Genomic DNA, 163,307 nt, shown 5'->3' on the forward strand with positions numbered 1-163,307 from the left:
GCAGTTGAGGCAGTTGAGGCAGTTGAGGCAGTTGAGGCAGTTGAGGCAGTTGAGGCAGTTGAGGCAGTTGAGGCAGTTGAGGCAGTATCAGAATGGATTAAAAGAAAAGCCGGGACAAGCCCGGCTTTTTCTTTATCACTCAGCAGCTGCTTCAGCAGCGGCCGGGCGGTCTACCAGCTCAATATAAGCCATAGGGGCGTTGTCGCCTGCACGGAAACCGCATTTCAGAATGCGAGTATAACCGCCGGCGCGCTCCAGGTAGCGCGGGCCCAGTTCATTGAACAGCTTAGCCACGATCGCGTTATCGCGAGTACGGGCAAATGCCAGGCGACGATTAGCAACGCTATCAGTCTTGGCAAGGGTGATCAGCGGTTCAACTACACGACGCAGCTCTTTTGCCTTAGGCAGAGTCGTCTTGATGATCTCATGACGAACCAGGGAGCTGGCCATGTTGCGGAACATTGCCTGACGATGGCTGCTGTTCCGGTTCAGTTGACGACCACTCAAACGATGGCGCATGACCTTATCCTTCTAACTAAATCTGTGAAACCCGTAATCTGGATTACTCGTCAGCGATGCTGGCGGGCGGCCAGTTCTCAAGGCGCATGCCAAGAGACAGACCACGGGAGGCCAACACGTCCTTGATCTCAGTCAGGGACTTCTTACCGAGGTTAGGAGTCTTAAGCAACTCAACTTCGGTACGCTGTACCAGATCACCAATATAGTGGATAGCTTCTGCCTTCAGACAGTTCGCAGAACGAACTGTCAGCTCCAAATCATCGACAGGACGTAGCAGAATCGGATCAAACTCGGGTTTCTCTTCTTTCTTCTCGGGCACGCTGACATCGCGCAGATCCACGAAGGCTTCCAGTTGCTCGGCCAGAATAGTGGCAGAACGACGGATGGCTTCTTCAGGATCCAGGGTACCATTGGTCTCCATGTCGATGACCAGCTTGTCCAAGTCGGTACGCTGTTCCACACGTGCTGCCTCAACATTGTAGGCAATACGAACGATGGGGCTGAACGCGGAGTCCAGCAGCAGGCGACCAATAGGACGCTCTTCATCATCGTTGTGAACACGGGCAGAAGCAGGCACATAACCACGACCGCGCTGAACTTTCAGGCGCATGCTGATTTCAGCATTGGCACCTGTCAGGTGGCAGATTACGTGCTCCGGGTTTACGATCTCGACTTCATCACCGTGAGTGATATCACCAGCGGTAACGGGGCCTGTTCCAGACTTGGTCAGGGACAGAGTTACCTCGTCCTTGCCTTCCAGCTTCACAGCGATACCTTTCAGGTTGAGCAGGATTTCAAGAATGTCTTCCTGTACACCTTCTTTGCTGCTGTACTCATGCAGTACCCCGTCAATTTCGACTTCAGTAACTGCACAACCGGGCATAGATGACAGCAAAATACGACGCAGGGCGTTGCCCAGCGTGTGACCAAAGCCACGCTCGAGTGGCTCAAGAGTCACTTTCGCATGAGTCGGGCTAACTTGCTCGATGTCAACTAGCCGCGGTTTAAGAAAATCTGTTACAGAACCCAGCATTGTGTCCTCTCTTTAGAAGCTAGCTTTACTTGGAGTAAAGCTCGACGATCAGCTGTTCGTTAATGTCGGCAGACAGGTCGGAACGCTCTGGCAGACGCTTGAAAGCACCTTCCATTTTAGCGGCGTCAACCTCTACCCAAGTCGGCTTCTCACGCTGACCAGCAACTTCCAAGGAAGCTTTGATACGCGCTTGCTTCTTAGCCTTCTCACGAACGCAGATCACGTCCTCAGGGGAAACCTGGAAAGAAGGAATGTTCACAACGCGACCGTTTACCATGATGGCCTTGTGGCTCACCAGCTGACGAGATTCAGCACGGGTAGCGCCGAAGCCCATACGGTAAACAACGTTGTCCAAACGACCTTCCAGCAGCTGCAACAGGTTTTCACCGGTGTTACCCTTTTGACGGGCAGCGTCGCGGTAGTAGTTGCGGAACTGTTTTTCCAATACGCCGTAGATACGACGAACTTTTTGTTTCTCGCGCAGCTGAACACCGTAGTCGGACAGACGCGCTTTACGCGCACCGTGCTGACCAGGGGCGGTGTCAATCTTGCACTTAGAATCAATCGCACGAACACCTGACTTCAGGAAGAGGTCGGTGCCCTCACGACGGCTAAGCTTAAGCTTAGGACCGATATATCTTGCCATCTTCTTTCTCCAACAATCCTAGACCAAGTAGCTACAGCGTTATACGCGGCGCTTCTTGGGAGGACGACAACCGTTGTGCGGGATCGGAGTCACATCAGTAATGTTAGTGATGCGGAAACCAGCCGCGTTCAGGGCGCGGATGGAAGACTCACGACCGGGACCCGGACCTTTGACCATGACTTCCAGGTTCTTGACGCCATATTCTTTGGCCATCTCACCAGCGCGCTCGGCAGCTACCTGAGCAGCGAACGGGGTGGACTTACGAGAACCACGGAAACCGGAACCACCAGAAGTAGCCCAAGACAGAGCGTTGCCCTGACGGTCAGTAATGGTCACGATTGTGTTGTTGAAAGATGCATGAACGTGCGCAATACCGTCGCTCACTTGCTTTTTAACGCGCTTGCGAGCACGAGTCGGAGTTTTAGCCATTTTCTACCTTCCCGTTACTTCTTGATAGCCTTGCGCGGACCCTTACGGGTACGAGCGTTGGTCTTGGTACGTTGACCACGAACAGGCAGGCTACGACGGTGACGCAAACCACGGTAGCAACCCAGATCCATCAATCGCTTGATGTTCATGGAAATCTGACGACGCAGGTCACCTTCAACGGTGAATTTACCTACTTGTTCACGCAGACTCTCGATCTGAGCTTCGTCCAGGTCTTTAATTTTCACATTCTCAGCGATACCGGCTGCGGCACAGATGGCCTTGGAGCGGGTACGACCGACGCCATAAATAGCAGTCAAAGCGATGACTGCATGCTTATGGTCAGGAATGTTAATGCCAGCGATACGGGCCACTATTCACTCCTACATATAGTAGATTACGACCACCACAAAGCCCGTGAGCGGATACGTGGCGGTCAACCAATACACAACAAAAGTTGGCTGGCTATATTAGCCAGCACAACTATTTGTTGCAAGTACTAACCGTAAAAAATTAGCCTTGGCGCTGTTTATGCTTTGGCTCGCTGCAAATCACACGCACCACACCGTGACGCTTGATGATTTTGCAGTTACGGCAGATTGCCTTAACGGAAGCACGAACTTTCATTGCTTAACTCCGTAACTACGCCGACCTTTAGCGGCCGTAGCCCTTCAGGTTGGCCTTCCTCAGGACGTCGCCATATTGATGAGACATCATATGGGTTTGTACCTGAGCCATGAAGTCCATGATAACTACCACAATAATCAGCAGCGAAGTGCCACCGAAGTAGAACTGTACGTTCCAGGCAGTCATCAAGAACTGGGGTACCAGACAGATAAAGGTTATATAGAGCGCACCTGCCAATGTCAGGCGAGTCATAACCTTATCGATGTAACGTGCTGTCTGCTCGCCCGGGCGAATCCCCGGGATAAAGGCTCCACTCTTCTTCAGATTATCTGCTGTCTCGCGGGGGTTGAACACCAGCGCGGTATAGAAGAAGCAGAAGAAGATAATGGCTGCTGCATACAGCATCTCGTAAAGCGGTTGACCCGGCTGCAGGACCATAGAGACCTGTTGCAGGATATCAGCTACTTTACCCTCGCCCTGACCAAACCAAGAGGTAATGGTCCCCGGGAAGAGGATGATACTGGATGCGAAAATCGCAGGAATCACACCAGCCATATTCACTTTCAACGGCAGGTGTGTGCTTTGCGCGGCAAATACCTGGCGGCCTTGTTGACGCTTGGCATAGTTAACGACGATACGACGCTGACCACGCTCCACGAACACCACAAAGTAAGTCACTGCGAAAACAATCAAGCCCAGCAACAACAACAGCAGGATGTGCAATTCCCCTTGACGTGCCTGTTCGGCCGTAGCGCCAATGGCATGCGGCAGACCAGCAACGATACCTGTGAAAATAATCAACGAGATACCATTACCAATCCCACGCTCGGTAATCTGTTCACCCAACCACATCAAAAACATGGTACCGGTGACCAGACTCACAACCGCTGTGAAATAGAAGCCCAGACCCGGATTAGTCACGAGTCCATGCATCATATTCGGCAGACCGGTTGCAATACCAATGGCCTGGAAAGTTCCCAAAACCAGCGTGCCCCAACGGGTATATTGGCTAATCTTGCGACGGCCGGATTCACCTTCTTTCTTGAGTTCAGCAAGAGCGGGGTGAACCACTGTCAGCAGCTGGATAATGATCGACGCCGAAATGTACGGCATGATCCCCAACGCAAGAATAGAAGCACGCGAGAGTGCACCACCACTGAACATGTTGAACATCTCAATGATGGTGCCCTTCTGTTGCTGGAACAACTCGGCCAGTACGGCGGCGTCAATACCAGGAATCGGCACATAAGAGCCTGCACGGAAAACGATAATCGCCCCGAGAACGAAGAGCAGACGGCTCTTCAGTTCACTCAGACCACCCTGTGCTTTAACATCCAATCCTGGTTTCTTAGCCATTGTACTGATTATTCCTCGATTTTACCGCCAGCGGCCTCGATGGCTGCGCGTGCACCTTTGGTGACGGACAGACCACGAACGGTCACAGCACGGTCAATGTTGCCTGACAGAACAACTTTAGCGAACACGATGTTCTTAGTAACAACACCGGCTTGCTTCAGAGTGCTCAGGTCGACCACATCACCTTCTACCAGGGCGATTTCGTTCAGACGCACTTCGGCAGAAACCAAAGATTTGCGAGAGAAGAAACCGAACTTCGGCAGACGGATTTTCAAAGGCATCTGGCCGCCTTCGAAACCGTTGCGGACTTTACCGCCACCGGAACGAGAGGTCTGGCCTTTAACACCACGACCACCAGTCTTGCCCAGGCCGGAGCCGATACCACGACCACGACGTTGTTTTTCAGGCTTGGAACCAGCGGCCGGAGACAGAGTGTTCAGACGCATGCTTAGCCCTCCACCTTAACCATGTAATAAACCTGGTTGATCATGCCGCGTACGCAAGGAGTATCTTCCAGCTCAACGGTGTGACCAATGCGACGCAGACCCAGACCACGCAGAGTCGCCTTGTGCTTTGGCAGACGGCCGATAGAGCTGCGAGTTTGAGTTACTTTTACAGTGTTAGCCATGTCGCATTACCCCAGAATTTCTTCAACGCGCAGACCACGCTTGGCAGCGATCTGTTCCGGTGATTGACCGTGAACCAGAGCGTCTACAGTAGCGCGAACAACGTTGATTGGGTTGGTGGAACCGTAGGTCTTGGCCAGCACGTTGTGGATACCGGCAACTTCCAGAACAGCACGCATAGCGCCGCCTGCAATGATACCAGTACCTTGGGAGGCCGGCTTCATGAACACGGTGGAGCCAGAGTGAACACCACGCACCGGGTGGTGCAGAGTGCCGTTGTTCAGCTCAACCTTGTTCAGGTTACGCTTAGCCTGTTCCATTGCTTTTTGAATAGCAGCCGGAACTTCACGGGCTTTACCGTAACCGTAACCTACACGGCCGTTACCATCACCCACCACGGTCAACGCGGTGAAGGACATGATACGACCACCTTTAACAGTTTTCGAAACACGGTTTACTGCAATGAGCTTTTCTTGCAGTTCGCCGGCTTGAGATTCGACTTTAGCCATCTTCGACTCCTAGCTTAGAACTGAAGACCAGCGTCACGTGCGGCAGCTGCCAGGGCAGCGATGCGACCGTGATACTTGAAACCGGAACGATCGAAAGATACGTTCTGAACGCCTTTGGCAATAGCACGCTCAGCGATAGCCTTACCTACAGCGGTAGCAGCATCTGCGTTACCGGTGTATTTCAGAGCTTCACTGATGGCTTTCTCTACTGTGGAAGCAGAGGCCAGAACTTCGGAACCGTTGGCTGCAATAACCTGCGCATAGATATGACGCGGGGTACGGTGAACAACCAGACGGGTAGCTCCCAGTTCCTGCATCTTTTTCCGAGCACGAGTAGCACGACGGAGACGAGCTGCTTTCTTGTCCATAGTGTTACCTTACTTCTTCTTAGCTTCTTTAGTACGCACTTGCTCGTTGGCATAGCGTACACCCTTGCCCTTGTAGGGCTCCGGAGCGCGGTAAGCACGGATATCGGCGGCGACTTGGCCAACCAGCTGCTTGTCGACGCCACGCAGAACGATTTCTGTAGCAGTCGGGCACTCAGCGGTCACACCAGCCGGCAGCGCATGCTCTACCGGGTGAGAGAAGCCCAGAGCCAGCGCAACAGCATTGCCCTTGATGGAGGCTTTATAACCTACACCAACCAGCTGCAGCTTGCGCTCGAAGCCTTGGGTAACACCGATTACCATGTTGTTGACCAATGCACGGGCAGTACCGGCCTGAGCGTCAGCACCAGCGATGCTGCCGCGCGGGGCGAACTTCAGTACATTGTCTTCTTTGGTCACTTCTACACCGGCGTGAATAGAGCGAACCAGAGAACCTTTACCACCTTTGATGGTCAGTTCCTGGCCGTTCAGAGTCACCTCTACGCCAGCAGGAATAGTGACGGGTGCCTTAGCAACACGAGACATTTCCTACCTCCTATTAAGCGACGTAGCAGATGATCTCACCGCCCATGCTTGCTTTGCGAGCAGCACGGTCAGTCATCACACCTTTAGACGTGGACACGATAGCAACACCGAGACCGCCCATAACTTTCGGCAGATCAGTAGTGCGCTTGTAAATACGCAGGCCTGGACGGCTTACGCGTTGGATCAGTTCTACAACTGGCTTGCCCTGGAAATATTTCAGTTCAATTTCCAGTTCCGGCTTCACGTCACCAGCTACGGAGTAGCCAGCGATGTAACCTTCTTCTTTCAGCACTTTGGCGATAGCCACTTTCAGCTTGGAAGAAGGCATGGAAACCGCAACTTTGCTCGCCGCCTGACCGTTACGGATGCGGGTCAGCATATCCGCGATCGGATCTTGCATGCTCATAAGTCTAACTCCCGAGATTCGTTACCAAGAAGCCTTCTTCAGGCCCGGAATTTCGCCCTTCATGGCATGCTCACGCACTTTGATGCGAGACAGGCCAAACTTGCGCAGGAAACCGTGCGGACGACCAGTAATATTGCAACGGTTACGCTGGCGGGACGGACTGGAATCACGGGGCAGCTGTTGCAGTTGCAGTACAGCATCCCAACGCGCTTCTTCAGAAGCGTTCATGTCAACGATGATAGCTTTCAGCTCGGCACGCTTGGTCGCGTACTTGGCTACCAGCTTGGCACGCTTTGCTTCGCGCGCTTTCATGGATGTTTTAGCCATAACCCTAACCTTACTTGCGGAATGGGAAGTTAAAGGCAGCCAGCAGAGCACGGCCTTCTTCATCGGTATTCGCGGAAGTGGTGATGGTGATATCCAGACCACGGACGCGATCGACTTTGTCATAGTCGATTTCCGGGAAGATGATCTGCTCACGCACGCCCATGGAGTAGTTACCACGACCGTCGAACGCTTTAGCGTTCAGGCCACGGAAGTCACGGATACGCGGTACGGAGATGCAGATCAGCCGTTCCAGGAACTCCCACATACGCTCGCCACGCAGGGTTACTTTACAACCTATCGGGTAGCCTTCACGAATCTTGAAGCCCGCAACAGATTTGCGAGCTTTGGTGATCAGCGGCTTCTGACCGGAAATGGCAGCCATATCGGCAGCAGCATTTTCCAGCAATTTCTTGTCAGAGATCGCTTCACCAACACCCATGTTCAGGGTGATTTTCTCGATCCGAGGGACTTGCATGATAGTCTTGTAACCGAACTGCTTGGACAGTTCATTTACTACATCGGATTTGTAGTAATCATGCAGTTTCGCCATCGTTAAACTCCAATTACTTCACAAGTTCGCCGGTGGATTTGAAGAAACGGACTTTTTTGCCGTCTTCAATCCGGAAACCAACGCGGTCAGCTTTGCCAGTGGCAGAGTTGAACAGCGCTACGTTTGATACATCGATGGGGGCTTCTTTGGTGACGATACCGCCAGCCTGACCCAGTGCGGGTACCGGCTTCTGGTGTTTCTTCACCTGGTTGATGCCTTCCACGATTACCTTACCTTTTGCAATCAGGACTTGAGTGACTTTGCCACGCTTGCCCTTGTCTTTGCCGGTAAGAACAATCACTTCGTCTTCGCGACGGATTTTAGCTGCCATCGTTCGACTCCTTACAGTACTTCGGGTGCCAGGGACACAATCTTCATGAACTTCTCATTACGCAGTTCACGGGTCACCGGGCCAAAAATACGAGTACCGATTGGCTGTTGGTTGTTGTTAAGCAACACAGCCGCATTGTTGTCGAAACGGATGACAGAGCCGTCCGGACGACGAACGCCTTTACGGGTGCGTACGACCACCGCGTTATACACATCACCTTTCTTCACTTTACCGCGAGGAATGGCTTCCTTGATGGAAACCTTGATGATGTCGCCGATGCCGGCGTAACGGCGGTGCGAGCCACCCAGAACCTTAATACACATTACACTGCGAGCGCCGGAGTTGTCGGCAACACCCAGCATACTTTGCATCTGGATCATCTTAGTGCTCCGCTTTGTTTACTTCTTATCCCTAATGGGATCTGGCTGCCTTCAAAAGGCGCGAAACTATAACACAGGATTTTCAGAAAAGGTAGCCTAAAAAACAAACGGCCCCTGAAAGGGGCCGCTTGGACTACAAAGTACCGATTAGGCCTTTTCTACAACGGCAACCAGGGTCCAGGACTTGGTCTTGGACAGCGGGCGGCATTCGCGGATTTCCACGAGGTCGCCAGCTTTGCACTCGTTGTTTTCGTCATGCACGTGCAGCTTGGTAGTGCGCTTGATGATCTTACCGTAGATCGGGTGCTTTACCTTGCGCTCGATAGCAACAGTGATGGACTTATCCATCTTGTCGCTGATTACACGACCTTGCAGAGTACGGATCTTGTCAGTCATTACGCACCTGCCTTCTCAGTCAGTACAGTCTTGATACGTGCGACGTCACGACGCACTTGTTTCAGAGTGTGAGTCTGAGCCAGCTGGCCGGTGGACGCTTGCATGCGCATGTTGAATTGCTCACGCAGCAGGCCCAGCAGCTCCTGGTTCAGTTCTTCGACGCTCTTTTGACGCAGATCTTGGGCTTTCATCACATCACCGTCTTAATTACGAAAGTGGTCTGAACAGACAGCTTAGCTGCGGCCAGGGCAAACGCTTCACGCGCCAGAGCCTCAGGTACACCGTCCATCTCGTACAGAACCTTGCCAGGCTGGATCGGGCAAACCCAGTATTCCACGTTACCCTTACCTTTACCCATACGAACTTCGAGGGGCTTTTCGGTGATGGGCTTGTCCGGGAACACACGGATCCAGATCTTACCTTGACGCTTAACGTGACGGGTCATGGCACGACGGGCTGCTTCGATTTGACGAGCAGTCAGTTGACCACGGGATGTCGCCTTCAGGCCAAAGGTACCGAAGGATACTTCGTTACCAGAGGTGGCCAGACCGCGGTTACGACCCTTGTGGGTCTTGCGGAATTTAGTACGCTTAGGTTGCAACATTTACCGAATCTCCTTACTTAGCAGCGCGGCGCTTGTTGTCACGCTTGGGCTTTGCAGGAGCTTGCTCTTGAGCAGCGGCAGCGTTAACAGCAGCCAGACCGCCCAGAACTTCACCCTTGAAGATCCAAACTTTAACGCCGATCACACCGTAAGTGGTGTGGGCTTCAGAAGTTGCGTAGTCGATGTCGGCACGCAGGGTGTGCAACGGCACACGACCTTCACGGTACCATTCGGTACGCGCGATTTCAGCGCCGCCCAGACGACCGGAAACTTCCACTTTGATGCCCTTGGCACCCAGGCGCATTGCGTTCTGTACGGCGCGCTTCATAGCACGACGGAACATTACACGACGCTCCAGCTGGGAAGTGATGCTGTCGGCAACGAGTTTGCCATCCAGCTCCGGCTTGCGGACTTCGGAAATGTTGATCTGAGCAGGCACGCCAGCAATAGTGGCTACAGCTTTGCGCAGCTTCTCAACGTCTTCGCCTTTCTTACCGATTACAACACCCGGACGAGCGGTGTGAATGGTCACACGGATGCTCTTGGCCGGACGCTCAATGGTGATCTTGGACAAGGACGCGTTTTTCAGTTCCTTGGTCAGGAACTGGCGTACTTGAAAATCGCTGTACAGGTTGTCAGCGAAGTCTTTGGTGTTCGCGAACCAGGTAGAATTCCAAGGCTTGGTAATACCCAGGCGAATGCCATTAGGATGTACTTTCTGACCCATTGCTTATCTCCCAGCCTTAGCGTCGGATACCACTACAGTGATGTGAGCGGTACGCTTGAGGATACGATCCGCACGACCTTTGGCACGCGGACGGATGCGCTTCATGGAGGGACCTTCGTCGACCATGATAGTAGCAACACGCAGCGCGTCGATATCGGCGCCTTCGTTGTGCTCAGCGTTTGCAATGGCAGATTCCAGCACTTTCTTAACCAGCACAGCAGCCTTTTTCGGGCTGAAGGTCAGGATATTCAGAGCCTTGTCTACGGACAGACCACGTACTTGATCGGCTACCAGACGAGCTTTCTGGGCAGAAGTACGGGCATAACGGTGTTTAGCGATAGCTTCCATCATTTATCCCTTAGCGCTTCTTAGCCTTCTTATCAGCAGCATGGCCGCGATAAGTACGAGTCGGTGCGAATTCACCCAGTTTGTGACCGATCATTTCTTCGGTAACGAAAACCGGAACGTGCTGACGACCATTATGGACAGCGATGGTCAAACCGATCATGTTCGGGATGATCATTGAACGACGGGACCAGGTTTTAACCGGCTTTTTATCCCCGCTTTCCACCGCTTTCTCTACCTTCTTCAGCAAGTGCAGGTCAATAAATGGACCCTTCTTGAGAGAACGTGGCATGGTGATTCCTCTATGTTAACAATTACTTGTTACGACGACGTACGATGTACTTGTCGGTACGCTTGTTCTTACGGGTCTTGAAGCCTTTAGCCTTCTGGCCCCATGGGGACACAGGCTGCATGCCCTTGTTACGACCCTCACCACCACCGTGCGGGTGGTCAACCGGGTTCATCGCCATACCGCGAACGGTCGGACGAATACCACGCCAGCGGTTTGCACCGGCTTTACCCAGTTGACGCAACATGTGCTCGGAGTTACCGACTTCACCGATGGTAGCGCGGCACTCGGCCAGAACTTTACGTACTTCGCCGGAACGCAGACGCAGAGTTACATAGTTACCTTCACGAGCCAGGATCTGGATGAAAGTACCAGCGGAACGAGCCAGCTGGGCACCTTTACCAGGCTTCATCTCTACAGCGTGAACGGTAGAACCAACCGGGATGTTGCGCATCGGCAGGGCGTTACCTACCTTGATGGCTGCATCAGCACCAGAAGCGATCGCGTCACCAGCTTTCAGGCCTTTCGGAGCCAGGATGTAACGACGCTCACCGTCTGCGTACAACACCAGAGCGATGTTAGCGGTACGGTTCGGATCGTATTCCAGGCGCTCTACTTTAGCCGGGATACCGTCTTTGTCGCGCTTGAAGTCGACGATACGGTAGTGCTGCTTGTGACCACCACCGATATGACGGGTAGTGATACGGCCGTTGTTGTTACGACCACCGGACTTGCTTTTGCTGTCCAGCAGAGCGGCGAAGGGCTTGCCCTTGTACAGCTCTTGATTGACGATCTTGACGACGTGGCGGCGGCCCGGAGAAGTAGGCTTGCACTTAACGATTGCCATTTTTGAGAACTCCTCTTACTCGGCTGCGCCCATGAAGTCGATGTCCTGACCAGCTTTCAGGGTCACATAAGCCTTTTTCCAATCGGAACGACGGCCTACGCGTGCACCTGCGCGCTTGGTCTTACCCTTCATGTTCAGGGTACGGACGGTCTCAACTTCGACCTCGAACAGTTTCGCAACTGCAGCTTTGACTTCCGCCTTGGTAGCATCAACAGCAACTTTGAACACGATAGTGTTCTGCTTTTCTGCAACCATGGTGCTCTTTTCAGAGATGTGCGGAGCCTTCAGAACTTTCAGCAGACGCTCTTCACGGATCATGCCAGCATCTCCTCGATTTGCTTAACTGCGTCAGCAGTCATCAGAACCTTGTCGAAAGCGATCAGGCTGACCGGGTCGATACCGGCAACGTCACGCACGTCAACTTTGTACAGGTTGCGAGCAGCCAGGAACAGGTTCTCATCGACTTCAGCAGTCACGATCAGAACATCAGTCAGTTCCATTTCTTTCAGCTTGGCGATCAGTTCTTTGGTCTTCGGAGCTTCGATGCCGAACTTCTCAACAACGATCAGGCGCTCTTGACGTACCAGCTCGGACAGAATGCTACGGATAGCGCCGCGGTACATCTTCTTGTTTACTTTCTGGCTGTGATCTTGCGGCTTAGCAGCAAAAGTCACACCACCGGAACGCCAGATGGGCGAACGGATGGAGCCAGCACGGGCACGACCAGTACCCTTCTGACGCCACGGCTTTTTGCCGCCACCAGACACTTCAGAGCGAGTCAGCTGCGCACGAGTACCCTGACGGGCACCAGCGGCATATGCAACGACGACCTGGTGAACCAGAGCTTCGTTGAATTCGCGCCCGAAGGTAGTCTCGGAAACTTCAAGAGCGCTCTTGGCGTCTTTCATTACCAATTCCATTACTATCTCCTCAGACGTTACGCTTTGACGGCAGGTTTGACGATCACGTTGCCGTTGGTTGCACCCGGTACTGCACCTTTGATGAGCAGCAGGTTGCGTTCAGCGTCAACACGAACCAGTTCCAGGTTCTGAGTCGTTACACGCTCAGCACCCATGTGACCAGCCATCTTTTTGCCCTTGAATACACGACCCGGAGTCTGGTTCTGACCGATAGAACCCGGAACGCGGTGAGACAAGGAGTTACCGTGGGTCATATCCTGGGTGCGGAAGTTGTGGCGCTTAACAGTACCAGCAAAGCCCTTACCTTTGGATGTGCCGGTAACGTCTACCAGCTTAACGTCAGCGAGAAGATCTACTTTCAGCTCGCTACCAACAGTGAAAGTTTCACCGTTGTTCAGGCGGAATTCCCACAGACCGCGACCGGCTTCTACACCAGCTTTGGCGAAGTGGCCAGCTTCCGGCTTGGTCACACGGCTGGCTTTCTTGGCGCCAGTGGTAACCTGAATAGCGTTGTAGCCGTCGGTTTCTACAGATTTGACCTGAGTTACACGGTTAGCTTCAACTTCGATAACAGTCACCGGGATAGAAACGCCATCTTCAGTGAAGATGCGAGTCATACCCACTTTGCGACCTACAAGACCGATTGTCATTGTTATCAACCTCTTTCCGTAATTAACCCAGGCTGATCTGGACGTCTACACCAGCTGCCAGATCCAGACGCATCAGGGCGTCTACGGTCTTGTCAGTCGGCTCAACGATGTCTACCAGACGCTTGTGAGTGCGGATCTCGTACTGATCACGCGCATCTTTGTTGACGTGCGGGGAGATCAGGACGGTGAAGCGCTCTTTGCGAGTCGGCAGCGGAATAGGACCGCGAACCTGCGCGCCAGTGCGCTTAGCAGTTTCAACGATTTCCGCAGTGGATTGATCAATCAGGCGATGATCAAAAGCCTTCAGGCGGATACGGATTCTTTGGTTCTGCATTGACAGAGCTCCAATAGATAAAAGAACATAAATCAACACCGCCCGACCGAGATTTCTCCCGCCAGAGGTGTGATTTTTCACGTTTCCCCCCATATCGGGAGGACTGTATGGCTGGCTCCTGTAAACAGGAAACTCAGCAGCAGACATATCGTCTGGCTTACCTCATGGGTAAGCGGAGGGTATTATACGGATTTTTCAAATTTGCGCAAGGGCGAACGAACAGATTATGCTCAGTTTTATGTGACAGATGGATCTCGCCTGCGGCAACGCACTCTGCTGCCAACACCCAGGTAACGACAATGTTACAAGCAGACTGGTAGACTGTGCGCTTGCCTCTGTCAGTGGAACGACATCCCATGCTCAAAGATCAAAAGAAAGCCTATCAGTATGGCCTTTGCGCCGTTGCCCTCTGGTCGACGGTCGCCACAGCCTTCAAGATCTCCCTCGCCTATTTCGAACCTGTGCAACTGTTGCTTGTGGCCGCCTTCACCTCGACTCTCACGCTGACAGCCGTCGTCGCCAAACAGGGCAAACTGCCGCTGCTGGGGAGCTACATCAAGGCCCGCCCTTTCTACTACCTGACTCTGGGCGTGCTGAATCCCTTTCTCTATTACCTGTTGCTATTCAAGGCCTATGACCTGTTGCCTGCCCAGCAGGCACAGACCCTCAACTACACCTGGGCCATTACTCTCAGTCTGCTGGCCGTCCCCTTCCTCGGCCAGAAGCTGCGTCGGCGTGATGGCGTCGCTATCGTGCTGGGGTATTTTGGCGCGCTGGTGATCGCCACCAGAGGGGATGTATTCGGCCTCCAGTTCGACAACCCCCTCGGCGTGACGCTGGCGCTGGTCTCGACCCTCATCTGGGCCAGCTACTGGATCCTCAACACCCGCAATCAGGGCGATCCCATTGTCAGCCTGTTGCTCGGCTTTATGATCAGCCTGCCTTTTATTGTCGTGGCGACTTGGTTGCTCTCCGATTTTGCCATGACCGCCTGGCAGGGATGGGCTGGTGCCATCTATGTGGGACTGTTCGAAATGGGTTTCGGTTTTGTGCTCTGGCTAATGGCGCTGCGCCATGCCACCAACACGGCCCCCATCAGCAACCTCATCTTTATCTCACCGTTTGCCTCACTGGTACTGCTCAATCTGCTGATCGGCGAAGCCATCCATCCGGCCACCCCCATCGGGTTGGCGCTCATCGTTGCCGCCCTGCTGATCCAGCAGCTCAAGTACGGCAAACGCTATCGAGCATCAGTCGAAACCAAGAGCTGACCATGCAGAAGGGCGTATCAACGGATACGCCCTTCTCTCAATCCATCCACTCCTGTGGCTGATGTTTCGGCAGCCGCATCTCGACCAGCAAGCCGCCGAGATCCGAACTTCCCAGTCGGATAGTGCCATGGTGCTGGGCGACTATCTTGGCCACGATAGCCAACCCCAAGCCACTACCGCCGACGGTCCGCGCCACATTACCCTGAGTAAACGGCTTGAGCACCCGGGAGTAGTCCTGCTCCGGAATGCCGGGGCCATCATCGGAGAGGCGCAGGCGCACCCAGTGCCCATCGTCCTTGAGCTCGGCATGCAAGCGGCTCGCCCCATAGCGCTGCGAGTTGCTTGATAGGTTGTTCAACACCCGCCGGATACTGACCGGATTGCAGGCCACCCGCACCGCCTCTTGCGGCAGCGCCAGATCAACCTCCAGCCCCTGCTCCGAGTAGATCAGCAAGGTATCGTGCACCAGCTGGGTCAGATCGATCGGCTCCAGATCCTGGCCCTCATCCGGGCGGATGTAATCGATGAACTGATCGATGATGGCATTGGACTCATCGATGTCGGCGTTGATGCTCTCCTTGAGGTACTCGTCACCGGAGGACATCATCTCGGTCGCCAGCCGGATGCGGGTCAGCGGGGTACGCAGATCGTGGGAAACCCCCGCCATCATCAGGTTACGCTCTTCGATCAGACTCTTGATGGAGTGCGACATGTGGTTGAAGGTGCGGGTCAGTCGCCGCACTTCCCGTGATCCCAGCTCCCCCAGCGCCTCCGGGAAATGGCCTCTGGCCACCGCAACAGCGCCAGCCTCGAGATCCTCGAGCGGGCGCACCAGCTGCCGGGCAAAGCGCCAGGCCGCAAACAGGGTGATCACCAGCAGCACGCTCAGATAGATGATGAGGGGTTCGATATCGTCATCTTCGATCTCGGTCAGCGGGATCCGCACCCAGATTTTGCTGGCCTGCGGCGGCTGGATCCAGATGATGTAGTGATCCTGGATCTCGACCCGCACCTTGGCCGGGCCACCCAGTTCGCGACTGATGTTCTCCTCCAGATAGGGGTATGGCTTGGCCTCGTTGAAGCCATGCTGCACCGCCTCGCTCTGGGTATAGATATCGGTACCGGTCGTCACATAGACCAGCGCCTCGGCATCTTCGCTCAGCGCCAGTTGTTCCGTGTTGACCGGAAAGATCAGCTTGACCTGATTGGCCAGCAAGTGACTGATCTGCTTGACGGTTGGCGCCAGCAGATAGTTATAGAAGGTGACGTAGGAGACTGCTTGATAGACCACCAGAACGGCAGCCAGAAACCAGAGCATGCGCGAGAACATGCTGCCGACCTTTTTCATGCACCGTCACCATCTGGCACGAACACATACCCCAGACCCCAGACGGTCTGCAGGTAGCGGGGCTGGGCCGGATCCTGTTCCAGCAGGCGGCGCAGGCGGGAAACCTGCACGTCGATGCTGCGCTCGGTGGCGGTGTATTCGCGGCCACGGGCCAGATTCATCAGCTTGTCGCGGGAGAGCGGCTCGCGCGGATGGCTGACCAGTACCTTGAGCACCGCAAATTCACCGCTGGTGAGCGCCATCGGCTCACCATCCCGGCTCAGCTCGCGGGTCGCCAGATTGAGCTGGAAGGCACCGAAGTTGACCACCTTCTCTGCAGCAGAGGGTGCCCCCGGCAGCTCGACGGTATGGCGGCGCAGCACGGCACGGATCCGCGCCAGCAGTTCGCGGGGGTTGAACGGTTTGGGCAGATAGTCATCAGCCCCCATCTCGAGCCCGACGATGCGATCCACTTCATCCCCCTTGGCGGTGAGCATCAGCACCGGGATCTGGTTGCCCGCTTCCCGCAGACAGCGGCAGATGGAGAGTCCATCCTCCCCCGGCAGCATCAGGTCGAGCACCATCAGGCTGAAGTTTTCACGAGTCAGCAAGCGATCGGCCTGCTCGCCATTGGCCACGCCGCGCACTACGAATCCCTGCTCGGTGAGATAGCGCTCCAACAGGGAACGTAATTTCAGGTCATCGTCCACGACCAGGACCTTGTATTGCTGCTGACTCATTGCTTTGCCTCTTCATTCTTTAGCTGCCCCCAATACTAGGGGGGGATATAGCGGGAGCAAAGCACAAATATGTTACCGGTTATTACCCATTCCGAGAGCGTGACGGCCATCAAGTCACTGCGCTGGCCAGCTACTCCCTGAATGGCGCCAGCCGAGCCATCGCGATTTCCCTCGACAGCAAGAGGACAAAAGCTAATATTCCCGAGCAGTTAGCGATGAATACTCCTCTTTGACCAGGTCCGCATCACCATGAAGACAAAGTTGATCACCCGCGAAGGCTACAACAAGCTGAAAGAAGAGCTCGATTTCCTCTGGCGTCAGGAGCGCCCCGAGGTCACCAGGAAGGTGGCATGGGCCGCCAGCCTAGGGGATCGCAGCGAAAATGCCGACTACCAGTACAACAAGAAGCGGCTGCGGGAGATCGACCGGCGGGTGCGTTACCTGCGCAAGTGCCTCGAAGAGCTGGGGATCGTCGACTATGCCCCGGCGCAGGAGGGCAAGGTCTTCTTCGGCGCCTGGGTCGAGGTGGAAAACGATGAGGGCGAGACCAAGCGCTTTCGCATCGTCGGCTATGACGAGATCTTCGAGCGCAAGGATTATATCTCCATCGACTCCCCCATGGCCCGCGCCCTGCTCAAGAAAGAGGTCGGTGATGAGGCCATCGTCCGTACGCCAGTTGGTGACGTCTGCTGGTATATCAACGAGATCAGCTACCCCAAATAGCCGGACTACTGGTGAGCTGCTTGCCACAGGCACATCCTGAGTCACAGGTGCAATGGCAAGATATGCGCTCTCCCCTGCGACTTATCAGTCTGACTGGTGCAGACCCCGGCGCAGGGTGGCATCCCGCAACACGACCCCATATAGTGCTCACACTTGGCGCCTGATGGCGCGGACTCGACCACAGAGGCCCTCAACAACATCATGATGCAAACCATAGAGAGACAGATTGCCGGTGAGCTCAATGCTCGCCCGGAGCAGGTGCAGGCCGCAGTGCGCCTGCTGGATGAAGGCTCGACCGTGCCCTTTATCGCCCGTTACCGTAAAGAGGTGACCGGCGGTCTGGACGACAGCCAACTACGTACTCTGGAGAGCCGCCTCGGCTATCTGCGTGAACTGGAAGATCGCCGTCAGGTGATCATTCGCTCCATCGAAGAGCAGGGCAAACTGACCCCCGAGCTGGCCCGCGAATTGAATGGCGCCGACAGCAAGACCCGACTGGAAGACCTCTATCTCCCCTACAAGCCCAAGCGCCGCACCAAGGGGCAGATGGCGATCGAAGCCGGGTTGGAGCCGCTTGCCAACCTGCTGCTCAGCGACCCGATGCAGGATCCCGAGCAAGCTGCAGCCACCTTCCTCAATCCCGAACAGGGCATTGCCGACAGCAAGGCGGCCCTCGACGGCGCCCGCTATATCCTGATGGAGCGCTTCGCCGAGCAGGCCGACCTGCTGGAGAAGTTGCGCGACTACCTGTGGCAAAATGCCACCCTTCGCGCCCGCGTGGTGGCAGGCAAGGAGCAGGAAGGAGCCAAGTTCAAGGACTATTTCGAACACGACGAACCACTGCACAAGGCCCCCTCCCATCGGGTGCTGGCCATGCTGCGCGGCCGCAATGAAGGGATCCTCAATCTGGCGCTGGTCACCGGTGACGATGAGAGTGCCAGCCCCTGCGAAGGGATCATTGCCCACCACCTCAAGCTCAATCTGCAGAACCGCCCGGCCGACAAATGGCTGCAAGGGGTGGTGAGCTGGACCTGGAAGATCAAGTTGTCGCTTCAGATGGAGACCGAGCTGATCGGCCGTATCCGCGAATCGGCAGAGGAGGAGGCGATCAAGGTGTTCGCCATGAACCTCAAGGATCTGCTGATGGCGGCCCCGGCTGGCATGCGCTGCACCATGGGGCTAGACCCGGGCATTCGCACCGGGGTCAAGGTTGCCGTGGTGGATGCCACCGGCAAGCTGGTCGATCACGCCACCATCTATCCGTTCGAACCAAAACGCCAAATTGATCAGAGCCTCAAGACCCTGAGCGAGCTGTGCCAGAAACACAAGGTCGAGCTCATCAGCATCGGCAACGGCACCGCCTCGCGGGAGACCGACCGCCTGGTGAGCGACCTGTTCGAGCGCTACCCCGCCGCCAAGGCGCAGAAGATAGTGGTGAGCGAAGCAGGAGCCTCTGTCTACTCCGCCTCCGAACTCGCCTCCCAGGAGTTCCCGGATCTCGACGTCTCGATCCGTGGCGCCGTCTCCATCGCCCGCCGCCTGCAAGACCCGCTGGCCGAGCTGGTCAAAATCGACCCCAAGAGCATCGGGGTGGGCCAGTATCAACACGACGTCGGCCAGAGCCAGCTGGCCCGCCGGCTGGATGCCGTGGTCGAGGATTGCGTGAACGCGGTCGGGGTGGATGTGAACACCGCCTCGGTCGCCCTGCTCAACCGGGTTTCCGGCCTATCCCAGACGTTGGCCCAGAACATCGTCGCCTACCGGGATGAGCACGGCGCCTTCAAGAGCCGTCAGCAATTGCTGAAAGTGAGCCGACTCGGCCCCAAAGCCTTCGAACAGTGCGCCGGCTTCCTGCGCATTCGCGGCGGCAGCAATCCCCTCGACAGCTCGGCGGTACACCCGGAGTCCTATCCGGTCGTGGAGCGGATCCTCGCCAAGCTGGAGCAGACTGTGGAGAGCCTGCTCGGCAACAGCAGCCTGCTGCGCAGCCTGAAACCGGCCGACTATACCGATGAGCAATTCGGCGTACCTACCGTCACCGACATCATCGGCGAGCTGGACAAGCCGGGCCGCGACCCGCGCCCCGAGTTCAAAACCGCGACCTTCAAGGAAGGTGTGGAGCAGATCAGCGACCTGGTGCCAGAGATGGTACTGGAAGGGGTGGTCACCAACGTCACCAACTTCGGCGCCTTCGTCGATATCGGTGTTCATCAGGACGGGCTGGTGCACATATCCTCCCTGACCGACCGTTTCGTCAAGGATCCCCGCGAGGTGGTCAAGGCGGGCGACATTGTGCGGGTCAAGGTGCTGGAAGTGGACGCCCCGCGCAAGCGGATCAGCCTGACCATGCGCCTCGACGAAAAGGCAGGGCAGCCCGCCCGCAAGCCGGCTGAAGCGCGCAACAGTAGCGCAGGCAACGCCAAACCAAGAAATGAGCCACGCCAAAGCGCCCCAATGGGTGGTGCCATGGGCAACGCCTTCGCAGCAGCGCTCTCCAAAGCGAAAAAGTAGCGAAACCTTCCAGAAGTCCTCTGAATGCAAAAAGCCCCGCAAGGGGCTTTTTTACACGCGAAGCTCAGGATCACTGCGTCAGGGCAGCAAGTATGCTCTCGGGCTCTCCATGCTGGGCCAGCACCTCCCGCAGTCGGTTGAATGCCTTGCAGGCCTCTTGCGGATACTTGCCGTAAGAGACGACGCCGGTGTGGCTCCAGCCAGCCGCCAGCATCACTTTCTTCTTGAAACTGGTTCCTTCAGTTCCCCCTCCCCCGAGCTGCATCAGAAATTGCTCCATCTGCAGGTGGGGGGGCGGCACACGGGAGAAGGTGGTGAAATCTTCCGCTTTGACTTCATCGAAATGCATGACAGCTCCTGTGAAATTGGAATGGGCCTGATCTTCAGGTTAGTTGCAAAACAGGCAAAGCAGCTGAAAGTTTGGCGAGGGTGATTCAGATATGCAGACTGAGGGACTGGGTAGAGGCCGGGCTGACAGCCTGTCGATAGTGGCCCGCGATGACGCTGTTGCGCTTGTCCATATAGGCACTCAGCACACCGCCCGACTTCGCGCTCTGCTCGGCCATCAGCTCTTTGCGTGCCTTGGCCTCACTCGCGGCGGCGCTGCGCGCGACGGCCAGATCCTGCGCGGAAGGCTCGGCAGGCGCCAGCGCTGCAGAGCGGATCTGCTGCATCTTGGCGATGGTGGCGGCAGGGTCACCGGGTACGACACTGGTATCGATCTGGACTTCGCCACCCGTCGCATAACGCTTGCCATCCGGCCCTTGCGTAAACTGATAGGTGGGCGAGCTGGCGTACTCTCCACCCGCAGACTGGTGCGCCTGCTCGTGTGTGCGCACCTCCTTGTCACGCTCGACAAGATCCTGAACCTGCTGCTCTTGCCGCTGTTGCTGCTCCTGCTGTTTGGGATCTTGCTGCTTGCGCTGCCCATCCTCACCGGTTGCCTCGACAAAGCGATTGTCTGGCAGTGTCGTCGGGGCTAATTGCCCGGTTTCACGGCTGTTCTGGGAGGTCTGATTGCTGGAGGCCTGACCGGCTTTGGATTTCTCTTTCTGGGAGCCGACTTCGGATTCGGCAACGGAGGCTTGGCCCGCTCGGGCCTGCGGGATCAGTTCTGCCCGGCGATTATCCGTCCTCGCCGCTTCCACCTGGGGTTGCAGCTGTGTCGGAATAAGAGGGGGCAGACTGACATTGATGTTCATCTCACACCCGGATGTCGATCAGGGTTCCCATCATCTCGCTGGCCGTCTGCACTACCTTGGCAGAAGCGCCCGCCTGCTGCTCGGCCACCTTGAGATTGACGAGCTCATCGTTCACTTGCACCTGATCCCCGCTGGGGGTGTTGAGGCGGGCGATCTGATTGGATGCCTTGTCGGCAATCTGCTCGGCTCGCTGAAATCCCTGTACCCCGCTGTTGAAAGCAGAATCAATACGCATGGTGTTACTCCTCTGGTCACAGCTTAATTATCCGCCAGACCAGAGGATTAATGAAGCTTGCCGGCTGTTTTTTAGCCAACAAAATCTCGAACGATTTCAATGAATTCGTCAGGGTGGGAGATAAAAGGTGCGTGTGAGGCCTTTTTGAGGGTCACGCTGCGGCTGGCAGGGTAGAGATCATCCAGCAGGGGAATGGCCGCCTTGGGCACCAATGAATCCAATCGGCCATAGATCCGCAACCAGGGCAGAGCCAGCTCCCGCAGCGGTTCGCGCAGGTCAATCTCGGCCAACAGCGTCAGTCCAGCCTCGAGTGCGGCAAACTCGGGCGCCGGCCGCTCGGCCAGCCAGTGGCGCAACTGACGGATATCGTCCCGAGCATGCTCACTGCCCATGGCCTGGATCGCCAGAAAGCGCTCTATGGTCTGGCGAAAATCCCCCGCCAGCATCTGGTTGAAGCCGGTCAGTACTTTGGGGGCGATCCCCGGCCACTCATCGCGAGCCATGAAGCAGGGGGAGCTGGCCACGGTGACGAGGGAGTGCAACCGATCGGGATGAGTCAGCGCCAACTGGCTTGCCACCAGACCGCCGAGCGACCAGCCAAGCAGATGACACTTCTGCGGCAAGATGGCGGCCACCTGCTCGGCAAGCCAGGGCAGGCTGTAATCCACCTCGTCTGCCAGCGGGCTGTTGCCAAAACCGGGCAAATCCACCAGATGAACTCGATAGTGGCACGCCAGCTGTTGGGCAATACCATGCCAGACCGCACCATTCATCCCCCAACCGTGCAACAGCACCAGATCGGGCCCCTGGCCAAACTGCTCTACCGATATGCTCATCTAGACTCAAGATCCCTGTTCATGCTCTTGGGGTCAGCATGTTAAAGCGACTGCTCGCTAAAGCAAGCCCGCTGCTCGGCAACCACCGCGACTGGCAAGGGAGTTGCCTGCTCTGCCATCAGCCTTGCGACAACGAGCCCCTGCTCTGCAGCTGGTGTCGGCAGGCGCTGCACCAGTCACAGCCGAGATGCCACCTCTGCGCCGCACCGCTGGCTGACTATATAGAAGAGAACATACCGGTCTGTGGTCGCTGCCAGCGCAGACCTCCCCCCTGGGAGCGGTTGCAGGTGATCGGCGACTACCAGGCTCCCTACCCCATGCTGATCCCCCGGCTCAAATATTCCGGCCAGATCCTGCTGGCGCCGCTACTGGCACGCCTCTTGGCCGATCATCTGGATGGCTGCGAGCCGCCGGAGGCGATCATTCCGGTTCCCCTGCACTGGTGGCGGCAGTGGCGGCGCGGGTTCAATCAGGCGGAGGAGATCGCGCAAGCCCTTGGCGAGTTCACCGGCATTCCCTGCGACAACACCCTGTTGCAGCGCATCAAGGCAACACCGCAGCAAACAACCCTGAGCGCCGGGCAGCGGCGGCGCAATCTGCGCGGGGCATTCCGGATCCGCTCCCACCAATACCATCATGTCGCCCTGCTCGATGACGTTGTGACCACAGGCGCCACCGCCGGTCAGCTCAGCCGTCTGCTCCATGAGAGCGGCATCACAAACGTAGAAGTGTGGGCGATCTGTCGTACCCTGCGGCACAGCAAGTAGCCATCGGCATGCTACCCAAGCATTAATAACCGCGTTATCATGAATACCCTAGTCGTACACTCAGGTTTATGAGGATAGTGATGATCAGCATTTCCGACGCCGCCCAGGCCCATTTCCGTAAACTGCTGGAAAAACAGCCTGATGGCACCAATATCCGGGTGTTTGTGGTCAATCCGGGAACCCAGAATGCCGAGTGTGGCGTATCGTATTGCCCGCCCGATGCCGTGGACCCGGAAGATCAACACCTGCCCTTCAGCGGCTTCGACTGCATGGTTGATCCCCTGAGCGCCCCCTTCCTGGTGGATGCCACCATCGACTTCGTGACCGATCAGATGGGCTCCCAGCTCACCCTGAAGGCACCGAACGCCAAGATGCGTAAAGTGGCCGACGACGCGCCGCTGATCGAGCGCATCGAGTACGTGTTGATGTCCGAAGTGAACCCCATGCTGGCCGGTCACGGTGGCAAGGTCACCCTGGTCGAGCTGACTGAAGACAAACTGGCCATCCTGCAGTTTGGCGGTGGTTGCAACGGTTGCTCCATGGTCGATTACACCCTGAAAGAGGGGATCGAGAAGCAGCTGCTGGAGAAGTTCCCGGGCGAGCTCAACGGTGTGAAAGACGCCACCGAGCACCAGCGCGGCGACCACTCTTACTACTGATTTGCAGCCCTTGCAGCAAAGAAAAGGCCCCGCCATCTGGCGGGGCCTTTTGCATGGGCAATCGGCAGATTACTCGTCCTTCTTGTCTCGCGACAGCAGGGCGATGGCCGCCTCTTTCGGGTTCTTACCCTCGTAGAGCACCTTGAAGATCTGCTCGCAGATGGGCATCTCGACGCCGCAGCGGGCCGCCAGCAGATGCACCTCTTTGGTGTTGCGATACCCCTCCACCACCTGACCGATCTCGGTCATGGCGGTGTTCACATCCTTGCCAGCCCCGAGGGCCAGCCCGAAGCGACGGTTGCGCGACTGGTTGTCGGTACAGGTGAGCACCAGATCCCCGAGCCCCGCCATCCCCATAAAGGTTTTGGCATCGGCACCCAGCGCCGCACCCAGACGCTGCATCTCCACCAGACCCCGAGTGATGAGCGCGGTTCTGGCATTGGCGCCAAACCCGAGCCCGTCGGAGAGACCGGCACCGATGGCGATGACGTTCTTCACCGCCCCACCCAGCTGCAGACCGACGAAATCCGGATTGGTATAGACCCGGAACGAGCGGCCACAGTGCAGCAGGTGGGAGAGATCGTCGGCGAACTCGTCGTGAGTCGAGGCGACCGAGATGGCGGTCGGCAGACCGGCAGCCAGCTCCTTGGCGAAGGTGGGGCCGGAGATCACCGCCAGCGGTATCTCGTCACCTAGCACTTCACGGGCCACATCCTGCAGCAGACGGCCACTGTCCGGCTCCAGCCCCTTGGTGGCCCAGGCGATACGGGTATCGGGGCGCAGGAAGGGTTTGATCCGGGTCAGCACATCGCCAAAGACATGGCTTGGCACGACCAGCAGCAGCACGGGGGCAGCCTGTACCGCACATTGCAGATCCGCAGTCAGTTGCAAATCAGCAGGAAAAGGGACATCAGGCAGAAAAGCCTTGTTGCAGCGGTCTTGTTCCAGCTCGGCGACATGAGCAGGGTCGTGACCCCACAGCAGGGTCGGATGACCGTTGCGCGCCAGAGAAATGGCAAGGGCGGAGCCATAAGACCCCGCCCCCAAGACCGAGATAGCGATCTGGTCAGCCATTATCAGGCTTCCGCAGTCGCCTGCTGGGCCTGTGCTTGCGCCATGTGCTGGGCAAACAGGGCATCGAAGTTGACCGGTGCCAGGTTCAGCTGCGGGAAGGAACCCTTGCTCACCATGTTGGCCACGGCTTCGCGGGCATACGGGAACAGGATGTTCGGGCAGAAGGCAGCCAGGCAGTGAGCCAGTTGCGGCTCCGGCAGGTTACCGATGGTGAAGATACCGGCTTGCTGTACTTCGCACAGGAAGGCGGTTTCGGTTTCCAGTTTGCAAGTTACGGTCAGGGTCAGGACAACCTCGTACACGTTCTCAGCCAAGATGTTGGTCTTGGTATCCATATCCAGCTTGACGTCCGGCTGCCACTCTTTCTGGAAGATGTGCGGGGTGTTCGGCGCTTCGAAAGAGACATCCTTGGTGTAAACACGCTGGATGTGGAATTCCGGTTGTACTTCCTGGTTGTTGATCTCGTCAGCCATTTCGTTTGATTCCTTGTTATATGGATAAGTGGGCTCAGGCCCTGCTTAAATCAGCGTTTCTTGGTTACCGGCAGATTTTCTGCACGCCATTGGGCCATGCCACCGCCGAGCACATAAACCTGCTTGAAGCCAGCTTTGCTCAGCTGACGGCCCGCGCCGCCCGCAGTCATTCCCGACTCGCACACCACTATGATGGGGGCATCTTTATGCTTTTCAACCGGGCCCAGATTATTGCTCTGGATCTGGGTCAGCGGCAGGTGCTGGGCACCGGCCAGATGGCCCTTGGCGTACTCTTCCTGACTGCGAATATCCACCACGGTAGCATTCTCGCGGTTGATCAGCAGGGTCGCAGTGTGGTTGTTGACGGTTTTTACCGGAGACAAACGGGCACGCACCGTGGTGTAAACCAGGGTGCCAGCAAGGCCCAACCAGGCTGCGGTCAGCAGCGGGTTACGGGCCGCAAAATCCAAATACTCTTGCATCTTCTACTATCCAGGGACCAAGACAAGGGCCCGAGTATACATGGGGGTATTGATAAGATCAGCCATCTTGGCGGCAAAGCGCGAGCAGGCTCCCATCAACATTGGGCAGCGAGCATGGCAGGAAAGGCGTGGCTTGCGGGGCCACGGGAGCGCCCCTTGGCTATCAGGTGACTATTTCGGCAGATGTAGTAATATTACGCTAGTTTCATTTCCCGCATTTTTTCCAATCCGAGAGGACATAGTCTTATGTCAACAGCTAAGAAACCTTTGGTTCTGGTCATCATGGACGGTTGGGGCTACAGCACCAAGCAAGAGCACAACGCCGTCGCTGCCGCCAAGACTCCCAACCTCGATCGTCTGGCCCGTGACTACACCAGCACCCTTATCTCCGGCTCCGGTCTGGATGTCGGTCTGCCAGATGGCCAGATGGGCAACTCCGAAGTGGGCCACGTCAACATCGGTGCCGGTCGCATCGTCTATCAGGAGCTGACCCGCATCTCCAAAGACATCCAGGATGGCGAATTCTTCCAGAACGTCGAGCTGGCCAAGGCTGTTGACGCTGCCGTGACCAACGGCAAAGCAGTTCACATCATGGGCCTGATGTCCCCGGGTGGCGTACACAGCCACGAAGAGCACATCATGGGCATGATCGAAATGGCAGCCAAGCGTGGCGCCGAGAAGATCTACCTGCACGCCTTCCTGGATGGCCGCGACGTTCCGCCGCGCTCCGCCCAGTCCTCCATCGAGCTGTTCGACGCCCTGTTCGCCAAGCTGGGCAAGGGTCGTTTCGCTTCCATGATCGGTCGTTACTTCGCCATGGACCGTGACAACCGCTGGGATCGCGTGCAGCAAGCCTATGACCTGATGACCCAGGGCAAGGGCGAGTTCACCGCCAATAGCGCCACCGAAGCGCTGGCTGCCGCATATGCTCGCGACGAGAACGACGAGTTCGTCAAAGCCACCCGCATCGGCGAAGCTGCACCGATGGAAGATGGCGATGCGCTGATTTTCATGAACTTCCGTGCCGACCGTGCCCGTGAAATCACCCGCGCCTTCGTTGACACCGACTTCACCGGCTTCGCCCGTGCAGTCGAGCCGAAGCTGAACTTCGTGATGCTGACCGAATACGCGGCCGACATCAAAACTGCCTGTGCCTACCCGCCGACCGCTCTGGTCAACACCCTGGGTGAGTGGCTGGCCAAGCAGGGCAAGACCCAGCTGCGCATCTCCGAAACAGAGAAGTATGCTCACGTCACCTTCTTCTTCAACGGTGGCGAAGAGTCCTGCTTCACCGGCGAAGATCGCGAGATCGTGGCCAGCCCGAAAGTGGCGACCTATGACCTGCAGCCGGAGATGAGCTCCGAAGAGCTGACTGACAAGCTGGTTGCGGCCATCAAGAGCGGCAAGTACGACGTCATCATCTGTAACTACCCGAATGGCGACATGGTTGGTCACACCGGTGTGTTCGATGCCGCCGTCAAAGCCTGTGAAGCCGTTGACCACTGCATCGGTCGTGTCACCGACGCGCTGGCCGAAGTGGGTGGCGAGTGCCTGATCACTGCCGACCACGGCAACGCCGAGAAGATGCTGGACGAAGAGACTGGTCAGGCCCACACCGCCCACACCAATCTGCCGGTTCCGCTCATCTATTTCGGTCGCAAAGCCGAGGTAGTTGAAGGTGGCAAACTGTCCGATCTGGCTCCCACCATGCTGACCCTGATGGGTCTGCCGGTGCCGCCGGAAATGACTGGCAAGCCCCTGATGATTCTGAAATAATCCTTCCCCATGCGGGGATGCGAAGTTATTTCACAGAAAACCAGTCGCGTCGGCCTGTTGGCCGGCGCGCTGTTTTTTTGCCTGTCGTTTGGCGCCAGCAAACCGGCTTTGGCCGCCAATCAGCAGCTGGGGACCATGCAGTCCCAGATCAAAGAACAACAGCAGACCATCAAGCTCAGCAAGCAGGAGCTTGCCAAGCTCAATACCCAGCTCAAGGCTGACGAGCAGGCCATCTCGGCCGCCGCCGCCAAACTCAACCAGACCAGGCAGCAGTTGAAGCAGAACCAGCAGAAGCTGGCGACCCTGCAAAAAGACAAGCTGGCGCTGGAAGTTCAAGCCAAACATCAAAAGCAGTTGCTGGCCAAGCAGGCGGAGAGCGCCTTTCAGGCGGGTAACCACGACTACCTCAAACTGCTGCTCAATCAGCAGGATCCGGCCAAACTGAGCCGCTCCCTCGACTACTACGACTACCTCAACAAGGCCCGCATCGAGGCCATCGACGCCCTGCGCGCCACCCGTGACAAGCTGGCGAAAAACCAGCAGGCCACCAAAGAGACCGAAACCAGACTGCAGACCCTGCTTGCCGAACAGCAAGAGCATCATCAGACCCTGCTGGCCAGCCAGCAGAGCCGGGCCAAGGTGCGCAACCAGTTGCAGCAGTCGGTACAGGATGACGAGCAGAAGCTCACCAAGCTGGTCAAGGCGGAGAAGGCGCTGAAAGCCCGGCTGGAAGAGCTGCGCCGCAAGCGGGAAGAGCAGGAGCGCCGTGAACGGGCCGAGCGGGAACGGCTGGCCAAGCTGAAAGCGGAGCAGGAGCGTCAGCGCAAGCTGGCCGAACAGCGCCGCGCCGAGCAGCAACGACTCGCCGCTCAGCAGAACAAAACCGTCAAACCGGCAGAACCGGCCGAAGAGGTAGCCAGCAGCAAACCGGAGCGCGGCTCGGGCATCAGCAGTGCCGGTCACTATAGCGGTCTCAAGACCAATGGCAGCCTGCGCTGGCCGGTACAGGGACCGATCCTCATCTCCTACGGTTCGCCGCGCACCGCCCAGCTCAAGTGGAAAGGCACCCTGATCGGCGCCAGCGAAGGGACCCAGGTCAAGGCGGTCGCGCCGGGACAGGTGGTCTACGCCGACTGGCTCGACGGCTTTGGCATGCTGCTGGTGATCGACCACGGTAAAGGCTATATGAGCCTCTACGGTCACAATCAGTCGCTACTGCGTCAGGTTGGCCAGAATGTGGAACAGGGTGAGCCGGTGGCGCTGGTCGGTGACAGTGGCGGTCAGGACAGACCGGGCCTCTACTTCGAAATTCGCTATCAGGGCGAGGCGATCAACCCGACCAAATGGCTGGCCAAGGGTTGAGTTAACCCGGCCGACAAGCCATCACACGCTCACTAGCAAAAGCCTGCATCACGCAGGCTTTTGTCGTTTCAGGAGCGCCCTCCCCACTGTCGGCCCCATTTGATGAAAAATTACTTAATTTTTCGCTCGGCTCAGGGGAAGACAACCAGACCGATCTGCTCCAGCAAGGTCTGCTGCTGATCCTCGTTGATCTGCACCCCTTGCAGATCGACCCGGCGCAGATCCAGCCCCGGCAGGTCGCACTGGCGCAGATCGCAGCCTTGCAGCTTGAAGCTGGTCCAGTCGATCTGGCCAAACTCGGAGCCGCTGAGATCGGAACCCACCAGCGAGGCACCAAACAGGTTGGCCCCCTGCCAACGGTTGCCGGTCAGCTCGCACTTCTCCAGCAGGCAGCCCTCGAAGCTGGCGTAGCTGAAGTTGTTGCCGGTCAGATGGGCCTCGCAGAAGTAGCTTTTGGCGGTGATCTGATTGGCGAAGCTGGCATGGCTGAAGTTGATACCGACCGCCTGACAGTCGCGCAGCTCCAACCCCAGACACTGGCTGCGGCTGCAATCGGCCATGGTGAGATCACAGCGCAGAAAGCTGGCCTCGCGCAGATCGCAACCCTGCAACAGGCAGCCCCGTTCACTCTCCCGATCGTAGAAGCTGCAGTCAATGAAGCGGCTATCGCTCAGATCCAGCCAGGAGAAGTTGCAGCCGATAAAGCGGCACTCCGAGAACTGCTCCCCCTCCACATCCTGTTGCTCGAACCGGACATCCACGAACTGCTTGCCTCTGATCATCGGAAAACTCCTGCAAAAACGGCTTCATATGCTGACTTTATCCGCCAAAAACGGTAATGTTACATGTAACATCCACGCTGGACACCCCTATGAGCCCCACCCGCAAGCGCCGCCCCACCCTGCAAGATATCGCCGACCAGACCGGCGTGACCAAGATGACTGTCAGCCGCTATCTGCGCGACCCGCAGACCGTAGCGGAGGGGACCCGCGAGCGGATCGCGGCCGTGGTGGAAGAGCTGGGTTATATCCCCAATCGGGCGCCGGATATTCTCTCCAACGCGACCAGCAAGGCGATCGGCATCCTGATCCCCTCCCTCTCCAACCAGGTATTCTCTGCGGTGATCCATGGCATCGAGTCGGTGACCCGACCGGCCGGTTACCAGACCCTGCTGGCCCACTACGGCTACAGTCCGGAGCGGGAGGAGGAGCAGGTCGCGTCCCTGCTCTCCTATCACGTGGATGGGCTGATCCTCTCCGACAGCCAGCACACAGAGCGCACCCGCAAGATGATCGCCACCGCCGGCATTCCGGTGGTGGAGACCATGGATCTGCCGCAAACCCCCATCGACATGGTGGTCGGCATGGACCATAGAGCCGCGGCCCGGGCCATGGTAACAGAGATGCTGCACCGGGGCCGACGCAAGGTGGTCTATCTGGGGGCGCGGCTCGACGTGCGTACCCAACTGCGGATGGAGGGTTACTATCAGGCGATGACCGACTTCGGCCTCACCGGCCAGCATCTGCTGACCGAACAATCCTCCAGCTTCACTCTGGGGGGCGAGCTGCTGGATCAGGCGCTGGTGCGCTATCCCGACCTCGACGGCCTGTTCTGCACCAACGATGACCTGGCGGTGGGCGCCCTGCTGCAGTGTCAGGCCAAGTGGATCCCGGTGCCCCAGCAGATCGCCATCGCCGGTTGCAACGCCCTCGACATCGGCCACGCCATGACCCCCAAACTGGCCAGTATCGCCACCCCGCGGGAAGCGATCGGTCGGGAGGCGGCCACCATGCTGCTGGCACGTCTCAACGGCCAATCCCAACCCGATACCCGCAAGGATATCGGCTTCTCCCTCTATGTCGGGGAGAGTCTGGGGTAATCCCTTCCCTCACCCACTTAAGTCACGCCGATAACAAACAGGCCACCCGAGGGTGGCCTGTTTGGTTTTCGGCACAACTGATGCTTAGCGTTTTACCAGCTCAACCGCTTCGCGGGAGAGGCGGGTCACCTCTTCCCAGTTGCCGCTCTTGACCGCATCGGCCGGCAGCATCCAGGAGCCGCCGACGGTGGCGACACACTTGAGCGCCAGATAGTCGGCCACGTTTTTCGGGCCGATACCGCCGGTCGGGCAGAACTTCACCTGAGGCAACGGCGCGGCAATGGCGGAAAGCGCCTTGGTGCCGCCGTTCGCTTCGGCCGGGAAGAACTTCAGGTGGTCATAGCCCGCTTCCAGCGCCTGCATCACTTCAGACGGAGTCGCCACGCCCGGGATCAACGGTGCAGTGCTCTTGGCGGCGTGAGCCAGCAGGGCCGGGGTCATCCCCGGGGAGATGACGAAGCGGGCACCGGCAGCAACGGCTGCGTCAAACTGCTCGCAGTTGAGCACGGTACCGGCACCGACCATGGCATCCGGCATCGCCTTGGCGATGAGGGCGATGGCATCGAGCGCCACCGGGGTGCGCAGGGTGATTTCGAAGACAGAGATGCCGCCGTCGAGCAGCGCCTTGGCCATCGGCAGGGCCTGATCCAGCTCGTTGATAACCATCACGGGTACCAGCGGGGAGGCGGCAAACACCTCGGCCGGGGTCACTTTCCAGTTCTGCATAGCTCTTCCTTAGTCAAAGATGGTGGCGCCACACTCGGCGCTCGATACCGCGCGACGCATCACGCTGAACAGTTCACGACCCCACCCCTCTTGTTCCGGAGTGAGGTCAATCTCGGCCTGGGTGCGGCCACTCAAATCGGTCAGGCAGTCGAGGCTGCCGTTTACCGCGTCAACCCGCAGCAGATCGCCATCGGCCAGCAGACCGATGGCCCCGCCGTGCAGCGCTTCCGGAGTGACGTGGATGGCGGCCGGGATCTTGCCGGAGGCACCGGAGAGACGGCCATCGGTGACCAGCGCCACCTTGTAACCCGCCTTCTGCAGGTTGCCGAGCACCGGCATCAGCTTGTGCAGCTCCGGCATGCCGTTGGCGGCCGGGCCATTGTGGCGCACCACGATAACGGCATCCTGATTGAGATCACCCGCCTTGTAGGCCGCTTCCACCGCATGTTGGGAGGAGAAGACCCGCGCCGGTGCTTCAATCACCCGATACTCGGGAGCCACAGCGGAGACCTTGACCACGGCGCGGCCCAGATTGCCCGCCAGCAGCTTGGTGCCGCCGGTGGCCTGGAATACGCTGCCGGAAGGTGAAAGCACGCTCGCATCGCCGCTCTCGCCGACCGGCTGCCACACCAGCTGGCCATCCACCAGTGCCGGACGGCTGAGGTAATCCTGCATCTCGCCAAAGACCGGAGTGGCGTCCATGTGGATCAGCCCCTCTTCTGCCAGACGGCGCATCAGGCCAGGCACGCCGCCTGCCTGTTCGAAGGCGTTGACGTCGGCCGGGCCGTTCGGGTACATGCGAACCAGCAGCGGCACCACGTCGGAGAGATCGCTGATGTCATCCCAGGTCAGTACCAGACCGGCCGCGCGAGCCAGCGCCACCATGTGGATGCTGTGGTTGGTGCTGCCACCGGAGGCGAGCAGGGCCACCAGACCGTTGACCAGCGAGCGCTCATCCAGCACCTCGCTCAACGGGCGATAGGCCGGGGAACCCGGGATCATGGCGCTGATACGGCGGGCCGCTTCGGCGGTCAGGGCGCGGCGCAGCTCGCTATGCGGGTGCACAAAGGCAGAGCCCGGCAGCATAAGGCCCATGGCCTCGAATACCAGCTGGTTGGTGTTGGCGGTGCCGTAGAAGGTGCAGGTGCCTGCCGCGTGGTAGGCGCCGCACTCCATCTCCAGCAGGGCATCGCGACCCACTTCACCGGCGGCGTACTTCTGACGCACCTTCACCTTCTCGTCGTTGCTGATGCCGCTCGCCATCGGGCCGGCAGGCACAAATGCAGTCGGCAGGTGAGCGTGGGAGAGGGCCCCCATGATCTGACCCGGAGCAATCTTGTCGCAGATGCCGAGCAGCAGGGTGGCATCAAAGGTGTTGTGAGAGAGCGACAGTGCGGTCGCCTGGGCGATCAGGTCGCGGGAGAAGAGGGACATATCCATCCCCGGCTGCCCCTGAGTCACGCCGTCGCACATGGCGGGCACACCGCCAGCGACCTGGGCGCTGTGGCCCAGCTCGGCCAGTACCGCTTTGATCTGATCCGGATAGCCCTGATAGGGCTGATGGGCGCTCAACATATCGTTGTAGGCGGTGACGATGCCGACGTTGGCGCGGGTCATATCGAGAATGCGACCCTTCTCGTCACTGCTGCAGGCGGCCACGGCGTGGGCCAGGTTGCCGCAGGCCAGCGCGGCGCGGGTCTTGCCCTGATCTGCCTGGCGCTGGATGCGGGCCAGAAATGCCTGACGACGGGCGACACTGCGCTCGCGGATGCGGGCGGTGACGTCGGAAATTACCTGATGAATCATTGGGCTTGCTCCAATGCTGTGACGGCGCGGTCAACCACCTGTTCGAAGGTGCCGTCTATATCAATGTGGAATACACCGGCTTCGCCATCCGGGCGCTCCAGGGTATCGAACTGACTTTGTACCATGCTTTCACGCATGAAATGGCCTTTGCGGGCACGCATCCGCTCGAGGATCAGCGGCTGGCTGCCATCGAGGAAGATGAAGCTGACCGACTCGTTGCCTTCGCGGATCTGGTCGCGGTACTTCTTTTTGAGGGCGGAACAGACAATGATGCCGGTCTCGTTCTTCTGCTCGAGACTGTAGGCGGCGTCGCGGATCCGCTCCAGCCAGGGAGCACGATCCTCATCGTTGAGGGGATTGCCGCCAGCCATCTTCTGGATGTTGGCCTTGGGGTGCAGGTCATCACCATCGATGAACTTGGCGCCCAGCGCTTCGGCCACTTTCAGACCCACGCTGGATTTGCCGCTACCACACACACCCATCACGATAATGCACTTACCCGCCATAATTTGACCTCTGTCCCACTTTTCAAAAAACCAGCTGTTGATGGGTTCTAATCTAACACGTTACCGGTAACATGTTACCGGTAACGATTGAAAATGTGAAGTCTGCCACAGACTGAGCAAACCCATAGTCACCTGGGCATATGATGTTGAGCCCTTGCCATAAATCTAAATAAATCATAAAGATATGGTTTGCCGACGGATCGGCAAGGTGTCACGACTGAACTTGGAAAAAGGAACGCATAACAATGTCTGACCTCTCCCTGATCATGACAGCCGCCGGCTCGATTGTGCTGCTGCTCTTCCTGGTGATGAAGGCCCGGCTCCACGCCGTGGTAGCCCTGATCCTGGTCTCCATGGTGGCGGGTCTCGCCGCTGGCATGAACCCGGCCGACATCGCCAACACCATCCAGAAAGGGATGGGTGGCACCCTCGGTTTCGTCGCGGTAGTGGTGGCGCTGGGCGCCATGTTCGGCAAGGTGATGGAAGTGACCGGTGCCCTCGACCGGGTGGCTCACACCCTGCTCGGCAAGTTTGGCGTCAAGCGCGCCAACTGGGCCATGGCCCTGACCGGCTTTGTCTGCGCCCTGCCGCTCTTCTTTGACGTTGCCGTGGTGCTGCTGATCGGCGTCGCCTTCGCCATCGTCCGTCGTGGTGGCGGCAGCGTGGTGAAGATCGGTATCGCCCTGCTGGCCGGTATCGCCACTTGCCAGGCCTTCCTTATCCCGGCGCCGGGCCCGATCCTGGTGGCATCTCAACTGGGTGCCGATTTCGGCTACATGATCCTGTTCGGCCTGATCGCTGCCGTACCGGCGCTGATCCTTGCTGGCCCGCTGTTCGGTGACTTCATCAGCAAGATCGTCGATGTACCGCTGCCTGCCGATGCCCAGAACAGCGTCCACGATGACAGCAAATCCCTGCCCTCTTTCGGGCTGGCCATGGGCCTCATCGGTTTGCCGCTGCTGCTGATCGGCCTCAAGACCATCGTCGGTCGCTTCGTCGAGGCGGGCTCCACCCTGCACAATTGGCTGGAGTTCATCGGTCACCCCTTCACTGCCATCATGGTCGCCTGTCTGGCCGCCTTCTATCTGCTGGGTATTCGCCGTGGCATGTCCCGTGACGAGGTGATGAGCGTCTGCAACAGCGCCATCCAGCCGGCAGGCGTCATCATTCTGGTGACCGGTGCCGGTGGTGTATTCAAACAGGTACTGGTTGATTCCGGTGTGGGCGCAGCTCTGGGTAACATGCTGGCCGACTCCGGTCTGCCTATTGTCGCACTGGCCTTCATTCTGGCCGCTGCGGTACGGGTGATTCAGGGCTCTGCCACCGTCGCCATGCTGACCGCCTGCGGTCTGGTGCTGCCGATGCTGGAGCCGCTCGGCCTGAACGGCGCCCAGCTGGCGGCCGTCACCATCGCCATTGGCGGCGGTGCCATCGTGCTCTCCCACGTCAACGACTCCGGTTTCTGGCTGGCGAACCGCTACCTCGGCCTGACCGAGAAGCAGACCCTGCAGACCTGGACCGTGATGGAGACCATCATCGGCACCACTGGCGGCGTGATGGCGATGATCATCTACAGCTTCCTCTGACAAGGGCGAAATGCTGACAAAAAGGCCTCACTCGTGAGGCCTTTTTCATCTTTCTGATGATTCTTTCTTTGGCTGAGAGGGCGAGATTGCTAGAATCGCCTATTCATCGCTCCGAGTGGAACGCTTAACCCCGTGATTTCAGGTTTATCTATGCATTCATCGGCCCATTATCGACAACTGCTGGCGCGCCTGCCCCAGATCGCCGTCGCAGCGGATCAGTTTGAAGTGCTCTATAGCGCCCAGGATTTCAAACGCCGCATTCTTGCGCTTATCGCCAGTGCCACCCGGCGCATCTATCTGGTCGCGCTCTATCTGCAGGATGACGAAGCAGGCCGGGAGATCCTCTCCGCCCTCTACGCCGCCAAGCAGCGCAATCCGACCCTCGACATCAAGCTGTTCGTCGACTTCCACCGTGCCCAGCGCGGCCTGATCGGCAAAGGCAAGCAGGGCGGCAACCACCTGATGTATCAGGCCATGGCTGCCGAACACGAGCACCAGATCGAAATCTACGGCGTGCCGGTCAAAGGGCGCGAGCTGCTCGGCGTGCTCCACCTCAAGGGCTTCATCTTTGATGATGTGGTGCTCTACTCCGGTGCCAGCCTCAACGACATCTACCTGCATCAGCAGGATCGCTACCGCTTCGATCGCTATCACCAGATCACCAGCCCGGAGCTGGCCCGCAGCATGGTCAACTACGTGGATGATCTGTTCGTGAAGAGCGATGCCGTGCAGCGACTGGATCACAGCGATATCCCCAGCGCCAAACAGCTGAAGGGGCCGATCCGCCGCTTCAAGCAGAACCTGCGCCAGAGCCAGTACCGTTTCAGCACCATGCCGGTCAACACCCAGGAGGTGGCCGTCACCCCCATGGTGGGTCTGGGCAAGCGCAACAATCAGCTCAACCTGATGATCCGCAATCTGGTGCGCGCCACCGAGCGGGAGATCTTCATCTGCACCCCTTACTTCAACCCCCCCAAGGAGTTGAGCAAGGATATCGAGGATCTGCTGCAGCGCGGTTGCAAAGTCACCATCGTAGTGGGCGACAAGACCGCCAACGACTTCTTCATTCCGCCGGAAGAGAAGTTCTCCACCATCGGTGGCCTGCCCTATCTCTACGAGACCAACCTGCGCAAGTTTGCCGAGCGCAACCAGCGCCACATCGACGACGGTCGCCTCAACCTGATGCTCTGGTGTTGCGAGCGCAACTCCTACCATCTCAAGGGGATCTTCGTGGATGACGAGTGGGCCCTGCTCACCGGCAACAACCTCAACCCCCGCGCCTGGGCGCTGGATCTGGAGAATGGCCTGCTGGTGCACGATCGTCGCCACCTGCTGCGTCCCCAGTTCAACGCGGAGCGGGAGAACATCCTGACCAACACCAAGCGGATCAGCCACTTCGATCAGGTAGAGCAGATTCAGGACTACCCGGAACAGGTGCGCAAGCTGCTGGGACGGATCCACCGGGTCAAGGCTCACCTGCTGCTCAAACGCATCATCTGACCTTGGGCGCCATGCGCCTGCACCTTGCCTGTTGGCAGCCGCACAAAGGCCTCCCGTTTTCGGCAGGCCTTTGTTATATCCGCCGTTTCCCCCGTCTTGGCGGCCCAACCAGCAGCAACTCGGCTTGCATCGGCACCTCAACAACCCCTATCATCTGGACATATTTACAGTGTTTTCGGGCATCTAATTGATGAAATTGGATAAAATTCCTCTCGATAGCCTCAAGGGTGTCGGCAGCAAGATGCTGGAGAAGCTCGAGCGGCTGGGGCTGGCCACGGTACAGGATCTGCTGTTCCACCTCCCCCTGCGCTACGAGGACCGCACCCAGGTGTGGCCCATCGGCGATCTGCCGCCCGGCCTGCACGGCGCCGTCGAGGGGGAGATCCAGGACACTCAGCTGGTGATGGGGCGCCGCCGCATGATGGTCTGTCGCATCAGCGATGGCACCGGCACCCTCACCCTGCGCTTCTTCAACTTCACCGCCGCCCAGAAAAACAGTCTGGCGGCGGGCCGTCTGATCCGCTGCTTTGGCGAGGTGCGCCCCGGCAAATACGGGCTGGAGATGGCCCATCCCGAGTACAAGCTGCTCGGCGAGGAGCAGGCCGGTCAGACCGAAGAGGCGCTCACCCCCGTCTACCCGACCACCGAAGGACTGCGCCAGCTCACCCTGCGCAACCTCACCGATCAGGCACTGGCCCAGCTCGATCTCTATGGCGTGGAGGAGCTGCTGCCCGCCGGACTCTATCCCCATCAGATTGAGCTGGCCGCCGCCCTGAAATTGCTACACCGCCCACCCCCCTCGGTGGCGCTGCCGCTGCTGGAAAGCGGCCAACATCCGGCCCAGCAGCGACTGGTACTGGAGGAGCTGCTGGCGCACAACCTCTCGGTCCTCAAGGTGCGCGCTCAGGCGCAAACCCAGCTGGCTCGCGCCCTCAAACCGGCGCCCGAGCTGGCTGAACAGCTGCTCGGCGCCCTGCCGTTCAAGCCCACCGGCGCCCAGAGCCGGGTAGTGACCGAGATAAGCAAGGATCTGCAACAGAGCCACCCCATGATGCGGCTGGTGCAGGGGGATGTAGGCTCTGGCAAGACCCTGGTCGCGGCACTGGCCGCCCTGCAGGCTATCGGCAATGGTTGTCAGGTGGGGCTGATGGCACCGACCGAGCTGCTGGCGGAACAGCACGCCATCAACTTCGCCAAGTGGCTGGAGCCGCTCGGCATCGGAGTCGGCTGGCTGGCTGGCAAACAGAAAGGCAAGGCGCGGGAAGAGTCGCTGGCCGCGATCAAAGATGGCAGCGTCAAGATGGTGGTGGGCACCCACGCCATCTTTCAGGAGCAGGTGGTGTTCCAGCGCCTCGCCTTGGTCATCATCGATGAACAGCACAGATTCGGGGTGCATCAGCGCCTCGCCCTGCGGGAAAAAGGGGAGCGGGAAGGGGTGCATCCCCATCAGCTCATCATGACCGCCACTCCCATCCCCCGTACCCTGGCAATGACCGCCTATGCCGACCTCGACACCTCGGTCATCGACGAACTGCCGCCGGGCCGAACCCCCATCACCACAGTCGCGCTGCCCGACAGCCGTCGCGGCGATGTGATCGAGCGGGTCAAGCTCGCCTGCACCGAGGGCAAGCAGGCCTACTGGGTCTGCACCCTGATCGAGGAGTCGGAGGTGCTGGAGTGCCAGGCAGCCGAGGATACCGCTGCCGAGCTGCAGAACCTGTTGCCCGGTCTGCATATCGGGCTGGTGCACGGCCGGATGCGGCCGGTGGAGAAACAGCGGGTGATGGAGGAGTTCAAGGCAGGCATACTGCAACTGCTGGTCGCCACCACCGTCATCGAGGTGGGGGTGGATGTGCCCAACGCCAGCCTGATGATCATCGAGAACCCGGAACGGCTTGGGCTGGCGCAGTTGCACCAGTTGCGTGGGCGGGTTGGCCGGGGGGCGGTAGCCTCTCACTGCGTGCTGCTCTATCATGCCCCCTTGTCCAAGACGGCCCAGAGCCGACTCGGGGTGCTGCGGGAGACCAACGACGGCTTCCTCATCGCCCAGCGCGATCTGGAACTGCGCGGCCCGGGGGAACTGCTCGGCACTCGCCAGACCGGTCTGGCCGACCTCAAGATCGCCGATCTGGTGCGGGATCAGCCGCTTATTCCGCAGGTGCAAAAAATGGCGCGCTTCCTGATGGATAGGCACCCAAGTCATGTCGAACCCTTGATTCGCCGTTGGCTCGGTCTGCGAGACCACTACTCAAACGCCTGACAACACATCCCAAAACAGGAGGAAAGCAACCATGAATTCCTGGCTACGCGGCCTGCTCTACACCTTCGCCTTCCTGCTGCTGTTTGTCTGGGTTGCCCTCGGCCTGTTCGACGCCGAGCGCGCCAAAGGCCCCATCGCCAGCTGGATCAGCCAGCAGACCGGTGTGCCGGTCACCATAGGACGGCTGGTGTTCAACCCGCTGCACCCCTACACCCTGCTGGCGGAGCAGGTGCGTTATGGCGATGCGGTCTCCCTCGACAAGATCTATCTGGAGATCGAGAGCATCGACTGGCTGAGCCGCGACGTGCGCATCGCCCATCTCGATCTCATTCGTCCCGCCATCAAGCTGCCGCTACCCAACCAGCTGCCGAACCTGCCGGTGCACTCTCTCACCATCAGCGACAGCACCATAGACCGGCTCAGTCTGGAGAGCCCCGAGCTGACCCTGCGCGGCCTCAATGCCACCCTGAGCGACTGGGAGCTGATCGACCCGAAACGGCAGCCACAGGCCAACCTGAGCCTCAATATCGGCCAGCTGGAGACTCCGCAAGTCACCTTCGCCCGCCTCAACCTGCAAGGACGGCTGGAAGGAGAAGTGCTGCGCACCGACAAGCTGGTGACCAACCTGTTCGACGGTCTGCTGGAGACCGGTATGGTGCTGGACTGGCCCGCTCGAACCCTGCAACTGCACGATCTCAAGGCGCGCGGCATGCGGGTTGAGCTGGGTGATCTGGCACAGCAAGGCTTCCCGCAGCGCTTCCCGTTGCAAAGCGTGTCGCTGGATCGCGGCCAGCTGGACGGCGTCAGCCTCAACGACATCAATCAGGAGCTCTCCTTCAACAACTTCAGCGGCCAGCTCACCGCCTTCAACTGGCAGGCGGGCAACCAGCCCACCGGCTATCTGAGCGGCACCTTGGGCGACATGGGCCGCGGCCTGTTCCAGCTGGAGGAGATCAAGGGCAAGCTCGCCTTCTCACCCCAGCAGATCGACGGCGAACTGCAGGGCAAGGCCTATGAAGGGGAGTTCAATGTCGAGCTCTCCCTCGATAGCCAGCAGCAGAAGCTGACCCTGAAAGACGTGGCGCTAAGCGGCATGGATATCAGCCTGCCACAGGGGTGGTGGCAGGATTGGCAGAGCTGGCGCCCGCAGCAGGTCGATATCCGCAAGCTGGCGTTCGACAAGCTCAAGGTGCTCTCCTTCGACGATACCCTGCCCCTATCGCTGACCGGCTGGCAGCTCTATCTGAGCGATCTCGCCCTGCGCGATAACCAGCCCGGCCCGCTGCTCGGCCGCGCCCGCATCGAGAGCAAATGGTTCGAGCTGGTGTGGGATGGCCTCAGCGCCCGCAACGGCGAGCTGGATGGGGAGCTGACCCCCAGCTCCTGGCAACTGGGCAAACTCACCAGCTCGCTGCCGGATGAGGGCACCTTCAGCCTGAGTGGCCAGTGGGGCCGCGAACCTGGCCAGAGCAGCCGCCTGCAACTACAGGCGACCAAGCTGGATCTGCAGCAGTGGGGCAAGATATTCCACTCCCCTGTCTCGTTCGCCGGCAAGGCGGATCTGAGCGCCGACCTGCAAGCCGAACAGGGCAAAACGGCAGGCGAGTGGCGCCAGACCCTGCAAGGCAGCTTTGCCCTCGATGCCGACGAGCCGTTCTGGGACAAGGTGAAGATAGATCCGCTGCTGGATGAGTGGTTCAAAGGGACGACCCCGCCCACCCTGACGCCGGATCAGCTGTGGCAGGCGATGCAGGAGGGTGACACCCCCTTCTACCGCATCAAGCTGCAGGGCAAGATCGACAAGGGGCAACTGCAGATCGAACAGGCTGGCGCCTCCACCATCACCCATCTGCTGGCGCTGCAAGGGGGGATCGATCTGGTCAACGAGCAGTGGCAGCTCGATCTGGGGATCCTCAATGGCAACCGCTGCGCCGAGCTGCTCGGCCAGTGGCGTGGGCCGCTGACGGAACCCACACTGGCCTGGAGCTTCCCGCAGAAGCAGGACGCCTGCGGCTGGGAAGTGGGAGTACGCTATCCGCCGCAAGGCAACAGCGCCCCGCTCTGGCGACCGGCTCCCGCAACGAAAGCCCAAAACCAGGCCCAAGTGCAGACCCAAGCCGGGCAGACAAACGACAGCCAGCAAGGGTAAAAACAGACAAGGCCTCATGATGAGGCCTTGTTGTTTGATGGGGAAACGATGCGGTTACTGGCCCGGACGGCGGGGCGGCTGCACCACGTAGTGGCCGCAGAACTCCGCCGCCAGTTTGCTGCCGCTAAACAGCTGGATCTTGAGGCTGAAGGTGGCAGGCTCGCCCCGTTTGAGCGGCTGCAGCACGGCGGGCATCCCCTCGCGGGCCACCCGCGCCTCCGGCTCCTCATCGACCGGGCCATGATATTTGATGGAGCTCTCGGCCAGCACCGGCTCGCCCACCAGCCCCTCCTCTTTAAGCTGCAGCCAGATCAGCCCCCAGCCCGCCAACACACACTGGCTGTAGACACTGCCGGCGAACATGCTGCCATGCACGTTGAAGTTGGCCGCCAGATTGGCCTTGAGGTGGAAAGTCTGGCCATCATAGTGGCTGATGTGCATCCCCATCTTCTCGCTGATGGGCACCCCGCGCGACCAGCGGGTGGTGAGATCCTGACACCACTCCGGCCGGTACTGGATAGTCTGCAACGGGCTCAGGGATTTGATCATCTGGCGATGGGGAATGCGACCAAATGAGACAGGGCCGCCCCCCACTTCGAGAAAGCCGCACTTGCGATAGAACTCCACCGCTTCCTGACGGGCGTTCATCACCAGCCGTTTCACCTTCTCGCTGCGGGCCAGCTCTTCGAGGTCCTCCACCATTTTGGCGCCCAGCCCCTGACCGCGATATTCGGGACGCAGCGCCATAAAGCGGATCTGCGCCTCGTCACCGCCGATAAAGAGACGTCCCACCGCGATGGGAGTGCCATCGGGTGCCAGCATCAACCGGTGAATGGCGACGGTGTCGTATTCGTCCCGCTCGGAACCGACGGGCAGATTGAAGGGCTTACGCAGAAGCTCCCAGCGCAACTGGTAGTAGGCATCCAGCTCGGCGACTGTCTGAGGGGTGACTACCCGGTACATAGTTTCATCCTTGAGTTACACTGGTCGGAAACCATCTTGCCGTGCAAATTCATGGACTTCAATCTGCAAGCGTACCAAGCCGATCACTTGTTGCACCTCAGCGTCAAACCCCAGCGCCGCCTCACGGTACAGGAAAATAGCCACCACCGCTGGCTGGAGATAGACGGCGTGGTGCAATCCGCCATGTCGCTCGCCGACCCCGCGACCCTCTGTCTGCCCCATCAACGGGTCATCGCCTGCCTGCTGCCGGAGCAGGCCACCCGGATCCTAGAACTGGGTCTGGGTGGCGGCGATCTCACCCGCCATCTCTGCCAACGCTGGCCAGATGCTCGCCACGAGTGCGTCGACCTCGACGAAGAGGTGCTGACCGTTTATCAGCAGTTTTTCCAGCATCAGGAGAGCGATGAACGCGCCGCTCCGGCACTCCATCAGGCCGATGCCCTCGCCTTTCTCGAGCAGAGCGAGCAGCAGTACGACCTCATCCTGCTCGATCTCTTCAGTCAGGATGGCAACCCGCTGCTACTGTTTCAGGAGCGACTCTACCGGGCGCTGGCTCCCCGCCTCTGCGGCACTCTGGTCATCAACCTGCTGCCACGCACCGCGCTTGAGCTAACCCACGCCCTGACGCTGATCGAACAGTGGATTGGCCCGGCAACCCCCTATCCGGTAGCGGGGCTCATCAACGTGATCGTCCACGTCACACCGCGGGACGAAACATCCTCAGACCTGTAGCCAGAAGGTCGTCGGCCCCTCGTTGACCAGCGCCACCTTCATGTCGGCGGCAAAACGCCCGGTTGCGGTCGGGATGCCGCTGGCGGCGGCCTTGGCCACGAAGTAGTCATAGAGGCGTTCGGCCTCGCTCGGGTGGGCACCGCAGGAGAAGCTCGGGCGCATCCCACTCTTGGTGTCGGCCGCCAGGGTAAACTGGGAGACCACCAGCAGACTGCCGCCGATCTGGCCGACATTGAGGTTCATCTTGCCGTTCTCGTCACTGAAGACCCGATAGCCGCTCACCTTGTGCAGCAGCTTGTCGGCCTTGGCCTCATCATCCCCCTGCTCCACCCCGAGCAGCACCAGCAGCCCCTGACCGATGGCGCCGGTCACCTCCCCCTCGACGGTCACGCTGGCCTCGGAGACCCGCTGAATCAGTGCAATCACATCCCTCTCCTCTCAAAACAGAACGACCGCCCCGGCTCGATTGCAGGGGCGGTCGTCGATGCTACCAATAAACCGGTGGCCAAGGCGATGGCTTAGCCAAGCTACTCGCTCGCCGGTTTCTCATATTCGCCGAGGCAGGCCGTGGTTTCAGCCCCCAGTAGTACCACCAGCCAGCTGAGATAGACCCAGACAAACAGGATCGGGATGGTGGCCAGCGCGCCGTAGATGGCCTGATAGGAGGGGAAGTTGGTGATGTAGATGGCAAAGCCGCGCTTGGCCAGCTCAAACAGGGTCGCCGCTACCAGCGCACCGATAAAGGCGTGGATCAGCCGCACCTTGCAGTTGGGTACCACGGTATAGACCAGCAGGAAGGTGAGCACCGAGAAGAGGAACGGCAAACCCCGCAACAGCAGATAACCGATACCGAACAGGCTCTCGGCGCCAAACAGCCGCAGCGAGAAGATGTAAGAAGAGATGGCGATACTGGCTCCGATAAGCACAGGCCCCAGGGTCAGGATCATCCAGTACATGGCAAAGGCCTGCGCCAGCGGGCGGCCCTGGGTCGAGCGCCAGATGTAGTTGAGGTTCTTGTCGATGGCGGAGATCAGCATCAGCGCCACCACCACCAGCGCCCCAATCCCCACTGCCGTGGTGTTGGTGGCATTGGCGACGAAGCCGTCGATGTACTCCTTGAGCATGTCGCCTGCGGTCGGCACAAAGTTGTGGTAGACGAACTGCTCCATCGCCTGCTTGAGGCTCTGGAACACCGGGAAGGCGGACATCATGCCAAACACCACGGCGATCATCGGCACCAGCGAGAGCAGGGTGACATAGGCCAGATAACCGGCGGTAACCGTCAATCTGTCCTGCTGGAAACGGCCCCAGACAAACTGGGCAAAGTGGCGACCATCATGGCGCAAGAAGGAGAGGGCGTGGGCCAAACGGCCACTGACAGGCTGCTGCATCTTGATTCTCGTTAGCGTCATAGTGGCAATATTGTGTCAGAGGAGAGCGCTGTTTGACCACCTTTGAACCCGATTTGCCTCCATATGCCCTAACCTGTAGCCCGGATGGCGTCTCTGGCTGTCGCCAGAAGCAGAGATAAAAACGGCCCCGATAAAGGGGCCGTTTGCAACGCCGGATTACAGCATGTAGTCCGCGGGCAGCTCGATGCGGGCGACGCCGGAGGCCACCGCTGCCAGCGCCACGGCGCGGGCAACCCGCGGCAGCAGACGGGCATCCATCGGCTTGGGAATGACGTAATCCTTGCCGAAGGCGAGCTCGCTGACCCCGGCGGCGGTCAGCACCTCGGCCGGCACCGGCTCCTTGGCCAGCGCGCGGATCGCCTCGACCGCAGCAATCTTCATGGCATCGTTGATGCGGCTGGCGCGGGCGTCGAGGGCACCGCGGAAGATGAAGGGGAAGCAGAGCACGTTGTTGATCTGGTTCGGGTAATCGGAGCGGCCGGTGCCCATGATAAGGTCGCTGCGCACCGCGTGGGCCAGCGCCGGCTTGATCTCCGGGTCCGGGTTGGAGCAGGCGAAGATCACCGGATTGGGCGCCATCAGGGCGACCGCTTCGGCGGGCAACACATCTGGGCCGGAAACACCGACAAACACATCCGCCCCTTCGATGACATCCATCAGGGTGCGCAGCGGGGTCTCGCTGGCGAAGCGCTGCTTGTACTTGTTGAGATCGCTGCGGCCGGTGTGAATCACCCCCTGACGATCCAGCATGAAGATGTTGTGCGCTCTGGCGCCACACTTGATCAGCAGATCCATGCAGGCGGTGGCGGCAGCCCCCGCCCCCATGCAGACGATGCGGCTGTCACTGATCTGCTTGCCCTGAATCTCCAGCGCGTTGAGCAGACCGGCGGCGGTGACGATGGCGGTACCATGCTGATCATCGTGGAACACCGGAATATCGCAGCGCGCGATCAGCGCCTCTTCGATCTCGAAACACTCCGGCGCCTTGATATCTTCCAGATTGATGCCACCGAAGGTATCGGCGATAGCCGCTACCGTGTCGATGAACTGCTGGCTGGTCTCGTGCTTCACCTCGATGTCGATGGCGTCGATACCGGCGAAGCGCTTGAACAGCAGGGCCTTGCCTTCCATCACCGGCTTGGAGGCCAGCGGCCCCAGATTGCCCAGACCCAGAATGGCGGTGCCGTTGGAGATGACGGCCACCAAATTGCCCTTGCCGGTATAACGGTAGGCATCGGCCGGGTTGGCGGCGATCTCGCGCACCGGCTCGGCAACACCCGGGCTGTAGGCCAGCGCCAGATCACGGGCGGTTTCGGCAGGCTTGGTCAGGGCGATGGCAATTTTGCCCGGTACGGGCTGGGCGTGGTAATCGAGTGCTTCTTGACGCAGATCGGACATGGGGGACCCCGATGTGGTTGGTGCAAATGAGGTGCCGACAGGGGGCACACAGAAGGGCGGGGATCATAAAAGAAAGCGGTGGGCATGCCCAGCAGATCATGCTGCCGCCAGCCAGATCAGACCAGTTATTTCAGCACCTTACCCCACCCAAACCTACCACTTTAGTTATAGATCCTGCTGTGCCGGGTAAAAATGGCGCAAAAAGGGCGGCAAGTTGGCCTTGCCGCCCTTTCTGTCAGTGCTGTAAACCTGACTCAGTTGCCCAGATAGACCGGCAACAGATTTGCCATCGACAGGAAGTGGAACAGCGCGGTCGCCAATCCGAACAGGATCAGCAGCCAGGCCATCAGCTTGCCGCCGGGGGTGACGAAATGGGGGGTCACTTCGCCCCGCTCGGCACGCGCCCGGGTGCGCAGCACCAGCAATGCCGGGATGATGCAGGTCCAGATGGTGGCGGCGGCACCGGCATAGCCGATGGCCAGCAGGAAGCCGAACGGGAATAGCAGGGAGAGCACCAGCGGCGGCAGGAAGGTGACCGCCCAGGTCTTGCAGCGACCGGCGCGGCTGTTATCGAACTTGAATAGATCAGCCAGATAGTCGAACACCCCGAGCCCTACCCCGATAAAGGAGGAGAGGATCGCCGCCATGGAGAAGCCGTTGATGGCGCTGGCCACCTTCTCCGATTCAATGACCCCGGAGAGGGCCGAGAGCAGCACGCTCACATCGCCGCCCTTGGCAATCACCGGAGCAAAATCCTGACGGGGCAGGTTGCCGAAGATCCCCAGCAGCCAGAGCACGTAGAGCGCCAGCGCGATCAGGGTTCCCCCCAGAATGGCCCATCTGGCCTGCTGCTCGTTCTGGTAATAGGCACGCAGGGAGGCAACAGAGTGGTGATAGCCGAACGAGGTGAGCGCCACCGGCAGCATCGCCATGGCATAGGGGGCGTAGCGACTCTCGCTACCCGCCAGATCGAGAAGGGTCGGCAGCTTGATACTGCCGAGCAGCCCGGCCACACCGAGGGCGAAACTGAGGATCATAAAGGCGATCAGCACCACAGAGATGCGGTCAACGGCGCGGGTCGAGTGCCACACCACCGCAGAGAAGAGCGCCACGAACAGCACGGACGCGAGCTTGCTGTCGATCCCCAGTATCCCCTGCAGGATGGCACCGGAGGAGGTGATATAGGCGTAGAGCAGAATACCGCCAACAAAGTAGACCGAGAGGTTATTGAGGAGATTGAGCTTCTCCCCCAGCAGCTCGCGAGTCACGGTATTGAAGGAGACCCGCATATCGTGGTGCTGGAAGGATTCCAGCAGCATCCAGCCGGAGAGGGTCATCATCACCATGGTGACGGTCAGCGCCAGCACCGACCAGAGGGTCCAGGCCCCCGCCCCCGAACTCGGCAGACCGAGCATGCCGGCCCCCACGCAGACGCTGGCAATGATGCAGGCGCCCCCCAAAATTGACGGTTTTTTCTTCATAATCCCTTCTTTTTCTGACTGATTATCTATCCGCGGTAAACAAGACCGCGGCATGATGCCAGCCTTTGCCATGAGACGCCTACCACTATCTGCCATAACCGGGCATGGCCGCCGCATAAAAAGTGCCCCGAACGGGGCACTCTATCAGCGGGGATGGTGTGAAGAGGGGTTAATCCATCACCGGGATACCTGCCCTCGCCTCAGCCTGACGGGCGATGGCTTCGGTCATCCCCTGAAAGATAAAGAGGTGGAACGGCAGCATGGCGAGCCAGTAGGCCAGCCCCCAGGCGCCCTGCGGATGCCAGTGAGCGGTGACCCGGATGCGGGTCAGGCCAGACTCCTCCGGCAGGATGTTGAACTCCAACCGCCCGACGCCCGGGGCCTTCATGTTGAACAAGAGATCGAGCCTGCGCCCCTCATCCACCCCGAGGATCTGCCAGGAGTCGAGCATGTCACCCTTCACGAAGCGATCCGGATTGGTGCGGCCACGGGTGCGGGCCGGGCCGCCGATCAGGTGATCCATCCATTCGCGCACCACCCACAGCTCGTTCATGTAGAAGTAGCGCTGCTCACCCCCCAACTGCTGCAACACCTGCCACACCACCTCGGGGGAGGCGAGGCAGATGGCCTCGCCGCTGGCGGTACGGTCATAGAAACCATATTCGGGATGGCGCCAGCGCAGGCCAAGGGGCGTCTCCTGCCCCTGCTGTTCGGCACCCAGCTTCTGCTCCAGCGCCAAACTCTCCGCCAGCGCCTCGTCGAAGCTGAGCAGAGTCTGGGGCAGCAGGGCACGCAGCGGGCCGTCGTCGGCCGGGATATCGTGCTTGAGACCCCCCACCAGCGCCTTGGCCACCGGCTGCGGCACCGAGGTGACAAACTGCAGCCACCAGGCAGAGAGGCGCGGACTCAGAAACGGGATGGGAATGATGGGGCAGCGCTTGCCAATATGGGCGGCGAACTTCTGCAACTGCTGCTGATAGCTGAGCAGCTCGGGGCCGACCGCATTGAAGATGCGGCCATCCACCTCGTCGGCTTCCACCAGCCCACCCAGATAGTGCAGCAGGTTGGACAGCGCAATCGGCGGCGTGCGCGAGCGCACCCATTTGGGCGTAACCATCATCGGCAGGTTGAACACCAGATCCCGCATCACCTCGAACGCCGCCGAACCGGGCCCGATGATGATGCCGGCGCGCAGCTCCACCGTCGGTACGCCGGAGTCACGAAACAGCTCGCCACAGTGGCGGCGGGAGTTGAGATGGCGGCTGTTGCACTGTTCAGGCTGGATCGCCCCAAGATAGATGATGCGGCGCACCCCGGCGGCGCGGGCAGCGGCAGCGAAGTTCTTCACCCCCTGCTGCTCCAACCGGTGAAAATCGGCCCCCGCCCCCATGGCATGCACCAGATAGAAGACGGTATCGATGCCCGCCAGCGCAGGCAGCAAGGTGATCGGCTTGAGGCTGTCGGCGAGGCGAAACTCGACTCCCTCAGGCAAGCGGCAGGGACGGCGCGCCCCGGCAATCACCCTGTAGCCCAGCGTTTGCAGGTGGGGCACCAGATAGGAACCGATATAACCTGCCGCTCCCATCACCAGACAGTTACGCATGAGTGCAGCCCTCAGCATCATTGATGCAAGGGGCGCCAGACAGGAATCCACCATAGACTGCCACGTCCATCACCAGACAATTTCTCATGTAATTCTCCCTATCCTCACCGATGCCGCTTGTCAGCCAGAGTGCGCAGCGCTACCTGAAAATGTTCAACTAGAGCGCCACTATCCAGTCTCTTGCCATCCTGCCACGCCACCACCTTGCAACCTAGTACTAACCACCTCCCTGATTAGTCCGATTTGGTGTTAAGCCCTGCTTATTCACTGGTCGATAACTGACCAGATGTATAGCGCCGAGGGCGAACGTATGCGCATCGATCACTACGACCTCCAGGGGGAGGTTCAATACCGGCAACAACAGGCCCAGAGCCGCAAGGTGCGCAACCTCGGGCCAGTGCCACCCGTCGTCAATCCACCGGAAGGCAACAACGCGGCAGTGGCCGGCAAACGCAGCAGCACCCTGACCCTCACCAGCGCCCTGACGCTGCAAACCGCGAGGCAATCCGCCGCCAGCCAGCAAGCGGCAACACCTCCCGCCCCGCCCGCAGCGGACGTTGGCAAAGAGCAGGATGGCATTCCCGACGATGGACTGGATAACCGCCAGCGGCTGATCAAGCTGATGATTGAAGCGATGCTGGGCCACGAAATCGAGCTGCCCAAGCTGATCAAGCCCACCGAAGAGGGGGGCGAAGGGGTGACCCAAGGAGAAGCCGCAGCTCAGGCTACCGAGCCGGATCAACTGGTGGAGGTGACAGACACCCTGCTGCAACAGGAGCAGCTCAACGTGGTGGCGTCAGCCAGCGTAGCGACTCGGGATGGTCAGACTATTCAGCTCGATCTCGGCTTTGTGCTCGACTGGCGTCAGCTGGAGGTGAGCCAGCGGCGCACCACCCTCAATGCCCTCAAAGATCCGCTGGTGCTCAGTCTGGATGGCAAGATTGCCGATCTGACCGAGGCACGGGTCACTTTCGATATTGATCAGGATGGCAAGGAGGATAGCCTGCCGGGTCTGCGGGAAGGGAGCGGCTTTGTGGCGCTGGATCGCAATGGCAACGGCACCATAGACGATGGGGGCGAGCTGTTTGGTGCACGCTCCGGCAATGGCTTCGGCGAGTTGGCCACCCTGGATGAGGATGGCAACGGGGTGCTGGATGAGGGGGATAGCCAGTTTTCAGCGCTGCAGTTCTGGCATCCGGAGCACGCACCTATAGCTCTGGTCGAACTGGGGATCGGCGCCATCCTGCTACGCCCCCTCGACACCCCCTTCAACCATCTGGGGGAGAGCGGCAATCAGGGGGTGCTGCGCCAATCCGGCCTCTATCTCACCGAACAGGGTAAAGGAGGCTGGGTGCAGCAGATCGATCTGCGGGTCTGAGCCTTGAAATGAAATCACCCATCGGTCGCTGACGATAACTGCCAGCGACCGGCGCCGGTGCCACCATCAACTCAGCTCGGTGGGGTCGATATCCAGACTCCAGCGCACCCTTTTGGTCTCAGGCCAGCCTTCCAGCTCCTTCACCGCCCAATCCAGCAGTTGGGCCAGCGGTACCCGGTTCGGCCCCTGCACCAGCAACTGCATGCGGAACTTGCCCGCCTTGCGCTCCATAAAGCCGCTGATGGGCCCCAGCACCTGAACGTGGGGATAGCGGGCGCTGCGCAGGGTATCGGCGAGGCGGGCGAGGAACAGCTGCACCTCGTCACGGCCATTGGCCTCGGCGCGGAACAGCCCCTGATAGCTGAATGGTGGCAGCCCCAGCAGGCGGCGCTCTTTCAACGCCGTATCGGCGAAGTGGCCGTAGCCATTCTGGGTCAGATCCTGCAGCAGGGCGTGCTCCGGATGGTGGCTCTGCAGCACTACCAACCCGGGTTTGCTGGCTCGACCGGCGCGGCCCGCCACCTGGGTGTAGAGCTGGGCCAGTTTCTCGGCGGCGCGAAAATCGGCGCTGAACAGGGCACCATCCACATCCAGCAGACCCACTAGCGTCACATCCGGGAAGTGGTGGCCCTTGGCCAGCATCTGGGTGCCGATCAGGATCTTGTACTTGCCCGCCTTGATGTCGCCGAGATGGGTCTCCAGCTCCCCCTTGCGGCGGGTGTTGTCCCGATCGATGCGCACCACCGGATATTGCGGGAAAACCGTGGTGAGCAGCTGTTCCAGCTGCTCGGTGCCGACTCCCGATCCGATCAGTTCGTTGCTGCCACACTCGGGGCAGTGGTGTGGCAAGGGGCGCACGCTGTCGCAGTGGTGGCAGTGCAGCCGCCGCCCGGCCTGATGCCAGGTGTACCAGGCGTCACAGCGCTCGCAGGCGGCGCTCCAGCCACACTGGTGACAGATCAGAGCCGGGGCATAGCCACGGCGGTTGAGAAACAGCATCACCTGATTGCCCGCCGCCAGATGTTCTGCCATCAACTGCTCCAGCTGGGGAGAGAGCCCAGCCTGCAGCCGCACGTTCTTGATATCCAGAATCACCTGCCGGGCGGTCTGGGCATTGCCGGCACGGCGGGTCAGGGCGAGGTGGTGATACTTGCCGGTGCGGGTGTTGTGCAGCGTCTCCAGCGACGGAGTAGCAGAGCCGAGCAGGATGGGGATACCGGCACGATGGGCCCGCATCACCGCCAGATCCCGCGCGTGGTAGCGAAAACCGTCCTGCTGCTTGAAAGAGCCGTCGTGCTCTTCGTCGATGATAATGATGCCGAGGTTGTTAAACGGGGTGAACACCGCAGAACGAGTGCCGATCAGGATGGCGGCGCCGCCGTCGCGGCAGGCGAGCCAGGCGTCGAGCCGTTCCCGATCGTTCATAGCGGAGTTCATCGCCACCACAGGCACGTTGAAGCGGCGGCGGAAGCGGTTGATGGTCTGCGGGGTGAGGCCGATCTCCGGCACCATCACCAGCGCCTGCTTGCCCGCCTTGAGCAAGGGCTCGAGGATGCTCAGGTAGACCTCGGTCTTGCCGGAGCCGGTAATGCCGTCCAGCAGAAAGGCGCCGAACTTGTCGCTCTGGCTGGTAACGGCAGAGACGGCCAGCGCCTGCTCGCCGTTGAGGCGCAGCCCCTCCCCCGGTTCAAAACGGGCGGCCCAGTCGCCGTCGTGACTCGGCTCCAGCGAGCGCTTCTCCAGCAGCCCCTTCTTCTCCAGCGCGGTGAGAGCGGCGCTCTGGACCTCCTCCTGTTTGAGGGCGGAGGGGGTCTGCGGCCCCTTTCGCAGCAGGGCGAGCGCTTGCTGCTGCTTGGCCGCCCGCTTGAGCTCGTTAAGGTCGATGGCCATGCCAGCCTCAGTTGCAAACCAGAACTCCAGTTCACGATAAGCGGCAGGCTCCCCCTTGCGCACCAGCACTGGCAGGGCGTGGGGCAGCACTTCCCCCAGCGGATGCTGGTAGTAGCTGGCGCTCCAGTTCATCAGCGCCAGAATATCCGGCCCCAGCACCGGCGTCGCATCGAGTACGCGCTTGATGGGCTTGAGCTTGTTGCGGGGCACCTGGCTGTCAGCCGGATGATCCACCACCAGCCCGACCAGGGTCTGGGGACCGAAAGGGATCTCGACCCGGCAACCGGGGGCAGGTAACGGCAGGGGAGAGAGATAGTCGAAGTGACGGCGTAACGGTACCGGGACAGCGACACGAACCAGATCCAGCGTTTGGGAAGAATTCACCAGGGGTTGCCTATTTTTTCTGCGAAGCCACTTGCCTGATCTCAGGCATTTCCTATATTATTCGCAGCCTTTGAAACTGTGTTCAACAATCGTGTGGTGTCCGACAAGAGATCGGATGGCGACACGGCCTATTAATTGAGGTTGTCCATGAAAGCTGGTATCCATCCTGACTACGTAGCCATCACCGCCAAGTGCTCTTGCGGTAACGTCATCAACACTTTCTCTACCATCGGTAAAGATCTGAACCTGGACGTGTGCTCCGAGTGCCACCCGTTCTACACCGGCAAGCAGAAAGAAGTTTCTAGCGGCGGCCGCGTAGACAAGTTCAACAAGCGTTTCGGTGCGATGACCACCAAGAAGTAATTTTACTTCTGAAGAATTCTGAAAAAGGCGCCCAATGGGCGCCTTTTTTACGATCCCTGTTTTTCATCCTTCATGTTCCCGCAGCCAGACCACTCGCCCCTACTGGCCAAACCCTTTGGAACGACGCAAATAGACATACCCCTCACCCGGGCTACCCCAGCGCGGGCTCCCTGCGTTGTCATAGGCGCGATCCAGCAGTCTGACGCTGTCGGGACCAATCCAGATATGCTGCACCAGCGTCGTGGCACCACCAAAATCGGTAGAGCAATGGCCCACCCGGGTGTGGCCGGCATATTCGCCGGAGGGAGTGCGTGTCAGCCAGATCTCGCAACCGTGGCGCAAGGAGAGCTGCTGCGGGGTCAGACTGTCGAGCAGGGCGGGATCATGCCAGGCTCCGGCAAAATCGGTGGCACGGGGCATGGTCAGTTCGGCCATCAGGATCCGCCCGTCAGGGGCGGGTGAGAAGCGATAGATGCGCTGGCGGAAGGGACGGACGGAGCGCAGACTCAGGTACTGCTCGGCATAGACCCAGCGATAGCCCTGATAGCCGGGCCAGATCTCCATCAGGCGCAGCTCGGCACTGGTAAAGCGGCTGTCGTAACTGGCCTGCTCTCGGCTCGTAAAGGCCCCGTTGAACCAGCTGAGTAGCGGCTCCATGCCTGGCTTGAGTGGGATAGCCTGAGGCGCCGAACCTGCCAACACCAGACAGGAACAGAGCAGCCCGAATACGGCCACCAGCAACTTTGCCATCGAATCCTTCCGAATCATCATAGTGGCGGCGATTATATGAGCGAATTACCCCAATAACAGCCATTACGATCAAATCATTGCCACTCTGGTGCAAAAACCTCACAAGGATGCCAGTCTGCTCACTAAACCCGATATTTTGCCACCGCCTTGTTGAGCAGCTGGGCCTGCTCGTTGAGGCCCTCGCTGGATCTCGCATTTTCCTCCGCCATGATGCTCGACTCCTGGGCGATGTCGCGGATGTTGTTGACGTTGCGGTTCACCTCGTTGGCCACCAGACTCTGCTGTTCGATGGCGGCGGCAATCTGGGTGCTCATGTCCATTATGTTGGTAACATCCTGAGTGATCTGCCCCAGCAACTCCCCTGCAGTACTGGCCTGATCCGAGCTGCGGTTGCCCTGCTCGCGGCAGGTCGCCATCACCTCGACGATGCTGCCGGTCTGTTTCTGCAGCGAGCTGATGATGCCGGCGATCTCCTGGGTCGATTTCTGGGTACGGATGGCCAGATTGCGCACCTCATCGGCCACCACCGCAAAACCACGCCCCTGATCCCCTGCCCGAGCTGCTTCGATGGCTGCGTTGAGGGCCAGCAGGTTGGTCTGCTCGGCAATGCCACGGATCACGTCAAGCACGGAGCCGATGGTCTCGCTCTCTTTTTGCAGCTGGCTCACCTCGCGAGATGAGCTCTCCAGATTGCCCGCCAGCGAGCGGATCTGCTCGACAGTATTCTCGACCGCAGTCCTCCCCTCCATCGCCTTGTTGTTGGTCGCCTGCGCATTGTTGGCCGCCTGCTCAGTGTTGCGGGCGATCTCTTCGATGGTGGAGCCCATCTCGGTGGACGCGGTCGCCACCATGTCGGTCTCTTGCAGCTGGCGCGCCGCCCCTTCACTGGTGCGCTTGACGTTGGCCGAGAGGTGATCAGCCGCTTCGGTCAGGGTGTGCACGCTCTGCTTCACATCGCCAATCAGGTTGCGAAACCCGCCCAGCATCACGTCGAGATTGCCTGCCAGCTGGGCCATTTCATCGGCCCCGCGCAGTTCTATCTTCAAGCGCAGGTCATTATCCTGGCGAATGCGGTTGACGGTATCATTCACCTGAGTAATGGGACGGTCGATGCTGCGCCCCAGCAGCACGCTCATGATGCCGATCAGCACCACAATCACCCCGCCACAGACCAGCATCAGGCTGTTGAGGCGAGTGCTCTGCCGCTCCAGCTCAGCGACAATGTGTTGATCGACGACGGCAAACCCCTGTTCGGTCTGATGCACCAGATCCCGCATCTGGTTGCGCAGCCCCTCATCCTCTTTCAGCCCCAGTACCTGCATCCCCTGCACCAGCGCCACAAAGTCCTGCCGGTACTGCTTGCTGGCCTGCTCCAGCTTGCCGCGATCCGCCTCCGGCAAAGTGGCAAGGTTATCCTGAAAACTCTTGTGCAAGGTCTCGAAACGCTCCAGATACTGGATATCGGAGCGAAGCATGAAGTCCTTCTCCGCCCGTCTCAGCTGCAACATGGTGATGAGCAACCCCTGCTGATCCAGCTGCTTGAGCCCATTCTCCACCTCATGCACCGCCGCCCTCAGCTGGCCATAGAGCCCCTCCTCCGGCCCCAGACCAATCTTCTGCTGCTGGGCCACCAGATCGTTGAACGCTTTGCCATAACCGCTGATCTGCTGATCCAGTCTGGTCAGCTCCCCCTCGACGGCCGCCAGATTGTCATCGCTCACCAGCTCCCGATTGTGCTGGTGAAAGTCTGACAGCCCCTGATTGAAGCGCTCGACGAAGGTCATATCCTTGCGGATCAGAAAATCCTTCTCGGCCCGCCGCAGGTTGAGCATGGCGATCTCCAGCTGGTCGATATTACGCTGGGCTTCGGTCAGATGACGGTGCACCTGGCTGGAGTAGATAAACAGGCCGCTCAGTACCAGCATGGCAACGGCAACCAGCACGGTATTCAGGATCAACTTATGACGGATAAGCACGATGGACCTCTCGCAAACTGGCAGTGAACTGCATTGAGCTTATGCAGAAAAGCGGCGACAGGTGATCTGTGCAAGGAATATTCATTGAAATGCCACACCCACTCCTTATACTGGTTGCACCTGTTTCCAGCCGTGGATTTGACACTATGGAATACAATACTTCTGAACTGTGCGACATCTATCAGGACATGGTGGATGTGCTTGAACCCATGCTCTGCTCCTTCGGCGGCCGTGCCTCTTTCGGCGGCGTCATCACCACCGTCAAATGCTTCGAATCGAATGGCCTGATCCGTGAACTCGTCAAAGAGAACGGACTGGGACGCGTCTTGCTGATCGATGGCGGTGGCTCCATGCGCCGAGCTCTGATCGACAGCGACATCGCCACCACGGCGGCCGAGAACGATTGGGAAGGGATTGTCTGCTACGGCTGCGTCCGCGAAGTCGATATTCTGGAAGATCTGGATATCGGCATTCAGGCACTGGCAGCCATTCCGGTCGGTGCCGACAGCAAGGATGTAGGGGAGACCGATCTGCCGGTCAACTTCGGTGGCGTGACCTTCCTGCCTGACGACCACCTCTACGCCGATACCACAGGGGTGATCCTCTCCCCCGAGGCACTCGATATCGAGTAAGCCACAGACAGAGTGACGACGGGAGCCTTGGCTCCCGTTTTTTATGCCTGCAACTTGCTGAAAAATGACAAAAAAAGAGGGCCAGATAAACTGGCCCTTAACTGGAAGCAATGTGAGCAATGTCGTGCCTTCACAAGAAGTCCATCACGTTGGAACGAATGAAGTCTTTCCCGGAAAACAAGTTAACAATAATCATTCTCATTTAACTAGGCAAGCGCTATTTGCAGAAAGTGCAAAAAAATTGACCACCGCGAAGGGTGGTCAATCTCGTCAGGCTTGCCGGGTGGCCGTTTGCAGGCTGGATAATCCGGCCTCGCCCACCAGCTTGCGGCTGAGGTAGCGCAACAAGACACCGTAGAGCGGCACGAACAAACCAAGGCTTATCAGCAACTTGAATACGTAATCGACGGTTGCGATCTCGACCCAATGCTCTGCCATGAAAGGATCTGTGGTGCGCCAGAAGGCCACACTGAAGAAAGCGATGGTATCAACCAGATTACCAAACAGGGTGGAGGCCGCAGGTGCAATCCACCACTGCTTGAGCAGACGCAGGCGGTTGAACACCACCACATCCATGAACTGCCCTACCAGATAGGCCATAAAGCTGGCCAGCGCGATACGCGCCACGAACAGGTTGAATTCAGCCAGATGACCAACGCCCTGGAAGCTCCCTTCGAAGAAGAGCACAGAGAGCGCATAGGAGACCGCCAGCGCAGGAAGCATCACGGTCTGGATAATCTTGCGTGCCAGACCGGCACCGAAGATCCGCACCGTCAGGTCAGTGGCGAGGAAGATAAACGGGAAGCTGAACGCCCCCCAAGTGGTGTGGAAGCCAAACACAGTGATCGGCAGCTGCACCAGATAGTTGCTGCTGGCAATGATCAGGATGTGGAACAACGACAGGCGAACGAGCGCCGTTTGGTACTGCGCAGGGGTCAGATTCATCTTGTGACCTTTTTGGTTAATGGGGTTAGGGAACCCATATCGCCACCATTGGCGATAATCGAGGGGCGAGATTATACGCCCCCAAACCGATAGTTCAATCTTTATGCGATTACGCTTGTCCAGGTTGGCCTGCGGCAGAGCAGGCCTTGTGGGCGATAGTCACACCTTGTGCTGTCTGGCGAGCCAGAGCAGCGCCTCCCGATCCGCCGGGCGCACCGCCTCCAGCCAGCAGCCGCTGTAATGTTCGTACTCCAGCCGAAACTGGCTCCCTTCAAACTCCAGCAACCAGCTATGGCGGTCGGCCCCCGCATCCTGCTCGAGCGGCTGCAGCTCCCACTCTCGCAGCAAGGCCTGCGCCAACAGCGGGAACGTATCCCAATCGAGTGCCGGACAATCCAGCGTCACCACGCCAGCTTCGTTATCTACCTGTTTGATTTGCCAACTCATTCCCTGTCTCTCAGCTACTGCAGGAGAGCTCACCACCGCAATACCATGCCGGAGTCGGGGTGGCGAGATCCTCATATTCGGGTTGTTCATCATAGGGGTGCTGCAAGGCGGCGAACAGCCGCTCGAACGGCTGCATATCCCCTACGTCGGCGGCGTCGATCACCTGCTGGGCCAGCGCATTGCGCAGCACATACTTGGGATTGATGGCATCCATCTGCGCCTTGCGCACGGCATCCTCGCTGCCTTCGCGCATTAGCCGCGCCCGATAGCGCTCCAGCCACACCTGCCAACCCAGTGGTTCAGGCAACAGGACCAGCAGAGATGCGGGCCACGCCCCCTCTTGCGTCACCTCACCGAGACGGCGAAGGAACAGGTGGTAATCCACCTTGTGGGCCGCCAGCAACCGGAACAGCTCGCGGAACATCGCCGGGTCATCCTCCTCCCACACCGCCAACCCGAGTTTGGCCCGCATCAGTTCGGAGTAGTGCAGCATCAACTGCTGTTCGTACTGGGCCAACGCAGCAGCCAGCACATCACCGTCTACATGCCCCGCCAGTGCCTGTGCCAGCTTTTGCAGATTCCAGTAACCGACCGCGGGCTGCTGATCCAGCGCGTAGCGGCCCGCAGGATCCGAGTGGTTGCAGACAAAATCGGGCACGTAAGCATCGATAAAGCCGTATGGCCCGTAATCCAGCGTCAAGCCGAGCAGCGACATGTTGTCGGTATTCATTACCCCGTGACAGAAGCCCGCCGCCTGCCATTTGGCAATCAGCCGCGCGGTGCGGCGCACCACTTCGGCAAACAGTTCGGCACCACTCTCCTGTTCGGGGAAGTGGTGGCGCAGCAGATAGTCGATGAGTGGCGGGATCTTCTCTCCCTGCCCGCTCCAGGCGAAATACTCGATATGGCCGAAGCGCAGATGGCTGGGGGCGGTGCGCAGCACGGTCGCTCCCGTCTCCACCTGCTCGCGGTAAACGGGCTCCTGACTCCCCACCAGCACCAGCGCCCGGGTGGTCGGTATGCCGAGGGCATGGAGCGCCTCGGAGGCTAGATATTCGCGAATGCTCGAGCGCAGCACGGCGCGGCCGTCACCAAAGCGGGAAAACGGCGTCTTTCCTGCCCCCTTCAGGTGCAGATCCCAGCGCTGACTATCCGGCGCCTGCTGCTCACCCAACAGCAGCGCGCGACCATCCCCAAGCCGGGGGCTATAACCCCCGAACTGATGGCCCGCATAGACCTGCGCTACCGGCTGCATACCGGGCAGCACTTTTCCCTCGCCACAACAGGCGATCCAGTCAGCCTCGCTGACGCCTCCCAGCCCCAACTTATCCAGCAAAGCCCGGTTGAGATGAAGCAACCGGGGCTGCTGCAGCGGCTGGGGGACCACGGGTTCACAGGCCCAGGGCAACTCGGTCGCAAAAGTGTTGATCAACTTCATGGTTGTGCCATTCGTCCCTGCGTATGCTCGTGTCACTCTTTATACTGCCGTCAGCCATGCTTGCGCTAACTGGCAACCATCATTTTTCAATTCAAGGAGAAGAAGATGCAAAAATGGGTATATGCCCTGCCCTTGCTGGCACTGGCGTGGGGTCATCAGGCCAAGGCTGCCGATATTGAAGCCGGCAAAGCCAAGGCGGCGGTCTGTGCCGCCTGTCACGGCGTGGAAGGCAAGGCGATGATCCCCAACTATCCCCATCTGGCGGGTCAGAATGCCGCCTATCTGGTGAAACAGTTGAAAGCGTTCAAGGATGGCACCCGCAAAGAGCCCTTGATGGACCCCTTCATGGCGCCGCTGACCGATGCGGATATCGACAATCTGGCGGCCTTCTACGCCAGCCTGAAATAACCTCGCGTCTGACCCAGGTTCTTCCGAGCCGTGCTTGCCGTGGTCGATTAGGCTGCCTAATCGACCCTACCGGCGGCAGTAATCGATGATCAGGTCCATAAAGGCTTCACCGAAGCGTTCCAGCTTGCGGTGACCGACGCCGTTGATAGCCAGCATCTCGTCTTCGGTCATCGGCATCAGCTGAGCCATCTCTACAAGGGTCGCATCGTTGAACACCACGTAGGGCGGCACCTCTTCATCCTCGGCAATCTGCTTGCGCAGGCCGCGCAGCTCCTTGAACAACCGCTTGTCGTAGTTGGCATTGTCGAGCAGACCATTGCGCTTCTCCTTGCGGCTGGAGATAGGCTGCAGGCGGGGTACCGCCAACTCCAGCTTCACCTCGCCACGCAGCACGGGGCGGGCCGCTTCGGTCAGCTGCAGCACCAGATTGCGGGTGATGTTCTGGGTCAGCAGTCCCTTGTGGATCAGCTGGCGGATCACGCTCATCCAGTATTCGTGGCTCTGATCCTTGCCGATGCCGTAGGTCGAGAGCTTGTCGTGGCCGTGATCCTTGATGCGCTGGTTCAGCGACCCGCGCAGCACCTCCACCACATAACCCACCCCGAAATTCTGCCCCACCCGCCAGACGCAGGAGAGCGCCTTCTGGGCATCTTCGGTGCCGTCATAACTTTTGGGCGGATCGAGACAGATATCGCAGTTGCCGCACGGCTTATCGTTGTACTCGCCGAAGTAGTTGAGCAGCACCTGACGGCGGCAGGTCTGCGCCTCGGCAAACGCCGCCATCACGTTGAGCTTGTACTGTTCCACCTGCAACTGCTGGGGATTCTCGATGTTGTCGAGCAGGCGGCGCACCCGACCGATGTCGGCGGGATCGTAGAGCAGCAACGCCTCGGCGGGAGTCCCATCACGCCCCGCGCGGCCGGTCTCCTGATAGTAGGATTCGATGTTCTTCGGGATGTCGTAGTGCACCACGAAGCGCACATTGGGCTTGTCGATGCCCATACCAAACGCCACCGTCGCCACCACTATCTCGATGTCATCCTTGAGGAAGGCATCCTGGGTCTGCTGGCGCTGCTCGAGCGGCAGCCCCGCATGATAGGGCGCGGCCTTGCAGCCGTGGCGGGATAGCCGCTCGGCCACCTCCTCCACCCGGTTGCGGCTGGAGCAGTAGACGATGCCGCAGTTGCCCTTCTGGCTCTGCACGTAACGCAGCAGCTGCTCGGCCGCCTTGAACTTCTCCACCAGGCTGTAGCGGATATTGGGACGATCGAAGCTGGCCGTGTGAATAAAGGGATCATTGAGTTCTAACCGGTGCAGCATGTCGCTGCGGGTTGCCTCGTCGGCGGTGGCGGTCAGCGCCACCACAGGCACCTGCGGGAACCACTGTTTGAGCCGCCCCAGCGCCGCATACTCAGGCCGGAAATCGTGGCCCCACTGGGAGACACAGTGCGCCTCGTCGATGGCGAACAGCCCGAGCGGCAGCTCGGCCAGCCGATCCATAAACTCGTGCTGCAACAGTCGCTCGGGGGAGACATAGACCAGCTTGATCTCGCCACGGCGCATGGCGGCGAAGTTCTGGATCATCTCCTCCCGACTGAGGGCAGAGTTGATGTAGACCGCCGCCACACCGTTGGCACGCAGGCTATCGACCTGATCCTTCATCAGCGAAATAAGGGGAGAGACCACAACCCCGAGCCCGGGCCGCAGCAGCGCCGGGATCTGGTAGCAGAGCGACTTGCCGCCACCGGTGGGCTTGAGCACCAGCGCATCGCGCCCCGCGACGATCTGCTCGATGATCTCGAGCTGACCCGGCCGAAACTGCTGATAGCCGAAGACCGCCTGCAGCAGGGCAAGCGGACTCTCTGGCTGAGGATCTGGCAGGGTTTCGGCAATCGCGGTCATGGGCTCTCCTTTGGGGTCGCCATTCTAAAGCAGCCGCCGCCCACAATAAACCTGCCATTGCGACTGTTAAGGAACTGTTGCAGACTGGCTGGAGTTTTTACTCGGCTTTGATGACAAGGATTGGGATCAGAGAATGAAACAGATGCTCAAGAAGATGGCGCTCAGTGGCATTGCCAACCTGTTTGCCGAGAAGATGCCCTTCAACAAGCTGATCGGCATGCAGGTGACCCACTACGACTTCGACAAGGTGGAACTGCGCATCAAGATGGACGAGAAGCTGATCGGCAACCCCTTCCACAACATCCTGCACGGCGGCGTCACCGCCACGCTGCTGGATGTAGCGGGCGGCATGATCGTTGCCGCATCCTGCATCGACGAGCTGGAGGAGTTCTCCCCCAGTTATCTCAAGGAGCGCTTCGCCCGCCTCGGCACCATAGATCTGCGGGTGGATTACCTGCGGCCGGGGCGCGGCAACGAGTTTATCGCCACCGCCCACATCATCCGGGCTGGCAGCAAGGTGGCCGTCGCCCGGATGGAGCTACACAACGAAGAGGGCACCCACATCGCCTTCGGCACTGGTACCTATCTGGTGGGTTGAACCAAGTTAGTGCATAAAAACCACGCGGCTAATCCACTTTTAATCATTAGATTCCTTACCCCCTCTGGCCGAACAAGGTCCATACTGATAGTCGGGATTGTGTGCAGAGGGAGGATTGCAGGCGATGAGTGCGAAACTGGCCATCAAACCATCCAGAGCCTTGTTGATACAGCTCGAGTCCATGCTCGACGAGGTGCAGACACCCGAGTGTCGCCACTGGTTGGAACAGGAGCTTGAGGGGTATTCTCTCTCCTCACCCCTGCCTTGGTATCGCATCGTTCCCTGTCGGCAACGCGGTCACTTTCTGGATCTGAAAACGGGAAAATATTTGACCTGTCACATCAACAGTCAAACGCTATGCCAACGCGATCTGGCCCAAATTCAGTTCATTTATGCCCGTGAACCCGCCGCCCACTATTTGCTGCAACGCAATTCCGGTATTGAACCCTGGCCAGAACAGCTGCTGGAAGATTATCAGGAGCAGTTGATCCCCGGCCATCTATGCCTGCAAGCCTGGCATGAGCCCGTGATTTCATTACGTGCACAACTGATGGAGGGAATAGAACATTTCATTAGTGAGTACCCCAAGCACGCGGCCTTGCTGCCTCAACACAGTTTCAAGGCTTTGCGGCATCAGCACTGGCATATCTGAGTAAGCGCCTGGCGCGCAAGGAGGGCACCATAGACAAGACCCATAGCGAGATTGCCACAATCTAGAGTGCCGGAGTCAGGATCAGACTCCACCGATGGGCCACCGAGCGGTGGCCCTTTTAATGTCTGTGGTCTTGCTTCGCCCCTGCATACAGCAGGTCAGGTCAACAGGTCAGCAGCTAAAGAAAATCGGGAAAACAGGAAGGATAAATGCAAAAAGGCCGCTCTATTGAGCGGCCTTTTCAAATTTGGTCGGTGTGAGAGGATTCGAACCTCCGACCCCTTCGTCCCGAACGAAGTGCGCTACCAAGCTGCGCTACACACCGATGTCTGCGGGACGGGAATTTACCGAAAGCCCCGACCTGACACAAGCCTTTTTTGCATTTTGCAGGAAAAAAAGTGCCGTTCGCTCAACTATTCAGCACTCTTTTCACCCGTTTACCGGACTGCAGCCAGCTGGTGACATTCCGGCAACCGGCCGTCAGGCCAGGCGCAGGGATGCCGGCCCCAGCAGACGGCGCTGCCAGTCAGCCACAGTGCCATGCTCCAGCCAGTCGGCTGCATGCTGGCGCCAGTTGGGCGAGAGGGCCGGATTTTCCAGCAACATCAGCAGATCCGCTTCATTGCGCACCTGATTGAACAGGATGTCCGCCGTGCGCTTCACCGTCAGCTCGGGATAGGGTCTGTCTACCAGCTCCATGGCCGTGTCAGGCGCGATCATGCCCTCCTCCAGCACCCGCAGCAGCCAACCACAACGGCCATTTAGCTGCATCACCTGCGACATCTGGCCATAGCCAAAGCGCTGGTTGAGCTTGAAGCAGGGGGATCTTGGCTGACTTATCTGGATCAGCGCCTCGCCGAGTCGATAGACATCGCCAATACAGGCTTGCACCTCGGTCAGACCGATACCGGAGAGGTTCTCGCCAAAGGCGGCAGGTTGCCAGGGGGTACGTGGCGCAGGCAAGCCCAGTGCGGTTTGCCAGGTCTGCCACCAGAGATAGTGATCGGCAGGATAGTAGTGGAGCGCCCGATCCGGGCCACCGTGGTGGCGCAGGTCACACTGCTCATCCCCTTCCAGACCGGCAAAGGTACAGCGAACTGGTGCAGAGATCGGTTGCTTGTGAATGGCGCTGGTGAGGCCGGGCACCAGCTCGGTGCCACGACCGCTAAAAAGGGAGATCCGCATACTCATCCTCCAGATTGACGAGAGTAGGCGGATCTTATCATGGCGTCAGACGACGGCCTGCATCTGGGTGGTCATGGCGATCTCGGCACGACGGCGCTTCTCCGCCCTGGCCATCAGATACCAGCTGCCGAAGGTAAAGAGCGATACCGACAGCAGGATCAGGCTGGCCACCGCGTTGATCTCGGGTTTCACCCCGAGCCGTACCGCCGAGAAGACCTCCATCGGCAAGGTAGTGGAGCCCGGGCCGGAGACGAAGCTAGCCAGCACCAGATCATCCAGCGACAGGGCGAACGACATCATGCCGCCTGCCGCCAGCGAGGGGGCGATCATCGGGATGGTGATCAGGAAGAACACCTTCCACGGCTTGGCGCCAAGATCCATCGCCGCCTCCTCAATGGAGAGATCCAGTTCCCGCAAGCGCGCCGACACCACGATCGCCACGTAGGCGGTACAGAAGGTGGTGTGGGCGATCCAGATGGTCAGCATGCCCCGCTCGGCGGGCCAGCCCACCAGCTGGGCCATCGCCACGAACAGCAACAGCAGCGACAGACCGGTGATCACCTCGGGCATCACCAGCGGTGCCGTCACCATGCCGCCGAACAGGGTGCGACCACGGAAATGGGGAATTCGGGTCAGCACGAAGGCTGCCACCGTCCCCAGCGCCACCGCGGCGATCGCGGTGTAGAAGGCGATCTCCAGCGAGCGGAACACAGACCCGATCAGCTGCTTGTTATCGAGCAGGCCGAAATACCACTTGAGCGACCACCCGCCCCACACCGTCACCAGCTTGGAGGCGTTGAAGGAGTAGATCACCATGATAACCATGGGCAGGTAGATAAACAGCAGCCCCAGCCAGAGCATCAGTTTGGCAAAACCGAAACGTCTCATCATGCCTTGCCCTCCAGCTCTTTGGCCTGGTTACGGTTGAAGAGGATGATCGGAATGATCAGCACCGCCAGCATCACCACCGCAAGCGCAGAGGCAACCGGCCAGTCGCGGTTGTTGAAGAACTCCTGCCACAGCACCTTGCCGATCATCAGGGTCTCCGGGCCGCCCAGCATTTCCGGAATAACGAACTCTCCCACCACCGGAATGAACACCAGCATGCAGCCGGCGATGATGCCGTTCTTGGAGAGCGGCACCGTGATCTGCCAGAAGCGGGTCAGGTTGCGGGCCCCCAGGTCGGAGGCCGCCTCCAGCAGGCTCTGATCGTGTTTGACCAGATTGGCGTAGAGCGGCAGCACCATGAAGGGCAGGTAGGAGTAAACGATGCCGATATAGACCGCCAGGTTGGTATTGAGGATCTGCAGCGGCTCGTCGATCACCCCGATCCCCAGCAAGACGCTGTTGAGCAGGCCGTTGTTACTGAGGATCCCCATCCACGCATAGACCCGGATCAGAATGGCGGTCCAGGTCGGCATCATGATCAGCAGCAGCAGAACTGTCTGGGTCTCCTTGTTGGCCCGGGCGATGGAGTAGGCCATCGGATAGCCAATCAGCAGGCAGAGCAAAGTGCTGACGAAGGCCATCTTGAGGGAGCCCAGATAGGCCGCGATATAGAGCTCATCCTCCTGCAGCAGCAGGTAGTTGCCCATATTGAGCAGTATGGTGAGCTGATTGTCGGCCCAGCTCACCACGTCGGTGTAGGGCGGGATCGCCACATCCGCTTCCGCAAAACTGATCTTCACCACGATGACGAAGGGCAGCAGGAAGAAGAGGAACAGCCAGAAGAAGGGGATGCCAATCACCAGTCGGCGCCCCCCGACCCGCTTCAGTCGTTGCAAGAACTTCATGATTGCAGCACCACGCCGCTGTCATCTTCCCAGTAGAGGAACACCTGGTCATCCCAGGTTGGCCGCTTGCCGTGGCGTTCGGCATTGGCGATGAAAGCCTGAACGATTTTGCCCGAGGGCAGCTGGATGTGATAAACCGAGTGACCGCCCAGATAGGCGATGTCATAGACCTCACCCTTGGTCCAGTTGAAGTCCGGGTGCTCGATCTCCTCCGGTTTTTGCAGACTCATCAGCAGTTTTTCCGGCCGCAGGGCGTAGGTCACCTTCTTGTTCTCGGCGCGGGAGCTGATGCCGTGGCCCACATAGATGGGCTGCTCCAGATCGGCGCAGGCGATGGTGGCGTGGTCCTGCTCATCCTCCACCAGCAGGCCGTCAAACAGGTTGACGTTGCCGATGAACTCGCACACCAGCCGACTGGCCGGAGTCTCGTAGATATCCATCGGGCTGCCGATCTGCTCGATGCAGCCGAGGTGCATGATGGCGATCCGCTCCGCCATAGTCATGGCCTCTTCCTGATCGTGGGTCACCATGACGCAGGTAACCCCGACCCGCTCGATGATCTCAACCAGCTCCAGTTGCATCTTGGAACGCAGCTTCTTGTCGAGCGCCCCCATGGGTTCATCCAGCAGCAGCAACTTGGGACGCTTGGCTAGCGAGCGAGCCAACGCCACCCGCTGACGCTGGCCACCGGAGAGCTGATGCGGTTTGCGGCGGGCATACTGGGTCATCTGCACCAGCTTGAGCATCTCCTCCACCCGGGCATCGATCTCGGCCTTGGGCAGGCCATCCTGCTTGAGGCCAAAGGCGATGTTCTGGGCCACCGTCATATGGGGGAACAGGGCGTAGGACTGGAACATCATGTTGATGGGGCGTTCATAGGGGGGCATGTCGGTGATGTCGACCCCGTCGAGGAACAGCCGCCCCTCGGTCGGGCGCTCGAAACCGGCCAGCATCCGCAGCAGGGTCGATTTGCCGGAACCGGACCCGCCGAGCAGGGCGAAAATCTCCCCCTTGTGAATATTGAGAGATACGTTATCGACCGCCAGCGTTTCGTCGAACTGCTTGCTTACCCGATCAATTTTCACCAGCACTTCTTTGCGCTGCTGACTGCCCTCGAGGGCTTTCTTGTAGGCACTGGAGGCTATCGCCATTACCAAACTCCCCAACGTGATACCGGCCTTGCGGCCGATCCATAAAAGCGATTTGGCGCCCCCGAACGGGCACCAAGGTTAGGTACCGGACTTGATCTTGGTCCAACTCCGGGTGATTAGACGCTGTACCGAGCGGGGATGTGCTTCCTGCACATAGAGTCGCTCCAGCACGGCCTGAGGGGGATATACCTCCTCATTGTTGCGCACCGCCTCATCCATAAACTCGCCCGCCCTTGAGTTGGGATTCGCGTAGCCCACATAGTCGCTGACCTTGGCGATCACTTCGGGCTGCAGGACGTAGTTGATGAGGGCGTGCGCCTCTTTGACATTGGTGGCATCGGACGGGATCGCCATCATGTCGAACCAGAGATTGCCCCCCTCTTTCGGAATGCTGTAGGCAATTTTCACCCCCTTGCCAGCTTCATCGGCGCGGGCAGCGGCTTGCAGGATGTCGCCGGAAAAACCGGCTGCCACGCAGATGTCGCCATTGGCGAGATCGCCGATGTATTTGGAGGAGTGGAAGTAGGCCACATAGGGCCGCACCTTGAGCAGCAGCGCCTCGGCCTGCTTGATATCCCCCGTCGCATGACTGTTGGGATCGAGTCCGAGGTAGTTGAGGGCAGCAGGGATCATCTCGTCGGCAGAGTCGAGGAAGGCGACGCCGCAGCGAGAGAGTTTCGCCATGTTTTCCGGTTCGAAGATGGTGGCCCAGGAGTCAATCTTGTCGACCCCCAGCACCGCCTTGATTTTGTCGACGTTGTAGCCGATGCCGTTGGTCCCCCACAGATAGGGCACCGCGTACTGATGACCCGGATCCACCTTGTCGAGCTGCTTGAGCAGCACGGGATCCAGGTTGGCCAGATTGGGCAACAGGGATTTATCCAGTTTCTGGAAGGCTCCCGCCTTGATCTGCTTGGCCAGGAAATTATTGGAGGGCACCACCAGATCGTAACCGGTCCGCCCCGTCAGCAACTTGCCTTCCAGGGTCTCGTTGGAGTCAAACACGTCATAGACGGTCTTGATCCCGGTCGCCTGCTGGAAATCGCTGAGGGTGGTCTCGCCGATATAGTCAGACCAGTTGTAGAAGTGCAGCACAGGGGCAGCCTGGGCCACATTCGCCAATCCCATGGTCAGCGCTATGGTTAGCAATCTGGTTGTATTCACGGTGTCAGTTCTCCTGTTTCAGTGGTTGACCGTCTGCGCATCCATTCGCGCGGCCCATCCGGATGGATGGCATCACTACCCTCCCGGCCGAACTGCGGACCGGGAGGGGCATTCGTTACTTACTTGCCGGACTTGATCTTGGTCCAGCTGCGGGTCATCAGACGCTGCACCTTAGCCGGCAGATCCGGGAAGGTGTAGATCTTCTGCAGGGTCGCCGCATCAGGGTAGATACCCGGATCGGTACGGATCGCCTCATCCACCAGCGGGGTCGCCGCCTTGTTGCCGTTCGGGAACTGCACCACGTTGGTGATATTGGCGATCACCTCGGGCTTCATCAGGTAGTTGATGAAGGTGTGGGCCGCCTCGACGTTCTTGGCATCCGCCGGAATGGCGATCATGTCAAAGAAGCTGCCTGCCCCCTCTTTTGGAATGGTGTAGGTGAGCGCGACGCCATTCTTGGCCTCGGCTGCCCGCGCCTTGGACTGCTGCAAGTCACCGGAGTAACCGACCGCGACGCAGAGGTTGCCGTTGGCCAGATCCGAGATGTACTTGGAGGAGTGGAAATAGGCGGTATAGGGACGGATGGAGAGGAACAGCTCCTCAGCCTTCTTCAGCTCGGCCGGTTTCTGGCTATCCGGTTTGAAGCCCAGATATTGCAGGGCCGCCGGCAGCATTTCGGTCGGTGAATCGAGGAAGGAGACGCCACACTCTTTCAACTTGGCCATGTTCTCCGGCTTGAACACCAGATCCCAGGAGTTGACCGGGGCATCGGCCCCCAGCACGGCTTTCACTTTCTCGGCGTTGTAGGCATAGCCGATGGTGCCCCACAGGTAGGGGATGGAGTACTGGTTGCCCGGATCGCTCGGCTCGAGCGCCTTGAGCAGGTCGACATCCATATTTTGCCAGTTGGAGAGCTTGGACTTGTCCAGTTTCTGGAACACGCCCGCCTTGATCTGCTTGGCCAGGAAGGGGTTGGATGGCACCACGATGTCGTAGCCCGAACTACCCGCCAGCAACTTGGCTTCCAGTACCTCGTTACTGTCGAACACGTCATAGACCACCTTGATCCCCGTCTCCTTCTGGAAGTTATCCAGGGTATCCGGCGCTATGTAGTCGCTCCAGTTGTAGACGTGCAGCACCTTCTCTTCAGCCATTGCTCCGGCACTTGCCATGACCAGAGCCACAGAGGCAGCGATCACTCCTGTTTTGAAAGACATCATCCTTGTCTCCTAAGCAAATTGTATGCGCATGCCAACCTGCCCGACCCGCCTCAACCCTTCAGCTTTGCGGCTGTCAGATCCAGACTGCGCCTGGCCAGATCGACCAATTCATCAACCTGTTCCTCGGTGATGACCAAGGGGGGCGATATGATCATGGTATCGCCTACCGCCCTCATCACCAAGCCATTGTTAAAGCAGAACTCCCGGCAAGTCATCCCCGCATTTGCCTGAGCCGGAAAACGCCGGTTGGTCTGCTTGTCCTCAACGATTTCCAGCGCGGCGACCAATCCTTTGCCTCGGGTTTCTCCCACCAGCGGATGATCGGCCAGCTCCGCCCAGCGGCGCTGCAAATAGGGACCGATAGTATCATGCACTCGCTTAACTATGCTCTCTTTCTGCATAAGCTGGATATTGGCCACCGCCACGGCGCAAGAGACCGGATGACCCGAGTAGGTGAAGCCGTGGTTGAACTCCCCCCCCTCCTCCACCAGCCCCTTGGCAACCCGGTCGCTCACCATCACTGCGCCGAGCGGCAGATAACCGGAGGTGATCCCCTTGGCCAGACACATCAGGTCCGGCTTGATGCCAAACCCTTCGCTGGCAAACCAGTGGCCGGTACGGCCAAAGCCGCAGATCACCTCGTCGGCGATGAGCAAAATGCCGTAGTGATCGCAGATGCGCTGGATCTCCGGCCAGTAGCTGTCAGGCGGAATGATGACGCCGCCCGCCCCCTGGATCGGCTCGCCGATAAAGGCGGCCACCTTGTCCACCCCCAGCTCCAGAATCTTCTGCTCCAGCTGACGGGCCCGCTCCAGCCCGAACTCGTGGGCACTCATCCCCTGCCCCTCACCGAAGTGGTAGGGCTGATCGATGTGCACTATGCCGGGAATGGGCAGGCCGCCCTGGGCATGCATCCCCTTCATGCCACCCAGACTCGCCCCCGCCACGGTGGAGCCGTGATAGGCGTTGTGGCGGCTGATGATCACCTGTTTGTCAGGCTGACCCTTGCTGGCCCAGTAGTGGCGCACCATCCGCAGCACGGTATCGTTGCACTCGGAGCCGGAGCCGGTGAAGAAGACGTGGTTGAGATGGGCTGGCGTCACCTCGGCCAGCAGGGTCGCCAGCTCGATCACCGGCGGGTGAGCGGTCTGGAAGAAGAGGTTGTAGTAAGGCAACTGCTGCATCTGGCGGGTAGCGGCATCCACCAGCTCCTCGCGGCCATAGCCCATATTGACGCACCACAGGCCCGCCATGCCGTCGAGAATGCGTTTTCCCTCGGAATCCTCCAGATAGACGCCGCTGGCGTTGGTAATGATGCGCGAACCCTTCTTGTTCAGGGCCTGAAAGTCGGTAAAGGGGTGCAGGTGGTGGCTGGCATCCAGTTGTTGCCACTCACGGGTTGTCTGCTGCATTTGTTGCTCCTCGGTTCCTTCGATTTAGCAAGATTCAGTCGTCAAATAGTCAGATGGGTCGGCACGTTCGCAGCCACAGTCACTCACGGCGTGTCTGCTGCATTCGTTACTCCCCTGCGCCTTCGATTTGGCAAGATTCAATCGTTAATCAATCCAGGTCGCAGCGCTCTTTCGGCCACAACCACTCACAGGTGGCAGCCGCCACCTGACTCGCGTTCCGGTCTCTTCGATACAGGGACCGGGGAGGCCGACTCCGGCCTCCCCGTTACAGAGGGATCAGACGTTCAGCAGCAGGAACTCCCGCTCCCAGCGACTGATCACCCCGAAGTAGGTCTCGTACTCTTTGCGTTTAACCGCGACGAAGGCGCGGGTGAAGCGCTCCCCCAGCATCTCCTTGATGGGCTCGCACTGTTCGAGATGGCTGAGTGCCTCCTCCAGCGAGCGGGGCAGGCTGTAGGGCAGGTCATAGGCGCTCGACTTCATCTCCGGCAGCGGCTCCAGCTTCTCCATCATGCCGAGGTAGCCACAGGCCAGAGTGGCGGCCAGCGCCAGATAGGGGTTGGCATCGGCACCGGCGAAGCGGTTCTCCACCCGCCGCGCGCTCGGGTCGGAGAAGGGCACCCGCAGGCCGCAGGTGCGGTTCTCTACGCCCCATTGGACGTTGCGCGGCGCGCTCTCGCCAAAGGTGAGGCGGCGGTAAGAGTTGACGTTGGGGGCCAGCAGGGCGGTCACCGCAGGGGTATATTTCTGCAGACCGGCGATGAAGTGCATGAACTGTTCGCTGTTGCCGCCGCTCGGGGTACCGAACAGGTTGTGGCCGTTCACATCTTCCAGACTCTGGTGGATGTGCATGGCCGACCCCGGTTCATCGCTCATCGGCTTGGCCATAAAGGTGGCATAAATGCCGTGGCGGTGAGCGGCCTCACGCATGGTGCGTTTGAACAGGAACACCTGATCCGCCAGATCGATGGCATCACCATGCAGGAAGTTGATCTCCATCTGGGCGGCGCCCGACTCGTGGATCAGGGTGTCCACTTCCAGCTCCTGCGCCTCACAGTAGTCATACATGTCTTCAAAGATGGGGTCGAACTCGTTGACCGCATCGATACTGAACGACTGGCGGGCGGTCTCAGGGCGGCCGTTGCGACCCACCGGCGGCACCAGCGGATAGTCGGGGTCCTCGTTGCGGGTGACCAGATAGAATTCCAGCTCGGGCGCCACCACCGGCTTCCAGCCCTGCTTCTCGTAAAATGACAGAACCCGACGCAGCACGGAGCGCGGCGCGATGTCGATCAGCTTGCCGTTGACGTCGAAACAGTCGTGGATCACCTGTGCAGTGGGCTCCAGCGCCCAGGGGACAAAACGGATGGTGTTGGGGTCGGGATAGAGCTGCATGTCCCGCTCCAGCGGGTCGATCATGCTGTCGTCATCCGGATATTCGCCGGTCACCGTCTGGGTGAAAATCACCTCGGGCAGACGCATGCCCCCTTCGCGCAAAAACTTGTTGGCTGGGATGATCTTGCCCCGGGCGTTGCCGGTGAAATCCGGGAACAGGCACTCCACTTCCGTGATGCGATTGCTCTCCATCCAGCCTTTGATACTGTCCATGTTAAACCCCGACTTTACGGTTGCCATTGGCAAGGGTGTCTAATATATGGAACACCCTTGTTATAAAATTGTAATCAACATCACCATAAAAGCCCGCCATCAAGGGCAATGTCAAGCGGGCGTGTTTAAAAAACTATAAATAACGGCGCATATAATGACCAAGGCGGCACCAAATACTAAACACTCAAATCCGTACGAAGCCCCCCCTCTCATCGCTGCAAAGGCGATGCCAACAGAGGGTGAAGCGGACGCCAGATCCCGACCAATCCCCCGCAGGAACGGACCATTTTTTTGCAAGGGCGCACAATCCTTATCCTATTTGCTTTGCTTGGCTGCATTTTTTTGGTACAAGGCCCGCCCTGATTTGCACTCTCTTGCATGAAACAGGTGCAAATCGGGATACAAGGGCTTGGTCTGTAGGCAGACAGCCCCCATAAACAGGGATAATTGGGTTAGTAAACTGACTGGTAGTTAATCGTATGTGTGATTTCATGACTGAAGACCAACTGGCCTTTTACAAGGGGCAGATCGAGCGACAGATCGTCGAGCTCGAAGAGCGCCTGAACTCCCAGGCCAGCCAGGCCATCGCCACCGACACCAACGAGATGGCTGATGAAATTGACCGTGCCAGTATCGAGGAAGCCCGCCGTCTGGAGCTGAACCGCATCGAGCACGACAAGCTGCACCTGCGCAAGCTGCGGGGCGCATTGAAGCGCATCAGCGAAGGGGATTTTGGTTACTGCGAATCTTGCGGTGACGAGATCTCACTCAAGCGGCTGCATGCCCGTCCGGAATCCCGTTTCTGCGTCGAATGCCAGAGCACCAAGGAATTTAACGATACCCACGTGTTCCGTCGCGTCGCCTGATTCTTCGAAGAACCGTCACCATTCTGGTGTAACAGACGCCAGCAAGGCAGGGCACCGCGCTCAAACCTTGCACAACGCCTCGCAGCAAGATGGTGACAAGTTCTGTTAGACTCCGGACACCTTCCGGAATCTACAGGAGAACAGAGAGTGAAATGGCTCATCAAGCTGTGTTTGTGCCTGCCACTGCTGGCACAAGCACAGGTTCTGACGATCAAGGTCCCCAGCCGTCCCGTCAACAATCTTGACCAGGAGTACCAGTACAAGCTGCTGGAACTGGCCCTGACCCGCTCCGGGCAACCCTTTCGCATCCAGCCTGTCGAACTCGACCTCAACCAGTTCACCCTCCAGCAGCAGCTGAGCAAGGGCAAGATCATCAACGTCTTCTGGATGGGCACCTCCAGCGCACTCGAATCCTCCCTGATTGCCGTCCCCATTCCGCTGTTTCGCGGGCTGGAAGGATTGCGGTTGTCGTTCATCCACGCGGACGCTCAGGAGAAGTTCAACCAGATCAATACCCTGGCCGACCTCAAACAGCTTAAGGCGGCGCAAGGGGTCGGTTGGGCCGATAACAAAATTCTGGACAATGCGGGCATCCCGACCTTCTCCGGCCGATACAGCAGTCTGTTTCGCCTTATCAACGACGGCGACAAGATCGACTTCTTCCCGCGCGCCCTGGTGGAAATCTTCGCCGAGCGCAGCGAGCTGGTGGCGCAGTATCCCAACCTCGCCATCGAGCAGCACCTGCTGATCCGCTACCCCTTCGCCCAGTTCTTCTTCGTCAGCCCCGAATACCCCAAGCTGGCCAAGGCGATTCAGACCGGGCTGGAGCGGGCCTATGCCGATGGCAGTTTTATGAAGTTCTTCAATGACAACCCCAAGATCCGCGAAGCGCTCGCCAGCGCCAACCTCGATCAGCGGGTCACCATCGCACTGCCCAATCCGGATATGACCCCGTTGCTAAAATCCATGCCGGCCCAATATTGGGAGTATCCACCGCAGGGATAAACATCCCGAGCGCCTGACCATGAGGGGCGGGCAGCGAGAACACAGTGCGCCAGGGGGTGCCATGAAGGGAATCCAGGAGTGGTTTGCGCAGTAAGGCCAGAGTCATCGCCATCCGGTCAACGTCGCCATCCACAAACTGGCGGTGCCGGGCATCTATCTCTGCTCGCTGGCACTGCTCTGGATAGCCCAGTTTGTCGGCCACAAGATCGAGGGCAAGCGCCCCTCCTTCCTCGCCGACCTGCAATTTCTGCTGATAGGCCCCGCCTGGGTGCTCACCAGCCTCTATCGTCGCCTGGGCATTCCCTATTGAGGAGTGCCGGGCCAACAGGAGAGACCATGACACATAACCACACGCGACATAATGCCCTGCGCCGCGCCCTGCCCCTGCTGCTGGGGGCCCTGTTTGCCGGCCCGGCGCTGGCCGACAAGGCCGACCCGGTCGGTGAAGTGAGCACAGCCTTCAAGCTGTTTGGCCCCAACCACAAGATCCTGGTGGAGGCATTCGACGACCCGCGCATCGACGGTGTCGCCTGCTATCTGGCGCGCCCCAAGACAGGTGGCGTCAAAGGTGGGCTGGGACTGGCGGAAGATCCCTCCCACGCCTCCCTGTCGTGCCACCAGATCGGCCCCATCACCCTGCCCGAAAAGCTGAAAGCGGGGGAAGAGGTGTTCGATGTCAGCACTTCGCTGGTGTTCAAGGAGCAGAAAGTGGTGCGTTTTTACGACAAGAAACGCAATGCACTGGTTTACCTGACCTACAGCACCAAACTGGTGGATGGTTCGTACAAAAGTGCAGTCAGCGCCGTTCCCATCATGCCGTGGGGACAATAACCAGCCGGTTTGTCCGGTGATAGCTGACCCATTTTGTTGTAATTTGACGACACACACGCTGCGGAGCACATACCATGAAAGTCGCCGTATTCAGTACCAAGAGCTATGACAAAGAGCATTTCAACCAGGCCAACAGCCAGTACGGCTTCGACCTGGAGTTTTTCGATGTGCGGCTGGAGGCCAAAACGGCCCGACTGGCTCACGGCTTCCCAGTGGTGTGTCTGTTCGTCAATGACGATGCCGACCGCGAGGTATTGACCGAACTGGCTGCCAACGGCACCCAGGTGATCGCCCTGCGCTGCGCCGGTTACAACAACGTGGACCTGGCCGCGGCCAAAGAGCTGGGGCTGAAAGTGGTGCGAGTGCCCGCCTACTCCCCCGAGGCGACCGCAGAACACGCCGTCGGCATGATGATGTGCCTCAACCGCCGCATCCATAAGGCTTATCAGCGCACCCGCGACGCCAACTTCTCGCTGGAAGGGCTGGTCGGCTTCAACATGCATGGCAAGACCGTTGGCGTCATCGGTACCGGCAAGATCGGTCTGGCCGCCCTGCGCATCCTCAAGGGCTTCGGGGTTCGCCTGCTGGTGAACGATCCTTACCAGAATCCGGCAGCCATCGAGCTGGGGGCCGAGTACGTGGATCTCGATACCCTGTTCCGCCAATCCGATATCATCAGCCTGCACTGCCCGCTGTTCAAAGAGAACTACCACCTGTTGAACAAGGAGGCATTTGCCAAGATGAAGGACGGGGTGATGATCATCAACACCAGCCGTGGCGGCCTGCTCGACTCCAACGCCGCCATCGAGGCACTCAAGACCTCCCGTATCGGCGCTCTGGGGCTTGATGTCTACGAAGAGGAAGAGGATCTCTTCTTCTCCGACAAGTCCAACGAGGTGATCACCGATGACGTGTTCCGCCGCCTGTCTGCCTGCCACAACGTGCTGTTCACCGGCCATCAGGCGTTCCTGACCCGCGAGGCACTGCACGCCATCGCCGATACCACCCTCGGCAATATCCGCGCCATCGAGAGCCAGGGCCGCTGCGACAACGAAGTGGAATAAGGGCTCGCCCTCTCTTCGCCACGCGCCGGGTTGTGAGACCCGGCGCCTTCGGGTAGGCTAGCCCCCCTTTTTTATTCAGGAGTCTGGCGCCCATGTTTATCGGATTTGATTACGGCACCTCCAACTGTGCCGTGGCCGTGATGGAACAAGGTAGCCCCAGGCTGCTGAATCTTGGCGCATCCCGCTATCTCCCCTCCACCCTGCATGCCCCCCACCGGGATGCCATCGCCGGTCTGTTGGCCGAAGGGCTGGCCCCCGCCCAGCAGGCGGAGTACCTCAAGCTGCGTGGCCCCGTGGTCACCCGCGCCCAGATGGTTCGCCGCCAGATGCGCGAAGAGGGACTGATCGACGAGCTGAGCTTTGGTGGCGCTGCACTGGAGCGCTATCTGGAAGAGCCGGACGACGGCTACTACATCAAGTCACCGAAATCCTTCCTCGGTGCCTATGGCCTCAAGGCTCCCCAGATCGCCCTGTTTGAAGACATCGTCTGCGCCATGATGCTCCATGTCCGCCAGCAGGCGGAGCAGCAGCTCGGTGCCCCGATCCGCCAGGCGGTGATCGGCCGTCCGGTCAACTTCCAGGGGCTGGCGGGGGAAGAGAGCAACCAGCAAGCTATCGCCATCCTGACCGAGGCGGCCCGTCTGGCCGGTTTCGAGCAGGTGGAGTTCCTCTATGAGCCGGTGGCCGCCGGGTTTGAATTCGAGGCGCGCCTCACCGAAGACGCCGTGGTACTGGTGGTGGATATCGGCGGCGGTACCACCGACTGCTCCATGCTGCGGATGGGCCCCAGCTACCGCGATCAGCTGGATCGCAGCGGCGATCTGCTCGGCCACAGCGGCCAGCGGATCGGCGGCAACGACTTCGATATCCGCCTGACGGTGGAGGGGATGATGCCGCTGCTCGGCATGCACGAGACCCTCAAGACCGGCAAACCGCTGCCCCACCCGCTGTTCTGGGATGCGGCCGCCATCAACGACGTCAGCGCCCAGAGCCGCTTCTACAGCCTCGATACCGCCCGCCAGCTGCAGGATCTGCAGCTCGACAGCCAACCCGGCAGCAAGCTGGGGCGTCTGGCCAGCCTGCGGGCCCACAAGCTGAGCCACCAGCTGGTGTGGCGCGCCGAGCAGGGCAAGATCGCCCTCTCGGAGCAGGAACTCAATCGCCAGTCGCTGGCCGAGCTGGAAAAAGGGCTGGAAGCGGAGCTGACCCGCGAACAGCTGGCCAACGCCTCGGCCCTGCTGCTGGAGAAGATTGGCGAGCTGATGGACGAAGCGATTGCCGCCGCCGGTGTGCAGCCGGATCGCATCTTCGTCACCGGCGGTAGCGCCCGCTCGCCGCTGATCGCCAGCTTTATCCGCCAGAAGCTCCCCTCCATCCCGCTTGAGGGGGGGGATGACTTCGGCTCGGTGGCTGCGGGTCTTGCACGTTATGCCGAGCGGCTGTTCGCCAACTGAGCCCTGAGATAGCGTAAATCGATGGCAACATCACCCGTGTGTTGCCATTAAGCGACAGTCGCGCGGGACAAGGGGCGACAGAAGCGGTCGGTCGTCCCCTCTCCCGCCCTGCTCCCGACTGCCCAAAAAGGGTATTCTTGACGCTCCCCCAACCGGAGCCCCCTCATGCCCAGATTGCCCTTTTTGCTGATCCCCCTGTTACTGCTCGCTGGCTGCAGCTCGACCGCCTTTGTTCAGCAAGATCTGCAACACCACCACTGGGTACTGAGCAAACTGGATGGCGAACCGATCAAGGCCCCCCGCGACAATCCTCCCGATTTCGAGATCGGCGAGCACTTCACCGTCAACGGCATCGCCGGTTGCAACCGCTACTTCGGTCAGGGCCATCTGGAAGATGACAAACTGTGGGTCACCAGTCTGGGCAGCACCGAAATGGCCTGCATGCCGCCGCTCGACACTATCGAACAGGCCGTACTGACCACTCTTACCGAGGGGGCGACCCTGAGCGGCACCAGTCAGAACCTGATCCTGCAGGGCAAACAGCACCGTTTGGAATACACCTTGCGCGACTGGGTGTTCTAGCGCTCACAAAGCCGCATCACAAACAGGAACATGTTGTCCGGCTGTGGCACAATATGAGGCAGAGTTCGCAACGGAGGCTGCCTCAGCCATGTCGATGGATCGCCTGTTTGACAAGATCAAACAACTCCCCACTATTCCCAAGCTGCTACACGAGTTGATGCAGAGCTTCAACGACGAGAATGCCCGCATCGACGAGATTGCGGCCAAGATCGCCATGGATCAGGTGATCAGCGTCAAGGTGCTGCGGATGGCCAACTCGGCCGCCCTGCGCCGGGGCAACGAAGTGACCTCCATCGAACAGGCGGTGATCCGGCTCGGCTTCAACCGGCTGCGCTCCGTGGTGGTCGCCTCCGGCATCATCGGCACCTTCAAGGCCCCGCCCAGCTTCGACAAGAACAAGTTCTGGACCGAGACCTTCCAGGTCGCCACCATAGCCAAAACCCTGGCGCAGGAGGCCAAGGTGATGGATCCCGAGACCGCCTTCACCTGCGCTCTGATCCACAACATCGGCGAACTGCTTATCCAGAGCACCTTGCCGGAAGAGGCCGAGCTCATCAACATGGCGATCCAGAACGGCAGCAGCCGGGTCGAGGCCCAGCGGGAGATGCTGGGCTACGACTATGCCCAGCTTGGTGCCGAGCTGGCGCGGCGCTGGAACCTCTCCGAGGCCTTCGTCGATGCCATCTCCCAGCAGCTTGACCCGCTCTCCCACGATCCGGTCAGCAAGGAGGCGGTGCTGATCCGTCTGGCGGTCTTTATCTCCTTCGCCTGGAACGCGGGCGTGCCTGCCCAGGCCATCATCGCCCGCTTTCCCAAACCGCTCGCCGATCAGCTGGGACTGGATCCCAAGTCGCTGGCAGGCCAGCTCGAAACATTGCATGAACAGGGTAATGCCCTCGCCGATCTTCTGACTCAATAAGCATCATGACCCATCCGTTTCTGTTTCATCCCCAGGTGGCGCCCTGGTTCAAAGAGAGCGCCGACGCACTGCAATTGACCCTCTTTAGCGAGCTGGATGCGCCGATCCGCGAGGTGTGGCTGCGCCACGAGCCGGATAACGAGGAGTACCTGATCCCGATGACAGCGGTCTCCACCCGCGATCGGCTGCAGGTATGGCATGCGACCCTGCCGCTCATCAAGGGACAGGATATCCACCTCTACAGCTTCAAGTGCCTCACCGACGAGGAGCAGTGGTGGCTGCACGGGGCGGGCGTCAGCGCGTCCATGCCGCCACGGGAGCAACATTTTCGCTTCAACAGCCTGCACCAGCCACCGGCCTGGGTGCAGGATCAGGTGTTCTACCAGATCTTCCCCGACCGTTTCTGCAACGGCGATCCGTCGCTGAGCGTCAAGCATCACGAGTACGAATATCGCGGCAAAGCGGTGATCAGCAAGGCGTGGGGCGAACCGGTCAGTCGCCACGAAGAGGGCCACGGCGCCTGCGAGTTTTACGGTGGCGATCTGGCGGGCATCGATGCCAAGCTGCACTATCTGCAATCTCTCGGGGTGACGGCGCTCTACCTCAACCCCATCTTCGATTCCCCGAGCAACCACAAGTACGACACCCAGGACTACTTCAAGGTGGATGCCCACCTCGGCAGCAACGAACAGTTCGCCGAGCTGACCCGCAACCTGCACCAGCGCGGCATGAAGATCATCCTCGATGCGGTGGTCAACCACACCTCTACCGAGCATCCCTGGTTCTGCCCGCCACTGGGAGCCCAGAGCAACCCGGACTCCCCGTGGCGCAGCTTCTACACCTTTGATAAAGAAGGGGATTACGTCAGCTGGAAGGGCATTCGCAGCCTGCCCAAGCTCGACTTCTCCTGCGAGAAGGTGCAAGACGCCGTCTATCGGGCCGACGACGCCATCCTCCGTTACTGGATGCGCGCCCCCTACCAGATCGATGGCTGGCGCTTTGACGTCATCCACATGCTGGGGGAGCGAGGCACCGCCGAGGGCAATCGCAGCCATGTGCGCGCCATTCGCGGCGCGGTGAAGCAGGAGAACCCGGACGCCTATGTGCTGGGTGAGCACTTCTTCGAGGCGAGCCAGTGGCTGCAAGGGGATCAGGAGGATGGCGCCATGAACTACTACGGCTTCGCCCATCCGATCCGCGCCTTCCTGGCGGGGCAGGATATCGCCTACCACCCCATCAAGATCAGCGCCGAAGAGCTGGATCGCTGGCTCAAACTGGCGCGGGCCCACATTCCGTTCAAGAACCAGCTGGCCCAGTTCAACCTGCTGGACAGCCACGATACCGCCCGCTTCCTCCATCTGCTGGGAGAGGACAAACAGCGGATGCAGCTGGCCGCCACCCTGCTGCTCACCTATATCGGTGTGCCGTCCATCTACTATGGCGATGAAGTGGGGCTCTCCGGCGGCAACGACCCGGACTGCCGCCGCTGCTTCCCGTGGGATACCACAGACTGGGATCACGTGCTGCACGACCACTATCGCCGGCTGATCCAGATCCGCCGCCAGCGCCCCTCCCTGCGCCGCGGCGATATCCAGACCCTCTACGCCGGGCCCCACAGCTATGTGTTCGCCCGTACCCTGCAAAGCGATCAGGTGGTGGTGGCCTGCAACCGCCATCCGAGTGAGCCGCGCACCATCAGCCTGCCCCTGTGGCAAACCGCGAGCCCCGCCAGCCGCTTCACCGACGCCTTCAACGGCGAGAAGTTTGAAGTGGTGCAGGGCGAGGTACAGCTCACCATCCCGGCCAACTCGGCGAGAGTGCTGATCTCCAGCTGAGCGGGCAACTGACGCGCTGAAAAACAAAACCGGAGCCCAAGGCTCCGGTTTTTTATTCCGTTCAATCCACCATGACGCCTGGTCCCTAACCAGCCGCCATCAGTAGTTGATGCTGACGTAGGGCACTTCCGGCACCTGCCAGCGCTGCTTGAGGTAGACGGTGAGCACGAAGAAGAAGTTGGCCAGCAGGTTGGCGAAGCGATAGAGAACGGGATCGAAGGCCACCTCGCTCTCTTCCAGCCTGACCAGCAGCCGCACCACCTTCTTGCTGCCGCAGCGGCACAGATGGAGGGTTGGAATGGGCTGCGGCCCCTGTGGCAGCACAAAACCGGTGACGCTGCCGCGACTCGCCTCGTTGTAGTGGTCGTAACGAGCCTTGAGCCACTCAAGGTCTGCATCGAAGATCCCCAGCTTGCCGCGTACCGAGCCGTTTAGGTTGTAGATAAGTCGCTGCAACGCCGCGAGATCCGCCAGCATGGGCTCGGTATCGGCATCCGGCGCAAGGTATGACAGCACGGCCCCGACCTGACAGCAGAGCTCGTCGGTGGCGATTTCAAAATCACATTTGAGCGAGGTTTCGAAGATAAAGGGGTAGCAGAGCTCGCGCTTGTCTCTTGGCTTCTTGGGGTTCATGGGGCAACCGGATTGGAGAAAAGGCCAGTTTGCCAGCCCCGGGAAGGGCTGGCAAACGGCAGCTAATTACTTGCGTTACGCGCTGTGGCTCAGGCGTTCTTACTGGCGGGCTCGGTGGATGGCTGGAACTGGTTGATCATCCGCAGCGCCTCCAGCATCCGCTGGTTGAAGCTGGTGAAGCGATCGACCTGTGCCGGCTCTCCTTCCCCTCTCGCCGCCAACACGGCCGGGGTCAGCGCCTGTTGTTGGGATGGTGGCAGCAGGCTATCCGCCTGTTTCTGCACCTGATCCAGCTTCGGCAGATAGTCGGCAAACGGCTTGATCAGATCCTGCAGGGAGTGCGCCCCCTGATAGGTCTGGCTCAGCTTGACGCTCTGCTTGAGCTTGAGGGAGTAGGAGGCCAGCTGGCTGTCATCCAGTTTCAGCTCGCCCGCCTTGTCCAGCAGCTCCTCGAAGTTGCCGGAGAAGAAGTTCCCCGCCAGCTCGTCGATCCCTTTGACCAGCTTGCCGATGGACTCCATCTCGTCGCTGCTGAGATCCCCCTCCAGCGAGAAGCTGAAGCTCTGGCTCGATTTGAGGCTGAACTGGCTGCCGCTCTCGCTGCTCTGGGACTTGGTCTGCCAGCTGTCGTTGAAGCGCAGCACCACCTTGTCGCCATCCTTGGTCTGGATCTCCAGATAACCCTGCTGGCGACTGGCCATCTCGGCCTGTCCCATGTCGGTCGGAGAGACCTTGCCGAAGAACTCCTTCTCGAACTCCTCGAGCCCTTTCTGGATCAGCTTGTAGCTCTGATCGATACCGGTTTTGATATCGTCGTTGTCAGTCGCCCACTTGCCGAGCTGCTTCTTCGCCTCGTCAAAGCCCTTGTCGACCCCCTTGCGGGCCTGCTCCATCATCCCGGTCAGGTCGTCGTCAGACTTGCCATCGGCCCGCGCGGCACCGAGCCGTCCGGTCACGAACTGCAGCACGTTGTCCGCCACCGACTGGAAGTCGAACAGGGTCTCAGGGGTGATCTCCTCGGGCTCTTTCACCTTCGGAGCCTGATAGCCCTGGCCGTTGATCTCCAGCGAGAACTGCAATGCCTGCTGGATCAGCACCTGCGCCCACTTGGGCGGCCTGTGCAAGGAGACCGCCTCCTCGCTCTTGACCTGTTTCTGCTCCGCCGGTTGGGGCGATTTGGGAGAAACACCCACTCCCTTGGGTTGGGCTGCGCCCACGCCTTCGATCTGCATAATGTGTCCTCCCACCATGCCTGTAGATCAGCTATCGGCCTGACTGAACACTTCTTGACCACAAAATGCTGGACAATCTGCGGCTGGCTTTTAAAATCGGGCCCCTTTGGGTGGCCTGTTGCCTTCCCCCGATTTCGACCCGGCCCGGCCGGTGTGCATGTGAGGTATTTATGACCCAGTCCCAACAGCCTTCCGCGAACGCTCCGGCGCCTAGAACCGCGGCCGACTATCAGGCCCAACTCGACGAAAAGCGCGCTCGCCTCACCGAGCTGTTTGCCGGCTTCACCCTCCCGGCGCTGGAAGTGCACAGCTCGCCGGCGGAGTACTACCGGATGCGCGCCGAATTTCGCATCTGGCACGAAGGGGATGACCTCTTCCACTGCATGTATGCCCCGGCGACCAAAGAGATCATCAAGATAGACCACTTCCCTACCGCCAGCCGCCTCATCAACCAGTTGATGCCGCTGCTGCTGGAGGGGCTGCGCCCACACCCGGTGCTGCGCCGCAAGCTGTTCCAGATCGACTACCTCTCCACCCAGTCCGGCCAGATCATTGTCAGCCTGCTCTATCACCGCAAGCTGGAAGCAGAGTGGCAACAGGCCGCCGAAGCGCTGCAGGCCGATCTGCGCGCCAAGGGGTTCGAGCTGCAACTGATTGGCCGCGCCCACAAGCAGAAGATCTGTCTGGGGGATGACTTCGTCATCGAACAGCTCAACGTGGCGGGTCGCCAGCTCACCTACAAACAGGTGGAGAACAGCTTCACCCAGCCCAACGCCGCCATCAACGAACAGATGCTGGCCTGGGCGCTGGATGTGACCAAGGGGAGCGAAGGGGACCTGCTGGAGCTCTATTGCGGCAACGGCAACTTCTCCATCGCGCTGGCGCAGAACTTCCGCAAGGTGCTGGCCACCGAGATCGCCAAGCCGAGCGTCGACTCCGCCCAGTTCAACATTGCCGCCAACGGCGTCGACAACCTGATCATCCTGCGTATGTCGGCCGAGGAGTTCACCATGGCGATGCGTGGTGAACGGGAGTTCAACCGCCTCAAGGGGATCGATCTCAAGAGCTACCAGTGCAACACCATCTTCGTCGACCCGCCCCGCGCCGGTCTCGACGATGCTACCGTCAAGCTGGTGCAGGAGTACGACAACATCCTCTACATCTCCTGCAACCCCGAGACCCTGCAGGCCAACATGGCCGTGCTGGGCGAAACCCACGAGATCGCCCGTTTCGCCCTGTTCGACCAGTTCCCCTGGACCCATCACATGGAAGCCGGGGTCTATCTGCGCCGCAAGGCCGGTTGATTCAGGCAGACAGGAAAACAACAACAGGGCCGGATGGCCCTGTTTTGTTATTGACTGAACATCGGCCTTACTCCAGCCGGAAGTGACCCACGATCTCCCGCAGCCGGTCGTAGGTCTGTTGCATCGCCGCGGAGCTGGCAACCGTCGCTTCGCCATTGTGGGTCAGCTGACGGATCACCTCGGCGATGGCGCTCATGTTGCGGTTGATCTCTTCGGCCACCGCACTCTGCTGCTCCGCCGCCGTGGCGATATGGCTGATGAGATCGTTGATCTCCACCACTTCTCCGGCCATCAGATCCAGCGACTCGTTGACCCTGGTAGTGTTCTCGGCAGCCCCCTGACAGCTCTGCTTGGTGTTGCCCATGGCCTCCACCACAGTTCGGGTGCCCCGCTGCAGACTGGCCAGCATGGTCTGGATCTCGGCTGTGCTCTGCTGGGTGCGGGCCGCGAGGGAACGCACTTCGTCTGCCACCACCGCAAAGCCACGCCCCTGTTCACCAGCGCGGGCCGCCTCGATGGCGGCGTTGAGGGCCAGCAGGTTGGTCTGTTCGGCAATGCTGCCGATCACCCCGAGCACTGAGCCAATCTGCTGCACATCCTGTTGCATCGCTTCAATGGAGCGAGCAGTGGCTTCCACTTCGTCCACCAGCGCCATCACGCTGGCCATTGCCTGATCTACCACCTGACGGGACTGGCTCGCCAGTTGCTGGCTCTGGCCGGTGAGCTGGGCGGTGCTGGCCGCACTCTCGGAGACGGAGACCGCGGTGCGGCTCATCTCGTTGATGGCGGTCACCACCTGCTCGGTCTCGCGCACATGATCCGCCAGCAGGGACTGGGCGGCGCCGGTCTGGCTGGCCAATCCGGCAATGCCGCTGTTGAGTTGACCGCTCGCCTGCCGCACCTCCCCCATCATCTCCTGCAACCGTTCGATAAAGCGGTTGATGCCGGCCGAGATCTGGCCAAGGTCATCCTTGCTGGTTACCGCCAGCCGACGGGTAAGATCGCCGCTGCCGCGGGAGAGCTCCAGCACCAGATCCCGCAACGAGAGGATGGGGCGATAGGCCACGTTAAGCGCCAGCATCGCCAGCACCATCACCACGATCGCCACGCCGCACAGCGCCATGATGATCTGGCCGTTGAGGGCCCGGGTCATGGCCCGGATGTAGTCAAGATCGATATAGCCGGTCAGCGTCCAGCTGCTGCCGCGGATATCCAGCTGGTTGGGGCGTGCTTCACTCTCCCCTTGCGGCTTGCTGTCATAGAGGCTGTTGCCCTGACTGTCGGCCAACGAGAAGTAGCGGCCATCGCCACTCATCTTCTCCAGCAGGCTTTTGAACTCACTCATGTCGAGGTAGTAGAGATAGGCGGAATCGGCACCGCGCGGCACCAGAATGGTGATGACCGGCTTGCCATCCACCTGTTGCAGCGGGCTGACGGTGATCTGGTTGTTGGCGGCGGGGATCAGCTTGCGCAGGGCATCGACCTTGGCGCTGTCGTTGATGACACCGCTCACGTCGAATGCCATGTCGCCGATCACCTTGACGATGTTGTGAAAGCCGGTCTCTTGCAGGGTCTTCTTGACGTTGGTCACCCCGAAGTTGAGGTTGGCGGCCAACAGGATCTTCTGATTGATGTCGCTGGCCAGCTTCTCTTTGACCAGAGTGATCTGCTCGTTGATGTTGTGGGTGGCCTGAGTGCGAATGTAACCACTGATGAAGTGATTCACGCTGAGCCCGGCAGTGCCGATGGTGACCAGAATGGCCAGTAGCAGCAAGAGGTAAATCTTGACCTTGAATGGCATGGGTTCCCTCCAGAAGAGAGGGCTGGCAACGCCAACCCTCTCTGCCAATCGTTATTTCTTCTTGGCGTACTTCATGGAGTCCAGGGCCACCGCCAGAATGATGATGCCGCCCTTGATGATGAACTGCCAGTAAGGGCTGACGCCGATATAGGTCAAGCCATAGTTGATCAGGGTGAAGATAAGTACGCCGGTAATCACACCCGCGACCGTTCCCACCCCGCCAGCAAACGACACCCCGCCCACCACGCACGCCGCGATGGCATCCAGCTCGTACATGAAGCCGAGGTTGTTGGTGGCGCTACCGATCCGGCCCGCTTCCAGCATGCCGCCGAAGGCGTAGAAGACCCCTGCCAGCGCATAGATCATCACCAGATTGACCGCCACATTGACGCCGGAGACCTTGGCTGCCTCGGGGTTGCCACCGATGGCGAAGATGTTTTTGCCAAAGCGGGTCTTGTTCCACAGCACCCAGACAAAGACGCTGGCGATGGCCGCGTAGAAGGTAAGATAGGAGAGCTTGAATCCTCCTATCCGGATAAAGCCCTGGGCGAAGCTGGAGAAGCGGGGATCAAACCCGGCCACCGGCGAAGCCCCTACCGAGTCGAAGTAGAGGGAGTTGATACCGTAAACGATGATCATGGTGCCCAGGGTGGTAATGAACGGGGTGACGTTCAGGTAGGCCACAATGAGACCGTTGACCAGACCAATCAGGGCACCCACCACACACACCAGCAGGATCACCGCAGGAATGGGCACCTCCCCCAGCGTCGGGAACACCTTGTTGACGTTGGTCAGCGCCTGCAACATGGTTGCCGCGATGAGTGCCGCCAGACCGACCTGACGACCGGCCGAGAGATCCGTCCCCTGGGTGATGATGATGCCCGCCACCCCCAGCGCTATGATGACCCGCACCGAGGACTGGGTCAGGATGTTGCTGAAGTTGGTGAGGCTCAGGAAGGAGGGCTCCTGGATCACGATGACCATGAGCAGCACCAGCAGCACCAGATAGATGGCGTTTTCCTTGAGCGCCTGCATCAGATTGAAATTTTTAGCCGACTCCATAAATGTCTTCCTGTCTCTAGAGGTACAGAGATGCCAGGCGCAGTATCTCGCTCTGGTCAGTTTCTTTGGTATTGACGATCCCGGCGACCCGGCCATTGCTCATCACCATGATGCGGTCGGTGATCCCCAGCAATTCCGGCATCTCTGACGAGATGATGATGATCCCCTTGTCCTTCTTCGCCAGCTCCAGGATGAGCTGGTAGATCTCGAACTTGGCCCCGACGTCGATGCCGCGGGTGGGCTCGTCGAGCATCAGGATCTCCGGCTGGGTCAGCAGCCAGCGACCGATGATCACCTTCTGCTGGTTACCCCCGGAGAGGGAACCGATCTGGGTCTGCTGGGTCGGCGTCTTGACCCGCATGGAGTCGATCACCCACTGGGTATCGCTCTTCATCTTGTTATCGCTGAGCAGCCCCATGGAGCCCTTGTAGCTGTCCATGTTGGCGATCAGGGAGTTGAAGGCGATATCGAGCCGGGAGTAGATACCGGTGGAGCGGCGCTCTTCCGTCACCAGCGCAAAGCCGTTGCGGATCGCTTCGTGGGCGTTGTGGTTGGCCACCTCTTTGCCGTGCAGCTTGATGCTGCCCTGGCTGCGATCGCGAATGCCGAACAGGGTCTCGACGATGTCGGTGCGCTTGGCCCCCACCAGTCCGGCAATGCCGAGGATCTCCCCCTTGTGCAGGTTGAAGGTCACATCCTGAATGGAGGGCTGGTTCTTCGCCGTCAGGTGTTCGATCTCGAGGATCACCTCTTTCGGCTGGTTGGTTTTTTCAGGGAAGCGCTGGGTCAGTTCACGGCCGACCATCATGCCGATGATCTGATCCATGGTCATGCCCTTGAGCGGCTGGGTTGCCACCCACTGGCCATCCCGCAATATGGTGATCTCGTCACAGAGCTGGAAGATCTCCTCCATCTTGTGAGAGATGTAGACGATGCCGCACCCCTTCTCCTTCAACTTGTTGATGATCTTGAAGAGGTGATTCACCTCTTTCTCGGTCAGGGAGGAGGTGGGTTCGTCCATGATGACGATCTTGGCATCGTAGGAGAACGCCTTGGCGATCTCGATCATCTGCATCTGGGAGACCGACAGGGTCGCGACCTTCACCTTGGGGTCGATATCGATATCCAGCTCATCGAAGATGCGCTTGGTGTCGTCATACATCTTGCCGTGGTCGATAAACCACCCCTTGGTGGGGTAGCGGCCGAGCCACATGTTGTCCATCACGGTACGCTGCAACACCAGGTTGAGCTCCTGATGCACCATGGAGACGCCATTTTCCAGCGCCTCTTTGGAGGAGGTGAAGTTGATCTCCTGCCCCTTGAAGAAGATCTTGCCCTGATCCTTCTCGTAAATGCCGAACAGGCACTTGAGCAGTGTGGATTTTCCCGCTCCGTTCTCGCCCATCAACGCATGCACAGAATGAGGACGGACCCGTAAATTGACATTATCGAGTGCCTTGACGCCGGGAAAGCTCTTACTGACGTCAATCATCTCCAACAGCCATTCTGATTGTTGCTGTGTTGTCATATCAGCCATCACATCTGGTTGAAAAAAGGGCAAGGGGATCTCCCTTGCCCTGGAGGAGGGAATTACTCGAATTGGGACAGGTTGTCTTTATCCACACCGACGTAGGCAACACGCACTACCTTGTCGACGATATTCCACTTGGTGCCTTCACCGGCCGGTTTGCCTTCAGCCAGGTTCTTGGTCAGCTCGAAGGTGGCTTTGGCCTGGTTGGCCGCATCGTTCAGCACGGTACCCGCCATGACACCGCTCTTGACCATGGCCAGCGCTTCCGGCAGCGCATCGACGCCGAACACCGGAATGGCAGTCTTGCCCTGGGCTTTCAGTGACTCGACCGCACCCATTGCCATGCCGTCGTTGTTGGCGATGACCACTTCGATCTTGTTGGCGTTGGGGCCGGAGATCCAGGCATCCATCTTGTCTTTCGCCATGGCGGTATCCCACATACCGGTATCCATGTGCAGTTGCTCGGTCTTGACGCCGCCATCGTTCAGGGTCTTGACCACGTAGGAGGTGCGCGCTTCCGCATCCGGGTGGCCCGGCTCCCCTTTCAGCAGCACGAACTGGATCACGCCATCCTTGTTCAGATCCCACTCCGGATGGGCTTTCCAGTGTTTGGCAATCAGCTGGCCCTGGATGATCCCTGACTCCTTGGAGTCGGTACCCACGTAGTAGGCCTTGTCGTAGCTGGCCAGATCGGTAGCGCTCGGCTCCTTGTTGTAGAAGACCACCGGGATATCTTCGCCACGGGCTTTCTCAATCACCACCGGGGCCGCAGCGGGGTCTACCAGGTTGATGGCCAGCGCCTTCACCCCTTTGGCCAGCAGCACGTCGATCTGGTCGTTCTGCTTGGACTGGTCGTTCTGGGAGTCGTTCATCAGCAGTTCCACCCCTGGAGTGGCTGCCGCCTCCTTCTCGATGGCCTTGCGCACGACCGCCATGAAGTTGTCGTCGTACTTGTAGACGGTTACCCCGATACGGGTGTCAGCCTGGGCATTGGCTCCAGCCATCATGCCCATCAGCAGGGCGGCAACTGTGGTCAGTTTTTTCATTATGTGTGCTCCGATGTGTCTATCTGTGTTGTAGGGTGGCGAGCAATTGAGCAAGCGCCAATCAATGTAATCAGTTTGTTGTCATTTCTTCTGTGATCATGACGACAAAATGAAAACGTTTACACTCTGTTACATTGAATCTTTTTCTTATTTTTCAAAAACATAAATTCGAGCGTTAATTTTTGGACTCAATCTATTCCGCAGCATTGAGGCTAGTCGCTAACAGGCTGTTGTCAAAAAGCTCAGCCAAGGGTGCAGTGCCAGCGATAGCGACGGGCAGTCAGCTGATACTCGGGGCGCACGCTCTGGCTCCAGGAGTCATCGCCGCCCACCCCCATGTGGGCGCCATCGAGACAGACCCACAGCCCCTCTTCAGCCACCAGATCGCTCTGGTGACGGGCGGCGGCCAACTGCTGCTGACTGAAGCGGCTGGCACTGAAATGGAAGCTGCCGTTCACCGTCGTGCTGCCCAGCTGCAACTGGCGGGTATCACAGCGCAAGCCGTTGTCACTCGGGAAAATGTAAGGGGTGTGCATCGCCTCCAGCGGCAGGCTCCAGCGACCAAGATCGGCGCCCAGCAGACGATCCGGATAGTTCTCGTGCGGCCCACGCCCAAGCCATTCGACTCGCGCCGGTACCTCGGCCAGATGAAGCAGCAGACCGATCCGCGGCAGCGACGGCAGCACCTGTGCCAGCTCGGTTTCTATCTCCAGGCTCATGGCGCCATCGTCGGTAAAGCGGTGATGCCAGTGACTCACCAGCAGCAGCTCATCGCGGTGGAAGTAGCCATGGCTGACCCGGATATCCCCTCCGGCGACCGCGATCCCCAGACAGCGGTGCTGCCACTGACCGAGACCACACACCTGCCAGCGAGCAATCCAGGAGTTGGGGTCGGCGTGATCCGCTTCGCTGGTGCCAATGTCGTTGTCGAGCGGCGCCCGGTAGAAGTGATCCATGATCGGCGCCAGCAACTGCTCCTGCCCCGTTTTTTGCCAACTGGTGATGCAGCCGCTCTGCTTGTCGAGCCACCACTGGCTGTTTGCGGCGGTGATCCGCCAGCCATCCGGCTGCTCGCTCAGGGTAGCGGCAGCGACCGGCGCAGGCAGGGCAAGGGGGGTCGGCAGGGTGAACTGCTGACGGGCGACCTTGTGATCCGCCTGCGACCAGAGAGTGGCCTGTGGCTGCACGATGGCCAGATCGAGCCAGGCCAGTGAGCCTGCCGCACAGGCGGGCAGTGTTTCGCTCAGGGTCAACTCGACCACCCCCTGTGGCGCCAGCTCAAGGGAGATCTCCCCCTGCAGCTGCACATGACCGTTCTCGCACAGCTGCCAGCGAAGCCGCTCGTTGTCGGTTTCCCGAAACAGGTATTCGCTCTCGATCCGTACCCGCAGCGGGGTGTGCTCGAGCAGGGTAAAGCGGAACGGTTGCTGGGCCCGCTTTGCCTCGAACAGGGCTGGATGCGGAGTGCGATCCGGGAACAGCAGGCCGTTGCAGCAGAACTGGCGATCATTTTGCACATCACCAAAGTCGCCGCCATAGCCCCAGTAGTGGCGACCATCGGCGGTGTATTTGTCGAGCCCCTGATCGACCCAATCCCAGACAAACCCGCCTTGCAGGCGTGGATGATCGCGAAACGCCTGCCAATAGTGGGCGTAGCCCCCCAGACTGTTGCCCATGGCGTGGGCATATTCGCAGAGGATCAGCGGCCGGTGCTCGCCGGGCAGGCCGATCCACTTGGCCAGCGCCCACTTGGGCACCGCAGAAAAGGGTTGATCCTGATGGGTTCTGGCATACATGGGGCAGATGATGTCGGTGGCCGGGGTATCGGCCCCGCCCCCCTCGTACTGCACCGGACGGCTCGGGTCGCTGCGCTTGATCCAGCCATACATGGCATCATGGGCCGGGCCGTAACCCGACTCGTTGCCGAGCGACCAAATGATGATGGAGGGGTGGTTGAAATCCCGAGCCACCATGCGGGTAGCCCGCTCCAGAAAGGCGTTGCTCCAGGCGGGATCTCGCGCCAGCCGCCCCATGGGGGTCATGCCGTGGGTCTCCAGATTCGCCTCATCCACCACATAGAGGCCGAGCCGATCGCAGAGGCGATAGAAGTCTGGGTGGTTGGGATAGTGGGAACAGCGCACCGCATTGAAGTTGTGCCGCTTCATCAGCAGCAGATCCCGCTCCATGGTGGCGCGATCGATGGCATAACCCTTGGCGGGATGGTGTTCATGACGGTTGGCACCGCGAACAAGCAGCGGCTGACCGTTGACCCGCAGCAGGCCACCACGGATCTCCACCACCCGAAAGCCCACATCACATGCCTCACTCTCGATAGCCTGGCCCTGCTCGTCCAGCAGGGTCAGGGTCAGGCGATAGAGATGGGGCGTCTCGGCGCTCCACTTGCGCGGCGCAGCCACGTCGAGCCAGAACTCGGCACGATCGTCGTAAGCCCCTTTTTCGTCAATCGCTTGCGTGCCGATCGGCTGACGCAGGGTCGCAACGCGCTCAACGCCGTCATAGAGATTGGCCTCCACTGACAGGCCAGCCCCATTGGCCACCTGCAGGGCAATCTTGAGACGGCCACCCCGATAGCAGGCATCCAGCTCAGGCGTCACCCGCATATCCATCAGATGGCGGGACGGTTTGTGCAACAGGCTGACGGAGCGGAAGATCCCCGACAGCCACCACATATCCTGATCTTCCAGATAGGAGCCGTCGGACCAGCGCAGCACCAGCACCGCCAACCGGTTGCGACCGCTCTGCAGATATGGGGTCAGATCGAATTCGGCGGGCAGCCGGCTGTCCTGGGAGTAACCGACCCAGCGACCGTTGCAGAAGAGGTGGAAGGCGCTGCTCACCCCGTCGAAGATGATCCGGCTCTGGCCGCTTGCCAGCCAGTCGGCGGGCAATTCGAACTCGCGGGAGTAGCAACCGGTGGGGTTCTCTGCCGGCACCCGGGGCGGATCGCAGGGAAAGGGGTACTTGATATTGGTGTAGATGGGGCCATCGGTGAGCGGCCGCGCAGCTGGATAGGCGGCATCCAGCTGCCAGTTGCCCGGCACTGTAATGGGGCAAGCATCCACCAGATCCTGCACCAGCCAGCTCTCGGGCACCAATTCGGGAGCGGCAAAGAAGGAGAAGCGCCACTCGCCATCGAGCAAGAGACGGGAGGAAGAGGCCAGATCCCCCCTGGCATCCGTTTCGCTGCGCCAGCTGAACATGGGGGTATGGGCAGCCAGCCGGTTTACCGACGTAATGGCCTGAGTCTGCCAATCCTGACGCGCCACTATCTCCCTGAGCATTCACTCTCTCCCTGCTGATTGGAAAACCTATTCAGTCTAGAGAAGTATGACGCAGGGAACGGCGATCTCGCTCACACAGATGTAAACGATTACACTGATTTTGTTAAGTAAAGCGGAGTAAAAATGATTAAAAATAGGTAAAACAATAACTGTGCAAGAAACGGCCCCGAACAGGGCCACAAAAGGGGGCTATCCGGCCCGAACCGGTGCCACCGAGTGGCGATTGATCAGGGTGGGGGTATAGATCCGGCTCTGGGTCGCGTCACTCTCCCCCGCCGCCAGCTGAATGGCCAGCTTGGCCGCCTGGGCCGCCATCAGCTCAATGGGATAGCGCATGGTGGAGAGCTTGGGGCGCAAATATCTGGCATAGATGATGTCATCGAAGCCCACCACCGAAACCTCCTCCGGCACTCGCAGGCCGTTGTCCGCCAGCACTGAGATGGCGCCCGCCGCCATGGCATCGTTATAGGCCACCACGGCGGTCACCTTGAGCCCCTTGGCCAGCAGGTTGAGCATGGCACGCTCCCCCCCCTCCTCGTTCGGCGTGCCGCTCTCGATAAGCTCGGGATCGGCTGCCAGACCAGCCTCCATCAGTCCATCCTGATAGCCCTGCAGACGCAAGGTGGCATCCTCGATGGCGTGATCCGAGCTGATAAAGGCGATATGGCGGTGGCCCAGTTCGATCAGGTGGCGAGTCGCCGTAGCCGCCCCCAGCCTGTTGTTGAGAGCGATGCAGCGCCCCTTGAGGGCAGGAATATCACGGTTGATCAGCACCATACCGGGCACCCGCATGGCGTAATCGTACAGTTCCTCGTCGCTCAGCGCCTTGCTGTGCACCACCAGCGCCTCGCAGCGCTTGCCGATCAGCAGCTCGATCGCCTCACGCTCCTGACGTGCCTTGTGAAAACCGTTACCCATCAGCAGGTGAAGGTTCTGCTCGACGGCGATGCCGGAGACCCCCTTCACCAGTGCACCGAAGAAGGGATCTGCCACGTCACCGACCACCACCCCCATGGTATCGCAAGTCTGGCTCACCAGTGCCCGCGCGTTGGCGTTGGGGGTATAGCCCAGTTCAGCCATGGCCTTCTGCACCACTTCGCGAGACGCGGCACTGGCCTTGGGGGAGTTGTTCATCACCCGTGAAACCGTTGCCACCGACACATTGGCCAAACGGGCGACATCCTTGATGGTGCTCATGCTGTTTTCACTTCTTTCACTGTGCAATAGAGCGCCATTATACCCAGCAAACCCATTGAAAACAGAGGTGAAACGCATATCTGCCCTCAGGATGACCACAGAAACAGTGTAATCGTTTACACCGTTTTGCAAGCAAGCTCACAGTTTGGTCGCCACACCCTCGGCTAGACTCCTTCCAGACACTTTTCAGTGGAGAGCAAGATGAAGGTTCTGGTCACCGGCGGTTGCGGATATATCGGCAGCCACACCTCTCTGGCCCTGCAAGCGGCAGGCATGAATCCCGTGGTGGTCGACAACCTCGGCAACAGCAAACGCAGCGTGCTGGCCCGAGTCGCTGCCATCAGCGGCCAGCAACCCCTGTTCTATCAAGGGGATATTCGCGATGCGGCCCTGCTGGACCGGATCTTCGCCGAGCAGCATATCGATGCAGTGATCCACTTTGCCGCCCTCAAGGCGGTCGGCGAGTCGACCCGCATTCCACTGGATTACTACGAGAACAACCTCGGCGGCACCCTCACCCTGCTGCAGGCGATGAAGCGGGCCAATGTGCACAATCTGGTGTTCAGCTCCTCGGCCACCGTCTATGGCGATCCGGCCAGCCTGCCAATCCGCGAAGATTTCCCCCGCAGCGCCACCAACCCCTACGGACGATCCAAGCTGATCATCGAGGAGATCCTCGAAGATCTGCAATTGGCCGAGCCCCACTGGAGCATGACCCTGCTGCGCTATTTCAATCCGGTCGGCGCCCACGAATCGGGCACCATGGGTGAAGACCCGCAAGGGATCCCCAACAACCTGATGCCCTATATCACCCAGGTCGCCATCGGCCGTCGCGACTGCTTGTCTGTCTTTGGAAACGATTACCCCACCCCGGACGGCACCGGCGTGCGCGACTACATCCACGTGATGGATCTCGCCGAGGGGCACGTCAAGGCACTGCAACACTGCGCCGGCAAGGGTGGCGTGCACACCTACAACCTGGGCACCGGCCAGGGCCAGAGCGTGTTGCAGCTGGTCGCCGCTTTCTCCAATGCCTGCGGCAAGCCGCTGCCGTTTCGCATCGAACCGCGCCGTCCCGGCGATATCGCCGCCTGCTGGGCTGATCCGGCCAAGGCTGAGCGGGAGCTGGGCTGGCGGGCGACCCGCAACATCGACGCCATGTGCGCCGACAGCTGGCGCTGGCAATCCGCCAATCCGAACGGTTACGAGGAGTAGGCCTGCCTGCTCCCTGTTAATAGACGACCCTATTTTTCAATACCTTATTCAGGAGAGATGATGTTCAACCCCGTCGATCATCCCCATCGCCGCTTCAACCCGCTGACCGGCCAGTATGTGCTGGTCTCCCCCCATCGGGCCAAACGCCCCTGGCAGGGACAGGTGGAGAAGGTGAGTCAGGCCCCCAAACAGGCCCACGATCCCGACTGTTTCCTCTGCGCGGGCAACACCCGGGTCACCGGCGACATCAACCCCGACTATCAGGGCACCTTCGTTTTTACCAACGACTTCGCCGCCCTGATGCAGGATACCCCGGCCGCCGATAGCGCCAGCGATCCCCTGCTGAAACTGGAAGCCGCCCGCGGCACCAGCCGGGTCATCTGCTTCTCGCCGGATCACGGCAAGACCCTGCCCGAGCTGCCGCTGCCCGCCATCGAAGGGGTGATCACCACCTGGATGGATCAGGTCGCCGAACTGTCAGCCCAGTGGCAGTGGGTGCAGGTCTTTGAAAACAAAGGGGCAGTCATGGGCTGCTCCAACCCGCACCCCCACGGCCAGATCTGGGGCAGCGACTTCCTGCCCAACGAGATCGCCCGCGAAGAGCAGCACCAGCGCGACTGGCTGGCGGAGCATGGCCGCCCCATGCTGCTGGAGTATGTGGAGCGGGAGCTGGCGGATCGCTCGCGCATCGTGGTAGAGACCGAGCACTGGCTCGCCGTGGTTCCCTTCTGGGCCGCCTGGCCGTTCGAAACCCTGCTGCTGCCCAAGGCGCACGTCCCCTCCATGCTCAATATGACCCAGGCCCAGCAACAGGATCTGGCGGTGGCGCTCAAGGAGCTCACCAGCCGCTACGACAACCTGTTCGAGTGCAGCTTCCCCTACTCCATGGGCTGGCACTTTGCACCGCCCAAATCGGAGTGCCCCGAGGCGTGGCAACTGCATGCCCACTTCTATCCGCCGCTGCTGCGCTCCGCCACCGTGCGCAAATTTATGGTCGGCTTCGAGATGCTGGCAGAAACCCAGCGTGACCTTACCCCCGAGCAGGCCGCCGAGCGGCTGCGCGCTCTGAGCCCCATTCACTACAACCAGACCAGCCACACCAATGAGGAGGCCCTATGACCCCCAGCCAACGTGTCAGCACCGTTTTTGCCGAGCAATTTGCCAAAGCGCCCGATCTGCTGGTGCGCGCCCCCGGCCGCGTCAACCTCATCGGTGAACATACCGACTACAACGACGGCTTCGTGCTGCCCTGCGCCATCGACTACGAGACCTGCGTTGCAATCGGCCTGCGCGATGACCGGCAAGTGCAGGTGATCGCCGCCGACTACGACAACCAGCGCGACCAGTTCGACCTCGACCAGCCCATCGAGCACCACCCCAACCAACGCTGGAGCGACTACATTCGCGGCGTGGTGAAGTATCTGCAGGAGCGCGGTTATGCCCTGCGCGGCCTCGATCTGGTGGTCTCCGGCAACGTGCCGCAGGGGGCGGGGCTCTCCTCCTCCGCCTCGCTGGAAGTGGCCATCGGCCAGGCATTCAAAGAGGCGTTGGGGCTCGACATCAGCCAGGCCGAGATCGCCCTCAATGGCCAGCAGGCGGAGAACAAGTTCGTCGGCTGCAACTGCGGCATCATGGATCAGATGATCTCTGCTAGCGGCAAAACCGACCACGCCCTGCTGCTCGACTGCCGCTCGCTGGAGACTCGCCTCATCCCCATGCCTGCGGATCTGGCGGTGCTGATCGTCAACTCCAATGTGCGTCGCGGTCTGGTGGACAGCGAATACAACACCCGTCGCCAGCAGTGCGAAGCGGCCGCCCGTCACTACGGAGTCAAGGCGCTGCGCGACCTCGATCTGGCCGGACTGGAAGCAGGCAAGGCCGGGCTGGATGATGCTTGCTATCGTCGTGCCCGCCACATCGTTGGGGAAAATGCCCGCACCCTGGCGGCGGCCGATGCACTGGCAAGCCACGATCTGACCCGTCTCGGCGAACTGATGGCGCAGTCGCACGCCGCCATGCGCGATGACTTCGAGATCACAGTGCCCGCCATCGACGGTCTGGTGGAGATCATCAAGGCCAGGATCGGCACAGATGGTGGCGTGCGGATGACCGGTGGCGGCTTCGGCGGCTGCGTGGTCGCCCTGCTGCGCCCGGAGAAAGTGGCCGAGGTGATCGCCGCGGTCGAGGCAGAGTATCCGGCCATCTCGGGCCTCAAGGCCGACTGCTACGTCTGCTCTGCCAGCGCCGGTGCAGGCAAGCTATGAGCAGCGCCATGACCCCGTTCGAACTGGAAAACGAGGAGGGGCTGCGGCTGCGCGGCCTCGACTTCGGCGCAACCCTCACCTCCCTCACCCTGCCGGTAGCGGGCAAACGGCGTGAAGTGCTGCTGGGCTGTGCCGACGACGCCTATCCCACCCAGCAGGTGTGGCTGGGCGCGGTGGCAGGACGCTTTGCCAACCGCATCGGCGGTGCCGAGCTGGTGCGTGATGGACAGCGCTGGCCGCTGGATGCCAATCAGGCACCCAACTGTCTGCACGGCGGGCAGGCGGGCTTTCATCGCCAGCGCTGGCAAATCAAGGAGCTGGAAGCAGATCGGGTCAAGCTGGCATTGCTCTCCCGGGCGGGGGATCAGGGCTTTCCCGGCAATCTGCGGGTCACTCTGGAGTACCGGCTGGAGCAGGGCGATCTGGTGGTGGATTTCATCACCAGCACGGATGCCGCTACGCCGGTCAGCCTCACCAGCCACGCCTACTTCAATCTCGATGACAACCCCGACGGCGGCGATGTGCGTGACCACCTCATCAGCATCAATGCCGACCACTTCCTGCCGACCGACCCGAGCGGTTTGCCGATCACCATCACTCCGGTGGAGGGGCCATTCGATCTGCGCCAAGAGCGCCTTGTCGGGCAGGATTGGCTGAGTCATCCCCAGCAGCAACAAGCCAAGGGGTACGATCATGCCTTTGTGCTCAACGGCCCAACGCAAGTGTGGGCTGCTCGCGTGGTATCAGGGGACAGGCAGCTGGCGATGGAGGTCTACACCAACCAACCCTCGCTGCAGTTTTACAGCGGCAACTGGCTGGCCAATACCCCGAACCGCAGCGGCCTGTCGCACCGGGATCACGACGGCTTCTGTCTTGAGGCGCAACAGCTACCGGACAGCCCCAATCGCCCCGAGCTGGGCAACCCCTGGCTGCTGCCTGGCGAGCGTTATCACCACCAGACCCGCTACCGCTTTATCCGCGACTAACTTAAAGAATTCATGATTTTTACATAGCCTCAGCAGTCACAATCGAGCAAGATATGCCGCCCCGAGACCCTTTCGGGGCGTTTTTACATCAACGAAGTTAAGGATTGTTTGTTCGATGACTGACACTTATAGCCTGCTGGTCGCCTTTATTCTGGGCGTCGTCGAGGGGCTGACCGAGTTCCTCCCCGTCTCCTCCACCGGCCACATGATTATCGTCGGCCATCTGCTGGGCTTTGAAGGGCCCAAGGCTGCCACTTTCGAAGTGGTGATCCAGCTTGGCTCCATCCTCGCCGTGGTCGCCGTCTTCTGGCGTCGCCTGTTTGGCCTGATTGGCATCCACTTTGGCCAGAAGCCGTCCCGGGATCACGCCACCCTGTCGCTGGTGCATGTCATCCTCGGCATGATGCCCGCCATCGTGGTCGGTCTGGCCATCCACAGCTGGATCAAGGCTAACCTGTTTGGTCCACAGACCGTCATGTACGCGCTGGTCGCGGGGGGCATCCTGCTCATCATCGCCGAGAAGTTCCGCCCGGCCGTCACAGCAGAAACTCTGGATGACATCAGCTACAAGCAGGCGTTCGGCATCGGTCTGTTCCAGTGTCTCGCCCTGTGGCCCGGCTTCTCCCGCTCCGGCGCCACCATCAGTGGTGGCATGCTGATGGGGATCAGCCGTCACGCCGCCGCCGAGTTCTCCTTCATCATGGCAGTGCCCATGATGGTGGCCGCCAGCGGGCTTGATCTCTACAAGAGCCGCGATTTCCTCTCGATGGCCGACTTCCCGATGTTTGCAGTGGGCTTTATCACCGCCTTCGTGGTGGCGATGTTTGCGATCAAGACCTTCCTGACATTGATCCGCCGCATCGACTTTATCCCGTTCGCCATCTACCGCTTTATCGTGGCGTTCGCCGTCTATCTGGTGTTTGTCGCCTGACCGGCTGCCTGCAATGAAATGAAATGAGAAAAGGGACCAACTTGGTCCCTTTTTCTATGGCGTCATGGTGCTCAATAGAGGTGCTGGCTGATGCCGTTCAGCAGCCGCGACAACCCCTTGGTGAACTGCACCGGCGCATCCTGCACCGTGTAGCAGAGGCAGCCATCGGGCGTATGCGGACTGTGGGAGTGGCTGGCATCGCGCCAGATGAAATCCCCCGCCTTGTAAAGGGTATCGCCATCCTGAATATTGCCCGCCAGCAGCAGGGTCAGCTCATAACCCTGATGGGTGTGCTCGGGGATGCGGCCACCCGCTTCGATATGGAGCAAACTGGCGCGCGCCCCCATCTCGTCCAGCGGCAGACTCTGCTGACGAATGGCCCCGATATGGCGCCACTTGGGCGAACGATAGCGGGCCAGCACCCGTGGCAAACGGTAGGCGTGACCGGCCACCTCCAGCTCGCCGTGCTGCGTTCGGGGCTGGTCATGTGTTGGCTCGGATAGGGGCTCTGCCAGCGGCTGCGCCAGAATATCCGCCAGCATGGCGTCGAATCCGGCGTCCAGTCCCGCTTCATCGCGGGAGTCCAGCTCGGGCTCTGCTGGCGAAGCAAGATATTGCTGCGCCAGCTCATCTTCGAATGTCTTCAGTCGGGCAGCACAATCGGGGCAGAGTTCACAGTGGGCGGAGAGCCCCACCGCCAGCGGCAGAGGGAGCTCGTCGGCGGCGAAGGCACGCAGCATAGGGTCGGTCGGATGGGCTTTAATCATGGCCTTGCTCCACTTGCTCTTTCAATTTCTGTAACGCCAGCCGGAGGCGGGACTTGATGGTACCGAGCGGCACGCCGAGTCGCTCCGCCAGCTCCTGCTGGGAGAACTCCTGCAGATAGATACCGCGCACCACCTGCTGTTGCGGCTCCGGCAGGGTGCCCAGATAGTGGGCCATCTGACGAGTCAGCACCGCATCCTCACCGCCGCTCAGATGCTCCTCTTCGGCCTGAAACTCCAGCACCGGCCACAGCTCCTCGGCACAGAGATCCTCCTTGCTGGCGCGACGACGGCGCAGCATGTCGAAGCACTGGTTGCGCATCACGGTGTAGATCCAGGTGGTCGGCGCCCCCTTCTCGGGGTGGTAGAGGCGTGCCTTCTGCCACACCAGCAGCATGGTCTCCTGCACCAGCTCCATGGCGTTGGCCTCGCTGCCGAGGTGGCGCAAGCCGTAGCTGCGAATGCGCGGCGCAAAGTGTTGGAACAGGCGGGCAAAAGCAGCCTTGTCGGCCTGCTCTGCCACCCTGATCAGCAGAGATTTGAGGTCGCCATCCGGGTTATCCATCACGGGCGAAGTCCTGCGTATGGTCGAGTGTGGTTGGCCAGTATATGCCATTGCGCCATCCCTTTGGTGTGCTGTCGAACATGCTGTGGTGATAACTTGTACGGCCCCGCGGCGCTGGCGGATCAGCGGGTCAGAAAAAATCAGTGGCTGGCCACCAGCACCCCCTTGAGCAGGGCGATGGCGGGCTGATTGTCGGCAGCGGCCAGCAGCAGCTGCTTCTGTTCAGGGGGGATCGGCAGCACCTCCAGCCAGCGCTGGGCCACCCAGTTGCCATCGTCCCAGCAGGGGGCGGGATAGAGGGCGGCATAGTCGGGATAGTCGGCAAACACCTCCCGCAATGCCTCGACTAGCGGTTGCTGATCGGGATGGAGCCGGCGGGGCGGCCAGGCCGTCAGCGGCGTCACCTCGCCGATACGCAGGCCATCGGGCTCCTGCCACAGATCCTCTATCTGCACCCGCTCCATCCCCTGCACCGTGATTCCCAGCATGCCGTCCGGCAGCCGGTCGAAATCGATGATAGTGACCCGGGTGGCGATGGGCAGCATGTTGCGCAGGGCGTCGGGCTGGCGAGGGTCCACCATGCAGAGGGCAAAGCCGGACTCCCCCGCCTCGGCGATCATCCGCTGGTATCTCGGTTCGAAGATCCGCAGCGGCATGACGCCGCCGGGCAGCAGGTGGGCAGATAGGGGAAACAGCGCCAGTCGCATCGCAAACTCCTCGGTTGGGAACGTATGTTGATACGCCGGGCCAGAGGGAGGAGATCATTCCCGTCAGCGGAAAGGAAAAACCCTTAACAATCAGGGGAAAATAGCCTGGACAAGCCGCTTCGATATGCAGTAGAAATGGATAAGCACCGTAATTTCCGCCCAATATTCTGGAATATGGCGCCAAACGCAGTGAAATATCCGCCCGACAGCGAGCGGCGGGTCATCCCTATAGTTTTCTCGGGCCGATGCGGGTAAAATTCACGCCCTTATATATCAGTCATTTTTCGACGCGCAACCTTGGTGGTCAGTTATGAAAGAGCATATTCATCATCTACTTGAACAAACGGTAGCCAATCTCAAGTCAGCAGGCGTCCTGCCGGCGGACCTGGAAGCCCGCGTACAAGTAGACCGATGCAAGGAAAAAGCTCACGGCGACCTGGCTACCAACCTGGCCATGCTGCTGGCCAAACCGGCCCGCAAGAATCCCCGTGAGCTGGCGGCGGCCATCATCGAGCACCTGCCTGCCTCCGACCTGATCGCCAAGGTCGAGATCGCCGGTCCCGGCTTCATCAACTTCTTCTTCGACCAGCGCTGGCTGGCCGGTCAGGTCGAGGCCATGGTGACCTCTGCCAATGCCAACGTACGGTTGCCCGCTCCACAAACCGTGGTGGTGGACTACTCCGCCCCCAACGTGGCCAAAGAGATGGCGGTGCACCACATCCGCTCCACCGTACTCGGTGACGTAGCTGCGCGCGCGCTGGAATTCCTCGGCCACAAAGTGATCCGTGCCAACCACATCGGCGACTGGGGCACCCAGTTCGGCATGCTGATCGCCTATCTGGAGAAGATGTCCAACGAGCACGCCAGCGACATGGCACTCAAGGATCTGGAAGCCTTCTACACCCAGGCCAAGCGTTGCTACGACGAAGATGAAGCCTTCGCCGAGCGCGCCCGTAACTACGTGGTCAAGCTGCAGGGCGGCGACGAGTACTGCCGTACCATGTGGAAGAAGCTGGTCGACATGACCATGGAACAGAACCAGATCAACTACGACCGCCTCAATGTCTCCCTGACCAACAAGGACATCATGGGCGAGTCCATGTACAACGACATGCTGCCGGAGATCGTGGCCGACCTGAAAGCCAAGGGGCTGGCGGTCGAGAGCGAAGGCGCTACCGTTGTCTTCCTGGACGAGTTCAAGAACAAGGATGGTGAAGCCATGGGCGTCATCATCCAGAAGAGCGATGGCGGTTTCCTCTACACCACCACCGACATCGCCTGTGCCAAATACCGTTATGAAACCCTGGGTGCCGACCGTGTCATGTACTTCATCGACTCCCGTCAGCACCAGCACCTGATGCAGGCCTGGACCATCACCCGCAAGGCGGGCTATGTGCCGGAATCCGTCCCCCTCGAGCACCACGCCTTCGGCATGATGCTGGGCAAGGATGGTCGTCCCTACAAGACCCGTTCCGGTGGCACCGTCAAGCTGGTTGACCTGCTGAACGAGGCCGAAGAGCGCGCCGCCGCCCTGCTGGAGAGCCGCAACAGCGACCTCTCTGCCGAAGAGAAGGCCAATGTGGTCAACGCCATCGCCATGGGCGCGGTCAAGTATGCGGACCTCTCCAAGAACCGCACCACCGACTACATCTTCGACTGGGATCTGATGCTGTCGTTTGAAGGCAACACTGCCCCTTACCTGCAGTACGCCTACACCCGTATCCAGTCCATCTTCCGCAAGGCCAACATCGATGCCGAGACGCTGACCGGCAACGTGACCCTGAACGAAGAGGCCGAAGAGGTGCTGGCCCAGAAGCTGATCCAGTTCTCCGACGCGGTCAACGGCGTGGCCGACAAAGGCATGCCGCACCTGCTCTGTACCTACCTGTACGAGTTGTCCGGCAACTTCATGACCTTCTACGAAGCCTGTCCGATCAACAAGGATGGCGTGGACGAAGCGACCCGTCAGAGCCGTCTGCTGCTGTGCGCCGCCACCGCCAAGGTGCTGAAACTGGGCCTCGGCGTACTGGGCATCCATACCCTGGAGCGCATGTAATAGATGGCAACCCGGGATTATGTCGGCAGCCGCCCGCGACGTCGGGCGGGTGGCCGCAATACCAAGAAAGCGGCCCCTCGCCGCTTTCCTGTTATTCCAGTGCTGCTGGTCGTGGCACTGCTGGCAGGCTTTGGTGGCTTCCTTTACATGATCAATGGCAAGGGCAACGACGCCCCCACCATTGAGGAACAGGTAAAGGCCAACAAGCCAAAAGCGCAGAATAACGGGCTGCCTCAGGAGAAGTGGAGCTACATCGAACGGCTTGAGAACAAGCAGGTCGATATCATAGAGCCGCCGACCCAGCCGGGTGTGCTGCCGCCACCGCCGGCAGATACCATGACTCTGCAGCCGGAAAAACTGCCGCAGCCGGTACCGACCGACATTCCCCAACCGGGAACGCCCATCGGCCAGCCCAAGCCCTATCAGCCCAATCCGGCGACCACCCCTTCCACCTCGGGAGCACCGGTTGCCAGCGCGCAAGAGCAGGTGATCGACCGCAAGGCCGAACGGGAACGGATGGAACGGGAGATCCGCGCCGAGCTGGAACGGGAGCGGGCCGAAGCGGCCAAGGCCAAAGCGGCCACTCCGCCAGCCCAGACCGCAGCCGCCGACAGCGGTCGCTACATGATGCAGTGCGCCGCCCTGCGCTCGCAGGATTCCGCAGAGTCGCTCAAGGCGCGTATCGCCTTCACCGCCGGTCTCTCTTCCAGCCTGCAGGTGATCAATGGCGCCAACGGCACCGTCTACAAGGTGATGGTGGGCCCCTTCAACGGCAAGGCGGCCGCCGATGCGGCCAACAGCAAGCTGCAGAGCTCCGGCATCAGCGGCTGCATTCCCAAGAAAGGGTAATACGCTTACCGATGACGCAGGGCCGGGTGGCAACACCCGGCCCTGTTCTTTTGGTGTCACTCGCACCCACGCTGTTTGCTACCCCGTTTATCCCGACCAAAGGCAGGGTTGAAAAGCCCGTTTGCCATCCCCATCTTTCTTGCCATGCACAGTCAGGCCGTCATTCGGCTCAAGCGAGGTAAGTAAAGTGACTACCATAGTTTCAGTTCGCCGCAACGGTCAGGTCGTCATCGGTGGCGATGGCCAGGTCTCTCTTGGCAACACCGTCATGAAGGGCAACGCCCGCAAGGTTCATCGTCTCTATAACGGCAAGGTGCTGGCCGGTTTCGCTGGCGGTACCGCCGACGCCTTCACCCTGCTCGAGCGTTTCGAAGCAAAACTGCAGGCCCATCAGGGTAATCTGGAGCGCGCCGCCGTGGCGCTGGCCAAAGATTGGCGCACCGATCGCGCCCTGCGCCGCCTCGAAGCGCTGCTGGCCGTGGCCGACGAACACAAATCCTTCATCATCACCGGCAACGGTGACGTGGTGCAGCCGGAGCACGATCTCATCGCCATCGGCAGCGGCGGCAACTTCGCCCAGTCTGCCGCCATCGCGCTGCTGGAAAACACCGAGCTGGATGCCAGGACCATTGTCGAGAAGTCCCTCAAGATTGCGGGCGACATCTGCGTCTTCACCAACGGCAACCACACCATCGAAGTGCTGGACTACGCCGCCAAATAAGGCCGCCAGCCAAACCCAATTTCCCAAGGGGTGGGCACTGCCCGCCCCGGATACAGGAACACCATCATGTCCGAGATGACCCCGAGAGAAATCGTCCACGAGCTGGACAGACACATCATTGGTCAGGCCGATGCCAAGCGCGCCGTTGCCGTTGCCCTGCGCAACCGCTGGCGCCGGATGCAGCTCAACGAAGAGATGCGCCATGAAGTGACCCCGAAAAACATCCTGATGATAGGCCCGACCGGTGTCGGCAAGACCGAGATCGCCCGTCGTCTGGCCAAGCTGGCCAACGCCCCCTTCATCAAGGTGGAAGCGACCAAGTTCACCGAAGTGGGCTATGTCGGCAAGGAAGTGGACAGCATCATCCGCGATCTGACCGATGCCGCCATCAAGCTGGTGCGCGAAACCGAGATGGAGAAGATGAAATATCGCGCCGAGGAAGCCGCCGAGGAGCGCATCCTCGACGCCCTGCTGCCCAACCCGCGCAACACCTGGGGTGAGGAAGAGAAAGCCGACAACTCCAACACCCGCCAGATCTTCCGCAAGAAACTGCGGGAAGGTCAGCTGGATGACAAGGAGATCGAATTGGAGCTCTCTGCCTCCCCGATGGGTGTCGAAATCATGACCCCGCCGGGCATGGAAGAGATGGCCAACCAGCTGCAGGGGCTGTTCCAGAACCTGGGACAGAACCAGAAGAAGAAGCGCAAGATCAAGGTCAAAGAGGCCATGAAGGCGCTGATCGAAGAGGAAGCAGCCCGTCTGGTCAATCCGGAAGAGCTGAAGCAGAAGGCAATCGCAGCGGTCGAGAACAACGGCATCGTCTTCCTCGACGAGATCGACAAGATCTGCAAGCGCGGCGAGAGCTCAGGCCCGGACGTTTCCCGTGAAGGGGTACAGCGCGACCTGCTGCCGCTGGTTGAAGGTTGCACCGTCAACACCAAGCACGGCATGGTCAAGACCGACCACATCCTGTTTGTCGCCTCCGGCGCCTTCCAGATCGCCAAGCCGTCCGACCTCATCCCCGAGCTGCAGGGTCGTCTGCCGATCCGCGTCGAGCTGACCGCCCTGACCACAGATGACTTCGAGCGTATCTTGACCGAACCGAACGCCTCGCTGACTGATCAGTACAAGGCGCTGATGGCCACCGAAGGGGTCAACATCGAGTTCACCAAGGATGGCATCCGCCGTCTGGCCGAAGCGGCGTGGCAGGTTAACGAGCGTACCGAGAACATCGGTGCCCGTCGTCTGCACACCGTGATGGAGCGCCTGATGGAAGATATCTCCTACGACGCCTCCGAGAAGTCCGGCGAGACCTTTGTCATCGACACCGACTACGTCAACGCCCACCTCGGCAAGCTGATTGAAGACGAGGACCTGAGCCGCTTTATTCTGTAAGCGCGATCGATGGACCTGAAAACGCCTCCCTTGTGGAGGCGTTTTTATTTCTCCACCACCTCCGTCATCTGCCCGGACTCTGGCCCTTATCTGCGGCAATCCATTCAATCCCAAGGCGCTTTCATACCTCCCCTTACGAAAGCCCGCCGTTTTTCATCCCTGCTGAAATCTGCTCAAAAAAAGATCTATCAACTTCTGTGTGATTGATTTATACATACGTATAAATCAGATCGAAAGCTGCGCAACAGGAACCAGAAAGATGAATCCAACCCGGCAGAAACTGCTCGATACCGGCCTCGCCATCGCCACCGAGAAGGGGCTGCGCGGCCTGACGGTGCGCGAGCTGGCGGCTGCGGCCGAGGTGAACCTTGGCTCTTTCGTCTACCACTTCGGTAACCGCGACGCCTTTATCGACGAGCTGGTGGAGCTCTGGTACGCCCCCCTCTATGACGAGCTCAAATCGGTGGCAGCCAAAGGTTCCTACCCCTCTGCCATCGCCATGTTCGAGGCGACCATGGAGGCGCTGATCGGGCTGGTGGCGCGCCAGCGCGGCTTTATCAACCACCTGTTTGGCGATGCGCTGGCAGGCGAAGGGGCGGCCCAGCGTTTTCTGCTCAGCCTGCCGCGCCGCCATCCCCTGCTGCTGATCGAACAGGTACGGATGGCACAGGCGGAAGGGTCACTGGTCGCGGGTCACCCGCTCCAGCTGATGATCTTCATCATGGGGTCGGTCGGCCTGCCGCTGGTGATCGCAGGCAGCGGTCGCCAGCTCGGCTGGCTGCCCGAACAGGCCGCCCCCTTTCTCAGCCAGATAGACAACCCCGAGGGCGCCAGACAGCGGCTGGTATGGGCCCTGCGCGGCCTGCGCCCCACCAACATGAAGGAAGGAGAAGCGGCATGAAACAACGCATCGCGATGGTAGCTCTGCTGCTGGCGGTTCCCAGTGGTTACCTCTGGTTGCAGCGCCATCCTCAAGGAGAAGCGGCATGAAGCAACGCATTGCAATCGCAGCCCTGCTGCTAACCGTTATCGGTGGCTACCTCTGGTGGCAGGGGCGCCCGGCCGACGGCTCCATCCTCTACGGCAATGTCGATATTCGCGACGTCAATCTGGCCTTTCGGGTCGGCGGTCGCGTCGATCAGGTACTGGTCGATGAGGGGGATAGGGTAAAAGCCGGCCAACTGCTGGCCCGCCTCGATCCGGTGCCCCTCACCCACAGCCGCGACAGCGCCCGCGCCAATCTGGCCGCGCTCACTGCCGCCAACGCCTTGATCCACAAAGGCTATCGCAGCGAAGAGACCGACCGCGCCCGGGCCGCACTGGCCGCCGCCGAAGCCGCTGCGCTGGAAGCCGACCAGCAGTGGCGCCGCCAGAGCGCACTGGCAGCCACCGGCGCCATCTCCCGCGGTCAGCTCGATACCGCCCGCTCCCAGCGAGATCAGACCCGGGCGCAGGTACGCTCCGCCCACGAGCAGCTCGCCCAGCTCGAAACCGGCTACCGCCCGGAAGAGATAGCCCAGTCCGATGCCCAGCTGGAAGGGGCCAAAGCGGCGCTCGCCAGTGCCGAACTGGCGCTGGCAGATGCCAACCTGACCGCCCCCAGCGACGGCATCATCATCAGCCGCGCCATCGAGAACGGCAGCATGGTGCAGAGTGGAGCGACCGCCTTCAACCTCTCCCTGACCACGCCAGTCTGGGTGCGCGCCTATGTGGAGGAGCCCTGGCTCGGCCACTTCCCGAGCGGCGCCAAAGTGACCCTCACCACCGACTCGCGGCCGGATCAGCCCTATCACGGGGTGGTGGGATTTGTCTCGCCGACCGCCGAGTTCACCCCGAAATCGGTGGAGACGCCTGACTTGCGCACTCACCTCGTCTACCGGCTGCGTATCGTGGTGCAGGACCCCGACCCGGCCCTGCGCCAAGGGATGCCGGTCACCGTCAGGCTGGCGCTATGAGCTGCGCCATCTCCCTTGAGGGACTCACCAAACGCTTTGGCGAGCGGGTCGCCCTCAACGCCATCTCGGCCACCATTCCGGCTGGCGGCATCACCGGGCTGGTCGGCCCCGACGGCGCCGGCAAGAGCACTTTGCTACGCCTGCTGGCCGGTCTGCTGATCCCGGAAGCGGGCACCATCCGGGTGCTGGGGCGGGATCCGGTAAGCGAGGGGGATCTGCTGCGCCAGCGCCTCGGCTACATGCCCCAGCAGTTCGGCCTCTACGAGGATCTCAGCGTGCTGGAGAACCTCACCCTCTACGCTGACTTGCGCGGCGTACTGGAGCCGGAGCGCACGCCCACCTTCGCGCGGCTGCTCGCCTTCACCGATCTTGCCCGCTTCACCGCACGACCGGCGGGCAAGCTCTCTGGCGGGATGAAGCAGAAACTCGGGCTGGCCTGCGCCCTGCTCGGCACCCCGGATGTGCTGCTGCTCGACGAACCGGGGGTCGGGGTCGATCCCATCTCCCGCCGCGCCCTCTGGCAGATGGTGCGCGAGCTGGCCAAGGGGGGGATGACGGTGCTCTGGAGTACCGCCTATCTCGATGAGGCGGAACTGTGCGACCACGTGCTGCTGATGGCAGATGGCGAGGTGCGTACCAGCGGCACGCCAGCCGATCTGATGGGGGCCGTGGCCAGCCGCTGCTGGCTGCTGGAGGCAGGGCAACTGGATGGCCGCGAGCGGCGCGCCCTGCTGCGCCGGGCGCTGGCTCACCCGGCAGTGATGGATGGCGCTGTGGCGGGGGAGCGGGTTCGCCTGCTGCTGTACCCGGGCATGATGCCCCCGCCGCTGGCGGAGCTGCAATTGACCAACGGCGCCTTTCAACCGGCCCAGCCTAGGCTGGAGGATGCCTTTATCGACCTGCTCGGCGGCGGCCCCGGCGGAGAGTCGAGTCTGGCGGCCGGGATGCGCGAAGCAGAACTGCCACAGGGGGTCTCCCCCGAGGCGGTGATCGAGGCGCGCCACCTCACCAAACGCTTCGGCGATTTTGCCGCCACCGATGATGTCAGCTTTGCGGTGCGCCGCGGCGAGATCTTCGGCCTGCTCGGCCCCAACGGGGCGGGCAAGTCCACCACCTTCAAGATGGAGTGCGGCCTGCTGCGCCCGAGCGAGGGGCAGGCGCTGGTGACCGGCATCGATCTGGCCCACAGCCCCTCGGCGGCGCGCCAGCGCCTCGGCTACATGGCGCAGAAGTTCTCCCTCTACAAGCAGCTTACCGTGGCCCAGAACCTCTCCTTTTTCGCCGGTATCTACGGCCTGTTTGGCCGCCACCAGCAGACGCGGATCGATGCCATGGTGACTGCCTTTGCCCTCACCCCCTGGCTCGATCAGAAGGCGGAATCCCTGCCGCTCGGTCTGCGCCAGCGCTTATCGCTGGCCTGCGCCCTGTTGCACGAACCGCCGCTGCTGTTCCTCGACGAGCCCACCTCCGGGGTCGATCCGGTAACCCGGCGCGAGTTCTGGTCGCACATCAACGCGCTGGCCGACCACGGCGTCACCGTGCTGGTCACCACCCACTTTATGGATGAGGCGGAGTATTGCGACCGCATTGCTCTCATCTATCGCGGCAAGCTGCTGGCCCTCGGCACCCCGGACGATCTCAAGGGGCTGGCGGCCAAAGAGGCGGCGACCTCTTTGCCAACCGGCTCCTTGCCGACCTGTTCTTTGCCAACAATGGAAGAGGCCTTTATCACCCTGGTCGAGCGGGCCTGCGAGGAGGGCGCATGAGCATCAACCGTCGGCGACTGCTGGCCCTCTACCGCAAGGAGACGCTGCAAATCGTCCGTGACCCGAGCAGTATCCTCATCGCCTTCATCATGCCGGTGGTGCTGCTGGTGGTGATGGGTTACGCCATCAATCTGGATGTGGACCATCTGCGCCTCGGCATCTGGCGCACCGACAGCGGCACCCCGGCGGTGCGGCTGGAGCAGGCCCTGCGCGGTTCTACCGCGCTGGAGATCCACAGCGGCCCGAGCAAGGAGTCCCTGCTCGCCAGTCTGGCCCGTGGCGAGATCCGCGGCCTGCTGGTGATCGACGACGGCTTCTCCCGCGCGCTAGCCGGTCAGAGTAATGGCACGCCGCAGGCGCTGCTGTTGACCGACGGCTCCGAGCCCAACACCGCCAACTTCGTCACCAACTATGTGCAGGGGATCTGGCAGGGGTGGCTTGCTGGCGAGGGGGTCGCCATGCCGGTGTCGATAGAGAGCCGCGCCTGGTTCAATCCGGCGCTGGTGAGCCGCAACTTTCTGGTGCCGGGCTCCATTGCGGTGGTGATGACCATCATAGGCGCCCTGCTCACCTCGCTGGTGGTGGCGCGGGAGTGGGAGCGCGGCACCATGGAGGCGCTGCTCGCCACCCCGGTCACCAAGGGGGAGCTGCTGCTCTCCAAGCTGCTGCCCTACTATGGCCTTGGCATCATTGCCATGCTGCTCTGCCTGCTCTTCTCGGTGGCGGTGATGGGCGTGCCGTGGCGCGGCTCCCTGCTGCTGCTCTTTCTGGTCACCAGCGTCTTTCTCGGCAGCGCCCTCGGACTCGGGCTGTTCCTCTCCACCGTGATGCGCAGCCAGTTCAATGCCGCACAGGCAGCGCTGATCGCCGCCTTTCTGCCCGCCGTGATGCTGTCGGGCTTCGTGTTCGAGATCGCCAGCATGCCGCCGCTGCTGCGGGCCATCACTCACCTCATTCCGGCCCGCTACTTCGCCAGCTCCCTGCAGACCCTCTATCAGGCGGGCAGCGTCTTCTCGATCCTGCTGGTCAACGGTTTCTGTCTGCTGCTGCTGGCCGGTTTCTGGCTGGCCCTGACCGCCCGCAAGACGCGGCGCACTCTGGAGTAACCCATGCTGATCCGACTCTGGTGGCTGATCCGAAAAGAGCTGCAGGCCCTGATGGGCAATACTCAGGGGCGCTTTCTGCTCATCATGCCGGTGCTGCTGCAGACCGCCCTCTTTCCGTTCGCCGCCACTCTGGAGGTGACCGGCAACACGCTGGCCATCTACAACCAGGATGGCGGAGCCCAGAGCCGCGAGCTGCTGGAGCGCCTCACCCATATGCCCGCCTTTACCACCATCATCCCGGTGCAGGGCGAGGCGGGCATGACCGAGGCCATCACCGGGCAACAGGCACTGCTCGGGCTGATTATTCCGGGGGATTTCTCGCGCCGGCTGGCGCGCGGCGAACCGGCCAAGGTACAGCTGATCATCGACGGCCGCCGCTCCAACGGTGGTCAGGTGGCGGCTGGCTACATCAGTCAGGTGATCGCCCGCTGGCAAAGTGAGGGCAAGGGGCAACCCGAGCTGGCGGTACGCAACCTCTACAACCCCAACGTCGAGTTCCACTGGCATATCCTGCCTGCACTGGTAGCTATCATCACCACCACCGGCTGCCTGATTGTCACCGCCCTCTCGGTCGCGCGGGAGCGAGAAGAGGGCACCTTCGATCAGCTGCTGGTCTCCCCCCTCACCGCAGGCTGGATCATGGCGGGCAAGGCGGTGCCCGGCATCATGGTGGCGGTGGGGCAAGGGTGCATAGTCGCGCTGGCCGCCCGTTTTGTCTTTCACCTCCCCTTTGCCGGCAGCCTCAGCCTGCTGATGGCGGGCATGGTCTGCTACGGGCTGGCACTGGCCGGGATCGGGCTCTTCATCTCCTCGTTCTGCTCGACCCAGCAGCAGGCCTTTCTCGGAGTCTTCTCCTTCACCGTACCGGCGGTGATCCTCTCGGGCTACATCTCGCCGGTGGAGAACATGCCGCAGGTGTTCCAGTGGCTGGCGGCCATCGACCCCCTCACCCACTTCATCGTGCTGCTCAAGGGGGTCTTCCTCAAGGGGTTTGACTGGTCGGCCGCCTGGCCCCTGCTCTGGCCGCTGCTCGCCATCGCCGGCGTCACCCTGTCGCTCGCGCTCGCCATGTTCCGCCGCCATATCGCCTGACGCGCCACCTTGTTCAGCTGATGCCGGTCTCGCCAGTGCGAGGCCGGCCTTTTCCGCCAGAAGTTTTCACTCCCGGCTGTTGCTAAAGCGCTCTTGCTCTCCAACATCCCTCACTCCAAGCCAGCGCAGAAATCATCAACTGGTATACCTATTTTTGTATATCTTTGAATTTTATCGAATTACCCCTGACGAGATATATAAATAGACACTTGATTTGCATCAATTGCCCACCCCGACTGACTGGGTAGCCTAGCCCCAGAATGATGTTTTATTACTCCAAACTAGAGGCAATCATGAGCAAAGTCAGACTGGTCGTTGTGGGCAACGGCATGGTGGGGCACCGCTTCATCGAAGAGCTGATCGAGCGGGCCGAGCCGGGCCGCTACGAGATCACCGTCTTCGGTGCAGAACCCCGTCCCGCCTACGATCGCGTCCATCTCTCCTCCTACTTCTCCCATCACACCAGCGAAGATCTCTCCCTCGTCAAACCCGGTTTCTACGACAAGCACGGCATCCGCCTGCTGCTCGGCGAAGCGGTGAAAAAAATCGACAGGGCCAACCGCGAAGTGCACTCCAACAAGGGCACCGTGGTCGGGTACGACAAACTGGTGCTGGCCACCGGCTCCTACCCCTGGGTGCCACCCATCCAGGGCAGTCAGCACCACGAGTGCTTCGTCTATCGCACCATCGAGGATCTGAAAGCCATCCGCAGCGCCGCCAAGAGCGGCAAGAGCGGGGTGGTGATCGGGGGCGGTCTGCTTGGCCTCGAAGCCGCCGGTGCCCTCAAGGCGCTGGGTCTCGAGACCCACGTGGTGGAGTTTGCCCCTGTGCTGATGGCCGAGCAGCTCGACGGTCAGGGTGGCCAGCTGCTGCGCCGCAAGATTGAATCCATGGGGGTGCAGGTACACACAAGCAAGAGCACCAGCGAGATCCTGATGCATGGCGGCGAGCAGGCGAAACACCGCCTCGCCTTCGCCGACGGCAGCCAGCTGGAAGTGGACGTGGTGGTCTTCTCCACCGGCATTCGTCCGCAAGATACCCTCGGCCGCTACGGTGATCTCGCCATCGCCGAGCGCGGCGGCATCGTCATCGACGATCACTGCCTCACCTCCGACCCCGACATCTACGCCATCGGCGAGTGCGCCGCCTGGCAGGGCCGCTTCTTCGGGCTGGTGGCACCGGGGTACAAGATGGCCCAGATCACCGTCGACCATCTGCAGGGCGGCGACAGCCGTTTCGAAGGGGCTGACATGAGCGCCAAGCTCAAGCTGCTCGGCGTCTCCGTCGGCTCCATCGGTGATGCCCATGGTCGCACCCCGGGCAGCCACAGCTATGTATTTCAGGACGATCAGGCTGGCGTCTACAAGAAGATCGTGGTGAGCGAGGACAACAGCCGCCTGCTCGGCGCCGTGCTGGTGGGTGACGTGGAAGATTACGGCAACCTGCTGCAGATGATGCTCAACGCCCTGCCGCTGCCGAGCCACCCGGACACCCTGATCCTGCCCGCCTACGCCGGTGCCAAGCCGACGTTGGGGGTGGATGCCCTGCCGGAGAGCGCCCAGATCTGCTCCTGCTTCGACGTCTCCAAGGGTGACATCGCCAAGGCCGTAGCCGAAGGTCACACCACGCTGGCTGCCATCAAGCAGCACACCAAGGCCGGTACCGGCTGTGGCGGCTGTGTGCCGCTCATCAGCCAGGTGCTCAACGCCGAGCTGGTGAAGCAGGGCATCGAGGTCAACAACCACCTCTGCGCTCACTTCCCTCACTCCCGTCAGGAGCTGTTCCATCTGGTCAAGGTGGAGGGGATCAAGAGCTTCGACGAGCTGCTGGCCAAGCACGGTCAGGGCTATGGCTGCGAGGTGTGCAAGCCAACCGTCGGCTCCATCCTCGCCTCCTGCTGGAACGAGCATGTGCTGAGCCCGCGCAACGTCCCGCTGCAGGACACCAACGACATCTTCCTCGGCAACATGCAGAAGGACGGCAGCTACTCCGTCATCCCGCGCATGGCCGGTGGCGAAGTGACCCCGGAAGGGCTGCTGGCGGTGGCCGAAGTAGCCCGCGACTACAAGCTCTACACCAAGATCACCGGCGCCCAGCGCATCGGCCTGTTCGGGGCCCAGAAGGATGATCTGCCCGCCATCTGGCGCAAGCTGCTGGCGGCCGGTTTCGAGACCGGTCAGGCCTACGCCAAGGCGCTGCGCATGGCCAAGACCTGCGTCGGCAGCACCTGGTGCCGCTTCGGCGTGCAGGACAGCGTCGGCCTCGGGGTCTTCCTCGAGAACCGCTACAAGGGCATTCGCACCCCGCACAAGATGAAGTTCGGTGTCTCCGGCTGTACCCGCGAATGTGCGGAAGCGCAGGGCAAGGATGTCGGCATCATCGCCACCGACGCGGGCTGGAACCTCTATGTGGGCGGCAACGGCGGCATGAAACCGCGCCACGCCGACCTGCTGGCTTCTGACCTCGACCGCGAGACCCTCATCAAGCTGATCGACCGCTTTATGATGTTCTACGTCACCAGCGCCGACAAACTGCAGCGCACCTCGGTCTGGCTCGGCAATCTGGAAGGGGGCGTCGACTACCTGCGCGAGGTGATCGTCGACGACAAGCTGGGGCTAGCCGAGACGCTCGAGCGCGATATCCAGACTCTCATCGACAGCTACGAGTGCGAATGGTCGCGCACCCTCAATGAAGAGGAGGCGCTCAAGCGCTTCAGCCACTTCATCAACAGCGACAAGCGCGACCCGGACGTTCAGTTCGTTGCCGAGCGCGACCAGCACCGACCGGCGACCCCGGCCGAGCGCATCCCCGTCTACCAGATCGAGGTGGAAACCAAATGATGAAACTTGCCTGCCAACTCAACGACATCCTGCCGGGAACCGGTGTCTGCGCACTCATTGAAGGTCGCCAGATCGCCCTGTTCCGCCCGAGCGCGGCGGCCAAGGTGTTCGCCATCGACAACCGGGATCCCTTCTTCGCCGCCAACGTGCTGTCGCGGGGCCTGATCTGCGAACACGACGGCGAGCTCTGGGTAGCCAGCCCGCTCAAGAAGCAGCGCTTTCGCCTGAGCGATGGCCACTGTTTCGACAATCCGGCGATGTCGGTGCAGAGCTACCCCGTTGAAGTGCGCGACCAGCAGGTCTGGGTCGCCGTCTAACGCCGATTTCACTCTCTTTCGGGCTGCCTGTGGGCAGCCCTTTCAAGGACTCACAAGATGTACACGGAAACCATTAACAAGTGCGCCGCCAACGCGGCCCGCATCAACCGCTTCGAGCGCAGCGACAAGCTCGGCTTCTGGCTCAGCTCCGCCATGGCGGGGGCCTATGTGGGCCTCGGCATCATCCTCATCTTCACCCTCGGCAATCTGGTGGATCCCGCCATCCGGCCGCTGGTGATGGGGGCCACCTTCGGCATCGCCCTGACCCTGGTGATCATCGCCGGCTCCGAGCTGTTTACCGGCCACACCATGTTCCTCACCTTCGGGGTGAAGACGGGCAAGATCACCATGGCCGACCTGCTGCGCATCCTGCCGCAGACCTGGGCCGGTAACCTGATTGGCTCCATCGTGGTGGCGCTCATCTACTCCTACGGCGGCAGCCTGCTGCCGGATGCAGGCAGTCTGGCCCACAAGGTGGCGCTGGCCAAGACCCAGGCTCCGGCGCTGACCCTGTTTATGAAGGGGATCCTCTGCAACTGGCTGGTCTGCCTCGCCATCTGGATGGCGCTGCGCACCGAAGGGGCCGCCCGCTTCATCGCCATCTGGTGGTGCCTGCTGGCCTTTATTGCTTCCGGCTACGAGCACTCCATCGCCAACATGACCCTGTTCGCTCTCTCCTGGTTTGGCGCCCACTCCGAGGCCTACACCCTGGGCGGCATCGGCCACAACCTGCTGTGGGTGACGCTGGGCAACACCGTCTCCGGCGTCCTCTTTATGGGCCTCGGCTACTGGTATGCCACCCCCAAGGCTGAGCGCCCGGTTGCAGTGAGCGAGACCACCAGCACCGCCAACCAGACCCGAACCGCCTGATCCGGAGGCCCCATGGACTACTTGCCCATCTTTTGCCGACTCGACAACAAACCCGTGCTGCTGGTCGGCGGCGGCGAGGTAGCGGAACGCAAGGCGCGCCTGCTGCTGGATGCCGGTGCCCACCTCACAGTGGTGTCGCCCGAGCTCGACCCCGAGCTGGCGGAACTGGCTGCCAATGGCAACATCGAGTGGCTGGCCGGTGAATTTGCACCGCAGCAACTGGCGGGCAAGTGGCTGGTGGTGGCCGCCACCGATCGGCGCGAGGTGAATGCGCTGGTCTACCAGAGCGCCAACCGGGCGCGGATCTTTGCCAACGTGGTGGATGACCCGAAACGCTCCAGCTTCATCATGCCGTCGATCATCGACCGCTCGCCGCTGATGGTGGCCATCTCCTCCGGTGGCAAGGCGCCGGTGCTGGCCCGTCTGCTGCGGGAAAAACTGGAAGCGCTGCTGCCGCAACATCTGGGGGCCGTGGCGGCCTTTGCCGGCAGCCTGCGGGATCGGGTCAAGGCCCGCTTTGCCAGCATGGGCGAGCGGCGCCGCTTCTGGGAGCGGCTACTCGGGGCGGACCGGCTCGGTCAGGCGCTGGCGCGGGGGGATCACGCCTCTGCCAACCAGCTGGCCGACAACCTGTTTGCCGACGAAAGCCACACCGGAGGCGAAGTGGTGCTGGTGGGGGCTGGCCCCGGCGATCCGGGTCTGCTCACCCTGCACGCCCTGCGCCAGATGCAGCAGGCCGACGTGGTGGTCTATGACCGGCTGGTCTCCGACGAGGTGATGGCGCTGGTGCGCCGGGATGCCAAACGCATCTTCGTCGGCAAGCAGGCGGGCAACCACTGCGTGCCGCAGGAGGGGATCAACCAGCTCTTGCTGGAGGAGGCGAAAAAGGGGCAACGGGTGGTGCGGCTGAAGGGGGGCGACCCCTTTATCTTCGGCCGTGGCGGCGAGGAGCTGGAGACGCTAGTCGGCACTGGCATCGGCTTTCAGGTGGTGCCGGGGATCACCGCGGCCAGCGGCTGCGCCGCCTACGCCGGCATTCCGCTGACCCATCGCGACCACGCCCAGAGCGTGCGCTTCGTCACCGCCCACGGCAAGGGTGGCGCCAGGGATCTCGACTGGCCGCTGCTGGCCAAAGATCGGCAGACGCTGGTCTTCTATATGGGGCTCTCATCCTGCGCCACCATCCGCGAGCAGCTGCTGGCCCACGGCAAGGCGGGCAACACCCCGGTGGCGCTGATCGAGCGCGGCACCCAGCCCTGCCAGCGGGTCATTCGCGGCACCCTCGATGAGCTGCCCACGCTGGCGGTGGGGGTCGAGAGTCCTGCCCTCATCATGGTGGGCTCGGTGGTGACCCTGGCCGACCGGCTCGCCTGGTTTGGCGAGGCACCACAGGCTCAGCGAGCCCTCGCCTGAGGTATCCTCGGCAACTCACCATGAGGCCACCAGCAGGTGGCCTCACTTTTACCTCTCTCTTCTCCTATCACGGTCATAACCTGTTGTTTTAAGTCTGGTATCCTATGGGCATTGAGCCCTTGGCTACCATCTCAGGAATTCATCCCATGTCTCTTCCCATCAAGAACAGCGCCCGGCAGCGCGCGGATGACAGATCCCGCATTCTCACCCTGCTGCTGCGCGATGATGCCCTCACCGACAGCCTGCTCGATCCGCAGGTGGTGCAGGATGCCGAGCAGCGCGATCAGACCAGCGAACTCACCGCGCTGGTCAACGGGTTGCCCGCCGCCGACGTCGCCGATGCGCTGGAGTCGCTGCCGCCCGATGAGCGTCATGCCCTGTGGGTACTGGTGGAGGAGGAAAAGCGCGGCCAGATCCTGGTCGAAGCCTCCGAGACGGTGTGGGACAGCCTCATCAGCGGGATGAGCGACAAGGAGCTGCTGCACGCACTGCGCACCCTGGATATCGACGATCAGATCTATCTGGGCCAGTACCTGCCACGCAACCTGATGGGGCGGCTGCTCACCTATATGGCCCCCGCCGACCGGGATCGGGTGCGGGAGGTGATCCGCTACGGCAAGCACACCGTCGGCGCCATGATGGACTTCGAGATCATCACCATCCGCCCCGAGGTGAGTCTGGCCACAGTGCAGCGCTATCTGCGCCTGCGCGGCAAGATCCCCGCCAACACCGACAAGCTGTTCGTCATCGACCGGCGCAACCACCTGCTGGGGGAGCTGGCCCTCACCACTGTGCTGCTACACAAGCCCGCCACCCTGGTGAGCGACGTGATGGCGCGGGATCCGGTCACCTTCGATCCGGAGGATAACGACGAAGCGGCCGCCCGCACCTTCGAGCGGGATGACCTGCTCTCCGCCGCCGTGGTGGATGGCAAGGGCAAGCTGATGGGCCGCCTCACCGTCGAAGAGGTGGTGGATCTGGTCTATGAGGAGAGTGACACCGACCTGCGCCGGATGGGGGGTATCAGCGAGGATGAAGACGTATTCGCGCCCGTCTCCAAGGCGGTCAAGACCCGCTGGGCCTGGCTTGCCATCAACCTCTGCACCGCCTTTGTCGCCTCGCGGGTGATCGGCCTGTTCGAGCACACCATCTCCCAGCTGGTGGCACTGGCGGCCCTGATGCCCATCGTCGCCGGGATCGGCGGCAACACCGGTAACCAGACCATCACCATGATAGTGCGGGCGCTGGCGCTGCAGCACATTCAGGCAGGCAACCTCTCCTTCCTGCTGCTGCGGGAACTCGGGGTCGCCTTTATCAACGGGCTGGTGTGGGGCGGCACCATGGGCATCGCCACCTATCTGCTCTATCAGGATGCGGCGCTCGGCGCCGTGATGACCCTGGCCATGATGCTCAACCTGCTGGTGGCCGCCCTGATGGGAGTCATTATCCCCATGACCATGACCCGCCTCGGCCGCGACCCGGCAGTCGGTGCCAGCGTGATGATCACCGCCATCACCGACACCGGCGGCTTCTTTATCTTCCTCGGGCTGGCGACACTATTCCTGCTGTAAACCGTGCGTTGAAAACAACAAGGGAGCCACTGGCTCCCTTGTTGTTTCAGGCGCGTTTGCCCACCCCTGCCGTTAGCTGCTTATCGCTTGTCAGCGGTGATCAGCAAGCCATTGGTGTCGGGGAAGCCGATGATCAGCACATCTTTTTTAGCATCCGCGGTAAAGGTGGTGACATAGGCGACGCGGTTATCCATCGCCCGAGCCAGAGCGGCATTCCAGAGGGTTTCGATCGGCGTGGCGGCAGCGGATTGCTTGAAGTTGCACTTGCCAAACCCGGTCATGGTCAGCTTGCTCAACCCGGCCGTCGCACTCCCCTCGCCCACCAGCGTACAACCTGCCGCCGGAAACTCGATCGCCACCGTCAGCTTGCCGCCGTTGTTGGTGGTATCCACCTTGCCCACCATGTCGCTGCTGAAGCCATCGCTGTCCGTGGCACTCCAGCTGGCCGTGGTCACCGCTTTGGTGGTCAGGGCCGTCACCGCCACATGACCGCTGAAACCGGAATAGATGGGGGAATTGTCGGAGAACTTGGTGCCGGTCCGGGTGAAATCAAAAACCCAGCGCTTGCTCTCCTTGCCCTGCAGATCGATGACCGGCTGATCCTGGAAGGTGATGAGGTTGTGGTCGTTGGTCACCGAGCTGAGCGCCGTGCTGGTGCCGAGCCGTTCGCTGTTGCGGATCAACTGCACCGGGTAGATCCCGTCTTTGTCGGCTTTCTGGTCAGCCTGACCCAGCCACTGGCTGTTGGTCTCGACCTTGCCCACCTGATGATCCACCCAGACACCCCAGTGCTGCACGGTTTCACCCTTCGGGTAGACCAGCGCCAGACCATCCAGATCCTTGATCATGCGCGGCGTCGCCTTGTCGCCGTCGCGGCTCATCAGATTCGCTTGGTAAAGACCCGCCTCCGGCAGGGCCAGTGGCACCCGCTTGGCGATGCTGTTGGCAGCTTTTTCGCTGTCACAGGCAGACAGGGCCGCAGCGCAGGCGATGGCCAGCAGCGCTTTGTTGTGCATTTTCATGAGGTTTTATTCCTTGCTGTCGCTTTGTAATTCTTTAGATGCAATCAATCGCCGCTGAATTTAAGGGAAAGGTCATCTATCAGTCGAATGGAGATCTGTAACCAACCATTACAGCCTCGCAGAAGCGCTTGGCCGCGCCGCTTGCCCCGACCGCACGGCGGTGACTACAGGGTGACTAACGGCGGAAAAGCAGCGAGGGTAGCGACCAGAAAAAACAGATGAAAATCAGAGTCATAACTCTATTAACAGGAGGGTAATTAGCCCGAATTGCCAGCCTGCTCACAATCGGATTCTTTTGCTGTCGATAGAATGCACCACGCTGGCATACCCATAACAAGAGAATCCAACAATGAAAACCCCCCTCAAACTGAGCGCGGTGGCAGTTATCTTTTTGCTGTCCGGCTGTGATGACAACAACTCTCAGGCCCCCGGTGATCTCACCCTGCGGCTGATCGAAACCTCTGATATCCACTCCAACCTGCTGAGCTACGACTACTACCAGAACAAGCCGGATGCCTCGCTGGGCTTTGCCCGCACCGCTGTGCTGATCCGCAAGGCCCGCGAAGAGAACGCCAACAACTTGCTGATCGACAACGGCGACCTGATCCAGGGCACCCCGCTGGCCGACTATATCCACGACCAGCAGGTCAAACAGCAGTGGCTGAGCAAGCAGACCCACCCCGCCATCAAGGCGCTCAACACCATGAGCTATGATGTCGGCAACCTGGGCAACCACGAATTCAACTTCGGTCTCGACTTCCTCTCAGAGACCCTGAAAGGGGCCAACTACCCCTACATCAACGCCAACGTCTTCCAGGCCGATGCCTTCAGCCGTGATGGCAAGGGCACCATCGACTGGAGCAAGCAGAAGTTCAAACCCTATGTGGTGCTGGATCGTCAGGTGAAGGATGCCAACGGCAATACCCAGACCATCAAGGTCGGTGTGCTGGGCCTGACGCCGCCCCAGATCACCCAGTGGGACAAGCGCAATCTGGAAGGCAAGGTGGTGGTGGCCGATATGGTCGAGACCGCCGAGCACTATGTACCCGAAATCCGCGCCAAGGGCGCTGACATCGTCGTGGTCGTGGCCCACACCGGCATCATCGGTGACCCGCGCGAACCCATGATGGAGAACGCCGCCCTGCCGCTGGCCAAGGTGAAAGGGGTCGATGCCCTGCTGCTGGGCCACGCCCACCGCACCTTCCCGGGCGACTACCCCAACATGACCGACGTGGACAACGAGAAAGGCACCCTGGCGGGCGTACCGACCGTGATGCCGGGCGTCTGGGGCAACCACCTCGGCATCATCGACCTGCACATGACCTGGAAAGAGGGTCGCTGGGAAGTGGCCTCCAGCCAGTCCCAGCTGCGCAAGATCGACAGTAGCGCCACCAGCACCGAAGATCAGGCGGTAGTCGATCAGGTCATTGCCGAGCACGAGCAAGCCAACCAGTGGCTGGACGAGCCCCTCAGCAAGATCACCAAGCCGATCCACAGCTTCTTCGCGCTGGTGCAGGATGACCCCTCCATCCAGATCGTCAGCGACGCCCAGCTGTGGCACGCCAAGAAGCTGCAACAAGATGGTCAGCTCAAGGAGAAATGGCCCATCCTCTCCGCCGCCGCGCCATTCCGTGGCGGTCGCAACGGCCCGACCGACTTCACCTATGTACCGGCTGGCGATATCTCCCTGCGCAACGTGGCCGACCTCTATGTCTACCCCAACACCCTGCAGGTGGTCGCCATCAATGGCGCGACCGTACAGGAGTGGCTGGAGAAAAGCGCCGTCCAGTTCAACAAGATCGATGCCGCCAGCACCGCCACCCAGTGGCTGGTGAACGAGAAGTACCGCACCTACAACTTCGACGTGATCGACGGGGTGAACTATCAGGTCGATGTGACCAAACCTGCCCGTTACGATGTGGATGGCAACAAGGTGAGCGACAGCTATCGCATCACCAACCTCACCTATCAGGGCAAGGCAATCGACCCGGCCCAGATGTTCTACGTGGTGACCAACAACTACCGCGCCAGCGGTGGTGGCAACTTCCCGGGCATCAACGCCAAGGTGATCGTCCATGAAGATCAGTTCGAAACCCGCGAAGTGCTCTCCGAATACCTCAAGGATTTGGCAGAGAAGAATCCGGCCGGTTTCGAGCCCCCGGCAGACAACAACTGGCAGCTGGCCCCCCTGCCCGCCAATCTGGATCTGCGCATCTACAGCTCACCACGCAGCGAGGCGCAAGCCCTGACCGGTGGCAAGCTGAACTATGTGGAGACCCTGCCGCCCACCGATGCCAAACACCCCGGCTTTGGTGTCTACAAGCTGGTGTTGGCACCCTGAACCTCAGGGTTAATCCGGCAATAACCTCTGCAACCCCCTCCTGATACGAGGGGGTTTTTAATGGTACTGGCAGCGGGATATGCACCTGTAAGCCAGCCGCTCCCCGCAGCAACTCACGCAGCCCCTTTATCCCTTCACGCCATCGCCTCCCTCTATCACACCATCCAGATCCCGACTGATCTGTCCCATCCCGCCCATAAAAGAACAGGCCCACCGAAGTGGGCCTGCTGTTATCTGTGTGACCGGGAATATCGCAATAAAAGGCGCTACTCCCGTTCCTTCACATAGGGGGTGCCGAGCGCCTTCGGCGCCACCGCACGGCCGATAAAACCGGCCAGCAGGAACACGGTCAGAATGTAGGGCAGTGCCTCGATGGCCTGCACCGGAATGGCGAAGCCACCGATGCTCACCCCTTGCAGCCGGATAGCGACCGCATCAAGGAAGCCGAACAGCAGACAGGCGGCCATGGCATTCCAGGGGCGCCACTTGCCGAACACCAGCGCCGCCAGTGCCATAAAGCCCTTGCCCGCACTCATGTTGGGGATGAACTGGGCCGTCTGGGCCACCGCCAGATAGGTGCCACCGATACCGGCCAGCAGGCCGCCGATGAGGAGCGCGGTGTAGCGCATCCGCACCACAGAGATACCGGCGGTATCGACCGCTGCGGGCGCCTCACCCACCGCCCGCAGCCGCAGACCGAAGCGGGTACGGAACATCACCCACCAGGCCAGCGGTACGCAGGCAAACGCCACGTACTCCAGCAGGGAGTGGCCGCTCAACAGCTCGCTGTAGAGCTGGCCGATCACCGGCACATCCCACAACTCCTTGGCATAGGGCAGATCGATGGGGGCGAAACGGGCATCACCGGAGAGCGCCGGAGTCTGGCCACCCTGATCGAACCAGTAACGGCCCAGGGTAACGGTCAGACCGGCCGCCAGAATGTTGATGGCCATGCCGCTCACCACCTGATCACCGCGATGGGTGATGGTGGCAAAGCCGTGCATCAGGGCAAACAGGATGGAGACACCCACCCCGGCACCCAGACCTACCCAGGCAGAACCGGAGACCGCCGCCGCCGCACCACTGGCGAACGCCGCCGCCAGCAGTTTGCCTTCCAGCGCGATGTTGACCACCCCGGAGCGCTCGCAAAACATGCCCGCCATGGCCGCCAAAATGAGAGGCGGTGCGGTACGAATGGTCGCATCCAGCATCAGGATCAGAATTTCAAACATGATCAGACTCCTTTAGCTTGCGCGGCTGAGCGGTTGGCAAACGCCAGATAGAGCTGCTCGATGCGCGGGCGCATCATGTGCTCAAGGGCGCCACAGAACAGGATCACCAGACCCTGCAACACCACCACGATGTTGCGGTCGACACCGAACTCGAAGCTGAGCTCGGCGCCCCCCTGATAGAGGAAACCGAACAGCAGGCTGGCGATGATGACGCCAACCGGATGGTTGCGCCCCATCAGCGCCACCGCGATACCGGTGAAGCCGAACCCTTCCACGAAGTTGAGCTTGATCTGGTGCAGCTCACCCTGCAGCACGTTGAGGGCGAAGAAGCCCGACAGCATGCCGGAGATGACCATGGCCAGGATCACCACCTTGGGATAGGAGATACCGGCGTAAGCGGAGGCGCTCTGGCTGGCGCCGACCGAGCGGATCTCGTAACCCCAGCGGGTGTGCCAGATAAAGACCCACACCAGCGCCGCACAGATCAGCGCCCAGAAGAAGCTGATATTGAGGGGGCTGTTGGGGATCTCCATCCCGAACAGGTTCGCCAGCCCGCTCATCTTGGGCAGCCAGCTTGCCTCGGCAAACACCTTGCTCTCGGTCGCCATCGAGCCGGGCGGCTTGAACACCTCCACCAGCAGATAGGCCATCAGCGAGGCGGCGATGAAGTTGAACATGATGGTGGTGATCACGATATGGCTGCCGCGCTTGGCTTGCAGCCAGGCCGGAATAAAGGCCCAGGCCGCACCGAACAGACCACCGGCAATGATGGAGAGCGGCAACAGCAGGGCAAACGGCAGCACATCGCCGAGCATCAGACAGACCAGACCGACACCGAGACCGCCGATATAGGCCTGACCTTCACCACCGATGTTGAACAGACCGGCGTGGAAGGCGACCGCCACCGACAGACCGGTAAAGATAAAGCCGGTTGCGTAGTAGAGGGTGAAGCCGACCCCTTCACCGGTGCCGAACGCGCCGTACCACATGATCTTGGCGGCATCGACCGGGTTGATGTCGAGGTAGTAGAACAGAATGGCCGACACCAGGAAGGCCAGCAGGATGTTGACCGCAGACAAGACGCCTACGGAGACCCAGGCAGGAATACGTACTTGGCTCATCAGTGGGCCTCCTTGGCAACTTCGTCCGGCACTATGTTCGCCATCATCAGACCAATGGTGCGCTCATCCGCCTTGGCACCATCCAGCTCGCCGACGATGCGACCATCGGCAATCACCAGAATCCGGTCAGCGAGGCTCATGATCTCGTCCAGCTCCACCGAGACCAGCAAGACCGCCTTGCCCTTGTCGCGCATGGCGATGATCTGCTGGTGGATATACTCGATGGCGCCGATGTCGACCCCGCGGGTCGGCTGGCCGATCAACAGCACATCCGGGTCCTGCTCCACTTCACGGGCGATCACCAGCTTCTGCTGGTTGCCACCGGAGAAGTTGGCAGTCTTGTGATCGGGATGGGGTGGGCGCACGTCCCACTTCTCCATCTTGGCCTGACAATCCTGCTGGATCGCCTCCTTGTTCTGCAGCCACCCCTTGTTGTATTGCGGGCGGCGGTGATAACCGAGAATGAAGGCCTCTTTCGCCTCGAAGCGGTTGATCAGCCCCATCTTGTGGCGATCTTCCGGCACATGACCGAGGCCGTAATTGCGCACCAGCTCGGGATCGGCCGGGTGCTCCGCGCTCACCTTGTGCACGCCGCTGCGGCTGCTAATGGTAAAGCCACCCTTGCTCGGCTTGAGAATGCCGCCAAGCAGGCTGAGCAGTTCGGACTGACCGTTGCCGGAGACCCCGGCGATGCCGACCACTTCACCGGCCCGCACCTCGAAGCTGACCGATTTGACCCGCTCCACCTTGCTGGCGTCGAAGTAGCTGAGCCCTTCGATCTTCAGCTTGGCTTCACCGGGCTGGGTTGGCCCCTTGTCGACCTTGAGGCGCACCTTGCGGCCCACCATCAGTTCGGCCAGCTGCTCCTTGTCGGTATCCTTGGTGGCGACGTGTGCCACCATCTCGCCACGGCGCATGATGGAAACCTGATCGGTAATGGCCAGGATCTCCCGCAGCTTGTGGGTGATAAGGATGATGGTTGCCCCCTGATCCCGCAGCTTTTTCAGCACCTCGAACAGGTGATCCGCCTCTTGCGGGGTCAGCACCCCGGTCGGCTCGTCGAGGATCAGGATGCGGGCGCCGCGATAGAGCGCCTTGAGAATTTCGACCCGCTGTTGCAAGCCAACCGGCAGATCTTCGACCTTCTCGTGCAGCGGCACGTCGAGGCCATAATCCCGCGCCAGTTCGCCCAGCAGCTTTTCGGCTGACGCCACGCTCTGCTGAAGGTGCCAGCCGTTCTCAGCGCCGAGGATGACGTTTTCCAATACGGTGAAGTTATTAACCAGCATGAAGTGCTGGTGAACCATGCCCACCCCTGCGGCAATCGCATCTTGTGAGCCATGGGGTTTGAAAGGATTCCCGTCGATCAGCATCTCGCCTTTGTCGGCATGGTAGAAACCATAAATGATGCTCATCAGGGTGGACTTACCGGCGCCATTTTCGCCGACAATGCCGTGGATACTGCCTTTGCGAACCTTAAGGTCGATCAGCTTGTTGGCGTACACTTCGCCGAACCGCTTATCGATACCTCTTAATTCGATGGCATAGCGATCTGTCTGGTCCATGATGCAGCCCTGCGTTTCATGAAATAAGACTAAAAACCGGCCCGTGCGGGCCGGTGGTGCGTTGAGAGTCGTAGCAACTATCTAATTAGTATTTGCAGGTGTTATCGCTCATGTAGTCATGAACCTTGACCTTGCCAGCGATGATTTCAGCCTTGATGGCATCTACCTTGGCTTTCATTTCCGGGGTGATCAGCTTCTCGTTGTCCTTGTCGAGAGCCCAATCCACACCGCCTTCCGCCAGACCCAGGTTCTTGATACCCGGCTTCCACTCGCCTTTGGCAGCGTCATCCCAGGTCTGGTAAGCGGCCAGACCTACAGACTTGACCATGGAGGTCAGCATGGTGCCCGGTTGCAGGTGGTTCTGGTTGGAGTCCACACCGATGGCGAACTTGCCGCTGTCCTTGGCAGCTTGATAGACACCGATACCGGTACCGCCAGCTGCGGCGTAAACCACGTCAGCGCCCTTGGCGAACTGGGACTTGGCCAGCTCGGCACCTTTGGCCGGGTCAGCAAACGCGGCCGGGGTAGAGCCCGCCATGTTCTGGAACACTTCGATCTTCGGATTGACGAACTTGGCACCCTGCTCGTAGCCGCACTGGAATTTGCGGATCAGCGGGATATCCATGCCGCCCACGAAGCCGACCTTGCCGCTCTTGGAAGCGATGGCAGCCAGCGCGCCCACCAGGAAGGAACCTTCATGCTCCTTGAAGATGACGGACTGGACGTTCGGCTTGTCGACCACCATGTCGATGATGGTGAACTGGGTTTTCGGGAACTCGGTCGCCACTTTTTCTACGGCAGAGCCCATGTTGAAACCGACCGCCACGATCGGGCCGTTGCCACGGCTGGCCAGACGACGCAGACCCTGCTCGCGCTGGGCTTCGTTCTGGGGTTCAAACTCTTTGACCTTGACGCCCTTGTCCTTGTTGTAGAGCTCGACGCCGTTACGGAACACGGCTTCGTTGAATGATTTGTCATACTTGCCCGCGGTGTCATAAATGACGGCTGGCTCGGAAGCAGCCTGAGCAGAGAGAGCAGCGAGAGTGAGGGAGGCCACAGTGGCCAGCTTGAGCACTTTAGTCACGATCGTATCCTTGATTGTTATTAAGTGAGGGAACTTGCTTGCCTGTCAGAGCAGGCTATCTAGCACGCAGGCTTACTCTAAGTCAGCCCCGATGCGGGTCAAGCAAATGATAAGGGAAAAACGTTTGCGTTAACGGTTTGAATTCTAAGCAAATAACCTTATAAGCAGTTGTTTTTTAGCTACTTTTCAGTTTTTTATGCTAACAACCAAAAGACCCAAACGACATTTCTCTTATTGTTCAGCAAGTTACTGTAAACCGTTTTCCCCTGTTATTCATCCAGCCCCCCGGCAAGCCCGTGATCCGGCTCGCAAAATCCCCACAAACCGCGTGAGCAAGGATTGGCTACAGCTGGAAACCTCCCCGTCCAGCTCTCTCTGCGCCAGCCAAAAATGGCCGCACCGGCACCCCAGCAGGACCCCATCTCACCCCTACCCCCGAGTTTGGATTTGGTCTGGCAGGGGGATGGCCGTATAATCCCCGCCTGTATAAATAAACAGGAGTGGTGATGGACGTTTCAACCCTGCTCGACGGGCTCAACGACAAGCAAAGAGATGCCGTTGCGGCGCCCCGCAGCAACCTGCTGGTGCTGGCCGGTGCCGGTTCGGGCAAGACCCGGGTGCTGGTGCACCGTATCGCCTGGCTGATGCAGGTGGAACGCTGTTCACCCTTCTCCATCATCGCGGTCACCTTTACCAACAAGGCGGCGGCCGAGATGCGCGGCCGGGTCGAAAAAGTGATCGGCGACGGCGTGCGCGGCATGTGGATCGGCACCTTCCACGGTATCGCCCACCGCCTGCTGCGGGCCCACCATCTGGATGCCGGCTTGCCGCAGGATTTCCAGATCCTCGACTCCGACGACCAGTACCGCCTCATTCGCCGGGTGCTCAAGGCGCTCAACCTCGACGAGAAGCACTGGGCCCCGCGCGCCGTGATGGGCTACATCAACGGCAAGAAGGACGAGGGGCTGCGCCCCGGCGACATTGATCTTTACGGCGACCCCGTCACCCGCACCTATCAGCAGATCTACAAGACCTATCAGGAGACCTGCGATCGCTCCGGTCTGGTGGACTTTGCAGAACTCTTGCTGCGTGCCCACGAGCTGTGGCTCAACAAGCCGCACATCCTCGAGCACTACCGCGACCGCTTCCAGAACATTCTGGTGGACGAGTTTCAGGATACCAACGGCATCCAGTACGCCTGGCTGCGGATGCTGGCGGGCAACAGCGGCAAGGTGATGATCGTCGGCGATGATGACCAATCCATCTACGGCTGGCGCGGCGCCAAGATCGAGAACATCCAGCGCTTCCTGACCGACTATCAGGGCGCCGAGACCATCCGCCTCGAGCAGAACTACCGCTCCACCGCCAATATCCTCAAAGCGGCCAACAGCGTTATCGCCAACAACGCCGAGCGCCTTGGCAAGGAGCTGTGGACCGAAGGGGCCGAGGGCGAGCCGATTTCCCTCTACGCCGCCTTCAACGAGGTGGACGAAGCCCGCTTCGTGGTCGGCCGCCTCAAGGATTGGAAGGAAAAGGGCGGCCTCCTGGCCGACTGCGCCATCCTCTATCGCTCCAACGCCCAGTCACGGGTGCTGGAAGAGGCACTGATGCAGGACGCCATGCCCTACCGCATCTACGGCGGCCTGCGCTTCTTCGAGCGGCAGGAAATCAAAGACGCCATGGCCTACCTGCGGCTTATCAACAACCGTGGTGACGACGCCAGCTTCGAGCGGGTGGTCAACACCCCGACCCGCGGCATCGGCGATCGCACCCTCGAGATCCTGCGCGGCAACGCCCGCGATCAGGGGCTCAACCTGTGGCAATCGGCCAAGGCCCTGCTCAACGACAAGGTGCTGACCGGTCGTGCCGGTAACGCGGTGCGCGGCTTTGTCGATCTGATCGACGCGCTGGAGGAGCAGGTGTCCATGCTGCCGCTTCACCAGCAGGCGGATATCGCCATCCAGAACTCCGGCCTCAAGGCCATGTATCTGGCGGAAAAAGGCGAGAAATCCCAGGCGCGGGTAGAGAACCTGGACGAACTGGTCACCGCCTGCCGCCAATACCAGCGCCCGGACGAGCTGGAGGATATGAGCGATCTCTCCGCCTTCCTCGCCCACGCGGCGCTGGAATCCGGCGAGAATCAGGCGGACGAATATGCCGATGCGGTGCAGCTGATGACATTGCATAGCGCCAAGGGGCTGGAGTTCCCGCTGGTGCTGCTGGTCGGCGTCGAAGAGGGGATGTTCCCCAGCCAGCAATCCACCGAGGAGTCGGGCCGGCTGGAAGAGGAGCGCCGTCTCTGTTACGTCGGCATGACCCGCGCCATGGAGAAGCTCTACATCTGTTATGCCGAGAGCCGCCGCATCTACGGCCGCGAGATGTTCCACAAGCCGAGCCGCTTTATCCGCGAGATGCCCGCCGAGTGTCTGGAAGAGATCCGGCTGCGCACTCAGGTCAGCCGCCCCACCCAGTACGGCCGCTTTAGCCAGAACGAGGTGCAGCAGAGCTTCGACGCCAGCGGCATCAAGCTCGGCCAGCGGGTGCTCCATCCAAAATTCGGGGAAGGGGTGGTACTCAACTTCGAAGGGGTCGGCCAGCAGAGCCGGGTGCAGATCCAGTTCGACGAGGTCGGCGCCAAGTGGCTGGTGACGGCCTATGCCAGATTGGAAGCGCTCTGATTTTTCCCGCCTTTTGATACAACCAACCCGGCTTAGGCCGGGTTGGTTTTTCTCTCTGTGATAAAGGCAGCATTAATTACGCGTTCGTCCGAATACGCTTCGCTATTCGAACCTACAGATCTTATTTCTCGGATACATAATGGACAGTACAACTAAACTGATAGATAACATGAAAGAAGATAGTGATCTTAATACAAAAAGAAAGCTATTGGTTATTGTCAGCATTTTATTAATGGCAATGAGTGTGAGTGGAGCCACTTTGCTTGAGGCGAATACATTTATATTTAAAGTTGGCTTTGCAAACTCAAAGGGTCTTGGTTATCTGTTGTTCCTTGGAGTTATTACGCTAACAATCAGGTATTATTCTGCGGCTTATCAATACCATGCGCAACTCTATGAGATGTGGGCCAATGACATGGTTCGTGATTATGATGTTTTTGGTTATTTATATGATGATCACTGGTTTAGTCCATGTGGATTGCTAAGTAATATCAGCATGTTTTCAAAGGGATTCGCTGAATCTCATGATGAGGAAGAGAACATGCGCAATAAGTTTGTTTTTAAGTATGAAGTATCGGGAGTTTTTAGACGCACAGTGTCGTATACATGTGATTATGGTGAACATCTCTCGATCGAGAGAGTATCTCTTAACACCTTTAAAGATGGGTGGAAATTCACGCATTTAGTACAATTACTAAAAATTGAATTAAGATTTCAATCTGCTGCCTTTTTCAGAAGGACTGAGCACTTGGAAATCATATTGCCTTATATAATTTCCGTGTTATCCCTACTTTCATTTATTTTTAAATCGAGTATCCAAGTATGGATGCAATAATTCAATTTTCAGAACCGTAGGTTCGATTAGCGAAGCGTAATCGGACGATCGCGTAAGACGTTCGCGTCATCGGTCGCTTACAACGGAACAACCCTGTTAGGGTTTTTACTCCAATCCCCCCAACACCCCAGCCACCGACCCGCACCAATCCTGCGGATAGACGCCACTCGCCACATAACGATGGAAGGTGGAATACGGCCAATCGGCCACCCATGTGACATGACCATGCTTGAGCGGGTTTATATGGACGTAATCCATATGGTGGCGGTAATCCTGCTCATCCCGGATCAGGTGTTCCCAATAATGGCGCTGCCAGATGCCCCGCTCCCCGTGGCGTAGCCGGGTCTGGTTGCGCCGCTCATTGACCGGCAGGGCACGGGAAAAGTGGCTTTTGATCAGCCGCCAACGCAGGGGGAAATCGGTGTCCCCCTCCGGTAAAGAGAGAATGCAGTGGAGATGGTCGGGCAACACCACCCATGCGTGAATGGCGAAGGGGTGAGCCTGTTGCACCTTGGCAACGCTTTGACGCAGCAGATCGATCTGCTCCACCAGCAACCGGTTGTTGCGTCGCTCCAGCAGGTTGACCGTAAAGAACCAGGTTCCTCCGGGCCACCATGCCCGCCGCCAATTGGCCATCCTTTTCCCCTCGTTAAGACCGAAAAGCCAAGCATAGCCTTGCCTCACGTCGATCTGCTTGCGGGCTGTGATGGTACGGATGTTCGATTACGCGATCGTCCGATTACGCTTCGCTAATCGAACCTACATGGACAGGAAATCTGGAACACCCACTTTCGGGCAAAGGCGTAACTGGTGGAGCTACGCCTTGTTTTTGGTGAAAGCCTCTGGTCACTTAACCAACTTGCTCTCCATCACCCCTTGCTTGCCCTCCTCTTCACTGACCTGACTCAGCTTGGAGCGGGCCATCAGCAGGCCCATCTTGACCTCCTGCCATACGTAGTAGTTTTTACCCGCCTCGGTACTGAGGGTCAGGGTGGCATCGTTCTCCGACTTGGAGGTGATGGTGTGGCTGCCCGGTGTCACCTGCTTGAGGATGTAGGTGTGGGCCACGGTATCGCCGACCGCCATACCATCCACCAGCAGCGGCATTTTGACGGCGGCACCGAAGGTCTCGTTGCGATAGATATAGAGGTTGGCCGCATCCTTGGGCGCCACAAACTGCTTGGCCTGAGCGTCTGCGGTGGCATCGGCCATGGGTACGGAAGCACAACCGGAAAGCAGCGCCGCCGACAGCAGGGCGGCACTCATCATTATTTGCCTGAACATAGTCGTTATTTTTTAGTGAGTTAACGGGAAATAAAGGTTTGCATGAGCCTGCGCTGGCTGACAATCGCTCAAATCGAGCGGGATGTGACCCGGTTCAATTTTTCAGCATTTTACTGCCTCTTCCTGCCACAGCCATCTCTATCGCCAAATCGGCTACTGCCCTCAAACCTGACTGGCAGCACAAGCAGAAGACATTGATTTATCTTGTCTTTCAGCCGTATTCATCTTGCGGGTTGGACTGGTTTTTAATGACGCGCTCATCCGAATATGTTTCGATATTCACCCCAGCACCTCTCTGTAAGCAGAGCAATATCTGCACATCGACGACATCGCCAAGGATTATCAGTGCCTACTGGATTTATGAATCACACCCAAGCCAGCCGACTGGCGATAAGAACCCGTGCATCACTAAGCAGGATCAATTGGCCGCTCTACTTGGCGCTTTTGATCACAGCCGCTTTGCCGACCATCTATACCACCACGCGGATCTACTACCTTGGCGATCTCCCGACAGAGTGGGGAGTCAACATTGCAAGCCAGCTGGCATGGGTCAATCTGGGGCTGGAGGTTGTGCAGGAAGCGCTGATTCTGCCGCTGTTCTATCTCTTGGGAAAAACACTCCATGAGCGTGACGCCACACTGAACAAGCTCAAAACAGGCCTCATTGTCACCGTCGGGATCTATTCCCTCTTTACGGGTCTCATTGCTCTCTTCGCTATGCCACTGGTGCAGGCTATGGCTCAAAGCCCGGAGCAAGTTGCGGCCACCGTGGACTATATACGTCTCGAAATGATTGGCACGACTCTCTTCAATGCGGTTCGCTTCCTGACCATATTCTTCGTCCTGCAAGACTGGCGTCGCGCCATATATACCGTTCTTGCCATCCAGCTTCTGGTCAGTGTCACCCTTGATACACTCCTGCTCAGCCAGTTTGAATTTAGCTTCCGGCTAGGGGTCAACGGCATCGCGTACAGCAACATAGTGGCAAGCATCTGCACCCTCATTTATGCACTCGGGGTTGTCAGGCAGAGATACCGGCTCACCTCTGCTGACTTGCATGTGCAAGCCGACTTCGGATGGATGCGGGAGTGGTTCCGAGTTGGCAAATGGAGCGGCGTGGACTCATTGATACGGAATGCTTTCTTCCTCATTTTCATCATCAGAATGATCAATGTTGTCGAAGAACAAGGGACATTCTGGGTTGCCAACAGCTTTATATGGGGATGGTTACTGCTTCCGTTTTTACCGATGGCAGATCTCATAAAGCAAGATGTGTCACAAGGAGACAAGATCCCGCATTGGGACAAAATGCTTGGCTATTTCACCACCTGCGTCCTCATAGCAATTGCATGGATACTCCTCTCACCGGGTTATGAATGGTTCATCAGAAACATCCTCAACACCACAATCACCCAGCATCTTCACCTGATCCTGCTTTCGCTGCCGTTTTACATGCTGTTCATGTTCAACACCTGCATGGATAGCGTCCTGTATGGTCGGGGACAGACCCGTTATTTGGCCATTCAATCGGTGATCACCAACGTCACCGTCTATGGCACCGCCTATGCGTGCTACCTACAAGGCTTGTTGACGCCATCACTCGATGGCATAGCGATTCTCTTTGGGTGTGGTATTGCGGTGGACACGCTGGTAACCGGATGGCTCTACAACCGGCACCTCCGACAAGAAAATTACGCAGTCTAGGCCATGTATGTTGCTAAAGCAGATAGCATCTCCCTGACGACTCAAACCGGCTTGAAACAAAAAGATGGGTGTCCCAATAAAAGTACCGCCAGCCAAGGCGTCATGTTGCCCCACCACAGATGAGAGTCATTAATGTCTAAGTTAATACCGACACTGCGCCGGATGGGGTTGTGGTTGTTACGAAAAACGGCGCTGGCGCTGCTGACCAGCCTGCTGTTTATGATTTCGTTCACCCTGTTTCAATACGTATCGTGGTGGCCCGCACTGACCGAGGATACTTCCCTCCAATGGGGCGGCTTCTCCTCCAGTCATACCTTGGCTGAGCTGATCCCGGCCATGCTAGAATTCAGCGCCGTGCTCGCCTGTGTTTACTTACCCCTGTTTTTGCTGATAGCCCGCCCGCTGTTGTTGCCGCTCTTTGCCGGACTCTGGTTGTGGCAAACCTATGACCTCGCCTTTATGACGCCAACCGCTTCGACCTGGCTGCCACACGAGATCATCTGGAGCTTTATCCTGCCCCACACCCACTGGCTGCTGCTCACGCTGCTGTCGCCTCTGCTGCTGATCCGCCATGCAGACAGGCGGCTATTTGCGGCGGCTCCAGCCAATCAGAAATGAGCCTCCATGCTGGCAGGCCGTAAGCAACGGGATCTTTCGATGACGCTTCGCTAATCGAACCTACACGATGACTCAAAGCAGCTTGAGGCGATGTAATTGATGGGGGTAAAGCAGAGAGGGGAAATCAGAAACCCGGCCGCCAGAGGAGGCGCGGCGGCCGGGTGAATTGTAAAGAGTAGGGTGACAGGGAAAGGGATCAGCCTAGTCTAATCAACTCGATGGGGGCGTAGCGCTCACCGGAGTTTGCCATCAGCACGCACTTCTCATGCTCCGCCTGATAGGGGGTCATATTGTCGGTGTGGGCCTCTTTCAGAAAGTCGACTGCGCCGGTGGCGGCAATCATCACGCGCTGACCCAGGTTCAGCACATTGCGGTTACGGTCATAGATCTTCATCTCATTCTCCTTTTCTTGTGTCCTGGCGAATGCGCAGGCGTCTGTCCAGGACAACGGCATTCAGCCTACGCCCCTGAAAAAAGGTGATTTATGTCACAGATCAAAAAAGGGGCGATAAGGGACTCGCAGGTTCAAAAAGCGAGCATGGCCCCTTGGCCAGCGGTTGTCGCGCGAAGTAGCGCTACCCTGCCCTTTTCATCGTGGCAGGCTCGAACCCGGCAGCGGTTGGGGTATATTGGTGGCCGATTAGCCAGTCTCATTCACCGTGGCCGCGCACGCGGGCCGCTGTTTCAACAAGATGGAGAGTGCTCATGAATCGCGATATCACCGCCCAGTTCATCAAGATGCTGACCAACCTCGACCACTGTCTGGCCAAGGCCGAAGCCCACGCCGCGGCGAAGCAGTTCAACGTGGAGAACTTCTTCGGCGAGCGGCTGATCGTCGATATGCTGCCTTTCAGCAAGCAGGTGCTGATCTGCTGCGATTCGGCCCGCGCCGTGGTGGCCACCGCCAGCCACAGCGAGCTGCCGGTGCTGGGAGATGACCCCAAAACCATGGCCGATCTGCGTGCCCACATCGGCAAGACCATCAGCTATCTGCAAGGCAAGCTGGACGCGGACTACAGCCAGTACGCCAGCGGCCGTTACGTGCCCCACTGGGCGGGCGGCAAGGGGATGGATGGCCATACCTGCGTCCATGAGTACGGCATTCCCAACTTCTACTTCCACCTCACCATGGCCTACGCCCTGCTGCGCCGCGCCGGGGTCGATCTCGGCAAGCGTGACTATCTGGGCGGGCTCAACCTGCAATAAGCGCCACTCGCCACAGGCGGCAAACAGATAGCAAAAGCCTGCCACGCGGCAGGCTTTTTTATATCGGGTGGTGCATAGCTGATGCGCAGAAGAGCTGCGCCCTAGAAGGGGCCGTTGCTCTCGCGCAGCTTGTCGGGCAGGCCGTCGTGATCCCCCAGCTCACGCTCGGGCACGTCATCCCAGTGCAGCTTGCCAAGGGTGGTATTGCGCTCGGGATGCACGGCGTAGTGGATGCGGTTGTCCTCCCGATCGGTATCGCCGATGCAGAGCAGCCGGACAGTCTCTTCGGTGTTGTTGATAAAGGCGTGGGCCAGCCCGTCACCGGCCTTGAAACCCACCGAATCCCCCGGTTGCAGGCGATAGAGCACGCCGTCGAGCCAGACATCCGGCGTCCCTTCCAGCACGTGAACAAACTCGTCTTCGGTCTTCTCGGCATGGGGCCAGCTGGTGCGATGGCCGGGCTCGACGATCTCGTGGTGAATGCCGATGCGGCTAAAGCCAAAGTGCTTGCCGAGGGCGCAGCCGCGCGACAGGGGCTCCTGACTGCCGGAGTAGTAGCGCGGCGTCTGCTCTTGCAGCTCGCTCCAGTGTTTGATGCAGGGGTGGCGATTCATAGCGGTTCCTTTTCCATGAGGATGCAGTCACGGGAGGGGTCATCCAAACTGCCAGAATGCGGGCGAGAAAAGCAGAAATCGGTCGGCCCGTTGCACAGCGGATGGTGTGGCGGCGGACTCGGCAACGGGTCGATTCCCCATTCGGCAAGGGCTGAACGGCCATGCCAGCGGCAGCGGTGCGGACAAAAATAGAGACAAAAAGAGGGAGCCGCTGGCTCCCTCTCTCGATCTGTCTGCCCCCGTTTTCTGAGGCTGATTTCCGCTCTTATTTCCCAAGATTGTCCGCCAGCTGTTTGGCGCGGCTGGCCGCCCACTGGTCGATCATCTTCTCCATCTCCCCGGCGGTGATGGGCTCATCCTTGTGGGTGGTATCCGTGCTCTCACGGGCATCCATCACCCGCACCAGCAGCTTGCCGCTCCGGGAGTCGAGCAGCTGGGCCATGCTGCCCACCTTGAGCAGATAGGGCTCCTTGCCGATCACTTCGCGGGTGACATTGATGGCGATCTTGGCCGGCAGCAGGTCACGCAGCTTGGGGTCGGGGCGGGTCAGGTCGAAGTTGGTGACGGCGGCCTGGATCCGCATCACTTTCGGGCCGGGGGCGGTGGCGATCTTGACGCCCTGCTTGATCAGCTCGCTCTGGAACTTGTCGTGGTAGTAGCGGCCAATCTGGTTCTGTTCGTTGGCGGTCAGCAGATACCACTGGCCGTTCTCCTGCCGGATAAACTGCAGCGGATCGAGCAGCACCTCATTGTATTGGCGCAGGTCAACGCCCGGCTCCTTGTAGACACGCTGATTGGGGTTGCTCTCGCTCTGCTGGAAGGCTGTCAGCGGGATCGCCTGCAAGCTGTGGGATACCTGATTCTTGACGGCGCAGCCACCCAGCAGGGCCGCAGCCACGGCAACCATCACGACCTTTTTCATATTTGCTCCTGCATTTTACTGTTTGTTTTTGCAGTGGATTTCGCACCACATGGCTGGAGAACCCGTGCCGGATGCCGCCAATGTCACAGAGAAATAACCGATTCATCACCTTCCCACAAGCAACAGATCAGGATTGTTCAGCTCACATCCAAGTTGTCACAATTGCGGCACTTTTGTACAGGGTCAGCCAGGGTACGAACGGCAATCTGGCGAGGGTTCGGTTGTTTAATCCGGCTAAATGGGACTGCGGTAAGAGCTCAGTTTTTTCAAACGATGGGGGCCCGCGAGCGGCGTGAGTTGAACGGGGGAATGCCCTGGAACGGGCGATGACCGATCACCAGCCATCTTGCGCAAACTTGCCTGCCGCCGGAGAAGCGACAGGCACACCCATCAGTTATCGAGATCCCAGGGACACTGCTTGACCAGCCCCTCTTTGCCGCTGGCGACGATCGCCTGCTGCACCATCCGTTTGTAGCGATTCTTGATATGGGCGGGCAACGCGGGCACCAGCAGCCGCTCGTCAAACTCCGGCAGCGGGCGATCCGGCAGCACCGCCTGCTCCTGCGGGCTGAGGGGCGGCCGGGAGGCAATATTACTGGCCGAGATGGTGGGCGTGCCCACCAGCATCTGGCGTTGCAGCGGCGCGCTCAGCAGAAAATCCACCAGCAGGTAGGCCGCCTTGAGCCGTGCGGGATCATCGCCAACATGGCGAGCGATGGAGAGGGCATCGAGGGCATAGATGGCCCCCTCCTGCACCATGGCGATCCGCCACTGCTGATCGTTCTGCTTGTTGCACTCCACCAGTTCCAGCCCCCAGGTGGTGGCAAAGGTCTGCTGGCGCAGATCCTCACAGCGGTTGGCCTGATTGAACCAGAAACCGCGACTGGCTCGCAGCCGCTGCGAGAGCTGCTGCTCCACCTCTTGCTGCAAGGTCTTGTCGGCCAGCATCTCGCCGCTGGCAAACAGGGCGGGCGACTTGCCCAGCGAGAGCAGCACCGAAAAGAGCAGCGGCTCGAACTGGTCGCAAAACTCGGCAAACTGGCCCGGCGGCGAGCTGTTGGCGAGCACCTGCCAACTGGTGGGCGCTTGCGGCACCTGCTTGCTGTCGTAGGCGAGGCTGAACATGGCGTAAGAGAAGGGCACCGAGTAGTTGCGCTCCCCCTGCTTGTCATACTCGGTGTTCTTGAGGGCGGGCTTCACCTCGGGGTAGTGCTGCAGGCGGCTGAAATCGATGGGGAGCAGCAGCTTGAACAGCGGCTGGTGATGGGCCTTGTAGAAGTAGCTGGTCGGCAGCACCACATCGGCGCTGCGGGTGCGCAGGGCGCGGTAGACGCTGTCGAAATCGGTCAGCAGCGGCTCGATCCGGCTGACCGTCGCCTCCACCCCATGGGCTTTGGCGTAGTCGGCAAACTGTTGTTCATAACCCGCAGGCAGATAGCCCCACTCCAGCAATTTGAGCTGAACCGGGGCCGCCAGCGCCGGGGTCATCCCCAACAACCAGCAAAGAGGCAGTAGACGCATGGCCGGGCACTCCTGACAGGTAAACCTTGTTGGAGTATAGGCCCATGCGCCGACTCGTCAGGCCACCAGCTCGGCCCCCATGCTCGCCAGAATGGAGAGGCTGACCACCGCAAACAGCACGCCGGTCACCAGATGGAGCGGCCGCTGCACCCGCAGCAACAAGCGCTGGGCACGATCGGTGGAGAGGCTCCACGCCAGCAGCCCGAACCAGCAGAGGGAGATGATGAAGAGCTCGCCCACCAGCAGGCTGCGGGTCATTCCGTCCACCTCTGGCGTCACCATGGCGGCCAGCAGACCGATAAAGAACACCAGCGCCTTGGGGTTAAGCAGGTTGGTGGCAAGGCCAGTGCGCACGCCCCTGCCCCAGCCGCGCAGCTCGTTGGCGGCGCTGGCCATCACGGTACTGCTCTGCTGGCGAGCCGCCATCAGGGCGCCCCACCCCAACCAGCCCAGATAGAGGGCGCCGCAGCACTTGATCACCATAAACAGCAGCGGGTGGCTGGCGATCAGCATGCTGATCCCGGTCAGGCTCAGGGTAGCGTGCACCATGATCGCCAGCGAGATGCCCAGCGCCGCGCCAAGGGCGGTCGGCCGGTGCAGGCTGGTGCGCAGGATCAGGGCGAAATCGGGGCCGGGGCTGGCCAGTGCAATCAGGTGCATCAGGCCGAGGGTAACGAACAGACTGGTCAGCATAACAACTCTCGCTTTAACGACGGAGAGCCAGCATGGCGGATCAGCGGGGGGCGCGGCTTGTAAAAGATTGCATCTGGGCACGAAATTCGGCGGGTGTCAGACCGAATGCCTGGCGAAAGCCGTGGTGGAAGTGACTCTGATCGAAGAAGCCGACCGCCAGCGCCACCTCGCTCACCGCCATGCCGCTCGCCAGCAGCCGCTTGCCCTGCTCCAGCCGCAGCCGTTTCAGCCAGGCGTAGGGAGTCATGCCGCTGCGCTTCTTGAACTGGCGCAGGAAGGCGAAACGATCGAGCCCGAGCAGCCCCGCCAGCTCTTCCAGCGAGTGGGGCTCGTCGAGGGCGGCCATCAGGTAGTCGCGCAGGAATCGCAATTGGGGATCCGCCAACTGGTGTACCTCGGGGGCCAGATGCAGCAGCTCCCCCAGCAGGGCAAGCAGCTGGCTCTCGATCAGCAGGCCATCGGCCTTGGGGTTGTCGAGATAGCCGTGCAGCTGGGCAAAGCCCTGATAGAGGTCGGGGCGGCTCTGCAATCCCTTATCGAAGAAAGGTTCAGGCTGCTCCGGCAGCCAGAGCGCCAGCTGCTGGGGATCGATGGCAAAAACCCGCACCTCATACCCTTCCGGCAACAGGCTGAGACCGTCGTGCACCTCATCCGGGTTGACGGTAGAGAGTACCCCGCGCACCAGATGGTGGCTGTTTCCCTTGTGGATAAACTTCTGGCCACCCCGCTGCACCAGCCCGATATGGTAGTCGAGATGGACATGGCGGCCGTAGCTGAACGCCCTGTGGTGGGAGTGTGACAGCTCGACCCCCGGCAGGTGCGGGGATTGCCAGTAGCGGATGAGGGAATCGGTGGTATTCATGGCTTATAGATACACCAGAAGCGGGCCTTGGACTTGTAGATTATTGCACGCAACCCCCTCTCAACGCCCCCACAGCCGCGGGGTTGGCTCCACCAGCGAGGCGAGCGGCACCCGCTCCACCATCTGACGCATATGTTGCACCAGCTCGGGATTGCCATCCCCCAACGACTTGTTCAGCACGATATGCACCTGCAGCGGGGTGACCGGCAGGTAGATGAGGCGGGTCGCTGCAGGAAGTTTGGTGCGAAAATGGTTGGCGGAAATATCGTTGGAGAAGAGCGCGGCATCGATCCGCCCACGCAGCAACTTCTGCATGTTGCCATGCTCCCAGCTGAGCTGGGAGAGGGTGTCGATATGGATCTGCGGATGCTGCAACAGCGGCGGCACGATCGCCTGACTCGACCAGCCGATGGTGGTGCCGAAGAGATCTTCCTGCCGCTCGACCGCGTGAAGTCGCGATGGCACCAGTACCACCAGCACCGGCCGTAGCAGCAACAGGTGGGGGTCTATATAGCGAAAGTGGCGAGCACGCTCGGGACTGTAACTCAGCAGCGGGGTCAGATCGCACTCGCCGCTCTCGAGGTTGCTGAGCAGCCGCGCCACATTGAGCCCCTGCCACTCGATGGTGCGCCCGATCGCGGGTTCGATATGACGGCGAAAGTAGTCGATCACCGGCCCGGAGACCTCGCCCTGCTGATCGATGGTGACCAGCGGCGCCAGCTGGAAGACACATCCCCGCAGTGGCGCATTGGCCGCCACGGCCTGGCTGATGGTCATAAGAGGGAGAAGAAGTGCCGATAGCAGTAATAACAAACGCATAGCCGAACGAGAGATGCCCATAGGTGCCGACCCGATGCCCTGATAGCCATCAGCATGGCACAAGGCAAAGGGGCGGGCTATCCGCTCCCGCCGCGCTTCGACCTCTTGTGCCCCCTACTCCCATGACCAATAGGCCCCCGTTTTATTGCGGTGAAAATCAATACTTCCGCGGCTTTGATGGATTTTGGTCTCTTGAGATATAGTGCGGCCCCATTCATTAAACCGGCGGATGAGCGCCCCGCCGGACAGGTAGATTCATGAGACTGTTTTTGCTGTTGTTGTCGTTGTTTGCTGCGACCGTAAGTTCTGATGAAAAGCCGCGCCTGCCCTATTACGACTGGGGTCGCTGCCCGTTTGAAGGTTGTACCTATCAGTCGTGGACCACCAAGCAAGAGGTGATCGTCAGAGCCGAGCCATCCATGACTGCTAAAACGCTGTTCCGGCTACCCCGCGGCCAGCAGGTGGAAGGGCTGACCGGGGTCGTCATTACCGAACAACCGGGGATCGTCGAGATACTCAGATCGGTCAAGCTGGGCTACAGCAAGGAGGGCAAAGGGCCGCTGTTGAATATGAAGGCAGGGGAAACGCTTTATATCCTCGGCGGACTGGGCGAAGGCAATAGCCTGTTCTGGTACAAGGGCAAAACCTACATTCTCGATTATGACTATGCGCGCAAAGAGATCAGATACGGTCGGTCACCGCAGAACCAGTGGTGGGTAAAAATCCGGGACAAGCAGGGACGTGAGGGTTGGGTTGCCGAAGCCAAAAACTTCGCCCATATGGACCGTTTCGAATAGTGACAGCCAGCCCACCGAGATCGGGGAACTGGCCGTGGATAACTCACTGCTTGGGTTGCAGCTTCATCTCTTGCAGATACTCCAGCACCTGGATTTTGTAGTCCGCCTGATAGGAGAACTTGGTGCTGTCGCACGCCGCGATCAGGTTCACCGCGGTACAGAACAGGGTGGCCGCCAGCAGCCCCTTGCCAACCCACTGCGGATAACGGCGGCTCCAGCGCACCAGTAACAGCAGGATCGGGAACAGGGCGTAGGGGAATATCAGCATCAGGTGCCAGTAGTTGAAGATAATGGGCGACAGAGCCGCACTCACCAGCACCGCCAGCACCGCCGCCAGCGCATAGAGACCGAGCCAGCTCTCACCATCCACTGGCGCGCGGTCGCTACGCAACAGACGCGGCTTGAGTTCACACCACAGCTGCCAGTTGGCCTTGGCCGCCAGCAGCACAGTCGCCGAGCCCACTCCGTAGATTACCACCCGCCACAGCCAGACTGCCGCCATCTGCAGGTATTCGTGCCCAGCCAACCAGATGAACTGGGTGTCGTTGACCAGCTTGCTGGCAAACAGCCAGGAGCCGTAGCGCAGCCAGTAGAGCACTGATTTCAACACCGGATAGACATGCACCAGTCCCCAGCCGATATAGCGCTGACGCGCCTCGGGATCGACGTTTTGGGTGATGTGGCTGTTGCTCATCACTTCCATCGCGTAGGGGATCAGGGAGGCACCGATCAGCAGGGTAGCTACCACCACCCCGCTCCAGCTCACCTTGAGAATGCGACGCCAGAACAGATAGGTGGACATCACCGCCAGCAGCGGCCAGGAGTAGTGCAGCTGCATCGCCATGCCGATGGCCAGCAGGTGAACGATCATGTGCCAGAAGGAGGCCCGCTCGCGCATATGCCAGGCCGACCAGCAGTGCATGGCCGAGAAAAGGAACAGATAGGAGGGGTTGTAGAGCAGACTCTCGTACTGGAACCAGGGGTTAAGCCAGCAGAGCACCAGAAACAGCAGGCGCACCCTGTCATCAAACACCTGACGGATCACCGCATCAAACAGCAGGAATCCGACCAACCGCATCGCCAGCAGCAACACCATGGGGGCATAGGGAGAATCCCACAGCAGCAGCGGCCCGCCAATCAGCCAGGCCGACAAGCTCCCCGGCACATTGCCCACCGCACTCGCCGCATTGCCATAGCTGAGCCAGACCCCCTCATAAGCCCCAAGGTAGCCCTTGTAAAGCATCTGGGTCTGGTCGCCGGTGAGGAGTTGGTGATCGGAAAACAGCCAGGAAAGCAGCAGCCCGGCAAATATACAGGCCGCGAATAATGCGTTATGGTAGCGCCCACTAAGACCAATCATTGATCCATACCTATTGAAAAAATTGCTAACGACTTTAACAGTTGCCACCTGATTTTGCTCGTTTACGATTCACATTTTTAGTAGATTTACCAGTCAGTTATGAGACCCGCGGAGCAGTTATGACCCCACCAGTTAAAAAGTTTTTATTCATTGTTGAAGACTTGTATGGTGGTGGTGCGGAAAAGGTTTTGCTCAATACCGCATCATTGCTAAAAGATGCCGGTGCAGATGTAACCTTGTTTACCTTGCGGGAAAAAATAGACCATACTCTACCTGACAACATTCACCCGATTAATCTTGGCATTGTCACAAAGCTGACTAAAGCTATATCCAATGTTGCGGTTGAAAAAATACAAGCGTCGCTGATCCTGAAAAGAATCAAAGAGATTTCACCTGACGTCATCATCTCATGCTCATGTGATAAAATTACCAGACACCTGCCTGATACACTGAATATCTATTACTGGATCCACGGCAATGTCACCGGTTTTGCCAAAGACAATGCCAAAGGATATGAAAAATTCAAGCGCTTCTATAATGGCAAGAAACTGATCTGCGTATCTCGTGGCATCGCGGACGACATTTTGCAAAATGTAAAAGCTACACCCAAATCGTGTCAGGTTATCTACAATCCGTTTGATATCGAGAAAATTCAGGCGTTGGCTAATGAGCCTTTCAGCAAGCCATTCGACAAGTATTTTATCCATGTCGGCACCTTCGAAGAGCGAAAACGCCACGATCGCCTCTTGCAGGCATATCAGCTAAGTGGCGTTGATACGCCACTCGTCCTGATGGGCAAAGGGGAGCGACGCCCTCACATTAAAGCCATGATCGAGGAGATGAACCTTGCCAACAAGGTGAAAATCATCGATTTTCAGAAGAATCCCTATCCCTATATCAAAGCTGCGCAGGCACTTATCCTGACATCAGATGCAGAAGGGCTACCAACAGTGCTTATTGAAGCGCTTATCTGCCATACCCCGGTGATCAGCGTGGATTGTCCGTCTGGGCCGGCAGAGATTCTTACTGGCAGTCTATTTGAATATCTATGCCCAATAAATAACGGTCAAGCACTTTCAACCGCAATATCATCTATTGATAAAATGCCACCTTTCATAAGCAATACTTTATACGAGTCATTCTCTAGTAGCCAAACCATTAAAAAATTCCTTGCTTTATAATTGAAAGGCGAATCATATGATTCGCCTTGTATTACTCCAACTCCTGACGAGCACGATAAAGTGCAGAACTAATTACTTGATGCATGTCATAGTATTTATACTCAGCAAGTCGGCCTCCAAAAATCACGTCAGACTCATTTTTTGCCAACTTTCTATATTTATTATAGCGTTCCATATTTGCGTCATTATTCACAGGATAATACCTTTCCTTACCAAGCACCCATGAATCTGGGTATTCCTTTGTTAACACCGAGAATGGTGATGAACAATAGCGAGAGAAGTGACGATGCTCAATAATTCTAGTATAGGGGATGGATGCGTCAGAATAGTTTATAACTGCATTACCCTGTACATTCTCACTCTCAAAAACTTCATGTTCAAATCTAAGAGAGCGATATTCTAGTGCGCCAAAACAGTATGAGAAGTACTCATCTATAGCCCCCGTGAACACGATCTTTTTCGCCAACTTACGATATTTTTCCTGATTATCAAAAAAATCCACCCCTAATTTCACATCGACACCATCAATCAATGACTTTATTAATGTGTTATAACCACCAAATGGAATCCCTTGGTACTTATCACTGAAATAATTGTTATCATATGTAAATCTAACAGGAATACGCTTGATTATAAACGCCGGTAATTCAGTTGCTTTCTTTCCCCACTGTTTCTCTGTATAACCTTTAATAAGCTTTTCGTATATGTCTCGCCCGACTAATGAGAGGGCTTGCTCCTCCAAATTTGAAGGGTGAGTTACATTATTATATTCAGCCCTCTGTTTTTCTATCATAGCCATAGCCTCTTCCGGGTTTTTTACACCCCATAGACCATGAAATGTATTCATATTAAACGGTAAATTATATTGTTCATCCTTATATCTTACCAATGGACTATTTATATATGGTTCCATATCAACGTGAGCACAAACAAAGTCCCATATTTCTTTATCGTTGGTATGAAATATATGGGCGCCATACTTATGTACAATCACACCATGTTGTTGCTCGCAGTAAACGTTGCCACCAATATGCTCTCGCTTATCAATTATCAAGCAACGTTTCCCATTATCCTTCATCTGGTTTGCGAATGTCGCACCATACAATCCGCACCCTACGACAAGATAATCATATTCTGTCATATTGATTCCTTAATAAACTTGCTAAATAATTTTTTAACTCGGCTCTTTGACTCTAGATTTATCACCCCAGATTCATAAATGCGCAAATTTAGCTCTTGTGCAGCATATAAGATCCAAACATTAAAAAGCCTCTCTGATATAAAACCAAATACTCTGCGCTGATAACTATCATAGGAACTAATATCAATAGATAGCTCTAACTCAAATAGCACAGAAAAAATCCACTCCCAACATTCTCTAAATAATTGTTGGGGCATGACAAACATATTGCAAGTATGGATACTTCTTTGGCATGAAAAGTCATCAAAATACTTTAAATATTTTGGATACTTATCCTTTATAATACTTCTAGTAATCTCATAATCAGCATGAACATGATTTATTTTATAATCCTGTTCAATATGAGCATGAAACTTAATTCTCTTGGGTATTACTATGTCATAACATTTAAATAACTTATCAAGTTCACATGCAGTTACACAAGAATTAACCCCCCAACGCCCTATAAACTTTTCCTCATTTCTAGCACCCAATTTAAAATGACGCCGATAATGAACTAATCCTACATGAGTTGAGTTATCATTTCTCAACATCCAATATATTGCAGACAGCTCACAAAAGTTTCCATTTTTCAATGAAATATTATCATTACCGATATCATCTCTTACCAAACAGAAATGCGGCTCCCTTAATGCGGCTCCTACCTCTATAGGCACATAAATATTTGTATCACTTGGATAACTATATGGCTTATGTGTTGCAACATATATTTTTATTGTCATAAAAACAAAGACCTTTACATTTTGAAAGCCATTTTAAAAAAGATTATTAATAAGTGTTTTTCTACTGATACAAAGAGAACTCCACATTATAAACATAGCTCTAAACTTATCAAGATTAATATAATTAACACTCTGAATCATATTTGTTTCAACATATAACACTTTCGAATTATGGCAATTTGGTAGCCACTCTTTGTTTTCAGGCATGCCAAAGTTATCGTTATATATTCCCAAGATAGGCTTACCTAGCCCTGCACTAATGTGCACAGTAGCAGTATCTACGGAAACCATACCAACACTCGCTCTTACCTGGGCAAACAAAGCCCCAAGTGATGGCGGCTGGTTATAGATAAAAACTCTTTCTTTAGACGCAACAGACATCATTGACATAATGCGGTCAATTTCTTCCAGCTGATTAGGTGGATATAATAGACAGATATTGAAATCCGATTCAGCCAGCATTATATCTATCAGATTCAATACATTCTCTTTATTGAATACTCTTGAGCTCCCACTTCCATATGGATTAAAGCATATAGTCGGAACCTTAGGCCAATGTTCCCTGACCTTCATTTCATCTTCAGTGAAATATGGGATTATATATTTACTGTCAAACTCACCAACCCCCATAGATTTCAGCGCTTCAGAAAACTTTATCGAAAAATGAACATTTTCTGTTTTTTTACCCAGTTTAATATCAACACATTGCAAATCATCATCGATCCCAATAACATGCTTCGGGTTTGTTTTTTTTATAAAATACATGTCTTTCATCTTCATACTTTTTGAAAAATGTACAAGATAATCGACATTTCCTAGCGAAGAGGCCAAACTCGCTAGTTGATTATATGATGGTCTTTTGGGTATACAAAAAACCTCATCAAATTCAAAATATTTTCTGAATAAGTGAGCTATATCGGGTGATGTGATAGCGATTACCTTCTGCATTGGGTATTTTTTTTTGATCTCTCTAGCAACCCACGATGAAACTATCGCATCACCCAGCTTTGCGTCCCAACGGACGAATACTGTGGCTCCTCGTTGTTCATATAATGAGTTTGTAACAGGGCGGTCAAAAATCATAATTCCTATTTTACGACGAATGATATCGCGCCATGATTGCAATTTCTTAATCATTTTCTTCCCTCCAGAGGCGATACCTTTATTGTGGTAATTAAAGCCGAAAATAAAAACATGAAGAATATCATCCCGGAGTTATGACTTATAAATGCTTGACTCAAGCTATAATCAACAAGAGTTAATGATGAAACCGCCAACATACTACTAACCAACAAGTTATCTCTATTTTTACTCGCAACCCAAAGTGGATAAAAGTACAGCAGAGCTAACATCAAGAAGCCTATAATGCCGCGTTTAGCCAATTCATCTAAAAATTGATTATGTGCATGTGAGTTAAAATTATAAATGAACTCGGATATAGAACCATTATTATATTGGTTTAATTGTGATAAGCGAATGCCGTTATTTCCCCAACCAAAAATTGGTTTTTCCAAAAAAGAGTTATATGCACTTTCCCACAACTGCAATCGAATGCCTAGAGATGTATCCGGGTTCACACCATCAAAATAATGAACAACATCTGCTTTCGCATTATATATCCTGTCCATTACGCCACTTTGCGGAAGCATAGCCAAGAAAAACAATAAGGCACATACTGTACTTGCATAGAGACCATCTTTGAGGGATAGCAGTTTTCGAAAATAAAAAACTATTGTAAACAATACTATTGGAAGTAAAATCCAGCCACCTCTGGTCCCGGAGAGAAAACTGCCTATCCCCCCCATTAAAAATGAAAGAAGCATAAAGGCAGCAATGCTTTTCTTCCCTAAATGGCGGAACCAAAAAAAAGCACATAGACATAACAATGCCAATGTCATGCTGATGTTTCCTGACTGAATTGGCATGCTTTCATCAAAAGCTCGTGGCATTCCTAAATAAACTTTCTCATATATCGCAATTAGACCTGAACTAATTGCTCCTATAGAAAGCCCCGCAATAAACACGTTAATATTTACAGGAAATAAACTCAATAAAGGCAATGTCATTGCAGCCATTAATAGGCGACTTGGTCGGTCTAACTCTTTGAGAGCACCACCATCAATCCAGATTGACACGGCTTGGATGATAAAAAAAGAGATGAATATATATGATAATATTTTCACCTCAGAACTCATTGCCAAATAATACCTTTTACGCCAAAAGACAAAAGCACTTGCCAAAACTAAAATGCTGGGCCCATATCCATAACCACTGGGAACAGTTAAAACTATTGCACCAAATAAAAAAGCTGCAAATTGCACAATAATATTTAGTCGTAGGCAATTTTTATCTAAATTCACAAGTTATTTCCTGAACACATAATTCCCACGAATTTTTCGCCACAGCCCGAATACATCAGTACGGGGGAAGATGGCAATCCGGCGGATCTGGTAGGGGTCCTGATGCATCGCTTTGGGGCCGCTATTGGTAGCGACGGCAAAACGATACCCGGCGGTGATAGCCTGTTCCTTGGCACTCTCGTTCAGATCTCCGTAAGGGTAGGCAAACGAGAGTAGCGGATGGCCAAGCAGGGCCTCCAGTTGGCGTTTATTCTCCTGAATTTCATGGACTTGTTGTTCGGCAGTAAGTTGACTCAAGCGGGGATGGGTCAGGGTATGACCACCAATTTCCACATGACCGCTGGCTGCCAGCGCCTTGACCTGCTCACCACTCATTAATGAGACCTTGGTGTCCGGATTGGTCGGATGCTCCACATCCCAACGGTTATAGCCTTCACCGGTGACCACGTACACCACGGCTTTGTAACCATATTTTTCCAGCAATGGCAGCATGCGGGTCAGGTTGTCCTGATAACCGTCATCGGCGGTGATCATCAGGTACTTCTTGCCGTATTGCAGACGGTGGATAAAGCCTTTGTCCGCCAAATCACGGAACGTCAGGGTTTCGTAGCCGAGCCACTTCATCAGGCGCAGATGCTTCTCGAACATGGTGATCGGCATCCAGGTGCCATGCACTCCTTTCTCGCTATCCTGCTCGATAAAACGGTGGTACATGATGACGGGCATCTCGCGGCGCAGGGTTTCGACTACAGCATCCTGATAGATGGTTTCGAGGCCGGATACTACCCCCTGCAAGCCATACTCATCCTGGATGCGTTGGCGAATGGCTTCCGGCACTGTTTTACTGGCCAAGGCAGATGCAATCTCAGCCTTCAGCGCAGCAAAATCGATAGCTAGATCCTTGGGGCCGATATCGCCAAAATTACTCGCCAGAGCATCATCCAGATTCTGTTCGGTTACCAGACCAACTGCCTTGGCTTCACCAATGGCAAAGGCGGGCCGACCGCAGAGCAGTGCTTCCATCGCTACCCGACCGGCGCCGATCACCAGATCGCAACTCGCCAGCAGAGCGGGGACATCATCGACATAGCCAACAAACTCGGCGCATCCTTCGAAACGGGCAAAGCGCTCCGGCACCTTGGTACCGCTGACAATCCGCACCTTGCAGGCATCCAGATCGAGTACCTCGTCGAGCAGACGGTAACAGAGCTCCCCTTTGGGGCCGCTCAAACGCCCGATGATGGCGATCACCGGCTTTGGATTATCCGACGCAGGTACAGGCTGGAATTTGTCGGTTTCGATACCGTTGCGCAGCACCTGCACGATCGCGGGATCCACTCCCAGATTGTCGACTATCTGATGGGCAATATCTTCACAAACGGCAACCGCCCTAAGCCCAAGGGCATGGAACGCCTTGCGCGAAGCGTGCACCGGCTGGCGACCATGAACCGTGGTGATCATCGGGGTGCCAGTCAGCTTGCAAGCCACATAGCTGCTCCAGCCGGAGGCGCGGGAGTGAGCATGCACCAACTGGATATGGTGCTTCTTGATGAGGTAGATGAGGTAAAAGACGTGCCAGAAACGGCGCAAGATGCTGCGCTTGTTGAATCGAAGCTTGAAGACGGGGCCAAGCGTCGGCTTGGTCAGGGTATCTGACACATAAAAGACGTTGTGACCACGCCGGGTCAGTTCGTTACCGACCGTGGTGGCATAGACCTCAGCTCCCGTTACCTCGAGCTGGGAGAGTGCCATCAATATATTCATCGCGTGGTTACCCGGTAGAAACTGAGAAAAACAGTGAAAAACAACAGAGCCGGAAACAGGTAGAGCCTGCTTCCGGCTTGTCTACATAGGCAGTGTAAAGCTCACCCGTTAGCGGTTGAGCCACGCCATGTAATCTGCAACCCCTTCGGCCACAGTCTTGAACTCGGCGTCATAACCCACGCTGCGCAGCTTGGTCATATCAGCCTGGGTGAAGCTCTGGTAGCGGCCCTTGAGGTGATCCGGGAAGGGAATGTACTCGATGGAACCCTTCTGATGATGCTTGATCACCGCTTCGGCCACGTTCTGGAACGGCTCGGCACGGCCGGTACCACAGTTGAAGATGCCGGAGTGTTGCGGGTTCTGCCAGAACCAGAGGTTTACCTTGCAGACGTCGTCAATATAGATGAAGTCACGCATCTGACCACCGTTCGGGAAGCCATCGCAACCTTCGAACAGCTTGGGATTCTCGCCCTTCTTCACCTGGGTATTGAGGTGGAAGGCAACGGAAGCCATGGAGCCCTTGTGCTGCTCGCGCGGGCCGTAGACGTTGAAGTACTTGAGGCCAACGACCTGAGAGTTGATCTCCGGCATCCAGCGGCGCACGTACTGGTCAAATAGCTGCTTGGAGTAGCCGTAGACGTTGAGCGGCTGTTCGAACTTGGGATCTTCGATGAAGTTGTCGTTGCGGCCACCGTAGGTCGCGGCAGAAGAGGCGTAAATGAACGGGATTTCACGCTCGATGCAGTAGTGGAACAGATCCTTGGAGTACTCGTAGTTGACCTCCATGATGAACTTGCCATTCCACTCGGTGGTGGCAGAGCAGGCACCTTCGTGGAAGATCACCTCGATGCCGTTGTCCCACTCTTCAAACTCGTCGCCGGAGACGATGCGCGCCTGAAACTCGTCTTTGTCCATGTAGTCAGCGATGGTCAGATCGACCAGGTTGACGAACTTGGTGCCGTCGGTCAGGTCATCAATGACCACGATATCGGTCCGTCCTTGAGCGTTCAGCTGCTTGACCAGATTGCTGCCGATAAAGCCAGCACCGCCAGTTACTACGATCATGGAGTTTGCCTCTCGTACGTTGATGGCTACATGTGACTGCTTGTTAAAGCTGTGTATAGTGAGCCAATTTGAAATTGCCGAAAAGTTTATCACGGGCCGCCCGGGGATTCGACCTTGTTCAAAAATGCCCCGAGCGGAACCTGTTGGAGGAATGAGTGATGAAAACCAGAGACAGGATCATTCACAGCGCGACCGAGCTGTTCAACGATCAGGGTGAACGCAACATCACCACCAACCACATTGCGGCGCACATGGGTATCAGCCCGGGCAACCTCTACTACCACTTCCGCAATAAAGAAGACATCATCCACTCAATCTTCGACCAGTATGCCCGCCACCTGAGCGAGAGCTTCGTGCCGACCCGCAACCGTGAAATTACCCTGCAGGATCTGATGGGCTATCTCGATGCCATCTTCTATCTGATGTGGCAGTTCCGCTTCTTCTACGCCAATCTGCCGGACATCCTGAGCCGTGACGAGCCGCTGCAACAGAAGTACCTCAAGGCCCAGGAGCAGATGCGCTCCTCCGTGGTCGCGCTGCTCCGGAGCCTGCGCGAAGGGGGCATTATCGATGTCAGCGATGAAGACCTGCCGGATCTGGGCCAGACCATCAAGATGGTGGTGACCTGCTGGATCCCCTTCCAGATTGCCCAGGCCCCCAACACCCGCATCACCAAACCGCTGCTCTATCAGGGCGTGTTGAAGGTGCTGTTCCTGCTGCGCCCCTATGTGCAATCCCAGGTGGCCGGACAGATCCAGCAGCTGGAACAGCACTACCGTCAGCTGGCCCAACCAGCAGGGTGAGATCTGTTTCACATTTGTTGAATATCAGCACAATCATTTGAATTTACCGCAACAGATTGCAGTAAAATGTCGCCCTCTGTTGATACGCAGCTGAAATAGCCACTAAGGATCGAGGATGTCTAACGGATTCTATCGTCACCTGACCGAGCAACTGAACCAGGTGCAAGCTGAAGGGTTGTACAAGCAGGAGCGCATCATCACCTCCGCCCAACAGGCCAGCATCGCCGTCGGCGGTGAGCAGGTACTGAACTTCTGTGCCAACAACTATCTGGGATTGGCCAACCACCCGGATCTGATCGCCGCCGCCCATCAGGGACTCGACAGCCACGGCTTCGGCATGGCCTCGGTGCGCTTCATCTGCGGCACCCAGGACCAGCACAAAGCGCTGGAGCAGAAGATGTCAGCCTTCCTCGGCACCGAAGACACCATCCTCTACTCCTCCTGTTTCGATGCCAATGGCGGTCTTTTTGAAACCCTGTTCGGCGCCGAAGATGCCATCATCTCCGATGCCCTCAACCACGCCTCCATCATCGACGGCGTGCGGCTGTGCAAGGCCAAGCGTTATCGCTACGCCAACAACGACATGGCCGAACTGGAAGCCCAGCTCAAACAGGCTGACGCCGATGGCGCCCGCTTCAAGCTGATCGCCACCGACGGTGTCTTCTCCATGGATGGGGTCATCGCTGACCTCAAATCCATCTGCGATCTGGCAGACAAATACGATGCGCTGGTGATGGTGGATGACTCCCACGCCGTCGGCTTTATCGGTGAAAATGGTCGTGGCACCCACGAATATTGCGGCGTGATGGATCGGGTCGACATCATCACCGGCACCCTGGGCAAAGCGCTCGGCGGCGCGTCCGGTGGCTATACCTCCGGCAAGAAAGAGGTGATCGACTGGCTGCGTCAGCGCTCCCGCCCGTACCTCTTCTCCAACTCGCTGGCCCCCTCCATAGTCTCTGCCACCATCAAGGTGATCGACATGCTGGCGGAAGGTCACGACCTGCGCGCACGTCTGAAAGAGAACAGCCGTTACTTCCGCGAGCGGATGAGCGCCGCCGGCTTCACTCTGGCTGGCGCCGACCACGCCATCATTCCGGTGATGCTGGGGGATGCCAAGCTAGCCTCCGAAATGGCGAGCCGCATGCTGGCAGCCGGCATCTATGTGGTGGGCTTCTCCTTCCCGGTCGTGCCCAAGGGTCAGGCGCGTATTCGCACCCAGATGTCTGCCGCCCACACCCGCGAGCAGCTGGACAAGGCGATCGACGCCTTTATCCGCATCGGCCGTGAACTCGGCGTTATCTGATTTGAATCAAGGGGCTGCAGCCCCTTTTTTTAGCATTCATATTGAAGGAACAGCCATGAAAGCACTCTCCAAACTGCACAAAGAGGTCGGCATCTGGATGACGGATGTGCCGGCCCCCGAGCTCGGCCACAACGACCTGCTGATCAAGATCCGCAAAACCGCCATCTGCGGCACCGATATCCATATCTACAACTGGGATGAGTGGTCCCAGAAGACCATTCCGGTACCCATGGTAGTCGGCCACGAATATGTCGGCGAAGTGGTCGCCATCGGTCAGGAAGTGCGCGGCTTCGCCATCGGCGATCGGGTCTCCGGCGAAGGGCACATCACCTGCGGTCATTGCCGCAACTGCCGCGCCGGGCGCACTCACCTCTGCCGCAACACCATTGGCGTTGGCGTCAACCGCCCGGGCGCCTTTGCCGAGTATCTGGTGATCCCGGCATTCAACGCCTTCAAGCTGCCGGACAACATCCCGGACGAGCTGGCCGCCATCTTCGACCCGTTTGGCAATGCGGTGCACACCGCCCTCTCCTTCGATCTGGTGGGTGAAGATGTGCTCATCACCGGGGCGGGTCCTATCGGCATCATGGCTGCCGCCGTCTGCCGCCATGTGGGTGCGCGCCACGTGGTGATCACCGACGTCAACGAATACCGGCTGGAGCTAGCCCGCAAGATGGGCGCCACCCGCGCGGTCAACGTGGCCAAGGAGAAGCTGGCCGACGTGATGAGCGAGCTGGGCATGACCGAAGGCTTCGACGTGGGGCTGGAGATGTCCGGCGTCCCGAGCGCCTTCCAGGAGATGCTCGACAAGATGAACCATGGCGGCAAGATCGCCATGCTCGGCATTCCCCCCTCCACCATGGCCATCGACTGGAACAAGGTGATCTTCAAGGGGCTGTTTATCAAAGGGATCTATGGCCGCGAGATGTTCGAGACCTGGTACAAAATGGCCAGCCTGATCCAGTCCGGGCTGGATCTCTCCCCCATCATCACCCACAGATTCCACATCGACGAATTCCAGCAGGGGTTCGATGCGATGCGCTCCGGCCACTCCGGCAAGGTGATCCTGAGCTGGGATAAATAACCCATTTCACCCCTTGGTTACCCGAAACCCGGCGAATGCCGGGTTTCTTTTTATCTCCACCGCCCGAATTGCCGTGATATCGCCCAAAACTTTGTACGCAGAGTGTTTAACACTTCACACACAAGCGTTTAAATGGCTGTAACTATTCGGTTATAATCCCGTCGTTTACATGGATAATAAAAGACTGCTGGGAGTATATGAGCGTGTTGAAAAAACTGAGCTATTTGCTGGCTGTCGGGATGACGGCCGCCAGCTTGTCTGGGGCAGTGCTTGCTGCCGATGAGATGTCACCGGAGGCCATTGCCGAGCGGATCAAACCAATCGGTCAGGTCTATACCGCCAAGGATCTGGAAGGTATTGCCGGCGCGAGTGCTGCACCGACGGCGGCCGCCTCTTCCGGTCCCCGCGATGGCGAAACGGTATACAAGGGCGCCTGCTTTGCCTGTCACGATACCGGCGCCGCTGGTGCCCCCAAACGGGGTGACAAGGCCGCCTGGGATCCTCGTATCGCCCAGGGCATTGATACTCTCAAGAAACATGCCATTGAAGGCTTTACCGGCAAGTCCGGCATGATGCCTCCGCGCGGCACCTGTGCGAACTGTAGTGATGAAGAGATTGAAAACGCCATCCACTACATGATCGACAAGCTGTAAGTATTTGAAAGGGCCGCAATTGCGGCCCTTTCAATCTATCGGCTTCCGACTACTCTTGTAAGGTAGACATATCGGGAGTTGCACATGTCGGCCCAATCCATCGAACCCCACTACTCAACTCCTCTGTTGGCGTTGGTCTCTGCCATTATGGACTTCCCGGCGCCACAAACCGCCACGTCTGACGATTACGATTCCCTGATCCAGCAGATTGACCAACTCTGCCCGCTGCAACATTTCGGCATGCTGGGCCTCTCCGATACCGGTCTGAACTGGCTTTACGCCTACAAGGTCAGCGACATCTTCAAGCAACAGCTGGGCCGGGAGCAGTCCCGCATCACCGATCAGCTCACCCAGCTGGATGAGGCCGAAGGGTGGTGCGTCTTCCCCATCGAGCATGGCCAGATACAGTGGTTGCTGGCGCGTGGCACCCCCGCCGACCTGCCAACCCTGCGTCTGCTGCTGGAGTGTCTGGCCAAACGGCTGACCGAAACCCAGGCGGGATCCCATCTCACCGAGCTCCCTTCACCGCTGATCCGCAAAGACCCGAACTGGAAAAAGAAAATCGAGAGCATCAGCCGCATCATGCGGCTCGCCAATACCCTGCCGGCTCAGGCGCTCTTCTCCCAGCTGGAAGCGGTACTGCGCCAGATGCTTACCATTGAGGACATGCTGCTGGTCAGGCTAACCAGTCAGAAGCTGGAAAAGATCTACCCTGCCCATCCCCATCAGGGAGACGAGTTCATCAGCGGCTTGTGCCACAGCACCAGCAATATCGAGGTGAGCAGGGAGTCACGCTACTGGCACAGCATGCCGCTGCGGCTGCAACAACAGTACTTCGCCCACTTCATCATCAGCACGGCTCAACCGCTGGAAACCGACGACAAGCTGTTTCTCGACTTCCTGCGTGGCCAGCTCACCCTGCTGCTGGAGCTGAGACGGATCCGCCAGCAGCTCAACGACATCAATACCGAAGACTCCATCAACCAGCGGCTACAACAGCTGCGTCAGACCAACCTCAGGCTGCAAAAGCAGCTCAAGCAGCATCAGGAGCTGGAACGGCGGTTGCAATTCGATGCGCTTCACGACCCGCTGACCCAACTGCCCAACCGCGCGCTGTTGATGAACCACCTCAACCACGCCATGACCCACTACAACCGCTACAAATCGCCGGGATTCGCGGTGATTTTTATCGATGTGGATCACTTCAAGCAGATCAATGACACCCTGGGCCACAGTGCTGGCGATCAGCTGCTCAAGGAGGTGAGCCGCCGCCTGCAAACCTGCATCCGGCAAAACGATCTGGTGGCCAGACTGGGGGGCGATGAGTTTGTCATCTATCTGGACAGCAGCAAGAGCGACGATGACATCAGCCCGGTGCTCAACCGTATTATCAGCCGTCTCTCCTACCCGTTCCGGCTACTCGGCAACGAGTTGAGCATTACCGTCAGCCTAGGGGTATCGAGCGTCTCCGAGCAAACCTCAGATATCAGCCAGCTGCTCCATCAGGCCGATTTGGCCATGTATCAGGCCAAACGCAATGGTCGCAGTCGCATCGTCAGCTACTCGGATGATTGCATCAACCAGAACTGGAATTCGCCGGAAGAGATGCTGGCCAGAGCCCTGCGGGAGGGGCGTATCGTCCCCTACTTCCAGCCGGTGATCCGGCTGCAGGATAGCCGCCTGACCGGACTGGAGGTGATGGCGCGCTGGCTGACCGAGGAAGGGATTCTGAAGGATGCGTTCGACTTTATTCCGCTGGCGGAGCAGTGCGGCCTGATTCTGGAGCTGGATTACCAGATCCTGCGCCACACCTGCCAACAGCTGAAGAACTGGCTGCCAATCTCCGGGCAGGGCAAGTTCAAGATCGCCATCAATCTGTCGGGCAAGCATCTGGTCAACCATGACCACATCATGCGGCTGATGGGAATTATCGAAGAGGAAGGGGTCGCCCCCGGCTATCTGATTTTTGAATTCAACGAGCGGGAGCTGTCGCGGCAAGATTCCGATGCGCTCGCATCCCTGCATGACCTGAGGGCCAAGGGTATCCAGATCAGCCTCGATGATTTCGGTACCGGCTTCTCCTCCCTCAACGCCCTGTTCCACTTCCCGGTGGATTACATCAAGGTGGATGACAGCTTTACCCAGAGGATGCTGCAATCGCCCAAAGATTTGGCGCTGATCCGCGCCATGCGGGATATCTGTCAGGATCTCGATTACACCCTGGTCGTCGAGGGGATCGAGAACCAGCAGCAGTTGCAGAAGCTGATTGATATCGGCTGCCGGATGGGGCAAGGGCGCTATATCTCTCCGCCCATGCCGGGAGCAGATATAGTGCCGCTACTGACCCCGGCCAATCCTTAGGGTTAATCCTTCTTGAACAACGCCCGCAGGTTGGCAACACCGACCTGCCCCTTCTGCTGGCGCTCCTCGGCAGTCACCTTCTTCTGGTTTTCCCATTCAAGGTCATCCTGCGGCAGCTCCAGCAGGAAGCGGCTTGGCTCCGGATGTACCGACTCGCCAAACTGGCGCCGCTCCTTGCAGAGGGTGAAGGTCAGTTCGGTCTGAGCCCGGGTGATGCCCACGTAGGCGAGGCGCCGCTCCTCCTCTACGTTGTCCTCGTCGATGCTGGTCTGGTGGGGCAGCAAGCCCTCCTCCATCCCCACCATATAGACATAGGGGAACTCCAACCCCTTGGAGGCATGCAGGGTCATCAACTGCACCTGATCCGCATCGTCCTCCCCCTCGTTGCGCTCCATCATGTCGCGCAGGGTGAGGCGAGTGACCACCTGAGCCAGCGTCATCGACTCCTCTAGCTCATCCCCCTCCAGCATCTCGGTGATCCAGCGATAGAGGGTGGAGACGTTCTGCATCCGCATCTCGGCCGCTTTCGGGCTGGGGGAGGTCTCGTAGAGCCACTCTTCGTAGTGGATCTCCTTGATCATGTCCCGCACCGCCTCCACCGGATTGCCGCGCAGCGCCTGATCGCCAAGGCGTACCAACCAGTTGGTAAATGCCTGCAGGGCCACGAGGCCACGGCCGGAGAGGTGCTGCTCCAGCCCCAGCTCGAAGCTGGCGGCAAACAGACTCTTGCCGCGCTGGTTGGCGTATTGGCCAAGCTTTTCGAGGGTGGTGGGGCCGATCTCGCGACGCGGCAGGTTGACCACCCGCAGAAAAGCGGTGTCCTCATCCGGATTCACCAGCAGCTTGAGGTAGGCCATGATGTCCTTGATCTCGGTGCGGGAGAAAAACGAGGTGCCGCCGGAGATACGGTAAGGAATCCGGTTGGTCATCAGCGCCTTCTCGAAGATGCGCGACTGATGGTTGCCCCGATAGAGGATGGCGTAATCCTTGAACCGGGTGCGGTTCATAAACTTGTGGCCCATCATCTCGGCAGCGATCCGCTCCGCCTCGTGCTCCTCGTTCTTGGCGAACAGCACCTTGAGCTTCACCCCCTCATCCAATTCGGAGAAGAGCGCCTTGTCATAGACGTGCGGATTGTTGGCGATCAGGATGTTGGCGCATTTGAGGATCCGCCGCTTGGAGCGGTAGTTCTGCTCCAGTTTGATCAGCTTGAGGCTGGGGAAATCTTCACTCAGCAGCACCAGATTCTGCGGCTTGGCACCGCGCCAGGAGTAGATGGACTGGTCATCATCCCCTACCACGGTAAAACGGGCACGCTCGCCGACGATCTGCTTCACAAGCTCGTACTGGCTGGTGTTGGTGTCTTGGTACTCATCGACCAGCAGATAGCGGATCTTGTTCTGCCAGCGCTCACGTACCTCCTGATTGCTCTTGAGCAGCAGGGTCGGCATCACGATGAGGTCGTCAAAATCCAGCGCGTTATAGGCCACCATCTGCCGGTGATAACGTTCATAGAGCTGGGCCATCAGCACCTCTTCCGGCCCGCGGGCAATGCGCATGGCGCGGGCTGGCAGGATAAGGTCGTTCTTCCAGTTGGAGATTTGGCTGATCAGGGCCGAGAGCTTGTCCTTGTCGTTGTCGAGCTCGTCTTCAGTCAATTCTTTCAGCAGCGCCAGCTGGTCGGTGTCATCGAACAGGGAGAAGTTCGCCTTGAGATTCAAGCTCTTGTGCTCACGACGAATGATATCGAGCCCCAGGGTATGGAAGGTGGAGACCATCAGCCCCCGCGCCTCCTTGCGTCCCAAAGTCTGGCCGACCCGCTCTTTCATCTCCCGCGCCGCCTTGTTAGTAAAGGTGACCGCTGCTATGTTGCGCGCACTGTAGCCGCACTGCTGCACCAGATAGGCAATCTTGTTGGTGATGACGCGGGTCTTGCCCGATCCGGCACCCGCCAGCACCAGGCAAGGGCCGGAGACATACTTGACCGCTTCGTTCTGATTGGGGTTGAGCTTCATGGGCCGGATCTCTTGGCTTATGATGAGGGGCGGCATTGTACCAGAAATCACCCGACGAGCCGTACCTACTGCACGGCAGGCAACCGCCCATCTGGCTTATCGCGCCTTGTGTTCGGGCGCTATTTTCAGGATCATGACCGACCTTTCGAGATGATGACTTTTTCCAGATGATGAGGGGAGCATGAATCAGCAACAGCACGACCAGCTGCGCAGCCAGTTTCCGGCCTTGGCGCAGGAGGTAAACGGCCACCCTCTGGTCTATCTGGACAACGCCGCCACCACCCAGAAACCACAAGCGGTACTGGATGCCATCGCTCACTACTATCGGGTCGACAACGCCAACGTGCACCGTGCCGCCCACGCCCTGAGTGGCCGCGCGACCCGCGCCTTCGAAACTGCCCGCGAGACGGTCGCCTGCTTTATCAATGCGCCCCGCAGCCACGAAGTTATCTGGACCCGCGGCACCACGGAAGCGATCAATCTGGTAGCCCAGAGCTGGGGGATGAGCGAGCTCAAGGCGGGGGATGAAATCATCCTCAGTACGCTGGAGCACCACGCCAATATCGTCCCGTGGCAACTGGTCGCCCAGCGCACAGGCGCAGTCATCCGGGTTATCCCCCTCGATGAGCGGGGCGATCTCGATCTGGCCGCCTATCACGCCATGCTAGGGCCACGCACCCGGCTGGTGAGCGTGGCCCACGTATCCAATGCCCTTGGCACCGTCAATCCAGTCAAAGAGATGGTGGCAGCGGCCAAGGCAGTCGGCGCTCTGACCCTGATCGACGGTGCCCAGGCAGTGGCTCATCTCGAGGTGGATGTGCAAGCCATTGGTTGCGACTTCTACACCTTCTCCGGTCATAAACTCTATGGCCCGACCGGCATCGGCGTGTTATGGGGTCGAACCGAGCTGTTGGAGCGGATGCCGCCCTGGCAAGCCGGTGGCGAGATGATCGATCGGGTCAGTTTCAGCGGCACCACCTTCAATAGCCTGCCCTTCAAGTTCGAGGCGGGCACCCCCCATATCGCTGGCGCTATCGGCCTCGCCGCCGCCATCGACTTTGTGATGGGGCAAGATCGGCAATGGCTCGCCAGCCATGAGCAGACACTGACCGACTATCTGGTCGCTGGCCTGCAACAGGTGACGGGGCTGCGTCTGGTCGGCGAACCTGGCCAACGCGCCGGTGCGGTCTCTTTCCTGCTCGACGACATCCACCCGCAAGATGCTGCTACCCTGCTCGACATGCAGGGGATCGCCCTGCGAGTCGGCCATCACTGCGCCATGCCACTGATGGAATCGCTCGGGATCGGCGGCACCATGCGCACCTCGCTGGCTTGCTACAACAATCGGGACGATGTCGACGCCCTGCTGGCCGCCCTGCACAAACTCAGTGACTTCTTCTAAGGCAGACAACCGAATGAGTGACCTCGCAAGCTATACCCAGATTGGCATTGAGCCCAACGCCGACACCATCCGCCAGCAGTTTGGCGCCGCTCACGGCTGGGAGAACCAGTACCGGCTCATCATCCAGCTCGGCAAGCAGCTGCCAGCGCTACCCGCCAAATGGCAGCAGGAGGAGTTCCGCCTCAAGGGGTGTGAAAGCCAGGCCTGGCTGAAGGGAGAACAAAGCGAGGATGGCTGCTGGCACTTTGCCTGTGATTCCGATGCTCGCATCGTGCGGGGCCTAATCGTCATCGTGCTGGCAGCACTCAACCACCAATCGTCTGCGGCGATCCAGGCTTTTGATATGGAAGACTATTTCACCGAACTGGGACTTGAGAAACACTTGAGCCCGTCACGAGGTAACGGGCTCAGAGCGATCGTACTGGCGATCCGGGAACAAGCGGTCTAACCCGCCTTGTTCAGTGGTCGATTAGGCTTCGCCAATCGACCCAGCATCTTCATTCCCTGCCTCTTTCTCGGCTCGGGCGCCCCGTTCGGCAATCTTCTTTAATACCCGGGACGCGGCAACCAGCCCGAAGGTTGCCGTCACCGGTGTCACGGCACCAAAGCCGGAGGCGCAATCCATCTTCATGGTGCCATCGCTGGCCGCTTTGGCCTGACAGGTGCCACCATTACCATCCGGATAACTCAGCTGCTCGGTTGAGAAGACACACTCCACCCCGAATTTGCGCGCCGGATTCTTGCTGAAGTTGTGCAACCGGCGCAGGTCGGAGCGCACCTTGGCCGCCAACGGGTCTTGAATAGTCTTGGCCAGATCCGCCACAGTGATCTGGGTCGGATCCATCTGCCCGCCGGCACCTCCCGCCACAATCACCGGGATCTTGTTGCGCTTGCAGAAGGCAATCAGCGCCACCTTGGCCTTGACCGAGTCGATGGCGTCCACCACATAGTCAAACTCCCGCTTGACATGCTCGGCCAGGTTATCGGCGGTGACGAAATCGTCCACCTCGATCACCTCGCAATCCGGATTGATGGCGCGAATGCGCTCGGCCATCACCTCGGTCTTGAGGCGACCAACCGTCCCCTGCATAGCGTGGATCTGGCGATTGGTGTTGGTGATGCATATATCATCCATGTCGATCAGGGTGATCTGGCTGATACCGGCGCGGGCCAGCGCCTCGGCCGCCCAGGAGCCCACGCCGCCGATCCCCACCACACAGACCTTGGCCTGGCTAAAGGAACGCAGTGCGCTCTGACCATAAAGACGGGCAATGCCCCCGAATCGCTGTAGATATTCTGCTTTCATACCACCACCTTGCTTGAGGGCGGCCATTATAGCGACAACCACCGCCAGCTGCGATGGCAGTTGCGGAGAAAATTGAGGAGTGAAAACAGACTAAACAGCAAAAGAAGAGGTAATAAAAGGTCAATAATCAGACGATTTTCTGATTTTCAGGCAATAAAAAACCCCGCTCATTGAGCGGGGTTTCTTGTATTGGGTGCCTGGCAGTGTCCTACTCTCGCATGGCGAATGCCACACTACCATCGGCGCTACCGCGTTTCACTTCTGA

158 protein-coding genes, 1 tRNA gene and 1 pseudogene are annotated in these 163,307 nt (G+C 59.2%); 63 read left to right on the forward strand and 97 right to left on the reverse strand.

Going from position 1 to position 163,307, the window contains the following annotated elements; all coding sequences use genetic code 11:
* Positions 1-135 precede the first annotated feature (135 nt).
* The 28 genes from rplQ to rpsJ form a co-directional block, all read right to left on the reverse strand.
* Positions 136-519, reverse strand: a complete 384-nt coding sequence (gene rplQ / locus OKC42_RS10955) for a 50S ribosomal protein L17 (protein WP_005307999.1) — start codon at positions 517-519, stop codon at positions 136-138.
* A gap of 43 nt (positions 520-562) precedes the next feature.
* A complete protein-coding gene (locus tag OKC42_RS10960; protein ID WP_005307997.1) occupies positions 563-1,552 on the reverse strand; it encodes a DNA-directed RNA polymerase subunit alpha in 990 nt (329 codons plus the stop codon).
* A gap of 25 nt (positions 1,553-1,577) precedes the next feature.
* A complete protein-coding gene (gene rpsD / locus OKC42_RS10965; protein ID WP_005340600.1) occupies positions 1,578-2,198 on the reverse strand; it encodes a 30S ribosomal protein S4 in 621 nt (206 codons plus the stop codon).
* Positions 2,199-2,237: 39 nt separating this feature from the next.
* Positions 2,238-2,627 (reverse strand): 30S ribosomal protein S11, encoded by a 390-nt coding sequence (rpsK, locus tag OKC42_RS10970; protein ID WP_005307993.1) that lies wholly within the window; start codon positions 2,625-2,627, stop codon positions 2,238-2,240.
* A gap of 14 nt (positions 2,628-2,641) precedes the next feature.
* The gene (gene rpsM / locus OKC42_RS10975; protein WP_005307991.1) at positions 2,642-2,998 is read right to left on the reverse strand and encodes a 30S ribosomal protein S13; all 357 of its coding nucleotides are present in this window, start codon (positions 2,996-2,998) and stop codon (positions 2,642-2,644) included.
* Between the two features lie 139 nt (positions 2,999-3,137).
* Positions 3,138-3,251, reverse strand: a complete 114-nt coding sequence (gene rpmJ, locus OKC42_RS10980; protein WP_005319705.1) for a 50S ribosomal protein L36 — start codon at positions 3,249-3,251, stop codon at positions 3,138-3,140.
* Positions 3,252-3,278: 27 nt separating this feature from the next.
* Complete coding sequence (gene secY, locus OKC42_RS10985; protein ID WP_005340602.1) at positions 3,279-4,607, reverse strand: preprotein translocase subunit SecY; 1,329 nt, start codon at positions 4,605-4,607, stop codon at positions 3,279-3,281.
* Positions 4,608-4,615: 8 nt separating this feature from the next.
* Positions 4,616-5,053, reverse strand: coding sequence for a 50S ribosomal protein L15 (rplO, locus tag OKC42_RS10990; protein ID WP_005340604.1), 438 nt, complete (start codon positions 5,051-5,053; stop codon positions 4,616-4,618).
* A gap of 2 nt (positions 5,054-5,055) precedes the next feature.
* On the reverse strand, positions 5,056-5,235 hold the full coding sequence (gene rpmD / locus OKC42_RS10995; RefSeq protein WP_005307985.1) for a 50S ribosomal protein L30: 180 nt from the start codon (positions 5,233-5,235) through the stop codon (positions 5,056-5,058).
* A 6-nt stretch (positions 5,236-5,241) separates the two neighbouring features.
* Entirely contained in the window at positions 5,242-5,742 is a 501-nt protein-coding gene (gene rpsE, locus OKC42_RS11000) for a 30S ribosomal protein S5 (RefSeq protein WP_005340605.1), read from the reverse strand.
* 14 nt (positions 5,743-5,756) lie between these two features.
* Positions 5,757-6,110, reverse strand: a complete 354-nt coding sequence (gene rplR / locus OKC42_RS11005) for a 50S ribosomal protein L18 (RefSeq protein ID WP_005340606.1) — start codon at positions 6,108-6,110, stop codon at positions 5,757-5,759.
* Positions 6,111-6,119: 9 nt separating this feature from the next.
* Positions 6,120-6,653 (reverse strand): 50S ribosomal protein L6, encoded by a 534-nt coding sequence (rplF, locus tag OKC42_RS11010; protein WP_005340607.1) that lies wholly within the window; start codon positions 6,651-6,653, stop codon positions 6,120-6,122.
* A 13-nt stretch (positions 6,654-6,666) separates the two neighbouring features.
* Positions 6,667-7,059 (reverse strand): 30S ribosomal protein S8, encoded by a 393-nt coding sequence (rpsH, locus tag OKC42_RS11015; protein ID WP_005307980.1) that lies wholly within the window; start codon positions 7,057-7,059, stop codon positions 6,667-6,669.
* A 21-nt stretch (positions 7,060-7,080) separates the two neighbouring features.
* Entirely contained in the window at positions 7,081-7,386 is a 306-nt protein-coding gene (gene rpsN, locus OKC42_RS11020) for a 30S ribosomal protein S14 (RefSeq protein WP_005340609.1), read from the reverse strand.
* Between the two features lie 10 nt (positions 7,387-7,396).
* On the reverse strand, positions 7,397-7,936 hold the full coding sequence (rplE, locus tag OKC42_RS11025) for a 50S ribosomal protein L5 (RefSeq protein ID WP_005331162.1): 540 nt from the start codon (positions 7,934-7,936) through the stop codon (positions 7,397-7,399).
* A 13-nt stretch (positions 7,937-7,949) separates the two neighbouring features.
* A complete protein-coding gene (rplX, locus tag OKC42_RS11030) occupies positions 7,950-8,267 on the reverse strand; it encodes a 50S ribosomal protein L24 (RefSeq protein WP_005307977.1) in 318 nt (105 codons plus the stop codon).
* Between the two features lie 11 nt (positions 8,268-8,278).
* A complete protein-coding gene (gene rplN / locus OKC42_RS11035) occupies positions 8,279-8,647 on the reverse strand; it encodes a 50S ribosomal protein L14 (protein WP_005307975.1) in 369 nt (122 codons plus the stop codon).
* Positions 8,648-8,794: 147 nt separating this feature from the next.
* Positions 8,795-9,043: a 30S ribosomal protein S17 gene (gene rpsQ, locus OKC42_RS11040; protein WP_005307966.1), complete on the reverse strand. Its 249-nt coding sequence runs from the start codon at positions 9,041-9,043 to the stop codon at positions 8,795-8,797.
* Positions 9,043-9,234 carry a 50S ribosomal protein L29 gene (gene rpmC / locus OKC42_RS11045; protein WP_005307965.1) on the reverse strand — a complete coding sequence of 64 codons (192 nt, stop codon included), beginning with the start codon at positions 9,232-9,234 and terminating at the stop codon, positions 9,043-9,045. The genes rpsQ and rpmC overlap by 1 nt, the downstream gene beginning before the upstream one ends.
* Positions 9,234-9,647, reverse strand: coding sequence for a 50S ribosomal protein L16 (gene rplP / locus OKC42_RS11050; protein ID WP_005340612.1), 414 nt, complete (start codon positions 9,645-9,647; stop codon positions 9,234-9,236). The genes rpmC and rplP overlap by 1 nt, the downstream gene beginning before the upstream one ends.
* A 13-nt stretch (positions 9,648-9,660) precedes the next feature.
* Positions 9,661-10,374: a 30S ribosomal protein S3 gene (rpsC, locus tag OKC42_RS11055; protein ID WP_005307962.1), complete on the reverse strand. Its 714-nt coding sequence runs from the start codon at positions 10,372-10,374 to the stop codon at positions 9,661-9,663.
* Between the two features lie 3 nt (positions 10,375-10,377).
* Positions 10,378-10,722 carry a 50S ribosomal protein L22 gene (gene rplV / locus OKC42_RS11060; RefSeq protein ID WP_005319741.1) on the reverse strand — a complete coding sequence of 115 codons (345 nt, stop codon included), beginning with the start codon at positions 10,720-10,722 and terminating at the stop codon, positions 10,378-10,380.
* Between the two features lie 10 nt (positions 10,723-10,732).
* A complete protein-coding gene (gene rpsS, locus OKC42_RS11065; protein WP_005307960.1) occupies positions 10,733-11,011 on the reverse strand; it encodes a 30S ribosomal protein S19 in 279 nt (92 codons plus the stop codon).
* A 22-nt stretch (positions 11,012-11,033) separates the two neighbouring features.
* Positions 11,034-11,855 carry a 50S ribosomal protein L2 gene (rplB, locus tag OKC42_RS11070; protein ID WP_005340614.1) on the reverse strand — a complete coding sequence of 274 codons (822 nt, stop codon included), beginning with the start codon at positions 11,853-11,855 and terminating at the stop codon, positions 11,034-11,036.
* A gap of 15 nt (positions 11,856-11,870) precedes the next feature.
* Positions 11,871-12,173 (reverse strand): 50S ribosomal protein L23, encoded by a 303-nt coding sequence (gene rplW / locus OKC42_RS11075; protein ID WP_005307955.1) that lies wholly within the window; start codon positions 12,171-12,173, stop codon positions 11,871-11,873.
* Positions 12,170-12,775, reverse strand: a complete 606-nt coding sequence (gene rplD, locus OKC42_RS11080) for a 50S ribosomal protein L4 (protein ID WP_005340616.1) — start codon at positions 12,773-12,775, stop codon at positions 12,170-12,172. The genes rplW and rplD overlap by 4 nt, the downstream gene beginning before the upstream one ends.
* Positions 12,776-12,792: 17 nt before the next feature.
* Positions 12,793-13,425 (reverse strand): 50S ribosomal protein L3, encoded by a 633-nt coding sequence (gene rplC, locus OKC42_RS11085; RefSeq protein ID WP_005340620.1) that lies wholly within the window; start codon positions 13,423-13,425, stop codon positions 12,793-12,795.
* Between the two features lie 22 nt (positions 13,426-13,447).
* The gene (gene rpsJ / locus OKC42_RS11090) at positions 13,448-13,759 is read right to left on the reverse strand and encodes a 30S ribosomal protein S10 (protein ID WP_005307944.1); all 312 of its coding nucleotides are present in this window, start codon (positions 13,757-13,759) and stop codon (positions 13,448-13,450) included.
* Positions 13,760-14,115: 356 nt separating this feature from the next.
* Here rpsJ and OKC42_RS11095 point away from each other — a divergent pair, with 356 nt between their 5' ends.
* Positions 14,116-15,030, forward strand: a complete 915-nt coding sequence (locus tag OKC42_RS11095) for a DMT family transporter (RefSeq protein ID WP_193860893.1) — start codon at positions 14,116-14,118, stop codon at positions 15,028-15,030.
* 37 nt (positions 15,031-15,067) lie between these two features.
* On the opposite strand, the gene envZ is transcribed toward OKC42_RS11095, so the two are convergent.
* The gene (gene envZ, locus OKC42_RS11100) at positions 15,068-16,378 is read right to left on the reverse strand and encodes a two-component system sensor histidine kinase EnvZ (RefSeq protein WP_021230784.1); all 1,311 of its coding nucleotides are present in this window, start codon (positions 16,376-16,378) and stop codon (positions 15,068-15,070) included.
* On the reverse strand, positions 16,375-17,097 hold the full coding sequence (ompR, locus tag OKC42_RS11105; RefSeq protein ID WP_270819658.1) for an osmolarity response regulator transcription factor OmpR: 723 nt from the start codon (positions 17,095-17,097) through the stop codon (positions 16,375-16,377). The genes envZ and ompR overlap by 4 nt, the downstream gene beginning before the upstream one ends.
* 249 nt (positions 17,098-17,346) lie before the next feature.
* Here ompR and greB point away from each other — a divergent pair, with 249 nt between their 5' ends.
* Both greB and OKC42_RS11115 read left to right on the forward strand, forming a co-directional pair.
* Positions 17,347-17,820, forward strand: a complete 474-nt coding sequence (gene greB / locus OKC42_RS11110; RefSeq protein WP_005340627.1) for a transcription elongation factor GreB — start codon at positions 17,347-17,349, stop codon at positions 17,818-17,820.
* A gap of 201 nt (positions 17,821-18,021) precedes the next feature.
* Positions 18,022-20,331, forward strand: a complete 2,310-nt coding sequence (locus OKC42_RS11115) for a Tex family protein (RefSeq protein WP_270819659.1) — start codon at positions 18,022-18,024, stop codon at positions 20,329-20,331.
* Between the two features lie 70 nt (positions 20,332-20,401).
* On the opposite strand, the gene OKC42_RS11120 is transcribed toward OKC42_RS11115, so the two are convergent.
* The 4 genes from OKC42_RS11120 to bioH form a co-directional block, all read right to left on the reverse strand.
* The gene (locus tag OKC42_RS11120) at positions 20,402-20,680 is read right to left on the reverse strand and encodes a hypothetical protein (RefSeq protein WP_005355353.1); all 279 of its coding nucleotides are present in this window, start codon (positions 20,678-20,680) and stop codon (positions 20,402-20,404) included.
* Between the two features lie 85 nt (positions 20,681-20,765).
* The gene (locus tag OKC42_RS11125) at positions 20,766-21,533 is read right to left on the reverse strand and encodes a putative metalloprotease CJM1_0395 family protein (protein ID WP_042081656.1); all 768 of its coding nucleotides are present in this window, start codon (positions 21,531-21,533) and stop codon (positions 20,766-20,768) included.
* A gap of 1 nt (position 21,534) precedes the next feature.
* The gene (locus OKC42_RS11130) at positions 21,535-21,768 is read right to left on the reverse strand and encodes a flagellar basal body rod C-terminal domain-containing protein (RefSeq protein WP_270819662.1); all 234 of its coding nucleotides are present in this window, start codon (positions 21,766-21,768) and stop codon (positions 21,535-21,537) included.
* A gap of 71 nt (positions 21,769-21,839) precedes the next feature.
* Positions 21,840-22,604 carry a pimeloyl-ACP methyl ester esterase BioH gene (gene bioH, locus OKC42_RS11135; protein WP_270819663.1) on the reverse strand — a complete coding sequence of 255 codons (765 nt, stop codon included), beginning with the start codon at positions 22,602-22,604 and terminating at the stop codon, positions 21,840-21,842.
* Positions 22,605-22,642: 38 nt separating this feature from the next.
* Between bioH and OKC42_RS11140 the strand changes: the two genes are divergently transcribed.
* Together OKC42_RS11140 and nfuA are read left to right on the forward strand one after the other, a co-directional pair.
* Positions 22,643-23,371, forward strand: a complete 729-nt coding sequence (locus OKC42_RS11140) for a ComF family protein (protein ID WP_270819664.1) — start codon at positions 22,643-22,645, stop codon at positions 23,369-23,371.
* Positions 23,372-23,451: 80 nt separating this feature from the next.
* A complete protein-coding gene (gene nfuA, locus OKC42_RS11145) occupies positions 23,452-24,030 on the forward strand; it encodes a Fe-S biogenesis protein NfuA (protein WP_005340636.1) in 579 nt (192 codons plus the stop codon).
* Between the two features lie 69 nt (positions 24,031-24,099).
* Here the strand turns inward: nfuA and gpsA are convergent, their stop codons facing one another.
* Genes gpsA through OKC42_RS11160 form a run of 3 tightly spaced genes read right to left on the reverse strand, consistent with a single transcriptional unit; the run spans position 24,100 to position 26,059 of the window.
* Positions 24,100-25,104, reverse strand: coding sequence for an NAD(P)H-dependent glycerol-3-phosphate dehydrogenase (gpsA, locus tag OKC42_RS11150; RefSeq protein ID WP_270819667.1), 1,005 nt, complete (start codon positions 25,102-25,104; stop codon positions 24,100-24,102).
* A 2-nt stretch (positions 25,105-25,106) separates the two neighbouring features.
* On the reverse strand, positions 25,107-25,577 hold the full coding sequence (gene secB, locus OKC42_RS11155) for a protein-export chaperone SecB (RefSeq protein WP_005340639.1): 471 nt from the start codon (positions 25,575-25,577) through the stop codon (positions 25,107-25,109).
* Between the two features lie 50 nt (positions 25,578-25,627).
* On the reverse strand, positions 25,628-26,059 hold the full coding sequence (locus OKC42_RS11160; protein WP_005340640.1) for a rhodanese-like domain-containing protein: 432 nt from the start codon (positions 26,057-26,059) through the stop codon (positions 25,628-25,630).
* A 246-nt stretch (positions 26,060-26,305) separates the two neighbouring features.
* Here OKC42_RS11160 and gpmM point away from each other — a divergent pair, with 246 nt between their 5' ends.
* Together gpmM and envC are read left to right on the forward strand one after the other, a co-directional pair.
* Positions 26,306-27,835: a 2,3-bisphosphoglycerate-independent phosphoglycerate mutase gene (gene gpmM / locus OKC42_RS11165; protein ID WP_005342668.1), complete on the forward strand. Its 1,530-nt coding sequence runs from the start codon at positions 26,306-26,308 to the stop codon at positions 27,833-27,835.
* Between the two features lie 9 nt (positions 27,836-27,844).
* Positions 27,845-29,197: a murein hydrolase activator EnvC gene (envC, locus tag OKC42_RS11170; RefSeq protein ID WP_270819670.1), complete on the forward strand. Its 1,353-nt coding sequence runs from the start codon at positions 27,845-27,847 to the stop codon at positions 29,195-29,197.
* A gap of 131 nt (positions 29,198-29,328) precedes the next feature.
* Here the strand turns inward: envC and OKC42_RS11175 are convergent, their stop codons facing one another.
* Positions 29,329-29,979, reverse strand: a complete 651-nt coding sequence (locus tag OKC42_RS11175; RefSeq protein ID WP_270819672.1) for a Qnr family pentapeptide repeat protein — start codon at positions 29,977-29,979, stop codon at positions 29,329-29,331.
* Between the two features lie 89 nt (positions 29,980-30,068).
* On the opposite strand from OKC42_RS11175, the gene OKC42_RS11180 reads away from it, so the two are divergent.
* Positions 30,069-31,076, forward strand: a complete 1,008-nt coding sequence (locus tag OKC42_RS11180; RefSeq protein ID WP_005355407.1) for a substrate-binding domain-containing protein — start codon at positions 30,069-30,071, stop codon at positions 31,074-31,076.
* A gap of 84 nt (positions 31,077-31,160) precedes the next feature.
* Here OKC42_RS11180 and OKC42_RS11185 read toward each other — a convergent pair whose 3' ends face one another.
* The 3 genes from OKC42_RS11185 to OKC42_RS11195 are packed head-to-tail and all read right to left on the reverse strand — an operon-like array spanning position 31,161 to position 34,114.
* On the reverse strand, positions 31,161-31,802 hold the full coding sequence (locus OKC42_RS11185) for a bifunctional 4-hydroxy-2-oxoglutarate aldolase/2-dehydro-3-deoxy-phosphogluconate aldolase (RefSeq protein WP_005342660.1): 642 nt from the start codon (positions 31,800-31,802) through the stop codon (positions 31,161-31,163).
* Positions 31,803-31,811: 9 nt separating this feature from the next.
* A complete protein-coding gene (gene edd / locus OKC42_RS11190) occupies positions 31,812-33,608 on the reverse strand; it encodes a phosphogluconate dehydratase (RefSeq protein ID WP_164535826.1) in 1,797 nt (598 codons plus the stop codon).
* Positions 33,605-34,114: a gluconokinase gene (locus OKC42_RS11195; protein ID WP_005340649.1), complete on the reverse strand. Its 510-nt coding sequence runs from the start codon at positions 34,112-34,114 to the stop codon at positions 33,605-33,607. The genes edd and OKC42_RS11195 overlap by 4 nt, the downstream gene beginning before the upstream one ends.
* Positions 34,115-34,359: 245 nt before the next feature.
* On the opposite strand from OKC42_RS11195, the gene gntU reads away from it, so the two are divergent.
* The 4 genes from gntU (at position 34,360) to OKC42_RS11215 (ending at position 41,609) form a co-directional block, all read left to right on the forward strand.
* The gene (gntU, locus tag OKC42_RS11200) at positions 34,360-35,700 is read left to right on the forward strand and encodes a gluconate transporter (RefSeq protein ID WP_005355418.1); all 1,341 of its coding nucleotides are present in this window, start codon (positions 34,360-34,362) and stop codon (positions 35,698-35,700) included.
* A gap of 150 nt (positions 35,701-35,850) precedes the next feature.
* Complete coding sequence (gene pssA / locus OKC42_RS11205; protein ID WP_181363602.1) at positions 35,851-37,200, forward strand: CDP-diacylglycerol--serine O-phosphatidyltransferase; 1,350 nt, start codon at positions 35,851-35,853, stop codon at positions 37,198-37,200.
* Positions 37,201-37,390: 190 nt separating this feature from the next.
* Entirely contained in the window at positions 37,391-39,460 is a 2,070-nt protein-coding gene (recG, locus tag OKC42_RS11210; protein WP_270819684.1) for an ATP-dependent DNA helicase RecG, read from the forward strand.
* Between the two features lie 31 nt (positions 39,461-39,491).
* A complete protein-coding gene (locus tag OKC42_RS11215) occupies positions 39,492-41,609 on the forward strand; it encodes an AsmA family protein (RefSeq protein WP_270819685.1) in 2,118 nt (705 codons plus the stop codon).
* A gap of 54 nt (positions 41,610-41,663) precedes the next feature.
* Here OKC42_RS11215 and OKC42_RS11220 read toward each other — a convergent pair whose 3' ends face one another.
* On the reverse strand, positions 41,664-42,572 hold the full coding sequence (locus tag OKC42_RS11220) for a bifunctional GNAT family N-acetyltransferase/hotdog fold thioesterase (protein WP_139437785.1): 909 nt from the start codon (positions 42,570-42,572) through the stop codon (positions 41,664-41,666).
* Positions 42,573-42,623: 51 nt separating this feature from the next.
* On the opposite strand from OKC42_RS11220, the gene OKC42_RS11225 reads away from it, so the two are divergent.
* Positions 42,624-43,304 carry a spermidine synthase gene (locus OKC42_RS11225; RefSeq protein WP_270819788.1) on the forward strand — a complete coding sequence of 227 codons (681 nt, stop codon included), beginning with the start codon at positions 42,624-42,626 and terminating at the stop codon, positions 43,302-43,304.
* On the opposite strand, the gene dtd is transcribed toward OKC42_RS11225, so the two are convergent.
* The 5 genes from dtd to OKC42_RS11250 all read right to left on the reverse strand — a co-directional run bounded on the left by dtd (position 43,293) and on the right by OKC42_RS11250 (position 49,198).
* On the reverse strand, positions 43,293-43,730 hold the full coding sequence (gene dtd / locus OKC42_RS11230; RefSeq protein ID WP_270819687.1) for a D-aminoacyl-tRNA deacylase: 438 nt from the start codon (positions 43,728-43,730) through the stop codon (positions 43,293-43,295). The two genes, OKC42_RS11225 and dtd, sit on opposite strands and share 12 nt — an antisense overlap.
* A 101-nt stretch (positions 43,731-43,831) precedes the next feature.
* A complete protein-coding gene (locus OKC42_RS11235) occupies positions 43,832-44,695 on the reverse strand; it encodes a virulence factor BrkB family protein (protein WP_270819689.1) in 864 nt (287 codons plus the stop codon).
* A 177-nt stretch (positions 44,696-44,872) separates the two neighbouring features.
* On the reverse strand, positions 44,873-46,114 hold the full coding sequence (locus OKC42_RS11240; RefSeq protein ID WP_270819691.1) for a malic enzyme-like NAD(P)-binding protein: 1,242 nt from the start codon (positions 46,112-46,114) through the stop codon (positions 44,873-44,875).
* Between the two features lie 254 nt (positions 46,115-46,368).
* Positions 46,369-47,595 carry an aromatic amino acid transporter gene (locus OKC42_RS11245; protein WP_005355439.1) on the reverse strand — a complete coding sequence of 409 codons (1,227 nt, stop codon included), beginning with the start codon at positions 47,593-47,595 and terminating at the stop codon, positions 46,369-46,371.
* 169 nt (positions 47,596-47,764) lie between these two features.
* Positions 47,765-49,198 (reverse strand): DUF2867 domain-containing protein, encoded by a 1,434-nt coding sequence (locus OKC42_RS11250; protein WP_069527629.1) that lies wholly within the window; start codon positions 49,196-49,198, stop codon positions 47,765-47,767.
* Positions 49,199-49,484: 286 nt separating this feature from the next.
* Between OKC42_RS11250 and OKC42_RS11255 the strand changes: the two genes are divergently transcribed.
* Positions 49,485-50,576, forward strand: a complete 1,092-nt coding sequence (locus OKC42_RS11255) for a hypothetical protein (RefSeq protein ID WP_270819693.1) — start codon at positions 49,485-49,487, stop codon at positions 50,574-50,576.
* 66 nt (positions 50,577-50,642) lie between these two features.
* Here OKC42_RS11255 and priA read toward each other — a convergent pair whose 3' ends face one another.
* Positions 50,643-52,850 carry a primosomal protein N' gene (gene priA, locus OKC42_RS11260; RefSeq protein WP_270819694.1) on the reverse strand — a complete coding sequence of 736 codons (2,208 nt, stop codon included), beginning with the start codon at positions 52,848-52,850 and terminating at the stop codon, positions 50,643-50,645.
* 147 nt (positions 52,851-52,997) lie between these two features.
* Here priA and rpmE point away from each other — a divergent pair, with 147 nt between their 5' ends.
* Positions 52,998-53,213 (forward strand): 50S ribosomal protein L31, encoded by a 216-nt coding sequence (rpmE, locus tag OKC42_RS11265; protein WP_005340673.1) that lies wholly within the window; start codon positions 52,998-53,000, stop codon positions 53,211-53,213.
* 99 nt (positions 53,214-53,312) lie between these two features.
* Here the strand turns inward: rpmE and OKC42_RS11270 are convergent, their stop codons facing one another.
* A complete protein-coding gene (locus tag OKC42_RS11270) occupies positions 53,313-53,963 on the reverse strand; it encodes a chromophore lyase CpcT/CpeT (RefSeq protein ID WP_270819696.1) in 651 nt (216 codons plus the stop codon).
* A gap of 122 nt (positions 53,964-54,085) precedes the next feature.
* Positions 54,086-55,939, reverse strand: coding sequence for a methyl-accepting chemotaxis protein (locus OKC42_RS11275; RefSeq protein ID WP_270819699.1), 1,854 nt, complete (start codon positions 55,937-55,939; stop codon positions 54,086-54,088).
* A 146-nt stretch (positions 55,940-56,085) separates the two neighbouring features.
* On the opposite strand from OKC42_RS11275, the gene rraA reads away from it, so the two are divergent.
* Positions 56,086-56,571, forward strand: a complete 486-nt coding sequence (gene rraA / locus OKC42_RS11280) for a ribonuclease E activity regulator RraA (protein ID WP_005340678.1) — start codon at positions 56,086-56,088, stop codon at positions 56,569-56,571.
* 270 nt (positions 56,572-56,841) lie between these two features.
* Here rraA and OKC42_RS11285 read toward each other — a convergent pair whose 3' ends face one another.
* The 3 genes from OKC42_RS11285 to OKC42_RS11295 all read right to left on the reverse strand — a co-directional run bounded on the left by OKC42_RS11285 (position 56,842) and on the right by OKC42_RS11295 (position 59,401).
* Positions 56,842-57,516, reverse strand: a complete 675-nt coding sequence (locus OKC42_RS11285) for a 7-cyano-7-deazaguanine/7-aminomethyl-7-deazaguanine transporter (protein ID WP_005340680.1) — start codon at positions 57,514-57,516, stop codon at positions 56,842-56,844.
* 159 nt (positions 57,517-57,675) lie between these two features.
* The gene (locus OKC42_RS11290; protein WP_103250825.1) at positions 57,676-57,963 is read right to left on the reverse strand and encodes a DUF3630 family protein; all 288 of its coding nucleotides are present in this window, start codon (positions 57,961-57,963) and stop codon (positions 57,676-57,678) included.
* A 10-nt stretch (positions 57,964-57,973) separates the two neighbouring features.
* Positions 57,974-59,401 (reverse strand): protein adenylyltransferase SelO, encoded by a 1,428-nt coding sequence (locus OKC42_RS11295; protein WP_270819703.1) that lies wholly within the window; start codon positions 59,399-59,401, stop codon positions 57,974-57,976.
* A 105-nt stretch (positions 59,402-59,506) separates the two neighbouring features.
* Here OKC42_RS11295 and OKC42_RS11300 point away from each other — a divergent pair, with 105 nt between their 5' ends.
* Positions 59,507-59,809: a c-type cytochrome gene (locus OKC42_RS11300; RefSeq protein ID WP_005340687.1), complete on the forward strand. Its 303-nt coding sequence runs from the start codon at positions 59,507-59,509 to the stop codon at positions 59,807-59,809.
* 66 nt (positions 59,810-59,875) lie between these two features.
* On the opposite strand, the gene recQ is transcribed toward OKC42_RS11300, so the two are convergent.
* Positions 59,876-61,711: an ATP-dependent DNA helicase RecQ gene (recQ, locus tag OKC42_RS11305; protein ID WP_042081697.1), complete on the reverse strand. Its 1,836-nt coding sequence runs from the start codon at positions 61,709-61,711 to the stop codon at positions 59,876-59,878.
* 133 nt (positions 61,712-61,844) lie between these two features.
* On the opposite strand from recQ, the gene OKC42_RS11310 reads away from it, so the two are divergent.
* Together OKC42_RS11310 and OKC42_RS11315 are read left to right on the forward strand one after the other, a co-directional pair.
* Positions 61,845-62,309 (forward strand): thioesterase family protein, encoded by a 465-nt coding sequence (locus OKC42_RS11310; RefSeq protein ID WP_005355465.1) that lies wholly within the window; start codon positions 61,845-61,847, stop codon positions 62,307-62,309.
* A gap of 124 nt (positions 62,310-62,433) precedes the next feature.
* Positions 62,434-62,961 carry an AbiTii domain-containing protein gene (locus OKC42_RS11315; RefSeq protein ID WP_247823650.1) on the forward strand — a complete coding sequence of 176 codons (528 nt, stop codon included), beginning with the start codon at positions 62,434-62,436 and terminating at the stop codon, positions 62,959-62,961.
* A 248-nt stretch (positions 62,962-63,209) separates the two neighbouring features.
* Here OKC42_RS11315 and OKC42_RS11320 read toward each other — a convergent pair.
* From OKC42_RS11320 to OKC42_RS11360, 9 genes are all read right to left on the reverse strand, one after another.
* A tRNA-Pro gene (locus tag OKC42_RS11320) sits at positions 63,210-63,286 on the reverse strand.
* Positions 63,287-63,441: 155 nt separating this feature from the next.
* A complete protein-coding gene (locus OKC42_RS11325; protein WP_139442322.1) occupies positions 63,442-64,146 on the reverse strand; it encodes an MOSC domain-containing protein in 705 nt (234 codons plus the stop codon).
* Between the two features lie 45 nt (positions 64,147-64,191).
* The gene (locus OKC42_RS11330) at positions 64,192-65,037 is read right to left on the reverse strand and encodes an ABC transporter permease subunit (RefSeq protein ID WP_374759803.1); all 846 of its coding nucleotides are present in this window, start codon (positions 65,035-65,037) and stop codon (positions 64,192-64,194) included.
* The gene (locus OKC42_RS11335) at positions 65,034-65,939 is read right to left on the reverse strand and encodes an ABC transporter permease subunit (protein WP_005340703.1); all 906 of its coding nucleotides are present in this window, start codon (positions 65,937-65,939) and stop codon (positions 65,034-65,036) included. Before OKC42_RS11335 ends, OKC42_RS11330 begins: the two co-directional genes overlap by 4 nt.
* Positions 65,936-67,090 carry a polyamine ABC transporter ATP-binding protein gene (gene potA / locus OKC42_RS11340; RefSeq protein ID WP_005340704.1) on the reverse strand — a complete coding sequence of 385 codons (1,155 nt, stop codon included), beginning with the start codon at positions 67,088-67,090 and terminating at the stop codon, positions 65,936-65,938. The genes OKC42_RS11335 and potA overlap by 4 nt, the downstream gene beginning before the upstream one ends.
* Before the next feature lie 78 nt (positions 67,091-67,168).
* Entirely contained in the window at positions 67,169-68,254 is a 1,086-nt protein-coding gene (locus tag OKC42_RS11345) for a polyamine ABC transporter substrate-binding protein (protein WP_005355476.1), read from the reverse strand.
* A 119-nt stretch (positions 68,255-68,373) separates the two neighbouring features.
* The gene (locus OKC42_RS11350; RefSeq protein ID WP_005340709.1) at positions 68,374-69,471 is read right to left on the reverse strand and encodes an extracellular solute-binding protein; all 1,098 of its coding nucleotides are present in this window, start codon (positions 69,469-69,471) and stop codon (positions 68,374-68,376) included.
* 53 nt (positions 69,472-69,524) lie between these two features.
* On the reverse strand, positions 69,525-70,886 hold the full coding sequence (locus tag OKC42_RS11355) for an aspartate aminotransferase family protein (RefSeq protein WP_270819706.1): 1,362 nt from the start codon (positions 70,884-70,886) through the stop codon (positions 69,525-69,527).
* 276 nt (positions 70,887-71,162) lie between these two features.
* On the reverse strand, positions 71,163-72,494 hold the full coding sequence (locus OKC42_RS11360) for a glutamine synthetase family protein (protein WP_088868211.1): 1,332 nt from the start codon (positions 72,492-72,494) through the stop codon (positions 71,163-71,165).
* Between the two features lie 479 nt (positions 72,495-72,973).
* On the opposite strand from OKC42_RS11360, the gene OKC42_RS11365 reads away from it, so the two are divergent.
* From OKC42_RS11365 to malZ, 9 genes and pseudogenes are all read left to right on the forward strand, one after another.
* A complete protein-coding gene (locus OKC42_RS11365; protein WP_005356952.1) occupies positions 72,974-73,360 on the forward strand; it encodes a TraR/DksA family transcriptional regulator in 387 nt (128 codons plus the stop codon).
* 147 nt (positions 73,361-73,507) lie between these two features.
* Positions 73,508-74,365: a hypothetical protein gene (locus OKC42_RS11370; protein ID WP_270819709.1), complete on the forward strand. Its 858-nt coding sequence runs from the start codon at positions 73,508-73,510 to the stop codon at positions 74,363-74,365.
* 61 nt (positions 74,366-74,426) lie between these two features.
* Positions 74,427-74,675: pseudogene (locus OKC42_RS11375) on the forward strand (Mpo1-like protein).
* Between the two features lie 26 nt (positions 74,676-74,701).
* Positions 74,702-75,196, forward strand: coding sequence for a CreA family protein (locus OKC42_RS11380; protein WP_005355485.1), 495 nt, complete (start codon positions 74,702-74,704; stop codon positions 75,194-75,196).
* 74 nt (positions 75,197-75,270) lie between these two features.
* Entirely contained in the window at positions 75,271-76,260 is a 990-nt protein-coding gene (locus OKC42_RS11385) for a 2-hydroxyacid dehydrogenase (protein WP_005340720.1), read from the forward strand.
* 92 nt (positions 76,261-76,352) lie between these two features.
* Positions 76,353-77,714: a molecular chaperone gene (yegD, locus tag OKC42_RS11390; RefSeq protein ID WP_064339148.1), complete on the forward strand. Its 1,362-nt coding sequence runs from the start codon at positions 76,353-76,355 to the stop codon at positions 77,712-77,714.
* Between the two features lie 165 nt (positions 77,715-77,879).
* Entirely contained in the window at positions 77,880-78,296 is a 417-nt protein-coding gene (locus tag OKC42_RS11395) for an META domain-containing protein (protein ID WP_005340725.1), read from the forward strand.
* A gap of 88 nt (positions 78,297-78,384) precedes the next feature.
* The gene (locus tag OKC42_RS11400; RefSeq protein ID WP_005355498.1) at positions 78,385-79,215 is read left to right on the forward strand and encodes an HDOD domain-containing protein; all 831 of its coding nucleotides are present in this window, start codon (positions 78,385-78,387) and stop codon (positions 79,213-79,215) included.
* Between the two features lie 5 nt (positions 79,216-79,220).
* Entirely contained in the window at positions 79,221-81,050 is a 1,830-nt protein-coding gene (malZ, locus tag OKC42_RS11405; RefSeq protein ID WP_270819712.1) for a maltodextrin glucosidase, read from the forward strand.
* A 99-nt stretch (positions 81,051-81,149) separates the two neighbouring features.
* Here malZ and OKC42_RS11410 read toward each other — a convergent pair whose 3' ends face one another.
* Both OKC42_RS11410 and OKC42_RS11415 read right to left on the reverse strand, forming a co-directional pair.
* Positions 81,150-81,683 (reverse strand): ATP--cob(I)alamin adenosyltransferase, encoded by a 534-nt coding sequence (locus OKC42_RS11410; RefSeq protein ID WP_267512751.1) that lies wholly within the window; start codon positions 81,681-81,683, stop codon positions 81,150-81,152.
* An 89-nt stretch (positions 81,684-81,772) separates the two neighbouring features.
* Positions 81,773-82,915, reverse strand: a complete 1,143-nt coding sequence (locus tag OKC42_RS11415; protein WP_270819716.1) for a DUF5610 domain-containing protein — start codon at positions 82,913-82,915, stop codon at positions 81,773-81,775.
* A gap of 170 nt (positions 82,916-83,085) precedes the next feature.
* Between OKC42_RS11415 and trmA the strand changes: the two genes are divergently transcribed.
* On the forward strand, positions 83,086-84,219 hold the full coding sequence (gene trmA / locus OKC42_RS11420) for a tRNA (uridine(54)-C5)-methyltransferase TrmA (RefSeq protein ID WP_005340735.1): 1,134 nt from the start codon (positions 83,086-83,088) through the stop codon (positions 84,217-84,219).
* 67 nt (positions 84,220-84,286) lie between these two features.
* Here trmA and OKC42_RS11425 read toward each other — a convergent pair whose 3' ends face one another.
* The 6 genes from OKC42_RS11425 to OKC42_RS11450 all read right to left on the reverse strand — a co-directional run bounded on the left by OKC42_RS11425 (position 84,287) and on the right by OKC42_RS11450 (position 94,158).
* Positions 84,287-86,020: a methyl-accepting chemotaxis protein gene (locus tag OKC42_RS11425; RefSeq protein ID WP_270819719.1), complete on the reverse strand. Its 1,734-nt coding sequence runs from the start codon at positions 86,018-86,020 to the stop codon at positions 84,287-84,289.
* A 51-nt stretch (positions 86,021-86,071) separates the two neighbouring features.
* On the reverse strand, positions 86,072-87,082 hold the full coding sequence (gene mglC / locus OKC42_RS11430) for a galactose/methyl galactoside ABC transporter permease MglC (protein ID WP_005342585.1): 1,011 nt from the start codon (positions 87,080-87,082) through the stop codon (positions 86,072-86,074).
* A 16-nt stretch (positions 87,083-87,098) separates the two neighbouring features.
* Positions 87,099-88,619 carry a galactose/methyl galactoside ABC transporter ATP-binding protein MglA gene (gene mglA, locus OKC42_RS11435; protein WP_041234376.1) on the reverse strand — a complete coding sequence of 507 codons (1,521 nt, stop codon included), beginning with the start codon at positions 88,617-88,619 and terminating at the stop codon, positions 87,099-87,101.
* 53 nt (positions 88,620-88,672) lie between these two features.
* Entirely contained in the window at positions 88,673-89,659 is a 987-nt protein-coding gene (gene mglB, locus OKC42_RS11440; RefSeq protein ID WP_258721644.1) for a galactose/glucose ABC transporter substrate-binding protein MglB, read from the reverse strand.
* 242 nt (positions 89,660-89,901) lie between these two features.
* Positions 89,902-92,961, reverse strand: coding sequence for a beta-galactosidase (locus OKC42_RS11445; protein ID WP_270819723.1), 3,060 nt, complete (start codon positions 92,959-92,961; stop codon positions 89,902-89,904).
* A 189-nt stretch (positions 92,962-93,150) separates the two neighbouring features.
* Positions 93,151-94,158: a substrate-binding domain-containing protein gene (locus tag OKC42_RS11450; RefSeq protein WP_041915397.1), complete on the reverse strand. Its 1,008-nt coding sequence runs from the start codon at positions 94,156-94,158 to the stop codon at positions 93,151-93,153.
* 201 nt (positions 94,159-94,359) lie between these two features.
* Between OKC42_RS11450 and galE the strand changes: the two genes are divergently transcribed.
* The 5 genes from galE (at position 94,360) to bacA (ending at position 99,554) form a co-directional block, all read left to right on the forward strand.
* Positions 94,360-95,373, forward strand: coding sequence for a UDP-glucose 4-epimerase GalE (gene galE / locus OKC42_RS11455; RefSeq protein ID WP_270819725.1), 1,014 nt, complete (start codon positions 94,360-94,362; stop codon positions 95,371-95,373).
* A gap of 60 nt (positions 95,374-95,433) precedes the next feature.
* Complete coding sequence (locus OKC42_RS11460; RefSeq protein ID WP_270819789.1) at positions 95,434-96,492, forward strand: UDP-glucose--hexose-1-phosphate uridylyltransferase; 1,059 nt, start codon at positions 95,434-95,436, stop codon at positions 96,490-96,492.
* Positions 96,489-97,637, forward strand: coding sequence for a galactokinase (gene galK, locus OKC42_RS11465; protein WP_270819727.1), 1,149 nt, complete (start codon positions 96,489-96,491; stop codon positions 97,635-97,637). The genes OKC42_RS11460 and galK overlap by 4 nt, the downstream gene beginning before the upstream one ends.
* Positions 97,634-98,623, forward strand: a complete 990-nt coding sequence (galM, locus tag OKC42_RS11470; RefSeq protein ID WP_042081754.1) for a galactose-1-epimerase — start codon at positions 97,634-97,636, stop codon at positions 98,621-98,623. The genes galK and galM overlap by 4 nt, the downstream gene beginning before the upstream one ends.
* Positions 98,624-98,738: 115 nt before the next feature.
* Positions 98,739-99,554, forward strand: coding sequence for an undecaprenyl-diphosphate phosphatase (bacA, locus tag OKC42_RS11475; protein ID WP_005355537.1), 816 nt, complete (start codon positions 98,739-98,741; stop codon positions 99,552-99,554).
* 71 nt (positions 99,555-99,625) lie between these two features.
* Here bacA and OKC42_RS11480 read toward each other — a convergent pair whose 3' ends face one another.
* From OKC42_RS11480 to OKC42_RS11490, 3 genes are all read right to left on the reverse strand, one after another.
* Positions 99,626-100,321 carry a ChrR family anti-sigma-E factor gene (locus OKC42_RS11480; RefSeq protein ID WP_270819731.1) on the reverse strand — a complete coding sequence of 232 codons (696 nt, stop codon included), beginning with the start codon at positions 100,319-100,321 and terminating at the stop codon, positions 99,626-99,628.
* Positions 100,314-100,883: a sigma-70 family RNA polymerase sigma factor gene (locus OKC42_RS11485; RefSeq protein ID WP_005355542.1), complete on the reverse strand. Its 570-nt coding sequence runs from the start codon at positions 100,881-100,883 to the stop codon at positions 100,314-100,316. Before OKC42_RS11485 ends, OKC42_RS11480 begins: the two co-directional genes overlap by 8 nt.
* A gap of 140 nt (positions 100,884-101,023) precedes the next feature.
* Positions 101,024-101,590, reverse strand: a complete 567-nt coding sequence (locus tag OKC42_RS11490; protein ID WP_201902624.1) for an LON peptidase substrate-binding domain-containing protein — start codon at positions 101,588-101,590, stop codon at positions 101,024-101,026.
* A 310-nt stretch (positions 101,591-101,900) separates the two neighbouring features.
* Between OKC42_RS11490 and argS the strand changes: the two genes are divergently transcribed.
* From argS to mgtE, 14 genes are all read left to right on the forward strand, one after another.
* Complete coding sequence (argS, locus tag OKC42_RS11495) at positions 101,901-103,646, forward strand: arginine--tRNA ligase (RefSeq protein ID WP_005355547.1); 1,746 nt, start codon at positions 101,901-101,903, stop codon at positions 103,644-103,646.
* Between the two features lie 3 nt (positions 103,647-103,649).
* Positions 103,650-104,495: an SPOR domain-containing protein gene (locus OKC42_RS11500; RefSeq protein ID WP_005340771.1), complete on the forward strand. Its 846-nt coding sequence runs from the start codon at positions 103,650-103,652 to the stop codon at positions 104,493-104,495.
* Positions 104,496-104,682: 187 nt separating this feature from the next.
* Positions 104,683-105,216: an ATP-dependent protease subunit HslV gene (hslV, locus tag OKC42_RS11505; protein ID WP_005342555.1), complete on the forward strand. Its 534-nt coding sequence runs from the start codon at positions 104,683-104,685 to the stop codon at positions 105,214-105,216.
* A 66-nt stretch (positions 105,217-105,282) separates the two neighbouring features.
* Positions 105,283-106,611: an HslU--HslV peptidase ATPase subunit gene (gene hslU / locus OKC42_RS11510; protein ID WP_033136355.1), complete on the forward strand. Its 1,329-nt coding sequence runs from the start codon at positions 105,283-105,285 to the stop codon at positions 106,609-106,611.
* A gap of 259 nt (positions 106,612-106,870) precedes the next feature.
* Positions 106,871-107,512 (forward strand): TetR/AcrR family transcriptional regulator, encoded by a 642-nt coding sequence (locus tag OKC42_RS11515; RefSeq protein WP_270819734.1) that lies wholly within the window; start codon positions 106,871-106,873, stop codon positions 107,510-107,512.
* 85 nt (positions 107,513-107,597) lie between these two features.
* On the forward strand, positions 107,598-108,566 hold the full coding sequence (hlyD, locus tag OKC42_RS11520; protein ID WP_257691421.1) for a secretion protein HlyD: 969 nt from the start codon (positions 107,598-107,600) through the stop codon (positions 108,564-108,566).
* A complete protein-coding gene (locus OKC42_RS11525; protein WP_270819737.1) occupies positions 108,563-110,332 on the forward strand; it encodes an ATP-binding cassette domain-containing protein in 1,770 nt (589 codons plus the stop codon). Before hlyD ends, OKC42_RS11525 begins: the two co-directional genes overlap by 4 nt.
* Entirely contained in the window at positions 110,329-111,438 is a 1,110-nt protein-coding gene (locus OKC42_RS11530) for an ABC transporter permease (RefSeq protein ID WP_270819739.1), read from the forward strand. Before OKC42_RS11525 ends, OKC42_RS11530 begins: the two co-directional genes overlap by 4 nt.
* Positions 111,439-111,441: 3 nt before the next feature.
* Positions 111,442-112,530, forward strand: coding sequence for an ABC transporter permease (locus OKC42_RS11535; RefSeq protein ID WP_005355575.1), 1,089 nt, complete (start codon positions 111,442-111,444; stop codon positions 112,528-112,530).
* A 293-nt stretch (positions 112,531-112,823) separates the two neighbouring features.
* Positions 112,824-115,370, forward strand: coding sequence for a nitrite reductase large subunit NirB (nirB, locus tag OKC42_RS11540; protein WP_257691423.1), 2,547 nt, complete (start codon positions 112,824-112,826; stop codon positions 115,368-115,370).
* Positions 115,370-115,687 (forward strand): nitrite reductase small subunit NirD, encoded by a 318-nt coding sequence (gene nirD, locus OKC42_RS11545; RefSeq protein ID WP_257691444.1) that lies wholly within the window; start codon positions 115,370-115,372, stop codon positions 115,685-115,687. The genes nirB and nirD overlap by 1 nt, the downstream gene beginning before the upstream one ends.
* Before the next feature lie 57 nt (positions 115,688-115,744).
* Positions 115,745-116,557 (forward strand): nitrite transporter NirC, encoded by an 813-nt coding sequence (gene nirC, locus OKC42_RS11550; protein ID WP_064339127.1) that lies wholly within the window; start codon positions 115,745-115,747, stop codon positions 116,555-116,557.
* Between the two features lie 12 nt (positions 116,558-116,569).
* On the forward strand, positions 116,570-117,970 hold the full coding sequence (cysG, locus tag OKC42_RS11555; protein ID WP_270819744.1) for a siroheme synthase CysG: 1,401 nt from the start codon (positions 116,570-116,572) through the stop codon (positions 117,968-117,970).
* Positions 117,971-118,116: 146 nt separating this feature from the next.
* Positions 118,117-119,541, forward strand: coding sequence for a magnesium transporter (gene mgtE / locus OKC42_RS11560; RefSeq protein ID WP_270819746.1), 1,425 nt, complete (start codon positions 118,117-118,119; stop codon positions 119,539-119,541).
* A gap of 80 nt (positions 119,542-119,621) precedes the next feature.
* Here mgtE and OKC42_RS11565 read toward each other — a convergent pair whose 3' ends face one another.
* Positions 119,622-120,563 (reverse strand): hypothetical protein, encoded by a 942-nt coding sequence (locus OKC42_RS11565; protein ID WP_270819748.1) that lies wholly within the window; start codon positions 120,561-120,563, stop codon positions 119,622-119,624.
* 349 nt (positions 120,564-120,912) lie between these two features.
* On the opposite strand from OKC42_RS11565, the gene OKC42_RS11570 reads away from it, so the two are divergent.
* Positions 120,913-122,904 carry a bifunctional 2',3'-cyclic-nucleotide 2'-phosphodiesterase/3'-nucleotidase gene (locus tag OKC42_RS11570; RefSeq protein ID WP_270819749.1) on the forward strand — a complete coding sequence of 664 codons (1,992 nt, stop codon included), beginning with the start codon at positions 120,913-120,915 and terminating at the stop codon, positions 122,902-122,904.
* Between the two features lie 266 nt (positions 122,905-123,170).
* Here the strand turns inward: OKC42_RS11570 and OKC42_RS11575 are convergent, their stop codons facing one another.
* From OKC42_RS11575 to OKC42_RS11590, 4 genes are all read right to left on the reverse strand, one after another.
* Positions 123,171-124,136: an ABC transporter permease gene (locus tag OKC42_RS11575; protein WP_005340795.1), complete on the reverse strand. Its 966-nt coding sequence runs from the start codon at positions 124,134-124,136 to the stop codon at positions 123,171-123,173.
* 2 nt (positions 124,137-124,138) lie between these two features.
* Positions 124,139-125,257 carry an ABC transporter permease gene (locus OKC42_RS11580; RefSeq protein ID WP_005357011.1) on the reverse strand — a complete coding sequence of 373 codons (1,119 nt, stop codon included), beginning with the start codon at positions 125,255-125,257 and terminating at the stop codon, positions 124,139-124,141.
* Positions 125,257-126,822 (reverse strand): ABC transporter ATP-binding protein, encoded by a 1,566-nt coding sequence (locus tag OKC42_RS11585; RefSeq protein ID WP_005342527.1) that lies wholly within the window; start codon positions 126,820-126,822, stop codon positions 125,257-125,259. The genes OKC42_RS11580 and OKC42_RS11585 overlap by 1 nt, the downstream gene beginning before the upstream one ends.
* A gap of 85 nt (positions 126,823-126,907) precedes the next feature.
* Positions 126,908-127,906, reverse strand: coding sequence for a BMP family lipoprotein (locus tag OKC42_RS11590; RefSeq protein WP_005340803.1), 999 nt, complete (start codon positions 127,904-127,906; stop codon positions 126,908-126,910).
* Between the two features lie 506 nt (positions 127,907-128,412).
* Here OKC42_RS11590 and uvrD point away from each other — a divergent pair.
* Positions 128,413-130,584 carry a DNA helicase II gene (uvrD, locus tag OKC42_RS11595; protein ID WP_270819752.1) on the forward strand — a complete coding sequence of 724 codons (2,172 nt, stop codon included), beginning with the start codon at positions 128,413-128,415 and terminating at the stop codon, positions 130,582-130,584.
* Positions 130,585-130,753: 169 nt separating this feature from the next.
* Entirely contained in the window at positions 130,754-131,419 is a 666-nt protein-coding gene (locus OKC42_RS11600; RefSeq protein ID WP_270819754.1) for a hypothetical protein, read from the forward strand.
* Positions 131,420-131,524: 105 nt separating this feature from the next.
* Here the strand turns inward: OKC42_RS11600 and OKC42_RS11605 are convergent, their stop codons facing one another.
* Positions 131,525-132,055, reverse strand: coding sequence for an REP-associated tyrosine transposase (locus OKC42_RS11605; protein ID WP_270819756.1), 531 nt, complete (start codon positions 132,053-132,055; stop codon positions 131,525-131,527).
* Positions 132,056-132,265: 210 nt separating this feature from the next.
* Positions 132,266-132,703: a DUF2846 domain-containing protein gene (locus tag OKC42_RS11610; protein WP_017788673.1), complete on the reverse strand. Its 438-nt coding sequence runs from the start codon at positions 132,701-132,703 to the stop codon at positions 132,266-132,268.
* 360 nt (positions 132,704-133,063) lie between these two features.
* Here OKC42_RS11610 and OKC42_RS11615 point away from each other — a divergent pair, with 360 nt between their 5' ends.
* Both OKC42_RS11615 and OKC42_RS11620 read left to right on the forward strand, forming a co-directional pair.
* The gene (locus OKC42_RS11615; protein ID WP_270819757.1) at positions 133,064-134,407 is read left to right on the forward strand and encodes an MATE family Na+-driven efflux transporter; all 1,344 of its coding nucleotides are present in this window, start codon (positions 133,064-133,066) and stop codon (positions 134,405-134,407) included.
* A gap of 162 nt (positions 134,408-134,569) precedes the next feature.
* Positions 134,570-135,025, forward strand: coding sequence for a hypothetical protein (locus OKC42_RS11620; RefSeq protein WP_333563373.1), 456 nt, complete (start codon positions 134,570-134,572; stop codon positions 135,023-135,025).
* A 196-nt stretch (positions 135,026-135,221) separates the two neighbouring features.
* On the opposite strand, the gene ydfZ is transcribed toward OKC42_RS11620, so the two are convergent.
* A complete protein-coding gene (ydfZ, locus tag OKC42_RS11625) occupies positions 135,222-135,419 on the reverse strand; it encodes a putative selenium delivery protein YdfZ (RefSeq protein WP_270819761.1) in 198 nt (65 codons plus the stop codon).
* Positions 135,420-135,730: 311 nt separating this feature from the next.
* Between ydfZ and OKC42_RS11630 the strand changes: the two genes are divergently transcribed.
* Complete coding sequence (locus OKC42_RS11630) at positions 135,731-136,231, forward strand: DUF1993 domain-containing protein (RefSeq protein WP_270819762.1); 501 nt, start codon at positions 135,731-135,733, stop codon at positions 136,229-136,231.
* 101 nt (positions 136,232-136,332) lie between these two features.
* Here OKC42_RS11630 and OKC42_RS11635 read toward each other — a convergent pair whose 3' ends face one another.
* The 6 genes from OKC42_RS11635 to OKC42_RS11660 all read right to left on the reverse strand — a co-directional run bounded on the left by OKC42_RS11635 (position 136,333) and on the right by OKC42_RS11660 (position 141,620).
* Complete coding sequence (locus OKC42_RS11635) at positions 136,333-136,845, reverse strand: cupin domain-containing protein (RefSeq protein WP_270819763.1); 513 nt, start codon at positions 136,843-136,845, stop codon at positions 136,333-136,335.
* A 265-nt stretch (positions 136,846-137,110) separates the two neighbouring features.
* A complete protein-coding gene (locus OKC42_RS11640) occupies positions 137,111-137,767 on the reverse strand; it encodes a DUF3313 domain-containing protein (protein WP_139714659.1) in 657 nt (218 codons plus the stop codon).
* A 390-nt stretch (positions 137,768-138,157) separates the two neighbouring features.
* The gene (locus tag OKC42_RS11645) at positions 138,158-139,288 is read right to left on the reverse strand and encodes an ABC transporter substrate-binding protein (protein WP_270819764.1); all 1,131 of its coding nucleotides are present in this window, start codon (positions 139,286-139,288) and stop codon (positions 138,158-138,160) included.
* A gap of 57 nt (positions 139,289-139,345) precedes the next feature.
* Positions 139,346-139,981, reverse strand: coding sequence for a LysE family translocator (locus OKC42_RS11650; protein WP_160882226.1), 636 nt, complete (start codon positions 139,979-139,981; stop codon positions 139,346-139,348).
* Positions 139,982-140,021: 40 nt separating this feature from the next.
* Positions 140,022-140,843 carry a helix-turn-helix transcriptional regulator gene (locus OKC42_RS11655; RefSeq protein WP_005357044.1) on the reverse strand — a complete coding sequence of 274 codons (822 nt, stop codon included), beginning with the start codon at positions 140,841-140,843 and terminating at the stop codon, positions 140,022-140,024.
* A 60-nt stretch (positions 140,844-140,903) separates the two neighbouring features.
* Positions 140,904-141,620 carry a substrate-binding periplasmic protein gene (locus OKC42_RS11660; protein ID WP_160882225.1) on the reverse strand — a complete coding sequence of 239 codons (717 nt, stop codon included), beginning with the start codon at positions 141,618-141,620 and terminating at the stop codon, positions 140,904-140,906.
* Positions 141,621-141,919: 299 nt separating this feature from the next.
* Here OKC42_RS11660 and OKC42_RS11665 point away from each other — a divergent pair, with 299 nt between their 5' ends.
* The gene (locus OKC42_RS11665) at positions 141,920-142,459 is read left to right on the forward strand and encodes a hypothetical protein (RefSeq protein ID WP_270819765.1); all 540 of its coding nucleotides are present in this window, start codon (positions 141,920-141,922) and stop codon (positions 142,457-142,459) included.
* 43 nt (positions 142,460-142,502) lie between these two features.
* Here the strand turns inward: OKC42_RS11665 and OKC42_RS11670 are convergent, their stop codons facing one another.
* Positions 142,503-143,702 (reverse strand): 3-deoxy-D-manno-octulosonic acid transferase, encoded by a 1,200-nt coding sequence (locus tag OKC42_RS11670; protein ID WP_333563374.1) that lies wholly within the window; start codon positions 143,700-143,702, stop codon positions 142,503-142,505.
* A 236-nt stretch (positions 143,703-143,938) separates the two neighbouring features.
* Here OKC42_RS11670 and OKC42_RS11675 point away from each other — a divergent pair, with 236 nt between their 5' ends.
* On the forward strand, positions 143,939-145,000 hold the full coding sequence (locus OKC42_RS11675) for a glycosyltransferase (RefSeq protein WP_270819767.1): 1,062 nt from the start codon (positions 143,939-143,941) through the stop codon (positions 144,998-145,000).
* A 31-nt stretch (positions 145,001-145,031) separates the two neighbouring features.
* Here the strand turns inward: OKC42_RS11675 and glf are convergent, their stop codons facing one another.
* From glf to rfaD, 6 genes are all read right to left on the reverse strand, one after another.
* Positions 145,032-146,141: a UDP-galactopyranose mutase gene (glf, locus tag OKC42_RS11680; RefSeq protein ID WP_270819769.1), complete on the reverse strand. Its 1,110-nt coding sequence runs from the start codon at positions 146,139-146,141 to the stop codon at positions 145,032-145,034.
* Complete coding sequence (locus tag OKC42_RS11685; protein ID WP_236272168.1) at positions 146,138-146,923, reverse strand: DUF4422 domain-containing protein; 786 nt, start codon at positions 146,921-146,923, stop codon at positions 146,138-146,140. The genes glf and OKC42_RS11685 overlap by 4 nt, the downstream gene beginning before the upstream one ends.
* Positions 146,924-146,956: 33 nt before the next feature.
* On the reverse strand, positions 146,957-148,060 hold the full coding sequence (locus OKC42_RS11690) for a glycosyltransferase family 9 protein (protein ID WP_270819770.1): 1,104 nt from the start codon (positions 148,058-148,060) through the stop codon (positions 146,957-146,959).
* Positions 148,057-149,283 carry an O-antigen ligase family protein gene (locus OKC42_RS11695; protein ID WP_270819772.1) on the reverse strand — a complete coding sequence of 409 codons (1,227 nt, stop codon included), beginning with the start codon at positions 149,281-149,283 and terminating at the stop codon, positions 148,057-148,059. The genes OKC42_RS11690 and OKC42_RS11695 overlap by 4 nt, the downstream gene beginning before the upstream one ends.
* Positions 149,284-149,286: 3 nt before the next feature.
* The gene (locus OKC42_RS11700) at positions 149,287-151,047 is read right to left on the reverse strand and encodes a polysaccharide deacetylase family protein (RefSeq protein ID WP_270819774.1); all 1,761 of its coding nucleotides are present in this window, start codon (positions 151,045-151,047) and stop codon (positions 149,287-149,289) included.
* Positions 151,048-151,155: 108 nt separating this feature from the next.
* On the reverse strand, positions 151,156-152,112 hold the full coding sequence (gene rfaD / locus OKC42_RS11705) for an ADP-glyceromanno-heptose 6-epimerase (RefSeq protein WP_040069912.1): 957 nt from the start codon (positions 152,110-152,112) through the stop codon (positions 151,156-151,158).
* Positions 152,113-152,270: 158 nt separating this feature from the next.
* On the opposite strand from rfaD, the gene OKC42_RS11710 reads away from it, so the two are divergent.
* From OKC42_RS11710 to OKC42_RS11730, 5 genes are all read left to right on the forward strand, one after another.
* Entirely contained in the window at positions 152,271-152,915 is a 645-nt protein-coding gene (locus OKC42_RS11710; RefSeq protein ID WP_129503017.1) for a TetR/AcrR family transcriptional regulator, read from the forward strand.
* 115 nt (positions 152,916-153,030) lie between these two features.
* Complete coding sequence (locus tag OKC42_RS11715; protein WP_113740206.1) at positions 153,031-154,221, forward strand: glycine C-acetyltransferase; 1,191 nt, start codon at positions 153,031-153,033, stop codon at positions 154,219-154,221.
* 55 nt (positions 154,222-154,276) lie between these two features.
* Entirely contained in the window at positions 154,277-155,305 is a 1,029-nt protein-coding gene (tdh, locus tag OKC42_RS11720) for an L-threonine 3-dehydrogenase (RefSeq protein ID WP_005340852.1), read from the forward strand.
* Between the two features lie 197 nt (positions 155,306-155,502).
* Positions 155,503-155,958 (forward strand): c-type cytochrome, encoded by a 456-nt coding sequence (locus OKC42_RS11725; protein WP_041234042.1) that lies wholly within the window; start codon positions 155,503-155,505, stop codon positions 155,956-155,958.
* An 84-nt stretch (positions 155,959-156,042) separates the two neighbouring features.
* Entirely contained in the window at positions 156,043-158,319 is a 2,277-nt protein-coding gene (locus OKC42_RS11730; protein ID WP_270819779.1) for a putative bifunctional diguanylate cyclase/phosphodiesterase, read from the forward strand.
* Positions 158,320-158,321: 2 nt separating this feature from the next.
* Here the strand turns inward: OKC42_RS11730 and rep are convergent, their stop codons facing one another.
* Complete coding sequence (gene rep, locus OKC42_RS11735) at positions 158,322-160,334, reverse strand: DNA helicase Rep (RefSeq protein ID WP_270819780.1); 2,013 nt, start codon at positions 160,332-160,334, stop codon at positions 158,322-158,324.
* A gap of 181 nt (positions 160,335-160,515) precedes the next feature.
* On the opposite strand from rep, the gene OKC42_RS11740 reads away from it, so the two are divergent.
* Together OKC42_RS11740 and OKC42_RS11745 are read left to right on the forward strand one after the other, a co-directional pair.
* Positions 160,516-161,736, forward strand: coding sequence for an aminotransferase class V-fold PLP-dependent enzyme (locus OKC42_RS11740; RefSeq protein WP_270819783.1), 1,221 nt, complete (start codon positions 160,516-160,518; stop codon positions 161,734-161,736).
* Between the two features lie 13 nt (positions 161,737-161,749).
* Positions 161,750-162,184, forward strand: a complete 435-nt coding sequence (locus tag OKC42_RS11745) for a SufE family protein (RefSeq protein WP_270819785.1) — start codon at positions 161,750-161,752, stop codon at positions 162,182-162,184.
* A 21-nt stretch (positions 162,185-162,205) separates the two neighbouring features.
* Here the strand turns inward: OKC42_RS11745 and tcdA are convergent, their stop codons facing one another.
* The gene (gene tcdA / locus OKC42_RS11750) at positions 162,206-163,042 is read right to left on the reverse strand and encodes a tRNA cyclic N6-threonylcarbamoyladenosine(37) synthase TcdA (protein WP_270819787.1); all 837 of its coding nucleotides are present in this window, start codon (positions 163,040-163,042) and stop codon (positions 162,206-162,208) included.
* Positions 163,043-163,307: the final 265 nt, after the last annotated feature.

This window comes from Aeromonas sp. Y311-2, assembly GCF_027706025.1.
Classification (GTDB): Bacteria; Pseudomonadota; Gammaproteobacteria; order Enterobacterales; family Aeromonadaceae; genus Aeromonas; species Aeromonas veronii.

Bases quoted from the DNA above. Each gene is read 5' to 3' on its own strand.
- OKC42_RS11640 (WP_139714659.1), bottom strand. From the start codon at position 137,767: ATGAAAAAGGTCGTGATGGTTGCCGTGGCTGCGGCCCTGCTGGGTGGC.
- OKC42_RS11315 (WP_247823650.1), top strand. From the start codon at position 62,434: ATGAGTGCGAAACTGGCCATCAAACCATCCAGAGCCTTGTTGATACAG.
- glf (WP_270819769.1), bottom strand. From the start codon at position 146,141: ATGACAGAATATGATTATCTTGTCGTAGGGTGCGGATTGTATGGTGCG.
- OKC42_RS11630 (WP_270819762.1), top strand. From the start codon at position 135,731: ATGAATCGCGATATCACCGCCCAGTTCATCAAGATGCTGACCAACCTC.
- rpsC (WP_005307962.1), bottom strand. From the start codon at position 10,374: ATGGGTCAGAAAGTACATCCTAATGGCATTCGCCTGGGTATTACCAAG.
- rpsQ (WP_005307966.1), bottom strand. From the start codon at position 9,043: ATGACTGACAAGATCCGTACTCTGCAAGGTCGTGTAATCAGCGACAAG.
- OKC42_RS11410 (WP_267512751.1), bottom strand. From the start codon at position 81,683: ATGAACCCCAAGAAGCCAAGAGACAAGCGCGAGCTCTGCTACCCCTTT.
- gpsA (WP_270819667.1), bottom strand. From the start codon at position 25,104: ATGGCTGACCAGATCGCTATCTCGGTCTTGGGGGCGGGGTCTTATGGC.
- galE (WP_270819725.1), top strand. From the start codon at position 94,360: ATGAAGGTTCTGGTCACCGGCGGTTGCGGATATATCGGCAGCCACACC.
- OKC42_RS11385 (WP_005340720.1), top strand. From the start codon at position 75,271: ATGAAAGTCGCCGTATTCAGTACCAAGAGCTATGACAAAGAGCATTTC.
- OKC42_RS11535 (WP_005355575.1), top strand. From the start codon at position 111,442: ATGCTGATCCGACTCTGGTGGCTGATCCGAAAAGAGCTGCAGGCCCTG.
- rplN (WP_005307975.1), bottom strand. From the start codon at position 8,647: ATGATCCAGATGCAAAGTATGCTGGGTGTTGCCGACAACTCCGGCGCT.
- OKC42_RS11330 (WP_374759803.1), bottom strand. From the start codon at position 65,037: ATGATGAGACGTTTCGGTTTTGCCAAACTGATGCTCTGGCTGGGGCTG.
- OKC42_RS11415 (WP_270819716.1), bottom strand. From the start codon at position 82,915: ATGCAGATCGAAGGCGTGGGCGCAGCCCAACCCAAGGGAGTGGGTGTT.
- nirD (WP_257691444.1), top strand. From the start codon at position 115,370: ATGAAACTTGCCTGCCAACTCAACGACATCCTGCCGGGAACCGGTGTC.
- OKC42_RS11250 (WP_069527629.1), bottom strand. From the start codon at position 49,198: ATGCGTAACTGTCTGGTGATGGGAGCGGCAGGTTATATCGGTTCCTAT.
- OKC42_RS11225 (WP_270819788.1), top strand. From the start codon at position 42,624: ATGGACTTCAATCTGCAAGCGTACCAAGCCGATCACTTGTTGCACCTC.
- rpmC (WP_005307965.1), bottom strand. From the start codon at position 9,234: ATGAAAGCCCAAGATCTGCGTCAAAAGAGCGTCGAAGAACTGAACCAG.
- OKC42_RS11530 (WP_270819739.1), top strand. From the start codon at position 110,329: ATGAGCATCAACCGTCGGCGACTGCTGGCCCTCTACCGCAAGGAGACG.
- OKC42_RS11160 (WP_005340640.1), bottom strand. From the start codon at position 26,059: ATGCAAGAGTATTTGGATTTTGCGGCCCGTAACCCGCTGCTGACCGCA.
- OKC42_RS11240 (WP_270819691.1), bottom strand. From the start codon at position 46,114: ATGTCCGATCTGCGTCAAGAAGCACTCGATTACCACGCCCAGCCCGTA.
- OKC42_RS11335 (WP_005340703.1), bottom strand. From the start codon at position 65,939: ATGAAGTTCTTGCAACGACTGAAGCGGGTCGGGGGGCGCCGACTGGTG.
- ydfZ (WP_270819761.1), bottom strand. From the start codon at position 135,419: ATGAAGATCTATGACCGTAACCGCAATGTGCTGAACCTGGGTCAGCGC.
- OKC42_RS11660 (WP_160882225.1), bottom strand. From the start codon at position 141,620: ATGACCATCAGCCAGGCCGTGGCGGCCAATGCGCCACTGCGGGGATGT.
- trmA (WP_005340735.1), top strand. From the start codon at position 83,086: ATGACCCAGTCCCAACAGCCTTCCGCGAACGCTCCGGCGCCTAGAACC.
- rpsS (WP_005307960.1), bottom strand. From the start codon at position 11,011: ATGCCACGTTCTCTCAAGAAGGGTCCATTTATTGACCTGCACTTGCTG.
- OKC42_RS11645 (WP_270819764.1), bottom strand. From the start codon at position 139,288: ATGCGTCTACTGCCTCTTTGCTGGTTGTTGGGGATGACCCCGGCGCTG.
- secY (WP_005340602.1), bottom strand. From the start codon at position 4,607: ATGGCTAAGAAACCAGGATTGGATGTTAAAGCACAGGGTGGTCTGAGT.
- recG (WP_270819684.1), top strand. From the start codon at position 37,391: ATGAAATTGGATAAAATTCCTCTCGATAGCCTCAAGGGTGTCGGCAGC.
- mglB (WP_258721644.1), bottom strand. From the start codon at position 89,659: ATGAAAAAACTGACCACAGTTGCCGCCCTGCTGATGGGCATGATGGCT.
- pssA (WP_181363602.1), top strand. From the start codon at position 35,851: ATGCATTCATCGGCCCATTATCGACAACTGCTGGCGCGCCTGCCCCAG.
- rpmE (WP_005340673.1), top strand. From the start codon at position 52,998: ATGAAAGCTGGTATCCATCCTGACTACGTAGCCATCACCGCCAAGTGC.
- rplW (WP_005307955.1), bottom strand. From the start codon at position 12,173: ATGATCCGTGAAGAGCGTCTGCTGAAAGTTCTGAAGGCTCCGCACATC.
- OKC42_RS11635 (WP_270819763.1), bottom strand. From the start codon at position 136,845: ATGAATCGCCACCCCTGCATCAAACACTGGAGCGAGCTGCAAGAGCAG.
- rplQ (WP_005307999.1), bottom strand. From the start codon at position 519: ATGCGCCATCGTTTGAGTGGTCGTCAACTGAACCGGAACAGCAGCCAT.
- OKC42_RS11175 (WP_270819672.1), bottom strand. From the start codon at position 29,979: ATGATCAGAGGCAAGCAGTTCGTGGATGTCCGGTTCGAGCAACAGGAT.
- bioH (WP_270819663.1), bottom strand. From the start codon at position 22,604: ATGAGCATATCGGTAGAGCAGTTTGGCCAGGGGCCCGATCTGGTGCTG.
- OKC42_RS11650 (WP_160882226.1), bottom strand. From the start codon at position 139,981: ATGCTGACCAGTCTGTTCGTTACCCTCGGCCTGATGCACCTGATTGCA.
- OKC42_RS11745 (WP_270819785.1), top strand. From the start codon at position 161,750: ATGAGTGACCTCGCAAGCTATACCCAGATTGGCATTGAGCCCAACGCC.
- galK (WP_270819727.1), top strand. From the start codon at position 96,489: ATGACCCCCAGCCAACGTGTCAGCACCGTTTTTGCCGAGCAATTTGCC.
- OKC42_RS11355 (WP_270819706.1), bottom strand. From the start codon at position 70,886: ATGCAGCAGACAACCCGTGAGTGGCAACAACTGGATGCCAGCCACCAC.
- OKC42_RS11270 (WP_270819696.1), bottom strand. From the start codon at position 53,963: ATGGCAAAGTTGCTGGTGGCCGTATTCGGGCTGCTCTGTTCCTGTCTG.
- rplE (WP_005331162.1), bottom strand. From the start codon at position 7,936: ATGGCGAAACTGCATGATTACTACAAATCCGATGTAGTAAATGAACTG.
- mgtE (WP_270819746.1), top strand. From the start codon at position 118,117: ATGTCTCTTCCCATCAAGAACAGCGCCCGGCAGCGCGCGGATGACAGA.
- OKC42_RS11665 (WP_270819765.1), top strand. From the start codon at position 141,920: ATGAGACTGTTTTTGCTGTTGTTGTCGTTGTTTGCTGCGACCGTAAGT.
- edd (WP_164535826.1), bottom strand. From the start codon at position 33,608: ATGATTCATCAGGTAATTTCCGACGTCACCGCCCGCATCCGCGAGCGC.
- OKC42_RS11580 (WP_005357011.1), bottom strand. From the start codon at position 125,257: ATGAGCCAAGTACGTATTCCTGCCTGGGTCTCCGTAGGCGTCTTGTCT.
- OKC42_RS11400 (WP_005355498.1), top strand. From the start codon at position 78,385: ATGTCGATGGATCGCCTGTTTGACAAGATCAAACAACTCCCCACTATT.
- envZ (WP_021230784.1), bottom strand. From the start codon at position 16,378: ATGAAAAAGGTCGGCAGCATGTTCTCGCGCATGCTCTGGTTTCTGGCT.
- gpmM (WP_005342668.1), top strand. From the start codon at position 26,306: ATGTCAACAGCTAAGAAACCTTTGGTTCTGGTCATCATGGACGGTTGG.
- rplB (WP_005340614.1), bottom strand. From the start codon at position 11,855: ATGGCAATCGTTAAGTGCAAGCCTACTTCTCCGGGCCGCCGCCACGTC.
- OKC42_RS11515 (WP_270819734.1), top strand. From the start codon at position 106,871: ATGAATCCAACCCGGCAGAAACTGCTCGATACCGGCCTCGCCATCGCC.
- OKC42_RS11130 (WP_270819662.1), bottom strand. From the start codon at position 21,768: ATGCGTATTGATTCTGCTTTCAACAGCGGGGTACAGGGATTTCAGCGA.
- OKC42_RS11285 (WP_005340680.1), bottom strand. From the start codon at position 57,516: ATGAATCTGACCCCTGCGCAGTACCAAACGGCGCTCGTTCGCCTGTCG.
- OKC42_RS11610 (WP_017788673.1), bottom strand. From the start codon at position 132,703: ATGTTCAGGCAAATAATGATGAGTGCCGCCCTGCTGTCGGCGGCGCTG.
- OKC42_RS11480 (WP_270819731.1), bottom strand. From the start codon at position 100,321: ATGATTAAAGCCCATCCGACCGACCCTATGCTGCGTGCCTTCGCCGCC.
- OKC42_RS11600 (WP_270819754.1), top strand. From the start codon at position 130,754: ATGAAAGAAGATAGTGATCTTAATACAAAAAGAAAGCTATTGGTTATT.
- OKC42_RS11095 (WP_193860893.1), top strand. From the start codon at position 14,116: ATGCTCAAAGATCAAAAGAAAGCCTATCAGTATGGCCTTTGCGCCGTT.
- nirC (WP_064339127.1), top strand. From the start codon at position 115,745: ATGTACACGGAAACCATTAACAAGTGCGCCGCCAACGCGGCCCGCATC.
- OKC42_RS11140 (WP_270819664.1), top strand. From the start codon at position 22,643: ATGTTAAAGCGACTGCTCGCTAAAGCAAGCCCGCTGCTCGGCAACCAC.
- argS (WP_005355547.1), top strand. From the start codon at position 101,901: ATGAAAGAGCATATTCATCATCTACTTGAACAAACGGTAGCCAATCTC.
- OKC42_RS11490 (WP_201902624.1), bottom strand. From the start codon at position 101,590: ATGCGACTGGCGCTGTTTCCCCTATCTGCCCACCTGCTGCCCGGCGGC.
- rpmJ (WP_005319705.1), bottom strand. From the start codon at position 3,251: ATGAAAGTTCGTGCTTCCGTTAAGGCAATCTGCCGTAACTGCAAAATC.
- rraA (WP_005340678.1), top strand. From the start codon at position 56,086: ATGGAATACAATACTTCTGAACTGTGCGACATCTATCAGGACATGGTG.
- OKC42_RS11115 (WP_270819659.1), top strand. From the start codon at position 18,022: ATGATGCAAACCATAGAGAGACAGATTGCCGGTGAGCTCAATGCTCGC.
- OKC42_RS11215 (WP_270819685.1), top strand. From the start codon at position 39,492: ATGAATTCCTGGCTACGCGGCCTGCTCTACACCTTCGCCTTCCTGCTG.
- OKC42_RS11245 (WP_005355439.1), bottom strand. From the start codon at position 47,595: ATGAAGAAAAAACCGTCAATTTTGGGGGGCGCCTGCATCATTGCCAGC.
- secB (WP_005340639.1), bottom strand. From the start codon at position 25,577: ATGGCTGACGAGATCAACAACCAGGAAGTACAACCGGAATTCCACATC.
- malZ (WP_270819712.1), top strand. From the start codon at position 79,221: ATGACCCATCCGTTTCTGTTTCATCCCCAGGTGGCGCCCTGGTTCAAA.
- tcdA (WP_270819787.1), bottom strand. From the start codon at position 163,042: ATGAAAGCAGAATATCTACAGCGATTCGGGGGCATTGCCCGTCTTTAT.
- OKC42_RS11425 (WP_270819719.1), bottom strand. From the start codon at position 86,020: ATGCCATTCAAGGTCAAGATTTACCTCTTGCTGCTACTGGCCATTCTG.
- rplC (WP_005340620.1), bottom strand. From the start codon at position 13,425: ATGACAATCGGTCTTGTAGGTCGCAAAGTGGGTATGACTCGCATCTTC.
- OKC42_RS11350 (WP_005340709.1), bottom strand. From the start codon at position 69,471: ATGTCTTTCAAAACAGGAGTGATCGCTGCCTCTGTGGCTCTGGTCATG.
- OKC42_RS11725 (WP_041234042.1), top strand. From the start codon at position 155,503: ATGAGCGTGTTGAAAAAACTGAGCTATTTGCTGGCTGTCGGGATGACG.
- OKC42_RS11740 (WP_270819783.1), top strand. From the start codon at position 160,516: ATGAATCAGCAACAGCACGACCAGCTGCGCAGCCAGTTTCCGGCCTTG.
- envC (WP_270819670.1), top strand. From the start codon at position 27,845: ATGCGGGGATGCGAAGTTATTTCACAGAAAACCAGTCGCGTCGGCCTG.
- OKC42_RS11655 (WP_005357044.1), bottom strand. From the start codon at position 140,843: ATGAATACCACCGATTCCCTCATCCGCTACTGGCAATCCCCGCACCTG.
- OKC42_RS11295 (WP_270819703.1), bottom strand. From the start codon at position 59,401: ATGAAGTTGATCAACACTTTTGCGACCGAGTTGCCCTGGGCCTGTGAA.
- OKC42_RS11685 (WP_236272168.1), bottom strand. From the start codon at position 146,923: ATGACAATAAAAATATATGTTGCAACACATAAGCCATATAGTTATCCA.
- OKC42_RS11220 (WP_139437785.1), bottom strand. From the start codon at position 42,572: ATGTACCGGGTAGTCACCCCTCAGACAGTCGCCGAGCTGGATGCCTAC.
- rpsH (WP_005307980.1), bottom strand. From the start codon at position 7,059: ATGAGCATGCAAGATCCGATCGCGGATATGCTGACCCGCATCCGTAAC.
- OKC42_RS11395 (WP_005340725.1), top strand. From the start codon at position 77,880: ATGCCCAGATTGCCCTTTTTGCTGATCCCCCTGTTACTGCTCGCTGGC.
- greB (WP_005340627.1), top strand. From the start codon at position 17,347: ATGAAGACAAAGTTGATCACCCGCGAAGGCTACAACAAGCTGAAAGAA.
- hslU (WP_033136355.1), top strand. From the start codon at position 105,283: ATGTCCGAGATGACCCCGAGAGAAATCGTCCACGAGCTGGACAGACAC.
- rpsD (WP_005340600.1), bottom strand. From the start codon at position 2,198: ATGGCAAGATATATCGGTCCTAAGCTTAAGCTTAGCCGTCGTGAGGGC.
- OKC42_RS11670 (WP_333563374.1), bottom strand. From the start codon at position 143,702: ATGCTTTACAAGGGCTACCTTGGGGCTTATGAGGGGGTCTGGCTCAGC.
- gntU (WP_005355418.1), top strand. From the start codon at position 34,360: ATGTCTGACCTCTCCCTGATCATGACAGCCGCCGGCTCGATTGTGCTG.
- OKC42_RS11450 (WP_041915397.1), bottom strand. From the start codon at position 94,158: ATGAGCACCATCAAGGATGTCGCCCGTTTGGCCAATGTGTCGGTGGCA.
- OKC42_RS11185 (WP_005342660.1), bottom strand. From the start codon at position 31,802: ATGCAGAACTGGAAAGTGACCCCGGCCGAGGTGTTTGCCGCCTCCCCG.
- OKC42_RS11255 (WP_270819693.1), top strand. From the start codon at position 49,485: ATGTATAGCGCCGAGGGCGAACGTATGCGCATCGATCACTACGACCTC.
- rpmD (WP_005307985.1), bottom strand. From the start codon at position 5,235: ATGGCTAACACTGTAAAAGTAACTCAAACTCGCAGCTCTATCGGCCGT.
- OKC42_RS11615 (WP_270819757.1), top strand. From the start codon at position 133,064: ATGAATCACACCCAAGCCAGCCGACTGGCGATAAGAACCCGTGCATCA.
- OKC42_RS11125 (WP_042081656.1), bottom strand. From the start codon at position 21,533: ATGAACATCAATGTCAGTCTGCCCCCTCTTATTCCGACACAGCTGCAA.
- OKC42_RS11710 (WP_129503017.1), top strand. From the start codon at position 152,271: ATGAAAACCAGAGACAGGATCATTCACAGCGCGACCGAGCTGTTCAAC.
- OKC42_RS11120 (WP_005355353.1), bottom strand. From the start codon at position 20,680: ATGCATTTCGATGAAGTCAAAGCGGAAGATTTCACCACCTTCTCCCGT.
- tdh (WP_005340852.1), top strand. From the start codon at position 154,277: ATGAAAGCACTCTCCAAACTGCACAAAGAGGTCGGCATCTGGATGACG.
- bacA (WP_005355537.1), top strand. From the start codon at position 98,739: ATGACTGACACTTATAGCCTGCTGGTCGCCTTTATTCTGGGCGTCGTC.
- OKC42_RS11180 (WP_005355407.1), top strand. From the start codon at position 30,069: ATGAGCCCCACCCGCAAGCGCCGCCCCACCCTGCAAGATATCGCCGAC.
- OKC42_RS11360 (WP_088868211.1), bottom strand. From the start codon at position 72,494: ATGGACAGTATCAAAGGCTGGATGGAGAGCAATCGCATCACGGAAGTG.
- rpsE (WP_005340605.1), bottom strand. From the start codon at position 5,742: ATGGCTAAAGTCGAATCTCAAGCCGGCGAACTGCAAGAAAAGCTCATT.
- rplR (WP_005340606.1), bottom strand. From the start codon at position 6,110: ATGGACAAGAAAGCAGCTCGTCTCCGTCGTGCTACTCGTGCTCGGAAA.
- OKC42_RS11380 (WP_005355485.1), top strand. From the start codon at position 74,702: ATGACACATAACCACACGCGACATAATGCCCTGCGCCGCGCCCTGCCC.
- rfaD (WP_040069912.1), bottom strand. From the start codon at position 152,112: ATGATCGTAGTAACTGGCGGTGCTGGCTTTATCGGCAGCAATCTGGTC.
- OKC42_RS11485 (WP_005355542.1), bottom strand. From the start codon at position 100,883: ATGGATAACCCGGATGGCGACCTCAAATCTCTGCTGATCAGGGTGGCA.
- OKC42_RS11605 (WP_270819756.1), bottom strand. From the start codon at position 132,055: ATGGCCAATTGGCGGCGGGCATGGTGGCCCGGAGGAACCTGGTTCTTT.
- rpsN (WP_005340609.1), bottom strand. From the start codon at position 7,386: ATGGCTAAAACATCCATGAAAGCGCGCGAAGCAAAGCGTGCCAAGCTG.
- OKC42_RS11675 (WP_270819767.1), top strand. From the start codon at position 143,939: ATGACCCCACCAGTTAAAAAGTTTTTATTCATTGTTGAAGACTTGTAT.
- OKC42_RS11290 (WP_103250825.1), bottom strand. From the start codon at position 57,963: ATGAGTTGGCAAATCAAACAGGTAGATAACGAAGCTGGCGTGGTGACG.
- yegD (WP_064339148.1), top strand. From the start codon at position 76,353: ATGTTTATCGGATTTGATTACGGCACCTCCAACTGTGCCGTGGCCGTG.
- rplO (WP_005340604.1), bottom strand. From the start codon at position 5,053: ATGCGTCTGAACACTCTGTCTCCGGCCGCTGGTTCCAAGCCTGAAAAA.
- OKC42_RS11565 (WP_270819748.1), bottom strand. From the start codon at position 120,563: ATGAAAATGCACAACAAAGCGCTGCTGGCCATCGCCTGCGCTGCGGCC.
- nirB (WP_257691423.1), top strand. From the start codon at position 112,824: ATGAGCAAAGTCAGACTGGTCGTTGTGGGCAACGGCATGGTGGGGCAC.
- rplX (WP_005307977.1), bottom strand. From the start codon at position 8,267: ATGGCAGCTAAAATCCGTCGCGAAGACGAAGTGATTGTTCTTACCGGC.
- OKC42_RS11570 (WP_270819749.1), top strand. From the start codon at position 120,913: ATGAAAACCCCCCTCAAACTGAGCGCGGTGGCAGTTATCTTTTTGCTG.
- OKC42_RS11585 (WP_005342527.1), bottom strand. From the start codon at position 126,822: ATGGACCAGACAGATCGCTATGCCATCGAATTAAGAGGTATCGATAAG.
- rplP (WP_005340612.1), bottom strand. From the start codon at position 9,647: ATGTTGCAACCTAAGCGTACTAAATTCCGCAAGACCCACAAGGGTCGT.
- OKC42_RS11445 (WP_270819723.1), bottom strand. From the start codon at position 92,961: ATGCTCAGGGAGATAGTGGCGCGTCAGGATTGGCAGACTCAGGCCATT.
- mglC (WP_005342585.1), bottom strand. From the start codon at position 87,082: ATGGAGTCGGCTAAAAATTTCAATCTGATGCAGGCGCTCAAGGAAAAC.
- OKC42_RS11620 (WP_333563373.1), top strand. From the start codon at position 134,570: ATGGGGTTGTGGTTGTTACGAAAAACGGCGCTGGCGCTGCTGACCAGC.
- OKC42_RS10960 (WP_005307997.1), bottom strand. From the start codon at position 1,552: ATGCTGGGTTCTGTAACAGATTTTCTTAAACCGCGGCTAGTTGACATC.
- OKC42_RS11715 (WP_113740206.1), top strand. From the start codon at position 153,031: ATGTCTAACGGATTCTATCGTCACCTGACCGAGCAACTGAACCAGGTG.
- ompR (WP_270819658.1), bottom strand. From the start codon at position 17,097: ATGAGTCAGCAGCAATACAAGGTCCTGGTCGTGGACGATGACCTGAAA.
- cysG (WP_270819744.1), top strand. From the start codon at position 116,570: ATGGACTACTTGCCCATCTTTTGCCGACTCGACAACAAACCCGTGCTG.
- OKC42_RS11525 (WP_270819737.1), top strand. From the start codon at position 108,563: ATGAGCTGCGCCATCTCCCTTGAGGGACTCACCAAACGCTTTGGCGAG.
- OKC42_RS11700 (WP_270819774.1), bottom strand. From the start codon at position 151,047: ATGAATATATTGATGGCACTCTCCCAGCTCGAGGTAACGGGAGCTGAG.
- OKC42_RS11310 (WP_005355465.1), top strand. From the start codon at position 61,845: ATGAAACAGATGCTCAAGAAGATGGCGCTCAGTGGCATTGCCAACCTG.
- mglA (WP_041234376.1), bottom strand. From the start codon at position 88,619: ATGGCTGATATGACAACACAGCAACAATCAGAATGGCTGTTGGAGATG.
- uvrD (WP_270819752.1), top strand. From the start codon at position 128,413: ATGGACGTTTCAACCCTGCTCGACGGGCTCAACGACAAGCAAAGAGAT.
- nfuA (WP_005340636.1), top strand. From the start codon at position 23,452: ATGATCAGCATTTCCGACGCCGCCCAGGCCCATTTCCGTAAACTGCTG.
- OKC42_RS11500 (WP_005340771.1), top strand. From the start codon at position 103,650: ATGGCAACCCGGGATTATGTCGGCAGCCGCCCGCGACGTCGGGCGGGT.
- OKC42_RS11460 (WP_270819789.1), top strand. From the start codon at position 95,434: ATGTTCAACCCCGTCGATCATCCCCATCGCCGCTTCAACCCGCTGACC.
- OKC42_RS11730 (WP_270819779.1), top strand. From the start codon at position 156,043: ATGTCGGCCCAATCCATCGAACCCCACTACTCAACTCCTCTGTTGGCG.
- OKC42_RS11325 (WP_139442322.1), bottom strand. From the start codon at position 64,146: ATGCGGATCTCCCTTTTTAGCGGTCGTGGCACCGAGCTGGTGCCCGGC.
- rplF (WP_005340607.1), bottom strand. From the start codon at position 6,653: ATGTCTCGTGTTGCTAAGGCACCCGTCACTATTCCTGCTGGCGTAGAG.
- rpsJ (WP_005307944.1), bottom strand. From the start codon at position 13,759: ATGCAGAACCAAAGAATCCGTATCCGCCTGAAGGCTTTTGATCATCGC.
- rpsK (WP_005307993.1), bottom strand. From the start codon at position 2,627: ATGGCTAAAACTCCGACTCGTGCTCGCAAGCGCGTTAAAAAGCAAGTG.
- OKC42_RS11690 (WP_270819770.1), bottom strand. From the start codon at position 148,060: ATGATTAAGAAATTGCAATCATGGCGCGATATCATTCGTCGTAAAATA.
- rep (WP_270819780.1), bottom strand. From the start codon at position 160,334: ATGAAGCTCAACCCCAATCAGAACGAAGCGGTCAAGTATGTCTCCGGC.
- recQ (WP_042081697.1), bottom strand. From the start codon at position 61,711: ATGACCGCGATTGCCGAAACCCTGCCAGATCCTCAGCCAGAGAGTCCG.
- rplV (WP_005319741.1), bottom strand. From the start codon at position 10,722: ATGGAAGCTATCGCTAAACACCGTTATGCCCGTACTTCTGCCCAGAAA.
- OKC42_RS11195 (WP_005340649.1), bottom strand. From the start codon at position 34,114: ATGGCGGGTAAGTGCATTATCGTGATGGGTGTGTGTGGTAGCGGCAAA.
- hlyD (WP_257691421.1), top strand. From the start codon at position 107,598: ATGAAGCAACGCATTGCAATCGCAGCCCTGCTGCTAACCGTTATCGGT.
- potA (WP_005340704.1), bottom strand. From the start codon at position 67,090: ATGGCGATAGCCTCCAGTGCCTACAAGAAAGCCCTCGAGGGCAGTCAG.
- OKC42_RS11235 (WP_270819689.1), bottom strand. From the start codon at position 44,695: ATGCAGCAGCCTGTCAGTGGCCGTTTGGCCCACGCCCTCTCCTTCTTG.
- OKC42_RS11365 (WP_005356952.1), top strand. From the start codon at position 72,974: ATGTGTGATTTCATGACTGAAGACCAACTGGCCTTTTACAAGGGGCAG.
- OKC42_RS11575 (WP_005340795.1), bottom strand. From the start codon at position 124,136: ATGTTTGAAATTCTGATCCTGATGCTGGATGCGACCATTCGTACCGCA.
- rplD (WP_005340616.1), bottom strand. From the start codon at position 12,775: ATGGAATTGGTAATGAAAGACGCCAAGAGCGCTCTTGAAGTTTCCGAG.
- OKC42_RS11300 (WP_005340687.1), top strand. From the start codon at position 59,507: ATGCAAAAATGGGTATATGCCCTGCCCTTGCTGGCACTGGCGTGGGGT.
- galM (WP_042081754.1), top strand. From the start codon at position 97,634: ATGAGCAGCGCCATGACCCCGTTCGAACTGGAAAACGAGGAGGGGCTG.